Below are 230,686 nucleotides of genomic sequence, written 5' to 3'. Positions count from 1 at the left end.
AACAACAGATGGTAGCAGTAAAACGCTGGTGCGTTGGTAGATGCTTTTAACGTCTTCTTGAGAATCTATGCACCAGACATTAGGGTAATCCGAAAGAGCCATTCCGTTGATGGCTACAGCTCTATGATCTGTGCGGCCGGAGACAATCAAAAAACGCATATCTGGTGCGAACTTTTGGGCTTGAATAACTAACTGAACAACTAAGCCAAGCCCTTTGGAAAACTGAGGATTGAAAAAAGTGACAAAACCTTGTTTTCGGTGTTCCGGGTGCTGGCGGTAAATGTTCTGTTCTTTGCTTAAAAAGCGGCTTTCGGGAATGATTGTGCGTAATACCTGGGTAGAAAGTCCTAGTTTTTTTTCATAGTAGTTTGCGAGAAACAAGGATGGGCAGACGACTACGTCACAGGGTTCTATATTGTCGCGATGTTGGTACGCGGCGTTACCCAGATAGAATACGATTTTCGCGCCAGACATTCTGGCTGTGGACTGCAGTATTTTTGTAAAACTATTGTTACCGTAGGTTATATAGATGTCTGCCGGGTTTTCTTTAATCCAGGAGATACCTATGCCAGCAAATTTTTGCCATTCTTTGGCGGTTACTTTTTGGCGATCTGTATGGGACGTGACAAATAGATCATGGCGAACGCCACTTTTCGTCAGCGTTATAAGTTTCCCCTGGTGCTTATTATCTTCAGCTCCAGGACCTATTGCAACGGTCAGGGATACGTGCGCAGAGGTGTCAAAGGATGAGGTGGTATAACTACGGCAATCATGTCCTGCGGCGGCTAATGTTTCGATAAATGATCGTGCCGATAGTGCTGCACCGCTGAACCGGTCAAGCAGGTTCATCATGCCAATAAATGCAACTTTCACCCTTTTTTGTTCCCTATGTGTTGTTATCTGCTTGGGAATGCAGACTAACGTGAATTTCGAAAAATAACGAGTATCTTTGCGTGAGTTAATATGGCAAATAGCCACATATCGAAGATAGAAAAAATTTACCTTTGTGATGTACATCACGTAATGACCAATTTAGTTGGTTATGAGCGTTGGAAATACTGTTCTGTGCCCTGAATTCAGGGCTTTCGTCGTTGCTGTTTTCTGGTTTGTACAGGTGAATTTTGTTAGTATCGGAAGTTGTTTTGGATGAGAGTTAGCTGGCTTTTGTTTTTGGTTAGCCACAGTGTTTTCGGTTTGGTCAAATATAGTTGGTTATCGTTTTGAGGTGGGACAATCTAATGTCAAGGACACTTTTTGCTGTGTTGTTATCTTCACTGCTGGTGTTATCTCAGCCTGCACAGGTTTTTGCCGAGTCAATGGTAGGGAAGGTTATTTTCTCCACAGGCAATGTTTGGGCTCTGGATCAGAATGGTGATCGGAAACCCTTACAAAAGGGCTCCTCGTTATATCGTGGCCATCAGGTTTTTACTGATGCTAAATCTTACCTGCAATTAAAAATGGTGGATCAGGGGTTTTTAAGTCTCGGTCCCGACTCTGTTGTTGAGATCGTTGAATACCAGTTTGATGCGAATAATCAGTCCAGTAATCAGGTTCGCATTGATTTGAAGCAAGGCACCATGCGCAGTATTACTGGCGTTGTGGGTCAGACCGATAAAAAGCGCTTTCGTTTGAATACTCCCGTTGCTGCTATTGGTATTCGTGGTACTGATTTTAGTCTGTTTACTTCCGATTCAATTACTCAGGCTCAGGTGAGCCTTGGTGGCATTGTTATGTCTGCTTTCGGTACTGGTTGTCAGCGCAGTGCTCTAGGACCTTGTGAAGGTTCGGGGATGGCCGAACTTTATGGACATATGGCGGATCGTTATTTGGAATTAAAACAGGGGCAAGAGCATCCAGAGTTGCTTGATGGACAGCTGAAACTGCTGAAAGATGTTGAAGCAATTCTAAAACCGGTAGAAGAGCATTCTAGTATTCAGGAAGCTGATGTGGATCCGTTGCTGGCGGTTCAGGAGGGCGATTCTGAGATTGGTGATAACTTAGGTGATTCTGCAGACAAGCAGGACGAGTTGCTTGACGCTCATCTGGAAGATACCTCTAATGGCGTTGTTGAAAATGTGGTCAATGAGCAACTTGATCTGGATACTGATAGCGATGGCGTGTTAGATAGTCAAGATGCCTTCCCAAATGATCCATTGGAAACAGTCGACACCGATGGTGATGGCGTTGGTGATAACGCGGATCTGGATGCGGACGGTGACTCGATTAACGATGATATTGAAGAAAAAGGTCTATTAGATCCTCTGCTTGCCGATACCGATGGTGATGGTGTTGATGATGCTGAGGAAAGAGACCGCGGAACTGTTGCCTGGTTAAGCGATACGGATGGGGACGGCGTGGAGGATGGAGTTGATCAGAATCCTCTCCGTAATGACAACTATCGAGTTACCGCTAATGGCGAAACCATTGAAATGGCACAGGAGAGCTTTCAGGCTCTTCAAATAAGCCAGAATAGTGCCAGCTACGATGAACAAACCAGTATGGTAACTCAACAGCTGACGTTGATTGATGCTGATGGGAATGGTCGTTATCAGGTACAGCGGCACAGCGATTCAGAGGGTTCTATTTTCTGGGGGAATGTTGGTCAAAATAGCGCTTTTCAGAATCAATATGCGAACGTTCTGGCTGACAGTACTTTGATGGAGCGGCAACGACAGGAATTGGAAGCCGCTGGAATGAGTGGTCAGGACATTGAAGTTTGGGCAAGTCGATTGTCCTCCGGTTCTCAGGTGCTGGTTTCTGACGGAGTGCAGGAGCTTGGCTCAAGCGGTGGTTTGGAAGCCCTGAAGAAACCCGATGAGAATGAAGAGAATCCTCGTTGGAATCTGATCTATAAGGCAACGCCGATTGATACCTTGGTTGTGGCAGCGCCGGTCATTGATCCAGATGCCGAGCCGGTCATCAATCCTGATATCAGCAAATTCAAATTTGAAATTAATTATCAGGAGCGATTGTTTCTTGCAAAAGTCGACATAACTGATTCAGCCGGTACACAATCGCAGGTTATTCGAGGAGCGATTACTGACAGTGGCATGATCGTTGGTGGTAATGATGAAGGTTATATTCGTGGCTTTTTCGTCAATGGAACTCAACAGGTAGCACTGATTTATACGCGTTATAGTGATGGTGATGTTCTATTCAGCAGTACGTTGCTGGCCACTAAGGCCCCTTACTCTTCCAGTTACCGGGACGATATTTATGCTGCGAGGCCTGTCACTTTCCAGAGTTCAGGTGATGCACCTGTTCAATGGGGTCGGTGGTCTAACTTTGCCAAGTTGGATACTGATGCAATTACTGCCCTGAAAGCTGATCGGGAGGTTGTTGCCAGCAACGACTATTTTGCTTTGCTGCGCTCTGCTGAGGACGAATTAGCGTTGCCAAACGAAGGTGAGTACCGTTTCGAAATCAAGAACTACGAAGCGATCTATCAGAATTCCAGTGGAGTCGAAGTAGCATCAGTACTGAATCCTTCTTTAAAGGTGGATTTTGATCGAATGACCTTCGGTACTCATTTAGAAGTGAGTGCTCCGACACTGGAGCAAAATGTAAATATTAATGCCCAAGGCCAAATTCTGGAGAACGGAACTTTTAGTACTACTAGTGAAAGTGCTTTGTCCAACTCAGATGTCTCTGGATTTTTAACTAATGGGGCAGAAGAAGCCGGTATGATATTTAAGCATGAGCTTGATACGCAAAGACAAGTAACGGGGGCTGTTAACTGGCAGAAGCAGTAGTGCCAGGAAGCCTTTTTTCCAATAATCGCGTAGCTTTGAGCCAGGTAAAGAATCTGCGCTGGATTCTGTTACTGTTTTCCTGGTTATGCGCATCGGCAGCGCTTTGGATCGCGGAACCTCCTCGTTGGTACAGTGGACTTGAACTGAGTTCTTATGATTTGCGGGTTCAAGCTGTAGAGAACCAAACCCCGGATTCTCGAATACTGATTGTCAATATCGATGAGGAGAGCATTGCCCGCTTGGGGCGGTGGCCTTGGCCTCGTGAAATAATTACTGATCTTCTTCGTAAGTTGGTAGAAGATTACCAGGTCAGTCTTATTGGTCTGGATATATTCTTTCCTGAACTGGAATACAGCAACGCACCGTATTCTTTAGAATCATCTGCAGAAAAATTCTCTGCGGATGAAAAACTGTCACCTGCTGAAACAGCACTACTATCCCTATTAGAAAGCTACCCGATAGTACTTTCCCAGACTTTTGCTTTTACTGCTGACCAGTCAATTAAGGTAGGGATGGCTGGTAAGCCTAGCATTGTTTTTGATGGGCTAGATCAGTTGCCCATTGCTTCAGGTTTATTCGCCAATCATCGGTTATTCAGTGAAGTGGCACAAGTCGGCCATATCTCTCCGAGTTATGATATCGATGGTGTGGTACGTCGCCAGTATCCACTGATTCAGTATAAAAATCAGGCTTATCAAAGTTTATCATTAGCCCTGTTGCAGATATTTATGCAGCTACCACTTGAGTATCACTACCAACCTGATCATTTATCTGTAACTGTGGAAGGCAGCCCTTTTATGGAAATACCTCTTGATGGTGATGGTCAGATGCTTGTCCCATTTCAAGGTGAAAGGGGCCACTTTAATTATGTATCTGCTGTGGATGTCTTGGAAGGTACTGTGGATAAGTCTTTGCTGAAGGATCGCGTTATTCTTATTGGTAGCACTGCCGCTGGAATCTTTGATCGCGTCCCGACTCCTGTTAATGAGCTTTATCCGGGAGTTGAGGTGCATGCTACGTTATTTTCAGCGCTGCTGGATCAGTCTTACTGGAAAGTACCCGAGAATCAGGGGCTGATTCTAACCTTACTTAATTTTTTTCTGTTTGTGACCCTTTGGCGGGTACATCATTATTTTGGCATTAATGGTACCTGGATTGCGTCCTCTCTGCTGGCGAGTCTTTGGGTACTGGTTGTGTGGGTCTGCTGGAATCAACAGCAATGGGTGATTTCAGCAACCCCTCCGCTGCTATTTTTGTTTATGGCATCGGCGCTGACATTACCTTTTGATCTTTGGCAGTCGATGCGAGAGCGGCAGCATATAGTTGATCTCTTTGGTGCATATGTACCTGTTACTGTTGCCGAAAAGCTGTTGGAGGATACCCGTAGAAACTGGATGGAACCAGAAAAAAAAGAGCTGACGGTTTTCTTTATGGATATCAGAGGTTTTACCAGCATCGCTGAGAAGCTGGACCCTGAACAGCTTGCACAGCTAGTCAATCGTGTACTGAGTGAAGTGACTGAAGCTATTCATCTACAAGGCGGTACTATCGATAAGTATATAGGTGACGCAGTGATGGCTTTTTGGGGAGCCCCTATTGATCAGCCCGATCATGCTCAAAGAGCGTTGGATGCTGCGGAGCAGGTAATGTTTCGTCTCCAGTCGCTGAACCGACAGCTGGCGAATGAAGAGCTTCCAGAAATCCGCGTGGGGATAGGTATAAACACAGGTGTTGTAACCGTTGGAGACATGGGATCCAAGTTCCGGCGTAGTTATACGGTAATGGGAGACGCGGTAAACTTAGCCGCTCGCTTAGAACAACAGAGCAAGGTTGTTGGAAAACCTGTATTATTGGGCGAGCAAACGGCTATGGCTGTGTCTGATCAGAGCGTTCGTCCTTTGGGAATCTTTGATATCAGGGGGCGTGAGCAAAAGGAGCAGGTTTATGAGCCTGTCTGGTCAATTGTAAAAATACGTACCTAGATTTATTTAATGGAAAAATTTATTAGTGGTCCGTTACGAGCGGTCAAAGTCCCTGTAATAATATGGCTCCAGTCTTTCTTGGCCGATAGAGTATGGTTGTCTTTGGATATCATAACGGTGGTACAAGTAAGGGTGCCGCCCAAAATCAGGGTCAAGGTGCATCTGCTTGAGCACTTTATGCCTGGATATACACTGTCGGAATCTTGTTATTATTTTTCCAATAAAGCAAAGGAATGTAAGTGTTAAAACGCTTGATCTTCATACTTTTGCTTTTTGTTTCTGGTATAAACAGTGCTAATGCTGATATTGCTGGTGGTCCAAGTAACCCTGATGTGAAGAAAGTCGTTGCCAGAACAGGCTATGACCCCGAGCTGGTACAGGTTTGGTTTCAACAGGGGCATTGGTGGCAGGCATATCGAACACTTCTACCGTTGGAAGTGCGCTATTCGGAAGTTCCGTCCTTCAATTATGATCTCGGTGTTGCTGCGCTTAAAGTAGGGGCCTATGCTCGGGCGGCCAATGCATTGGAACGAGCAGTACTACAACAACCCCGGCATGCTGGAGCCTATTTGGATTTAGCCATTGCGTTCATAATGTTAAAAGATTATCGCTCTGCTTCTGAACGTATTGATCAGTTGGAACAGCGCTTTAGGCTACCGCCAAAAATTGAACAGGCCATTTTGTATTATCGCAAGCTTATAGAGGATGGGAAAAAGCCGAGTACTCGTTGGCAACGCTCAATCAATGCTATGGCTGGCTACAATAGCAATGTTAATAATGGTACAGATGCGAGCCTGATTGAATTCATTTCAGATAATGGCAGCTTTCAAATCCCCTTATCTGAGGATAGTAAACCACAAGGGGACTTTTTTATCGATTTAGGGGCCCGTTTCTCGGTTGATCGAGTGCACGAAGCTTCACATTGGCATGGCAGTGTTAGTGCACAGCTTAGGGAATACAGTAAGCAAAATGACTTTGATACCCTGACAGTATTTACGGGCGGAGGGCTGAGCAGAAACCTGCGGGGAGACGTATGGGATTTTAGTCTCTATCACGCTAGGGTCCTTTTGGATGATTCTCTTTATCAGACTGCGGTTATGGGGATTGTTCGTTACTCGCCAACTTATGATAGTCTTTGGAACTGGCAATGGCAGTACCGCTTTTCTGATGAAAAATATGATGAGCTGGATGACCAGGACAACGATGCGAAAATTCACGATCTTAACGTTGTAATTTCGCACCCTCTCAATGGTTTGAGCCTATTTAAGCGTTTAGGCTTTAGCCTCTCATATAGTTTTGATCAGTCCTTAAATAATCGCGCTGGCGGAGATCAGCAAAGCTGGGAAGCGGAAACCTTTGTCGATTCTCCGTTAAATAGTGGTTTGCTGCGCACTTCGCTTTCATTTCAGCGGGAAGAAGATAGTTCTCCCTATTCTCCCTCATTTGGTTCGACCATACGTAAGACGGACAAGTTTTTACTAAAAAGCCGCTATCAGCGGCAATTGGATGAAAATCTTGATTGGGAGCTGGAGGCTCGCGTACAGGTCAATTCGTCCAATCTGGAGTTATTTGATACCACTTCTGCAGAGCTACGCTCAAGAATTAGTTATCGCTTTTAAGTCTTTGTAACTTTAGCGCTTCGTACGTCTGTTTGATTATTTCCTTAGGCTGCGGATCGTTATTTTCAAATTGAAAATACTACTCAATGCTGAGCAGACGGGCTGAACTTGAACGATTGCTGGGGGCGGTTGCCGCTGATTCTGGCTATGGTAGTTAAAATCAAGAGCGGGTAATATCCTTATTTGACTATCACCCCATTTGACTATCACCTCTGGTAAGTACCAGCTTGGGTAAGCTTCACATGAAAGCAGAACTTGATCTCCTATTAGCTTGGTCCCATGAAGGCGAGCAGTATTACTTTCCGCTTAAAGAACGGGAAGTCATTATCGGGCGGCAAGAGCAGGCGGATCTGGTTTTGAACATGCCTTCGGTTTCTCGGGTGCACGCAACTATTGCCGCCCGCAATGATGCTTATTACATTGAGGACCTGGAGTCGAGCAATGGAACCAAGCTAAATGGTGCGCGTATCAAGCCTTACGAATCTCACGCGCTTTCTCTAGGGGACGAAATTGAGATTGGTGATGCTAAGTTGTTATTTCAGCCCATCGCTGATTACCAGCGTGAGCAGAATAACTCTAGCAAGCGTCTGTTGCCGGGTGGGGGTTCAAAAGATGAACTTGAGCTGGAACTGGATAAGCTTCGAACGAATATTTTTCAGCATGTTTCCCAGGTATCGACCTCTACCCTGGGTGCTCATCTGGGAACATTGCTTGATGGGGATCTTGAAAAGTTTCGTGCCTATGTGGAGCCTAAGCTTCACGAATACGCAGTACTCCAGGAGATTACCCAAATTATTATCGGTATTCTGGATGTTGAAGAGCTGCTGTCAACAGCCCTGGGGCTGGTTAGTGAGGCGTTAAATGCAGATCGGGGCTATATCCTTCTGTTTGATTCCCAGGAAGCATCTCTCCAGCCCATCGTGTCGCAACATTTCGATCGTAAGGACAACAGTGCCTGTGAGCATGACTTCGCCTTCAGCCAAACGGTAGCAACCTCATGTTTTGAGAAAAAAGAGATTATTGTACTTGAGGATGCTCTGATGGACGTCAGTTTCTCATCATCATCGAGTATTATTGCCACCAGTATCCGCAGTGTCATTTGTATTCCTCTTCAGCGGGGTAGTGAGATCGTCGGGGTTATTTATCTTGATAATCTGAGTACACCGGGTATTTTTCACCATCATCATTTTGATTTCTTGAATGCATTCTCTGCTCAAACAGCAATGGCTCTGGAAAATGCAAGGTTATATTCACTTGCCGTTACTGACTCAATGACCGGGCTTCATAATCGGGAGTACATCAACGAGCGGATATTTGAAGAAATGCTGAGAACTGAACGCTATAACAGTGATTGCAGTTTAATCATGATCGATATCGATCATTTTAAGCGTATCAACGATACCTACGGGCATGGAGCGGGTGATTTGGTTATTAAGCGTGTGGCGGATCAGTTGACAGAAATGGCTCGGGCTAATGATGTGGTGGCCCGTTACGGTGGTGAAGAATTCTTGATGCTACTGACAGAGACCGGCCGGGTTGGAGCTTCTGTGTTTGCTGAGAGGCTGCGCAAGAGTATTGAAGAAAACCAAATGTTATTGGGCGATGAGACTGTCCAGATTACTGTCAGCAGTGGTGTTGTTTGTTATCAGGAAAACTACCATAGAAAGCTGACTGATTTTGTAGCTGACGCGGATAAAGCGCTTTACCGGGCGAAAAACAGTGGCAGAAATAGAGTCTGTGTGTCCGGGGGAGGCTGATTTTCTAGTTGTTAGGATGTGGTTGTTTAGAATGTAGCTGTTATCGCTATTATTTCTGGTTTTTTCCTGCAGTTTCATGGCAGCTTTTTGGTTCTAATGCTTTGGCGACCAGACTATTTCCCAAAGGTTTCCTTCCGGGTCCTGCAGGTAGCCTCCGTAACCTCCCCAGGGCAATGTCTTCGCCGGTTGAGTAATGGTTGCGCCAGCCGCTTCCAGACCAGACATTAATTGGTTTACGGAGTCCTTGCTGCTGGTGTTATGAGACAGGGCGATGCTGGCATGGTTGCTCTCTAAGCTCACCGAGGCATCAAAGCTTAATGCTGCTTTAGGATAGAGTGCGAGGGTGACCGGACCAAGGTCAAAGAAGGCATAGCTTCTCAAGCCTCGGTCTGGATCTTGGTATAGCCGCTTCAGTGGAAATCCAAACCCATTCTGATAAAAATTCAATTGGCTATCAAAATCCACTGTGGATAGTGTGATGTAGGATATGCCTGATCGCGGTTTATGTGTATTCACCTGGGGATGCTTCTCTGTTCTTTCAGTGGCTTGTTTATACGTGGTTTTTTATTAAGGGAGGCTTTTTTACGCATGAGTGCGTAAAGCGAGTAACCTCCTGCAATAAGGTTCGCGGCAGCGATACCGATAAAGATTCCTTCCAGTCCCCATAAAAAGGATCCGCTATAGGTCAGTGGTAAGGTGAGCAGGCAAAGGCGAATTAACACGAGTTTGGCTGCTTGTTGTGGTTGATGAAAGCCGTTAAAGGTCGCGCTTCCCAAGGTAATCAGACCAAAGCCAATATAGCTGAAGGGTACAATCCACAAATAGCTCGTGGCCAGTTCAATCGTAGTGGCGTCGTCGGCGAACAATGATGCAATAGCAGTGGCTGTTGATATTAATAACAGACAGGCAGCTATTCCCCAAAGTATCGCAAAACGTAAGCTGAAACTAATACTTTGTCGAATTCTATCGGTTTTTTCTGCGCCTGAGTTTTGGCCTATAAAAGGGGTTAGCACCGAAGAGAGAGCCAAAACTCCAATCATGGCCAGCGATTCAACGCGTGTGCCTATGCCATAAGCGGCAACTGCTTGAGGACCGTAGTCTGCAATCAGGTGGGTAATCACTCCAGCAGTCATTGGCGCCAGCATGTTGGTGGCAGCAGCGGGAAGTGCCAGTCTAATAAGTGCTAACCAGGAATTTTTAAGATTGAGGATTGTAGGACGTTGTCGGGTCAGCATTTTCTCCCGTCGACCGAGAACCCACAAGGCAAACAGGAAGGTCACTGAGTAAGAGATCAGTGTAGCGATGGCAGCCCCTTGTAATTCAAGGCGAGGGAATGGACCAATACCGAATATCAGTAGAGGATCCAGGACAACGTTAAGTAAGGCTGCCAGCATCATGACCCGACTTGGTGTTTTGGTATCCCCTGTGGCCCGGATTGCACTATTACCGACCATTGGGATGACTACCAGTCCCATTCCGAGGTACCAGATCCCCATATATTGGTGGATATATCCAAGTTGTTCAGCATTGGCCCCCAGTAACTGGAATATGGGGTCTATGGTGAGGTAGCCTAACAGGGATACCAGTGCTACCAGAGCCATGGCCAGGGCCAGACAATCGGTAGTCAGTCGTTGTACGTGCTGATGATTGCCTGCTCCGATCGCCCGGGAAACAATTGCCGAAGTGCCGACACTTAAGCCCATCGCCAGGCTGATAACCAACATCGTGATTGGAAAAGTAAAACTGATGGAAGCCAGTTCAATGGTGCCCAACTGGCCGATATAAAAAGTATCGACCACGTTGAACAGGACAATTGAAATGATGCCTATCAGCATCGATCCGGCCATCCGCAATAATGTACTCTCCACAGGGCCTTCGGTCATTCGGGCTCTGGGTCTTGCGGCTGTGGACATGAAGGCTCCAGATAGGAAAAAGTCTACGGATGCGAGAGTGTAAGGCTATCTAAGCGATTAGCCAAGTCGTATCAACAGAGTACTTATATATTGCAGCTTGAACAGCAGAATTTAAAACTTGTGTTTCTTGATTATCCTTGAATACTTTCTTTTGAACCCGGTTGGATGAGTCTTGTTATACAGCTCCGGGTTGGTTGTATCTTAACAGTATTGATAAGCAGGTCTGCCTCTCGTGCTGATTGCTCTGAGGGTGGAATACTGGTGCTCAATCCCTGTTGGCAAATAATAAATGCCGATACAAATGAAAGCTACTGACAGTACGTTGTCAGTAGGGCTGGTTTATCGTAGCTCTCGTTGTCTAATCAAGCCTACATTCATTTGGAGAGTCATTATGAAACAATCTGTCGTTGAACTAGTATCCTATCAGCTGAAATCAGGTGTTACTTCACAACAACTTGCAGCGACCCACGATGCTGTAAACAGTTTTCTGAACCGTCAGTCAGGGTTTATCTACCGGTCTTTGAGTCAAGATGAATCCGGGCAATGGTTTGATATTGTTTACTGGCAGGATATGGCAGCAGCGAAAGCCGCCGGAGAAGCTTTTATGAAGGATCCTGCCGGGCAGTCTTTGATAGAATTAACGGAGATGGACTCAGTCGTGATGCGTCATATGGCGACTGAGACTGAGATGCTTAGTGACAGTCTGGCAGCAGCCTGAACTTTTGATAGAAATCCGACTGTTAAATGTTGTCATTGCAATTGATGCTGATTGTAAATTAATTGCTCGATATGTCAGGGTAACCGGTTTTAAATAACCGGTCGTTAAATATCTGAACGTTAACTACCCTGATATGTGGCTCTTGCTGCTGTGTTGTTGATCTCTTCTGTGATACATAGTTCATAGTTATAGCTGTTTACATGGAGCTGATGAGGTGTTGAGCCGGCCCGCTACAGATAATGTCTGTAACGGGCCTATTTTGCTGAGGAACAGATGAGAAAAGCTGAACGACTCTTTCAATTGTTGACTCTGTTGCGAAGTCGGCGTCAGGTTATTACGGCTCAGGAGCTGGCTGAGCGGCTTGAAGTTTCAGAACGAACAATTTACCGGGATATGCAGGCTCTCTCTCTTTCAGGCATGCCCATTGAGTCTGAAGCGGGTGTAGGTTACCGCCTGAGACCTGGTTTTAGTGTTCCTCCTTTAATGTTTGACGAGGAGGAGCTGGAGGCGCTGTTACTGGGGGTTCGAATGGTACAGGGGTGGAGTGATGATGCTCTTGGAAATGCCGCGGGCAGCGCCTTGGAGAAAATTCGCGCCGTGTTGCCTGATCGTCTCCATCATCGCCACACGCTGCAACCGGAGTGGCTGTTAGTGCCAGATTTTCATCGTTCCAAACGGGCACAGTACAGCGACCAAATTCGTGAAGCGATAAAATTGCGTGCCATTATCGATATCGAATACCAACGGCAAGATGGTGAGCTATCAACCCGAAGTATATGGCCTCTGGGCTTGGTTTACTGGGGGCAGGCATGGACTCTGATTGCCTGGTGCGAAATTCGAAATGCCTACCGTATGTTCCGCCTTGACCGAATTCAAGGTTTGGTTGTCAGTGATAAGCTTTATCCCGAAGATCCAAAGCGTAGTTTGAAACATTATCTGTACTTGCAACAGCACTGTACATCATGAAAGCAGGCGGGCCATTCCTGTTTATTGCTACTTCTTCTGACTTTGTTTGGAATAGGCCAGTGACATTTTTGTCAGCATAAAGAACTGATTGAATCGTCGGAAGTCATCGTCACTAACAACCTCATTTTCATTTATTCGATCGGCATAGATAAAGCCAATCGTCTTACGACCGACAGTCACCGGCGCTAGAATAAACCCCCTTGGATTTAATGATCGACTAAATGATTCTGGCAGTCGGCTACCCCAGTTGGCTTCCTGAGTATCTGTCACCAATAGTGTCATACCTTTTTCCAGTACCTTAAAGAAAAAAAGGTGTTCTGGCTGTTTCCTGTTCATCGCAAAGAATTGTTGAAGCGGCTCAGATGAGGGGCCTTTGGCGATACGCATATTAAGATGCTGACTGTCTTTACTGAGCAGACAAAAACCGGCACGGTCAAAGCCTGTACTGGTTTCTATCGCACTAATGACTTGATCGAGAATTTTTTGGATGGGTTGCTGGTCGTCGACCATATTGCCAATCAGTTGCAGTTGGCTCAGTAGCTGGTCTGCATTATTCGAATGATCGGAAATACTGTTTATTGAATTCTTGGTCTGCGACTGGGATTGTCTTTGAGACCGCCCTGCGGATTGTTCAACGGACTGATCCGTATCTTCCTGGTCGATTGATTCCTGAGCTTGAGCTTGAGCGCGAGAATGCATGTAATAGGCAACTTTGCGCGAAAAGTCGTCGAGAGCTTCGTCACCACTATCGCGCAATTTCGGCATGAGTGCATCAATTGGAAGACGGTATTCATCAGCTAATTCACAGGCCATTTTGAAGGAACGGTTGAGGTATTGAGTCAGCTTTGAAACTGATTGCCCGGTTTGTATTTCGAGTCTGGCTAACAGTTCCGAGAATGATCCCTTGTAATCCCCTTGTTGATCGTAAATTAGTTTTAGCAGCAGATCAGCGCTGGAGGCTAGTTGGTGGTTGGATTGGACCTCTACTGACTGATCCTCTGCTGTCATCAGATCCATTGAGTGAACAACAGTTTGCGGAAAACCCCAGCTCTGAGCAATGTCCTGACCGATATCACTGAAATGACCACCGAGTTCATCCAGTTGAATACGTTCCCATTGTTTGTTACCGAGTTTTCTTTGCTGCAGCATCTTATGGTAGATTCCCGGGAGTGTATAAGCCACCAGAATTTCTCCGAGGCTATAAAGTAACCCGCAGATATAGCTTTCTTCTACATCGGCTACGTCACTATTCTCAGCTATTTCGCGGGTAATGGAAGCCGTCAAAAATGAGCGGATTAACAGATCGCTGATTTCAGTCGTGGGGGTAGACTGCTTGAAGTTCTCTATGAGCTTCAGTGTGACTGACAGGCTCTTTACCTGGTCAAAACCGAGTAATACTACTGCTCGCGATACAACGCTGATCCGACCATGACCGCGATTGCAGTACGATGAATTGGCCACCCGAAGTAACCGTGCGGACAGGCTTGCATCTTTCATAACGGCCATCGCCAGTGCCATGGCATCGGCTTTTTCAGAGCTGCTGATTTCACTGATCCGGTTGACTGTAGCACTGAATACCGGCAGGTCTCCCAAACTATCCAGCTTTTCCTGTACGGCATTAAGAGTCTTCAGATACTTCACGCTGTTAGTGTCCGTCCTTCAAAGTAATGAATGAGATTTTGATAATAGTTTCCAGATCATCTTTGATAGTGCCTGGATCGCTTTTGTCATGATTGTCAGTGATGTTAATTGTATAAGTTTTTGTAAATGCTGAAGCGATTGTCTGTTGGACATGTTCTCAAATAAACAGAGTTGATAACTATATCTTAATCAGGGAGGTGGAGGACTTGTCCTCAACCAAATCTGGCATCGCCAACTTAAAATGCTGAAAGTGGGGTGTCAATTTATGCGCGTTTAATGCCTCTACAGATTCCCAGCCTTCGATAATAATAAAACGTTCAGCTTGTTCTTCGCATTGATACAGTTCGTACTTTAAGCAACCTGGCTCGGCCAGGGAGGGCTCAATCAGCGCGGTCAGTAGTTGTTTCAGATTATCGATCAGATCCGCTTTGGCAATTATTTCAATTTGCTTGCAGAGAGTGGTCATTCGTTAGGCACCTTAGTCTTTATCGTCCGTTAACGTTTGCATCGTATATTGAGCCCAGGTCAGGCTATGGCGATAGGCGGCTTCGAAAAAACCTTTATTTGAGATCATTGTCTCAAGCCTGTCCCAATCCCCTTGTTCGTGACATTCTACACTAGCGAGGATATCACCGAGCACACCTTCCTTTTGGCCAATGGCTTCTTTTATCTCATCATCCAGTGGGACTTGTTTGAGTACATCCTCCATCGTGATATCCATTAATACATCCAGTTGGGAGAGTATACCAACCATGAATGCAGTTTCTGGGTTGGCATCACCCTGCTGCTCGGCCAGCAAAGAGCAAAGTCTGCCCCGAACCAGCATATTTCGAGAAAGCTCTTCCGGCTTATCGTCATTGCTGCTTAGCGCTATCAATGTTGCCCATTTGCGAACCTGGTCCAGTCCCATCATGACCACTGCCTGATTTAGGGATTCAATCTTTTTGGTTAGGTTATAGGCTGCGGAATTGACGACACGTAGAATTTTATAGGTAAGAACCGGATCCAGAATAATCAGTGCTTCAATTGCGTTTATATCGGTACTGGGTTTTTGAAGCTCTTGCAAAAGTTGCAGGAGCGCGACACTGTTTCCTGGAAGTTTCTTGCCTAGAACCCGGACGGGTCTGCTGATAAAAGGGCCCTGAAAGAGATCAAATTTTAATTGTTTGCATTGATTGAGTTCTTTGATATTGGCAATATTCTGAGCCAGTACTTTTGCTCTGGAGCGACTTAGCACAAGGCGTAGTTTCTTCAGTTTATCTAACGGGAGTGTTTGGATATCAAGCTTGACTACTCGCATGTATTTAAGCAGCGGTACCTTGTCTGCCTGTAAAGCAAATCCATCCAAAGCCAGGCGATAGCCTTGTTGAGATAACATTTGGATGGTACCGAAGACCTGAGCTGTCATTTGGGTATCGCTGGGAATCTGAAGAACAACCTGTTTTTTTGGTAGTTCTGGAATATAGCCTTTTTGCAAAACCTGCTGAGACAGGCTGATAAAAAGCGGTACTCTACGAATAGCACCATCCTGACTCAGGCTGGTGTAGGTGTTTAGCAGGATCTTGGAGGTTTCACTGTCACCATCAAGCAGGGATTCATCATCTACTTTTTCCAAGTCTACGAGTAGCTCGTAAGCAAGTATTTTAAGATTGGCGCCAAATATTGGCTGTCGAACCATTAAAACCTGAGTGCTAAGGGGTTGTTCCATAGAGTTACCTGTGAATACAATCTCAAAACCACTAGCCCATCCTTAGTACAGAGTCCTATCATCATACATTGAAAATCAGCAATGAAGGGGCGAATGTGAGTGAGTTTTTCTCCAATTGGAAATTATGTTGTCGCCTCAATGGCTTATTCTGCTTATTAGCCGGATAATTCATAACTGTTAAGAACTCCGGGTCAATTCAATCGGCAGCTGTACCTCGTGTAAAATGGACACCCTGACATCATGAAATCGCTTAAGCTTAAACTTATTCTAGCGTTAGTTATTACCGGTTTGGCTACTATTGCACTTGTGGCTGTTACTGCCAGTTGGCTGGTAAACAAGCGCTTTAACGAGTTTGCCATGGACAGTGCTTTCTCGCATTTTCATGAAGATGTTACCCGCTATATCGGCCAGTATGGTTCCTGGCAAGAGGCTGCACGATTTGAACCCTTTATCGCTTATGTGCAGCGTACACGAAGTATCGAGGCAGGAAACCTGCGATTTCCAGGGAGAGAGGGATTTTCTCGGCCACCTGGGCCGCCAGGAAGCAGACCATTTCCTCCTCCCGGGGGCAGGCCTCCGCGGGCTGGATCATTTCCTCCGGCTACTTCCTTTCAGCCGCCTGTCGATGAAGCTCGTCCTAATCCTGGTCCCGGCCCACGTGCACCGTTTCGTTTCATGCTGGTCGATTCAGCTGGGGTGGTTATGTTGGGGGCTGCCGGGTATGGGCCAGGGGATACAATCCCGGAATCAGTAATGAAGGAGACTCGAGCGGTCACCGTCGATGGAAAAACTGTAGCCTATGCTCACCCCGTTGGTTTACCCAATCTGGGGCAGGATGATCTTGCTCGCCTGGGGGTGATAAAAGAAGCTCTTAGTTATGGGCTTTTGGCTGCTGTTGCACTCGCTTTGTTTTTGGGGCTTTTTTTAGGTCATCGTTTAGTGAGGTCGATAAAGGAATTAACTCGGGCTATCCGGGCAATGAATAAAGGCGATCTGTTCCAGAAAGTGAATGTGCACAGTCAGGATGAGGTGGGAGAATTAGCCGATTCTTTTAATAAAATGAGTGAGGACTTGCATCACGCATATCAGAAACTGGAGAGTTCTAACCGCACGATCAGTCACCAAGCCGAACAGCTGAAGGAGTTGAGCATCCGGGATGAATTGACACAACTCTATAATCGCCGTTACTTCAATGAACATGCTGCCCGAATGCACTCGGAAAGCACGCGCTATGGGCATCCATTGACGCTGGTCATAGGAGATCTTGATCACTTTAAACAGATCAATGATCGCTTTTCTCATGCCGTTGGAGATAAGGTTTTGCAGCGTGTCGGAAGACTGTTAAAAGAAACAACCCGTGACAGCGATGTGGTTGCCCGCTATGGGGGGGAGGAGTTTGTTATTGCCTATAGGGAGACTTCTCTTGAAAAGGCTGTTCAACTTTGCGAACGGCTAAGGGAAAAAATGGAGAGTGTTGACTGGGCAGAGATTGCTGAGGGCCTGGATGTCCGCTGCAGTATGGGCATCTGTTCAAATACGGCTCTGGGTAGTTACGAACAGATGCTTGCCGATGCCGATCAAAAGCTCTATCAAGCGAAAGACCAGGGACGTAATCAAGTCTGCTATTAAAGGGGCTCCTGTTAAGGGTGTTTTTATTTATCGAGCTTTTATGCTCGATGGCTATTATGTTTTAGCTTTGCTGGCTCCAGGATATAGGGAGTTGGTCGACGAATATGATAGCCTTGGGCGTAGTTTATACCGATGGCGCGAACAGCCTCCAGCACCGCTTCACTCTCAACATATTCAGCGATGGTTCGTGCCTTTAGTTCATGAGCCAGGTTGGCTATACAGCGAACAACCGCGTGGTCTTTTGGGTTGTTGATCATGTTGGCAACGAACTCTCCTTCAATTTTGACGAAATCAATAGGAAAGTGTTTTAGATAGTGGAATGAGGAAAAACCAGAACCAAAGTCGTCAACCGCCAGTAAAAATCCTTCTGCTTTCAAATTGCTGACAAACTTCTCCAGCAAAGCCATGTTTTTAACCGTGTCTCGCTCGGTAATCTCAAAAACAACCCGGCTACGCTCCATGTGAGCTTCAGTAATAATTCGGGATACTTCCGGAATAAATTCACTGAGCACCAGCGAACGGGGGGATATGTTAATAAATATCAGTCCTTGATAGCCCTCCCTGTTTACCTGCTCAAGAGCTTTTTCCATCATGATAAAGTCGAGATTATGAATAATACCCATTCGTTCAGCGATTTCGATAAACTCATGGGCTCCCATTAATTCACCATTATCAGTTTTCATTCTGCACAGAACTTCTACCGCTTTGATCTCTCCTGTGTCTGTGGTCACCAGCGGTTGAAAGTAAGGTATCATCTGCTTGTCTCTGACCGCTTTGCTGATCATCAGACTCTTTTCGTTCATATCCCTGAAGGCTTCCAGCACATCCTCTTCTTTAGGAATATAAACACGGTTTTTACCCTGGTTTTTGGCTTTGTACATCATGTTGTCGGCGAACATGAATAGCTCTTTGCTATTGCTGGCATGGTCGGGATAAATTGCGACACCAACAGACATGCAGACATCAACTTCTTCACCTTCCGAAGTTTTAATCTGGCTATTGGAGAGGTCTTCCATGATCCGCTGAGATACCTGTTGGGCCTGCTCCATATCGCTTTCGGGAAGAATAATGGCGAATTCATCGCCGCCATAGCGTGAAAGAAAGTCTCCAGAAGCCAATCCGTTTCTCAGTATTCGGCCAATTTCCTGAAGACAACGATCACCAAAACTGTGGCCATAGTTGTCATTGAGGGATTTGAAATTATCCAGATCAACCATCATTACGCAGAATTTATAGCCGTGTCGACTGGCACGAAGGACTTCATAATCTATCAGTTCCCAAAAAATTCGCTGATTATGTAAGTCAGTTAATGGATCCCGGGTAGCATAGTATTCCAGGTCTTTGGTGTATTTATAAATGGCCTTGACGGAGCCAACAACGTTAATCAGGGTGGACAGTATGCTATTGGTGACCAGTTGGCGGGTACTGTCTTTGTTTACATCAGAATGAACACCCAAGCCAACAATACCGCCGATCTTTGGTTTATCCAATACCAGGCTTTTGGTCTGTAGTTGTATTTTGCGTATGTTCAGATCAATGAGGTTACCCGTTGGAATCGAAACATGGTGATTAACATCACTTTGAATCTGACCCCGGAATAACGGGTTTCTACTCAGGGTTTTACGAACTTCGCTCTCCATCCATTCTTTGGTTCGCTCGGTGGGTGGGGTTAACCAAAAGATCTCCAGAGCGAACATTTCATCATCAACCTTGAAGATTGAAAACAGGCTGTAGACTTGCATTACTTCATTGATGTCCTTCAGCAGCAAGCTGATATATTCTCGCCAGTCACGTACGACTTCAGAGGTAATGACAAACTTTTCCAGTAATTCTATTTCAAATTCAAGAAGCTCTTTATCAACAGCAACATCCCGCATTTTACCGGATAGCTTTTCAACCTTGTCATAGATACGGTTTAGTTCGGAGAAGCCGTGGTCATTATTTTGCAGATTAAAGTTACTGAGATCAGATACTTTCCGAATTTGATCGATGCTGTCCCCTAAATCCTTGATTGATAAGTTTATGCGTCGATTAAGGTAGTAGATTACAAATAGCGACAAAATGAAGGGAAGTGGAGCCAGGTAAATCAGGTTGATGACGAGTCCCTGTTCGGCATTTTTGAGTAGCAGAGACGGTGTCTGAGATACTTTGATGACACCAAATACATCCCCTTCATCACCATAAAGATGGCATTCAAGGCAGCTTTTTTCCGCTTTTAACGGCCACGTATAGTTCAGTAGATCCTGGCTGTAGAAGGTTTGCGGTTCACCGGTATCAAAGCTCCTGCGGGTAAGTGGATCAACAGCATTTTCCTTGATGTAACCGAACTCTCGGACTACATCCGGACCCCGGTAAATCTCTATGTCGTATGCAGGATTTTTTTCATTGCTGGCTCGCTGACGTTCTAGAAAGCGCTCAACCTGTTCACGGCTCCATCCTTCCTGCATGAGTTGATACATGGCATTGAAGGTAGTCTGTGCAATCTGGTGGGAGGCTTCGATAGTATTATTCCTGACCGCTGCCTGATAAGCGTTATCTGCAGCCAGATAGATAAGCAAAAAGCCCAGTGTCGAGAACAGCAGAGCGGTTTTTAGAATGAAGCCTTTAATCGAGCGACGACTTCTCTGCACCTGCCCATGATTCTCTTCCCTGACCAGTTCGTCCTGAGACTTGGACATCCCGACTCCTTAAAATAATCTTGGATCAGAGAATTCTAATACCGTCTTTCGGTCTGTTGGAATAGCCTGAGTTGATTTTGGTCAAGCGTTGCAAACAAATATGAACAAATGTTTAAATTCGTTCCAGTCAGGTAGGTATCTTTGTTCTTTGAATAGCGCGTACTAAGGATAAAGTGCACAATTTTAAGCAGTACTTTGAGTTCTTACAGGATGATAAAGTTCGAAATTGATGAACACTCGATACCCCGTTACCAGACCTTTGGGATTGTTGGGTTGGTACTGATACTGTTGCTTGGTATCGTCAGTTACTTTCTGACTAAGAATCATTATGCCAATCAGGCTCGTATTCAGGAGTTGTATGATCAGATTATGCAGCAGCAGCTGGATGCTACGGATAATGAGCTGAATGCCACCCTGGATTACATCCGTTTTAAGCATACTCAGGCTGAGTCAATATTAAAAACAGAAGCAAAGGTGCAGGTGGATCAGGCTTTTGCTGTTGCTCAAAGCATTTATCAGCAGGAATTGGGTAAAAGACCGCTGGTGGAGATCAAAAATCTGATTCGAGAAGCCCTGAGAGGTGTCCGTTTTTTTGGTGATCGAGGCTATATTTTTATTCTTGATACAGATGGACGTGGAGTTCTGTCGCCCAATACACCGGAGGTGGAAGGTCAGTCTCTTTACGATCTTCAAGATGATACCGGCCACTATATAAACCGCGAGTTTATTCGTTTAGTCAGTAACAGTGCTGGTGAATCAGCGTTCTCCAACTATCGCTGGTATCACCCTGGCACCAGGGAAATGAGCAATAAAGTTTCTTATCTGCGCCTGTTTGCTCCCTTTGATTGGATTATTGGTGCTGGAGATTATGTTCAGGAAGTTCAGAATGATGTAAAGGCTGCTGCACTGAAACGAATTGAAGCATTGCGCTTTGGCCAAAATGGCTATATCGCGGTGATTCGGACAGATGGCAAAGTCGTGTCCAGTCCCGGTTGGTCCATTTCCCAGTACGCACAATCAGATGAAGATGCGTTGAGGCTTGAGCAGCAGGCGGTTGAGAATATTCTCAAGGCAGGGAAGCAGGGGGCGGGTATCGCCCGTTACCACTGGTACTATCCTGATGGTCGGGGACCGGTGGAAAAAATATCCCGAGTAAAGAAAGTTCCGGGATGGGACTGGTTGTTGGTTGCCGGTGTTTATCCGGAAGATATTGATCAATTGCTGGAAAAACAACGGAACAAGTTGGTTGATGCACAGGTGAGTGATACCCAGGCGCTGGTTTATGCGCTTTCAATTGCAGTAGCGCTGTCACTGATGTTGGCTCTATGGTTCTCCAAAATGCTGAAACGTCTGTTTCGGTTATACCAGTCTGATATCGATCAAAAACAGCAAGTGCTTACGGATAACGCTAAAGAATTGAAGGTGGCGGCCAGCGTTTTCCAGAACTCTTCTGAAGGTATTATTATTGCGGATTTGAAAAACCAGATAATTGCAGTAAATGAAGCTTTTACGCAAATAACCGGTTATTCAGAAGAAGATGTTATCGGTAAGAATCCCGCTATTCTGGCTTCAGGAAAACATGACAAGCATTTTTATGATGAGATGTGGGGGGCTCTGAATACTGTTGGCAGCTGGCGTGGAGAAATCTGGAATCGGCGCAAAGATGGGGTGATCTTTCCTGAGTGGCAGTCAATAATTGTATCGCGGGATGATAGCGGAGAAATCTGCCATTATATCTCTACACTCTCAGATATCAGTGAACGAAAAGAAGCTGAGCAAAGACTCCGTTATTTGGCCGATTATGATCCGCTGACGGATCTGCCGAACAGGCGTCTGTTAAGTAAAAGAGTGGATCGGGCGATCCGAATTGCCTCGCGTCTCAGGCATAAAAACAAGCAGAAATATCGAAAACTGGCTCTGTTCTTTATCGATCTGGACCGGTTTAAGAATGTCAATGATTCGCTGGGCCATGCTGCGGGTGATCAGGTTCTGGTGCAGGTTGCAAAGCGCCTGAGATCCATTGTTCGACCCGATGATACGGTCAGTCGGCTAGGGGGGGACGAGTTTGTTATTCTCATGTCTGATATTCACTTACCTGATGTTGCGGCTACCCTGTCTGCTCGTATTCTCGACATTATTGCAGAACCGATGGAGGTCGATGGTCGGGCTCTGGTATTAACCCCGAGTATCGGTATTGCGGTGTTCCCTTACGACGGTATCGATTTCGATACGCTGTCACGTAATGCAGATGCTGCGCTTTATCATGCAAAGGATCTGGGACGAAACAACTACCAGTTTTATACCGAGGAAATGAACCAGCAGGTTTCTCAGCGCCTGGAAATGGAGAATGGCCTTCGCAGGGCCATCGCTGAAAACGAGTTTCAGCTGCATTACCAACCTCAGTTTCGGCTGGACGATAATAGTTTATGCGGCTGTGAAGCGTTGATTCGATGGTACAGTCCTGATGGAGGGTATCAGCGGCCGGACGAATTTATCCCTTTAGCTGAAGAAACCGGGTTGATTGAGCCCATTGGCAACTGGGTGATGTTGACTGCGTGTGAACAAGGGGCTCGGTGGATAGAGGCTGGTTTTACCCAGATAAATATGGCCGTTAATGTGTCTGCTTATCAATTCCGGGACTCATTGATAGACACTGTTCAGCAGGTTTTGTCTGATACAGGTTTCCCAGCCGAGCAACTTACATTGGAAATAACAGAAAGTATTTTAATGAGCAGCGCAGATAAGGCTGTTAGTTTATTAAGTGAATTGAAACACTTGGGGGTGGGGATCGCCTTGGATGATTTTGGCACGGGCTATTGTAGTCTGGCGTATCTTAAGAAGTTTCCGCTGGATAAACTGAAAATTGATCGTGCATTTATCAGTGGAGTGCCGGAAGATCGGGATGATTGCGCAATAACCTCATCAATTGTAGATATTGCACGTAATCTGGAGCTGAACACCGTGGCAGAAGGAATTGAAACTGCGGCCCAGCGGGATTATCTGATATCCGAAGGCTGTGATCAGGTTCAGGGGTATTATTTTGCCCGACCGTTGCCTGACGTCGAATTTATGACTCTAATAGAGAAAGAGCTTGACCGTCCTGATTGAGTTCACAAGTGGCTATTGAATTTCTGGTTTGTTCAGGAGATTAGGTTTCTTAGGGAACCTTCGTTCTCCCGCCCTCGCTGGTCGTCAGTCGGTTGTTGCTCTTAAGTTCAGCTTCTGAATTCCAGGCTGGCGAATTAGCGAATTCAGTCTTACCTTAAAGTATAGGGATTAGAAAACCCATAGCTACAGCAGGTGTTTACTATAGCGGGAAGGAGTACTTTTTTGGCGAAAGGTATTCTTATGGAGAGGTCAGGATGGCAGCATCAGGTTGGATCAGTCGTTCATCGGAACGACAAATACATGAGGGGGTGTTGCCGGAACGGCTGCTTATCGTAGGCTGTATTATCGGCCTTCTGCTACTTGCTTTGGCCGCAGTTGCTTCTCATTTGGCTATTCAACGACAGATTCAGCAGCAGCAAAGTGGTTCTGTCATTGTTAACCTTTCTGGTCGCCAGCGTATGCTATCCCAGAAACTGGCTAAGAGTGCCCTTAGAATTCTCTCTAATAGTGATGAGGTTATTCTGACAGGGGCTCTTCAGGAACTCCATGATTCGTTACGGATACTTCGTGAAACTCACCAGGCATTGGTCCAAGGTGATAACAATTTGGGTTTGCCCGGGAAAAACAGTACCGAAATTCAAAAATTATTTGCGGAGTTATCCGACACTTACCAGCAAATAACAGAAGCGGGTGAGCGAATACTGATTCACGGACAACCGTTTATTGATCGATCTTCTGTTACTGACGACAGTTTAAGTGCTGAGGGTTTAACTGCAGAACTGGATGCTGAGGATGATATTCATCGAGCTTTGCAACAGCCTGATGTGAAAACTGCGGTGGCCGTCATCATCGAACGTGAGGGGCGCTTTTTGTTGGGAATGGACCGTATCGTCTCCCAGTACACGGCTGAAAGCCAAGAAAAGCTGGAACAGACACAGGAAATAGAGACGCTGCTGTTTTATAGCATGCTGCTTATCTTATTGTTAGAGGCGCTGTTTATATTCAGGCCTCTTATCCAGCGTGTTCATACAGCAATGTCGGCTCTGCGGAAAAATGAGCAGGATTTGATCAACACGACTGAAAAACTGGAATTTACCATCGACGAATTACGCGATGCACAGGAAAATCTGCTGGATGTCGAAAAGAAAGCGGTGTTAGCAAGCGTTGTTGCCGGAGTGACTCATGACGTTAATACACCCATCGGCGTTGGTATAACCGCTGCTTCAACGTTACAACTGCATACACGAGAGTTTTCTGAGAAATTTCACCAGGGAACGATCCGGCGCTCAGACATGGAAAGCTATCAGGAGGTGGCGGTGGAGAGTATTGAGATGATTTTGCAGAATCTAACTCGTGCGGCGGAATTGATTGCCAACTTTAAGCAGGTCGCGGTGGATCAGAGCAGTGAGCAACGTCGTCATTTTAATCTGAAGCAGTATCTTGATGACATAGTTTTGGCGATGAATGCCAAGCTCAGAACCACTCAGCATCAGGTTAAAATACACTGTCCTGAGAATCTGGAGTTGGATAGCTATCCGGGAGCTTTGTATCAGATTCTCAGCAATTTGATTATGAATTCCCTGATTCATGGCTTTGAGCATATTGAATCAGGAACTATCCAGATAGATGCGAAACAGCGTGATGGCGATATTGAATTGATCTATCAGGATGATGGCTGTGGTATAAGTTATGATGCTCAGAAGGTGCTTTTTGATGCTTTCTATACCACGAAAAAAGATCAGGGTGGCACAGGAATAGGAACCCACGTCATTAAAAACTTAGTGGAAACCAGTCTCGGAGGTGAAGTACAGCTGAGTAGTGAGCCGGGAAAAGGGGTCCGGTTCAGTATCTGTTTTCCTGTCTCCCTTGAGGCGTAACTTTTGATAAAAAGGCGGCTCAGGGTTGATAAAACGGCAGCGCAGGGCTGCCGTTTTAAATGCTTTGTCAGAGCTAAATAGCAGGTTTTCTAGTCACAAAGCGCATCCAGTTTCTTTTTCAGTATCTGATTGACTTGTCCCGGGTTAGCTTTGCCTTGAGAGGCCTTCATGACTTGTCCCATGAAAAAGCCCAGCATCTTGCCGCGTTTGTCAGGTTCTGCCGCTTTATATTGCTCGACCTGAGGTGTCGCCTTGGCGATGACTTCATCAATCATGCCTTCTATCGCCCCTGAGTCGGTGACCTGTTTCAGTCCCTTGGCTTCAATCACTTCGTCGGCACTGCCTTCACCATTCCACATGGCTTCAAATACTTGCTTGGCGATTTTTCCCGAGATCGTATCATCCTTTATACGATGCAACAGACCACCCAGGTCCCCGGCAGAAATAGGGCTGTTGGAAATGCCCAGATTATTGCTGTTGAGGAACTTGGAAAGCTCTCCCATAACCCAGTTGGCTGCCAGCTTGGGATCATCTGCTGCTTTTACTACGGTTTCGAAGTAGTCGGCCAGATCTCTGTAGGCTGAAAGCACTCCGGCATCGTAATCGCTAAGCCCGTATTGTTCCATAAAGCGTGCGTGGCGGGCATCTGGCAGTTCCGGTAAGGTCTTTCGAACTGCTTCGATATAGTCTTCATCGATAACGATAGGCAACAGATCAGGACAGGGGAAGTAGCGATAATCGTTAGCTTCCTCTTTACTGCGCATTGAGCGAGTTTCATCTTTGTCTGCATCGTACAGGCGAGTTGCCTGTTCGACTCGACCGCCATCTTCGATCAGATCAATCTGGCGTGCAATTTCACCTTTGATTGCTTTCTCAATAAAGCGGAAAGAATTGATGTTTTTGGATTCGGTACGGGTGCCGAATTCTTCTTGCCCCTTGGGGCGCACAGACACATTACAGTCGCAGCGGAAGGAGCCTTGAGACATGTCTCCGTCACAGATGCCAAGAGTTGTAACGATGGCGTGGATTTTCTTCACATATGCCACTGCTTCTTCGGCGCTGCGCATGTCCGGCTCGGAAACAATCTCTAGTAAGGGGGTGCCCGCTCGGTTTAAGTCGATTCCTGACATGTTCGGAAATAAATCGTGTACTGATTTACCAGCATCTTCTTCCAAATGAGCACGAGTTACGCCAATGCGTTTGTGACGGCCGTCAGCCAGCTCTATATCAATGTGGCCTGGTCCGACGATCGGATAGAACAGTTGACTGGTTTGATAACCCTTAGGGAGATCCGGGTAAAAGTAATTCTTGCGATCGAATACCGATCGACGACCAATCTCTGCATCAATGGCGAGGCCAAATTTAACCGCCATTTGCAGGGCTTCACCGTTAAATACCGGCAGGGTGCCCGGTAAAGCAAGGTCAACTGCACAGGCCTGGGTGTTGGGATCTGCGCCGAATGCGGTGCCTGCGCCTGAGAAAATTTTCGATTTAGTGGCTAGTTGGGCGTGGATCTCCAGCCCAATGACTGCTTCCCATTCCATATTCGTAAACCTCTTATTTGCTTTCAGCGACTACTGAAGGGGGAACCGAAAGATGCCAATCAGTTGCCTGCTGGAACATATGAGCGACATTCAGTAGCTTTTGTTCAGCGAAGTAGTTGCCGATAATCTGTAGACCGACGGGTAGACTCTTGTCTTCTGCGGTCACTTGACCACAAGGAATAGACATTCCCGGCAGGCCAGCCAAATTTAATGAAAGAGTAAAAATATCTTCCATATACATATCGATGGGATCAGAGGTTTTCTCGCCGATCCTGAAAGCAGGTTCCGGGGTAGTGGGACCCATGATTACGTCCACTTCTTCCAGGGCATTGACAAAGTCCTGCTTGATCAGACGACGAATTTGCTGCGCTTTTTTGTAATAGGCGTCATAGAAGCCTTCTGATAGCGCATAGGTACCGACCATAATGCGGCGTTTTACTTCGGCTCCAAAACCTTCTCCTCGGGAGCGCTTGTAGAGATCTTCCAGATCCTTGGGGTTCTGGCAACGGTAGCCGTAGCGAACGCCGTCGAAACGAGACAGATTTGATGAAGCTTCTGCCGGAGCGATAATGTAATAGGAAGGAACAGCAAGGCTTGTATTTGGCAGGCTGACTTCTTTGGTGATTGCACCAAGGGCTTCATATTCTTTGATCGCAGCCTGTACACGGGCGGCAATAGCAGGGTTGAGGTTTTCAGGGAAGTATTCTTTCGGCAGACCTATCTTCAATCCCTTTAACGGTTGGTTCAAGTCAGCACTGAAGTCCGGGGTATCTGTCTGCAGGCTGGTCGAGTCGTGTTTATCAAACCCCGCCATTACGTTCAGCATCATCGCTGCGTCTTCAGCGGTCCGGGTCATGGGGCCGCCCTGATCCAGCGAAGAGGCAAATGCAATCATACCAAAGCGGGAGACGCGGCCATAAGTTGGCTTAATGCCGGTGATACCACAGAGTGCCGCCGGTTGACGAATAGAGCCTCCTGTATCGGTGCCAGTTGCAGCCGGAGCCAGACGAGCGGCAACGGCTGCAGCAGAGCCGCCGGAAGAGCCACCGGGTACACGGTCGGTATCCCAGGGGTTTTTAACCGGTCCATAAAAACTGGATTCGTTGGAGGAGCCCATGGCAAACTCATCCATGTTGGTTTTACCCAGACTAACGGCCCCGGCCTGATTAAACTTTTCGATAACGGTCGCATTGTATGGAGAGATAAAGTTATCCAGCATCTTTGAGCCACAGCTGGTCCGAACTCCCTGAGTACAAAAAATGTCTTTATGAGCGATTGGAAGACCGGTAAAAGCTGTGGCATCCCCTGTGGCACGTCTTTCATCAGCTGCTTTGGCCTGATTGAGAGCCTGTTCATCGGTTATGGTGATAAAACTGTTGAAAGCACCGTCTTCTTTGTTGATGCGAGCCAGATAGGCTTCGGTCAACTCGACACTGCTGTATTCGCCCGTATCTAGCCCTTTGGCCAGTTCGGCGAGTGTCTTGTCAAACATGGAGATAGATATCCTTGAAAATTCATGTAATTAAATACTCTGCCGATAGGTACTTTACAGCACTTTGGGTGGAGTATATTGAGTACAGTGTCGGGCTCTGGGCTACTCGATAACCTTAGGCACCTGGAACAGCCCGTCTTCCACCATCGGAGCGACGGACTGTAGATTGTCACGCTGATTGCTTTCAGTAACTTCATCAACTCGCAGGCGCTGAACTGCCTCGGTAGGATGGGCCAAAGGTTCGATAGCCGCAGTGTCGCAGGCCTGCATCTGATTTACCAGATCCAGAATATTGGAGAGATTCTCGGCATATTCGGGAATATCGGCTTCGTCAATTTGAAGGCGAGCCAGATGGGCAATTTTCTCCACGTCGGAGCGGTCAAGAGACATAGATAGATCCCTGGAGGTTAATGTTAAACGATAAATCAATCTAGAGTAGGCAATAAATTTAAAAGAGGCACTAAGGTAACACATTTGTTGCTTGCTCAAAATCCCCGCCATTGCTAGAGTTACGGGTTTACATAAAGCATGCCCTAACCATAGCCACCGAGTAGCGAACTCCGTCAATGTTTAAAAAATTACGAGGCGTTTTTTCCAGCGATTTATCTATCGATCTGGGTACAGCGAATACGCTGATTTATGTTCGAGATAGGGATGTGGTTCTAAATGAGCCCTCCGTGGTTGCCATTCGACATGCCGGTAATCACAAGTCTGTAGTAGCGGTTGGCACCGATGCCAAGCGAATGTTGGGTCGAACTCCCGGCAATATTTCTGCAATTCGCCCGATGAAAGACGGTGTGATTGCAGATTTCCATGTTACTGAAAAGATGCTCCAACATTTTATCAACAAAGTTCATGAAAATTCGTTTTTAACACCAAGTCCCCGAGTCCTGGTTTGTGTTCCCTGTAAGTCCACACAGGTCGAACGTCGTGCCATCAAAGAATCTGCCATGGGAGCTGGAGCACGTGAGGTTTATCTGATTGATGAGCCGATGGCTGCAGCGATTGGTGCTGGTTTACCCGTAGAAGAAGCCACTGGATCAATGGTGGTTGATATTGGTGGTGGTACCACCGAAATAGCGGTGATTTCTCTTAACGGTATTGTTTATGCCGAGTCCGTGCGAGTCGGTGGAGATCGGTTTGATGAATCGATAGTCACCTATGTACGCCGTAATTATGGCAGTCTGATTGGTGATGCAACCGCTGAGAGAATTAAACAGGAGATCGGTTCTGCTTATCCCAGCACTGATATTCTGGAGATTGACGTTCGTGGGCGCAATCTTGCCGAAGGTATACCCCGTAGTTTTACCTTAAACAGCAATGAGATAATGGAAGCTCTACAAGAGCCTTTGTCGTCCATCGTTCAGTCTGTTAAAAGTGCGTTGGAACAATGCCCTCCGGAACTGGCATCGGATATCGCCGAAAGCGGGATTGTTCTAACGGGCGGTGGTTCTTTATTGCGGGATATTGACCGACTGTTGTCTGAGGAGACAGGATTGTCAGTGATCGTTGCCGAAGATCCGTTAACCTGTGTTGCCCGTGGTGGCGGACGAGCCTTGGAAATGATCGACAAGCATTCTTTTGAGCTATTGGCATCAGAGTAAATTAACTGACACCTGTACAGTATGTTCGGCCATTTTGATGCATTTGGTACTATAACCTGCTTGGCGATAATTGATTGTATAAACTCAACTGGTCTAATCTCGATGGTCTTTAATAAGGCTGGTTCTTTTGATGAAAGCGATGCCTTGCAAGGACATCTTTGTAATTCGACCACAGGGTATGGCCTGTTACGATTGAGCCTGATGGGGGATTGTCATTAAGCCTATCTTTAAAGGCCAGTCTGCCCGTGCCAGCCTGTTGCTTATCGTAAGCTTCTCCTTAACATTAATGGGGGCTGATCTTTATTGGCCCGCAATGGGCCAGTATCGGGGCTATCTGACGCTTGCGGTAACGCCGGTGCAATGGTTTGTCGATGTCCCTAACCGCCTGCTGGCATCAATGGATGAATCCATTGGTGACCGTAGTCTGTTGCTGGAGGAGAATCAGAAACTGCAGTCAGATCTTCTTATTCTCGCCCGTAAACTGCAGCGACTCGAATCCTTGACCACTGAAAATGCGGTATTACGACAATTGTTAAGTGCCGCCGAAAAAATTGATGAGCGAGTTGAATTAACTGAGCTGATCGGTGTTAATCCTAATCCCTTTATCCATCAGATTATCATTAATAAGGGCCTGCAAAATCAGGTTTATCTGGGGCAGCCGGTTCTGGATGCTGAGGGGGTTATGGGGCAGGTGGTTGAAGTGGGGCCCTATACTTCCCGGGTGCTCATGATAACGGATGCACGACATGCCATACCCGTTGAGGTTAATCGTAATGGATTTCGTTCTTTGTTGGTAGGAAAGGGAACAATCGATGAGTTGCTACTGGATCATGTGCCGGATACAGCTGACATTAAAGTAGGAGATATTCTGGTTAGCTCAGGCTTGGGTCAGCGTTTTCCTACCGGTTATCCGGTAGCCGTTGTCAGTGAAATTGAACATGATCCCGGTCAGCCGTTCGCCATGGTTAAAGCTAAGCCAACGGCCCGGTTAGACAAGAGCCGACATCTGCTGATCGCATTCAGACTGGAGCCTGAATACCCCTTGCCTAACTTTGACTTGGAGCAGGAAGGAGAACAGCAGTGAATGTAGCGGCACCTGCTCAACATAATTGGGTTATCTGGCTGAGTTTTTTATTAGCAATGATGCTAAGTACCTTGCCTATGCCTGAATCTCTGGTTTGGGGAAGACCAGAATGGGTGACCCTGACGTTGATTTACTGGGTTGTTGCGTTACCTCACCGTGTCGGTCTTTGGTCTGCATGGATTTTAGGGTTATTGTTGGATATTTTGCTTGGCAGCTTGTTGGGCGTTCATGCTCTATCACTGACTATTGTTGCTTATTTGGCCCAACGACTACATCAGAGAATTCGTATGTTCCCACTTTGGCAACAGGCGTTTTTGGTTCTGATTCTGGTGGGTATCCAACAAATGTTATTACATTGGGCTCAAACACTGACTGGAACCAGCTCTGAGTCATTGCTGTTTCTTCTTCCCTCGTTGGTCAGTGCCTTTTTATGGCCCTGGATTTTTGTTTTGTTGCGAGGTGTTCGCAGAGCATTGCATGTCACCTGAGTCCTTGTTAAAACTGTACAGATTCGTTGCTGTTCGCTTTTTGATTTAGGCAGTATCGTCCTTAAATTCAGGTGCTTAGATCCTCCAGTTAGGGTTTTAATAGCTGAATCTGGTCTAGCTTGGTCGTCTTCAATAAACTGACAAGGAAACCGTTGTAGTTATGTCTGATCTGATACTGGCCTCTCATTCACCGCGTCGTGGTGATCTTTTGAATCAGATAGGTGTGCGTTTTCAATCTCATGGTGTCGATATCGATGAGTCTGTTCGATCAGGAGAGTCGCCGGCGAAGTACGTAGAAAGACTGGCATTGGAAAAAGCAGAGGCTTGTCGTTCACAACTTGGCACCATAAAGGCTGTGCTTGGCAGTGATACGGCGGTCGTCTGTGATCAGCATATACTGGGTAAACCCAGAGATATGGAGCATGGGGTCGAAATGTTGATGCAATTATCAGGGCGGGGGCATCAGGTGATGACCTCTATTGCACTGGTAGTGGATGAACGTTCACTCTCTCAAGTGGTCACAACCGAGGTGTTTTTTCGCACCCTGAGTCTGGATGAGTGTCAAACCTATTGGGCTACGGGAGAACCTCTCGATAAAGCAGGTGGATATGGTATTCAGGGTTTGGCTGCTATCTTTATAGAACGTATCGTTGGTAGCTACTCTGCTGTAGTGGGTTTGCCGCTGGCTGAAACTGCGGGCTTACTGAAACAGGTTGGTATTCCTGTCTGGCAGCCTTTGGGTTGATTCAACAGGAGTCATTTTTTTGATTAGTAGTCTGAAAAATTTAAAGGGAATAGAGAGTATGGGTGAAGAATTACTAATTAACTTTGCCCCGATGGAGACCCGGGTTGCGCTAATCGAAAATGGCATGTTGCAGGAAGTCTATATTGAACGTGTCGATAAGCGCGGGATTGTCGGTAACATCTACAAGGGCAAAGTAGTCAGAGTGTTACCTGGTATGCAGGCGGCCTTTGTCGATGTCGGGCTGGAGCGAGCGGCATTTATTCATGTTGCCGATTTGCAGCCTGCCTGTAACAGAGAGGAGCGACCCCAGTCTGAACCCCTGATTAGTTCGCTGTTACGTGAAGGGCAGTCATTAGTTGTGCAGGTGACAAAAGATCCTATTGGCACCAAAGGAGCGCGGCTTACTACCAATCTGTCAGTACCTTCCCGTTATCTGGTTTTCATGCCTGATAATGATCACATCGGTGTTTCCCAGCGAATTGATAGTGAAGAGGAGCGAGAGCGACTAAAGGCTATTGTCGAAGAATCCTTAGAGAAAGAAGAAGACAAAGCCGTGAAAGGCGGATTTATTTTACGAACGGTCTCTGAAGGGGTTTCATCGGAAGGGATTCAAGTCGATATAAAGTTTTTACTAAGGCTCTGGGGAAAGATTCAGGAACGGATTAAAAAGGCTAAAGCTCCATCCATCCTGTATGAGGACCTGCCATTACACATGCGTGCTCTGCGTGATATGGCCAGTCCGGGAATTGAACGTGTTCGGATTGATTCCCGGGAAACGTTCCAGAAAGCTTGTGAGTTTGTCGCGTCGCTGGTCCCGGAAATGGAGGACCGACTGGAATACTATCCCGGTGAGCGGCCTATTTTTGATCTTTATAATGTTGAAGATGAAATACAGAAAGGTTTGGGGCGTAAAGTTGAGTTGAAATCAGGTGGTTATCTTATTTTTGACCAGACTGAAGCAATGACGACAGTGGATATAAACACTGGAGCTTATGTAGGGCATCGAAACCTTGAGGAAACGATCTTTAAAACCAATCTGGAAGCTGCAACCGCAGTAGGCCGTCAACTTCGGCTACGTAACCTTGGCGGAATTATTATCATTGATTTCATTGATATGGAAGATGCTGAGCATCAGCGCCAGGTGCTGCGAACGTTGCAACGGGTTTTGGATAAAGACCATGTTAAATGCAAAGTAATGGGGGTGTCTGATCTGGGGCTGGTAGAGATGACACGAAAGCGGACCCGGGAAAGTCTCGAGCAGCTGCTGTGTGAACCCTGTAGTCAGTGTCAGGGGCGTGGCTCCATGAAAACTCCTGAAACGGTATGCTATGAGATTTTCAGGGAAATACTAAGAGAAGCACGGGCCTACGATACAGATACTTACCTGGTGTTGGCATCGGAGCCCGTCGTCGATCGGTTACATGACGAGGAGTCGGATCGGGTTGCAGATCTGGAAGAGTTTATTGGCAAGACTATTCGCTTTCAGGTTGACCCTCACTACACTCCTGAGCAGTTTGATGTGGTACTGCGATAGCACCCTGGCAAGATGTTTAAACCAGATTTTAGGTTATTTGCGCAGACACCATCGTTTTATTGGATCAAATGAGTAAGGGATTTACTCCTTCTCTTATTAAAGGGCGCAGATTTTGTTGTAGACCTGTTTGTTTTTCGGTCTACCTTTCAGGACCCTAGCCATGAATCTATTGAGTTACCTGAAAACCCTTATTCGACTCAAGCTTAAGCTTGTTATGATTGTCTGCATCGCTTTGGCGCTTGTGCTTAGCGGCGCCAGGCTGCTGATGTACAGCCTTCCTGTGCAAAAAGAGACTGTCGAGCGGTGGTTAAGTACAGATAGTTATCAGCTCTCTATTGGTGAGTTACAAGGGGATTGGCATCATTTTCGGCCCATGTTGAGTGCTCGCAATATCCGTGTTCAGAACCCTGATGGGGAATATCTGGTGCAATTGGATAGCGCGAAACTGGAGTTGGATCTGATACGGTCATTGTTGCAGCAAAGGGCCATCTTCAGATACGCGTTATTGGATAAGCTGACACTTAAACTTGTCCGAAATGGCAGTGGCGACTGGCAGTTGTACGGAATGGACGGCGACACTGATACGGAGCCCAGTGTTGATTTAGCTGAGATGCTGGCAGATCTGTTAAGGCACCGAAAGGTTCGTCTGGTGAATATGGGGGTTGCTGTCGAGCTGGAAAATGGAGAGAGTTATCCACAGCAGCTTATTAACGCTTCTTTGGACAGGGAAGGTGGTCGTTACAATTTTCAAGCGAAAATAGCAGATAGTCGTAGCGAGGGATCAGAGAAATCACTAGAGCTGATCGCTCTAGGGAAAGGATTGCCGGGTAGTGATAAATTTCAGGCCCGTTTTTACATTAATATTCCCCAACAGAATAAAGGCGTCTGGTTACCTTTGATACCCGCGCAATTTGTCGCCCCGATCGAGAAATCCTTGGTCCAGCAGGATGCGACCTTGAGTACCGCACTCTCAGACGATAGAGAATCAATCCCTTTGGCACAATTGCAGACACTTGAATTTTCCTCGCAATTGTGGGGAGAGTGGCAGGGAGCAATGTTAAGGCGACTGTCGGGAACTTTGCAGATACCGAAGCTGGCCTGGCAGAGCTCGCCGAAATCAGCGACGGCTGGAAAGAATGGCCAGGCCTTGTCTGCTCAAAAACAGCAGCTGACTAATTTTCAAACCCGTCTGCTGCTCCAGTCCGATGGGCCTCAACAGTGGCTGTTTCAGTTGAGTGGCTTGCACGGTGAAATTAATCAGAAAACTCTTCCCTTTCAGGAGTTGCAGGGCCTGTGGGGAAAGCACCAAGACTTGCAGTTATCTCTGAATCAGCTGGATCTTGAAAGCTCAACTGCGCTGTTGTTAGCCAGTTCTGTGGTACCTGAGGCTGTAAAAGAAGAGCTGAGCGTATTGACCCCCAAAGGACTGTTGAAAAACCTAAGTATCAATGTTGGTGGTATACGACAGGACTTGCCGCTGGCGTTTGAGCTGCAGGCTGACTTGGATAAGGTTGGAGTGTCTGCCTGGAGTGGTGCCCCGGAATTACGAGGCGTCAAAGGGTTGTTAAGGGTCGATCAGAATGGTGGCAGTGTTGATTTCGATAGTCCCTTGAAGATGAACTTTCCTGAGCTGTATCAGCAGGGGTGGGCGCTGGATCGTGCCCGTGGCCGGGTTTCCTGGCAGTTGCGATCTGATGCTGTTGAGGTGGAGAGTCAGAGGTTGCAGATCTGGCAGGAAGGTGTTGAAGCGAACGGGCGCTTTAGCTTGGATTTGCCATTTTCAGAAGATGAACAAAGCAACTTTACTCTGCTGATTGGTATGGATAACAGTGATGGAAGTAAGGCACCACTATTTGTGCCTGATAAGATTGTGGATAAGGGGTTGTTTGACTGGCTGTCTCAATCAATTCAGGCCGGGCATCTAAATTCCGGTGGCTTTTTTTACCAAGGACCTCTTGAAGACTGGGCGCCCGATCCCAGTCTTCAGATGTTCTTTGATGTTAGTCAGGGGGTGATTAAATACCAGCCCGACTGGCCTCAGGTTACTCACTCTGAGTCATATACCTTAATAAAGAACTCAGAAGTTTTGGTCAGTATTAACAGTGGACAGATTTATAACACTCAGATCACATCTGGAGAAGTCTACCTGCCTCCAGACTCACAAAAGTTGCAGGTTAAGGCTCATTTAGCCGGACCGGCAGCAGATGGTCGAAAAGTGCTGTTGGAAGCACCCACCAAGCAGTACCTCGGAGAGGAGTTTGCTCAATGGCAGTTGTCCGGGAAAGCGAAAACGCGGCTGGATCTGGCTATTGATCTTGAGGATGCTGATCGTTCCAGAATTCGTGTGCTTACTGATCTTAGCGATGCAACCTATGCGTCAAGCGGGCTTGATCTTTCTTTTGATCAACTTTCCGGTCGAATCAGTTACCATGAATCCGATGGATTGAGTTCCGGCCCGATCAAAGGACGTTTTATGGAGCAGCCAATAGCTGCTCGAATCAACACTACAGAGGACGCTAAAGGTCTGCACACATTAATTGAGGCGACGGGGCCGGTAAATATCCGTCGTTTCAATCGTTGGCTTAAGCAGCCGGTATTAGACTTTTTTGACGGGTCAGCGGAGGTTTTTGCGAACCTTGATATTTGCACGGCATCTACAGATTGCACGCGTTTAAAGGTCAGCAGTTCTCTGGAAGGGGTGGCGAGTCAGCATCTTCCTGAACCATTTGCAAAAACGGCAGACCAGCGAGTCCCCTTAGCGGTCAGCGCTAACCTGACTGGCGAGCAACAATGGTTGACGATCAAGTATGGCCGTGAATTTCAGTCATTGCTGGCATTGGTGGAGGATGGAATAAGTGGTGGGGAGCTGGTGCTTGGTGCGGGCCAGTCTGCTCCTCGGGCCAGGAAGCATGGTTTATGGATTCGTGGTTCGATGGCGCGAATTGACGCAAAGTCCTGGCAACGTTTTCTGGATCGGCTATTTCCCGAAGCCGTTGCTGAGGGGGGGCGCCCTCAGATAAACCCGCTACTGAAAGCTGTCGATCTATATACGGATAATCTTGTATTCGATGCAGCCTTTGGAGAGCAATCGAATGCCGTTGCCAGTATTGGTGCCGGTCTTAGCATCAAACTTGAGCCCTCTTCGGAAGGCTGGCGACTGAGGGTGGCTTCGCCAGTATTGCTGGGAACCGTATTGCTACCTACTCAAACTCAGAAGCCAATCAAAGCCGATTTTGAATACATTCGTTTACCTGATTTTGATGACCAAGAGAATAACGATAATCAGGATGTGGGTCCCATTGCAGAGCAGCAAACTACAGCTCAAAAACCTGATTTCCTGGCGGATTTTGACCCGTCGCAATTACCGTTGATGCAGCTCAGTGTTAATGAACTCAAAATAGGCGAAGAAGACTATGGACGCTGGGCATTGGCGGTGGAGCCGGTTGAAAATGGTGTTCAGATAACCGGTATTGAAGGGCTGGTCAAAGAAGTGACTACCAAAGCTGATATGCGTTGGTTGGATACGGTTGATGGGCAGCAGACCTATATCGATCTTTCCTTAGCTGCCGCACAGCTTGGCGATGTGCAAGAGGCCTGGGGCACAGAGAAAACACTCGAAAGTAAAGATGCCAGGGTGGCCGGAAAACTTCGCTGGAGTGGGTCCCCGTTGAATTTTAATTTTCATTCTCTTTATGGTGACCTTGAGCTTTCTGCCGGCCAGGGGCTTTTCTTGGACACAACGGGATCAGGGGGGGCGTTAAAACTTTTCGGATTGCTTAATTTTAATGCTTTAGGGCGTCGTCTGAGATTGGACTTCTCTGATCTCTCCAGCAAGGGCGTGAGCTTTGACGAAATATCTGCTGCCTATCGTATTGATCAGGGTATTGCCAGCAACGTTCAGCCTCTCAGTTTGACAGGGCCTACGGTGGATATTCGTTTGGAGGGTTCTTTTGATCTGCTTAACAAGACATTGGATCAAAGAATGGATATTACGGTACCACTTGCTGAGAACCTGCCTTTGACAGCCGTATTACTGAGTACTCCACAGGTAGCGGGGGCGCTCTTTCTGGTTGAGAAGCTGGTAGGAAAGCAACTTCGTAAATTTACTACGGCTCGGTATACTATTTCTGGTGATTGGGAAGAGCCTGAAATTGAACCTGTGGTATCAAAAAAACCGTCTGAAAGTGGTTCCTCCTCCGAGCGATAATCTCTTTCAGGACAACGGGGTCTTTATGGATGTTGGATATCGGCGGTAAGCTGAGGGAGTCGGTAAGGTTGGTTTTGGAACAGCTGGCTTTCGGAAAAGGCTGCTTTCAGATAAATTGATACTCGGCGTGGATTGTAAGGAGTCATTCTGGTGCAGGATACTGAATTGAAAAGTACTGTTTTAAAAGAAGCTAATTCGGCAGATGCTTCGGTGGAGGCAAGTTTTATCCGTAAGACTTTTCCAGTGGGGCCTCTGCAATGTAATTGTACAATTTTAGGGGATAGTCGAACGGGTAAAGCAGTCGTGGTTGATCCCGGCGGGGATGCTGACATTATCATGGCTGAGCTCGAAGCATTGAACCTCAAGGTTGTAGCTATTTACCATACTCATGCGCACCTGGATCATATTCTCGCTGCGGGAGAGATTAAGGCCCGGACGGGGGCTCCTATTCACCTTCATCAGGACGATAAGTTTTTGTGGGATATGCTGGAGCAACAATGCGGGATGTTTGGTATACCTTATGTCCCACAGCCTGATCCTGATTACTGGATTAAAGATGATCAGGCGCTGGAATGCTGCGGCGGAGTTGCCGTTCACACACCAGGCCATTCCCCAGGATCGACCAGCTTCTGGTTTGATGAAGCCAAGTTGCTGGTTGCTGGTGATACGCTATTTCGACGCTCTATTGGGCGTACAGACCTTTGGGGTGGTGATTTTGGACAGATAGAGCGTTCTATCAAAGAGCGGATTTTTACCTTGGACGAACAGGCTGTCGTTGTAACGGGCCACGGTCCGGATACCTCTGTGGGGGAGGAGCGGGAAGAGAACCCTCATATTCGTGGTTGAGTATTTAAAGTATTGATAGGGAGTAACCTAGTGTCTAAAGCCGCTGTAATTCAAATGGTTAGTGGCGCTGATTGGCAGCATAACCTCATTCAGGCCGCTGATCTGATTGCTGAAGCGGCCCTGCAGGGGGCAAAGCTGGCAGTATTACCAGAGAATTTTGCAGTCTTTAATACTTCCCAGCTGATAGAACGGGGAGGGAATGAGCAGAACAGCCAAGGCCCTATTCGTCAGTTCTTATCGGACCAGGCGAAAAAGAATGATCTTTGGCTGGTCGGAGGATCTCTGCCTGTGCTGTCGGACTCCGGTAAACGTGTTCGGTCTGCCTGTTTTGTGGTCGATAGCCAGGGCAAAGAGCAGGTCCGCTATGACAAGATTCATTTGTTTGATGTTGATGTTTCGGATTCTCAGTCTGCCTATAGAGAGTCAGATCAGATTGAGCCGGGTGATGAACTGATTGTGGTTGATACACCGATAGGACGCCTTGGTTTAAGTATTTGCTATGACTTGCGTTTTCCTGGGTTGTACCAGGCTTTGTTGGACAAAGGGGCTGAATTGTTCTGTGTTCCTGCTGCTTTTACTCAGGTTACCGGGGCTGCTCATTGGGAGATACTGCTACGAGCACGAGCGATTGAAACGCAATGCTATATTTTGGCGGCAGACCAGGGTGGGCGTCATAATGAGCGCCGGGAAACCTTTGGTCATTCGATGATTATTGACCCCTGGGGGCAGGTGCTTGGGCAGCTGAAGAAAGGAGAGGGGGTGGTTAGCGCCGAAATCGATCTTCAGCAATTACAGACTATCAGGGAGAAAATGCCGATTAGAGAGCATCGGCAAAGTCTGAATTACCACAGATAAAGAATGCAGGAACTTCCTGATTACTGATTATCATCCAGGTCGCGTATGTATTTAAACAGTTTGCGTGCGGCCGCTGGTGGCTTGTTTCTTTCTGCTTCCTTTCGAGCATTGCGAACCAGCTGACGCAAGTGCTGTCTATCCGCGTCCGGGTAGGCGCTGACAAAGGGCTCTATTTGTTTGTCATCATTCAGTAGGAGATCCCGCCAGTTTTCCAGCTGATGAAAGTGTTGTGTATAGGCCCGGGTTCCTGCTTCCTGACGCTCAATATGCTCGCGAATTTGCTCTGCATCCTCAGCCCGCATCAGTTTTCCAATATATTGAAGGTGACGCCTCTTGGCTTCGTTTTGTCGTAATCGACCCGCTTCTTTCAAGGCGGCTCTTAATTCATCGCTGAGAGATAGCTTGGCCAGCATTTCCGGCTTCTGTCCGATCAGTTTTTTACCTAGGCTTTGCAGCGCTTCGGCTTCCCTTTTAATCTGGGTTCTGCTTTTTATGTCCTCTTCATCCTGAGGTTCGTCGTCAAAAAAATCGCTCATATCTGTTCTCATTTGATCTATCTGTATACAAGTTTATCTATGCTCTGTTGATCCATTCTGCATGCAAAGTGGATCTAATACTTACCCATACATAAGCGTTGCCAGGCCTAGAAAAGCCATAAAACCGACAACATCAGTAATAGTGGTCAGCAGGACTCCTCCTGCCAGAGCTGGATCAATCCCCTTCGCCTTGAGTACGAGAGGCAGTGACGTCCCAGCCAAGGCGGCTACGACAAGGTTGATGATCAAAGCCGAGGCAATAATTGCACCGATCACTACGTCATCAAACCAGAGTATTGCCGCCACTGCGACAACAGCTGCCCAGAGTATGCCGTTTAGTACACCGACAATAAGCTCTCTGTTCAGTAGCCACCCCGCATTGCTGCGTTCTACGTGTCCCAGAGCCATTCCTCGTATGACCAGCGTCAGTGCTTGAGTTCCGGCTATTCCACCCATGCTTGCAACGATAGGCATCAGCACAGCCAGTGCGACCACCTTTTCTATCGTGTCTTCAAACATTCCGATTACAGCAGAGGCAATAAAAGCAGTGATGAGATTAATGCCTAACCATATTGCTCGACTGCGGGTTGTTTTCCAAATAGGCGCAAATGTATCTTCATCTTCATCCAAGCCTGCCATGCTCATCAGTGAATGATCGGCATCTTCACGAATAACATCAACCACGTCATCAATTGTGATGCGTCCCAGGAGCTTTCCGTCAGCATCTACGACGGGGGCGGAAACCAGATCATGCCGTTCAAACAGCAATGCTACTTCATCATCGGGAAGATCAGCAGGAATCGGTTCTACGTCAGTAATCATGACTTCTCTGACCGTGACGTTGGGGTCGCTGACGAGGAGTGTGGTTAAGGGGAGTAGCCCAATAAACGTATTCTTTCGGCTGACCACCAAAAGGTTATCGGTCATGTCCGGTAGTTCAGTGTGTCTTCGAATATAGCGTAGTGCAGTATCAATGGTGATATCGGCGCGGACGGTTACTGTATCAGTATCCATGAGTCCGCCAGCGGTGTCTTCCTGATAGGAGAGCACTATTTCCACTCGTTCCCGATCAAGCTTATCCATCGCATTAAGAACTTCGAGCATCACCGTATCAGGCAGCTGTTGCAGGACATCGGCAACGTCATCAATGTCCAGGCCTTCAGTAACGGCAACAAGCTCTTCCGTATTCATCTGGCTAAGAAAAGCAGCTTGAATGTCGTCGCTGAGATGCTGGAGTACTTCCCCTTCTATCTCCTGATCAACCAGATTCCAAAGTATCTGACGTGCGCGAGGAGGGGAGGATTCGATTAGGTGAGCCACATCCACCGGTAACAGAATGTGGTTGAGCATATGCCTGACTTGCCGAAACTCTCCACCCTCAAGGGCGTCGTTTAATTCATGCAGGTATGTTCTTTCAACACTTTGCGGCATATTCGGGTCTCGATCAGCGCGAGTCGTCGTTCCTTCACAGGTTATTACCTGATAAAAGGCTTAGATAAGAAGTTATCTATTCTATAAGGTTCTTTAAATTAACATTCTTTAAATCAATGTTCTCAGGATCTTGCTTTTTGTTTATGGTTGCAGCACTCTTTTGATCCACTAACGCTTTCGTTACGTGTTCCTGTTTTATGTTCTTGTTAAGAATTAAGCGCTTCACTAGTAGAAGAGCCGTGTTTTAAGAGTTAGTTGCTAGTATCGACTGAACCAGCGTAGATTGTAGTTTATTCGTTGAGCAGCTCCTAGAAGGAGAATGGAGGGACTATTCGCTTTCGCCAAAGCGGTCTTTGACGATCGCTTCTACAGCATTGATTGCGGCTTCTTCATCTTCGCCGTTGACAATGACATCCAAAACGGTGCCTTGACTGGCTGCAAGCATCATCACCGACATAATACTCTTACCGTTCACGACGTGGCCGTCCTTGCCAAGCTCTATAGAACTGGTGAAGTTGTTGGTGACACTGATGAGTTTTGCAGTGGCTCTGGCGTGCAAGCCTAGTTTGTTAATAATAGTTAACTGCTTCTCAATCATTCATTACCCCGATAACGACAGCTCCCTGTGCTTGACCAGTACATTATCCATAGATTGACCGAAATGACCAGCCAAGGCTTCAGCAAGAAATACAGAGCGATGTTGTCCGCCGGTACAGCCAATGCAAATAGTAAGATAACTGCGATTATTATTTTCGAATCTTGGCAACCACTTGTGTAAGTAGTTGCTGATATCCGTCAGCATTTCCTGAACATCAGGTTGTATTTTCAGGTAGTCAATGACCTCTTTATCCTGGCCTGTATACTTTCTTAAGGATGGTTCCCAGTAGGGGTTGGGCAGGCAGCGTACATCGTAGACCAAGTCTGCATCCATGGGCACACCATGTTTAAATCCAAAGGACTGAAATAGCAGTGCGATTTCCTGACCACGACGCCCGGCCACTCTATGTTTAATAACATCTCGTAACTCATAAAGCGTCAGGCTTGTCGTATCAATAGTCAGGTCAGCCAGATCGGCCATCGGTTCCAGTAAGGTTTTTTCCAGCTGAATCGCTTCATTCAGGCCCTTATCTTCATCGGACAGGGGGTGACGGCGGCGGGTGGCACTGAAGCGCTTTAGCAAAGTACTCTGTGAAGCATCGAGATAGATGATGTCATGCTTAATAGTTGATTCGCTTAACTTTTCTGCGATAACCGGGAACTCACTGAGTCCTCGAGAGGTATTTCGTGCGTCGATACTGATGGCGATGCCGCTTTTGCCTTTCATTGGCTCTTTCAGCACCATCTCGCAAAGGCTGGGAAGCAGGCCCACGGGAAGGTTATCAATACAGTAATAGCCGAGGTCTTCCAGTGCCTGTAACGCTGTACTCTTGCCAGATCCAGAGCGGCCACTGATAATGATCAGTTTCATAGCAACTACCAAAGGTTCCTTGGGCTTGTTATCGCGATTATGTCAGATTCTAGTGCCTATGCCAGGAATTCAACCCCTGATACCTGCTTTCTGTGATCAGTTCGCTTAAGTTAGATATCAGTGGTTATTGACTCGGTTTAAAACAATTCATCCGCTGCTGAAGCAGCCATAATAAAGAGCTATCATAGGTATTGTAGATGGTTTCAATTATTGTAAATGGTTTCAGTTAAAGTTGATAAAGGCCTGATACAACCCTTCAGCATTCTCACTGTCTCGTAATCCTTTTCGGAAGGCTTCCTGGCTGAAGCGTTCAGCCAGGGATGCGAGTGTTTGGAGATGGGCCTCAGTCGCTTCAGTGGGAACCAGTAATAAGAACAGCAAATCGACGGGGTTACCATCAATCGAATCATAATCAATGGGTTCGGGTAACTTGACAAGCGTTCCGACAACCTCTTGACAGTTTTCAAGCCGGCAATGAGGTATGGCTACGCCATCTCCCAGACCGGTACTACCCAGCCGTTCACGCCCTATCAGACCTGAAAAGATATCCTCTGCTTCCAGGGACTCAACAGTTTCAGCGATTAGCTCACTGGCGTTTTCAAGCACTCTTTTTTTACTGTTTCCGGGAACGTTGTGAAACGTCCGTTCCCGGATCAGGGTCTCATGAATTGACATAAGGCCTCTTTGTCGAAAGGGTGGGAAGCTTAGGCAATGCCCTGTTTACGGCTTTGAAGTTTTTCCTTGTGTTTGATTATCTGACGATCCAGTTTGTCGATCAGGCAATCAATAGCCGCGTAAAGATTACTATCCTCAGCTTTGGCAAAAAGTTCTCCACCGGAAATCATAACAATAGCTTCTGCTTCTTGATGCTGATTCTGAACAGTCAAGGTGACCTGGACATTGGTTATATTATCGAAATGACGTTCCAGTTTGGCAAACTTACTATCAACGTAGTCATGAATAGCGTCGGTGAGATCAATGTGATGACCTGTGATATTGATTTGCATATGGCTCTCCTAAGCGTACTTTCATTGGGTTTTGCGGGGTGTGAATCCGTTCATCTTCATCATACCAGACGTTTACGTTCGTTGGATGGTGGAATACTGAGGGCTTCACGGTATTTAGCAATTGTGCGTCTGGCTACTTTAATTCCCTGTTCTTCCAGTAGGTTTGCTATTTTACTGTCGCTCAGGGGTTTCGCCAGATTTTCTGCGGCAACCAGTTTTTTAATTATTGCTCTGATAGCTGTAGAGGAGCATTCTCCACCAGATGCAGTGCTTACATGGCTGGAGAAAAAGTACTTCAGCTCAAATATCCCCCGGGGGGTGTGCATGAATTTTTGGGTAGTGACCCTGGATATGGTTGATTCATGCATTTCTACGGCTTCAGCAATATCGTGGAGTACCAATGGCTTCATTGCTTCTTCGCCGTACTCCAAAAAATCCTGTTGATGTTCAACTATCTTGATGGCAACTTTTAACAGTGTCTCATTGCGACTGAGCAGGCTTTTCAGGAACCAGCGAGCCTCCTGTAAATGGTTACGCAGGTAAGTGTTATCAGGACTGTTATCGGCCCGACGAACCAGGTTGGCATAGTTGTCGTTGATACGGATTTTGGGTGCTGCATCTGAGTTAAGCCTGACGGTCCAGCTATCTTTTTCTTTCTTAACGAAAACATCAGGAATGACATACTCCACATCACCAAAGTCGATCATGTTTCCGGGTCTGGGGTTGAGTTGCTGAATCAGCGCAACCACCGACTTAAGCTGTGGTTCTTTGAGCTTGCAACGTCGCATCAGCTGTTTGTAGTCGTGATTCCCTAAAAGAGCCAGATGTTTATCGACCAGCTGTTTGGCTTCGTTTATCCATTGGGTATCTGAAGGTAACTGGTTTAGTTGAATGAGAAGACATTCACGAAGGTCCCGACAGGCAATGCCTGGCGGATCAAATTGTTGAATTCGTCTTAATACTGCCTCAACTTCATCCAGTTCAACGCTAAGCTCTTCATCTGTCTCGACTTCAAGCTCTTGAATGATTTTGTTGTCACCGCTCTCATTGCCAAGCTTTAAATTATCATTCAGGTTTTTGACTATGTCCTCGAGATCGGTTCGCAAGTAGCCATCGATATCGATGCCATCGATAATACTCATGGCAATCAAACGATCTATATCACTCATTGGTGTCAGGTTAAGCTGCCACTCAAGGTGATCATTTAAGGTTTCGCTGTGATGATCTGCAGATTCGAAGTCCATTGATGAACCATCTGCTGTTGAAGAGCTGCTTGTTGGTGTTGAGCTCTGGTAAGTGTCATCCCAGCTACTGTCTGTCGACAGTTCTACGGGTATCTGCTCATTCCACTCGCTGTCTGCAACGGCTCCCTCTGTTTCATTGCTTGAAACTGTAGGCTGTTCGCTGGCCAGTTCTGCACCGTTATGCTGCTCGGTGGTTGCAGTATCGGTATTGCTGACATCTTCCTCGGATGTCTCCAGCATTGGGTTTGAGTCCAGGGCCTGCTGGATTTCCTGTTGCAGGTCTAGTGTGGAAAGCTGGAGCAGACGGATAGCTTGCTGCAACTGAGGTGTCATTGTCAGCTGCTGGCTTATTTTTAACTGTAAGGTTGGCTTCATAAATCTAGATGAGCGCCTTCGAATCTACGGGGTTGGATGACAGTATTCGAGCATGATTCTATCACGAGTACTACTCATTATAAGAGAACTTCCGAATAAGTCATGGCTGAGTTGTTATGGACCGTACTTATCAATGTATAAACACCAGTAAATACGTACAATTGTAGAGCTTACTATAGCTGGAACTGATCACCGAGGTAAACTTCCTTTACTTGGCTGTTCTGCAGAACGGTTGCCGGAGTGCCTTCGGCAAGTAAATAACCGTCATTAACGATATAAGCATGTTCACAGATATCCAGTGTTTCTCTAACATTATGGTCGGTAATAAGGACACCGATATTTTTGGATTTAAGGTGATCGACAATGTGCTTGATGTCACTGACTGATATCGGATCAACTCCGGCAAAAGGTTCGTCCAGCAGGATAAAGGTTGGTTCAGTCGCCAGTGCCCGGGCGATTTCTACCCTTCGCCGTTCTCCACCGGATAAGCTCATGCCCAGATTGTCTCGAATGTGGGTGATGTGGAATTCTTCGAGTAGTTGCTCAAGCTTTTGTTCTCTCTGTTTGCGATCCAGATCCTTGCGGGTTTCCAGAATTGCCATTAAATTATTGCGAACACTGAGTTTTCGGAAGATTGAGGCTTCCTGCGGTAAATATCCAATGCCTTTTCGAGCCCTGCCATGCATCGGTAGGCGAGTAATGTCTTCTCCATCGATACGCACAGACCCTCTTTCACAGGGGACCAGACCAACGATCATATAAAAGCAGGTCGTCTTTCCTGCACCATTAGGCCCGAGTAAGCCGACGACCTGACCTCTTTCTATCGTTAAAGAAACGTCTTTAACGACCTGACGCTGTTTATAGCTTTTGGCCAGATGGCGGGCTTCCAACGTGCTCATCGACTTTTTAATAACCTCTTAATTACTGCTTGGCGGTTTTCTTGTTTTTTCTAGGCTGGATAACCATCTCAACTTGTTTGTTCTTACCCTGACTGCTGGCGGTGGCGACGTCCTTTTCAATATCAAATTTAATCTGATCGCCGGTGATAACATCCCCTCCCTGAACCAGCTTTGCATTAGTTGTGAATATTGCCTGATCTGTATCAGCATGATATTCGACTTTACTGGCAAAGCCTTTGGTTATAGGGTCTTTTTCTTTGGGTTGCTGTCGAAACTTGACAGGACCGCCAATGGCAACGATCTCTTTAACGCCCTGTTCGTCGGAATAGATTGTGATCTTGTCGGCTTCAATTTCAAGACTGCCTTGCTTCAGAAAGACCTTCCCGATGTAAACCGAAATCCCTTTCTTGTCGTCCATTTCGGCGCTGTTCGCTGCCAGCTGTATCGGTTGATCTTTATCGTCAGGCAGTGCTTGAGCGGTCTGTGGAAAAAGGGCCAAGCTTGTTATTGTCAGTATCGATAGCCAATGACGAACGATGCTTTTGCCTTGGTCTTTATCGTGATTCATGGGTTCCTCTTACGTTATTCAGCAGTTGAATACGGTCTTCTGCTAAAAATGCTTTTAGCCCTTTTGAGCGCATCTCCCCGGATCTATGTCGCAGAGTAACAGCTGCATTCGTTTCCGCATAGTCGTTGTCGGGAACCAGTCTTAAGTAGCTGGTTTCAAGACTAAATCCATCTGCCGTCTGCTCTACCATGAATACCTCCTGGCGTAAAAAAATCTCGGTGCCGCCTGGGCCTATTTCCCCTTCTTTTGCTTTGATTTGAACGGGTGGTTTGGTATCCCGATGGACAAGAACAACCGGTGTTTCCAACAGAGTCCGGTCCGAGCGAGGGTAGTGAGTCATCTTTTTGGATACAAGCTCTTGCTTTGGGTTCCCCTGTTTATCATATTCTACAGAGACGGCACCGATAATAAATCCGTCAATTTCTTTGTCCGCCTGATCGGAGGAAAGCCCGGAACTCTGGTATTCAGGTTCACGAAACCCCCAATAGCCAAGTATCAGGATACTGGCCACGAGGCTAAGTAGCAGTTTTAATTTCCGTCTGTTCATATCTGCTCTTTAGCTGGTTTCAGTGTTGGCTGTGTTGTATTGCTGGTTTATCGTACTCATGTGCTATGAGTATTTATTGCGGACTTTATTTGTTATTCGTTTTAACAGCAATCATCCCGGGTTTTAAGATAGCCTTGAATGTAAGGCATAAGGGCGGTATCAAAGGTATCCTGAGCTTTCATAATAAGCTCGCAAAGCTCTCGAACGGCTCCTTCACCTCCTTTCTTCTTCGAGATCCAGTGGGATCGCTCAAGTACGTCAACGCAGGCATTGGGGACAGTCGCCGCAAAAGAGACCGCTGACATGGCTAATAAATCCGGCCAGTCATCCCCCATAAAGGCACTTTCTGCCGAACTGTAACCACTGGCAGCCCAAAGTTCATCAAGGGCTGCTCTTTTATCTTCGCGGCCTGAATAAAGATGCTTAATTCCGAGATCTGAAGTCCGGCGGGCTACTGCAGGATTATTTCTGCCTGTGATAATGGCTACTTCGACACCGGTTGACTGAAGCATTTTTATACCGTGACCGTCTAGAGTGTTGAAGGTTTTCAGGGCTTCTCCGTCCGGGCCAAAGTAGAGTCGACCATCAGTAAGTACGCCATCAACATCCAAAATCAATAGTCGGATCGGTTTGAGAAGTGCATCGAGATTTTGCATAGGAGGTCGCCGTTCTCGGTTCTGATCGGGTTAAATAACGCCAGCTCTCAGCAGATCATGCATGTTGAGCGCACCTACTGGTCGATGGTTATCATCCACGACAATGAGTCCGTTGATTCTTTTCTCTTCCATGATATGAAGAGCTTCAGCGGCCAGCAATTGAGGAAATATTACTGTGCAGTTCCCCGTCATCAGCTTAGAGATTGGCGTGTTCTTTAGATCCAGGTCCTGGTCCAGCGTTCGGCGCAAGTCTCCATCAGTAAAAATACCCGTTAATATGCCCTGCTGATTCACAACAGCAGTCATTCCCAGGCGTTTGTTGCTTATCTCAATCAGCGAATCCTTAAGGCTTGTTGACTCAGTAACTGAAGGAAGCAGGTCTCCTTCGTGCATTAAATCCTTAACTTTTAGCAGTAGCTTGCGGCCGAGTGCCCCGCCCGGGTGGGAAAAGGCAAAGTCTTCTGCGCTGAATCCGCGAGCTTCCAGCAGGGCAATTGCTAGTGCATCACCCATAACCAGGGCTGCAGTGGTACTGGATGTGGGAGCGAGTCCGAGGGGGCATGCTTCTTCCTTGATACTGATATCAAGGTTGGCTTCGGAAAACTTGGATAGCACCGAGTCGGGATTGCCTGTCATGCTTATAAGTGGTACACCCAAACGTTTTATGAGAGGGAGTAGAGTGACGACTTCCGTTGTTTTTCCGGAGTTGGAGAGTGCGACTATAACATCACCATCAGTGATCATTCCAAGATCGCCGTGGCTGGCTTCTCCAGGATGAACAAAGAAAGAGGGGGTGCCAGTGCTGGCAAAAGTGGAGGCTATTTTTTTGCCAATATGACCTGACTTTCCCATTCCTGTGACGATTACACGGCCAGTACAATCCAGAATCAACTGGCAGGCACGGCTAAAACTGCTGTCAAGACTGTTGCCTAAGTCGCGAACTGCATTGCTCTCAACTTCAATGGTGCGCAGTGCTGACTGGATGAATGCTTCTGTTCTGATCATGATCAATTAGATACTTGCTGGTAAAGTTGGTACTTGCTTATCAATATCGTACTTTCGACGTGTAGCTGCCGAAGCACCGTAGCCACGTTAATACGGTAAACATTACGTTGCTGACATCATATAAAGCAAGCCCAAATAACCTGAATAGCCTGTCAGCATCAGGATTCCCTCTGGTCGACTGACTTTTCCCTTGCTGGTTACGTTGGCAAATACAAGTAACAGTAGTGTTAGTGCCACCATTACGGCAAAGTCTCGCCAGAGTACAGCTGTATCGAAGTCAAACGGTCGAATCAATCCAGGCAGAGGCATAACAGCCAGTAAATTGAATATATTTGAACCGATAATATTGCCAATAGCGATATCATGATGCCCTTTTAGAGCGCTGGCAATAGAGGCTGCAAGTTCGGGCAGGCTGGTACCAATCGCAACGATAGTCAGTCCAATGATGAGTTCACTGACCCCCATCAGTGTAGCGATCTCGGTAGCCCCCCAGACCAGCAAGCGAGAGCTGCCTGCCAATAAAGCCAGACCGACTAATAATAAGATTACCGCCTTGAGTTGACTGATATCTGGAAGTTCTTCTTCTTCGTGTTGAATTTCTGATGGGTCGGCATAACGTTGAAAGCGTGCAAACAAAAATAAGCAGGCTGCTAAGCCGATTAATAGGATCGTGGCGTCCATTCTATCCAATCGCCCGTCCCATAAAATGAGTCCCGAGCCAAGAGTAATCACCACCAGTAAGGGGAGTTCTTTCCGCATTAGACCCGTCTTTACCGGCAGGGGGGCGATGAGTGCAGTTGCGCCCAAAACCAAACCTATGTTGGCAATGTTAGATCCGATAGCGTTACCAATTGCCAGCCCTCCAGCATCGGTATAGGCGGCGATCGAAGATACCAGCATCTCAGGGGCCGAAGTACCCAGGGATACTACGGTCAGGCCGATAAGCATGTGCGACATACCGAGGTTTTTAGCGACTCCGGCTGCACCAATGACAAAACGATCGGCGCTCCATATCAAAACAAGAAAGCCCGTAACAATAGCGGCTACAGGATAAAGCATCTCGGTCATTGTTTACTCGCTGGTAAATGATGGAAAGGCGCTAATGTATAGAGAGGAAGGGAGGGACGCAAGTAAGTCATCTGCTAATTGCACCGTTTCCAGCTGATCGAGGTTGTTTCCGCCAGGTATAGACGAAGTAATATGCTGCCTTGAGGATCATCAATCAACTACCCTAATACATTCGACAGATGCTATAGTAGCGGCCCCAGCGCGCTACGTAGCAAATATGACGTGAGGCAGAGTTACTTTATGCCTGCGACAGTAAACGCTCTGTGTTATTAACCAACCGAAATCTAAGGGCTGAGAACGGGCATACATGGACCAGTTAGACGACATCATTATTGATATAGAAGGTATGAGCTTCTCCAGAAGTGAGCGCCTGATTTTCGATAATATCAACATTCGTATTCCTAAGGGCAAGGTGACTGCCATTATGGGGCCGAGTGGTACCGGCAAAACAACTTTGCTGAAATTGATTGGTGGTCAGGTTCGGGCCGATAGCGGATCTATTAAGATAGAAGGGTTGGATATCCCCCGCCTGAGTCGGTCCGCATTGTTTGATATTCGCTCCCGCATGGGCATGTTGTTTCAGAGTGGTGCACTTTTCTCTGATCTTACTGTGTTTGAAAACGTCGCTTTTCCGTTGCGGGTTCACACGGATCTGCCGGAAGATATGGTTCGCGACCTGGTGTATATGAAGTTACAGTCAGTGGGTTTAAGAGGGGCCGTTGAGTTGATGCCCAGTGAGTTGTCTGGCGGGATGGCCAGAAGAGTTGCTTTGGCCCGTGCTATCGCTCTGGATCCTGATATCTTAATGTACGATGAGCCTTTCACCGGTCAGGATCCTATTGCTATGGGTGTGCTGGTGAAGCTTATTAAGACACTGAACAGGACCTTAGGCCATACCAGTATAGTGGTGTCTCATGATATCCAGGAGACGTTAAGCATTGCTGATTATATTTACCTGATTGCTGATACCCATGTTGTAGCCCAGGGCACCACTCAGGAACTGCTGGCTGACACCTCACCTAAAGTGAAACAGTTTATGCAGGGTTTACCGGATGGTCCGGTTCCTTTTCACTTCCCGGCGCAAGACTATTTTCAGGATCTTGTAGGGGGGGAGCTATGATCAGCCGGATAGAAACGCTGGGCCGTACCGGCCTGCTTAAACTAGCGGCTTTGGGTCGCTCGTTTATTTTTTTGTTGCATGCACTGATAGCCATTCCGAATCCACGGACAAGTTTTCCATTACTGATAAAGCAGCTTTACTTTGTTGGTGTTCTATCGCTGATCATTATTGTGGTTTCAGGCTTGTTTATTGGAATGGTTCTGAGTTTGCAGGGTTATACCATTTTGGTCGATTTCGGGTCAGAGCAGGCAGTCGGGCAAATGGTTGCCCTTAGTTTGGTTCGAGAGTTATCTCCTGTGGTGGCCGGATTATTGTTCGCTGGCAGGGCGGGTTCTGCCTTAACGGCAGAAATTGGCTTGATGAAAGCGACTGAACAACTGTCCAGTATGGAGATGATTGGTGTTGATCCTCTTCGGCGGGTTGTCGCTCCGCGCTTCTGGGCCGGTTTTATCGCGCTGCCGTTATTGACGATGATTTTTAGCGTTGTTGGCGTCTGGGGCGCATTGCTGGTCGGTGTTGACTGGCTTGGTATTTATGAAGGTTCGTTCTGGGCCAATATGCAATCTGCAGTAAGTTTTGAGGAAGATGTGCTCAATGGGATTATTAAGGCCGTTGTGTTCGGTTATCTTGTGACCTGGATTTCAGTATTTCAAGGCTATGACTGTGTTCCTACTTCGGAAGGAATTAGCCAGGCGACGACGAAGACAGTGGTGTACTCGTCACTGACGATCCTTGGAATGGACTTTTTGTTGACAGCGCTAATGTTTGGAGATCTGTAATTATGCGCATGAGAACGATGGAGTTGAGTGTTGGGGCTTTTATACTGGCAGGCTTCCTGGCATTGGTGATTCTGATAGTAAATGTCAGTGGATTAAGTCTGGCGTCCGGGGCAGAAGGCTATAAAGTTTACGCCCGTTTTGAAAATATCGGTGGCTTGACGGTACGTTCAAAAGTCACTATTTCAGGGGTGACCATTGGTAAAGTAACGGCGATTACCCTGGATTCAGAAGCTATAAAAGCTTTGGTTGAGATGGAGATAGCGCCTCAATATGATTTCCTGACAAGAGATAGTTCAGTCTCGATTCTGACTGCCGGGCTATTAGGTGAGCAGTATATTGGAATTTCCATAGGAGCTGATGAAGAGAATATGGTAGATGGCGATGAGTTTGACGATACTCAGTCCGCGATTGTACTAGAAGAATTAATTGGTAAATTCCTGTTCAACAAAGTTAGCGAATAGGCCTGAAGTGATCTGGCCAATTCAATGGTTTGGTGAGTTGAGCATTAAAGGGGTAAATACCAGAGGCTATAGAGCCTGAACCCTGGTTAAAGGAGTCAGAACGTGGGCGCAAAGTTGGTAGCCGTAGAGGGTGGCTGGAGAATTGATGGTGCCATCAACTATAAAACCGTTGTGGCTCTAAGGGAAGAAGGGGAGCGCTATCTGGAGAAGGCTTCTCAGCAGACTCCTGCTTCCGGGCAGGCCCATTGCTGTTGCTTTGATTTTTCCACCGTGACTCAGGTCAATACCTCTGCGTTGAGTTTGCTGCTTTGCTGGCGCCGTAAGGCCAGAGCACTTGGGGTGGTGCTGAAATTTACTGCGATTCCATCGGAGCTTGTAGCTATCGCTCGAATGAGTGACCTTAGCGAGTTATTTGATGAGGCTGCTTGATGAGGCTGCCTGGTGAATTTGGTTGGTGAGGTTGGCAGTTTGCGCTGTTAGCTGATCAGCATCATCGTTGCGAGCAGACTGTCAGATTTGGCCTTTGCTGGCCACTTTCTTTATCATAATCAGTCTGATCTATTAATCGCCCATACAGGGTAAGACAATATTTGTGGAGTAAAACATGCAAGCAAACGAGGTCAAACAGCTTGTAGAGCAGCAGCTTCAGGGCTGTACTGTGATTACCGAAGGTGAAGGTTGTGATTTTAGGGTTACCGTTGTAGGTGAGGTTTTCAGCGGGTTGACGCCTGTTAAGAAACAGCAGCTGGTTTATGGTTGCTTATCAGATCAGATTGCTAATGGTACCATTCATGCGTTGACAATCCGCGCCTATACACCAGAGCAATGGCAGGCGCAGGAAGGCTGATTGCCTTTTGAGCATGCTGATAATACTGATTGGGTAGACTCTGCTGCATTGTTTTAGACTGTTCCACTTGTGGCTGCTCTGTTTTAGTAATCAGCAGAGAGCGACAAAATAGTGCCGACTAGATCGATAGTCGCGAAACGAACATCCTTCGGCTATTGTATTCAGAAACACTGTATTCAGAAACATCGCATTCATAACCATTGAATTCAGAAATGATAGAAAGACCGCATATTTTCAGTAAATATGCTCAGACCGGAATAACTCATGGATAAATTGATCATTAAGGGCGGCGCCCGGCTGGACGGCGACGTTCGTATATCCGGTGCTAAAAACTCTGCATTGCCGATTTTAGCAGCAACTCTTCTGGCGGATGAGCCGGTTGTTGTCTGTAATCTTCCTCATCTACATGACATTACCACGATGATCGAGCTACTGGGTCGTATGGGCGTGGAAGTCATGATTGATGAAAAGCTGAACGTTGAAGTTGATGCATCTACGATTAAATCACTGATTGCCCCTTACGAGCTGGTGAAAACCATGCGGGCTTCGATCCTGGTTCTGGGGCCTATGCTGGCACATTTTGGAGAAGCAGAGGTTTCGTTGCCCGGTGGCTGTGCTATCGGTAGTCGCCCTGTGGATCTTCATATTCGTGGGCTGGAAGCGATGGGGGCCAGCATCGAAGTGAAAGACGGTTACATTCTTGCCAAAACTGATGGCCGACTCAAGGGTGCGCATGTGTTCCTTGATACCGTCACGGTAACCGGTACTGAAAATATCCTGATGGCTGCGACCTTGGCTGATGGCACAACGGTCATAGAAAATGCGGCAAAAGAACCAGAGGTGGTTGATCTTGCCGAGTGTTTGATTGCGATGGGAGCCGAAATTACCGGTCATGGCACCGATACGATTACCGTACGGGGAGTTGAATCGCTTAAGGGGTGCCGTTACTCGGTACTGCCAGATCGAATTGAAACCGGAACCTATCTGGTGGCAGCAGCGGCTACTGGTGGTCGTGTTAAGGTTAAGCGCACCAGACCGGATATTCTTGAAGCTGTTTTGCTTAAGCTTGAAGAGGCGGGGGCTGAAATAGAAGCCGGGGATGACTGGATTATTTTGGATATGAAGGGGAAGCGCCCCAAATCTGTTAATATGACGACCGCTCCTTATCCTGCATTTCCTACTGATATGCAGGCTCAGTTTGCTGCCTTGAATGCGATTGCTGAGGGCGTTGGGATGATCAGGGAGACTGTCTTTGAAAACCGTTTTATGCACATTCAGGAGATGGTCCGAATGGGTGCCAATGCATCGATAGAAGGTAATGCTGTTGTCATCCAGGGAGTGGATAATCTTAAAGCAGCGCCGGTCATGGCAACTGATCTACGCGCTTCCGCAAGCCTGGTTATCGCTGCACTGGTGGCTGAAGGTGAAACAGTCATCGAACGTATTTATCATATTGACCGTGGTTATGAGTGTATAGAAGAAAAGTTGCAGTTGCTGGGGGCAAAGATTCGTCGAGTTCCTTCCTGATTGCTGAATGTTCCTTTGACAGTCCAGTAGTAAGTGAAAGGGTATATCAGCAACATAACGTAATAAGTCAGACAGCCTGTGATAAATAGAGTCCATTAAGCATGAAACAACCGATTACCATCGCATTGTCCAAGGGGCGAATTCTTAAAGAAACACTGCCTTTGCTTGCTCAGGCGGATATCTGCCCAACGGAAGATATCTCTAAAAGCCGTAAGCTTATATTTGATACCAATCATGAGCATATCAAACTGCTGGTGATTCGGGCGACAGATGTCCCTACTTATGTAGAGTATGGCGCTGCGGACATGGGTGTGGCGGGCAAAGATGTGCTGATGGAATACGGTAGTAAGGCTATGTATGAGCCTTTAGACCTGAATATTGCCCGATGTCGGCTGATGACGGCGGGTATGGTTAACAGTAAGCCTGTTAACGGCCGATTAAAGGTCGCCAGCAAGTTTGTGAATGTTACCAAACAGTATTATGCCCAAAAAGGTATTCAGGTCGATATTATCAAACTATACGGTGCTATGGAGTTGGCTCCCATTATGGGATTGGCTGACCGCATTGTTGATATCGTTGATACTGGAAATACACTCCGGGCCAATGGTATGGAGCCTTTGGAAATGATTGCGCCTGTGAGTACTCGGCTGGTTGTTGGCAAGGCAGCGATGAAAATGAAACACCAGCAGATTCAGGAAATTATTGATCAATTGGAGCAAGCGGTTGAGGCTGGTAAGCTGGCAGAGGCTCGGGCATGACAGGTAATCAATTGAATGTGACTCGGCTGAAATATTCAGATCCAGATTTTGATCTCAAGTTGGACCGTTTATTAGCTTGGGAATCGGTTTCTGATGGGGCTGTAAACAATGTTGTCACTGAGATACTCCAAAACGTAAAAAAGAGAGGTGATGAGGCTGTTGTCGATTACAGCAATCGATTCGATCGGCTTGATGTATCTTCTATCTCTGAATTGGAATTGGGTAAAGAAAAGCTGCAACAAGCGTTAGACCTTATTTCAGAAGACGAGCGTAATGCTCTGGATACTGCGGTCCAGCGGGTTAGAGATTACCATCGGCACCAGAAACAGGATTCATGGCAATATACTGAACCTGATGGCACCTTGCTGGGACAGCAGGTGACTCCAATGGATCGTGTTGGTATTTATGTTCCTGGTGGTAAAGCATCTTACCCTTCTTCGGTCTTGATGAATGCTATCCCGGCAAAGGTTGCTGGAGTTAGTGAAATTGTCATGGTTGTGCCGACACCGGATGCTGAACTGAATCCATTAGTTCTGGCGGCGGCTGCCCTTTCTGGTGTTGATCGTGTTTTCTGCATAGGCGGAGCCCAGGCGATTGCTGCTTTGGCCTATGGGACTGAAACCATTCCTTCTGTAGATAAGATCGTTGGTCCGGGCAACATTTATGTTGCCACAGCTAAGCGTGCTGTTTTTGGGTTGGTTGGCATTGATATGATTGCTGGTCCATCTGAAATACTGGTAGTGTGTGACGGAAAGACAAACCCTGATTGGGTTGCAATGGATTTGTTTTCTCAGGCAGAACATGACGAAGATGCACAACCCATTTTGATCAGCACCGATGCTGACTTTATTGATCAGGTACAGTTCAGTATCGACAAGCTACTGCCGACAATGGAACGAGAGCCGATTATTCGAGAATCCCTGGTCAATCGTGCAGCTTTGATTCTGGTCGATAGTCTTGATGAAGCCATAGAATTGACCAACCGTATTGCGCCAGAACATTTGGAGTTATCTATCGAAAACCCGGAACAGGTGCTACCTCGAATTCGTCATGCAGGTGCTATCTTTATGGGGCGTTATACGGCAGAAGCTTTAGGGGATTACTGTGCTGGCCCCAATCATGTTTTGCCGACCTCAGGGACTGCGCGTTTCTCTTCGCCTTTAGGGGTTTACGATTTTCAGAAGCGTTCCTCATTGATTCAGTTTTCACCCAAGGGTGCATCGGAGATGGGGAAAGTCGCTTCAGTACTGGCCAGAGGGGAAAGTCTGACTGCTCATGCTCGATCGGCTGAATATCGGATCATCAAAGAGGGCTGACCAATAAGATTCGATTGTGCTGATCGATTTGTAGTGCTGTGTGTTGTACTGCGATTGCTTCGTCGGGAATCGAAGAGTGACATTCGATTCCCGATGAGGGGGCGTGATTGCTTCAGCGACGACTGGGTGGACGGTCACCTATGAGCACCTGGAAGCTCTCGGTTTTATCATTTCGTAGAACTTCCATTCTTAGCTCGATACCCGGTTTCGTTTGCGCTATCTGGTTCATTGCTGAACGAGAATCGACAATCGGGGCTCCGTCAATACTGAGTAAAATATCACCTGGTTGCATACCCGCCTGGTGAGCAGGACTGTTGCGGAAGATTCCAGCAATAATCAATCCGTTCCTGTCCTCTATCCCAAAGGACTCGGCCAGGCGAGGTGTGAGTTCTTGTATTTCGATACCGAGCCAGCCTCGCACAACGCGACCATTTTCGATAATTTCCTGCAGTACTTTTCTGGCCAGATTGGATGGTATGGCAAAGCCAATTCCCTGGGAACCACCGGAACGAGAAAAAATGGCGGTGTTAATGCCCAGCAAATTGCCATAGGCGTCAATTAGCGCACCTCCCGAGTTCCCTGGGTTGATAGCGGCATCGGTTTGGATGAAATTTTCAAAAGTGTTTATGCCTAGTTGGTTTCGGCCGGTTGCGCTGATAATTCCCATGGTTACTGTTTGGCCTACACCAAAGGGATTACCTATCGCAAGTACAACATCACCGACAGCGATATCATCGGATGACGCTAGAGTAACAGCGGGAAGATCTTCCAGAGAGATGCTCAGTACGGCCAAATCAGTCTCAGGGTCTGTTCCAATTACCTCTGCTTGGGATTCCCTGCCATCTTTGAGTGCAACAACAATAGTATCGGCACCTTCAATAACATGGTTGTTGGTCAGAACATATCCCTGGGAGCTGAAAATAACACCAGAACCCAGACTGGACTGAATCCGTTCTCGTTGAGGCATCTGCTCCATATCAAAGAATTTTTTGAAGAGGGGGTCTTCCATCAAAGGATTTGTTTTTTGACGGACGCGTGTGCTGGTGTAAATATTAACCACAGCTGGCGCAGCATTATTAACGGCCTCAGCGTAAGAAACCGGACCAGAGCGCAGTGGTGCTGTTAACGCTTTGGATTGAACCTGATTAATCTGCACCGTTTGTATGCTTGGGGCGTTCCATTGTGGAAATAGAACCAGCATGGTGAAAGCAACCAGAATACCAGCGATGACGGGCCAGATTATAAAAGTTGTTAATTTTCGCATCAGGGTCTCAGCCTAGAATCTTTGCCACGTAGAGTCTTTACCACTTTCAGAATGAGACCGCAGTAGAGTATTTATCAATAGTCTATTTATCAGTGGTATATTTAATTCCGGCCATTATACGTAGCTCGTAGGCTTTTATGAATCAATTAATTATAGGAAGGAATGGCAATGTCAGTTTCCCTGGAAGCCCTGCTGCGGGCATTGAACCAAACACTGCAACCTGAACAGTTTAACGATTACTGTCCCAATGGATTACAAGTAGAGGGACGCAGTACTGTTGCTAAGCTTGTGACGGGGGTTACGGCGTGTCAGGCCTTGATAGACAGGGCTTTAGAGGTGGGAGCCGATGCCATACTGGTGCACCATGGTTATTTTTGGAAAGGTGAAGACCCCTGTGTCAAAGGGATGAAAAAACAGCGACTGGCTGCACTATTGAAGGCTGATGTCAGTTTGCTGGCTTACCACTTACCATTAGATGTTCACCCGGAGCTTGGCAATAATGCGCAGCTGGCACAGCGTTTGAACTTGACTGTAGAAGGTGGGCTTGAACCCGATAAAGCGAATAGCATAGGGCTTTATGGCCAGCTTCCGGAGGCAATTGATAGTCAGGCTTTCTCTCAGGTGATTGAGCAGGTATTAGGGCGAAAGCCGCTGCACATTGCCGGTGGCGACAAAGTGATTAAGAGAGTTGGTTGGTGTACCGGGTCTGCCCAGGGGTATATTCAAAATGCTATTGAATTGGAGCTGGATGCCTATATTACCGGGGAAGTCTCTGAGTCAACGGTACACACTGCACGTGAGAGCGGAATTCACTTCTATTCAGCAGGGCATCACGCGACTGAGCGCTATGGAGTGCAGGCTTTAGGGGGCTATCTGGCAAAGGAATTTGGTATCGAGCACCAATTTATTGATATTGAAAATCCGGTGTGACTGCCTGTACTCAGGGGCTCCTGGGTTCGCTGGGTTCAGTGCCATGGAGAGAACAGCAGACAGTTTTAAAAGAACCAGTGAAGAGTCGGATGCTATTCACTGGTCTGTTGGACTATTCACGGGTCTGACTAGTATCGTCAGCTCTTTGCGTGGTCTGCTGTTTTTGAGGGATCATGCTCAAGGGCTTCTTCTTCCCCAGGCTTTAATCCAAAGCTCTCTGACAGCGTCCCTTCGGCGTCAGGGTCGGTTTTGGGGGCGTAATCTTTTGGCGGTTCTACCGCTTGAGCGCCATCGGTAGAAGCTTTCTGAGGGGTATCTTTACCCGCTGATTTAGGGGGGGGTTCCAATTCATCCGCTTGCTCCGGTAGTGCCTGTTCCGCCAACGGCGATTGCAGCCTATGGGTTAGCAACTCTTCGTCACAAAGCTGATTGGCGCTCTGTGCAAGGTGGTGGTGAACTTGCTGATAACTCTCTGTCAGGGTGTTTACCAGATCGGCAGTGCGGGTAAAGTGCTCGCTGACATTTCGTTTATATTCTGCTAGTTCACTCGAGGTTGAGTCCAGCTGACTTTTTAGTGATTCGCATTGCTGTCTGTCAGAACCGGAACGACCGATTATCAGGCCGATTACCAAACCGAGCAGGAGTGTGGAGGCCCCAATGACTACTACCACAGTAAAATGATCCACAGGTATTCCTCAAACATTGGTTAACAAATAGCTGAAATTTAAGACTTAAGAGAGTGATCCCGAATGTCTATGGCTTCAGCGAGTGTGCCCAAATCGTACCGACACTTATCGTTTCTAATAAAAATGTACTGCTCTATATAAGAGTTGTACTTGCCATATTAGAGTGGCTTCCCCTCTCGAAATAAAAAAGAGAAACTGTGTACAGCGATTTTGGAAATATCCATGTCAGGAGGTCTCTCCTGACGGGGCATCAAACAATAGCCGTCAAGATACTCGAAAAGGAAGGGGTTTTCAAAAGACTGTTGTTCAATATAGTATCTGTCGGATTTGTTCTGGCGAAAAGAGACCCTGGTATGATTCCCACTCGTATTGATATGTTGCGGCATGGTATATGTGAAGATGGTGATATATACCGTGGACGCACCGATTCTCCCTTAAGTCCTGAGGGCAGGACACAGATGTTAAAAGCTGTTGAAGGTGGCAGCTGGGATCTCATATACAGCTCTCCATTACAGCGTTGTCAGGGCTTTGCACAGGAGTTGTCTGAAAGGCTTCAGCGACCATTAGTCGTTGATGAAAGATTGATTGAATTGGACTTTGGTGAATGGGATGGCCAGGGCACTGCTGAAGTTTGGCAGCAACAGCAATCAGCGGTATTAGCCTTTTGGCAGGACCCTGAGGTTAATACTCCTCCGGGTGCAGAGCCCTTACGGACAATGCGTGATCGTGTTGTACGTCTGCTATATGACTTGCACCGGCAACTTGATGGCCAGCGAATCTTATGGGTTAGTCATGGCGGTGTTATTCGAATTCTGCTCAGTTATCTGCTGCAAATGCCATTACAGGCGATGCGACAAATTAGCGTTGCATACGGTAGCCTGTCTAGAATCGAACTTTACCAGCAGCAATCGGAAGGTCCGCTTGTGTCGGAGGTTGTTTTTACTAACCGTTTGAGCGAGATAGTCAACTATGACCGATCATAAAGCGCTGAGCTGTCCTGTCTGGCTGCAGCCGATAATCATCGCGATGCAATTTATGACCCGTATTCCGATGCCGAATATCGGTGTGGTAGATAATTCCATTGTCGGTAAATCGATACTCTATTACCCGCTGGTCGGAGTGGTGATGGGGGGGCTGATTTGGATGATGCAAGTTGTCTTCAATTGGTTATGGCCAGATCAATGGGGCATTCAAGCGGCACTTTTATTGGCCGTCTGGTGCCTGTTGACGGGTGGGCTGCACCTGGATGGTCTGGCAGACAGCGCTGATGCCTGGGTTGGTGGTCTCGGCAGCAAAGAGAGAACATTAGCGCTAATGAAAGACCCGACCTGCGGCCCGGCAGCGGTGACTTTACTGGTGTTATTACTGTTGATTAAATATGCAGCTATTGAGAACCTGATTAAATCGTATCCTATAGGGTTGGTTCTGGCTCCTGTCGTGGCCCGAGGAACTTTGTTGCTGTTGTTCCTGACGACTCGCTATGTTCGGGAAGGGGGACTGGGAGAAATTTTAACTCAGCACTTGTCAGTGGGTGCATGTACCTGTTTGCTGGTTATTCTTTCAGTCAGTCTTATGCTACTGGGTGAAATTGGTTTTCAGGTCCTGTTATTGACCTTGCTGTTTTTCATTGCCCTGCGGCATCTGATGATAAGACGAATCGGCGGGACCACAGGTGATACCGCCGGCGCCCTGGTTGAAGTGATCGAGATGGCTGTTTTGATGGCTGTGATCATTTAACAGGATGGACACTTAGTGGGGAGTGGCTGCCAAATGCTAAGCCTCAGGATCTGTTCCCTCAGGATTTATTTTCACTGCGGTGGCGCCAGAGCACTTCTGAGCCACCATTTTGTCTCGCAATGATGCGGGCGAAGACAAATAACAGATCAGATAATCGATTCAAATAAGATTGCCCCTGAGGCCTTACTTCTGTTTGTTTGGACAGTGATACCAGACGGCGCTCAGCGCGTCGACAAACGCTCCGCGCCAGATGGCAGACTGACGCAGCTCGGTTACCGCCAGGGAGTATAAAGTCCTTTAATGGTGGTAAGGTTTGATTTTGTTCATCCAACAATGCTTCCAAATCAGCAATATGCTGGTCCAAAATTAATTCATAACCGGGGACGGATAGTTCACCACCCAGGTTGAACAGGTTTTGCTGGACCTCCTCCAATGAAGAACGCAGACAGTCCTTGTCTTCCAACTCGCAAATTAACAGGCCAACGCAGCTGTTTAATTCGTCAATATCGCCGATTGTCTCAATTCTGCAGTCATCTTTGTCAATTCTCGAGCCGTCGCCCAGCCCTGTGGTGCCACTGTCACCTGTACGGGTATAAATCTTTGAAAGCCGGTTTCCCATCATTTCAATCCTGTGTGGTTATTTTGAGCTTAACCTTGAGTCTTACAAAGGGCGAACAATAGCCTATTTGTAGGTTGTTGTGCAGGGTTATACTTGTTTCTGATCTCTATTAGAGCAGGAAAAAGGTAGAGCAGGAGAAGTGAAATTTATTTGGCAGTGATTTTCTTCCGTTTTGAAGAGTACAGCCCTTTGTTCTAGAGCGCTGTATTAAGTTCATGAACCTGTTTAAGAAGTCTCTGGTTGTGGGGTACTTCAATATTCAGTTCTGCTGCTTTTTTACAAATAAAACCGTTAATAAAGTCGATTTCAGTTTTTCGCTGATGACGAATATCTTGAAGCATCGAAGAAAAATTGCTGCTGGTTGCCTGGGCAACGGCTGTTGCCGCTTCTATGATGGGTTTATCAAATAGAGGCTGATTAAACGGCAGCGTCAGCTGGCGGGCGACGATTTCAAACTCATCACAAAGCTTAATCATTTGCTGATGCAATCGAGGGTTTGTTGCCAGCTCCCCATTGTTGCAATCATGCACAGCAGTTAAGCCATTGATGGCACAATTGATAGCCAGTTTTTGCCATAGCCGGATTTCAATTGCAGGATCAAAATGACTGTCCAGTTCAAGGTTCAGTAATGCTGAAACAGGAGCTTGTCCCAGTTGCTGGGCTTTTTCATTAATGGGTCCAAACCAGCTATATCCTTTACCTGCGTGGACAACCTGCTGCGGGCCCGTTCTGTAGGCACCTTCAGTGGTGGTTCCTGCATAGATAGCGGTGTTTGGAAAACGTTTTGCCGTTTCCTGCTGTGGCCCCATTCCGTTTTGAAGAATAACCACTACGGTATTCTGATCAATGCGATGGGAGACGCTGTCAATCGCGTCCCCGCAATCGTAACTTTTAGTAGTCACCAGCAAGTGACTAATAGGCGTTTCTACTTCAATATGTTCGGTATCAGGTTGATACTTGTGGCGTCGACTTTCGCTGATAAGTGTTAGAAAGGGATTGTCCCAAAAGGAATCCAGTTGCTCCGCCGTGCGACAAAGCAGAGTAACCGGCACTTCATTGCGCATCAGGTAATTAGCCCACAGTGTTCCGATGGCTCCGGCGCCTAGTATGTGCCAGCTGGTTTTTTCAACCGAAAGGTGATCAGGGGCGCTGACATCAGCTGTATGTGTGTCAGAAGATTCAGAATCAGGGCTAGTCATAACAGGTATCAACTTCAGAAATCAGTGTCCGTGGAATGGCAACGGGTAAACGGGCTGCCACTCAATTTTCCGGGCAGATGAAATGGGGGGCAGAACTGGTATAGAATCGCCCGACCAATCTATTATTGCGTATTTTACCACTAGTTGCGCCCAAAGGTGTTTCATCATTTAGCAGTGTTATCGGCCGCAGCGTCCCGAAGGAGGGTTTTTAGATGCCATCGTTTGATATTGTTTCTGAGCTTGACATGCATGAAGTTACGAATGCGGTTGACCAGGCGAAAAGAGAACTTTCTACTCGATTTGATTTTAAGGGAGTCGTTGCTTCCTTCGAATTAAATGGATCTGAGATTAGTTTAACTGCTGATGTTGATTTTCAACTCCAGCAGATGATTGATATTTTGAAGGGTAAGCTGGTTAGCCGAAAGATAGATGTTAAATGTCTCGACGTGGCACCTGCTGACCTCAGTGGTGTCAAAGCGCGTCAGGTCATTACGCTTAAGCAGGGGTTGGACCAGCCTAATGCGAAGAAAATCATCAAAATGGTTAAAGAGAAGAAGCTTAAAGTCCAGACAGCCATTCAGGGGGATCAGGTAAGGGTTGCCGGCAAAAAACGTGATGACCTGCAATCTGTGATGGCGATGCTGCGGGAATCTGATATCGATTTACCACTGCAGTTTACTAACTTTCGTGATTGATAAACATCCCTTAAGCGACCCATTAAACGGAGCCTGTTGAATTGGATCAAGGATTTAAAGAAGCGATATTTAACCGACGTATGCTGATCTGTATATTGACGGGTTTTTCGTCTGGTTTGCCATTGTACATCCTTTATCAGTTGATACCGGCCTGGCTCAGGGATGAGGGAGTCAGCCTTGAAACGATCGGATTATTTTCACTGGTTGCTTTTCCCTATACCTGGAAGTTTTTTTGGTCTCCAGTCGTGGATCGTTATGTGCCGCCGTTGTTTGGTCGTCGTCGAGGCTGGATGCTGATTACTCAAATGGGCCTCTTCCTCTCAATCGCTGCTTTTTCAATATTCAATCCAACCGAGTCAATCAGTTCAGTAGCGTATGTCGTTTTTGCTGTGGCTCTTTTTAGCGCTACTCAAGATATTGTTCTGGATGCCTATCGTCGGGAAATTTTGCCCGATAAGGAACTAGGCCTGGGCAACTCGATGTTTGTTAATGCCTACCGGTTTTCCAGTCTGGTTCCTGGCTCTCTGGCATTGATTTTGGCAGATCAATTACCCTGGGAAACGGTTCACTTGGTTGTTGCTGCCTTTATGTTAGTTGGAATTTTGACCAGTCTGAGGGTGACGGAACCGCAAACTGAATCTACACCATTGACTCTGCGAGATGCGGTAGTCGAGCCGTTCCGCGAGTTTTTTAATCGAGGTACGGTCCAACAGGCGGCGGCTGCCTTAGCCTTTATCCTTTTGTATAAGCTGGGAGACAGCATGGCTACTGCGCTGTCGACTCCTTTCTATCTGGACTTGGGGTTTACTAAAACAGAGATAGGAACCGTGGCAAAAGGGGCTTCTCTGGGGGCTTCTATTGTTGGTGGGCTGGTGGGCGGCGTTGCCATGATAAAGCTCGGTATTAATCGATCCCTGTGGATTTTTGGTGTCGTTCAGGTCATTTCTATTCTTGGCTTTGCTGCATTGGCAGAGATCGGAAACAACCTCTCAGCACTGTTTGCCGTTGTCGCCTTTGAATATTTTGGAGTTGGATTAGGGACTGCTGCCTTTGTTGCCTTTATAGCTCGTTTATCTGATAAGCGATTCACTGCCACACAGTTGGCGCTCTTTACCAGCTTAGCCAGTATCCCAAGGACCTTTGCCAATGCCAGTACCGGTTTTTTGATTGAGTCGATGGGGTATACCCAATTTTTCCTGATTTGTGCGCTTATCGCAGTACCTGGAATGATTATGTTGTTCTGGGTTGCTCCCTGGAATGGAGGATGCCAGGAAAAAGAATCGCAAGCAGCTTGCAGGATCTCTTCTTAAAAAATATAAATCTAAATGATAATTACTTGCATTTGCGTGTAGGTGTTATTAGTATTGCTCTCACCATCTCGTAATGCCTTGCTTTCGGAGTGCTCTGTTTAAATCCATGCTGGGTGTTCCGTGTTTTCAACTGGCAAGGAGAGTGTGCTGATGAGTTATGTTATTGATGCATGGCTGGAAAGGGGAGACCCGCAGCTAAAAGTTACGAGTGAGCGGACAGGGCAGGTCCTGGTTGACTGGAATGCTGTTACAGTAAGGGAGTTAATAGAGTCGGGACAGCTTGATGTGGCTGAGCTGCAATCTCCGACTCAGGATCTGGTGGAAACGCTGAAAGAACTGATGTTGCTGTCCGGTGTTGGTGCTGATTAGTTTAAGCCTGTTGTTGATTCATCAGGGAGACCATTGGTAGTGTTTTAAAGAGACGCGATTATCCTTTACCGTAATGCCGTCTTCCTGTAACCGTTGGCGCTGCCGCTTGTAGGCATCACTGGCTTCGGGAAAGCTTATTTTGCCACTGGCATTGATAACCCTGAACCAGGGTAGTTGCGTATCTTTGGGAAGTCGCTTCAAAGTAGCTCCGACGAATCGGGCGTAACCCGGTAGTCCTGCCAGCTGAGCCAGTTGGCCATAGGTGACTACTTTCCCGGCAGGTACTGCGGCTAAAGATTGCCAGATCATTCGACGCTTTTCGTCAATATCCGGAGAGTCTGTGTTCATGCTGTGACTGTAACAGAAACAATTGGAAGGGAATAATAAAAAAAGCCAGGATGCAATTTATTTGGACATTACCGTGGCAATGCTTCCTGCGCTGGCTTTTCGATCGACTTACTAGCAACTCAGACCGCTAATAGATTAAGCTGCCAATCTTTAATTGCCATTGTTGCTATATAAATAATGGCTATAAACGAAGGGCTCCGTCTACTTCTATCACTCGACCACTGAAGTAGTCATTTTCCAGTATAAAGGTTACTGCCTGAGCAATTTCGTCGGGCTCTCCCACTCGTTTGGCTGGAATCCCTTTTGTCATCATATCGAGAGCTTCAGGTTTCATACTCATAACCATTTCCGTGCCGATAAAGCCCGGTGCAATAGCTCCTGTGCGGATACCATAGCGTGCAAGCTCCTTTGCCCAGGTTGTGGTTAATGCTACGACACCTGCTTTGGAAGCGCTGTAATTGGTTTGTCCTATATTTCCTGCTCGGGAAATACTTGATATGTTGATGATTGCACCCTCAGAGCCTGATTCAATCATCTTGGTTGCTGCTTCCCTGCCGCATAAGAAGGTACCGGTCAGATTGACATCAATGACCATCTGCCATTGTTGTAATGACATGCGTTTAGTCACTTCCCCGTCTTTTGCTTTGATAAACATAGCATCACGGGTGACCCCGGCATTGTTTACCAGTCCATGGATAGCGCCAAAGTCATTGATGATACTGTCGAACGCTTCGGCGACGGCCTCTTCATTGGTGATATTGGCGACATAGGCTCGTGCTTCTATTCCTTTTTCCAGACAAAGTCCCACTGTTTCATCCAAAGCTTGTGGATTCATATCAATCAATGCTGGTTTAGCGCCTTTCTCCGCTAAATGGAGGGCCATTGCTCGGCCTAGTCCTTGGCCTCCTCCAGTAATAACGATCACTTTATCTTGCAGGTTCATGTAACTGCCTCATGTAAAAAACCCGTTCTGCCCGGATTTTTAAGGTGCTGATCAGTACTTATACAGATGCTTGTCAGCATTAATAGGATGCTGCATTGTCACCACCAGGTTGAGTTCAAGACTAGGTAAATATGAATCCTGTTTTTTTGTGTTGCAATGCAAAAGCCAGACTAGCCCAATATTTACGCATCTTCAATAGGATGTTGGGTGCAATGCAGCATCAAAAAGTCGTAGACGTTCCTTTTAAAGCGAGGATAGCGCAGCCATTAAAGGTACAATGGGGAAAACAACACTGGAAGGTAGAAGGTGGCCAGGGAACCTGCGAATTCGCAGGTTCCCTGAATGTTATAGCCATAGAGATAAGATACAAGTGACAGGAGCCTTAAATGCGAGTTCTTTTTTTAATTTTTGTGATCGTACCGATTATTGAAATTGTTCTTTTGATTAATGTGGGGGAAATCATCGGTGTATGGTACACCGTTGGTCTGGTCTTATTGTCTGCCTTTGTGGGTGTCAATATGCTTCGTCACCAAGGGCTGTCAACGTTAATGCGTGCTCGTGCGAAAATGAATGGTGGTGAAATTCCGGCTCATGAAATGATTGAAGGGCTGATTCTGGCGGTGGGTGGAGCCTTATTGGTGACGCCTGGGTTTGTGACTGATTTTTTCGGCTTCTGTTGTTTAATACCTGTGACGCGCCGAGCCTTTGTTGCCCGTTTACAGAAGCATTTTACTGTGGCAGGAATGCAGCATTCTCATTTTTCCGCAAGCCAGGGGCCATTCTCAGAAGCAAACCATCAGGGTGGGGGGCGTTTTCAGGATCAGTATAATCCTAACTCCCAATCGGGAAGTACTATTGATGGGGAGTACCGAAGGGATGACTAAGTGTATTCTCTAATGCCTGAGGGGTAACGATGTAAACAAAAGCGACTCATCGTAACTCTAATCTCACTTTTTTTTACCCGGAACTGTTGAATTCGATTTTCATGGCCCCATAAATCTTCTCAACGAGTCATTTGGGCCATCCAGTTGGTTGACCCAACGTTAATAGAGGCCATTGGTTAATGGCTGGGTTAAACAAACCTAAATTGTTTTGCATCACTTATTTTGCATATCAGGAGAAATACTCAAATGAGCATTCGTCCACTTCACGATCGCGTTGTTGTTCGTCGCAAAGAGGAAGAAACCACTACGGCCAGCGGCATAGTTCTTCCTGGTTCTGCGACTGAAAAGCCTAATCAAGGCGAAGTTATTGCAGCAGGCAAAGGTCGTATTCTACAGACCGGAGAAGTTCAGCCTATGGACGTTAAAGCCGGGGATATCGTGCTGTTCGGCCAGTATTCCGGTAGCACCGTTAAAGTTGACGGTGAAGAGCTACTGATCATGAACGAAAGCGATATTTTGGGTGTTCTTGAATAAGAATCACTTATTATTTAGAACTAATATCACTGAAAAGAATTTAGATAGGAAGTGACAAGAAATGGCTGCTAAAGACGTACAATTCGGAGATTCCGCCCGTTCAAAGATGCAGAAGGGTGTAAACATTCTGGCCGATGCTGTTAAGACGACACTTGGACCTAAGGGTCGTAACGTAGTTCTTGATAAAGCTTTTGGTGCACCAACCGTAACTAAAGATGGTGTTTCTGTAGCGAAAGAAATTGAACTGCAAGACAAGTTCGAGAACATGGGCGCACAGATGGTTAAAGAAGTTGCGTCTCAGGCTAATGATGTAGCCGGTGATGGAACAACGACTGCAACCGTTCTGGCTCAAGCTATTGTTAATGAAGGTCTGAAGTCTGTTGCTGCTGGCATGAATCCTATGGATCTCAAGCGTGGTATTGATAAGGCGGCGGCTGCTGTTGTTGCCAACGTTCAGGATATGGCTGCACCTTGCACTGACTCTAAGGCGATTGCTCAGGTTGGTACTATCTCTGCCAACAGTGATGAGCAAGTGGGTAGCATCATTGCTGAAGCAATGGAAAAGGTTGGTAAAGAAGGCGTTATCACTGTTGAAGAAGGTTCCGCTCTGGACAATGAGCTGGACGTAGTTGAAGGTATGCAGTTTGACCGCGGTTATCTGTCTCCTTACTTCATCAACAATCAGGACAACATGTCCGTTGAGTTGGAAAATCCATTCATTCTGCTTGTTGACAAGAAGATCTCCAGCATTCGTGATTTGCTACCGGTACTGGAGAATGTTGCCAAAGCTTCCCGTCCTCTGTTGATTGTTGCTGAAGATGTAGAAGGTGAAGCACTGGCTACACTGGTTGTTAACAACATGCGTGGTATCGTCAAGGTAGCTGCTGTTAAGGCTCCTGGTTTTGGTGACCGTCGTAAGGCAATGTTAGAAGATATTGCTATCCTGACTGGTGGTACTGTTATCTCTGAAGAAGTCGGTCTGAATTTGGAAGGCGCTACTCTGGAGCAGTTGGGTCAGGCTAAGAAGGTCTCTATCAGCAAGGAGAACACTACCGTTGTTGACGGTGTTGGCGAGCACAGTGATATCCAGGCTCGTGTTTCTGCTATTCGTGCGCAGATCGCTGAAACTTCTTCTGACTACGATAAAGAGAAGCTTCAGGAACGTGTTGCTAAGCTGGCTGGTGGCGTCGCAGTTATCAAAGTTGGTGCAGCGACCGAAGTTGAAATGAAAGAGAAGAAGGCACGTGTTGAAGACGCTCTGCACTCTACTCGTGCGGCTGTAGAAGAAGGTGTTGTACCTGGTGGTGGTGTAGCTCTTGTTCGTGCCCTGCAAGCTATTTCTAAGCTTGAAGGTGACAACCATGACCAGACAGTCGGTATTCAGCTGGCTTGTCGTGCAATGGAAGCTCCACTGCGTCAAATCGTACAAAACTCTGGTGATGAGCCATCTGTAGTGCTGGACCAGGTTAAGAAAGGTGAAGGTAACTACGGTTATAACGCTGCGACTGGTGAGTACGGCGACATGATCGAAATGGGTATCCTTGACCCTGCTAAGGTTGTTCGCTCTGCGTTGCAGGCAGCATCCTCTGTAGCAGGTCTGATGATCACTACCGAAGCCATGGTTGCTGATCAGCCTGAAGAAGGCGGTGCTGCAGGCGGAATGCCAGATATGGGCGGCATGGGCGGTATGGGCGGCATGGGTGGAATGATGTAATCCCAGCCCCGCGTTAGTTATCAAAACCCCGGTTTTCCGGGGTTTTTTTTGTCTGCACGTTAGCTTTAGGCGATATTTGATAGGAACCAGAATTCAGCAATTGGTACTGCTATAAACCAGCGTTAACAGAATCTGCAGAGGAATATGAGCTTTGGCCAGCGTAAAAACACTGCCGACATCAGATTAGGCTGGAGCTATCGGCTTAAGGCCGTTATCCTGTGGGTATAGGTGCTGTCAGGTAGGATAAGTGTTACTAATATCTATCAGGTTTAAGCCGATTGAGAGTCAGTAAATTGTCGTTGGGAAATTACTGGAGCTTTCCCGGGGGGCATGATGGTGAAGCAGGCTTAAGAATTAAAGAGCATCGGGTCTTTCTTGTTGGGTAATCCTTCTTGTATATTGCGAGATTAGAGATGTAAAAAGTTTTTCGAAGTGACTTTGTAATAGAATCGTCAAACGCTTAAGGAATTATTATGAATAGAAGACTTTCTGCCAATGCTATTGCAGAGCTGGAGTTTCTGGCTCGCTATGAGCTGAGTTCATTACAGGCCGGTATTAAAGTTCATCATGATGCTCCGGTAGATGTTATTGCTGCGGCTGAGCGGCTTTTTGAGAAAGGCATGGTTAGCCAGAAAGATGGTGGTTACCTGACGGATCGTGGTATTGAGACAGCAGAGTCATTGCGGCGGGCTTTGGACTCTATTGGTGAGAATGCCTTCAGTTAAAAACCGGCCAGATGGCGAGTTAGCGGCTCATCAACATTTTATAACTCTGAGTCGATTTAACGTTATGGTTCCTTTTAAACAGTATTTCTGTACTCAACTAATCTGAGAAGTTCATGTCAAGGCAAGAAGAGTTTAATGATATTCCCAGCCTGGGGTCTGCTCGAGATGAGATGGATCATGGTGAAATTCCAACCTTGAAGCCTGCTACCGATGCAAAGAAGGCTCCTGGACCGATTTCGGTCGAAAAACCTTCTAAGACTCTTCCGCATTCCCTGGTTATTTTATTATTGGCAGCGATTGGTGGATTGGGTTATTGGTCATTTGATCAGATCACCAAACTGGAACTTAAGCTCTCAGCTGCTGAACTGGCGGTAGCACAATCGCAAAATCGTATTGCAGACATTGAGGCTTTAGTCAGTGCTGCCGATGAGAGTGCCAACAAATCGGGTGTTGCATTACAGGCTAAACTGCGTCAGCAGCTGCAAGAAGGCAAGGCTCGTGTTGAGCATGTTGATGCTGAAATCGGTAAGCTTTGGGCAATCTACCAAAAATATAAACCCATAATTGCCGCTTTGGAAAAACAACAGCAAGCCCATGGTGAGGAATTGGCATCGCAAAGGTCTGAATTGAGAACGGTTGGAGGTTCTTTGGATACCATCGGTTTATCCCTTGACCAGCAGACACAGTCACTCAATAAAACCAAAGAATCTGTCAGTGAAATTACGACTGATTTGGCCAGTCTGGAAACTAACCTGAGTACAGTTGAAAAAGAATTGAGCAGTATTCAAGCGGGTGGCGACAAGAAACTGGAACAGCAACAAGAGACGTTCTTAAGGCAATTGCGAGATCAGGACCTGGCCAATCAAGAGGTTGATGATCTGCAAGCTGCTCAATTAAGCGATATTCAAAACAGCATCAGAGCGCTCAGGGCTAAGCCGCAGCTACCAGCTGATCTGCAGAAACAGATTGCTGAGCATCAGGCCGCCTTAGAGTCGATCACCATTTTCCGCAAACAAGTCAATTCAGAGCTGCTTAAGCTGCGTCAGCGAATAGGCAGGTTGCAGACATCCAGCGCAAGTCAGTAGTCATTCATGGATGACTACTGGAGCGGTTGATTGTTGAAACCGGTGATTCTAATTTCGGGGTTTTTCTTGATTGTTTTTTGATCAAATGAAAGAATAGCCTTCTCCCACATTTGAGTACCTAGCCTTTTAGAATTAATGGATATTCGCGCATTTTTTGCTCTACCACTTAAACAAAATGTGGTTCGTCGCTTGGCTGATCATGCTGACACTCTCTGTCATTTGGATACTGATGGGGCTGTGGATTGGGTCGATTCTGATAGTTATCATTTGACTCTCTGTTTCTTGGGTAATATCAAGTTAAAACAGATTAACTCTCTTGAAACTCTGGTATCTAAAGCGCTCAGGAATACTGATTCATTTCAGCTTCATCTGGATAGAGGGGAGTATTATCGTGTCAGCGATGAACTTGCGCTACTGGCGGCACTGGCTGTTGCTGATTCCAGGTTGATTGCTTTGCGTCGTTTGTTGGTTGATGTAATAGGAGCTGTGGGTCTTAATACTGAGCAACAAAACTTTAAACCCCACGTCACTCTGGGGCGTATGAATGGTGCGCTGGGTTTCAGAGAGCCTGAGATATGGCCTGATTTGAATTTATTGAATCTTGCTGATGAAGTGGTTCTCTATCAGAGCAAGGCCGGAACTAATGGCTCGATTTATACACCTTTATTTAAGGTTCCGCTGGGGATTAAGGTTGAGGCGTAACCATTCGTAAGTGCCTTTAATTGGTGGGTTCTGTAAGTTTATGGTCTTTTTAGACCAGCTTCTGCTATTGGATTTAATTTTTTAACTCTTTTTTATGGTGCTGCTCCAGAATGGCAGTGCCTCATGTTTTGCTTGAGGTCATGATGTTTAAACCGGAATTACTTTCTCCTGCCGGAACTCTGAAAAATATGCACTACGCATTTGCGTATGGCGCAGATGCTGTCTATGCAGGCCAGCCCCGCTATAGCCTCCGTGTCAGGAACAATGACTTTAAGCTTGAAAATCTGGCAACCGGAATTAACGTTGCCCATGAACTTGGTCGTAAATTCTATGTGGCCAGTAATATCGCACCTCATAATTCAAAGCTGAAAAGCTATATGGAAGATATGGAGCCGGTGGTAGCCATGAAGCCTGATGCATTGATTATGTCAGATCCTGGCTTGATTATGATGGTAAGAGAACGCTGGCCTGAAGTACCTATTCATCTGTCGGTCCAGGCTAATGCAATGAACTATGCGTCGGTCAAATTCTGGCACAGTGTTGGTATTGAGCGAGTCATTTTATCCAGAGAGCTCTCTTTGGATGAGATCGAAGAGATACGTCAGCAATGTCCGGAAATGGAGCTGGAGGTGTTTGTTCATGGTGCCTTATGCATCGCCTATTCAGGCCGTTGCCTGCTTTCAGGCTATATCAATCACCGTGATCCGAATCAAGGGACATGCACTAACGCCTGCCGATGGAAATATGATGCCCATGAAGCGAAAGAAGACGAATCGGGTGATCTGGTACCGGTTCAGAGCTTTAATCCTCAAAAGGGTGCTGGAGATAACTCAGAACCTCAGTTGGGTAGCGGAAAGCCCACGGAAACAGCTTACCTGTTACAGGACGGTACTCGGCCCGGCGAATATATGCCTGCTTTTGAAGATGAGCATGGCACCTATATTATGAATTCAAAAGACCTTCGTGCAATCCAGCATGTGAAGCGCTTAACTGAAATGGGGGTTCACTCGCTGAAGATTGAGGGTCGAACAAAGTCACATTACTATGTGGCTCGGACCGCCCAGGTTTATCGTCAGGCTATTGATGATGCCGCAGCCGGTAGACCATTTGATATGAGTATGATGGATACGCTGGAGAACCTGGCAAACAGAGGTTACACCGAGGGATTCTATCGCCGTCACGTTCATGATGAATATCAAAATTACGAAACGGGAAATTCTATCGGGGTCCATCAGCAGTTTGTTGGTGAGGTTTTAAGCAGCAGCGGTGATATGCTGGAAATTGATGTTAAAAATCGCTTTGAATTGGGTGACTCTCTGGAAATCATGACTCCCAGCGGTAATCGTCAGTTTATCCTGGAGGAATTACGAAACCGCAAAGGAGAGGGTATAAAAGTAGCTCCGGGTAACGGGCATGTTGTTAGCATTCCTGTGCCTATGGATGCCAATATGGATCATGCGCTATTGATGCGAAACCTCCGTAATGCACCTCCTGGCTGACTTTGGAGCGCATCTATTCAATTCAGGTGGTTCTGAATTGTATGGCTAATCACTGCCAAAAGTCGATGAATATACCTCTTGGCGCCTCAGGCTTTTAGTGCTATTGGAAATCTAGTCAACGATAACAGAGGTACTGATTGTCTGTTGAAAACAGGGTCTCTAGACTAATGGCTCCTTTGGCGTGGGCGCCATTAGTGTATACTCTGTCCCAGTTTCGAAGTGGGCAAAGCGATCACAGAATCCTGTCCTTTCTTTCGAGGCAGTCGCAAGACTATTGCGCTCGATATCTTTTTTGCGACATATACTCACAAGCGTTTTATTTGCGAAGAACACGATAGGAGACCTCCGAAGCATGACTGTAATTCGTCAAGATGATCTCATCGACAGCGTTGCCGATGCCCTGCAATTTATTTCCTACTACCACCCGGTCGATTTTGTAAAAGCGGTTAATGAAGCCTATGAGCGGGAAGAATCCCAGGCCGCAAAGGACGCGATGGCGCAGATTCTGATTAATTCCCGGATGAGCGCAGAGGGTCATCGACCTTTGTGTCAGGATACTGGAATCGTTACGGTCTTTGTCAGCATTGGCATGGATGTGCAGTGGGATTCAAAGCTAAGTGTTGAAGAGATGATAAATGAAGGGGTGCGTCGTGCTTATACTCACCCGGATAATGTTCTGCGCGCTTCTGTGTTGGCTGATCCCGCAGGGGCTCGTCAAAATACCCGCGATAATACGCCTGCAGTCATACATATGTCAGTGGTGCCAGGTGATAAGGTGGACGTGCACGTAGCAGCCAAAGGCGGAGGATCTGAAAATAAGTCCAAAATGGTTATGCTTAACCCCAGTGACAGCATTGTTGATTGGGTGCTTAAAACAGTACCGACTATGGGGGCAGGCTGGTGCCCTCCAGGAATGTTGGGGCTTGGTATCGGTGGTACAGCAGAAAAAGCCGCTGTTCTGGCTAAGGAGTCGCTGCTTGATCCTATCGATATTCATGAGCTGCAGCAACGGGGTCCTCAGAATCGGGTTGAAGAGCTTCGACTCGAGCTTTTTGAGAAGGTCAATGATCTTGGTATTGGCGCTCAGGGTTTAGGTGGCTTAACGACGGTGTTGGATGTAAAGATTAAAGATTATCCAACCCACGCGGCCTCCCTTCCTGTGTGCATGATTCCTAACTGTGCGGCAACCCGGCATGCTCATTTTACTTTGAATGGTGATGGGCCAGCGCTGCAGACTCCTCCTTCTTTGGAAGACTGGCCAGAAGTAACATTTGAAGTAGGTCCAACGACTCGCCGTGTTAATCTTGATACCGTCACTCAGGAAGAGATAGAAACCTGGCTGCCAGGAGAAACAATTCTGCTGAATGGTAAGATGCTTACCGGTCGTGACGCCGCTCACAAAAAACTTTGCGGGATGATTGATGCAGGTGAGGAGTTGCCTGTTGATTTGAAAGGTCGTTTTATTTATTACGTAGGACCTGTTGATCCTGTTAAAGATGAGGTTGTTGGTCCGGCAGGTCCAACGACTTCTACTCGCATGGACAAGTTTACCCGTCAAGTGCTGGAGGCTACAGGCCTGATGGGAATGATCGGAAAAGCAGAACGGGGCCCTATGGCGATAGATGCCATAAAAGACAATAAGGCTGTTTATCTGATGGCTGTTGGCGGGGCTGCCTATTTGGTTTCTAAAGCCATCAAGGGATCAAAAACTCTGGCATTTCCTGAACTTGGAATGGAAGCAATCTACGAATTTGATGTTAAGGATATGCCTGTAACCGTTGCTGTGGACGTAAATGGTGAATCTGTTCATCAGACTGGACCACAGAAGTGGCAGAAAATTATCGCAGAAACCAAAGCGGTTGAAGTGGAATAAAGTCTCTTCTTTACAGGTGAATAAATGCGGTCCATGGGCCGCATTTTTTTATCTATAAATGGGCTAAAAAAAAGGCCACCGAACGGTGGCCTAAATGCTTAAACAAAGATAGGTTGGAGTCAGTAGATTATCACAATAAACTGTTAATGCAAAACAAAATGATAATTATTCTTATTATTGTTTTTAGGATTGGCTTCCTGCGTCATATCGAGCATTCACTATCGGCTTTGACGGTCTCTCTGGGTTTAGCAGGCAGACACACTTCGGGTTGCCGGTTCTGAGGTTGTGGGCACATCGGAGGCAATTTGCGCCTGATTTCCACCGAGGTGTTTTGCCTGGTACATGGCCAGATCAGCACGTCTGAAAAACTGCTCTGGTCCTTCCTTGGGCTGCAATTCTGCGATTCCTATACTAATCCCTACTTCAGGGGCATTGTCCATGCAGCTTAGGGGCGATTTCTGGACTAAACCTGACAGCAGCCGCTGCGCAACAGTTAAGCTTTGTTGCTGCCCAGACTCGGGTAATAGCAGCATGAATTCATCACCACCGTAGCGGAAGCCATAATCTGAGGTGCGTAGTTCTTCACGAATCAGGCTTCCCATAAAACTGATAAGATTATCGCCTGCCATATGGCCCAGCTGGTCGTTGACCAGTTTAAAGTTATCCATATCGATACAGACTAATGTCAACGGGTGGTTGTAGCGATTGCTGCGTGCAATTTCTTTGACTAATGTGGATTGAAAGTGGCGCTGATTAAAAAGCCCTGTTAAACCATCGGTGATAGATAGTTGTTTCAGGGATTTTTCCAGTGCTTTTCTTAAGGTTAAGTCGTGAAAAAAGCCAATACTACCGATTTCCTTATCGTTCTCCATGACCAGAGTGGCTGATATCTGGATAGGGACAATGCGATCATTTCTATCTTTAAGAGCAGATTCGTGGCCTTGGATCTGACCATAACCGTTGATTTCCGAGTTGTACATCAATCGCTTAACTTCCCGTCCCGCTTCTGGGGGGTGGTATATATCAGCAATATTCAGTGTTCCGATCACTTCTTTGGCATCATAGCCAAGTAGTTTCTCGGCAGCGCGGTTGAAAAGGGTGATGTATCCCGCTCTATCGACACCAATTATTGGATCGGGACAAATGCGGGCCAGTTGATCGCTGAATGATTTAGGCATGATGACTCTATGATGCTCTTATTATTTTCCAATAGAAAACATGCGTTTAAATCCGAATTCACAATATCCCTGTGGCCAAAGCAGCGATAATTCGTGGTAGGGGATACTATCAGGATGACGATATTACTCAGATGGCTAACTGTACCCGATTGTGGTTGATAGACCAATGGTGAAGAGTAAATAATCTACGGTGAATTGTAATGACTTTATCAGTTTCAAACCAGTGTTGGGGATGGTTATCTTTTCAGGTGAGGTAGGTGATTTGTCTGAGTTCTGGTTTGGCTCGATCAAGGCAGCTTGATAATCGGTTGGATTATCAAGCTGTGCTCGGGTATGAACAGCGGCTCATAGAGCAAAAGCAAGTACCGCTGGAATAATGATCAAGCTTCCCATGTTTCCTATCAGTACAATTGATGCAACGCGATGAGGTTCCTGACGATAGCGTTCAGCTATCATGTAGTTGAGTACAGCGGGTGGCAGTGCACTGAATACCAGTAATATTGAAAACTGTTGTTCGTCTAAACCGAGCCAGGGTTTACAAAGGAGTGCGACGGCTATCCCTGAAAGAGGGCAGAGAACAGCTCCTAAAACACCTTCTTTGATATCGCCAAACCCTACTTGAACAATTCGAATACCCAGGGTAAACAGCATTAGAGGAATGGCAATTTGACCGAGCATTTCGATAGGGAGTGCAAAAGCCAGAGGAAGTGACCAGCCGGAGATACTCCAGAGCAAACCTGCTATGGTTGCCATCATCATCGGCATTTTTAGCAAATTCAGTGGGTGAGTATGGCGGTCAAGCATGAAAATGCCAAGACTCATGTGCAGAGTGTTTTCAATGATAAACAAAATGACCGCCGCAGGCAGCGCTTGTTCTCCGAATGCCAATACCAGCAAAGGAATGCCCAGGTTCCCGGAGTTGTTGAACATCATGGGAGGGAGAAAGGTGCGCAGGTTTATTCTGAACAGCTTCAGCACTGGCCAGGCAACTATCCCGGAGCCGACAATGACAAGAAAGCCGCCAAAAGCCAGCTGTTGATACTGGCTAAGCGGAAAGGCCTGATTGGCAAGAGAGTGGAATATCAGTGCCGGTAGAAACAGGTCCATATTCGCCTGATTCGCGAATTCAATGTTTGCTGTTTTATGGCGGCCATATAGAAATCCTGCCAGGACGATGACAAATAGCGGAAAAACGGTGAGAAAAATCCGTTCGACCAGTAGCAAGGTAGTTTCCTGCATCTGATAATTGCCCCGGTATATGGCGGTTGGTTGGGTTTGCTATTGCTGACAAACCTGAATTGAAATGATGTTGGCTGTCGAAAATGTCACTCCAGATGCAGCTTAAATGAGAGCTACATCTGGTTGACACTGCTTGGATCGTACCGTTTTTTGTGAATCGCACTCCTTGGCAATCCAAACAGAGGTTAGCCCTCGGTTGGTACGACCAGAACCGGAAGTTTAGCGTATTTGATTACTTGCCTGGTGGTATTGCTGCTGCGGCCAAGGGTATTGTGCGAGCCCATGACAATAAGATCTGCACCAAATTGTTTCGCGGCACCGACAATGGAGTCTGTGTGATTGCCTTCAGCAACGACCTGTTCAATGTCCAGAGTAAGCCCTGTGTTTAATGCGCTGAGTTCATCTTCATAGAATTTAACCACACGTTCTTTCATGGTGGTCTTTATGTTTTCAATACCTTCGTCGTGCATTTTCTTGACCAGGTCTTCTGGTAAATAGTTTTCAATCAGGGCATGACCCATTTCGCCAATGGGCTCGACAACATGCAACATGACGATCTTGGCTTGATAAAGGCTTGCCAGTTTTATTGCCTGGCGGAACACTGGGCGTGTGTGCTTGCTCAGGGAGGTAGTGTAAAGAATAGTTTTAACTTCAGGCAGTGACATTCGCGCGCTCCTTAATATTGCACTGTTTATACAGTTGTCGTTTGCAACCGCTCATTCTCCTTGGTGGTATGAGCTGCAGTCAGTTTTGGCTGAGAGCAGCGATCAACAAGGTAGACGATGGATTTATACTCTATCCCACTATGGTATGACAAACCTATTTCGCAGGTGCGGCTTGTAGAGAATCCTTCTGTGCATTCTTCCGGGAAGGAACCCTTCAGTGTACGCAGGGCTGATTCATTTAACTCAGGTGTTGAGAAACCTTTATCACCGGCAAATCCGCAGCAAGTAACCTGCTCGGGAATGATGACTTGCTTAGCGCAGGTTCGGGCGATTTTGGTCAACTTCTCTCCAAGCGCCATTCGCGTTGCACTGCAGGTGATGTGTAAAGCAATAGGAGCCTCTGAAGGAGTTATAATCAATCGGTCCAACAGGAATGTATCAATAAACTCTATTGATTCGTATATCTTAAGGCGCTCGTCCAGTTCATCTTTCATTTTTAGAGAACAGGGACTGGTATCCGAATAGATGGGGTATTCGCCATTATTTGAAGCTTCAAGAAGCGCTTTTTCCATCTCCATCGCCTTACTTTGAGAAGCCTCAAACATACCCTTACTCTGGAAGGGTGTTCCACAACACAGGCTTTCTAACCCTTGTGGGTAGATCACGTTAAAACCGGCCTTAAGCAACAGTGCTTCGGTAACCTCCGCCAAGGCTCTGGTTTCACTGCTGTCTCGCTGAGGCCCCATGGTACGGCTCGCGCAGCTGGGGATATAGACGACTTTAGGAGCCTGCTCAGCGTTAATACTCTTAGATGAACCGGGTTTGATTGCAGGCGCTGCGGTGGGCATCGATGGCAGCCATTGTTGAACCGCACCGCCGGTTAATTTACGTGCTGTAGCTGTAATAGCTGTCATTGCTTTTGTGCCGATCAGGCCGTGGGTCGCATCGGCCACTTTAAAGACCAAACGGGTGGTTTTGGTGATCCCGCCGTAGTGTTCTGCCAGCCATTTTGCCTTGCCTGTATGTTTGGCATTTTGGCGACTACGAATAGACCGGGTTAAATCACCTGTGTTGATACCTACAGGGCAGGTTGTTGAACAGAGGCCGCAGGCTGCACAGGTATCAGTACCTTGATATCGATAATCTTCCTGCAGTACGCGCAGTCGCTCAGGGTCTTCTCCGCTGGCTTCCAGGCGAGCTATTTCCCGAGTAATAACTATGCGTTGTCGTGGTGTCAGCGTTAGCGCCCGTGATGGACAGGTTGGTTCACAAAAGCCGCATTCAATACATTTATCGATAAGAGGATCAGCAGCAGGCATCAGTTTTAAATTTTCCAGATGTACCTTGTTATTGCGATTCAGTAGTACACCGGGATTTAAAAGGTTTTGTGGGTCAAACAGCTCCTTTATTTCCCACATCAGTTGATAGGCATCGACTCCCCATTCCTGTTCAACGTAGGGGGCCATATTCCGACCGGTGCCGTGCTCTGCCTTAAGAGAACCATCATATTTTCCCACCACGAGGTCCGCAACGGCATCCATCAGTTGCTCATAGCGTTGAACTTCCGCGTCAGTGTCAAATGATTGCGTAAAGACAAAATGTAAATTGCCTTCCAGGGCGTGACCAAAAATTAAGGCTTCGTGATAATGAAACTGCTTGAATAACTGGTGCAGATCATGGACTGCTTCTGCCAGTTGCTCAACCGGAAAAGCAACGTCCTCAATAATCACCGTGGTGCCTGTTAAGCGAACGGCTCCGACTGCGGGAAACAGTCCTTTACGAATAGCCCAGTACTGACCAAACTTCGCAGGATCATCTGTAAACTCAACTGGATAGATTGTTTCGAACTCCTCAAGAGCTTTGAGGATAGTCTCAACGTTTTGAAATAGCCCTGCTTTGCTGTCCCCTCTGGTTTCCACCAGCAATGCGGCAGCATGTTCACCTAACTCTTTGATAAAAGATGGCATTCCTTCCTTGTTTTCTACTGAGTGCAGGCCTGCGCGATCAATCAGTTCGACGGCGGATACCGGAGATTGTTTAAGTCGAGCAACCGCACGGCAGGTGATCTCTACAGTGGGGAAGAAAATCATCGCCGAAGCTTTATCCGGATGCTCATCAACGGTGCGATAAGTAATTTCAGAAATGAACCCCAGAGTACCCTCGGAGCCAATCATCAGATGCTGAAGGATGTCGAAGGGATCTTCAAAATCTACCAATGAATTGAGGGCATAGCCTGTTGTGTTTTTTAATCGGTACTTGTGACGTATACGATCGTGAAGCGGTTTATTGGCTTTGGTTTGCCTGGATAGGGCCTGTAAAGCATCCAATAAGCCTTGATGGGACGCTTCAAATTGCTTCCGACTGGTGTCATTACCAGTATCCAGCTCCGTGCCGTCCGCCAGTATGAGCTTCATGCTGCTGAGGGTGTTGTAACTGTTCTGAGCGGTTCCGCAACACATGCCGCTGGCATTATTTGCAGCAATTCCACCGATCATTGCTGTGTTGATGGAAGCGGGATCGGGACCGATCTTTTTATGAAAAGGTGCCAGAAAACGGTTGGCATGTCCGCCAATGACGCCCGGTTGCAAGGTTACTAAGGATGCATCCTCATTGACCGTATGGCTTCTCCAGCCATCTCCGAGCTGTAAAAGTACCGAATCAGTTATGGCCTGGCCTGACAGGCTGGTGCCAGCTGCGCGGAATGTAATGGGAATACTTCGTTGACGAGCACCGCGAACAATTGCGGCCACTTCTTCACTGGACTCGGCACGGATTACAATCTTCGGGATGAGTCGATAGAAACTGGCATCGGTTCCGTAGGCAAGGGTTCTCAATGGATCGCGAATCAGGCGTTGCTCAGGAATGAACTCCTGTAGATGGGAATAAAATTCTTGATAGTCGATGCTCATCGGAATTCTCACATTCAGGCAGTATACAAATACTCTGTATACGGAGTAGAGGTCTTGTTTAGGTAGCGTTTGGTTACCAAGTCATAAAGTGAGTCAGAACGCTAGCTGTTGTTTTCGGTGACCTCTGTTTGCTGGTTAATTAAACAGCCCAGTTGTTGGTATTGTTATTGGTATTATAGGGCGAACACCGGTTCGCCCGTTAATAACACCGTCAAAGGACATTACTAGCTGTAGGCTGCAGCCGGAAGCCAGATAACCAGCTGTGGCCAGAGCACCAGAATCAGCAAGCCTAGTAACTGCAGAATAATAAACGGAATAACTCCCTTATAGATATCTGACAGTTTGACATCTGGTGGACAGACTCCTTTCAGATAGAACAGGGCGAAGCCAACCGGAGGGGTTAAGAATGATGTCTGTAAGGCCATCGCAACCAACATTACAAACCAGACAAGTTCCGGGTTATCCACTACACCATAGCCGTCGATATTAAGCCCCAGAGCCGATATCACCGGTGCCAGCAACGGCAGAATAATCAGTGTAATTTCGATCCAGTCGAGGAAGAAGCCGAGTAGGAAAATCACACAAAGGATAAAGGCGATAATCCCGTAGGGTCCAAATGGCAAACCGGTAAGGAAAGATTCGATCAGTTCGTCACCGCCTAACTCGCGTAGTACCAGCGCGAAGCAGGTAGCACCAATAAAGATGGCAAAAATATAGGCAGTGGTATTGTAGGTTCCCTGCATGACTTCTTTCAGCACTTTGAAGCTGAACTTTCTGTTATACGCAGCCAACAAGGTTGCGCCTAAAGCACCCACCCCTGAAGCTTCGGTCGGAGTTGCTATACCACCGAAGATAGAACCTAACACAGCAAAGATAAGAAATAATGTTGGCAGTACCGCTTTTAATACTCCAAAAAAAGCCTGTGCAGTGATTGGTTTGGCATCGTCTGGTATCGGAGCCGCTTTCGGATTAAGAAAGCCGACCATCAATATATAGACAATGTACATTGCACCAAGAATCAGTCCTGGGAATACGGCCCCCATAAACAGATCGCCAACAGATAAGCCGAGCTGGTCTGCCATGATGACTAACATGATGCTGGGGGGGATCAGAATACCCAGAGTACCAGCGCTGGCTATGGTTCCTAAAGCTAACGGTTTTGAGTAGCCCTGCTTAAGCATTGAGGGCAGGGACATGACTGCAAGCAGCACAACAGAGGCGCCGATAATACCGGTGGAAGCAGCAAGTATGATGCCGATCGCCGTGACGGTAATGGCAAGGCCTCCGCGAACGCGACCAAACAGCTCTTGCATGGAAAGCATTAAGCGTTCGGCAACACCGGATTTGTCCAGCATTATTCCCATGAATATAAACATCGGTAATGCGACCAGGATCCAGTTATCCATGATCTTATAGAGTCTGTTAACGACCAAGCCCAAAGTCGTGAAGTCCAGGCCGGTCATGGTGTCCATGTAAAGGTCTGTGTAATAGCCGGCAAAGGCAAAAGCAACGCCAATACCACCGAGGACATATGCGACAGGGATACCGGTAAACAGTAGAACGATGAACGAAGCGAACATCGCGATGACTAGAATCTCATTGATTTCCATCAGTGTTCTCCCCGAACTAACAACACAAAGTCACGAATCAGACGGGAGATCACCGCCAGGCCGAGAAGGCCGAAACTGACTGGTATAACCGACTTGATGGCCCAACGCCATGGCAGGCCTGAGGGGGAGGACGATGACTCATTGATACGCCAGGAGTCAGCAACAAAATCAAGACTGTGGGAAAAAATCACATAGATAAACGGAAGAACAAGAAGAATAATTCCAATAATTTCAATTATGTACTTGGTTCGCTGGCGAAATCCGCCATAGAACAGATCTACTCGAATATGGGCATTATTGACCTGAGCGTAGGAAATTCCAAACATGACACCCATGGCGTAGAGGTGCCACTGCAGCTCTTCAAGCACAATAAGGCCGCTGGAGAATCCTTTTCGCAGAATAACCTGGGTGATAATGACCAAGACCAATAGAACGTATACCCAAGCAATGCCGTGTCCTACTTTACGTATGAAAGCATCAATCGAGTCAGAAATGGGTACTGAGAGAGATTTGTTATTATCAGTCACGAGATAAAACCTTTGCGGGTGGGATGCGGACCAGACTGACCTCGGCAACTAAGCGGGGGGAAGAGTGCTCCCCCCGCAACCGAGCATGTACTATTTAGCTTACTTCAGGCTGTAGCTTATTGCAGGTTTGGCTTTGGACGAGGCAGGAATGCATTTGCTTCCCACAGATTATAGCCGTCACGGAAGTTGCTCATGTCATCATAGACTTTCTTGAAGAAAGCATCCTGACTTTTCTCTGCAACCACCTCATCCCACTTGGATTTGAAGGTGGCCAGCATTTCTTCACTCCAGTAGCGGATTTCAACGCCATTAGCTTCGGCCTTTTTCATCACTTCAAACTGCATGGACTCACCTTCGGCGATAGAGTTTGTCATGGAAGCCTTACAGGTGTTTTCCAGGATAGCCTGGTTGGTTTTACCCATTTTTTTCCAGGCTTCTTTATTAACAAGAAGCTCAAACACAGTGGACTGCTGATGCCAGCCAGGGAAATAGTTGTATTTGACAATTTTGTGGAAGCCTAAGCGCTGATCGATAGCTGGCTGAGAGAATTCAGATGCGTCAATGGCACCTTTCTCTAATGCACCAAAGATTTCTCCACCGGGAAGCTGGACAGTACCAACACCTAATTTTTCCATAACGTTAGCGCCAAGACCGAAGAAGCGCATGTTCAGGCCTTGCAGGTCTTCTACTTTTTCGATGGGCTTGGCAAACCAGCCAGAGGTTTCAGGAGAGATAATTGCACAGGGCAGCACTTTCACATTGTAACCAGCATTGTCATACATTTCCTGGTACAGGCTCAGACCGTTACCGTAAAACATCCAGGCCAGGTATTCTCCAGCTTCTGGTCCAAACGGTACTGCAGAAAACAGCGCTGCTGCAGGCATTTTGCCCTGCCAGTATCCGGCGGTGGCATAACCAGAGTTGACCTTGCCGCTAGAAACCGCATCCAGGATTTCAGGAGGAGCAACAAGCTTTCCCGGCTCATAGATTTTCATCTTCAGATTTCCGCCACTCATCACTGGCAGCTGCTCGGAAACCCACTTTATTGGTGTTCCCAGTGCTGGCAGGTGGGTACCAAATGCAATTGGAGTTTTCAGAAGCAATTTGTCGGCAGCAAGGGCAGGGGCTGTAACGGAAAGAGTTGCGGCGGTTACTGCAGCGGCTGTCAGCGCGGATTTGGCAAACTTCTTCATGTTATATCCTCGGGATATTTCGTTTTTTTTATGTGGTGAGTCGGATTGCTTTCTTTTCTTTGTTAAGCGGGTTTATCAAACACGCTGATCATGAAAGCTCTTCGAAGTACCGTTTGGTTTATTGGTAATACCAATTATCCTTGGGTGTTATTACACTATCTTCTCTGTGGATAAGATGTCAAGTCGTCTTGATAAAAAATGAACAAATAATAACCAGGTTGTTGACAAGCGGCCCTGAAATAAGGCTTTTAATAATAGGTAGGTTTAGAGTTTTCAGTTGATTTAATCACTGATGGGATTAGTAAGTGGATAATCTATTGATGTTTTTGGTAATACCAATTGTTTTCTGGTGAAAATTTTAGTCAGGTATAGCCATTGAGATGAGATCTGGTATCTTTGGTAAGGCCAATGCTGATGTGTGAATGAGATGACATACCGACGAGTGAAACAACCGAAAATTTCCGACGCCATCATGGAAGAGTTGGAGACTATGATTCTGGAAGGGAGTCTGGAGCCTGGGCAGCGACTTCCCTCGGAAAGAGATCTTGCCAAGCGGTTTGAGGTTTCCAGACCTTCTTTACGTGAAGCCATTCAAAAGCTAGTGGCCAAAGGGCTGCTGACGAGCAGGCAGGGCGGCGGAACCTATGTGTCTGAAAAAATAGGTGCTTCTTTTTCTGACCCGCTGATGGAGCTTTTTTCATCTCACCCTGAGGCTCAGTACGACTTGCTGGAGTTTCGTCATGCGCTGGAAGGGGTCATTGCTTACTATGCGGCACTGCGGAGTACTGAGGCAGACAAGGCTGCTATCAGAAAGCATTATGACGAGCTTGAAGGCTACCACCGAAGTAAAGAGTTTGAGAAAGAAGTGGCAGCGGACGTCGATTTTCATCTCTGTATTGCTGGTGCGACGCACAACATGGTGCTTTTACACACCATGAGGGCGTTGTTAAGTCTGTTGCGAAAGAATGTTATGAGTAACCTTTCGAATATCTACCCCAAGGCAGGCCACCGAACCAAAATTCATGCCCAGCACAAGGTGCTGATGGATGCTATCTTTGCAGGCAATCCGGAGGAGGCACGTCAAGCTGCTCATGAGCACCTGGCTTATGTGGAGGAGGCGTTGTTGGAATACGGCAAAGAAGAAACCCGGCTCGAACGATCATTACGTAGGGCAAACATATCCAGCTAATTTATCTAAATGTAGTATTACTACATATTTGCGGAATTTATGTCTGTTGTTGTGTATTTTGTAGACATCTTTAGGTTGTTTCTGTAGTATTCCTACAGTTTTTTACACGAGGTGGTATGTTGCGTTGCAGCGTGAATACTGCTTTCTGGTGATCTAGGCTTAGGTTTCCTTGTCGTTTATACCAACTCTTTGCTGTCTACATCTGCTGCTTGTTGTTACTAATGGAGAACATCACTGTGCAAGAAGAAAGAATCGAAGATATCGATCCTATTGAAACTCAGGAATGGCTGGACGCACTTGAATCCGTTGCGAAAAATGAAGGCTCAGATAGAGCAAAATATCTTCTTGCCAAACTCGGTGAAAAAGCAAAAGGGCTTGGAGCCGGAGCTCCTTCTTCCCTTACCACCTCTTACGTAAATACCATCGAACCAAAAGATGAACAGCCGCTTCCTGGTGATCTGTTTATGGAGCGTCGCATCCGCTCTCTCATTCGATGGAATGCAATGGCCATGGTCATGCGGGCTAATGACAATGACGAAGGGCTTGGTGGTCATATTTCCAGTTTCTCTTCTTCTGCGACACTTTATGATATTGGCTTCAACAACTTCTTCCGTGGCCCTGAAGGTGAGCAGGAAGGGGATCTGGTGTTTTTCCAGGGCCATATTGCACCAGGTATCTACTCCCGCGCGTATTTGGAAGGTCGCCTGACCGAAGAGCAGTTGGATAACTACCGTCGCGAAGTTGATGGAAACGGTCTCTCTTCTTACCCTCACCCATGGCTGATGCCGGATTTCTGGCAGTTCCCTACAGTATCCATGGGACTTGGTCCTATCCAGGCCATTTATCAGGCACATGTGATGCGCTACCTTTCAGCTCGCGAACTGATTAACCGCGGCGATCGGAAAGTATGGTGTTTTCTTGGAGATGGTGAGTGTGATGAGCCTGAATCTCTGGGGGCTATATCTTTGGCGGGCCGTGAGAATCTGGAAAACCTTATCTTTGTCATTAACTGTAACCTGCAGCGTCTTGATGGTCCTGTACGCGGAAACAGTAAAATTGTTCAGGAACTGGAAGGTGAATTCCGTGGTGCCGGGTGGAATGTAATCAAAGTTCTCTGGGGGCGTCACTGGGACCCATTGTTCGAAAAAGATGACAAGGGGCTGTTACTTAAGCGCATGAATGAAGTGTGCGACGGCGAGCTGCAGAACTGTAAGGCTAACGGAGGGGCTTATACCCGTGAGCACTTCTTTGGCAAATACCCTGAGCTGCTGGAAATGGTTAAGGATATGTCTGATGAAGACATTATGAACCTGAACCGTGGTGGCCATGATCCTTATAAAGTCTACGCGGCCTATCACGAAGCGGTGAATCATAAAGGTCAGCCTACCGTGATTCTTGCTCAGACTGTAAAGGGTTACGGCACAGGTAAGTCGGGTGAGGCTAAAAACGACACCCATTCCATGAAGAAAGTGGCAATGGATGATCTGGTTGATTTCCGTGATCGCTTTAATATTCCATTGGATGATAATCAACTCAAGACGGTTCCATATTACCGCCCTGCGCCGGACAGTCCTGAACTGAAATACATGATGGGGCGTCGTGAGAAATTGGGTGGCTTCTATCCTCAGCGTCGGGCTGATTTTGAAGCATTGGAAATCCCACCTCTTGAGGCCCTGAGTGGTCAGCTGAAAGACAGTGGCAAACGAGAACTTTCTACAACAATGTCTTTTGTCCGCACTCTTTCTACGCTGGCCAAGGATAAAAACATTGGCGAACGTATCGTGCCAATTGTACCGGATGAAGCCCGTACTTTTGGTATGGAAGGGATGTTCCGCCAGCTGGGTATCTATACGTCTGAAGGCCAGAGCTATGTCCCGCATGATAGAGATCAGATCATGTGGTACAAGGAATCAAAAACCGGTCAGATTTTGGAAGAGGGTATCAACGAAGCCGGCTCTATGTCTGCCTGGATTGCTGCCGCCACCTCTTACAGTAATCACAACTGTACTCTGATTCCTTTTTATATCAGTTATTCCATGTTTGGTTTGCAACGGACGATGGATCTGGTTTGGGCTGCGGGTGACTCTCAGGCCCGTGGTTTCCTGATTGGTGCGACTGCTGGCCGAACCACCCTCAACGGTGAAGGGCTTCAGCATGAAGATGGGCACAGTTTGTTGCTGGCGAACATGATTCCCAACTGTGTTTCCTATGATGCTACCTACGGCTATGAATTAGCTGTCATTATCCAGAACGGTCTGACTCGGATGTTCCAGGATAAAGAGAACAAGTTCTATTACCTGACCGTGATGAATGAAAACTACCAGCAACCAGCCATGCCGGCAGGAGCTGAAGAGGGGATCATCAAAGGTCTATATCTGTTGGAAGAAGGCAAAAAGAGCGCGAAGAAGAAAGTCCAGTTGATGGGTAGCGGAACCATTCTGCGTGAAGTGCGTGCCGCTGCCGATATTCTGCGAACTGATTATGGCGTAGAGTCTGACGTCTGGAGTGCGACCAGTTTTAACGAACTTCGTCGGGAAGCTCTTGATGTCTCGCGCTGGAACATGCTGCACCCAGAAGAACCAAGTCGTAAGTCGTACGTAGAGGAATGTCTTGAAGATCGTAACGGGCCTGTTATTGCGTCTACCGACTATATCAAGTCTTATGCTGACCAGATTCGTGAATTTGTACCCGGTACCTACCGTGTGCTGGGAACCGATGGTTTTGGTCGCAGCGATACGCGCAGTAAGTTGCGTGAATTCTTCGAAGTTAACCGATACTACGTTGTTATTGCAGCGCTGAAAGCTTTGGCAGACGATGGCACTATTAAGCCGGCTGAAGTCACTAAAGCACTGAAGAAATTCAACATCAATCCAGAGAAGCCTAACCCATTGACCGTGTAACTCCGCAGCTTTGGGTAAGCAACTTTTGAATTGTTAGCGACGAAAATTAAAGGATAACGACTGTGACTGCTAAAACGATTTATGTCCCGGATATTGGTGGCTCTGAAGATGTTGATGTTATTGAAGTCTGTGTGGCTGTCGGTGATGAGATCAGTGAAGGTGATTCACTGATTGTGTTGGAAACGGATAAGGCTTCCATGGAGGTTCCTGCTCCTGAAGGGGGCACTGTTGCTTCCTTGACTATTAAGGAAGGCGATACCTGTAAAGAGGGTGATGCCATTTTGCAGTTGGTTGTAGCAGGTACCGCCGTTGCAGAAACTCCTGCACCGGCTCCTGCTGCAGAGCCTGCTCCAACTACACCGGTTGCCGAAGCCAGCAGTACTGTTTCTGCTTCCGAAACCGTTGCCTCTGAAACCGCTGCTTCTGAAACAATCGTTGTTCCTGATATCGGTGGTCACTCAGATGTAGATATTATTGAAGTCTGCGTCAAAGCTGGTGACGAAGTCGCTGAAGGTGACTCTTTAATCGTTTTGGAAACAGATAAGGCCTCTATGGAGGTACCGGCACCGAAAGCAGGTGTTGTTGAGTCTTTAAGTGTCACTGAAGGCGGAACTATCTCTGAAGGTGATGCCATTCTTGTACTGAGGGTTGCTGGAGCGGCGGTGTCTGCCCCTGTCACAACTCCGGAGGCAGCACCTGAAGCTTCTTCACCGGCACCAGCTGCTCCTGTAGCTGGCGCTGTTGAGGCTATCAAGGTTCCCGATATCGGTGGTAGTACCGATGTGGATGTGATTGAGGTTTGTATTAAAGCCGGTGATGAGATTGCCGAGGGCGATTCTTTAATCGTGTTGGAGACTGATAAGGCTTCAATGGAAGTGCCTGCACCAAAAGACGGTGTTGTTAAGTCTGTACAGATTAAGGAGGGCGACACTGTTTCTGAAGGTGATCAGATTCTGGAGCTGGAGATTGCAGGTGCCTCTGCGGCACCTGCTGTCCAGGCTTCTGCTCCCGCGGCAGCTGCTACTTCGCCTGCCCCTGCTTCTGTCGCTCCCGCCAAAAGTGCCGCTGCGACCGGTACTGGTGATCTTCAGGTTTTGGAGAAATCCAATAAGAAGGTGCATGCAGGGCCTGCTGTTCGAGCCATAGCCAGAGAGTTTGGTGTGGATCTGCTGCTGGTCACCGGGACAGGTCCAAAAGGACGAATTCTGAAAGAAGATGTTCAGTCTTACGTCAAAAAGGCGCTTACCGAAGTGAAAAAAGCGCCTCAGGCCGCTGCTCCAGCCTCCGGTAGCGGTATTCCTGCGATTCCAGAGGTGGACTTCTCTCAATTTGGTGAAATTGAATTGGAGAAGATGAGCAAGATTAAGAAAGTTACGGCAGCAAACATGACTCGCTGCTGGCTTAATGTGCCTCACGTTACTCAATTTGATGATATTGATATCACTGATCTGGAAGCATTCAGAAAATCTATCAAAGCAGATGCAGAGAAGGCCGGTACAAAAGTTACACCGATGCCGTTTTTAATAAAAGCGGTCGCTTTTGCTCTGCGGGCTCATTCAAACTTCAACGTCTCTATGCATGCGGATGGTGAGCATATTGTCCATAAGAAATATATTCACATTGGTATTGCCATGGATACTCCAGCAGGCCTTGTAGTGCCCGTGATTCGTGATGCTGATAAGAAATCCATATTTGAGTTGGCAAAAGAAGCTGCAGAGCTGGGTGCAAAAGCCAAGGATCGTAAACTGAAACCCGCAGAAATGCAGGGTTCATGTTTTACTATTTCCAGCCTGGGAGGGCTTGGAGGAACGGGCTTTACGCCGATAGTTCCATCACCAGAAGTTGCTATTCTCGGGGTTTCACGAGCTGATGTTAAGCCTAAGTGGAATGGATCTGAGTTTGTTCCCCGGACAATGTTGCCCTTGGCTCTGTCTTATGATCATCGTGCGATAAATGGCGCTGATGCCGGGCGCTTTATGCATACCCTGGGTGCCGTGTTAAGTGACGTTCGTCGCTTGGTTCTGTAGTCAGAAGTGATTAGCAGAGCAGTCAAAAATTTGACTAATGCTGGTCAGTTGAGCGCTTAAGCTCGCTGATCAAACCAAAAAAAACCGGAATTCACAGTGAGGATTCCGGTTTTTTTATATTTCATCGGGAAGTCTGTCGTAATTCAGGCCGGTCATTACTTATCTGCCCACTTATCTCAAAAGAGCTAAAAGAGTGTCTTTAAGGGAGTTAAGAGGCTGTGGTTGCTCTTAGCTTGCATTATTATCCTGTTCGCTATCTCGTGACGGTGGTTGCTTGAATGATTGGTAATAAGCCAGGAATTCATCAGCAGGCAGGGCTGGCGTGAACAAAAACCCCTGTACTTCATCAATCCCCTGGTGTTTCAGATAGTTATACTGTTCACAGGTCTCTACCCCTTCTCCAACGGTTTTGAGCCCCAATCCTCTGGCAGCCGTCAGTGTTCCTTCCATCAACGCTTTTTCACTTTCCAGGTTTAGAGCACCGACTGATGAACGATCTATTTTCAGTGTGTCCAGAGGGAAGTGTTTAAGGTGACTTAATGAGGAGTGGCCTGAACCAAAGTTGTCCAAGGCTATCCGGATTCCCTTCTCGCGGAGTTTGCTGAGAGTCGAACGGGTTTCGTCCTGATTGCGCAATAACAGGGTTTCTGTTATCTCAAGCTCAAGGCAGTTACCGTTGAGTTCAAGGTTATCCAGGGTTTCGACAATTGAGCGGACCAGGTTTCGGTCGCCAAACTGTCGAGGGGAAATGTTAATCATCAGACTCAGTTGCTCAACCCCATGCTGATGCCAGTTCTTTAGCTGCGAACAGGAGTTTTGAATGACCCACTCACCGATAGGAACAATAAGCCCTGTTGCTTCTGCCAGTGGCAGGAAGACCTCTGGTGGAACGAGCCCGAGTTCCGGGTTATTCCAGCGAAGCAGTACTTCTGCGTTAATAATACGCCCGCTTTCCATATCAACTAAAGGCTGATAATGGAGGGATAATTCATTGTGCTCCAGGGCCAGGCGAAGTTTCTTCTCAACCTTCATCCGCTCAACGGCTGCTTCATTGACATCTGCTGAATGGAACTCGTATCTGTTTCCGCCTTCATCTTTGGCGGCAAACATGGCAGCGTCAGCATTTCGTAACAGTTCGTAGGGGTCCTGCCCATCCTCTGGGAAAATGGCCATTCCGATACTGGCCGTTATATTTAATTCATGGCCCTCGATAAAGAAGCTGCTACCCAGACTGGACAGTAATTTCTCAGCAACTCGGGGGGCGTCAGTAGGGCTGTCCAGATGATTGAGGATTACCAGGAATTCATCCCCGCCATAGCGAGCAACGGTATCGGTCTGGCGAACGGTTTCAGCAATTCGCGATGCAGCCAGGCTTATCAGCTGGTCACCTATCTCATTTCCCAGAGAATCGTTGATGCGCTTAAAATCATCCAAATCAATAAACATAAGGACAACAGCATGATCATGACGAATGGCATTGTTGATCGATTGGCTCATTCGATCCATTGCCAGGAAGCGGTTCGGCAACTCTGTCAGGTTATCGTAATTGGCTTGATGTTTTATCCTGTTTTCCTGAGTCTTGCGTTGGGTTATATCTTCTTCAATCGCCAGGACGTGGGTAATCTCGCCTTCATCATTCTGTACTGGGGAAACCTTTGCGTAAACCCAGTAGCTAGTGCCATTTTTGCGACGATTCAGCAGCTCGCCTTGCCATTGTTTACCCGCGTTAATAGTGTTCCAGAGTTCATCATAGATTGCCTGCGGGTTTTTGCCCTGATCAAACAGCTGGGGGTTGGCATCAAGGATTTCTTTCATGCTGTAGCCGCTGACCTGTTCGAAAGCGCTGTTGACATATTCAATGCGCCCCTTGTCATTCGCTACAATAACACTGACCGGGCTCTGGCTGACTGCCTGGCTTAGTTTACTGATGCTTTCCCGCTGTTTAGCCAAAGTGGCTTCATTTTTTTCTCTGTTGCGGGTTTCCCGCAGTAAAAAAAGCAACATCATAATGCTGGTAAACACAACAAAGAACCACGACTTGTAAGTTTGGGCGGCAAACAGATCATCACCATCGAACAAGACCGTCAAGGCATGATCTGACGAAGCTATCCAGGCAATGGAAAACAAAAAGTAGGTAAGGGTGATTTTGTAGGGAAAGCTCATCTGTTAAGGAGCCTCTGCTGAAGTCATCGGTTCGTCCTGCTGGCTTTTACACACCCCGGATGCTGGCGTACCTTGGCAGATTTCAGTTGTCGGTGGAAACCTTAGTTTACCGTATTGTGCTTTAGAAAAGTTTGATATGAGTCAGGGAAAACTCTGTTCCTGATTAGATTGTTGTCGACAAGGTTGAAAAAGGCTATATAAACCCAGCGTCAAGCAACAGAGCTTCGACGCTGGGAACTGATGTCGTAGAATAGAAGATGCCGTAGATAGAGGCTGTTTATTGGACGTTTTCGTTGTCGCTGAACTCTCCATCAAAAAGTATAGTTGAGAGGTAGCGTTCACCAGAATCAGGCAGTATTACAACAATATTTTTGCCTTTGTGTTGCTCTTGTTGAGCCACTTTTAGTGCTGCAGCAAGAGCCGCACCACAGGAAATTCCAGCGAGTATGCCTTCCTCGGTCATTAACCGCTTAGCCATTGTGATTGCTTCTTCATTGCTGACAAGTTCAACCTGATCGACTAGTGATAAATCCAGATTTTTTGGAATAAAACCAGCGCCAATGCCTTGGATTTTATGAGGGGCCGGCTGTAGCGCTTCATTACGAAGGTGCTGGCTGATAACGGGTGAGGCTGTGGGTTCAACGGCTACGGAAGTGATCGCTTTGCCCTGAGTCTTCTTGATATAGCGTGAAACACCGGTGATAGTACCTCCAGTGCCGACACCTGAAACCAGAATATCAATGTTGCCATCGGTATCTTCCCATATTTCAGGTCCAGTGGTTTTTTCATGAATCTGTGGGTTGGCTGGGTTTTCAAACTGTTGCGGCATAAAGTGACTATCCGGATCACTGTCCACAATTTCGCTAGCCTTTTCAATAGCTCCCTTCATTCCTTTGGGGCCTTCTGTTAACACTATATTTGCGCCCAGCGCTTTCATGACTTTGCGACGTTCTAAGCTCATGGTCTCAGGCATTGTTAAAATCACCTTGTAGCCACGGGCTGCCGCAACAAAACATAATGCAATACCGGTATTCCCGCTGGTGGGTTCTACGATAGTCATACCTGGCTTCAGGGCTCCAGACTTTTCTGCTTCCCAGACCATATTGGCCCCGATACGACATTTCACGGAATTTGCAGGGTTTCGACTTTCAAGCTTTACCCAGATATTGGCATCGGTAATACGGTTTAGCTTGACCAGAGGGGTCTTTCCTATGGTCAGAGAATTGTCAGCGTAAAGGTTACTCATCAGTCTGTTCCTTTGTTTTTCTCATCCGGAGACCCACTAGTATATCTATTATCAGTGATACTCATCTATCTCTTTATTTCATATCGTTATTAGCCTGGGTCTTGATAAGCTGCTTATCAAGGTCGATTGTATGATGCTCTGTGGAGTTCTTACTAGTATGGCTCGATGTAAAATGTTGTTCATCTTAAGTAATAGTGATGAGTTCGTGTGGAGTTAACTGGTCACCGGATCCCGAAGATGAAACTATTATATGAAAACTCTTTACACTTTGTTCAACAGTAGGTGATCTGATGTAAATTGGGGTTCTATTGGACTATACCTTAGCTGATAACAAATGATATGGAGAAATTGATGAAGGAATATTGGCTCACTAGATTGTCGAGAATCAGGATGTTCTAAAGCTATCGACATTGTCAGAAAAGTGTATAGATTTTGGACATAGGGGGGATTCTATTTTTTATCCGTATTTTAGTATAATTTGACGGTTAAGTTAGTTTTGTTGGAGATAAGTTACCGTTATTCGCGATTTTAATACTCCCATAAATAGATAAAGGATTTCTAAACTGTGAAACGAATATCTGTAATCCTATTAAGTATTTTCATTGCTCAACCTGCTTATAGTAACTGCACTACGACAGATGGTCATGAGTTGTGTTTCGAAGCTTCCTCGCCAAGCCTATCAAGCACTCTCATTGAATCCAGTCAAGTTGGCGATATAAATGGGGATGGCGTTCTCGACCTAGTTAGAAAAGAGAGCAGCGGTGGAGTAGATGATCGAATTGTCATTTACTTGGGAACAGAGTGCACGATTGGACTTGAATCATCACTTTGTTTTGAAACTCCGCATGAAACAGCTATTTTTGATATTAAAGGTTTTTCGGTAAGAGATATTGATGGTGACGGAAACGCAGATATTGAAGTCAGAACTGCCACAGATAATATTCAGGTCTACTTACAACGCCTTACTGTTGAAAAACCGAATACACCTAGTGAATTCGTCTCGCTTCTGGGAACTAATAGTTTAACAGCAGCGAGCTATACGGCCAGCAGTACGTATTCTGATGGTTCATCTGGATACGAACCTGCTGGATCTTTTGATGGATATCGTTTCAAAGGGAGTGTAGGTATTGTACCCGAGGCTATTTCAGAACGGTACGGATATGGTACTTGGACATCATTTGTCAATTCCAATGCTAATCAGTGGTTGAATATAGAGTTTTCTATTAACACAATGGTTGAAAGTTTTGAAATTTTTTCTAAATCAGGGTACGCCATGAGGCTTCCGAAAGATATAACGATTCAATACTCCATGGATGGTATAAACTACACGGACCATGAAAGTTTTATTATACAGGAAGTTGATTCTCAGGTTATCATGTTGTCAACGCCCACTCCATTTGTAAAACACTTCAGAATATTTATGCATAATAACCATGGAGTGAATGCATATTTACAAGTTGATGAAATTCTACTAAAGGGATGGCTTCAACAGTAGTGTTGTTGGTTTTGCAGTAGGATTACATTAAAAAGGATGCAAAGTGCGTCCTTTTTTATTAATTTAGTACAACATATAAAATTTTTCATGTTAGAAGAGCAGCGTATTTTACGTTTAATCATTTTTCTAGGAGCGTGTTTAACTTTCTTGAAATGAACCTCACAGGCCGCATAGATAACATATTAATGTTATATGTTTAAGGTATTAATTTATCATGTCGTTGGATAAACCATATTCATCTTAGTATTTTTATAGGTACTAGAATGTAATATCCTCTAAAGGTTATATATCTACTTTAGAATTTATAAAAATACATTGTCTAAATTCTCATAACTTTGGTAATAAGGAGATTTTCGAGTATACACGAGGATTTTAAAATTTTCATATAGAAGGTGTTTGATCAGAGTCCATCTGAAATTCTACATCCAACAGGTGATGTAATGCCACATGTTGAAATTTTTGTATCAAAACCCCAGTGACTAATTTGTCATAATTAGTAATAAATAATTTTTCATTTTTTCTTTATCCCATGGAATAAAATTTCGTCACCTTGGCCTAGAAGGAATTTTGATCCTACTTTGTACCCATTGCTTTGCATGATTTCTTTAACTTCACTCAGCTTCAAAGCAGGGGGGAAATGGCCTAGAGTAACTTTTTTCTGAATAAACTCCATTGGTTTAAATGTAATTATGACACTTTGAGCATTATAGGAACAAATACGCTCCATAAGAGGTTTTTGATTATTTAAGTAGTTTAATACACCTAAACAAATAACGCATGAAGGAAGAAGATTGAAATCGGGATATTCTTGCTTGTCAAAGTCGCAAATTATGGTTCTATTATCCCTAGGGTGGATATCACAGGGAATATATTCTTGGGGGGAATCTAAGTAGTTTTCTATCAACATTTCTCCACAACCCAAATCCAAAAGTTTAGTGCCTTTAGGTATTAATTTCGAAATTTTCTGTGCACGTTTATCCCAATAAGGGTGAGTTAGTAGGTTTTTTACATCGCGCTTATACCCATGTGAATGATTGTCACTAGCTTTCCCTAAAGCTATATTTTCATTCCATTCTTTTGCAGTATTTTTACGAAAAGCAATATATTCATTTAAGTATTTATTAATACTCTCCGATTCATCGTTGAATCCGAGTTCATCCAGAACCCTAGATAAAAATATGATTGCGTTGGTTTCTTCAAGATTAAATAGGAATGTATTGCACGCGATTTGCATTGCATCATTGATTTTTCCTGCATTCAGCAAAGCGAAGAGGTCTTCTTCAACGGACATTGTGTAATTTCCTTAAATTTCATCTTAATTAAGTTAAACTAAAAACTTACTTGTTAGGTGGATCATGTGCATATCCTTCTCTGCGCATAGTCTGTATCTGCGCAAGACTGATGATGACTAGACAGGAACTGAAAAGCTCTTCTACGATTCGTCTTGTACCCCTTCTTCCAGGTGGCCATGGACGTTAATGAACATTTCTCTTCAAGCCAAACTATACCCTAGGGCCTTGGTGCATGGATACCTTATTGAATAAATCTGACAGTAGAATATTCTACCATCAGGTGATTGTCTCAACCCAATGGCTAACAACCCCTGTAATATTTGTCTCTATCATGAAGTTCAAAATTATGAGTTCAGAGTATTAAGTAAGGCTTTACCAGAGAAGTAAGTTCAGATTAAAAAAGTGGCATTCCAAGCTTAATTTTAGAGATTTCTTTGTATTATCTGTGCATCAACGTTGCCTAACAATATTTAGGTAGTAAAAGAACGAATGCTTTCTTGCTGCTACACTGAATACAAACTCCATGTAGAGGTGGTTGCAGATGACTGATACCAAGTGTGAGCCGATCGAGGCCGGTCGCGGGCCGGTTGAGCTAGTGTTGGAACCTGGGGAGTACTATTTCTGTCGCTGTGGCCGATCGGTCAATCAACCTTTTTGTGATGGCTCCCATAAAGGAACTGGGTTAAAACCGCTTAAATTTTCTATTGAACAGAAGCAGAGTGCGCTCTTCTGTCTCTGCAAGCACACCGAGGATGCTCCCTTTTGTGACGGCAGTCATCACGACCTTGAGGACTAACTTCTTCGACTGTTCAAGCTGCCCTGATTCACCGAGTTTAGGGGGTGCATTAACTAAACTGAATGCTGCGCTTATATCGCAGATGAGTCTTTGACGTTTTGTTCGATTTGCTTTCTGAGTGACTTCACCTCCTGAATTAATTTTTGATTGAGCAGGCGTTGCTCAAACAGTTTCTGATCCGAGTTGTCCCTGTTTTCCAGCGCTTTATCCAAAGCTATTTTTTGCTGATTAATTTGGGATTCCTGTTCGTCAATACGGGTTTGCAGGTTTTGAATAATTGCGAATCGATTATCTCCCGGCCTGTTAAGATTGCTCACTGAATTGTCAGCGTTTCCCTGGCTGTGTAATTCACTCTGAATGTGGCTGTATACGGCTTGAAGATCCCGGGTTTCACGCTCCGAGTATTTGATTTGAGTTTCGATGGCTTTGTGAGCACTGGCAGCGCCGATTGATCCAGACAAAACGTGTTCGAGCATACGGTGAAATTCTACCAGTTCAATAATGGTTATGTGCTTCTTATTGGCGACCAGCAAATCCTCGGCTATCAGCGCTACTGCACTCTCAGCTTTATCCAGTGGCAGATACTCGGACAATAACTGGATGGCTTCCCGGCGTTTGAGACCAATAGGCACATAGCTATCCAGACCTGTTGGTCGAGATTTATGAGTTGATTGACCTGTTCTCAGAGCATTCATAAACTCGGTGAGCTGAGTTCGTTCCAGTTTGGCGGGCCGGTAAGCCAAAGAGCCAACGACATAAAACAGCGTATTGAAAATAAATGACCAGAGTACACTGTGGCTCAGTGAGGACATTCCTTCCAGTCCGAAGAGTGCTTCGGGTCTGAGCCAGCTTATATTTAAAGGTCCGGATGTCAGTAACTCAGCTGTTAACCACCCCTGATCGATAAATGCTGGTACGACCAGAGTGTAAAACCAGACAAAAAAGCCCGCACAGAGGCCTAGAATGGCCCCCACCTTATTTCCCTTGTGCCAGAACAGTCCGCCGAATAGAACCGGTACGAACTGGAATACCGCCGCAAAAGAAATCATACCCATTGCGACCAGCATGTAAGAATCGCTGAACTCCCAGGCAAACCAATAGCTGCTACTCAGAATCAGGGTAATCATCAGCCAGCGGCATTGCAGTAGGTAATGACGCAGGAATTTCCAGCTGCTGAACCGTTCAATGGCATTTAACAAGAGATGGTTGGTTGCCATTGTTGATAGTGTCATCGCGCTGATTATGATCATCCCCGTAGCGGCGGAAAATCCACCGATGAACACCAGTAGTGCCAAGCCCTTATTACCGGCTTCCTGCGGCAAGAGAAGAACAAAAGAATCTGCATCATTGATAGAAAGCCCCTGTAGCAGCCCTCCCGCAGTGATCGGTATGACAAACAGGCTGATAAGCACCAGATAAATAGGAACTAACCAAATAGCTAACCGGATATTACGCTCGTTAGAATTTTCCACCACGGCTATATGAAATTGACGGGGCAGGCATTGAATTGAAGCAGCCCCCAGTACGATCAGGGTCATCCATTGGACAAACACCGATCCTTCGGGTGTGCTGGAACCTACCAGGTGGGTTAGACCGGCCCAGGTGATGCGCTGGAATATATCGCCAAAGCCTTCGTAAAGGCCATAGGTAACAAATGCACCCACTGACAGAAATGCAAATAATTTGATCAGGCACTGTACGGCTAACACCGCCATCATACCTTGATGACGCTCTGTAGGGTCCAAACGTCTGGCACCGAACATGATGGTAAAAGCAATCATGAACAGCGTGATAAGAATACCGGTAAACAGGCTGCTGTATCCGCTGTCATTGGTTGGCGCCGCAATAATCTCATAAGTACTGATTACGGCTTTAAGCTGAAGAGCAATGTAAGGAATAATCCCAAGCAGCGCGATCAGGGTAACCAGCGCAGCAACTGTGGGTGAGCGGTTATAACGCGCCGAGATAAAATCAGCGATGCTGCTGATATGGTAGGTTTCCTTGGCGCGAATCATTGGTCTTAAAATCCGCCACCAATTCAATACGGCAAGAATGGCTCCGATATAAATTGCAAAGTAAAGAAGGCCGGACTCGGCAGCAAAACCGACACTGCCATAGAATGTCCAGGAGGTTGCATAGACGGTGATTGCCAGTCCATAGATTAACGGGTGTAAGGTTTTTCGACTACGGGACTGCGCGCGGTTCTCTACCAGTTGAGCAATACCGAAGAGCAGTGCCATGTAGAGACAGACAACAAGCAGAATCGTAGTGGTGGTAAACATATTGACCCTCCAACGCCATGGGATACTAGTCTTATAGCCAGATGTGATGAAAGGGTCAATGCTAATTAGGTAGTTGTTTTTATTAAGTTCCAGTCTGTTTTACAGGTTGTTGGAAAATACCAGCTGATTGACAGACAAAAGGTGTTGTTTGCCAGGCAAAAGCGACTGGTTGATTGAATGACAGTTTGAAGGGGCAATAATCTGAAGGCGTTATTCGGGAGGGGCAGCCTGAGGTGAAACAGGTGGGACTGGGTCGAGTCCTCCTTCGTGATAAGGATGACACCGCAATACCCGTCGAATACCGAGGTAAAAACCTTTCAGCAAGCCATGAGTCTCCATCGCTTCAATGGTATAGCTTGAGCAGCTCGGGTAAAAACGACAATTGTTGCCGAGAAACGGACTGATCAGAAGTTGATAGCAGCGTACCAGGCCTATTATGAACCGATGGGTGAGCTGCTTTATATGGGAGAAAAACATGTGGTTAAGTATACGTCAGGGTATGCGGCAGGTTAAACAGATTACTGACAAAATACCCTGACATTTAGACGATTTATTGATTTCTGGTCCCGTAACCGCCACCGCCGGGAGTTGCGATAACAATACAGTCGTTGGGATCTAACTCAACCTGATCAGTAGCGGATAAACGCACTCTTGACCCGTCTGCCCGTTCCAGCCAGTTTTCACCGCACTGTCCTGGTTCACCTCCCTGAGCTCCAAAAGGGGCAACGGAGCGATGGGAGGAAAGTATAGCAGCGGTCATTTTTTCCTGGAAACGTATTCGGCGGATCGTTCCGTCACCACCGCGCCAATGTCCAGCACCGCCTGAATTGTGGCGAATCTGGAAATCTTCCAATACTACAGGGTAGCGCCATTCAAGCACTTCAGGGTCAGTCAGGCGAGAGTTGGTCATATGGGTTTGGACTGCACTTGTGCCGTCAAATCCATTTCCTGCACCTGAGCCACCCGCGATGGTTTCGTAATACTGATGTTGCTGATTGCCGAAGGTAAAGTTATTCATGGTCCCCTGAGATCCGGCCAGTACACCGAGTGCACCATAAAGAGCATCGGTTATCCATTGAGAGGTTTCTACATTGCCAGCGACCACTGCGGCCGGGTATTCCGGTGCCAACATGGAACCCTCAGGAATAATGATGTCCAGTGGCTTCAGGCAGCCTTGATTCATGGGGATGTCTTCATCCACTAAGGTGCGGAAAACATAGAGTACCGCGGCATAGCACACCGCTTTTGGTGCATTAAAGTTGTTAGCTTGCTGCTCTGAACTACCGGTAAAATCAATACAGGCAGATCTGCGCGTTTTATCTACTCGAACACTGACCTGGATGACACAGTCATTTTCGACAGGATAGTAATAATCGCCATCATCCAGCTGATCCAGTACCCGGCGCACGGATTCTTCCGCGTTATCCTGTACATGTTGCATGTAAGCTTCAACAACCGGTAGCGTAAACTGATTGATCATTCGCTGCAGCTCATGAACTCCTTTTTCATTGGCCGCAATCTGGGCTTTGAGATCGGCAATGTTCTGATCGGGGTTACGGGCAGGGTAGGAGCCCGAACTCAGTAACTGACGGATGTCATCCTCAAGAAAGCAGCCCTGGTCCATCAGTTTTATATTGTCAATCAATACTCCTTCTTCTTCGACAGTCTGACTGCCTGGTGGCATTGATCCGGGGGTGATACCACCAATATCTGCATGATGTCCACGGGATGCCACATAGAAAAGTACATCCGTTTCAGTCTGATTATAAACGGGGGTAATGACGGTGATATCCGGTAGATGTGTACCGCCGTTATAGGGAGCATTGAGTACGTAGACGTCATGGGGCCGCATAGTGTCAAGGTGCTTGGTCATGACGCTCTGGATGCTTTGCCACATGGAACCAAGGTGGACGGGCATGTGGGGAGCATTGGCTACCAAATGACCCTGGCGATCGAACAGGGCACAAGAAAAATCCAGACGCTCTTTGACATTGACGGAATAACTGGTGTTCTCCAGAGTAGAGCCCATTTGCTCGGCGATGGACATAAACAGGTTGTTAAACACCTCCAGCATAACCGGATCGACCTGAGTACCTATTGCCTGTTGTCGTTGCAGGGAGATTATTCTTTCCAAAATCAAGTCATTATGGATAGAGCACTGGGCCTGCCAGCCTGCTTCAATGACATTAGTGCCGGTAGCTTCAATGATAAGAGCTGGTCCATCAATACGATCACCCGGTCGGATATCACTGCGTTGATAAGCGGGTGAGTTATGCCATTGCTGTTCGCTCCAGAGCATCCGTTCTCCAATCGCAGTGAGAGGGGATTTCCTTGCTGTTGTCTGTTGTGGCTGATGTTCGCTTTTTTCGCAGATGGAGTCTCTGGTTCTGCCTACCACTTCTACTGATATTGCCTCTAAAATCAGAGGTTTATCTTCCACGATAAAACCATAGCGTTGTTGATGGGCAGCGTTAAAAGCCCGGCAGCTATCTTGGTAACCTTGAAAGTCGACTATCAAAGGAGTGTCCGTTCCCTGATATTTGAGATGAGCTTTGTAGAGCACCTGGATATGTGCTTCGGAAATTCCCTGAGCAATGACTTCCAGTCGAGTCTTTTCTTCCAAAGTGTTGAAAATGGGTAACAATTCCGACAGCTGAGACTCAGAGAATAGCGCTTCAACGGCCTGTTGTCGTAAACTGCGGATATCTGCCAGACCCATACCATAGGCGGATAGAACCCCTGCCAGGGGATGCAATAACACCTGAGTCATGCCTAAAACATCGGCTACCTGACATGCATGCTGACCTCCCGCACCGCCAAAACAGCACAGTGCATATTGGGTGACGTCGTAACCTCGCTGTGTGGATATTTCTTTAATGGCATTTGCCATATTCTCAACGGCTATTCTTAGAAACCCTTCAGCGACCTGCTCGGGGGATTGCTGATGACCTGTTGCAGTATCTATCTTCTTTGCCAGATCTCTGAATTTGTCTTCAACCACCTGTTTATCCAAAGGCTGATCAGCATCGGCACCAAACACATGAGGAAAATAGTCTGGGTCCAGCTTTCCAAGCATTACATTGCAATCGGTGACTGTTAAGGGGCCGCCGCGGCGGTAACAGGCGGGACCAGGGTTGGCTCCAGCAGAGTCTGGGCCTACTCGGTAGCGGCTGCCATCAAAACTGAGTATTGATCCTCCTCCGGCGGCAACCGTATGGATCTGCATCATGGGGGCTCGCATTCGTACACCGGCCACCTGAGTCTCGAAGGCGCGCTCATACTCACCACAATAGTGGGTAACATCCGTCGAGGTGCCGCCCATATCAAAACCAATGATACGATCAAATCCTGCCGTCGTACTTGTTTGCGCCGCGCCGACAATGCCACCTGCAGGGCCTGACAGAATGGAGTCTTTACCTTGAAACAGTTCGGCGTCGACTAAACCACCATTCGACTGCATAAACATCAGTTTTACATCGCCCAGTTCGGCAGCCACCTGATCAACATAGCGACGTAATATAGGAGACAGGTACGCATCCACAACGGTGGTATCACCTCGACTGATCAGCTTCATCAACGGGCTGACCTGATGGCTGGTCGAAACCTGGCTGTAGCCGATCTGTTTGGCGATGCTGGCTAATTTCTCCTCGTGCTGAGTAAAGCGATAGCCGTGGATCAATACGATGGCGACAGAACGAAGCCCATTGTTATAAGCAGTTTGTAGCACCGAACGGGCGTGGCTATCATTCAGCGGTGTAATTATCTCGCCATTTGCGGACAGGCGCTCTTCGATTTCTTCGACCTGTTGATACAGTAGTTCAGGCAGTATGATGTGGCGTTCGAACAGTTTAGGTCGATTCTGGTAGCCGATCCGCAGAGCATCACGGAATCCACGGCTGATTAGCAGTAGGGTAGGCTCGCCCTTGCGTTCCAATAAAGCATTGGTAGCGACCGTTGTTCCCATCTTTACAGAGGCTATTTTATCGGATGGAATCGGCTCTATGGATTTGACCCCCAGCAGATCCCGAATGCCTTGAATGGCGGCGTCAGCATATCGCTCGGGGTTTTCAGAAAGTAGCTTATGGCTGACTAATTCACCATTCGGCTTTCGGGCGACGACATCCGTGAAGGTGCCACCACGGTCAATCCAAAACTGCCATCGATTCTGCTGCTGATCTGTCATCAAAGTACTCACTAACGGCCTGACACTGTAGGCTGCACAGTATAGCGATAGTGAGCTGAATTGTCCTTGATGCCAGGAACCCCAGGATAGGGGCTATCTGTCTTTATGATGACTGTGGGGGGAGTATTATGAATCTTTTTAGTCTATCTTGAAAAATCTTTTAATGAGCGCAAGAACAGCCCTAACCCTCCAAAAGACAGTACCACTATGACGACTAACTCAAAGGCTGTCATATGACGCATTTGAAAATGTATTGATGAAATAACACCAAATATTAACGCGGTGGATGCACCTAGAAATAACAACCAGCCAATTAAGTTTTTTGAATTGTAGAAAATGATGCCAATGCCAAAGATCATTGGAATAATAACCATTCCAGAGGTGAGGTGCATTTGGGACTGGTACATATTCAGACTGTAAAGCCGCATACCCATGCCAAAAGAAGAGGTAACGCTAATCGATTGTAAAAGCATGTAGAAACCGCCACACATCATGGCGAATCCGATAAAAAACTGCCCGGCTCCGCCTGTCGTGCCTCCAGCACCTCGTGACATAAAATATAACTCCTAATTAATGTGTTAAATAAAACTAACCATAATCAACATAAAATATATTGGTTAGTACGAATAAGTTGATTCTTTGCTAAATAAAGATTTTTAATTGCTCTGTAATCTAGAATCGGACGGACATAAAATCAAGGATTAGTGCTGAGGAAGCTAAAAATAAGTCCACTATTACCAATTTGGTCGAAGAAGTTTACTCGCTGACTCCCTTAGCTGATTAGGTCGGACTTATTGTATAAAAAGAGGATAATATCAACTTCTATAGTGAATCTATCCCGCTTTCGATGACATAAAAACCGATTATTCCGATATAGTACATTCCGCCTGTCGTCACCGCTATGAGAAGTTTTACAATTACGTTCAGCAACTGATAGTTACCTAAGGGCTGAACGTATAAATATACCGAAATAGCTGCAAGTAAGATATGAGATAGAAACCAGACGGTTTCGTTCATACCCAGGCTATTGGGGGATTATGTGTATAAACGAACTGCATAGTCAGTGACGACTACAGCTCATAGACCCAGGCTCCAGACAAGTACTGAAGACCACATTCTATTTTTTATTTATCATTAACGGTTGAGTCTTGGTTCGTGGCTTGAGTTGACCGTTACAGAAACCCTGAGGCGTCTTCCTGCCAATCAGTGTCAATTTGCATGCCTAAAAAGTCTTCACATAAAAACTGTAGTTCCTGGTCATTGTTGTGGCAGGCAAAGCTTCCGATGGCAAATACCAGAAGTCGCTGTTGGTGTGTAGGGGCTGAAGAGAAGCCATCAATTTGGCAAAGAATTTTCTCTAACCGGTTTATAAACAAATCTTCTCTTAGTGAGCAGGCTGTTTCCAGTCGGCCGAGCATTGCTTCAATTTCTGTTTCAAATACGGACTTGTTTGTCTTGTCGTCAGTACTCATATCCATGACCTTTTCCTTGTCGATGTGTCGCCACATATCTCAAATTGCGAGGACTGCCTTGTGTCGGTTTTACGTCCTGTTCCCCGTTATTTATCATCACAATTTGTCGGGGTAAAGGTTTATTTTTTGATAGTTGAATCCCGTAATTGAAACCTTGAAAATAGCCCCGTCCCAAAAATGGGACGCTTTAAAATCAATGGTTTACGTTGGTCGTGGCAGTACCTCCAGCAACAAAGATTTGTTCTTCATCTTGCTCTCTTCAATTTCCCATATCTGAAAACAATGAAAAAGACACGGTAAAGTAGCTTGGCCATGCCTGTGTCAGCTTGTTGGAAAACACTGAGGACACCGGGCGGGTTGTTATAAAAATGAACTAATGGAGTAACAAATCATGCAACAACTATCTAAAACAAGCCTCAGCTCAAATACCATGCATTTGCAGGGTCATTCACAAATAGTTGGCATCGGTGGTTATGTGCCTTCCCAGCGAGTTACTTCCCAGGAACTTTTGGAAGAAATTGGATCGGAGCGTCGTTTTGGTATCGCACACGATTGGTTGGATACCGTTTGCGGAATTGAAGAGCGGCGTATAGCCCCGGTTGATAGCCTGCCATCCGACCTGGCATTGGAAGCGGCTAAGGTTGCACTGGAAGATGCGGGTTTGGTAGGAAGGGATATGGACCTAATTATCTTCTGTGGTATTGAGGGGGACTGGTCAGAACCTGCAACGGCCCATCGAATCCAGACAGAGCTGGATTCAAAAGCGATTTGTCTGGATGTATCCAATGCCTGCCATGGTTTTATGAACGGCTTAACTATTGCTGACCTTCATATTGCAGCGGGGGCGGCTGAGCATGTGTTGGTTGTGACAGGTGAAATTCCTAGCCGTATATCGTTTGATGTATTGCAGATGCTTCAAGAAAACGAGGATCTGGACATACTTAAAAAAAAAATAGGAGTGCTTACAGTCGGTGATGCTGGTGGTGCAGTTGTACTAAAAAAAAACAAAGTGACATAGGCTTTCAGCAGTATCTCTTTACTTCGGAGGGACAGCATGCCTCCCTATGCTACTACAATTATGAGCGAAGTGGGGATCTTCATGTTGAAATGATAATGGATAAGATCAGCAAAGCGATTATAACCATGCATGGCAATCTCATTGAACAAACTTATGAGTGTCTTGGATGGACTCCAGATGAAATTGATCATCTGGTTTGTCATCAAGTTGGTCGCAAGCCTCATCAGCGGTTAGTTGGAATGACAGGAATAGAAGCGGAACGAGCCCCCGTAACCTACCGAAACTATGGTAATATTACAAGCGCCACCATCCCCTTCAATTTGCATCTTGTCCGGCCTACCGTCGGCGATAAATTATTGCTGCTTGGAACCGGTAGCGGACTGTCGATTAGTCAGGTAGGATTGACGTTCTAATTCGATCTTAGACAAATAAGAAGATGGATCTTGAAAATAGGGCTCTACTTGGTGTTTGCTTGTAGGGTCCTTCTTGGTTGTTATTGACACTGCAAACCGGAATATTATAGTTAATGGATTAATGCTGTATGGAGATTTACGCACTGCCCTCGGCGATTGCCTTGGTGATTAAGCTTTGGCTGTTTGTTCGTGCTCGTGGAGTACTGTTAAAAGAAAACACAGTACTTGGTCTGTTTCTTGCTTCTTTGTTTTTTCTAAATCTTTGCGAATTAACCTTGTTCTCATATATTAATGATATATCTAGAGCCGGGCTAGTTCTTTTGTTGTATTACGTTGCACTCTTTTTTACGGTCACAAGCCTAGTCAATTTAAGTGCTCGTCTATCTGGCCTAAGTACTTTTTATCTTCCCCGAGTATATTATTCTTCTGTAGGTCTGCTTGCAGCTTTTTTATTTGGCTCAGATGCGTTAATTGCTGGTGCTCAATCTATAGGATACTCAATTACGCGTGTACCCGGTGAATACTACTGGATCGTCCAAGCATATGTTATTACTGGTTTGTTACTGTCGTTGACACTTCTGACTATAGGTACGATTAAGCAAAGTCAACATTTTCTTCGAAGGAGATGTCTAGTCGTTTTGTTAGGTTTTCTTCCCACGATATTGGCTTTTATAAGCGTTGTTGTATTAATGCAGCTTGGTTACAAGGTAAATGCGACAGTTTTGGTCTCATTAACAATTACTTTCTTTTTGGTTGTTTTGATTCTAACAGAAAGTAAATCAGCTCAGTTTAACTTGTTGCGATGGGTTCCTTTTACTCAAGAGCGTATTCAGTTTAAGAATAGTTATGCTCTTATATTGGAGGCTTTAGGGCATACTCATTATCAAGAACCGATTAAACTAAAAGAAAAGTTGCAGCAAATTGAAGAGCAAATTATTAAGCTTGCTGTTCAATCAACTGATGGAAATCAGGCACGAGCCGCAGCTCAGTTAGGAATATCTAAAAGCACTTTAAATCGTAAACTTAAGAATAAGGATGAATAATGTTGTTTTTATAAGTGTCTTCCAGATTTAATTTGTTTTTTTATATGATTTTTGATTGCAGAGGTATTGCTATAAATTGAGGGTTGTTTATGGAAATTTATATATTGCCATCAATGATCGCGCTGATGATAAAATTTTGGCTGCTTGCCCATACATGGCATGTTTTGTTGAAAAGTGATAAGAATCTAGGTTTGTTTTTTATCGCATTGCTTTTCCTTAACTTATGTGAGTTGTTTGGTTTTATTTTGTTCTTTGATGACATGCTCAATGCTCTGAATATTTTGTTACTTTATTATGTTTCATTGTTTTTTGTTATTACATCTTTTATTAACTTAAGTGCGTTTCTTTCAGGTTGTAAATTTCTCTATAAACCTATTTTATACTATCTAGTTATGGGGGTGTTTAGTGCCCTTTTATTTAGTTCGGATTTGTTTGTTTCGGGTGTCGAGTCTATTGGTTATTCGGTAACAAGAATTCCAGGTGAATATTACTGGATTATTCAGTTATATATAGTTTGTGGATTGTTGCTGGCGATGTTTATGCTTATTGCTGGTGTTTTTAGACAAAAAAATTACTTCTTTAGTAGGCGGTGTCTTATTTTAATTATCGGTTTTTTACCTACAATATTGTCATCTTTTGTAATTATGATTTTGATGAATCTAGGTTATAAAATTAATGCTACAATGTTAATCGCAATAACTGTTAGCTTCTTTCTGATTTTTTATAATCGAATGATTGTAGCGGGAGATAAAGTAGCTCAGTTCAAGTTGCTGCGGAAGGTTCCGTTTACAGAAGAACGTCGGCAGTTTAAGGCCAGTCATGCGCTGGTCATCGAAACTTTAACTCAAGCCCATTATCAGCAACCCATGCAGTTAAAGGAAAAACTGCAACAGCTTGAAGAGCAGATTATTGAATTGGCGGTTCATACATCCGATGGTAATCAGACTCGTGCCGCGGAGCAGTTAGGGATTTCCAAGAGTAACTTAAATCGAAAACTCAACAGTAAAGCCTGAAAGCCTTTTCTCTATAATCGGTAAGTACTTTAGTGGCCTCAGTGGAAAACAATGTTTCTTTGTCAGTATATGTTTTCTCAAAGCAATCCGCGAATTCAGCTTCCTGGTGGGGCACACTCTATACCGCTTGAAATCTGGCATTTAGGAGGTCCCATCAAATTATTCTACTATTCGCCAGCGCTGATCAAGCTGGTTTATCAACAGGTCTTAAATTAAGTTGTACTTAAATAACTTTAGCCACGACTTCTTGTAATAGCCTGACCCGCCTGTTATAAGGATGCGTTGTCGGCCGAGCCTGCTTGACAGCTTATTCCAACCGTTATACGCGGGCTACTCCGTTCCGGCGGTTTGCGGTTAGTTGAGACAAAAATTCCGTTCCCCAGTTCACATGAACATAGGTATCGGATTTGGGAATCATGTGTTCCTGGTGTCATAGTGATTTTTGTGTGTGTTGGACGGTGATCTAATTTTTATTCCGCAGGAGGCCCCGCCAGATACTGATAAGCCTCGGTCCTGAGTTCCTTCACGATGTCATAACTATCTCTCTCTGCGTGTTGTGGACAGATAAAGAGAAGTGATCCAAACCTTGAGCAAAAGTCCGGTTCTGAATCGTAGGTAAACGGAGGCGGAATCAACTGGGCAGAGGGTCCTTTAAGCCCTTCCACCCAGGATTCTGTCGGCCAGGATTTAGCGGCCCTGGGATAGCGTGCCTCCCAGGCATCAGCCAGCCGTAACGCCTCGGCGATACCCTCTTTGGATACCCGCCCGGAGGATTCCAGATGATCGACAGCATTGCTGGCAAAACCGGAGTAACTGAAGTTATCTTTTACGCGTCGAAGAGCGAGCACATGCCACATATAGGCCGAGACTGAATCAAAAGAGTACTTTCTGAAGGCTTTGCCGATCTGAAAGAGTGCTTCAGGGTGACCCTGTAAGGCTGCCTTGTAATACCAGCTAAAAGCTTTTCGTAAGACGGGCTGGCGTTCTTTAAACCGAAAAGAACCACTAAGATCGAGGGCAACAGCATATTCAAATTGAGCGATAGCATTGCCCTGTAATCCCGCTTTTTTTGCCCAGATCAGGGATTCTTCCTCATCGGATAAGGGGTTATCGTCGGTTTTGTAATAAACCAAGGATAAAGCAAGCTGTGAAGCGGCGTCACCGGCATCTGCACAGGGTTGTATCATTTCCCTTGCCTGATAAGCCTGGTAGGGTCTTTCTTTATAAAGCGTCTTAAGAGTCTCGTTAACCAGTTTTCCGGTACAGTTTAAACGGTCATTGCCGGTCAGGGTGATGACCGAATCAGCCTGCTCCTGATCGATCGGTTGGCTTGCGGCATATACTGGTATGGCCGATAGCCAACCGATAAATAGAGCTGTAATTAACTGCGTCTTGCCCATACCGCCTCCTCTGCCAGTGTTAATGCCTGGATGACCTGACTATTTAGCCCTTGCGCAAAGGACCCGGCTAATGCCTCCAGGCTACTGTTACTTTGCTGATTGTTCCAGATATAGGTTTCCGTGGAGCCAAATACCGGAACTGTTGCCGGATCATGATAAAGATCATAACGGTCGATATTGGCCAGTATTCGCATGGCTTCCCGCCGGGCCGGAAAGCCCCCCAGGTTACCCTTGTTGATGATGCTTAGCGGTAAAATACACTGGCTTTTACCGATAAAACGGCCCTTAAGTTGGGCCAGCTCCGCTTTATATTGGCTCTTTTGGGCATTGACGTTAATATCATCCACCTGAACGTGCAATCGATGCCTGGGGTCTGTATGGGGGCCACATTCAGCCTGATCGGTTCGAACCAGATAGAGGGCTGTTCGCCCCGGGCCGTAGTTACTACCGGCATAGACCGCCTTAATCTTGTGCAGCACCTTGCCAAAGCCCTGGTTCATACGGTCCCGATGCACTCCCGAGTCATCATCAATCACCTTGCTGTCATCCACAAAAGTGCGGATATGTCCTACTGCATCTCTGTCATCTTCGAATAACCGCTTGCTGACAATCTGGCCAATTTGTTGCGCTGCCTGACGGCCAAAGGGGCTGTTAAGAAACCCGGTTTCCACCTGATCGATCTTTTCGGCAAAGGCATCCTTAAAACGCAGGTAGTCTTGTTGCAGCAGTTTGTTGGCATCCTTGGCCTGGTCGGCATATCCCAGTTTATACAGGTTAACCGCTTCACTGGTCAGCCAGATCGGTATCGCTGCGCGTTTCAGCAGCAGTGCCCCCAAGGAGGTGGGGAACAGCTTTTCCGTGGCATTGCTGGCAAAACTAAAGGCGGCAGCAGCGCGAAAGGCTGGCGGTAAAGTCGAGATAGTCTTGGCATTGCGACTAAAGCAATTATCCAAGGCATTTAAGCTGGCTGACTTCCAGTCATAAATTTCAGCACGAAGCGCTTCCGATATATCTTTAGGGGTTGCCTTATGAATTGTTTCCATACGTTTCCATCCTGGAAAGATTTATTAGATGAGTCAATTGGATAGGTTAGTTTCGATTGGTCAGGCTGTGGCCAGTCGTGACCAAGGCAAATAAAAGACCATGGTTTGCCTATTGCTGATGGATCAGCAGGGGCGTTGTATTGCGTTAACAGCAGGTTCGACCAGAGGGGCGTGAGGGACACAGCTTGCGGAGAGTGTGACAAACGGCATATTTACTTCCTTATAGGGGGTTAGTCTAGCAATTCCTTGCTTAGTGGTTTGGATTGAAATTAGCTTAGAAAACTATCTTTTTAAAACCCCCGCGCATCTTATCAGCAGGTTAAGTAATAATCAATTCTGATTCAGGGAAAATTGAGTAAAAAATAATCTTGATTGCAGGGTAGGAAGAGATTGTTTTATTCGTTGGCTGAAAGCAGCCTGTTGATCCATCATCTGCCAATTGCTGCGGCTTCTCACATTGTTGCTGCCATCGCCGTAAAAGCTGACTACGCTTAATAGTATGAAATTATTCACAATGATTGTATTGGATGTCGCATTCTTGATGAATGCTGAGAAACGACAGGAAGGTGATGCTGCGTAAAATTCTACTACCCACTATTTTTGCCATACTTGCTTATGGTTTCTGGTTGAGTCCAAACTTTAAGGAAATTGCAGCGGGTGTTGCAATTTTTCTGTTTGGCATGCTGTCTTTAGAAGAGGGGTTTAAGGTATTTACCGGAGGGGTACTGGAAAAACTCTTAAAGCGTTCCACGGACCGATTATGGAAAAGTCTCAGCTTTGGCGTGGTGACCACTACGTTAATGCAGTCCAGCACACTGGTTTCTGTATTAACCATCTCTTTTCTTAGTGCCGGTATTCTTGGTTTAAGTGAAGGCATCGGGATTATTTTTGGTGCCAACCTCGGGACCACTACCGGTGCCTGGCTTGTGGCTGGTTTTGGCTTGAAGGTTAATATCTCGGCCTATGCGATGCCGATGTTGGTGTTCGGAATTATCCTGGTATTTCAAAAACAAGAGCACTTAAAAGGTGTTGGCTATGTGCTGACTGGATTAGGCTTTTTGTTTCTTGGCATCCACCATATGAAAGAGGGGTTTGAGGCCTTTCGAGATAATTTTGACCTGGCTGCTTATGCGGTTTCCGGCTATGCAGGCTTGCTGTTATACGCCGTGATTGGGGTGGCTGCTACCGTTGTTATGCAATCGAGTCATGCCACCTTGGTGTTGATTATTACAGCGTTGTCCGCCAACCATATCACCTATGAAAATGCGCTTGCTCTGGCAATTGGCGCTAATATTGGTACGACTGTTACGGCATTAGTCAGCGCTTTGGGGGCTGATATTTCTGGAAAGCGCCTGGCGGGTGCCCATCTGATATTTAATGGAGTGACCGGGCTTATCGCAATTGTACTGATTTCAGAGCTGATTTGGGCAGTGGATGTTATTAGTCTGAGCTTGGGGATTGATGATCTGGACTTTACTCTTAAGCTGGCAGTCTTTCATACACTGTTTAATCTGATGGGGATTCTGGTGATGCTACCTTTTATCCAGCCGATGGTTAAATTCCTGTCGGTCGTGCTCAAGGAGAAGCCGGGAAGGGTGATTGGTCCCCTTTATATCTATTCTGCCACCATAGAGTTTCCGGATGCCGCATTAGAGGCGGTCCGTAAAGAAACATTACATATTTTCGATCATGCTCAAGAGATTATTATTGCCGGGCTGGGAATGTCTGCGGATCAGGTCTTCTCTGAAAAACCGCTGAAAAAGCAACTGCAAAACCAGAACTTTATTACACGAGTGGATATTGAAGATCTGTATAACCGAAAAGTTAAACGTATCTTCAGCGCTGTTATTGCCTTTATCAGTGCTGCTGATTTTAGCTGGAAGGAGAAACATCCCAGTGAGTTTCATTGGCTAAGGGAAGCGAACCGAAATATTGTCGATGCTGTCAAAGGGACTAAACATTTGCAGAAGAACATGCTTCGTTATCTGGTTTCGGACAATCATCATATCAGTGTTGAGTACAACCGGCTGAGAATAAGCATTGCAGAACTGCTGTTTCAGTTACACCAGATTCGCAACGGAAATGATCCGGATCTGGGTATCCTTTCTTTAGATGAGTTAAAGCTGGACTTGAAGGAGTTTGATATTCAGCAATCGAGACGCCTTTACCAGTTGATCCATGAAAATCGGATCACACCTGAAATGGGGTCTTCATTGATGAATGATAGTGCCTATGTTGCCAGTATTCGTGGTTGCCTGATTAGTATGGCGTCCACCCTTTTTGTGACTGCTAGCCATGAGCTGAGCAGTGCTGAGCGTCAAATCGCGTTGGATGATTCCGAGATTGAAGATGTGTTGGAAAAAGATTCATGATTAGAGTTGCGGTTGTACTCAATGAGGCTATCGGGATGGAGGCAGGAAGGTGAAGACCAAAAAACTGCTGAGTAAAATCAGAGCTTTTTTCGATAGTGATCTTCGGGATGTGCAAAGGCAGACCGACTCCTTGAGAGAAGTGCTTGATAAGCTGAAAAAAAAAGAGACGGTATTAAAGTCAAGACTGGAAAATGAGCATGATCCAAAGGCCCGGAAAAAACTGGAAAAAAAGATCAGTCTGGTCCATAGCCAACGAAAGAAGGGACTGGATTTATTAAAGAGTCTGCATCTCAGTGACTCCCCTGAACGGGAATAGCAAGTGCCCGGAAAAAGGGATGCTCTTCGGAGAAAGGTCCTGTTTTTTATGATGAGAGGTACAAATGAAACGTTCTGAACCCGTCCATAAGGAGGCTCATAAAATAACTGATCCGGGCTCTGATGCGAATGTAGCTGATTCGGCTCATCATTCCTCTGACGGGCTTCAGCCTGAAGTTAATCTGTCATCTTCGACACAGCCTCTCAGGGCTCAACCGGATCCCATAGCTGTATCGGTACCTTCATCGCCTATTGAAGTTGTGGCCCCGTTTGCTCCAGCGTCTGAAGGTACAGACAGTGCTATCGATCTGAATGACAGTCAGTATTACATCAATCGACAGTTGAGCCATTTGGAATTCAGCCGGCGTGTTCTTGAGCAATCGCTTGATGAGACCCATCCTTTGCTCGAACGGCTGATGTTCCTGCTGATTTTCTCCAGTAATCTGGATGAGTTCTTTGAGATTCGTGTCGCGGAATTGATGCACCAGGTGAAATACGGTCGTGAGAAAGCGGGAGTTGATGGCATGCACCCCCGGGATGTGCTCCACCAGATTCGTAATAGTTGTCATGAGTTAGTGGAGCGCCAGTACAAGATTCTTAATGAAATCCTGTTTCCTGCGCTTAACCAGCAGAATATTTATTGTTTACGTCGAAGTGAATGGAGTAAGGATCAACGGGCCTGGATTAAGAAGTACTTTGCCAGTCATATTTTGCCGGTGATCAGTCCTCTGGGTTTAGACCCCTCTCATCCTTTTCCGCGGCTGATTAATAAAAGTTTAAATTTCATTGTTTCATTGGATGGTAAAGATGCGTTTGGCCGGGACAGTGGTTTAGCTATTATTCCTGCACCGCGCTCTCTTCCTCGATTAATTACTTTGCCACAAGAGCTGGTAAAGGATGGTGGTAATTATTTGGTTTTTCTTTCTTCAATCATTCATGAGTTTGCTGATGATTTATTTCCGGGTATGGATGTTCTAGGCTGCTTCCAGTTTCGGTTGACCCGTAACGCCGACTTGGTTTTTGATCAGGAAGAAGTTGAAGATCTGGCCCGAACATTGAGAGGAGAGCTTCACAGTCGTCGTTATGGTGATGCTGTGCGTCTGGAGATTTCTCATAAATGCCCTGAACCATTAGTGGAATTCTTACTGAAGCAATTTAATCTCAGTGAAACAGAAGTCTATCGTGTCAATGGACCGGTAAATTTGATTCGTATGATGCAAATTATTCAATTGGTGGATCGGCCCGAGCTATCTTATGCTCCCTTTAGCCCCGGACTGCCTAAGCGATTGCAGACTAATAAAAACCTGTTTGATGCGTTGAAACAACAGGACTTTTTGTTGCTTCATCCCTTTGAATCATTCTCCCCGGTTGTTGATCTGCTGCGCCTGGCGGCCCAGGATCCTGAAGCGCTATCGATTCGCCAGACTCTATACCGGACAAGTGCTGAGTCAGAGATTATCAGCGCATTGGTTGAAGCTGCCCGAAAGGGAAAGGAAGTTACTGCGGTTATCGAGTTGCGTGCCCGATTTGATGAAGCGAACAACCTTGCGCTGGCTAGCCGCTTGCAGGAAGCCGGGGCACTAGTGGTCTATGGCGTTGTTGGCTATAAAACTCACTCTAAAATGACTTTGGTTGTTCGTCGCGAAGACGGGGAGTTCCACCATTACGTTCATCTTGGAACTGGAAACTATCATGCCGGAACGGCACGGACCTACACTGACTACAGCTTGCTCACTTCAAATAAAGCAGTAGGCAACGATGTACTGAAACTATTTCAACAGCTAACCGGGATGGGGAAAATAAGACGCCTGAAAATGCTCTTAAGCGCTCCCTTTACCCTACATAAATCCTTGTTGGAGCTGATCCTCAGAGAGGCGCGTTTCGCCAGGGAAGGAAAGCCTGCCAGAATAATTTTAAAAGCTAACGGGTTGACAGAGCCCCGGTTGATTCGGGCTCTGTATCGAGCGTCTCAAGCGGGTGTACAGATTGATCTGATTGTGCGTGGAATGTGTAGTCTTAGGCCCGGCGTGAAGGGCGTCTCCGAGAATATAAGGGTGCGCTCTATTGTCGGTCGATTCCTTGAACATAATCGTACCTTTTATTTCAGCAACGATGGGGAGCCGCAGCTTTATAACGCCAGTGCTGATCTGATGGAACGAAACATGCTTCATCGAGTCGAGACCTGTTTTCCGATACTGAATTCCAAACTGGCCCAGCGTGCCCTGAGAGATCTGGAACTCTATTTGAGCGATAACACCCAGGCGTGGGAATTAAAGGAGGATGGTAGCTATCAGCGGTGTCAGTTAACCGAAGGGGCGGAGCCCATCAGTGCCCAGCAGAAGTTGCTGGAACGTTTTGCTAACTGAATACACCGTTTTTGCCTACAGATTACTAATGTCTAGAAGAAAATCATCCGAGAAACAACAGACGCTTCGGCCTATCTACAGAATTGCCAATTTTTTGATAAAAATATTATTTGAGGCTGATGGAAAAGCCCTCAAGCCTCTGGCACATGGGACGCAGTCTCGCAAACTCGACAAAAAGAGTTTAACCGCTGACGAATCAAGGGATGACGTGCTTCAAACACTACGGAACCGGTATTCGGAAACCAGGAAGCCAATAAGGGGCTAAAGCGCTTTACTTTGAGAGGAGAAAGCGAACGATCGGGGCCAGGTCTTGCTTTTTGGTTTTTTGATCTAGTCTTAAAACATGTCTAGACCGCTTCGATCAGGGTAAAAACCAGCAGCTAAGGATTAGCTGTTTACAAAACCTATCCATGATTACCTCTGCTGTCAGCAGGGTGTCATGAGGTCTTTCAGATCAGCGCACTTCTCGCGTAGCATATCCCGAAGCATCAAGGCCGTGGGGGTGACCTGTTTGCGTGTTGGGCAAACTAACCAAAGGGTTAGTGGAGCGGAGTTATAATCTGTCAGTAACTCTACAACTCGACCAGACTGTAAATCAGCTATCATATCCAGGCGGGATTTGAAGGCGATACCTTTGCCTGCAACTGCCCAGCGGCGAACAATATCGGCATCATTACACAAACGGTTGCTCTTAACTTTTACCTTATAGGTGCCATCACTATTATTGAGTTCCCACTCATCATAGACTTGGTTATCCAACCGGTAGCGCAGGCAGTTGTGATGCTTCAAATCATTGGGGTGCGTTGGTTTGCCAAATTTTTCCAGATAGTCTGGGGATGCGCAGATAACACGATCAACTGTGGTGATCTGGAAAGCGACCATTGATGAGTCTTCAGGCTCGCCGTACCGCAGGGCGATATCCACTCGGTCGAGGTAAAAGTCAGATAACGAATCGCCAACGCTCAGTTGCAATGATAAATCGGGATGATCTTCCATCATTTCATCAAGCCAGGGTAACACTAGGTTTCGTCCCAGATCCGAGGATACAGAGAATCGTAATCGCCCGGAGATTTCTCCTCGCATAACCCTCAGGGAGGTTTTGCCTTCATCCAGCGCCTCTAATGCCCGACGGCAGTAAAGTAAAAAGCGTTCGCCTTCGGCAGTGATTCTCAGCTGACGTGTTGACCGAATAAATAACTCAGTTTCCAGCTGTTTTTCCAATCGCTTTAATGCCGCACTGGCTGCAGCTGGTGAAATATCCAGCTGTCGTGCAGATGCCGTGATGCTGCCAGTGTCGGCAGTGCGAACAAAAAGTGAAAGATCTGCTGTATTCATTGTCAAAAATATTTTGAAATAAATTAAATTATTACTCTGTTTTCAGATTGGTTAGTGTAACTGATAATGCATTCAGACGAAAACATCAGGGCCTGTTAATTTGAGCCTCTTCAAATTGGGAAGCTGTGAGAAAGTTATTGGAGATACTGTTATGAAAGCAATTGGATACCTGCAATCTTTGGCGATCACTGAAGATGATGCGCTGATGGATATTGAAATACCAACGCCTACTGCAACCGGTCGTGACCTACTGGTAAAAGTTAATGCTATTTCGGTTAATCCAGTGGATACCAAAGTTCGTAAGAATGCTGAACCACAAAATGGTGAGCATAAGGTTTTGGGTTGGGATGTTGCCGGAGAGGTGGTTGCAGTCGGTGAAAACACAGAACGTTTCCAGGTGGGGGATAAAGTGTGGTATGCCGGGGATATTACCCGTCCTGGTGCGAATAGCGAATACCATCTGGTGGATGAACGGATTGTTGGGCATAAACCAAAAACCCTGTCAGATTCGCAGGCGGCAGCTGTCCCACTCACTGCAATTACGGCTTGGGAGCTGTTGTTTGACAGATTAAAATTTGATCGGCTGGAGCCTGGGCATAAAGTAAAGGCTACCAAAAGGGGGGATCGGCGTCTTCTTATTGTCGGAGCTGCTGGTGGAGTGGGGTCGATACTGACCCAGTTGGCAACGAAGTTAACCGATGCCACGGTCATAGGCACCGCCTCAAGACCCAGCAGTCAGGAGTGGGTGAGTAATTTGGGAGCTGATCATGTTATTGATCACAGTAAGGAGCTTAGCGAAGAGTTAGCACGCATCGGTATTGACAGTGTGACAGATGTAATCAGTCTGACCCACACTGGCCAGCACTTTGGACAATTGGTTGAGGTTCTGGCTCCTCAGGGGCGGTTTGCATTGATTGATGATCCGCAACCCCAGGAGTTGGACGTTTTGCAATTGAAAAGAAAATCTTTGTCGCTGCATTGGGAATTGATGTTTACCCGTTCCATGTTCAACACAGAAGATATTGATAAACAAGGTGAGTTACTAAACTCAGTGGCCGGGATGATTGATAGGGATATTCTTAAGACCACTTTGGGTGAAAATTATGGCACTATCAATGCTGACAATCTGAGACGTGCACATATTCATATCGAGAGTGGAAAAGCGATTGGTAAAGTTGTGTTGGAAGGGTTCTAAACTGCCACTTCCTGTACTGGACAGGCTTTATTAACTATTAATATTAACAAGGAAAGAGTGAGTCAATGATCAAGACTAATTTAACAATAGTGGCCCGAATTGAAGCGGAGAAGGGGAACGCTGATTTGGTGAAGGCAGAGCTGTTGAAGTTAATAGAGCCAACTCGCAAAGAGCCAGGGTGCCTGCAGTATGACTTGCACCAGGATAATGAGAATCCAGAAGTTTTTGTGTTTTTTGAAAATTGGAAATCCAGGGAGCTGTGGCAGGATCATATGAATACTGCCCATCTGAAGGCTTATCTGGCAGCGACTGAAGGTTCTGTAGCTTCCTTTACTGTGAATGAAATGAGTCAGGTGGGTTAACTGTTAAGGACGGGCTGTTCTAGTAGTTCTGGTTGGGTTGTTTTAGATAGTTCTAATAGCCATCAGTCTAGCTCGGCTTACCGGGTTTGCTAATCCGGTATTCCTTGATTCTTTTATCGAGAGTGGGTCGGGACATATTGAGAATCTCTGCAGCGCGTTTTTTTTCGTAGCCTGTATACGCCATGATATTTTCGATATGTTCCCGCTCGACTTCCTGCATGGTTTTAATCTGTAACGGCAGTCGGGTGCTATCAATCGCTCCCTCCAGTTGCAACGTTTCTGGCAACAACACATTCCCAGGTGATAGCAGCACTGCGCGGCGAAGAGCATTCTCAAGCTCGCGAATATTGCCGGGCCAAGGGTGGCTTTGTATACGGTCCATTATCTCCTGGGGAACGACGGATATTTCTTTTCCGGTTTCTCGGCGTATTTTTTCGAGGAAATAGGGCACTAATAAGGGTATATCCTCAGTACGTTCTTTTAAGGATGAGAGTTCAATCGTAACAACCCGCAGTCGGTAGAACAGGTCTTGCCGAAACTCTCCCTTAGACACCAGTTCACCAAGGTCTTTGTTAGTGGCAACAATGACCCGGACATCGGCTTTAATCGTCTTGATACCACCAACCCGTTCGAACTCTTTCTCCTGTAGAAAGCGTAAGAGTTTTAATTGGATTTCGGCGGAGATTTCTGAAATTTCATCCAAAAATAAGGTTCCGCCTTGGGCCAGTTCAAACTTCCCCGGTTTACTCTGATGGGCTCCGGTAAAGGCGCCTTTTTCGTGCCCAAACAACTCGCTTTCCAGAATGTTGGCCGCCAGGGCTGAGCAGACGATCGGGATAAAGGGGCGGTCGTGATACTGGCTGTTAAAGTGCAGTGCTCGGGCAACCATTTCCTTACCTGTGCCGCTGGCTCCCTGAATCAGCACTGTGTCTCTGGAATCTGCTACGGCTCCTATGGTCTTGAATACCTGCTTCATGGCCCGACTGCGCCCGACAATAGTATTGGGTTCAAAACTACATTCCGGAGTATCGGACAGGCTGATGCCTTTTTCCGACAGTATGGCTATCTGCTGTATTTTTTTGATGACTTCGTCGAGTTGGTCCAGATCCAGTGGTTTACCCAGATGATCAATTGCTCCCAGACGGATTGCCTTGATTGCGGTTTGCATGTCGTCAAATGCGGTGATGACAATTACCGGAAGGGCAGGCTTTCCCGCTTTGATTTGTTTAAGGACTTCAAATCCATCAAGCTTTGGTAAGCGTAGATCCAGCAGCACAAAATCAACACTGTTTTCCAGGGCTGCTTTTACCCCTTGTTCACCGTCTTCTGCGGATATGATGTCAAAACCTTCATCAATTAAATGAAGCTCCAGTGATCGGCGGATAGAGGGATCATCATCGATGACCAGTGCTTTGTCTCTGGACTCCTTGGTCTGAGCGGTTTCCGCTGAAGGGGTATGAGTCATGATCAAAAATGTCCCGTATCTGTTAAATCGTCTTTGTTGGCCATTGCCGTTGGTGTGATAGGGAGACGTATTCTGAAACAGGTTCCAGGTCCTTCTTTTTCGACAATATCCACAGCACCCTGATGTCGTAATAATATCCCCTGTAAATTACAGAGTCCCAATCCTCCGCCAGCAGGTTTTGTTGTATAGAAAGGATCAAACAATTTATCACGATCTTCTGGTCGAATACCGCAACCATTGTCGGTTACCCGGATAAATACCTGATTACCTTTGCAACTGCCGACAATGGACAGCTGTTTTTCTGTCTCTATTTCTTTCATCGCGTCCAGAGCGTTAATAATCAGGTTCAGTAACACTTGTTCAATTTGTTCCGCGTCGCACACCACCAGCAAAGGATTGGGCATACGAGTTTCTATGGCTACCTGTTCTTCTTCAAAACGTTGGGTAAGAAGCAGATTAACTCGCTGGACTATATCGTTCAGGTTCTGTTTTTCCAGTCGCAGTGGGCCCGGGCGAGCAAAGTCCATCACATCACTCAGTAATCGGTTTAACCGCAGTATTTCATCATCAATAATGGAAAAGTGTTCCTGCAGCCGACCTTCCGGTTGCCATTTTTTTCTGATCATTTTGATGTTCATACGTATTGCCGATAACGGGTTACGGATCTCATGAGTGAGCCCTAAGGCTAAATGGCCAACAGCTGCGAGTTTCTTGGATTCCAATAGTTCGTCGAAGGTATGCTCAAGTTGTGATCGGGCTTTCGCCAGGGCGCTGGTCCTGGCATCAACACGACGGGATAGCATCCGATTCCAGGCCAGTAGCAGGCCACTGACAACAACGGTTACTGCCAGAATGCTGATAACCAGAGTCAGGGATACTGTTTCCTGACGGCGCAGGAAGGAGGAGAGCAGCTTATCGACCTCTCGCTCAGGTGTTGCAACACCGATAAACCAGAGATGATCGCTAAGTTCCAGGATCTGATAGCCGAGCAGCTTTCGTACTGCTTGACTGTGATCAGTCGGGTCCTCATAGCTGTACCAATCGGTGCCACTGCCGCCATATTGAGCAGAGGTGAGTAATGAATACAGTTTGGGCCATTGGGGTAAAAATGCTTCTTCAAAGCTACGTCCTGCGACGGCTCCATGAGGGTCCACTAACAGGGTCTTGTTGTTAATATCTGCCAGCCACGCGTATCCATTTTCTCCAAGACGAACAGGTAAAATGTGCTTTCTTGCCAGTTCGTCAAAGTTGACGGTAAACATCGCAACGCCTTTAAAGCTGCTGTCTGGTGAGTAGATGCCCTGAGCAACGATAAGGGCTTTGTCGCCTCGATTCTGACCCCCCTCCAATTTCAGAAAAGGAGATACATACATCTGTCCAGGTTTACCTGTGTCTCTGGCCCAGAGGTAATAATCTCTCCAGGCATAGTTACGTCCCAGGGTATAAGGGTCGGAGGGCTGAATGGCAACCACGGTTCCTTTAGAATCAAAAACCACCAAATCAATAATGGCTGAATCGGCAAGGCTTTCATTTAACTTGAACAGGCTGCCCTGGATTTCCCGGGCCCGGTTATTATCAACCGGGTGATCTTCAAAGAGGCTGGTGACCAGGCCCAGGCTGCGGTTAAGACTGACAAAGAATACTTCCAGTGCCGCAGAGGCCTGTTCCGCCATCAGCAGCTGCTGGCGGTTGTACTGTTGGAAAAACTGCTCTCTGGCTTCCTGACGCACAGCGTCGGTAGCGAGAAAAATACCGTAGAGGGCTGTGGTACTCATTGCCACTAAGATAAACAGCAGCGTCCATAACTGAAATGGACGTATTAATCCCATAAATGGTGGTATTCCTGTCGATAATTGTAAGCCATGACATCTTCCCAACATGCTCTTTCTATCTGACTGACTTGTTCTTTTCTGCCCAGCTTGAGCGAGTACGGGGGCTCTTAAAGTATGCGTGCTCTTAATTATGTGTGTGTTCTTAATATAGCACCCTGGGATATGAGTCCTCCCGGCTAAGACTCTTTTCAATAGAAGCCCTCTCAAACACGGGTGCCCTAACCAGTGGTTTTTGTTTGCCTGTAACCAGGACAAAAATGCTTTTTCTTAGTCTTAAGGAGGCTGGGAAGCTCCTCTATTTCATACAGAGCAGGAGTGTTTAGTCAAGCACTATATTTCATGAGTGTTAAGGACGGTTCAAAAGTGATCGGGTACAGATCTTCTGCCAATTATTCTGTTCTTTTCTCCGCTTTTTCTCGCGCAACAGGGCTCTCTCGTCTAATCCTTGCAGTTATCCCCGATGATTTTTCTATTTCTTTACACCTTTAATCAAATGTTTACACGCAAAAGCTGATTGAGCCCTGGAGATTTATTTCCATCCCTGAATCAATGACAGCTGTTGAATTCTTTTATCCTTTTTTATCAACAGATTACAAGTTTTAGTGAATTATAATTCATATCTGGCATGGAATTTGTGTGTATCCATATGAATTCAGTGGATATACATAATAAAAAGTGGACTGACTGCCATGTGTTGAAAGAGGCCGAGTCCTACCGACTGGAGAAGATAGATCATGCAGCCCGGAGCCGGTACTAATCGTTTAAGTACTCATCGTTTAAATAGCAGTAACTGTTCGCACCATATGGCCTTCTATAATGCCGCCGACTATTTTGTTGATCGCAATGTTCGTGAAGGGCGAGGGGAAAAGACTGCTGTCATCTGTGAGGATCGAAGCCTTACCTATTCACAGATTCAACAGGGTGTAAACCGTTTTGGAAATCTGTTAAAGAGCCTGGATGTTCGGATGGAAGAGCGAATTGCGTTGCTCATGCTGGACACTGAGGCCTACCCTCAGGCATTTTTTGGAGCAATAAAACTGGGGGCCGTACCTGTCTGTCTCAATACTATGATGCGGCCCAAGGATTATCAGTATTTTCTTAATGACTGCCGTGCTCGGGTTTTGGTGATTGATGCTGCCTTAAAAGAGAGTATTGAGGGTATTGAAGGAGAGCTTCCTTTTCTTCAGCATGTGATCGTCGTTAATGGTGAGGCGGTTGGTGACGAGTTAAGCTGGGCCGATGAAATGGCTCAACATCCCGCCGAGCTGGAGACGGCGCCTACCAATCGTGATGATGCCTGTTTCTGGTTGTATAGCTCAGGTACCACTGGTGAGCCCAAGGGAACCGTCCATCTTCAGCATGACATGATCTTTGCCTCCGAGACATTTGGTCAACAGGTACTGGGAATCAAAGAGAATGACATCTGCTTTTCCGCCGCCAAGCTGTTTTTTGCCTATGGCCTTGGAAACGGTCTTTACTTTCCTTTTAGCGTCGGGGCAACAGCTGTTTATCATCCTGGGCGTCCCACACCAGATGCCGTCTTTGAGGTCATCGCAGGCCATAAGCCTTCGCTCTTTTTTGGGGTTCCCACACTCTATGCTCAGATGCTGGAAGAAGAAGGGGCGCTGAACGGTGTGCGTCTTGGTGTTTCTGCAGGAGAGTCTCTACCCGCAGATATTTTCAAACGCTGGCATGAGCGATTTGGTGTGGAGATTCTAGATGGAATCGGTTCTACGGAAATGACTCACATTTTTATTGCTAATCAGCCTGGCTGCTGCCGACCGGGAAGTACTGGTCGAATGGTACCGGGTTATAACGCTCGGATCGTTGACGAAAATATGCAGGATGTCCCCTTTGGCGAAGTAGGAACCTTATTGGTAAAAGGTGATAGCGCCGCAGCTTATTACTGGAATAAGCACGAAAAAACTCAGGCGACTATGTTGGGTGAGTGGCAGAATACCGGCGATAAATTCTCCTGTGATGAAGATGGTTACTTTTATTACTCCGGTCGCAGTGATGATATGTTAAAGATAGGGGGTATCTGGGTATCTCCTATTGAAGTTGAAGCCTGCATTATCGGGCATAAAGCGGTACTGGAATGCGCAGTAGTGCCGGATATAGATAACGAAAAACTGGTCAAGCCCAAGGCCTATGTTGTGCTCAATGGCAGTCATACACCTTCAGATGAATTAAAACAGGAAATCAAAGAGTACGTAAAGCAGACTCTTGCTCATTATAAATACCCTCGATGGATCGAGTTTGTCGATACACTGCCCAAAACACCTACCGGAAAAATCAAACGCTTTGAATTGAAAGGGCTGAAATCTCAGGAAGCTCAGTGATGTCTGTGCTTGCTGGCTCTTCTGTCGTGCCTCTTGTTGATCAGTCTTACTGATCAAGGGGCTTTTAGGATCAATCCTTAATGATTTTGTACTGGAGACTGAAACCATCTCAAGAGATCGCTGACGTCCGCAATTCATAAAATCTGTTGTGGGGGCCAACTGACTTAAGAAATAACTGCTGTAAAACAATAACAGGCAATTTAACTCAGGAGCAGCATCCAATGAGCAATTTAGATAAAGCAGGAATAAACCGTCGCACTGTCCTAAAGGGGGCTGCGGGGCTTGCGGCAGCGTCAGCTATTTTTCCATCAGCATTTGCAATCGGCGGACAGGCAAAAGTAAAGGTGGGATTGCTTCTGCCTTATACGGGAACATATGCAAAGCTGGGCACCAATATCAAGGATGCATTGGAGTTACGAATACAGCAGGCGGGTGGGAAATTAGGTGGGCGTGAGGTCGAGTTTGTCAGTATCGACAGTGAAGCTAAACCACCCAAAGCGCCGGAGTTGACCAGCAAATTAATTAAGAAGGAGAAAGTCGATTTTCTCGTAGGTCCGGTCCATTCCGTGGTGGGTATGGCGATGGTGAAAATGGCTCGAAAAGACGGCATTATTACCGTCATTCCAAATGCCGGAGCCAATCAGCTAACCGGTTCCCTCTGTGCACCAAATATCTTCCGTACTTCGTTTTCCAGTTATCAACCGGGCTTCCCGGGCGGCAAAGCGATACTGGAAGATGGACACAAGCGTGTCGTACTGATGTATTGGAACTACGGTTTTGGCAAGCAGGTTGCCGCTGCCTTTAAGCAATCATTTCTCCCGGGTGGAGGCACCATTGTCAAAGAGATTCCTACGCCTTTCCCTAAGGTAGAGTTTCAAGCCTATTTGACAGAAGTTGCGGCACTCGAGCCGGATGCGGTGTTTACCTTCTATGCTGGCGGGGGAGCAGTCAAGTTTGTGAAGGATTATGCGGCTGCAGGTCTGAACAAAAAAATTCCTCTTTATGGGGCTGGATTCCTGACTGAGGGGGTAACCGGCGCACAGGGCGCTGCTGCCGAAGGAGTTCGGACGACGTTACACTATGCTGACAGTCTTGACCTTCCTGCCAATCATCGTTTTCGGGATGCATTTAAAAAGTCATTTGGGCGTCATGCCGATGTTTATGCGGTACAAGGCTACGATGCGGGTGATCTGTTGATTCAGGGGATGAATGCTGTTCAAGGGGACACGAGTGCCAGGGCCGAGATGATTGCCGCTATGGAAAGCAGCACCATTGACAGCCCCCGGGGTAAGTTTACTTTTTCCAAGTCCCATAATCCTGTTCAGAACATTTATCTGCGGGAGGTGGTCAACGGTGAAAACAAGGTCCTTCGCACGGTTGAAGAAGCTTTGGAAGACCCTGCTGAAGGTTGCAAAATTGCCTGACCTCTAGAGTTGTTGATTCTTGCTATTGCTGTTTGTGATTGTTGATGATCGTTGGCAGCTGATAGATGCTTCCGGCCGTTAACTCGCCGGAAGCCCGTCAGTTGAAGGTCTTGCTGTACTTAATACTACCGTACCTGCAGATACCAGGATTTTGTCAGGGTCGTTATCGTCGATTTCTAATTAGCCAACATTTAAAGGGGTGGTATGGACAGTTCCTTCTACTTGATACAGCTGTTGAACGGAATTCAATACGGCTTTTTGTTGTTTTTGGTGGCCAGCGGACTGACTTTGATTTTCGGTATCATGGGGATCATCAATCTGGCTCATGGTTCCTTTTATATGATTGGTTCCTATCTGGCATTTTGGTTTACCAGTCTGACTGATAATTTTCTGTATGGCATCTTACTGGCCATTCCCGTCACTCTGGTGGTGGGCTACGCTGTGGAACGTTTAGCCATCTCCTACCTGTATCAGCGTGATCATTTGTATCAGGTACTTCTGACTTATGCGCTGATTCTGATTTTTAACGAACTGCAACGTATGTTATGGGGCAGTGATGTTCACAGTGTGGCTGTCCCTCAAGCCTTCAGCGGCTCTGTTCAGCTGACTGAAAACCAGGCTTATCCGGTTTATCGATTACTGATTTCTGCCAGCTGTATCGTTATCGCATTAGCTATGTATTGGGTGATTCAAAAAACCCGACTGGGTATGACTATCCGTGCCGGTGCCAGTAACCGAGAAATGGTGCAGTCATTGGGTATCAACGTAAACCGCTTGTTTGCAGTGGTGTTTAGCCTTGGGGTTACGCTTGCAGCGCTGGCGGGCATGTTGGCGGCTCCGGTCAATACGGTTTACCCCGGTATTGGGGATGGAGTGCTGATTATCTCCTTTGTGGTGGTTGTTATTGGAGGTATCGGTTCGATTAAGGGCGCTTTTATTGGTGCGATGTTGATTGGTCTTGCTGATACGTTTGGCAAGGTGTTACTACCTGAGATGGCCAGCATGGTTGTTTACGCGCTTATGGCTTTGGTTCTTTTCTGGCGACCACAAGGTCTATTTGGCAAAGGATAAGGAGAAAAAAATGTATACGCTAACTCGTCCTATCCTGATTTTCCTCTGCCTTGGTGTGGCAGCATTAGTGCTGTTTCCTCTGGTCGGCAGTGAGTTTTACGTCGGCCTGTTGATACGGATAATGATCCTGTCCATTTTTGCCATCAGTCTTGACTTATTGATTGGTTATACCGGTTTAATCAGTTTTGGACATGCCGCTTTTTTTGGTATCGGTGGTTATACCCTGGCTATTTTTTTCCAGGATGCCGACAGCATCAATTTTTGGATCGCGCTGGTGTTGGTGCTGTCTTGTTCTGCATTGGTTGCTCTGCTGGTTGGATGGATAAGTATTCGAGCATCCGGTGTTTATTTCATCATGTTGACTCTGGCTTTTGCTCAGATGTTCTATTACTTCTTTTTTGAGTCTCCGGATTTTGGTGGCGACGATGGTATTTTTCTGTTCAGTAAACCGGAGATATTAATCGGCTCCACTTCGTTAATTGATCTCGAAGATGAGCATAATTTCTACTATTTTGTATTGGCCTGGATGGTGGCTGTCTACTTGATTCTGAGCATGATTCTCAAGGCGCCTTTTGGTCATGTCATTGTAGCGATCAAGGCCAATGAATCGAGAGTGAGGGCGCTTGGCTACCCCGTTCAGCGTTACAAACTGGTGAGTTTTGTTATTGCCGGAACTCTGGCCGGGATCGCTGGGTTTTTGGAAGCTGCTCACACGGGGTATGTGACACCCGCTTATTTGGGGTGGCACGAATCCGGGATCGTGATGGTGATTGTCATACTTGGTGGGATGGGGACCTTATTTGGTCCAATTCTTGGTGCTTTTGTCATCGTGTTGTTGCAGGACTTTTTACCTAATTTTACTGAGCACTGGCAGCTGTTGATGGGGGGGATCATCATTGCTGTCGTGTTGTTTCTGCCAAAGGGTATTGCAGGGCTGTTGTATCGACTCAGTAATCGCCTGTTCACCTCGAAAGAATACGCTGATGTTAGTCAGAATAGCGGGGATACACCGGCAACCGTTGACGTTCGGGAGCAATCACTTTGAATAGAAAAACAGGAGTGCCAGTATGAGCGAGGTTATTCTGCGTACTGAAGGTTTGTGTAAACACTTTGGTGGTCTTCAGGCAACTCATGAAGTTTCTCTTTCGTTTGAACGAGGTGTAACTCACGGGATATTAGGACCCAATGGTGCAGGTAAAACCACCCTGATCAATCTGTTATCTGGTGAGCTTGCACCTTCAAGCGGTAAGATATTCTTTAAAGATTATGATATTACCCAGGCTACGTCGGACAAAGTCTCCCGCATAGGGATTGGCCGTAGTTTCCAGAAAACCAATATCTTTGCTGATTTTACCTGCTTCCAAAACTGCTGGGTCGGTGCCCAGTCACGGTTGTCCAGCTCTATGCGTTTTATCCGCCCGGCTCGACATCTGCGAGAAGTTCATCGCCGAACTGATCGGGCCTTACAGTTATGCGGGCTTGCTGAACGACGAAATATACAGGCATCTTCCATGAGTTACGGTGAGCAACGGCAGCTGGAAATTGGCATGATGCTGGCCACCGAGCCGGAGCTGCTATTACTTGATGAGCCCTTGGCAGGGATGGGGAGTGAAGAGTCTCTGAAAATCACTGAGCTGTTGAAGGAACTCGCCAAAGAGCACACTCTGATCTTGATTGAGCATGATATGGATGCGGTATTTGCGGTGGCGGATCGTCTGACAGTCATGGTTAATGGAGCAGAACTGGAAACCGGTGATGTAGCACAGATTCGCAACAGTACTGCGGTTCAGGAAGCTTATCTGGGGAGTAGTGAGGATGCGGCATGAATGCTAATGTGGTTTCTGATATAGATGTTGATGCAAATACAAATACTGAGATAGCGGCTGACAGTTCTGTTGAGGAACGGGGGCTGGCAGAGGGCTTATCTAGGCATAATGCTTCCGGGCCTGATACCCCAGCTGATGTTCTCATTACGGCCAAAGACTTACATACCTATTACGGGGACAGTCATGTTCTTAAAGGAATCAGCCTGATTATTCGTGCCGGAGAAACAATCAGCCTGATGGGGCGCAATGGTATGGGCAAAACAACGACCCTAAGGTCGTTGCTGGGATTAACTCCTGCTCGTTCCGGCCGTATATGCTTTCGGGGGCAGGATACAACTCGCTGGCCAACACATAAGATCATCCAACTGGGAATTGCCTACGTTCCGGAAGATCGCGGAATCTTCCCTAACCTTAGTGTTAGAGAAAACCTGATTATGGCTGCCCGGCCCGGGCCGGATGGACGAAATGAATGGCCACTGGATCGGATACTGGAATATTTTCCCCGTCTGAAGGAGCGCATTGATAACATGGGGAATCAGTTGTCCGGAGGTGAGCAGCAGATGTTGACGATTGCCCGGGCGCTGATGACTAACCCAGACCTACTGATTCTTGATGAGGCGACTGAAGGGCTGGCACCTTTGTTTCGGAGGGAAATCTGGTCAGTTATCAAAGATATCAAAGAGACCGGAATAGCAACAATTATTGTGGATAAGGATATTCATGCGCTGCTTTCAGTCTGCGATCGTAATTACATTATCAGTAAAGGGCAGGTCGCATGGGAGGGAGACTCCAGGCAATTACAAAAAGAGCCTGAGCTTCACAAACAGTATCTGGGGGTTTAGTGGATTTTGAACACAGCTTTTATAAATGGGCTGAAAAAAACAAAATTAAATGGCAATTACTTGCTTAAAACCTCTAATTTAGAGAGGTTGCCTGGCATTGAACAGAACAGGAATAAGCCGTCCGTAAATGAAGTCTTCACCAGAGCAGGCCATTAGTTTTTACTTTGTCCGCCATGCGGAAACTAAGCTGAATCGGCAAGGTTTGCGTTGTGGAGGGGATGTTGATGTCCCGTTGACAGAAACAGGATGCAAACAGGCTTTTCAGCTGGGTGAGCAGATTCGAAAGATGGATCTGGATATTGGTAAGGTTTTAACCAGCCCTCTCATCCGAACACGGCAGACCGCTTTACTGATTAGTGGAGTGTTGGAAGGGGTATCAATTGCCGAGAGTCCGTTGCTGAAGGAACGTCTTTTGGGAGAATGGAATAAGCAACCGATTATTGACACTGAACCCCTGCTACATGATCGGCAAACTCCTCCTGGGGGGGAGTCTGAGGCTCAATTCAGGTTGCGTATGCAAAGAGCACTGGAGTGGTTTTCCTCCTTTTTAGATCAACCCCAGGATCAACGTTTATTGCTTGTTGGCAGTAAAGGGGTTGGACGGGTGCTTTATAGTTTGCTGGGTGGGGAAGAGCGACTATTAGTCGGTAATGCTGAGTTATTGCGATTTGAAGTCAGTCGATCTGAGGGAAACCTTCGGTGTTTGAAGGTTCAAAGATTGCTGTCGAAGTAATTTTTTGTCTTTGATGGGGATTCTTGTTGGAGCATGGAGTACAGACCACTCTTTGACCCCACTGTCACCATATATCAGCCATTCTTTGATAAATTCTGTTTGGTGGCGGTCACAAAGAACCGGAGTATGTCCGGTGTCCGGTACGTGCATGACGGCCATTGTAGGATGGCTGTTGCGCATTTTTGTAATGGTCGTGCTCAATAAGGCATTCGACAACAGACCATGGATAAGTAATACCGGACATCGGATATTGTGCCAGTGGTGCCACTGATCCAGGTCCTGCTGGGCATCAACTTTATACGCTTGCATTGCTCGAACATCGTGTCGGTAAGTTCGGCCATTATCTTTATTTGACCAGCGAGTCTGATGAAAGGTAATAATAAAGCGAATGTCGTCACTGATCGGACCATCGTTTTTTTGCGATACTCCTACTCGGCGCATCAAGTCGGCGGGATCACGGAACACATAATGTCGAGCCAGCGTTTCGGCTCTTCGTTGGCGGCGTTCTTTGGGAATATAAGGGCCGATATCGTTAAGTATTATCTGCTGCACGAGTTGAGGATGTCTGGATGCCAGTTCAATGGCTGCACTTCCCCCTAATGAAGAGCCCAGCAGAGAGACGGGACTGACTCCCAGGTGTTCAATCAATTGACGAAGCTGTTCAACACAGGTTGCTAACGAGTAGTCAGCCTGATCTGCCATCCAACCGGACAACCCCCGTCCAACCCAGTCCATGCAGATAATTCTGTGAGTATGCTGGAGGTCGGCCGAAAGGTAATTGAAGCGCATTGCCGAATTGGCCACACCACCACAACAGATGAGGACCGGATTTTCTGGATCTCCCCAGTCTGAATAGGAGATCTTGACCGGGTAGGGGTGCTGGAACCTTGCCGGAGTCTCCGGCTGTAAGTGAATCGGGTGAATATATTCAAACTGACGTAGCTCGAAAAGATCCGTAAATCGATCTGCAAACTGTTCTGCCAGGGCATCATACTCTTCCCAGTTTTCTGGGGTGGCGGCTAATCCGAAATCAGGTAATTCTGGGTGGGCAGGAGAGGCTGCCGTTTGAGAAGGCTTCAAAGGGTTGACGCTACTTCTGATTGTGTTCGACATCAGTGCCTTTTCCTGTTTTTATTCAATACGCAAATTTCATTTAACACCTGGTTTTTATTTAACAGATTGCCACCCTTAGGACTGTTGGCGCAATTGCCGCTTGGCTTCATCATCAGCCCGCTTTTGCTCATGTTCGCGTTGTCGTAATACGTCAATCAGTATGTTGAACGTCCGAGACAGCTGGCCCACTTCATCAGTACTTTTAACGGCGACATTGGCGTTTTCGTAGTCGCCACTCTTTAGCGCATGGGCTGCTGCAGTGAGTGCTTCAATGGGGCGTACAATACTGCGGGAAAACAACATTGCCAGGAACATAAATATCAGCCCAACAACGACCATGCTGTAAATTACCATCATGAACAGTTTGTTCAGAGGCGCCTCAAAATAGTCACGGGTTTCCACCAGCCCAATGACCCAGTCGTGACCCGGTACAGGTGCATAACCGGCAATCTCGGCTGTGTTGTTAAGTTTAGACTGATAACTGACACTGCCTCTTTGCTGACTGCCGATCATCGCCTTAGCCAGTATTGGCTGGTTTATGCTGTTGACCTCTGACCGGCGAAAGCGCTGGTCTGCTTTTATTTCCTGTTGCTTCTCCTGGCTGAGAGGTATCAGGCTGTGGTACAGGAAGCGGGTATCGGGATGGCGAACAATGACCCCATCGCCATCGATGAGAAAGGGTACCTGAGAGCTTCCTTCTGTAGCCTCTGACAGTATCTTGGAGACGGAAGAGGCTAGAATTCGTAACACGACCGTTCCGATAATATTGTTGTTGGAATCAAATACCGGGTTGGAATAGAAAACTCCTGCCTGCCCTGCAACTGAACCGACGACAATACCGGTCATGTGAGGGTTGCCCTGTATCGCCTCTTTAAAATATTCTCTAAAGGAAAAGTTTCTCCCCATTACCTGATTGTTACTGGAGATCAGGGCCGTTCCTTTGGTGTCCATGACCATGACCAACTGTACATCAGGGTTGGCTTTAATCAGTCCGTTCAATTTACGTTTTAATGCTTGTTTCTCATTATCGACAGGACGGCTGAGAAAAGTTAACACCTGATTATCGATATCGATTAAGCCTTCTAACTTTGCAGCCAATTGCTGTTTTACGCTACTTTGAGGGTTGCTTAGAAAACGGACGAAATCCTCATCACCACTCAGATAGTTTGCCAGATTTTTGCTGTCCCCCAATAGCTGGGAAATCCGACCAGCCGTACTTTGCGCGAGCTGTTCCAGGTTTTGCAGCTCACCGCGTGAGACGCTGGCGAGGCTTCCTTGTAAGTTAAAATAGGCGGTAATGATCATCGGCAGCAAAGCCGTAGCCAGCATTGCCAGCATCAGTTTTACCGCAATGGGCCAGGATGCCGGACGCCTCATTGCCCGACCAAAACGAGCCAGGCGTTTTGGCCAGAGGCGCGGATGAGTCAGGATTGATGGCCCCGTCTCATCGAACGCAACGGCTTCTCCGTCGGTGTTTTCCTGTAATGCTTCCTGCAAGCCAAGACTTGTCTGGTGAGCAGCAAACAGTTTATTACGAAACTCTGTCAGATCTTTGGGTCGATCTTCCGGCAAAGGTGACAAGGCCCAGTCTATTGCTTCAAGAAACTCCGGACTGTATTGGCCGTCACAAATAACTGCGGCTTTTTCCAAAGGATCGGTATTCCCCGTTCGCTGGGCTGCATCCATGGGCTTGCGGCCGGTTGCGAACCAATACAGGGTTGCTCCCAAAGCATAGATATCTGTCCAGGGACCTTGAAGCAGACCGTCAGTAAACTGCTCTATAGGGCCGTATCCAGGAGTACAGACGTAGGACAGTTCATTTTCAGCGCTCTGTGTCGCGTGCTGTGCTGCACCGAAATCCAACAACAGGAAGCTACCGTCTTCATCACGCACATAAATATTGTCTGGCTTGATATCACGGTGAAGATAGCCGGATTCATGAACTGCATCTAACCCGTCCATCAGAGGCAGCAGCAGGTTGAGAAAGTCCAGTTCAGAGATAGCAGAGTGCTTTTGTCGCCAGCGTTTAAGCGGTTGTCCATGCTCGTATTCAAGGACAATATAGGCAGTATTATTAGCCTCAAAGAATCGCGCCACGCGAACGATGTTTGGATGACGAAATGTAGCTAATATACGAGCTTCAGCAAGAAAACTTTCCAGCCCAAGGTGATAGATGTGCTCATCATCGCCAGTCCGTGCGGTGACCATCGTGTCGTCACGGCGATAAGCAAACGTTTCAGGAAGGTATTCTTTAATGGCGACCTTTGCCTTTAGATTGATGTCAGTTGCCAGGTAGGTGATACCAAACCCACCTTGTCCCAGCACTGAATCAATTCGATACTCATGGAGCCGATGTCCCTTGGACAAAGCTAATGCAGAGACTCTGGTTGTTTCCTCTGATGTCCGGTTTACCACTACCGTCCCATCGGGGTTAATCTTTTGAGAGTCTGGGGTCTCAGGAGCACAGAATTTTGTAGCGTTACCATCAGTTTCAGAAAGCAGTCGAGTTCCATCATTGTTGCCTTGGTCCATTGCTGTCTGCGCCGCCTCAGGTTTAACAGTTTCAGGCGTAACTGTCTCAGGCGTAACTGTCTTAGGCGTAACAACAGTCCTGGGTTGGTCATCAGTGGGCAATGGCCGATGATTATCGTTCTGTTCTGACATATCTCCCCCATGCCATAAGGACAGTCTGCATCCGGATATTTCTTATTGTTCGTTGAATCTGCAAAGCATGTCTCTAAAACTGGTTATCGATCCACTTATTCCTAACGAATTACAATAAACTAAACAAGCGGTTACGGAAAAGACAATTATTCGGATGATGGATATTAAATTGGCTAACCCTTCGTTATCCTCATGCTAGACTCAGCAGGTAGTTAAAATCAGGCTTGGTAGTAAATCTCATCAGTCGAGTCATATCTGTAATGGTGATTAATGAAAACAACAGGCTGGCGATTAATTATAGTCGCATTGGTGGTCTCTATTTTTGCGATAGGAATGTCAACGCTGCTGAATTACTTTAAATTTCGTGCGACAACAGCAGAAATGCTCAAGTCACGAGTGTTGGTTGTCGCTGATGATATTGATCGAAATGTGGTTTCCTCACTGGCTTTAGGGCTTTCCTTTTCAGAAATTTCCACCCTGCAGCCACTGATTGAAGCCGAACAGGCGGCAGCTGATTCTATCCGCCAGATAATAGTCTTCGATACCAAAGGTAAGATTCTTTACAGCACCGTCCCGGATCAAATGGGTGGCCGGGTTGACTCCGACTGGTTAAAAACGGCGAGTACCAGCGGAGAAGGATGGCTTATTGAAGGGGCTGATCTGAATATTACTGGTCGGGCATTAAGTAACAGTTTTGATCTTAGGGTTGGCTACGTTGCCTTGGCTTATTCCCCTGATCATATGAATGCAGCGGCTGTCATGGGTAAGGAGCTTTTGTTGATAGCGATAGCTGTTTTACTGTTTGCCATGTTGCTTATTTTTTCAGGGTTACCACCGCTGATAAGGAGGTTAGATAAGGATCTGAAAGCGATGGCTGATGTTTCTGAGTTGAGTGATGCCATTGCTAAAGTCGATAAAGAGTTAGAGCAGATTCATCAGACGCTGGAGGTAAAGTCTTAGTAATGGATGCCACTTACCTAAAGCGGATGTATTGGAAAGTGACGGGGTTTATTCTGATCATTGTTACTTTGTGTTTGGCGCTAACCTCTTATTACTCGCAGAAACAGTTTGAGCAAGCGTTGATACCTGAAGTTGCAAAGAAAGCTCAGACAGTAGGGAAGGGGATTAACCGACTGATCGTCAAGGCTGTCGATCTGGGGATTGCTTACGATCAGCTCTACGCCGTTAATCAGGCTTTTGCTGCTGTGATTGCAGAGCACCCTGAGTTTGATTACATCGCAGCGACTGATCGACAGGGAGAGGTGCTGTTTTTGTCTGGTGAGCTGCCAGCTGTGAATCAACAGTATTTTAAACAGCCTGCCGCATTTGCTCTCCAAGGTTTTTCAGTGGATGTTGAAAACCCAGTAATCACCGTTGGAAATCAATATGTTATTTCTGTGCCTATTTTTAGTGAAAGGGTCATAGCACAACCTGATGGTGAATATCGCCCCGTTGAAGGTCAAGGGATTGAGGCAGATACGGGGCTGAAAATGCTTGGAATGCTGCATATCGGAATCGGCAGTGTTTTTATCGATCAGTTATTGACGGAAGTGATGCTGGATATTCTGGTAATCCTGATTGTGGCCCTTTTCTTTACTCGCGAGTTACTTAGTTTTATGTCCGGCGCTCAGCTGGAGTCAACTATTGATGCCTATTCCAGTGTTCTGGCCCGAGTCAGGGAAAGAGACTTTCGGGGCCGTATCAATGCGAGTGCTGATGGTGAGCTTGGCCGTTCAATGGGAAAAATTGATCTGGCACTCGATGAATTGCAGGAAAAATACCTGCTGTTAAAAGACAGAGTTCGAGCTATTAAAACAGATGATGTCTGGGACAATTTAACTCGTCGATACCAGTTCCTGCGCCCTCAGGTCCTGGACACTCATCACTCTCCGGTAGTCACTTCTTCCTCTCAGCAGGAGAAGGCCGAGGTCGGCGGCGTCATGAACAGAATTAGAGCGCCGTTATTTATATTTATTCTTGCTGAAGAACTGACTCGCCCGTTTTTGCCCGGGTATATCAGTCAGTTGCTGGTTCCGATACCCGGACTCTCCCCGCAGGTTGCCATTGGTTTACCCATTGTTCTGTTTATGCTGATCGTCGCTGTGGGACAACCCTATCTGGGAGTTTGGAGTGAACGCTTTGGAAGACGTGGCACCATGCTGCTGGGGGCATTGATCGCGTCAGTGGGTTTTTTAGGTACAGCGTTGGCGCTGGACTTTTATCAGCTGCTGCTGTGGCGATCCGCTTGTGCGCTTGGCTATGCACTGGTTTTCGTTGCTGCTCAAGGCTTTATTCTTGACCATTCAAGTCCGAGTAATCGAGCGAAAGGGTTCGCATTGTTCATTGGGGCGATCATGGTTGCAACGATTTGTGGTCCGTCTATTGGTGGAATTCTGGCCGATAATATCGGCTATCGACAATCCTTTTCGGTGGCTGCTGCGTTAGCTTTGGTAGCGATGATCGTAATCTGGCGACTTCCTAAGGATGATCGTATCCGAGGGGCATCCCAGCAGAGGCGTGGTAGCAGTGCGCTGAAACTATCTGTTATGACTAAGTTGTTGTTGAATCGACGATTTATGTCATTGGCTGGATTGGCGGCCATGCCTGCAAAAATAGGCTTAACCGGTATCTGTTTTTATTTATTACCCTTGTATATCCTTTCCACCGAGGGGACTCAAGCGATGGCGGGGCGTTTGCTGATGGTCTACGCCGTATTGATGGTTATTATCGTACCGCTGGCCGCAGGGGTGGGAAATAGCTGCTCAGGTCGTGAAAAACTGGTGGCGTCCGGGTTATGTGTTTCAGGAATAGGTGGGTTGGCTTTGATGGTGTCAGACAGTAGTTGGGCAGTCCTGGCGCTAATCTGCTCGCTGGGGGTTGGTCAGGCTTTATCCATTGCCTCTCAGAGTGCTTTGGTTGCAGACCATTGTGATGACGAAATTCAACGATTTGGTAGTGATGCCGTATACGGTGTCTATCGATTGTTAGAACGACTCGGCAATGCGTTAGGACCCTTGCTGGCCAGTGTTCTGGTGATCTATCAGGGTTACCAGGGAGCTTTGGTCGGAATTGGCCTGCTACTGATGCTTAGTGGTGTGTTATTTGCTCTTTCGATAGCGCTCAGTCGTGAGCGACAAGAGGTTTCGGTATGAGCCGCCAACTATCATTATGCCTGCTGATGTTGTTGGGATTGTCTGAATTCGGCAATGCGGATCCCTTAAGGATTTATGGCATCTTGTATCGTGGGGAGACAGCGGTAGAGAAAGGCTTTCAGGATTACTTTCGGGAGCAGGGGATTGATGTGCAATATACCTGGCGTAATCTCAATCGGGATAAATCCAAGCTTCCGGGGTTTGTTCAAGAGATTCGACAGCAAAAGCCGGATCTGGTTTACACCTGGGGCACTACCGTAACTCTGGGTGTTCTGGGAGCTTACGACAGCATTGATCCAAATAACCATATCACTGATATTCCTGTTGTCTTCACTCTGGTCGCAGCGCCCGTCAGAGCAAAAATTGTCGAGGACATGAGCTCTTCTAATCGCAATGTGACCGGCGTTACGGTTACGGTTCCGATCGAGACACAGATACGCGCGATAGAATCGTACCGACCCTTTAATACGCTGGGAATACTCTATACACCGACAGAAAAGAACTCAGTCGTTTTTGTAGAAGACATCCGAAAACTGGGTGAGGAAATGGGTTTTAAGGTGGTCGCTAACGCGTTTCATTTGGACGCCAATAACAAGCCAGTGGTTGATGGAGCCGAAGAACTACTGAGTCAGTTGAAGAACCAGGGAGCCCAATGGTTGTACCTGCCACCTGATTCCTTTCTTGGCAGTCAAGCTAAGACAAGAATCATACCTGAGGCGATGAGGCTGGGGTTACCTACATTCGCTTCTACTGAGCAGTTGATGTCTACTGGTGCTTTAGCAGGTTTAGTCAGTCGCTATCAGGGAATCGGCCGTTTTACCGCTCACAAGGTAAAGCAGATTCTGGTAGATAAAATTCCCCCCGCCCGCATTTCAATGGGACCGTTATCGCGCTTTTCGTTCCAGATCAATCTTGATGCCGTGAAACAGTTGAAACTGCCGCCACCGCTTCAGATGCTTAACTATGCGGAGATCTTAAATGGGGAAACCGAATAAAAGTCTATTTGAGAGTTTAGGCCGTTGCTCAGAGGTCAGTCCGACAGCAGAGATCAGTGTGCCTGTTACTAACTTCAGACTTGCAATGGCTATTGTTTAATTGTAACGCTGCCAATGTCACCAGGATCACTGTATAAAGTGATTAATAAACAATGAATATTTTTAATTGTTATATGAAGGTATGTGAAAACTAAAAAAGGTAATAAAAATATCAACTTACAGATTTCTGAGAACCTTGAAGGAAAAAGAGAACCCTTCAAGGTTCTATACTTGTAGAGGTGCTGCTTTAAAGAAAAAGGCTATGATTATGAAGATGACCCATTGGCAATCTATTAGTAAGATGTTCCAGACGGACAGCTTGTCAGCTTCAGATCAACAAACCTAAACTTTAGCGTTCGCCTCGATATCCCAACCGTACTCGCCAGCAGATGAAGTCTTACCCTTATCATCCTGAACAAAGTACTCAACCTTAACTTTGGCAAAATTAAGGGTAACATTTTCCGTTAGCCGGTCTTCACCACCACTGCCTCCGCTGGAAACGGATGTGATGATGCATTTTTCCATGGTGATTTCCATGTACTTTTGTGCACCTTCCCCTGCTTTACGGCACAACAATACACATTTATCAATATGGGTACCTTGTGAACAATGAAGCATTATCGGCGTCGTTGCCGTATCCAGGTACTTAGTGAAAGACAGATCCTGTATGTTAACTTTACCGGCACCACCACCGCCACCGGTGTGGAAAGAACCTGACTGAGACATTCCCCAGCTCCAGGCTAAAACGTCAATGTCTTTGCCTTTGGACTGTTCTTTGTCTTTAGTCTCACCCTTAATCTTATCGCCCATATTAATAAAAATATCGACAGCCATTGCGGTATCTCCTTCGCGTGTTTATTCCAATTTTAGAGTGCTAATATTTCACTCGGTCAAGAAATTACGTCAAGGAGAGTATTTAGTCAAATATTAGACCGATGGCTGGTGTGAAATAGCCTGATCTGTTCTTTATTTTACGCTTCAGCGGTAACTTGAGAACAACCTTATTGCTTTGCCCCCAGATCCCCGGTAGCGTAGCGGCCAAGTATTTTCCCTGGCGGGAAGGAGCGAATTTCCCGTCAGGGATCTGCATCGGTTCAGAGGTTAAAGGTAAAGAACATGACTACAGCAAAAATCGGTATTGTAACTGTTAGCGATCGGGCCAGCGCCGGTGTTTATGATGATGTCTCAGGTAAGGCGATTATTGAGACCCTGAATGAATACCTGACCTCTCCATGGGAGCCGGTATACGAGGTTATTCCTGATGAGCAAGCGGTTATTGAATCAACCCTGATTAAGATGACCGACGAGCAGCAATGCAGTTTGGTGGTAACCACCGGTGGTACCGGTCCTGCCAAAAGGGATGTCACTCCAGAGGCTACTGAAGCTGTTTGTGATCGAATGATGCCGGGTTTTGGTGAGCTCATGCGTGCCGAGTCGTTGAAGTTTGTTGCTACTGCTATTCTCTCACGACAGACTGCGGGCTTGCGTGGAGATAGTCTGATTATCAATCTACCGGGGAAACCTAAGTCTATTCGTGAATGTCTGGACGCTGTTTTTCCTGCGGTTCCTTATTGTATCGACTTGATGGAAGGGCCTTATCTTGAGTGCAACGAGGAAGTTATCAAGCCTTTCAGACCGAAGAAGTAGCGTTTAGTGGCACTCAGCCGTCATGGAGTGATGGCGGAGAATTTTAATATCGATCCAGTGCCCGTTCGGTGTCACCTGTTAATTGAATTTCAGCGTTACACCGATGGCTTTTAGATAGCCCGCTTCCTGCTCCAGGTCTGCTTGGGTCAAAGGGTGGCTTTCAAGCCAGTCCTTGGGAAACTTCAGGGTTAGTTTCTTTCCTGAATTCAGATTTAATTTGAGATCTGGAACCTGCTCAGGTTGTCGGCTGTGATGAAGGGCAATTGCTAGCCTCAGCAATATGGTTAATGAGAGAAGTTGTAATCGCTGTGAGGGATTAAAAGACTCTAATTCAGAAAGGGCCATCTTCCTGCGATGATTTCTGACTAATAGGGCCAGCTGTTGTTGTTCTCTTTGGTTGAATCCAACTAAATCTGAGTGCCTGATCAGATAGCTGCCGTGCTTCTGAAACTGGCTGTGGGATATCGCCAGACCTATTTCGTGAAGACGGCTGCTCCAGCCCAATAGCTCACGATTAACGTTACTGTCCAGCTCTGTTTGGGCCAGGCATCGAAGCGCGGTTGTTTCCACATTGCTGGCATAGTCCATATCAACAAAGTATCGTTCCATTAAGGCCGTTATGGTTCTTTCCCGGACATCCTCATGTTGCCGACGACCGATTTGATCATAGAGCAGTCCTTCCCGCAAAGCCCCTTCCGAATGGCTCATGCTCTCGATTTCCAGCGCTTCGAAGACAGCTATCAAAATGGCAATACCCCCGGGCATTATGGCTGCTCTATTGTCCTTGATTCCGCGTAGTTGGATTTTGTCTAATGAGTCAAAGCCAATAAGCTGTTGTTTTAAGGAGTGCAGAAATTTTAGAGTGATAGGATGATGGTGTTTATCCTGATTCAATAAATGAAAGGCAGCCTTAATGGTGCCGGAAGAACCCACCACGTCGTTCCAGCCACGTCTGAGATAGTGACTGCGGATGTTGAGTAGTTCCGAATGGGCAGCGTTGATTGCTCGCTGAAAACTCTGTTTGTTTAATTGGCCGTTAGAAAAAAAACGAAGGCTATAGGAGATACAACCCATGTGGAGGCTTTCCAGCTCCATCGGTGAAAAACGTTCACCAATGGTGAGTTCAGTACTGCCGCCGCCGATATCAACAACCAGTCGGCGTTCCTGATCATCAGAGTGAGTATGAGCAACACCCAGATAAATTAGTCGGGCTTCTTCCCGACCTGAAATAACTTCCACTGGGCATTCAAGTAGCGACTCAGCAGCTTGAATGAATTGTTGGCGATTTCGAGCTGCTCTTAGCGTGTTGGTGCCAACAATCCGAATCGAATCCCGAGGAATTCCTTTAAGACGTTGAGCAAATCGTTCCAGGCAACTCAGTCCCCGTGAGATAGCGTCGTCTGAGAGTATTCTGTCATCGTTGAGAGAGGAGGCCAGCTGGATTTTTTCGCCAATGCGCTCAACCATCTGTATTTCACCTTGCACGAGTCGGGCAATAGACAGATGGAAGCTGTTAGAACCAAGATCGATGGCCGCCAGTTGTGGATGCTGGGGCTTGCTCATCTAGCTTTGACCGGATTGATAACATTGGTTAAGCATCGTATGAGACTATTGCAGCGCATCAGTCTTCGCAGCACAGATAAAATCATTTTTATGCAGTCCTTTGATACTGTGAGACCACCAGGTCACCGTAACCTTACCCCAGGTTGTATGGAGGTCTGGGTGATGCCCTTGTTCTTCAGCCATTTCTCCGACACGATTGGTAAACGCCAATGCATCGCGAAAATTCTTGAAGGTAAATGACCGCTCCAGTTGCAGTACTCCGTTTCTGGATACACTCACCCAGTCGGGAATTTCTTTGCTCAGTTCCAGCAGTTCCTGATGACTGACTTGAGGTGCATCGGCACGGCAGGCTTCGCAAGACAGAGTGTTTAGTTTTGAAGAGTTAAGTTCTGACATGCTTGAACTCCTTGTGTGAGGGAATCCGCTAAGTAAGTCCATTATGCTCTCTTTAGTCCTTTGTCGTTTCTTTGGTCAAAAGTGCTTGCTACTGAAATGTCTTGAATTACCTGCCTGATCTACTATTGAAACGGGATGATTAAGGAACTTAATCACTTATAAAATAGCACTTTCATCCGTCGCCAGGATGTGACAGCTCCTTTTGTATCCTGGCTTAGCCATTGTGGATCAGTCATTAAAGGGAGGATTGACTTTACCCGATTCTTCAGAGTCTCGCTGATTATTGCCACGGGGTCTACAGTCTTCAAAAAATTTACATTAAATGTTTATCGAACAAGCTATTTCAGTATTCAGATAGAAATACAGTGTTTATAGCGCTTGTAGCGGTATAACAGTGCAGAAATTATGGGTTTAATATATTGAGAAATATCATTTTTTCAATATTGGCATTGCACTTTATAAAACAACGTCTAAGTTAATAACTGATAAAAAAAATAATTATACAGAAGTATACAGCTGTCTCATCGGAGGTAGGGCGGTATGCGTTTTCTTGCTGCATTTTTTAGGGGTCAAGCCAAAAAAGGTCGGTACTGGATCAGCAGAGGGTCGCTGGTGTTACCGCCGGTTCTGTTGTGGTCTGGTCATACCAGGGCTGAGTATGGGCTTAATTTTCCACAGCCGGCAGCATCGGTGGCTCAGGAAATTTATGATATCCATATGCTCACCATGCAGGTTGCCACTGCACTGCTCATCATAGTTTTTTCTTTTGTTTTCTACTCTCTCTACTTTCATCGAAAAAGTCGCGGTTATAAAGCTGATCAGAAATTCCACGATACCTGGTTTGGCCATTGGTCTTGGATCATCGTACCGGCACTGGTGCTGGGTGTGGATTTAACCATTGCCAGCAATGCTAACACGGTGCTGGAAAAGGTTTGGGAAGTCCCTGATGACAAAGATATTCTGGATGTGAAAGTGACTGGTCATCAGTGGTGGTGGGAATTTGATTATCTGGATCATGGAATTAAGGTCGAGAGCCGTTATGTCCCGGAGGAGCAATCCAAGGATCTTTATCTGCGGGAGGTGGATAACAGGTTAGTACTACCGACGGGTACCAAAATCCGCTTCCTTCATACATCCGCTGACGTACTGCATGCTTTTTGGGTTCCTGAACTCGCCGTTAAAAAAGATGCCATTCCTGGCTACGTTACCGAAACCTGGGTAGACCTTAACAGAGAGGGGGTATTCAGAGGCCAGTGTGCTGAGTTATGCGGAACCTGGCACTCCCGGATGCCTATTGTTGTGGAGTCGGTTTCTCCGGAAAAGTTTGCTGCCTGGACCGCTGAACAAAAAGGGATCATGCAAGCAGCGGCTGAAGAGGCCAGTTCTGATAAAACCTGGACTTTTGAAGAATTAATGGCAAAGGGCGAGGAGCTGTATAACACCAAATGTGCGGCCTGCCATCAGGTGACAGGCGCGGGTTTACCACCGGTCTTCCCTCCACTGAAAGGTTCTGCTCTGGCAAAAGGAGCGCTGGCTGGTCATCTTGAGGTTGTTTTAAAAGGCAAACCTGGTTCGGCTATGCCCCCCTGGGCTTCCCTGAATGATCTGGAGATTGCGGCAATCGTTACCTATGAGCGAAACGCCTGGGGTAATGATGCAGATGGCGGCAGTGATAGAATTGTTCAACCCGCTGATGTGAAGCAGCACCGATAGAGGATTTTCATTGATGACTACAGTGGCTGCAGACCATCATCATGACCATGCCCCAACGGGATGGCGTCGCTGGGTGTACAGTACCAATCATAAGGATATTGGCACACTCTACCTGCTGTTTGCGTTGACCATGTTGTTCCTTGGAGGAACCAGTGCGATGTTGATTCGCGCGGAGTTGTTCCAGCCGGGGATTCAGTTGTTACAACCGGATCTTTACAACAATCTGGTGACCAATCATGCGTTAATTATGATTTTTGGAGCGGTGATGCCTGCCGCCGCCGGACTGGCCAACTGGATGATTCCTTTGATGATCGGGGCGCCGGATATGGCCTTACCGAGGATGAATAATCTGAGCTTCTGGATTCTTCCTGCAGCGGCAACCATGCTGATCCTTTCCTTTGTTGTTCCTTTTTTCCCCGGCGGTGGAACTCAGATAAATACAGGTTGGACTCTTTATCCTCCACTTTCCCTGCAGGTCGGGATGTCGATGGATTTTCTGATTTTTGCTATCCACTTATTGGGAATCTCTTCAGTACTGGCGTCTATTAATATTATCGTCACACTGCTTAATATGCGGGCGCCAGGTATGACATTGATGAAAATGCCAATGTTCTGCTGGACATGGTTAGTTACCGCTTTCTTGCTGATTCTGGTGGTGCCGGTGTTAGCGGGTGGTGTAACCATGTTGTTATTTGACCGTCATTTTGGCACCAGCTTTTTTGATGCGGCAGGCGGTGGTGATCCCGTTTTGTTCCAGCATTTGTTTTGGTTCTTTGGCCACCCGGAGGTGTATGTGCTGTTACTTCCCTCGATCGGTGTGCTCGCTCATGTAATCCCAACTTTTTCTCGTAAGCCTTTGTTTGGCTATCGCTCGATGGTTGGTGCGATGTTGGCTGTCGCAACCATAGGTATGGTGGTTTGGGCTCATCACCAGTACACCATAGGGATGTCTCTGGGGGCGGTCAGTTACTTTATGATTGGCACGATCATTATCTCTATCCCTGTCGGGCTGATGATTTTCAACTTCATTGCTACGATGTGGCGAGGGGCCATGACCTTTGAAACCCCGATGCTGTTTGCTGTGGCGATTATTCTGATGTTCACGTTTGGTGGACTGAGTGGTGTGATGTTGGCGGTGGTGCCAGCGGATATGCAATACCACGACAGCATGTTTGTTGTGGCCCATTTTCATTATGTCCTGATGCCCGGTGCCGTCTTCGGCTTGTTTGCCGGTGTGTTTTACTGGTTGCCTAAGTGGACAGGGCATATGTACGACGAAACGCTGGCCAAGATCTTTTTCTGGGTCAATGTAATTGGTTTTAATCTGACATTTTTCCCCCAGCATTTCCTTGGTTTGGCGGGAATGCCACGACGAATTGTTGACTACAACGTCATGTTTACGGAATTTAACGTGGTTTCCAGTATCGGGGCGATGATTTTTGGCTTAAGCCATCTGTTATTGCTCTATATTGTTATTAAGACTATCCGAGGCGGCAAGAAGGCCGATGCCAAGGTCTGGGAGGGCGCTCATGGACTTGAATGGCATCTGGATTCACCACCTGCGTTCCATACCTGGACGACTCCACCTGAACAGCTAGAACTGAAGGATACTTATGAAAACCCCGCATAATCTTAAAAAAAAGAATGGTCTTCTGGCTCTGGTGCTGGGAGGTTTTGCATTGCTGGTGCTGGTGACTTCCTTCCCTTTCTGGCAGGAAGTACTTGTTGCGGCGGCGAATAAATAGGGATGACAGATAAAGAGAACCTACAGCAAAAAAACCGACGTACACTGGTCCTGCTATCAGGCTTGGTGATAGGGATGTTTGCGTTCGGGTTTGCTTTGGTTCCGCTGTATAACTTGATTTGCCAGGTTGCTGGAATTCAGTCAGTGGCTGTTAGATCAGCGGCTGAGCCACTGGTTGCACCCGATACTGTTATCGAAAGTGGTGATACGGAACGGCTGCTGACAGTGAAGCTTGATGCAAGTGTACACCCCAGCCTGCCCTGGAAAATCGATTTGAAACAGGGGAGCAAATTAGAAGTAAAAACAGGGAAAGTTTATGAAGTGGTGTTTACCGCCCTGAACCGGAGTAACGATCCGGTCAGTGCGCAAGCTATTCCCAGTGTAACTCCCTGGCAAGCAAACCCGTATTTCAATAAGTTGGAATGTTTTTGTTTCAATCAGCAAACCCTGGCAGGAGGTGAACAAAGCGAAATGCCATTACGTTTTGTTATCTCGCCTAAGCTGCCCAAGGGAATTAATTCGATCACTCTGTCCTACAGCGTGATGAAAATAGAGAACGCCCCGTTGGCTCAGTTATCTCAATAGCCTGATGACTGTTGTTGATTCGAGCTGTTCTGAAGCGAGTTTTTGCAGACGGGATTGTTCTCTGATTACAGTGATTAACAGCGGTAATCATTAATAACAATAACAGGGCCTATAGACTTACGGGAGATCCAGTATGTCAGCCGACCAAAACAGTGATCACTACTTTATTCCAGACCCCAGCCCCTGGCCTGTCATTGGTATGGTGTCCTTGCTGCTGGCGTTGATCGGAACAGCCTTGACAATGAATGGAGTGGGGATTGGCAAGTATGTGACAATTGCGGGTCTGGTGCTTTTTGCGGTACTGCTGTTTGGCTGGTTCAGCGATGTGGTCAGAGAAAATCTCAGTGATTGCTACAATCGTCAGGTGGATCGATCATTTCGTATGGGAATGATGTGGTTTATTGCCTCAGAAGTATTCTTTTTTGGAGCCTTCTTCGGCTCTCTTTTCTATATTCGAAATATTGCCGTTCCCTGGTTGGGGGGTGATGGGTACTTAGGAGTGACTCAAGAGTTGCTCTACGGTGAATATCAGCCTGTATGGCCCACTCATGGGCCCGCGGAAGTTGGTGGAGATTTTGCTCCCATGGGGCCTTGGGGCGTGCCCGCCATTAATACTTTCCTATTGTTGAGTAGTGGCGCGACGATTACCTGGGCACACTGGGGATTGAAGCTCAACAAGCAAAATCATCTGGTTTGGGGTCTGATTGCCACGATTGTTCTAGGACTGCTTTTTGCTGCTTTGCAGGCTTGGGAGTACGGTCATGCATACAATGAACTGAATCTTACTTTGGGGACCGGAATCTACGGCTCCACCTTTTATATGCTTACCGGTTTTCATGGATTCCATGTTTGTATGGGAGCGATTATGTTGATGGCTATACTCGGTCGCAGCATGAAAGGGCATTTCAGCCCACACAATCACTTTGCTTTTGAAGCGGTGGCCTGGTATTGGCACTTTGTCGATGTGGTTTGGCTGGGATTGTTTATCTTTGTTTACTGGCTCTAGAGCCCATATGAGGAAGGTTTATCCGCAGCTTTATAAACCGTTAGGCTGGATGATCCCGGTAAGGTATCCAACGACCAACAATCCGAACAATAAAAAAGAGAGCACAATTCGAATTGTCAGAGCTTGTACAACACGGGTCTTACCGTTTTCACCATCATCCTTGGCAAGACAGTACATGCTGCGAGCCAGGGCACTGACAATAAACACCAGAATCAGAATGACGGGTAATTTGATCATTATGTCCATAGGGAGCCTCTCAGCGAATTCAGTTTATTATCTCGGGCCTTTGATGCCCTTCAGAGGGCAAGTAGCTCGGCTGCCGGACCAGAATCGATCAAACTTCATGACTGGATAACACTGTATTCTGTCACTTAATTATAGGACAACATGACCCTGATAGATGCTCAATTTTCGCCTCATTGGATACTGACAGCGGTGGTCGGTCTGTTGGTGGCTGTATTTGTTTATCTAGGCTTATGGCAGCTGGAGCGGGCTGAGCAAAAACAGCAGTTGGCAGAGACTCTTACTCTGAGGCAGCAACAGAAACCCTTGGCACTCATTGATGACATGTTGCTGGAAGAAAGTAATCTACAGGAACCCAGTGATCCGGAAAATTTTGCACAAAAGCTTGAGTACCGGCAACTTAAAGTGGAAGGTGAGTTTTTGCCGGAAAAATCTGTACTGATTGAGAATCGAAAACATCGGGGTAAAACCGGATTTCATGTGATAACTCCTTTTTTGCTATCCAAGGGTGAACATATATTGCTGATAAATCGGGGGTGGGTAAAAGCGGGACCTGAATTGAGTATTCCTCAGTTTGATACCCCCAGCGGGACTCTACAGTTGATTGGGACGGTATCGATACCTTCCCCGCCTGTCCTGGATCTGACAGACTCTGACCAGAGTGGGACGGCAGTTACTGGCAGTATACAGCGATGGCCTTTTTTCACCTTAGAGCGCTATCAGCAATGGTCAGGAGGCGATATTTATCCACTGGTCTTACTACTGTCGCCGGAAAGTCAAGGTGGCTTTACCCGCCAATGGCCTAAACCTCAGGTTGATCCAAGCATGCACATTGGCTATGCCCTGCAATGGTTCGCTTTTGCTTTGATTGTTATCCTTATCTGGCTGAAATTGTCGATGAAAAAACGTTCAGTGCCTGCTATCCAGTCAGATGGCGCTTTTAAAGAGGTGATGGAAGATATGGAGGATAAATATTAAATGGACATGACTGCATCTGCTCCTGCTACCAAAAAATATGGATCGCTGACTTTACTCTTATTGATTGGGCTCTTTGGTTTACCCCCATTGATGGGGTGGCTGTTTTTTCTCAATCCTCAATGGTTGCCGGATAAGCATAGTAATCAGGGAGAATTGATACACCCTGCACGGCCAGTTTATCCGTTACAACTTAAGTGGAACGACGGTCGATTGTTGAAAGCTGACGAATTTAATGACGCCTGGCGGATGGTGGTGGTAGCCCGAGGCTTGTGTGATGAAATTTGTGGACAACGATTAACGGGAATTGATGAAGTTCGACGGGCGATTGGTGGAAATCAGCGTCGAATCCTGCCCCTGATTATCCTGTTACCCGCTGAAGGGGGGGGGAGCTCGTCTCGAGTTGCAGCGAAAGCCGATGAAGCAAGTACAGATACTTTGTGGGTTACGGAGGAATCTCTGGAGCATTTTTCACAGCTATTTGAATTGGACCAACATCCGTTAACGGACTATACGTTTGTTATAGACCCGATGGGTGCTTTGATGATGAGTCATGATCAACAGCGGCTGAGCCAGAAGCAAATTCTTGAGGATATGGAGCAGCTACTCAAAATTTCTCAAAACTGGGTGAAGGGTACAGAATATGGCCACAACTGAAGCTGTTACTCGTTCCAGAGGAAGTTTTCCCTGGCGTAACTACTATCAGCTAACCAAACCTAAGGTTGTGCTGTTGATAACGTTTACGGCATTGGTAGGGATGCTTTTATCAGAGTCGGGAGCTGTTCCCTGGCAACCTTTGATATTCGGTCTGATTGGCATCTCCCTGGCAGCCGCTTCGGGAGCGGTAATCAACCATATTATCGACCAACGCATTGACGCCATTATGGCCCGTACTAAGCGCAGGCCGATTCCAAGCGGTAATATGGATAGTTCTCATGCGATAGCTTTTGCTGTCCTGCTGGCATTGACCTCAATGCTGATGCTGTGGTTCTTGGTGAATGGTCTGACAGCTATACTGACTTTTATGGCATTGATCGGCTATGCCTTTGTTTATACTCTTTTTCTGAAGCGTAACACCCCGCAGAATATTATCTGGGGTGGTTTAGCGGGCGCTGCGCCTCCTCTGTTGGGGTGGACAGCGATAACCGGTGAAGTAACAACAGAAGCTTTTTTGCTGCTGTTGATTATTTTCATCTGGACACCTCCTCACTTTTGGCCGTTGGCAATACACCGGCATCAAGAGTATGCCAAGGCGGGAATTCCCATGCTGCCGGTTACTCACGGTATTCCATTTACAAAGAATCAGGTATTGGTTTATTCAGTGATGCTGCTGGCCGTTTCGATGATGCCATTTTTTGTTCATATGAGCGGCATGCTTTACCTGCTGGGGGCTACCATTCTGGGGTTGGGGTTTGTGTGGCATTGCTGGAAACTCTGGCAAGGCGATGGCATACAGCATGCTATGAAAACCTTTAAATTTTCAATTGTTTATCTCTGTATGTTGTTTGCCTTACTGTTAATTGATCACTATCTGGTGTTCTTTGTGCCTGCTTATATGGGCTAATCACAGTGGTTTAGGCAAATAACCCTGATTTAGGGAATAAACGAAGGTCCAGACATCAGACGGTGGCCTGAATTGTCAGTCAGTGGTTTACATTCACGGTTGAAAGTAACCCCGGGACAGGTTTGCTTAAAAAACTGACGCTGGGGTCTAAGGAGCCTAACCTGCTACTGAATATTTGGTTGCTGCACTCCGGGGTGTTCTGTTTTGGCACCCTGCAGGAATGCCCGCAACATTATCCAGACAAAAAGTATTCCGCCAATGACAGCCATCAACCCACCGATACCCATGACTCCCATGGATAGTTTTGCTGCCAGACTGTCCAGTCCCTGAGCTGCCCCAGCCGTTTTTCTTTGAATACCCATGGCTCCAGAAAGGGCGAGTCCGGTGATATGCAGTAATTGACCGATGCCATAGCATAGTGGCTGGATACTGGCGAGGCGGCCAGTAATCGGACGGTAACCCAGCTTAGGTAATAACAGGTATCCAAGACCCATCAAAGCTAATGTGATACCAACAATGGAGCCGTGGTAATGGGCAGGTATTACAGTATTTACCCCGGATATCATCAGGGCAATCCCGCCACCGCAGGCAAACAGCATTATTGACATCCATAGAGTCAAACGCAGAGGGCGGTGTTCCGGGGTAGGACCGGGAGATCTTTTTAATCCATATAACAGGATAACTCCGATGGGTACGGCTGCCAGAACACCACCGTATTGCATCAATCGGGTAAAGGCTAAGCGGGATTCTGGGGAAACTGTCGGGTAGCTGAAATAAATAACGGGTACTGCCAGAACAGGGAGTACGCCGAGCCAAAGCCATCGGCCAAGGGATTTTTCACTGGTTGGAAGTATTACACCACTCGCCACAGCCAGCAGCAACCAAGTAATCAGCAGCAACTGACTGTAGGCAAATTGTAAGCTGTGCCCAGCTCCCCAGAATAAAAATTCAAAGAATCCCTGGCCGCTGATTTCGGGTGGTATATCCCACCAGCTCCAGAGCAGAGCCGCGATTGCTGTGATAGTGGCGATGGCCACGGTAACTGAGGCTACATAGAGGGGATGGCTGTCGTTAATCAACACTTGCCTGTTGCTTGCTATCAATGTCAGTATCAGGCGAAGGGTGATTCCCGAACCAAACACAGCCAAAGAAATAAAGAACAATGGGCGTTGAAGTACAGGGATATAGTTATTCATCAGTGCTGAGCCTTCGCCAAAAAAGGCAGAAACGGCAATACCAACAGTACCTGTTATTGCTAAGACGATAGATAGGAGGCGGAGTAGTGAGGGATCTCTGCATTTGTCAGTCAGAGACCAGAGAACACCCGCCATGGACAGGAACCAGATCAGGACCGATTGATCCACGTGAACAACGAGGGCGGTATGAAAGAAATCGATCCATGGAAAAAAAGCATCGGCTCCGGGTACTCTCGACAGCACCAACAGCAGAGCAAAGATACCAGCGATTGCCAGGGACAAGACCCCCAATTGCAACCAGCGCCTGACCTCCTGAGCCTGGACAGGATTCAGTATTATCCGATCAACGATGCTTTTATCCGTTTTCTGTTTCAAGCAGCTGGTCTCCATTGATGTTTCGTTCAGGGATGTCGCCTGTACAGCGGGCTTTTTACGTCAGTATCTCAGATATAGCGTCCGTACCGTTAAGAACGTAGGTCAGGCGCCGAGCGTTAAGCGTCAGATCTAATAATGATTTATTGAGATTCCCATGAGCAGAGCTAAGATTCAACCGCAATCAATGAGTCAACCGACTGATATTCAAACCCGATTGGCCAGCGGCTCGACAACTTCCGCTTTGCAGAGCAAGGATTCCTGCTCTTTAGCAAAGGACGTAAAAGTCGGTCGTCCTTTTAAAACTCAGTTACGAGTTGCGCTATGCAGTTGCGTCCTGGGAGTGATCGTGGTGATGTTGGGAGCCTATGTAAGACTTTCAGATGCGGGACTGGGTTGTCCGGATTGGCCGGGTTGCTATGGCCAGCTGACAGTTCCCTCTGTAGAGCAGGAGATTCTTGAAGCCAACGCCAGTTATCCACAGCGCCCTCTTGAGGTGGATAAAGCCTGGAAAGAAATGATACATCGCTATCTGGCTGGTTTTTTGGGTTTGTTTATTGTCAGTTTATCATTACTTGCCTGGAAGTTTCGGCAATTGCCGGGACAGCCTAGGCTATTGCCCGCACTGCTGTTACTTGTGGTTGCTTTTCAGGGGATGTTGGGAATGTGGACAGTAACGCTATTGGTGAAGCCGTTGATTGTCACTATTCATCTCTTGGGCGGTCTGGCAACAGTGACTCTTTTATGGTTGCTAAGCTTAAGGTTGATATCTGTTTCCATGGTATTTCGTTCCTTGATACCTCATTTTGTGGAGAAACCTGTCCCTACCCAAAAAATAAAGGGACTATTTGCTGCAATTTTACTGGGAGTATTCATTCTGGTTTTGCAGATATTCCTTGGGGGGTGGACCAGTACTAATTATGCGGCTATTGGCTGCACGGAATTTCCAACCTGTAACAATGGCGTATGGTGGCCTGAAATGGACTTTTCAGAAGGCTTTGTTTTGTGGAGAGGGTTAGGGATCAATTACGAATATGGCGTTCTTGACTATCCTGCCCGCACAGCGATTCATGTCACTCACCGTATTGGTGCTCTGGTTACCGCCGTTTACCTTACGCTGCTGGGCTTGCGTTTGTTGCGCTCCGATTTACCTGTCGCGGTTCGACGGGTAACTTTGCTGTTGCTGGGACTGTTGATGCTGCAACTGGGACTGGGTATCACCAATGTGCTTGCCAAGTTACCTTTATCTGTAGCTGTGGCCCATAATGGCGGAGCATTATTACTGCTGTTAACTCTTACGACGCTAATGTGGCAGTTGTGGCCGTATGTTTCCGGGAAAACGGTTTTTCAACAGGCAAAAGCTAGAAGCAATCCTGTTGGCAGTAATAGTGGTGAATAAGACTGTGGTGGGTTCCTGATGATCTGATTTCTTCCAGCGCAGCCTGCCATGCTTTAATCACAGAATCGGGTGTATTATTTGAAAAAGCAAGGTAAGCCAGATTCTCGTGCAGTTTTACTCCCGTCGTAGTTATCTCTGCTGTTGTTTTCCTGGCTAAATCCAACAGGGTCGGCATCAGTTCAATAGCCAGTGTTGTCAAGGTAACCTGTCCTTCGAAAAGCATATCCCAACAGGCTTTGTAGGAACTGGCCGTCCGTATATTGTTAAAGCCTTGTTGTTTCAGACTATTAACCTGGGGGCTTCCTTGTCGAACGCAGACCGCTTTTGTCTGCTTTGCTTCAGCGATGGAAGTGATCAAGGCAGGGTTCTTCCTGCTTTCCAGAAAATGGATGCTGTCGTTTAACAGGGGGCCGACCCATTTGTATTCAGAGGTTTTATAGTGGTGCGATTAATATCAATGACTGCAATCAACTGTTGATCTTCAAGCGATTCAATAGCCTGTTCTACAGAGTGCTTTTCAATCAAGGGCTGCTGGTTAACACTGATCATCAGCTCTCGAACTAATTCCGTCAAAAAAGCTCCTCGGCCGCCGTGGTGCTTACCGCGAAATTCACCCAGGGTATCGATATAGGTATCTGTGGCTGTGTTGTGGGAATAGACAATGACATTGTTGGCTGGGACCTGGCCATTTTGGTCAGCAGATGCCTGATTGAAAAAAAATGTCTGGCTGATTGTCAGGATGAGCAGTATTGATCTTTTCATTATATTAACGCTGATATTCGTGTAGTTGAGAGATGGTTGTTTTGACTACAGTATAGAGGCTTGGTCCATTATTCATCGCTAAGACCTTGGTGTTATAGGGTTATAAAGGATGGTTGTGACAAGGATAGTTGTAACAATAACAGTTGTAACTGCCTGTGAAAGCCATGGAGTTATTCACAGGTTCCTTATAGGTTCAACAACAGCTGAGTTAATATAATTCCTGAAAAAAAATGCTCTATGGCACTTTTTCATTTGAGCTTCGACACGAGTCTGAAAGGCCTGATTTACCTGCTTTAAACTCCAATTAATAGCAGTGAACGGATTCTAATGAGCAGCTAGTAAAAGCATTGGCTTGTTGAATATACTTTACGTTTACGTAAAAGTAGTTTAAAACTGTCTCCCCACCTTACCCAGGTGGGTCTATATTATTATGAGCAAACCCTCATAAGGGGTCTGCAGCTATCCACTTAGGGGACCCTACTGTCAGGTGTTCCAAAAAATAATGAAGAGGAAGCTATGAAAACGGGTACTAAAGATAGAGTTGTACACAAGCTCAATTTTATCCGTGGAGACGAGCTCCAGATACCGACCTACAAGGTCCTGAAGCAGGATGGTTCTCCTTACAAGGGAGCAACGCTGCCTGATCTGGAACAGAGCACAGCACTCAGAATTTATAAAGCGATGGTCCGCACCCGTGTGCTGGATGAGCGTATGCTGGCAGCTCAACGCCAGGGACGTCTGAGCTTTTATATGCAGTCGACAGGAGAGGAAGCGACCACGGTTGGCTTTGCTGCTGCCCTCGATGATGAAGATATGATCATGGCTCAGTACCGCGAACAGGGGGCTTTGGTCTATCGCGGTTTTACCCTCGATGAATTTATGAATCAGCTATTCAGTAATGAACGAGATTACGGCAAAGGCCGTCAGATGCCGATTCATTATGGTTCTTCCAAGCTGCATTACATGACGATTTCATCTCCACTGGCCACTCAGATTCCACAGGCAACCGGCTATGCCTATGGACAAAAACTTGCGGGTGAAGGTAAATGTACCGTAACGGTCTTTGGTGAAGGTGCCGCTTCTGAAGGTGATTTTCATGCTGCCCTGAATATGGCCTCGGTACTGAAAGTGCCCGTCATTTTTCTCTGTCGAAACAATGGCTATGCCATATCAACCCCGTCTAATGAACAATTTGCAGCCGACGGTATAGCACCGAGAGCTTTGGGTTATGGTATGCATACCATCCGGGTGGATGGTAATGACACATTGGCAGTCTATGCTGCGACTGTTGAAGCCCGTCGAATTGCGGTTGAACAAAATGAACCCGTATTGATTGAAAGTATGAGTTATCGTCTGGCTGCTCATTCTTCTTCCGATGATCCCTCTGGATATCGAAGTAAGAAAGAAGAGGAAGCCTGGGCCAGTAAAGACCCGTTATTGCGAATGAAGCAATGGTTATTCTTACAAAAATGGTGGACTGAAGAAGAAGACAGCAAGCTCTTCGACGCAGAGCGACGAGAGGTTTTAGCAACGCTGAAAGAAGCGGAAAAACGTCCTATTTGTAAACTCGATGAGCTGATCACCGATGTTTATGATACTCCACCGACTTTGCTTGTGGAGCAACTCGATCAGCTAAAGGCACATATCCGTCTGTACCCGGATGCCTATCCAAAGACTTCAGGGGATCTAGACCATGGCTAAAATGAATCTGCTGCAGGCGGTTAACAATGCATTGGATATCGCCATGGCACAAAACTCGAAAGTGATCTGCTTTGGTGAAGATGTTGGTGGGTTTGGCGGGGTGTTCCGCGCGACAAGTCATCTCCAGGAGAAATACGGAAGGGATCGCTGTTTTAATACTCCGTTGGTTGAGCAAGGTATCATTGGTTTCGCCAATGGTTTAGCCTCACAGGGATCAGTACCTGTGGCGGAAATCCAGTTTGCCGATTATATCTTTCCGGCATTTGACCAAATTGTTAACGAGGCTGCTAAATTCCGTTACCGCTCAGGTAACCTGTTCGATGTGGGCGGGCTGACGATACGGACGCCTTATGGGGGCGGTATTGCGGGTGGTCACTACCATTCTCAGTCGCCGGAAGCTTATTTTGCTCAGACACCAGGGTTAAAAGTCGTTGTCCCTCGTAATCCTCATCAAGCCAAGGGGCTACTGTTAGCCTCAATTCGCGACCCCAATCCGGTTATTTTCTTTGAGCCCAAACGTATCTATCGTGCCTCGGTTGGTGAGGTCCCTGAAGAAGATTATGAGTTGCCTTTGAGCAGCGCTGAAGTGGTCAAAGAAGGGAGTGATATTACTCTGCTGGCCTGGGGTGCTCAGATGGAATACCTGGATATGGCTGATCAACTGGCTGAAAAGGATGGAATCTCCTGTGAACTGATTGACCTTCGTACGATTGTTCCCTGGGATATTGAAACTGTAGTTGCTTCTGTAAAGAAAACCGGCCGCTTGCTGATTACCCATGAAGCCCCTGTAACGGGTGGTTTTGCCGGTGAAATTTCTGCGACGATTCAGGAACGCTGCTTCCTGCATCTTGAGTCACCGATTGCACGAGTTGCTGGAATGGACACACCTTATCCGCTGGCGTTGGAGAAGGAATATATTCCCGACCACCTGAAAATTTATGAAGCGATTAAACGCAGTATCCACTTCTAGGGGGATGAGAGAATGTTAAAAGATTTTATCCTGCCGGATATCGGTGAAGGAATCGTTGAGTGTGAATTGGTTGAGTGGTTGATTAAGGAAGGCGAACTGATCGAAGAAGATCAGCCGGTTGCTGACGTTATGACCGACAAGGCGCTTGTGCAAATACCTGCACCTCATGCGGGACGGGTTACCAAGCTTTATTACCAGCAAGGTGACAGTGCTAAAGTGCATCAGCCACTGTTTGAAATTGATCTTAATGGAGCTGAAGCTGACACCGTATCTGATGGTGCAGCGGCAGAAGCGGTATCTGCGGTCGATGAAACATCCGCAAGTTTGCCGGCTGCTGCCGGTTCCGGGACTGCTCCAAGTGAAGACTTTATTCTGCCGGATATAGGTGAAGGGATTGTTGAGTGTGAAGTCGTGGAGTGGCTGATTGCCGAAGGTGATCATATTGAAGAAGACCAGCCTGTGGTTGATGTTATGACCGATAAGGCGTTGGTTCAGATTCCAGCCCATACGGCGGGTACTGTTACTAAACTGTATTATCCGCAGGGTGATATTGCCAAGGTGCACCAGCCTTTATTTGCTGTGATTCCTGATCATGGCGTCGCTGTTGGCGAAAGGGCTCCTGAGGCGGCGGAAACACCAAAAACGGCAGTAAAACGAACCTCAATGGCGACGGATGCCAACGGTGCTGACTCGAAAGCCCAGGTCAACTTAAAAGAAAAATCGAGTTTCACCGACTCTGCTGCTACTAAAACCAAAGCCTTGGCAAGTCCTGCTGTACGCAGGCTTTGTCGTGAATACGAATTGGATATTGTTAGCATACCTGGTAGCGGTAAGGATGGCCGTGTGCTGAAGGATGATGTTATTCAGTTTCAAAAAAACAAATCCTGTGGCACTGTTGCTCCACTAGTGGAAAAACCGATTTCAGCTTCGGCAGCCATAGTAGATGCTGACATCAGAGTTGAGCCTATCCGTGGTATCAAGGCTGCCATGGTACGGCAAATGGCACTGTCTGCCAGCACTATCCCCCACTTTACCTTCGGAGATGAGGTAGACGTTAGCGCGTTGCTTGAACTGCGTCGTCAATTAAAACCGAAAGCTGAAAAACAGGGGATTCGACTGACGTTGATGCCACTGATTATGAAAGCGTTGGCAATGGCGGTGAAGGAGTATCCGATACTGAATAGTCGAGTGAACGATGATTGCACTGAAATTCATTATTTGTCGGATTGCAACATCGGTATGGCTGTCGACTCGAAAGTGGGTTTGATTGTTCCCAACATTAAGGGCGTCAACAGGCTCAGTATTCTGGAAATTGCAGCAGAAGTTCAGCGACTGGCTGATGCAGCTCGTGACGGACGTGTCAGCCCGCAGGATCTGCAGGGGGGGACGATCAGCATTTCAAATATCGGGGCACTGGGCGGCACTTATGCCGTACCCTTGGTCAATCCGCCGGAAGTAGCAATTGTGGCGCTTGGCAAAGTGCAGACGCTACCGAGATTTGATGCTGAAGGTGAGGTTGAGGCGCGAAGCATCATGAATATCAGTTGGTCTGGAGATCACCGGGTGATTGATGGTGGTACCATCGCCCGCTTTAGCGGTTTGTGGCAGTCTTTCCTCGAAGATCCTGCATCCATGTTGCTGGATTTGAGTTAGTCAGGACCGTCAGAGTAGTACTTCAGAAGTAACTGGTAAACCCAGTAACAGAAACATCGGCATGCAACAATCGAGACCGCAGTTAGCGGTTTCGATTGTAAGTCAGTGCTAATAAAACCTTAAACTCAAGGTATCAATGGACTACCCAAATCTGCAGCAATTTTATATTCCTGAAGAGCAGTCTATCTATCTGCTCAGTCACGATGACGCGAAAAAGCTGAAAGATTGGGTTAGTCTCTGTAAGCAACAACTGGAACAATTAGGCTATACCGACATTGAGATGATCGGTAAAGGCGCCTTTGGATTCGTCTTTGGCGGAACGAATACTGCTGGTCGGAGGCTGGTATTCAAGTTCTCACGCATTACTCTTCCGCAGCATGTGCAAGATCGTCTCGAGGAAGAGGCATTTATGCTGGGGCAAGTCGAACATAATCTGGTTCCGAAACTGATCGACTTCCAGCGTATTCGTGGTCAGGCTATTCTGGTGATGGAGCGGGCCGTCGGCCTGGACCTGGAGCAGGTGTCGTTAAAAGAGGGACGGTTGTCGCCCCGTTTGATTGTGCATATCGCGGCGCAGATGGTGACTATCCTGCTTGGCTTGAGATCCATCGCTATCAAGTCTCGAAGACCTCTGGTACACGGGGATATTAAACCTTCAAATATAGTTTTTGATCCCAGCACTGAGAATGTTGCCCTGATTGACTGGGGTTCGTCAGTGTTTGCTCAGCTTGATCAGAATCAGCAGTTTGTATCCAACAGTGTTATGGAGCTGATGTCCGGTGATTTGCAGAACTCTAACGCCCGATTGGGGGACGTTTATTTTATCGGTGAAGACCAGCTCAACGGGGCGCTCTCTACCCCCCGTTTCGATGAGCAGGGGTTAGCGGGTACTCTTTACGCTTTGGCATCGGGACAGTCCTGCCGTTTCGGACATCGTGCGATACCACCGACGTCTTTGGGGTTGCCGTTGGAATTTGCCCGTGTTCTTGAAAGCATGCTTGATGAAAATCCGCAAACACGAATGAAGGCCGGGGATTACCTGTTAAACAACATGGCTGCGATGGCACGCGCCCTGATGGTGGACCTTAAAGAATCACCAGAGCCGCATTTGATTCCGGTATGGTCGCACAGCGAAGTACGTGATATCGATACGGTTGCTTACACCTCGCGTAAATCCTTTTTGAAAGAGGAAGGAGTGGAAGAGTCTTTGCAAGATCTGGATGACGTTCAGTTCGATCGTTATTACAAAAATTTTCTTCAGGGAATGGGGGAGACGGAGAAGGCTTTTCTTGCCAGCATTAGCCGGCTAGCCAAATATCCGGTTGTTGGTGGATTAGCAGTGCGTTGGGAGACTGATGGAGTTTATATCGATTCTTGTTTAAACCTTCATGACAATGCGCTGAAGAAGTCGTTTATTACCTCGGTCAATAATATGGTTAATCTGGCTCGGGCAATCTATCGGCAGGGGGTGTTCAAGAGTTGTTTTTTCAATGCCAAGGATACTCTGCATATTGAACGAGATACCCCTGAGGTGCCTTTTCAGCCGGCTGAAGGATTACTCATCCCCTATGAAGTATCAGCAGCGCCGGAGCTGGAAGATAAAAGTCGCATCCATTCTTATTTTGAAGACGGCAAGGACCCGGAGGAATTTCTGGAATTACCTGAAACCATTATGGATAGTCTTGAACAGCTGAATCAGATACATCATACCGGTTTGATCATTTTTGAAAGCCTACCCACCCATCTAAAAATTCATAGCTATTACCGGTTACTTGATCCTCGTCGAGAAGAGGAGTTTAAAGACTGCTTGGCCTGTATTCTGGCAGCAGTACCTCTGATTACGGGACTGGGGGTATCGGGATTTATGAAAATGCCCTATAAAGACACCCGTTTTTTTAGCCATATTGATCGCTTACCGGAAAAATACTATCCGAAGAATCCCAAGCAGTATACAACCGACCATTCGCTATCCGTGGAGGAACAGCGACAGCCTGTATCGAGTCCATTACAGGTATAGAGTCTATTTCCGGGGGACTTTGATTTATAAGCAATTTGATTTATAACATTCTGCTCATCGAGTGATTGTTACTGGCGTGTGGTTCGGCAACACTCATCAATAGATGGATATCTTATTGGGGTTGTCTCAGATAGAGGGCTTAACTATTTGATATCCTGACAATTGGCACTCTGGGGACTGGCGAACAATGATTATCTATGGTCTGATTATGGTTAGCGAATGACTAAGGAATCCAGGGTGCGCTCAATGTCAGTCCCAGCAAGTCCGCAATTACTTCGGTTACCGTCCCCTCAGCGTGGTGGCGGTATTACCCAGTTCCTTGTGAGCCTGACCATTGTCTTATTAATGGCGTTTGCCGCTTATTGGGTTTTGTTCAGCGATCAAAATTCTCCGTTCCAGGATTCATTTAATTCGGTGCAGTTGCCCCAGGATGGTGTTGATTCTGGTCCAGGATCCATCAATGCCATTGATGAACAGTCTCTTACACCAGAGCAACTAATGACTTTGAAGCCAATTCAAAGTAGTGCTCCAACCCATGGCAATGGGACGGCTCAGGGGCAGGAACTATTGGACGGAGCGGTCGTTGACGGTAGCCAAAAAAGTTTGAGTGGCAGCATTGTTCGCGGTACAGGTCTTCAAGGATCGGGAAGTATTAATGGCGCCATGAATAATGGTGTCACCAATAATGAGACTATCAACAAGGCATCTGGCAGTGGTTCAACAACTCGTAGTATTCAGGCAGTTAATGGTTCTGCAGTCGCTGGTCAGCTAGCCGGGAATTCAGCAGGATCTGAGGATACTGGTCGAGGAGTGAATTCTATTAGTGGCACTATTGTTCGCTCTGGAAATGCGGATCCATCCTTATATTCGGGCCTTTCACTGTCAACCCCGTCAGCAGATACGACTCTGGCATCCCGGTTAACCGCTGATAGCCGGTTTCCAATACCACCTCTGAATAACAGTGATTCGACGGTTAAGCAAAGTCTGATGTCCCTGGATGCAACTTTGATGTTGGCCAATTGGTTAGTTGATGAAGAGTTGGTGAGGAAGTTTGTAGTGATGGTGGACAATATGGCAGAGGGACAGATCCCTCGAAAGCATATTGTATTGAAGCCGTTGCCCACGACTTTTAGAGTATTGGAGAAAGGGGATCAGGTTTTTCTTGATGGCTATAACTTTGGTCGTTATCGCCCCTATATTGATCTGTTAACAAGATTGGATGCTCAAAGGGTCACTTCACTCTATCTTCGCTACTATCCGTTGATGCAACAAGCTTATGCTGAGCTTGGTTATCCCCGGCGGTCATTTCACAAACGGTTATTAATGGCTATTGATCATATGCTGGACAGCCCTGTGATGGATGGAGCCATTGAACTGGTACAGCCGTCGGTAATGTACAAATATGCTGATCCTGAGTTGGAGCAATTGTCCGATGTCCATAAGCAGCTACTGCGGATGGGACCGGAAAATGCACGTCAGATACTGACCCGTTTGACGGCTTTGCGAAGTACTTTACTCCAGTTCAGACATGGTTAATTGCTTTTCTGTTTCATGCTGCAAGTGCGTTATTATGCGCAGGACTTCTTTTGTCTTCTTTTTTGTGAGTTTGTAAACTGTTGTTTTAATTTTAAAAAGCAGTATGAATGTCATCTTTTATCCGCAAAATTTTTTTTGTTGCACCTGCTTTCAAGTTTTTTCTGGCAATCCTGTAAAACAGCCGCTAATCTGTAAGAGTTGACTCCTAATAACAACAAAAACAGGAGGACATCAGTTATGGATGCCCGTGTACCTTTTAGCGCCTACCGATGTCAGGTGCTTCCTGAATGGATTGACTATAATGGCCATATGAATGTGGCTTACTATGTGCTGGCTTTTGATCAGGCGACAGATGCCTTTCTTGAGAATATTCACCTGGGTCAGAGTTACGTCAAAAAACACAATCACTCTGCATTTGTTGTCGACATGAACGTGACCTATAAGCGAGAGGTTCAGGTTGATGCGCCTTTGCATTTTACTACGCAACTGCTGGAATACAGCGATAAGAAGCTTCGAATATTTCATCAGATGTTCCATGAGACCGAAGGTTTTCTGGTAGCAACTAACGAGCTGCTACTTGTTCACGTTGATCTCAATTCACGAAAGAGCTGTGAATTCCCTTCGCAGGTATTAGCCCGACTTGATGAAATAGCTGATCATCACCAGAGTCTGGAACTTTCTGAGCAGGTTGGACGGATCCTTGGACTTACCCCCATTGATCCCTTAATAACGGATACAGACAGTCGCTATAGTGCATAGCGAACAACAATGGACATTCCGATCATAGATGGAGTAAGACTAATAAAGCCCTTGGACAAATTATAAACTGATTACTGCTGTCTAAGGGCGATTTGCTGGGGCGACCTGCTCAACCAGTTGATTGATTTGCTGTAAGTTATAGGTTTCCACGCCAGCTTTCAGTATATCCGGTTGAATTGGGATTCCTTCACAGCTCCCCGAATCTATCAGCTCTACGTTATAGGTTGATAGTTTTAGAGCGCCCAGATTACCTAATGCATAATTACTTTGAGCGAGGCATTTTCCTTTGCTTGGCCTGCCAATGATCAGGGTTCCGGGAATCTGAGTGCGCAAAATCCGTGCAAATATTTCAGCTGAACTAGCGGTGTATTCACTTACTATTATGATGATTGGTATTCTTTGTTCAATCTTTCCGGGAAGGGTGAACAGGGTTATGTTTGAGCTTTGTGTACTCTTATGTTGTTCAGACTGTTTGCGTAATGTTATAACCGGTATATCGTCGTTTAATAATAATGATAACCAGTCTACCAGCGCATAGATATCGCCTCCTGGGCTATGGCGTAAGTCAATTATTAATTTTTTTTTATTGTAAGCCAGGCTAAGTGCTTTTTTTATAAAATGTATGGTTCCTCTCCGAAAACTTTTTACTTGGAGTATCAGGTTTTGGTCCTTGATCGATACCTCAACAGCCTTGCGTTCTACGTGCTCGGCTGTTAATTGAAGTCTTTTCTTACTATCGGAGTTAAAGCTGTTTTTGTAATCGAGAGTCAGCCTATCGCCGGGCTTAAGATAGGCGAGATTTTTGTAGCTGGAAAAAATATTTTTATCGATTTTTTTTCCATTTATATTATCTATATAAACTGGTGCTATTCTCATCCCGAACAGCTGCTGTCTCCGGGAGGTATTCTTTGATCGCGACTAAGCGCTCAAGTTGCGTCTCTGTTGCCAGATAGGTTATGCCGAAGGCACCGCGCCCAAGCATTTTTTCGATAACATACCCCTGCAGGTGAGTTCCTGGTGGCAGTGCGTCAGTAGGGTAGGCCTTATTATCTCCTGGGCTCATAGCGGTGCGGTCCTTTCACGCTGATCAGAGACGTATTAACAATGACACAACAATAGTATAGGCCGAACTGAGATCCAGATTGCTACCTATAGCATTGTAAAACTGATGTTTATGTAAGAAGTATTGTTCAAGAGTGGTCAGTGTGACAGTTTTTTGAGACTAGTGAGGGTTGTAAATGGTTTGTCTGGGGGCTTTAAGTGGTTTTGATGCATTAGTCCAGGCTACTGTTCAACCTTTTTTACGCTATGATTCAACTCAAGCATACGGTATCGTATAGTTGGTGACCCTGTCGGATTATGCGGTCTTAGAGTAGGTTTTATTAGCATGATGGTTAAATCATGAATGTGAAAATCAAGCGAGAAGCCTGGATTCACGAAGCCCTTTCGGTGCTTGCCGATGGCGGGGTGGATAGTATCAAAATTGAGGCCTTGGCAAAACGCTTAAAGGTCACTAAAGGTGGATTTTACTGGCATTTTAAAACTCGTAATGAGCTGTTGGAAGAAATGCTGGATTATTGGCAAAGTGGCCGTATTGGAGCAATTCATCAGCAAGTTGAGAGTGGCAAGACTGCGATTGAAACCCTTCAGGACTTACTGGACCTTTATACCGATCACACTAATCCCCGGGGTAAAGCAATAGAGCTCGCGGTCAGGGATTGGGCGCGAAAGTCGCCGCAGGCGGCAGCAACCGTGCAATTGGTTGATAATGAGCGACTCGCAACAGTAACAGGGTTATTTTCTCGTCTAAGTCTTGCTGAAGAGGAAGCCTTCTCCAGAGCCTATTTGTTCTATAGCTATGTGTTTGGTCAAAGTCTATTGAATTACAGCGGTGATGACTTCGATGAAACGATGGTAAAACAAAGAATCGGACGGCTACTCATCCCTGGCTAGCTCTGCTGTTACTGATAGATTCTAGGTTGCATTTGCTGCTAAATCCGCTGGGGACGCTAGATGTCGTCTGCTAAGTGAGTTCCTATGTCAGATTCATTACCACCATGTGGTTTGAGTCCTTTTTTTGGGTGAACCCTGATGCTAAAGCGCATACAATGCCAAGCTGATTGAATTGTCCGGTTAATAGGTGGGGTCATGACAGCGCTTAGTGTCAATCTAAATAAAATAGCCTTGATGCGGAATTCTCGATTATCGGGGATTCCTAGTGTCACAGCGGCCGCTCGGGTGGCACTTGAGCATGGAGCTGATGGTATTACCGTTCATCCCCGCCCTGACCTCCGACATATCAGACCGGATGATGTCCGTGAGCTATCTGAAATGCTGGATGTTGAATTCAATATTGAAGGTAATCCATTTGAGGGAGCTGTGGGTGAGTATCCCGGTTTTCTGCAGTTGGTACGGGAGGTCAAGCCTGATCAGTGCACATTAGTCCCTGATTCCCCGGATCAGTTGACTTCTGATCATGGCTGGAACCTTGTGGAAGATGGTTCAAGGTTGGAACCGATTATTGCTGAGCTTAAAGAATTAGGTATCCGTGTTAGTTTATTTATGGATGCAGAGACTGAAGACTTTGGCATGGCTGCAAAAATAGGGGCTGATCGCGTTGAACTGTATACAGAATCCTACGCTGGCAATTATGGTGGCAGTGACCAACAAGCCGTGTTCGAGCTGTTTGCTGATGCTGCCAAACGTGCAGGTTTAGCTGGTCTGGGTGTGAATGCCGGGCATGATCTTAATCTGGATAATCTGGGGCTGCTTGCTTCTATACCGAATCTGGAAGAAGTCTCTATCGGCCATGCGCTAGTTGCTGATGCGCTGATGATAGGACTAGGACCCGCAGTGGCTGCTTATAAGGATATATTAATAAGTGCGAGCACTGGAAGCTAATACCGATGAGTGTAGTTGACGACGCTACCATTAAATTAGGTTATGACAGCCATGATCGGTTGAGCGCCTATGATAATCTGGTCTATCCCGTAGTATCCAGGCGTTCCCGTGGCCTTTCTTTGGGGATAAACCTGAACCCTGATAAACGCTGTAACTTTGACTGCGTATATTGTCAGGTAGAGCGACCACAACCCTCTGCTATTATTCGTCCGGATATCGACCAGCTTGAGTCTGAGTTAAGGCATTGGCTGGGGCGTTTAAGAGAAGGAGACTATCGGGGCTATTTGCTTAAGGATATTGCATTAGCGGGAGATGGCGAGCCCACAAGTGAGAAGCAGTTACCCCAGGTACTGGAACTGCTTTTAACATTGAAAGAGGAATACCAGTTACCTGAATCAGTGAAACTGATCCTGTTTACTAATGGTAGTGGCATGGATCGTAAAGATCTTCAGGCGATCTATCCTCGCTTCTTTGAGGCAGCTGGAGAAGTTTGGTTCAAGTTGGATTATTGGGACCAACAAAGCCTGGTCGAGATAAACCGGACTAACCTCAAGTTCGACAGTTTGATTTCTAAATTACAGCGTTTCGGTAATAAGTATCCCGTGGTATTGCAGTCTTGCTTTTTCCAATGGAAGGGGCAGCGCTTTGCTGTCGAGTTGTATCAGCCCTATATTGAGCTGGTTAAAACACTTATATCTGAAGGTCTTCAGATCCAGAAAATTCAGGCCTACACATTGGCACGAAAACCTGCAGAAATGGATGCCCATCCTTGGCCTGATGCTGACATGGATGAACTCGCTGAGCAATTACGTCAGCAGTGTGCCCTGTCTGTCGAACTCTTCTATGAAAAAGGGGCTGAATAGGCTGGCTGTTTAGATGTTAGTCAGAGATATTCAGCTTTCTTAAATGACCTACTGAACTTTCCTGTCGCTGGGCTACCCCAGTCCTTGAGCTCATAGCAGCCGTATTGAGTTCCGTCATATTAGGCGAGATCGGCTATTCAGCCTATACCAAGCGATTTATCTTTATGTTGCTTTCTTTGTTTTAACTAGTTGATTTATAGCGATTTTTTAAAAACTTGTGCGTTGCAACAAAAAAGGTGTTGACTTAAAATTGATCAACTAATATAGTTAGCAGCATGAATTGATGCGATGCAGCATAACTTTTAATTTTTGAACCGAGGTGATAGCTATGTACAATGATTTCTTTGCAGACATGAAAACTCGCATGCAGCCTGTTGTTGAGCTGGCCGAAACCAACAAGAAGGCTATGGAAGAACTGGCTGCTTTGCAGAAAGATTCCATGACTGACGTTATCAACGCCAGCGTTGCACAGTTTAAAGAGCTGGCCCAGTGCCAGGACCCTAAGCTGGCACTGGAAAAGCAGTTGGAATTTTACAAGTCTCTGGAAAGTAAGATGACCGACACTGCAGAGAAGAGCATTGCTACTATCTCTGAAGCTAAAGATGCTTTTGTTGCTGTTATCGAAGAATCTGCGAAGCAGACTGCTTCTGAAGTTGAAGCAGCTGTTAAGAAAGCTTCCAATATCGCTTAATATTTGCGATACGGAATAAATACCAAACCCCTGTGTGGATACGCAGGGGTTTTTTTATAGCAGTTATTGCTGTCCTTTAATAACAGATACAGTTTCGGCCATTTTCTTTAGCTTTATAGAGAGCTTTGTCGGCCTGTTTTATACTATTGACCTTGGGTTGACGTTGAGCTGCGCCGATGCTGATGGTTACGGATACTGACTTTTGTTTTCCGTTGGTTTTTCCGCGCATTTTCTTTCCTTGTTTGCTGTTCTTAGGGCGTTGTTGTCCCCTTAAGTGCATCTGAGCAGCTTCAATGTTTTGTCGCACTTCTTCAAGAGCCGGCAGAGATTGCTCGATAGCTTTGCCGGGAAAAATGATACAGAACTCTTCTCCACCATAACGATAGGCTGTCCCGCCACGAACCTGGCGCAGCTTAGATGCCACCAACTGTAAAACCTGATCGCCGACATCATGGCCGTATGTATCGTTAAATTGTTTAAAGTGATCGATATCTAACATGGCTACTGTATGACGGCGGCCCAGTGCCATTAATCTTTGATTTAATGCTCGTCTCCCTGACAAGCCAGTCAGTTCATCCAGATAGGCCATATTGTGGCTATGAATTAATATGGCTGTGATCCAGAGCAGTAAGTTTAAACTGATAAGGATCTGCTGTTGGATTAAGCTCAGATTTTGATCGAAGTGGGATTGTCCCTGGAGTTGTAGTAATGATCTGAATAAAAGCCACAACATAATGCCCACCGTTATTATCAAATAGCATTCAAACAGATGGGGTTGACGGGAGTACTGCCACACCAATGCAATTATGATCAGTAAGTGACTGATTATTATAAGAAACGGATAGGGCAGAGTAAAAGAAAGCAGTGCCAGTGAGGCGGGTTGAAGCTGCAACCAGGGTTCCAGTTCACTGCGATGAAACTGTAACAACCAAGCGACTAAAGCCAGTTGGCTCAATACTAATAGTAAACGTCCCAGAGTTTGCATGGATAGCAGTGATTGTTCTCGATAAAAGCCGATAATCACCAGATTTAAGGGGACTAATGCCAGCAATAGCTGGTGTAATAATGGATCTTGCAGCTGTGGTGAATTAAGCCAGTGAGCCGTCATCAGGATGATGGCTGTAACCAAAATGGCGCGGCTACTATGAAAGTGCCAACCCAGTAAGGTGATAATGGCAGCGAATAAGTAAGGGACCCAGGGTAATAACTCCAACCAAGGAGGGGAGATATACAGAAAATAGGGAGATAAGCCATAGTAAGCGCCAACTAAGAGCAACGGCAATAGGAGTAGGCGTACTGATCTGAAAAGGTCTGTCACTGAGGTCTCACCGGGAGCAGTCTCTCTGAATGTCGATTTGTCTTTTTTGATATTTTACTGTTCCGCTCAGGACTCCATATGATACGAGGAGGTTCCCGTCTGGTCGTCAGCTGGCTGATAGCTTAGGGGGGAGATTATGCTCTGGCAAGGGATTATGGAAGTGGGTTTTGCAGTTGTATTGGTTTCCATGATAGTTTTGCGTCTTTGTGATGACAGATAGGGGCGAAAAGGATCATGGGACTTAAGGCAATTCTTGGTGCTTCGGCGCTGGCACTGGGTGTTTCGATGCTTGGGTTGACTATACCAGCGCAAGCTTCCGACAAACATGTAGCTATTACTCAGATTGTGGAACATCCTGCGTTGGATGCCTGTCGTAACGGTGTTCAAGATGGATTGGCAGCAGCTGGTTTCAAAGTCGGTGAAAATCTGAAGTGGAGTTATGAAAGTGCTCAGGGTAATCCGGCCACTGCGGCTCAGGTCGCTAAAAAATTCGCCGGGGAAGCACCGGATGTGATTGTCGCTATATCAACTCCATCGGCTCAAACGGTCGCAGCCTCAGCACGCCATATACCTTTGGTCTTCACGGCGGTGACTGATCCATTAGGGGCCAAGCTGGTAAAGAATCTGGATAAGCCCGGTAAGCTGATCACTGGAATTACAGACCTCTCCCCAATTAATAAGCATGTTGAATTGGTGCAGCAGATTGTACCTGGCGTTAAACGTTTGGGGGTTATCTATAATCCGGGGGAAACCAATTCAGTCACCTTGGTTAGCATGTTGCACACTGAAGCGAAAGCGCATGGCTTGACAGTTGTTGAAGCTGCTGCAACAAAATCCGGGGATGTGCTGGCTGCTGCGAGGAGCCTGGTGGGGAAGGCTGATGCGATCTACATACCTTTGGATAATACTGTAGTTTCTGCGCTAGAGGCGGTGATTAAGGTTGCAGAACAAAACGATCTCCCTCTGATCAGTGGTGATACTGATTCTGTCGGTCGTGGTTCAATTGCGGCTGTTGGATTCAATTACTACGATGTGGGCCTTCAGACTGGTAAAATGGTTGCTCGAGTACTCAATGGTGAAAAGCCTGGAGATATAGCCGTTGAGAGTGTTCAAAAATTAGAGCTTTATCTTAATCCCGCTGCTGCTGAGCGAATGGGCGTTAAATTGAGTGATGAACTGATTGCAAGTGCTAAAGAAATAGTTAAATAAACTGGCACGGTCAATTGAGTAAGTGTATTAACTAACCAAGTATATCGATTAACAACTAGGAGTAGGCCGAGTGAGCCTGATCGCTTTTCTCGGAGCAATCGAGACCGGACTTCTGTTCGGTCTTGTTGCTTTTGGGGTTTTTATTTCTTTCCGGGTGCTGGATTTTCCTGACCTTACTGTTGACGGTAGTTTTCCTCTTGGAGCTGCTGTATCTGCTTCTATGATTGTTGCTGGATATGATCCCTGGACATCAACATTGCTGGCGATAATAGCAGGGGGAGCTGCTGGTCTGGTTACCGCATTGCTGAATATAAAGTTGAAAATACTGCACTTGTTAGCTTCTATTTTGACGATGATCGCGCTCTATTCCATCAATTTAAGAATTATGGGCAAGCCGAATGTCGCGTTATTGGGAGATGATACCCTGCTTACCCCGCTAGAAGCTGTTGGTCTTCCTTATTATTGGATTGCTCCCCTTGCGTTTGTGCTCGTGGTGGTTGTCGTAGCAATACTGTTAATACTTTTTCTTAAGTCCGAAACCGGGCTTGCGATGCGTGCGACAGGTGCTAATCCCCGTATGGCTAGAGCTCAGGGTGTATCAACTACAATGATGATTCTGTTGGGGATGGCAGTGTCTAATGCAATGGTGGCCTTGGCAGGTAGTTTATTTGCCCAGAGTCAGGGAAGTGCCGATGTAACCATGGGGGTAGGAGTGATTGTCGTAGGGTTGGCTTCTGTGATCGGTGGAGAGGCTGTTATGTCCACCCGAACTATCTTGCTTGCCGTGATTGCCTGTGTTGTTGGCTCCATTTTTTATCGTTTGGCAATTGCATTTGCATTGAATGCTGATTTCATTGGACTCAAAGCCCAGGATCTTAACCTGGTCACTGCCGTATTAGTCGCGCTGGCAATTGTGATGCCACAGATTAAGAGCAACCTGAAAGCGAAGAAGAGACTATCATGATCGAGATCGATAATATTCATGTCACTTTCGCTCAGGGGACTCCTGTAGAAAATCATGCCATGCGGGGGCTGTCACTATTTATCCCTGAGGGGGATTTTGTCACGGTCATTGGTTCTAATGGTGCCGGTAAATCAACCTTGCTGAATGCCATTTCAGGAGAGATCAGAGTTGATACCGGTTCCATTAAAGTGGGTAATCAAGATGTCACCCGCCGTAACACAGAGCGCCGGGCAGGGGATGTAGCACGGGTATTTCAGGACCCTATGGCAGGAACCTGCGAGGGCTTGAGCATTGAGGAGAATCTCGCGCTGGCAATTAAACGGGGGGATTCCCGTGGCTTGGGAATGGCTGTTAAGAGAGAATATCGACAACGATTCAAAACGAGGTTAAAACGTTTAGGGTTGGGACTGGAAAACCGTCTTGAAGATCGTATGGGTCTTTTATCAGGAGGCCAGCGTCAAGCTGTAAGTCTTTTGATGGCAACGCTACAACCGATGCAAATTCTGTTGCTGGATGAGCATACCGCAGCCCTGGACCCAAAGACCGCAGCATTCGTACTGGAGTTGACCAGAGAGATTATCGAAGAGCAACAACTAACCGCTTTGATGGTCACTCACAGTATGAAGCAGGCTCTGGAGGTCGGTAGCCGAACACTGATGCTGCATGAGGGAAAGATTGCGTTTGATGTTGAGGGAGAGCAGCGAAAAGGGTTGGAAGTTAAGGACTTGCTGGCATTATTTGAGAAGAACAAAGGTGAAGAACTGGCGGATGATAGTTTGCTGCTGGGTTAAGCCTGATCTGACTATAGATGCCGCCTGGCTTTCAGGTCGAGCCAAGGGATCGTTACAAGCAAGTGGTTGCCTGGTTGGTCAACTGGTTTGTGAGAGCTGAGCCTTCTTGACCTCGGCCTTAAACCTTTGTTCCAAGTCTGCAGAGCTGGCTGTTGTGCTGGCCGCTTGTCGGCCAGCTTGAACCTGCTGCTTGGTGACTACCAGAAGTGCTTTTATAGATGCATCAAGCTTGTTGTTGAATTCCTGTCTGGCTACATCCGCCTGGACTTCGCAGAGCATGGAACTCAGGTCATTTTTCCCTCCTTTACTCTCAATGCCGGTCAGGCACTCATTAAATTGCCGGTTATAGGCGGCCCGACTGTTTCTGATCAGGTCATAGATGACGGTAAGTTTACCAAGGTAAAACTCTGAGGTGACAGAGACATGGTCAGTCTGACCGGCCAGCTGTTGATAGCTTTCAATATGTACCTGAAGCTCTTGCGCGATTTGGTCTATCTGGGCCAGATCCAGTTTATCTGTTAGCAAGTGGGTGTTGCTTTTTCGTATCAGCGAAAAAATGTTATGACGAATTTCATTGTCAGCAGCTTTTAACCGTTGTTGAGCAATTCCCAGAGCCTTTTTTGTCTCTTCAAGCTCTTTGAGTGTGCTTTCGTATTCTTCTTTGAAGGAGGGTTCACATCCACTTATTAGAAAAATGGCTGCTATCAAGACTAGCGCGCGCTGCATATGGAATTCCCAGTATTTACCTTGATGGTTAGGCATGCCTATCTTATGTCAGTTACTGAAACTTAACCCCACTTTTACCATAGAAAACTTCAGATTAATTTGACCTAGTCTATTTCACATGTTTTTGCTGAAGCGGGTCAATTGAGGGTGCCTTTGAATGAGTCTAGTCTATAAAAGCCTGTTTAAACCACTGTCCTGTAGCGTTCAGTGTGTCTTCAATATGATCGAAGGGCAACATATGGCTGCCTCCTTCGATAACTATTAATTCAAAGGGGTGCTTGCTGCGTCTGATTAATCGTTGTGTATAGTCCAGCGGGATTATGTCGTCATTACTGCCAATAATGATTGCCGAGGGAGTGTCTAATTTCCGGCGAAGGACGCTACTGGGCTTTGAATAGAGGCTGTATAGCGTCGATACAGGGTAGTCCCACACTAATAAAGGGTCTTTATCTGCCAGCTGTCCCATTGGGTTGTGCTTCAGTAAACTCTCTACATTGACGAATGTTCGAAAATTTACCTTCATGCCAGGGGTGAACCAGTTTGCAAATTGAAGCGAGTTCCAGCCCAGTGCGTGCCAAATGTCAGGCGGTATTTCTGATAAAAACAGCGTGTGACACAACAAGGCCTTGATACGGGAATCCTGCTCGGCAACTGCCAGTGCCAGTCTTGCTCCGATAGAACATCCGAATAAGCCTACTGGCCCTTGATAGTGGCTTGCCACATAATCAATAACCAGCTGAATATCCTCCACAACCTGATCTACAGTATATTTGCCGCGATCCCCTCCTGAATAACCGTGACCACGCAGATCAACAGCGAGCAAATTAAAACCCTGTCGAGATAGTCGGGCAAGAAGTTCACAGTAAAGCTCACTATAAGTACCAATTCCGGGAATAAAAAGAATGGTGGGTGCCTGGACGTCATACTCATAGAGTTCACAGTGAATCGGTAAATCACCCATATCAATGATTTGTCGTTGTTCCAGGTAGGGGGTTAATCCCAGCTCTTCGAAACGACGATATCGGATTCGTTCCGCTAACTTTGCATCTTTTGAACCGGGATTTGAATCAAACATATATATTGTTACCTCTTGGAGCGATTGGTGTCTTGGTGCTATCTGAATCAATCAGGTTCTTTGGCTGTTTAATTAAGCCATTAGTTGAAAGTGTAGTTACAGAGTTCAGTCAGGCTGAACTAATGATCCTTTGAAGCTATCTTAGCTGTTTTAAAGAGCTGTCCCCAGTATTACCTTCGAGCATTAACGGTTGGTTTAAGTAAAATTTTCAGTATTGGTGGGTTTTACCGGATAGGTTCTGGTTTGGAACTGATAAAGCAGCAGAGTGGCGACTATTTTGATGATTCGACTGCAATCTAAGGAAAAGTGGCCTTTATTCGACTGATTCTGTCTGCAAGCTTTTCAAACTGCTAAGCTGTATTTATTATAAAGCCTTCTGCTGTATTCAGCCTACCTGGGAGTTCAAATGCAAATCTCTGACAAAAAAGTCGCGAGCATACATTACACATTAAAAAACGATAAAAATGAAACCCTCGATAGCTCAGCAGGATCTGAACCACTGGTTTATTTGCAGGGTTTTGGCAATGTTGTCCCTGGTTTAGAGAATGCACTTGCAGGAAAAAAGGCTGGCGATACGTTTGATGTCACTGTTGCGCCTGAAGAAGCTTATGGGCCGATTCAATCGGAATTAGTACAAGAAGTTCCCAGGGATGCCTTCGATGGTGTTGAGGAGGTGTCTGTCGGTATGCGCTTTGAGGCCCAGACCGCTTCCGGCCCTATATCTGTGGAAGTTGTTGCTGTTGAAGAGGACCAGGTGACGGTTGATGGCAACCACCCTCTGGCTGGAGAAACACTTCATTTTAATATTGATGTGGTTGAGGTGAGAGAGGCTACCGAGGAAGAATTAGAGCATGGTCATGTCCATGGGCCTGGATGTAACCACTGACACTGGATATAACTGCCAATCGGTTCTGCGACGATGCCTGCCAGGGCATCGTCGCTATTCCATAGACTTCGTCAATTAAGTCCCCGGCGAATAACGTCTGCCAGGCGTTCTAGTCCTTGGTCGATTTGTTCAGCCGATGCATGGCTGAAGTTTAACCTCATGGCCCCCTTAGGAGGCTCTGAGTCTGAATAGAACGCTTCCCCGGGCATAAAGGCTACTCCTTGTTGTAAAGCAACAGGTAAGAGTTCTCGTGTATCTTGCGGGCTGTTCAGCTGCAACCAGAAAAACAATCCTCCAGCAGGCGTCTGCCATTTGGCCAGATCGGAAAAGTGCATTGCCAAAGCGCTCGCCATCGTATCGCGACGACTTCGATATAATTCTCGTATTTTTTGTAGCTGCTGAGGGTATAGAGGTCCATTGATATAGTCCCAGGCCCAGTGTTGTCCGATACGGTTACTATGAAGATCCGTAGCCTGTTTTAGCTTGACGAAGTAAGGGTGTAAATCTTCAGAGCAAGTGAGGTAACCCACTCGGAATCCGGGAATTCCTGTCTTTGAGAAAGTCCCCAGTGATACCCAGGGCGAGTCAGCAATCAAGGAGCAGATGGGAGTGCGTTCTGACGCTGAATAAACCAGCTCCCGATAGGGTTCGTCTTCTATCAACGGAATTTTATGGGTTGTTAGCCATTCCGCGACGGCTTCCCGCGTGGGCATATCGTAGCAGCAGCCTGAAGGGTTCTGAAAAGTGGGGATAAGATAAGCAAAACGTAATTGTTCCGGCTGTTTCAACTTATTCAATACTTCCAGGTCCAGGCCGCCGGTCTGCAAGGAGATCGGCTTAATATCGGCACCAAATAACTTGAAAGCCTGAATTGCCGCCAGATAACTGGGCGATTCCATGAGTACAGGAGCGCCTTCGTCGACAAATAATTTTGCTATCAGGTCTATGCCCTGCTGAGACCCTGAGGTGATTAACACCTGCTCCGGGCAACATTCTCTTCCTCGATTGCAAAGCTCTTGAGCAATAGATTCCCGAAGAGAACGTTCTCCTTCAGTTGCTCCATACTGACGCATGGATTGAGGAATATTGGCAAGATTTAAATCCGGCATGGCTTCTGGTGAAGGTAACCCTCCCGCAAAGGATATAACATCTCCTTTATCTGCCAGGGACAGTATTTCACGGATTAAAGAGCCGCTGAGTCGGTTGATACGCTGAGCAAACATGAGTTTATCTTTATTGTATGCATACAATTTTTGTATGTAGTTTAAGGGATATCACTTTATTGCAATATATGAGAATACATCTCAGAAAATCACGGTCAATCTGTTTTTTGTATGGGTGACAATTAGAATCAGAAGGATAGTGTCGTATACAAAGGGTGTCGGGATGATACGAGTCGGTTAACTACGACAGGCCGCTTTACCTTGAAAATATGGGCTAAAAGCACAGAGCCATACGAATCTCGTCGAGATAGCGGTCATCCAGCTTCAGGGCCAGGGGTTCAACACTTTCAATTCGAAAGCCAAGACTGCGATAGAGGTGTAATGCCGGTACGGCTTCCCCTGTCAATTCAATGCTAAGTTTTTCCACTGACATGGTACGGGCTTGATTGATTGCATGAGTGCAAAGTTGGCGTGCTATGCCCTGTCGGCGATATTTTGTATCAGTTATCAGTCCCCAGAATCGAGCTCGGTGAGCTCTGAGGGTTCCAGACATCCGTTCCAGTCCAATAACCCCGAGTAGCTTACCTTCTGGGCTGAAGGCTCCAAATAATAGCTGGTGTGGTGAGTTATCAGTTTGTCTGATCAGTGCTTGATAGTAGTGAACATCCTGCAGTTTTGCTTCAGATAAAGCCGTACAGAAGCACTCTGGATTTAGTGTAATTGCATTGAGTCTCAGATCTCTGAATGCAACGGTATCGGCGGCAGCGAGAGGACGAACGACACAAGGGTTATTAGCTGCCATCAAAGGATTATCCCCGGGGAAAGAATCTGTAATCTGATTCGATCTATGCTGTTGCAGAAGGATACCGCGATTAAACTGATATGTCGCGTTATGGTGACAAGCATTCTGAACTACTTTGACCTTTTTATCTAACCGTTGTTTGAATGAAATTGATTTGTATGAAATATGTTAACGAAAACAGTCAGAGTGCGGTTATGGTGTATTCAGATGGCTGATGATCACTGGGTTAACGCTATAGGTGGGAGCTTGTGGTGAAGGTGAGAGTATTTGCCTGGATTGAAATCCCCAGGCAAATTGAATTGTCTTTACTGGATTAAGATGCCCCAATTGATCAGTGGCCGAATACTCACAGGCCACATATTGCTGTGGCCTGCTTGCAGATTCGTTTTTTAACCTGCTTGTATCAGGGAGCCTGATACTGATAGATCACATAATGGTTGTCTTCACTGACCAGTATCAGCTTTGAATAATCTCGGCTAAAGGTCATACCTTCAAATTGACTACCCTGAGCATTATTGAGAAAGTCCTCGTCGATGCTTAAGGTATTCAATACCTGGCCAGAGAGTGATACTTCAATGATTTTTTCACTGACATCGCTCATCAGCAGCAAGCTGTTATTGGTGGTATTAAAATAGCAACTGGATATGTCGTTTATCAGAGGTCTCAATGTTTCCGCGTCGAAAGGCGAAGTGACTGTCAGCTGTGAATCCTGGTAACTGATGTCCTGATCGGTTGCAGGGCGCTGGAACTGATAGATAACCATGGGAGAAGGAGCGACCTGTCCTTCTACACAGACATAAAAAGTATCGTTTGCAGCGTCATAGGCTACACCTTCTCCTCCATTGTTTTTCTTCAGAGGGAGATCCGCGTAGGTAATCCGTTGAAAGTCCCCGTATCTCAGACTTGCACCGGGATCGATGGTACCGAGAAACAGCCGTCCGTATTCATCAACAACTGCGTATTCATGCTGACCATTTTTTTCACCGATGAACAGGAGATCTTCATGGTCGTTGCCATTATAGCCATTGTTCATCTGGCTGATAAAGTTCATGTCGCCGTCAAACAGGTTCATGTATTTGTCGCCATTGTGAATGGTAATAAACTGGTCCAGCTCGGAGTTATAGGTAATACCAGAGAGATCACCGTTAGAAGTAAGGAGCGAAACCTCTGTGATTTTATGGTATTGATCAAGGGGGTACGGTCCCTGAACGTCGCTGTCCGGTGTTGCCTGGTAGTATCCGCAGTTTTCCGCAGAGCATTCGGTACCCAGATATTCCCAGATATAGGATGATAGTGTCAGGGGATCCTTATTATTGAGCCCGGTCTTCTCAGTTTGGCAGCCATAAGATGCTTGGCGCTGGGTAAGTTCCTGTTCTGTTTCATCACAACCGGCAAACCCACGAGCACCATACAGAGTTTGCTCTGGACCTGTTGATCCATCATCATTCACCGTTGCTCCATTAAAGCGATAATTTCTGAAGTGTCGTTGAATCAAGGTTTCCTGAGGAAACGGCCACATGTAAACATCAGCATCACTCTCGAATGCGCTATCACCGTAGAAGGTACCTGACTTGCCTATAAAATTGAGCACCTCAGCCCCCAGACGAGTCCCGTTTTGTCCCATATGGAGTAGAGGGGAGTTGTCCGGTAGTTTCAGGAAGGTTTCGAATTCAGGATCAATGGATGATTCATTGTTCGAGTAAACGTCTCCTGCACCATTGGCACTGGTTTGTCCCAAAAATCCGAAGATGTTGTTGTGATCAAGTCCAAGCTCCTGGCCTGCGCGAGTGTTTCTCAACAGATCACCTTGGTACATCAGCGAGCCATTCCTGTAACCCAGGTTGTGTAAAATAGAGTTGTTGATATAGCTGCTTCGATTCCGACTGTAGAGAAAATAGCTGCTATCGTAGAAATTTATTTCGCCCAGGGTAATGTTGTTACTTATAGAAGGCCCCGGTGCGGACAGCACTGGGATATGATTACCAACGCCGTGACGGTACTTGGCGGGCTCAAGGTCCCAGCCGATAACATCCCGCCAGATAGCAGGCTTGTTATTATCCTGAGAGTCAGCCCAGGTGGCCATAAGTCCCAGATCGGTATTCAGTCCAATACTTCGTTCGAAAACGATATTCTCCGGGTAGTTGCCGCAATTGGTGGCAGGAATACCGTAAATATTGGCCAGATTTTTAGTATCGGTCCAGAAACGTCTGGCATTTCCATCAACGACGATATTGTTTTGGAAGCGCATGTTCTTCGAACAGTATGCTACCAGTCCTCCCAGGGGCTCATTCCCATGATATTCATCAATGCGGGCGACGATGCGCCGGGCGATTGATTCCGAGGCACGGTAGAATTGCAGTTTATAACGTCCGCGACCCCAAAGATAAAGGCCTTCAGCGAGGACGTATTGGCTTCTTGAAATGTAAACGTTAGCGCTCATTGCACCTGTGCTGCGGCCTGCATCTACCACGCCCATATCGACCAGCTTGACATGGTCAACATTATCGAGGCGAATACCGGCGCCATCAGAGTTTTTCGCAACCATGCCCTTAAGCGCTATATAGGAGCGTTGTTCATAGCTGTCAGCGGAAGATACATGTCCCCAGTCGGGATGAGTGCTTTTGCCGACTAAGTGGAATGGGCGATGTTTTGCCGTCCCTTCCGAATCAAAGATAACCTTGCCAGGGTCTTCGGCAATCACGGTGGTGAAGTTTGCTGGAGTCCCAGCCGGAGGTCCTACCCGTTTACGATTACCAAAGTCGCCCATCCGGTTGGCGTCGCCTTTGTAAACGCCATTACGAACAATCAAAGTATCCCCGGAGTTCATGACTGCCAGAGCACTGGTCAGGTCTTTCAGTTCCTCGTTGGCGCCCATATAAAGGGTTTGCCCGCTGCCTACGGTCAGAACCCAGGTTTCGATATTGAATCCTTTGTCATTAGCAGCCAGAACGCCGATATGGAAGCTTTCTCCAGGCAGCTCTTCTGGTATCTGCCAGGTGACTTTACCTGTGTGTGGGTCGACAGTCAGGTCGTCAGGACCGTAGGCTTTGCGCCATTGGACTTCAGAGCCATTCGATATAATCTCAGGAGTATAACTGTATGTAGTTCCTTGCAGGACCGTAAAGTTACCCTGGTCTGGAATCGAACGGATTTGCGGTGCTTCTGGATTATTCGGCAGAATATTGGCAATGGATACACTTTCCGGATTAGTCGTTGCCGAGACCGGTTCTGTCAAAGTAGACAGGTTGTCCGACTGATCAAAGCTCGCAAGTTGATATTGATAGGAGCTGTCAGGCAGCAGGCTATTATCTGTGAACTCCAGTTCCTGCACCGTTGCCAGCCATGAACCGTCACGGTAGATATGATAACCGGCAATAGATTCACTGTTGGAAGCCTGCCAGCTCAATTTGATACTGCTTGCGCTCAGTACACTGGCATTTAGATCTGTTGGTGGAAGGAGTGCCAGATCCGCTGAAGTGGGATCGGTTCCATTGGTAAATTCCTCCAGATTGCTTACCCCATCATTATCTGAGTCCAGGTCGCTGTCTGGGTGGGATGGGTCCAGGCCATAAAGTGTTTCGTAACTGTCTGGAAGGCCATCCTGGTCTGTATCGTACTGATAGTCAGGATTATCCGGGAATGCATCGAGATCATCGGATACACCGTCATTGTCGGAATCAATATCTCCGGGATTGCCGTTGCCGCTTGTCGTTTCAATCTCAAGCCAGTCAAAATCCCAGTTGCCGCTTCTGGCATACAGAGACAGGTAGCCATTACTGGCTGCGGTATCTAATTCTGGCACCGCCATCGAATACACTTCTTCCCCATCGCGCAGGACAGATAGCGTTTGTTGGCCGAAAACAAGGCTTAACTCGTGCCAATTACCGGGTCCCGACAGCAAACCCTGGCCCTTACCCGAGTAATAGAGGTTTTTGTAACCGGACTGGGAGAGTTTGAAGAATTTACTCTCGGTGCCGGTTAGCGTCAGAGTGTAGCTATCTTCAACGGTATTGCCCTGGGCGTCTGTGAAGACATGGATGTATAGATTTGCATACTCAGGAGTTCCGTCACTGGGTTTTACTTTAAAGCGGACAGTGGAGTTTGGTCTTTGAGCGTTTTCCAGTTTAGTGACAATCCGGTTGGAATTGCTGGAAAGTGTCAGTACACCATTACTTAGAGACTGGGGGCCGCCATTCCACAAAGCCAAGTCTGAAAATTCTTCCCGCCAGGTTGTTGTCGGTGCTGAGTTGTCACCATCCGTCTCGCCTGTGTTGTTCCCGGTCTGACTGGCTTCCAGCCAGTCAAGGTCCCATTGGGCGCCCTTAGGATCAATAGACAGGTACTGTTTACTGGGGTCAATACTCTGTGATGGTAACTCTAACGTTAAAACCTCAACATCATCTCGAATAACCCTTAATTGGCTATCAATAATTTCCATTTCTATCTGATGCCAGTTACCGGGTCCGGACAGCAATCCACCGTTACTGCCGGAGTAATAGAGCGTTTCGTACCCCGCGCGGGATACTTTGAAGTACTTGTTCTGAGCGCCGGTCAGGGCCAGTGTATAGCTATCACTGTTTAGTTGTCCCTCGGCGTCGGTAAACAGATGAATTTTAAGATTGGCGTATCCGGGTGTTCCGTCTGCGGGCTTTACCCTGAAGCTGACATGGCCCTGGCCTTCACTCAGGTGCGATGATTTGCCGACGATCGGTCCCAACTGGCTGTTTAGGGTTAGAATGCCGTTGTTGGTGGTGTGATTTTCTCCCGTCCAGGCTTCGAGGGTGTTGAAATCATCCCGCCAAGTCTGAGTGGACGCCATGGCGTCTTGATAGATTGCCAGCCAAGAGGATAACAGCAGGAAAAAACGGAATAGGTGCGTGTTCATTTCCACTCCTTGGTCGCTGAATTTCACCAAATGACTTAACGTGCATTGGTCGGTTGCTATTCGACAATTGCCTACAGCAGACAGCTTGATTACCAGATGATAGATGAGAGGGGAAAAGTTAGTGGAAAAATGGACAACTGGCAACCGGTATGAAGAATATTTCTGCTCTATTTTGGGGTATTTTGACGGAGATCAGCGTTAAAACGCTTGTTTACGAAGCACGTTTTTACATGTTACCGGATCAAAGAGTAACCCTGTCAAGTGCTTACTGAGGCTTCCATGAGTGTCATTCGTCAGCCCCCTTTTCTCTGACCTAGCTTTCAAATCTGTGCGTCTGGAGATCAATGGTTTCAACATTCAGTCCAAGTAAGACTATTTGACCCTGGTAGCGGTCGTCTCCGGTTGAAGAAAACTCAAAGTTATAAGATCGCCAAAGGCGTGTGCGGCCACGGCTATCTCTTTTGAGCCAGAAACCTCTTAATGCAATGCTGTCATCCAGTAGCTGTAGCTCTAGTTTCCGGCAATGCCTGCGCGTGGTGTTCAAGGCCAGTTCCTTGGCTCCTTTCGCATTCCACCAGTACCACATGCAGGCATAGGCAACCAACAGCCACAATAAATCACTAATCTCAAATGTCACAGCGCAAGTATTCCTGTCTGCATTATTTAATCCTGTCGATCAATTCCGGCTTCTTGGATGTGATTCTTTAATGCAGTAACAATGCTTTTATTCGCTACCATACAGGTTTACCACATCAGATCATCAGGAATCTTATAGTCGGCATAAGGATCATCCTCATCATCTTGTTGTTGCTGCGGTTCGTTATATTGAATGATCACAGCCTCATCACGAAGACGGATCTTGTCGGCAACTTTGGTGGGGATAAGCTCGTAACGATCATCCAGTGTCGCTATAGCCAATTGTCCTCGGCTTAGCTGTTCCACCAGCTCTTCCGTGATGTAGATGCGTTTTATTTTGCGTTGATCAGTAAAATTGTAGGCAACCTCGCCGTCCCTGTTCTTCAGACGATTCATTTCGATCAATTGTCGAATCTGTGCCTGAACAGCTTTTTGCTCTGCTTCTTGTTGCTGCTTACGGTTAAGCTCCCGATCCCGTTCTGCTTTTTCTGCTTTTGCCTGTTGAGCCCTGAGTTTGGCTTCGTCAGCCTCAGTCGGTGCCACTTTACCTTTTTGACTGCGTTGTTTGTGCTTATTTTTTTTAGATGCCTGAACTTTTTTCTTATCGACCAGCCCGGCCTTCATTAACTGGTCGTGGAGTGAATTACTCATGATTCTGTTCTCGTACAAGACAGTGACTGTTTATTTGAGCTGATACTAAAGTCACTAATCAATAAACCAGCAGGTCGGAACTGACTAAGATGCTGCTGGTTATAGTCGTTGAGCAAATGATAACGGTGATTATAGTTTCTTATCGATATCAGTCCGGTATATTATTACCCAACAGATGTCAGTCTGTTAGATAAGAGCAGCAGTAGTCGGTAATAGATTTAATCCGAATACCGAATTTTGAGCGCGCTGGCACTTCAAACGATTCGCCGCCGGAAACCTTCTGCCAGTCTGTTGAGCCTGGGAGTAGAATCTCCAGGTCCCCGGCCAATATTTCCATGAGTTCTTTTTCCTCTGTGCCAAATTCGTATTCGCCAGGCTGCATAATGCCAAGTGTTTTTTTACTGCCGTCTGGGAATATTACTGCACGGCTGGTGACATTCCCATCAAAGTAAACATTGGCTTTTTTAACGATACTGACATTGTTAAATTGTGACATTAGAAATTCCTGAACCTAAAAATTGACCCTGTTAATACTGGATAATCTACCCTTGACGGCGTTTAGAAAGCATATCTTCAGCATGTGGTTTTTTGACGATAATGACGCAGTGTTATTGGTGTAGTCCAGTCGTCCTAGCATACCTTATGAAGGAGGCTGCGTCTTTATGAAGGGGCGGCGTCTTTGGTGATAATTGCTTTGGTAGAAATCATTGTTCTTGGCAGTTGTTCTGCGGAGATAGATTGAATTTTCCGTAGAGTAGAGCCTTTATACCTGCAGGAGAGTCTCTATATAAAGGTCCAGCCCCGGACTCCTGCGATTGCACCAGCAACAGCGACCAAGCTGATAAACAACAGCACATAATGCATACGATGGAGTAAAAGAAAACTTCGCTGACTATTCAATTGGGCTTGTTGATGAAACCAGCGATGCAGGACAAGTGGTTCAAGTACAAATAGGACCAGGGTAAATATTGCCCAGATCAAGGTCATCATATGAATCCACCAGAACCCTTCTTGTTGATACCGATTCCAGGCGTCCATTGCATCGAGCATATAAAAGCCAGAAAGGCCCGTGATTAGTGTGACTAGTTTCGCTTGTGTGCCAAAGCGCCCCTCCAGGCTCTCGAACAGATCCATGCGTTGTTGTTTCGAGGGGAGTTGGCGAAGAGCAGGTATCAGGACAGTAGTAACGAACGCAACACCGCCTATCCAGAGTACTACACCCACCACGTGAAGAACCCGAGCAATTATAAGTGAGTGGTAACTGTCCAATGTCTTCTCTCAATCAGGAGATTTCTAAAGAGCCGACATTAACGGATTTTTGCAATCAGGGCTAACCCTGAAATCAATTTTTGAATAAATCGTCAGTTTCCTGCTTTTTGGCACGGTCGTATCAGGTAGCGTTGATGAAACTGCTCGCTTTTGCTGTCCATCCAGCGAGTGAGCACTGCAACAACCAGTAACGAAAAAAACAGTCTCATCCAAAGAACTCCCGAAATATGTGCTCCCAGCAACATAACCAAGAGCGTGTCTTCGATGAGGCTATGACAAAGGCCGAGGAATGCCATGGCAGCAAACACGTCTCTCTTGGATATCTGTCCCGCTTTGGCTTCTTTGATCAACAGTCCTCCGCCGAAAGACAGTCCCAGAGTGACGCCAACGATGGATATTGTTGTTGCCTCAGAACCAATTCCCAACATTCGTAGCAACGGTTGTAATAGCCATGCCATCAATTTTTCAATGCCCAGCAGTTTTAATAATTTGAGGCCAGTGAGCAAAGCAATAATGACCAGCTGGATCACCAGCAAACTTTTTATCTGATGAACGGTCCAGGCTAAAAACGTATCTTCAACAATTTCTGGTTGCCATAACAGCTCATTGGGTTGCTGTAGCCAGCCTCCCTGGCTATAAATCAGATTAAGTAACCACGCAAAGACCAGACCTCCGCCTATTCGTAATAGCAGCGTTGCCCTCATTCTGACTCCGGCAATCTGGGCAATGCGTGCTTCGATTGGTAAACCATGTGCCATTAACAGCAAGCCTCCGAGAACAGTAACCTGAGCGACAGAGAGGCTTTCCTGATGTGATTGGGTAAAGAACACCAGCATACCTGCATAGATGTTGGTTGCCATCGTAGTGGCCCAGACGAGAGCAGTACTGTCGGGCAGACCAACCATAGCCATCAGTGGTCCAAGCAAGCTGGCAAACCATTCAATTCCCCCCATTTCTTCCAATAGTTTGATAATCAGAATAACAGGGATCATTAGTTTGAATAATGTATAGGAAACATCGTGTATCTCAGAATATAACTCTTGAAAGAATGCTTTCACTACCGGCACGGAAAAGGCGTTCATCTATGGATACTCACCGTCAAAACTCTGTATTCATAACCAAGACCTGGTCTTTGGAAGGTCTATTGTAGAGTAAGTTTATAGACAGAGTATTCTTTATCTTTCGTGTTTATATTGTCTTGATTCTTTATTTTTTATAAAAAGAAACTAATATTTCTTAAAACCATGCTTAAACAAAAGAATTGAAAATTATGGAACTGGACCGTATTGACCGCCATATTCTTAATCTGCTGCAACGGGATAACCGGATAACCAATGCTCATCTGGCTGAGCAAGTGGGATTGTCACCTCCGGCCTGCCTGCAGCGTGTGCGGAGGCTGAGATCTTCGAAGCTGATTCGAGCTGATGTTTTATTGTTGGAGCCTGCGTTGGTCGGGCAGATGTTGACGATGATCGTTGAGGTTGAACTCGAACGGGATAGACCGGACCTATATGAACGGTTTGCCAGCAGTGTTCATCAGGCCAATGAAGTAACTCAGTGTTATCGGGTGACTGGTGAGGTTGATGTTGTGTTGGTGGTGTCTGTTGCTGATTTACAGGCTTTTGAGGCATTCGTACAACGGGTGCTTTATGCTGAACCGAATATGCGAAAGTTTCGTACGCTGATTTCTTTGAAACGAGAGAAATTTGAGACTGCAATCGAGTTATAAAAAGACTTTTTGATCAGGGGCGGCTTTGTTCAGGATAACTTCGGCTGAACTGTTGTCTAATGGGTTCCACACAGGGCAAGTAGCGTTGAGCCGGAACTCCCGCATCATAAAAGAATCTGCAGCTTTAGCTGTATTCTGTGGTGAATTCAGGTTCAGGAGGTAGAGATGAAATACAGTGATCTGACCCTTGAGAACCTGCGAGGGCATGTTGAAGCCATAAACGTTCTGTCTAATGAAGGTGATATTTATACTGCTCAAGCCGTTATTCAGGGTATCGGTTATACCATTGAATCGCGTGTTACAGGTCTGCCAATAATCTTTCACAGCTTTGTCGAAGCAAAGCGTGAGTTCAGACAGTTAGGTGAGCTGCCTATTACTCTGGAATCAGGAGCCGTGCATGACGAAATGGTCGGCGAAGATGATCCTAATTCGGTCGCTAAAGGCCATTAAGTATCGTCCCGCTGTTCCCGGGTATAAGCGTTGTAGAGGGTGAGCGTTATTGACGATGGGCATTACAGGCCACATTGCCGGGGAAGACATTCCGGCAATGTGGCTGTGAGGTATTAGCTTTCTCTTTGAGGGCAATGGAAGGTTTTGACTACTTCGTCTCCACGTACGGATTCCAAATGAACATCGAATCCCCAGAGTCTATGCAGGTGCTTAAGCAGTTCATCTGCACTGTCTGCTAAAGGTCGATTATTGTGGCGATAGTGTCTTAACGTCAACGACCTGTCGCCTCTCACATCAACATTGTATATCTGGATATTCGGCTCTCTGGAGCCCAGGTTGTATTGTTCAGATAAGTCCGTTCTCAGCTGTCGATACCCGCCCTCATCATGGATATTGGACACGATCAGATTGTTTTGCTTTTCATCGTCGGTGATGCTGAACAGTTTTAGTTCTCTCATTAAGCGTGGTGACAGAAACTGCTGAATAAAACTCTCATCCTTATAATTTCGCATTGCCTCCTGCATGGTGTCCAACCAGTTAGAGCCAGCGATGTCTGAAAACCACTCTTTGTCTTCGTTAGTCGGGTCTTCACAGATTCGACGTAGATCCTGCATCATGTGGTAGCCCAGAGTATAGGGGTTTATACCACTGAAGTAAGGGCTGTCAAAGGGAGGTTGGTAGACAACGCTGGAGTGAGAGTGCAGAAACTCCATCATAAAACCGTCGGTGACCAATCCCTTGTCATACAAGCTGTGCAGCAATGTGTAGTGCCAGAAACAGGCCCAGCCTTCATTCATAACCTGGGTCTGTTTTTGAGGATAAAAATACTGGGCCGTCTTGCGGGCAATACGAATGACTTCCCGTTGCCATGGCTCAAGTAAAGGGGCATTTTTTTCCAGGAAGTAGAGGATATTTTCCTCAGGTTCAGGAGGAAAGCGCGGTGCATTACTCTTCCCATCCGCGTCCACTTCGTCTTTTTTGGGGATTGTATCCCAGAGTTGATTAACCTGTTGCTGAAGTATTTCGCTTCGGTCTTGCTGACGCTTTTTTTCCTCTTCAGCAGAAATTGGTTGGGGTCTTTTGTAGCGGTTCACACCGTAGTTCTGTAAGGCGTGACAGGAGTCGAGTAATTGCTCAACTTCTTCTATTCCGTATTGTTCTTCGCACCGGGTAATATAGTGTTTGGCAAAAACCAGATAGTCAATAATAGCAGTGGCGTTGGTCCAGGTTCGGAATAGATAGTTACCTTTGAAAAAGGAGTTGTGTCCATAGCAGGCATGTGCGATCACCAAGGCCTGCATAGTCATAGTGTTCTCCTCCATCAAATAAGAAATGCAGGGAGAAGAATTAATGACAATTTCGTAAGCGAGCCCCATCCGACCGCGTTGGTAATTTTGCTGAGTTTGAACGAATTGCTTACCAAATGACCAGTGGTTGTAATTAAGTGGCATACCCACGGATGCGTAAGCGTCCATCATCTGTTCAGAAGTGATTACTTCGATTTGATTTGGATAGGTATCAAGTTCAAAGCGCTCTGCTTCCTGAGAAATTGCCGAATCGTAGGCTTCAAGGAGCTCAAATGTCCATTCAGAACCTGTCGATATGGGCTTTTTTTTCATAGTTGTACCCCTAAGTTCAACCAATGAGGCTGGTAAATCAGCCGACACAACCAGTAATAAGCATGACTAAAACAATGATATTTATTGTTGTTAGTAAGGCTTCGCAAGTGACGTCTTGTCAAAGGATACGCTGTTAATCGTCCCCTCGTTTGGAAAATAGCTCTCTAAACACCGGGTAAATATCGCCACTACGTTCAATTTTTTGCATTGCAAAAGTTTCTGGGTAGGTATTTCGAACCTTCTCATACTCAAACCAAAGATTCTGATGCTCACCAGTAGTGATTTCCACATAGGAAAAATACTGAACCTTGGGTAAGACTTTTTTCATCAGCAATTCTCGGCAACTGTCTGAATCCCCGTCCCAGTTATCACCGTCAGAAGCCTGAGCAACATAAATATTCCAGTCTGCTGGTGGGTAGCGTTCTTCAATGACGTCAGATGTCAGTGCAATGGCACTGGAAACAATGGTTCCTCCTGTTTCTCTGGAGTAAAAAAACTCTTCCTCATCAACTTCCTTCGCTTGTGTGTGATGGCGAATGAAGACAACATCTATTTGTTTATAGGCCCTTTGTAAGAACATGTATAACAACAAGAAAAAGCGTTTTGCCATGTCCTTTATCGCTTGAGTCATTGATCCGGAAACATCCATGACACAAAACATAACGGCTTTTGAGCTAGGTACCGGGGTTTTGATCAGATTGTTATATTTAAGGTCGAATGTATCCAGGAAGGGTAGCTTACTGACCTTTGCCCGCAATACGACCAATCTCTGCTCGATCTCTGAAAGGCGTTGATCATCTCTATCGTTTTCAGGTTTCTCCATCAGGGCTTTTTGTTCTTTCTCTAAAGCCTTTATCTCCCGACGGGTTCCGCCGGACAATGCAATGCGACGAGCGTGAGCACTGCGAAGTGAACGGACGATGTTGATTCTTTCAGGGTTTCCTTCATTACTGAAACCAGCCTGGACAAACTTGAAGTCGCCGCTGTCCTGAAGCTTCTTCTTCACCATATGAGGCAGCTCCAGGTTTTCGAACAGGAATTCCAAAAATTCATCACGATTGATCTGAAAGCTGAATTCGTCTTCACCTTCACCTGAATCACTTGCCTTCCCCTGGCCGCCGCCAGCTCCACCACCGCTGGGGCGTTGCAGTTCATCTCCAACAACAAATTCCTTGTTTCCCGGGAAAACTCGATGATTAACGCCACCAGAGCCGTGATGGAAGATGGGCTCAGAGATATCTTTGCTTGGTATTGTTACTTCGCTACCGCTCTCAAGATCAGTGATGCTGCGAGACTTAATCGCATCAGTCACTGACTGCTTGATATGCTTTCGGTAGCGTTTTAGAAAGCGCTGCCGATTCACGGAACTCTTGTTCTTTCCGTTTAAGCGACGATCAATAATGTAGCTCATTTCGAGCCTCCTCCACTGATAGGGACACTTTCTCTACCATCGGCCTCCCTACTGGGATTTGCGAACGCGGATATACCACTCAGAAAGCAGTCTGACCTGCTTCTCAGTGTATCCCCGTTTGATCATCCGCTTAACAAACTCAGCATGCTTGCTTTGGTCCTCTGAAGAGGCCTTGGCATTAAATGAAATAACCGGCAGAAGATCTTCCGTGTTGGAGAACATCTTCTTCTCGATAACGGTTCTCATTTTTTCGTAGCTTAACCAAGCTGGATTTTTTCCTTTGTTGCTGGCTCTAGCGCGTAGGACAAAGTTAACGATTTCATGGCGAAAATCTTTTGGATTGCTGATTCCTGCTGGTTTCTCTATCTTTTCTAATTCCTCGTTAATGGCGGATCGATCCAATATGTCTCCTGTCTCAGGGTCGCGATATTCCTGATCCTGAATCCAGAAGTCAGCGTAGGTCACATATCTATCGAAGATATTCTGTCCATACTCAGAGTAAGATTCCAGATAGGCTGTCTGGATTTCCTTACCGAGGAATTCAATATACTTCGGTGCTAAGAATTCCTTGATAAAGCGTATATATTTTTCCTGTACCTCTTGGGCGAACTGCTGCTGTTCAACTTCTTTTTCCAGTACATAAAGCAGGTGTACTGGGTTGGCTGCAATTTCTGAGGGATCGAAGTTGAATACTTTGGAAAGGATTTTAAAGGCGAATCGAGTCGATAGCCCATCCATGCCTTCATTCACACCGGCATTATCTGCATATTCCTGAAGTGATTTAGCCTTGGGGTCGGTATCTTTAAGGTTTTCACCATCGTACACCCGCATCTTCGAATAGATACTGGAGTTCTCTGGCTCTATCAGACGAGACAGAATGCTGAACTGAGCCAGCATCCTCAAGGTGTCTGGTGCACAAGGTGCCTCACTCAGTGAACTGTTCTCCAGCAATTTCTCATAGATATGTATCTCTTCTGAAACGCGAGAGCAGTATGGAACCTTGACGATATAAACCCGGTCAATGAAAGCCTCGTTAGTCTTATTGTTCTTGAATGTCTGCCACTCCGATTCATTGGAGTGGGCCAGAATAATTCCTTCGAAGGGGATTGAGCCCATTCCCTCGGTGCTGTTGTAGTTACCCTCCTGAGTAGCTGTCAGTAATGGATGGAGTACTTTTATTGGAGCTTTGAACATTTCCACAAATTCCATGATGCCCTGGTTGGCCTTACAAAGTCCCCCTGAGAAGCTGTAAGCATCTGGATCATGCTGGGCATATTCTTCCAGCATTCGAATATCTACTTTACCGACTAAGCTGGAGATATCCTGGTTGTTTTCGTCACCTGGTTCTGTTTTTGATACGGCGATTTGATCGAGTACCGAAGGGTAGAGCTTTACGACACGGAACTTTGACAGGTCTCCTTTATATTCGTGAAGCCTTTTTACTGCCCAAGGGGACATCATGCCTTTTAAATAACGCTTGGGAATGCCGTACTCTTCTTTAAGAATGTCGCCGTCTTCCTCCGGATTAAACAGGCAAAGAGGAGACTCGTTAATAGGCGAACCTTTGATGGCATAGAAGGGGATGCGTTCCATTAACCACTTAAGTCGTTCAGCCAGAGATGACTTTCCTCCTCCTACCGGTCCCAGTAAGTAGAGAATCTGTTTCTTTTCTTCTAATCCCTGTGCAGCATGTTTGAAATAGGAAACGATTTGCTCAATAGCTTCCTCCATGCCATAGAATTCACTGAAGGAAGGGTAACGCTTGATCAACTTGTTTGAAAATATCCTGCTTAGACGCGGGTCTCGGGCGGTATCGACAAACTCTGGCTCACCAATAGCGTCGAGCATTCGCTCGGCTGCAGAGGCATACACCGATTGATCTTTTTTACACAGGTCCAGATATTCCTGCAGGCTTAGTTCTTCCTGTTCTATGGCTGAATATCTCGATTTATAATTGCTGAATATACTCATATTTTTTCACCTTCCGCTCAGTCTGATCACGCTGAATTCAAGAGGTCTATATTTTGATCACCACTCTCTTTGAAAGGGTTCCGTATTAAGTGTAGTTGACGATTTCTTAAGTAAATCCGTCACTTAAGAAAACAGAGCTGCTTTCTACAGTTGGACAGCGCCCTGTGGCCGATGGTTACTGGTTTTACTGGTTTTACAATCTTTTTACAGTGCTGATTTCAACACAGAAGTTATATCTGCTCATGGCCAGCGCGGGAAATGGCTTATCGCTTGAAAGTTATTGATTTCTTAGTGTTGCCAAGTATTTATAGTGATGATGTTTATAGGTATACAGGCTGTGTGGGTATATGCGGAAGGTGTCTGTGAGGAGATTGATTGTGTCAGCAGATAAGCCATTCGGACTTATACATTTATTGTTTCATCAATCAGCCAGTCTACGACCTTCTGCAATGCGTCTTCATGGCTATGGCCCGCATTTGTTGCCTGTTGATAGATCGCGCGTTGTTTATCGGCACTCGTGCCTGTTGTCAGTATTTTGCGTGCATGGGACACTTCTTTACTGCAACCCAGCTCCAGCGCGGCCTGATTTATGAGCTGAAGCCATTCCTCCAGAAGCTCGCTGAAAGCCGCTTTTTCCTGGCTGCCAAAATCGATAAGCCCTTCGCTGATACCATATCGCTGTGCACGCCAGCGATTTTCATGGATCAGCATAGGGGCATATTGACGCCAACGTTGGTTGTTAAGGCGCAGGTTAGCAAGCATCCTCATGGTCGAAACATAGAGTGCGGCAATGGATATGGCGTCATCAAGCCTTGTGCAGACATCAGTAATACGCATCTCTAGTGTAGGAAAATTGTTGGAAGGGCGGATATCCCACCAAAGCATCGAGGCATCCTTGATCAAACCTGTTTTAACCAGAACATCTACATGCCGCTGATATTCCGCAAAACTGTTAAATCGATCAGGTAAGCCAGTCCTGGGCAGCTCATTAAATACTGATAACCGATAAGAATTCAGTCCCGTGTCATCTCCTCCCCAAAAGGGTGAAGAGGTGCTCAGAGCCAAGAGATGGGGAAGAAAGTAGATGGCCTGGTTCATCAGGTCGATTCGCTGATCATCATCAGGTATACCGACATGGACATGCATTCCGCAGGTTAGTAAGCGACGGACGACTCCCTGCAGATCTTCCGCAAGTAAGTCGTATCGATCAAGTCGAGTATGTTGCTGATTCGCCCAGTGTGCGAATGGGTGACTGGAAGCGGCGATTAAGCCCAATCCAAATCCCGCTGCTACCTCGGCTACACTGCTGCGAAGGTGCGACAGTTGTTGACGGGCTTCCTGAAGGCTCTCACAGACAGGGGTTCCTACCTCAATCTGTGCTCGCAAGAACTCATGAGTTACCATATCAGGGAGTATTTTTGAGCAGCGCTGAAACAATGCTTCAGGTGGATCAGCCGCTAATTGACGCGAGGTTAAATCAACCAGTAGATATTCTTCTTCAATACCAATGGTAAATCCGGGGGATGTATCTGCCATCGCGATGACCTCAGTCCTAAATATCTGTATTACTGTATTACTGTATTACTGCGATTCCATTTGCCTATTGCTGATCTAAATAGTCTCTGGCATTAATATAAACGGGACTTATTTGCAGATCCCCTGAATCATTATTTGATATCGGCTGCTTACAGCTGATCATCCACCAGATCAAAGTATTTAACACAGTGTATATCTTCAGAATCTAAAGCTTTTTTAAGGCCTTCCGCAAGTTTCTCTCCCCACCATAAGCAATCAGCATGATCTTTTAGCAGATCTTGGCGTATTTCGATTGCACAGTTGGGAAAACCGTGAGCGTGGCCATGTCGATCAATAGTGTAGGCGACTTCCCGAGCGGAATAGGGCTCATTGTCACCGATTAACAAATGGTCGTGCTGGCGCAGGTGTTTCATCAGCGGTTTGGCGATCCTGGGGTCTGCATTCCATAGTATTCCTGCATGCCAGGGTCTTGGTTTGCGGCAGCCTTTCATCGCCGGTGTAAAGGTATGAATTGAAAACAACATGGGGGCCGGTGAATAGTTTTGTAGAGCCTGCATCTGCTGCTCAATCGCCCGATGGTAAGGTTCCATAATTTCGCTTATTCGCTGTTGTTTCTGTAGCGAATTCAGATCCTGGTTAGCGGGAATAATGTAGCTGTCACTGATTTCAGGAATCATTGAGGGATCATTATCGGCCGGATTTCGATTAACATCGATCAGCAGGCGGGAGTAATTAGCCAGCACAGCACGGCAATTTAACTGTTGAGTAATGATTGCCGCCAGGTCGGCGGAGCCAATATCCCAGGCTACATGCTCCTGTAGAGTTTGATCGTCCAGGCCCAGATTGCTTAAGTGTTTGGGTACATGATTGGAGGCATGGTCACAAACCAGCAACAAGGGGGTTGTCCCGGTTTCATTCAGGACCCGAAAAGGGAGAGGGTCGTTTGTCGTCAATAATTTTTTGGGTATATCCTGGTTCATTACTCAGTCAAATTTGCAGATTTACGCTAATAAGTCCTTTATGCCGGGTTGTCACAGTTATCATCTAAGTCGGTATAAAGAGGGTTAATTCTGTTGAGCACCATTCAGAGAATAGGTTATGTCTGTCGATGTTGCTTGTCATGAGACTGTAAACTTTCCAGTGGGGTGGCGGCAACTATGCTGTGAGCGAATGTTTATCAGCGAGCATTTCGCTGTCAGGCTGGCGGTTCATTATTCACATTGTACTCAGTAAGATATATTTTTATGATCAATATTTAATAATATTGTCAATAAAAATTTACATCTGGGGTATGATATTTGCTGCCTTATTTTTCGAATAATTGACGAAGAGACTGATCGGAAACCACGGTTCTTTGTTCGCTTGATAGTTTGGCATTAAGCCGTTGTGCTTTTTACAGCCGACAGGCCTGTCGATGAGTAGTCTCCATAGCCCTAGGAAAAACAAAAATGACTAATTTCCTGAGTCGATTCAACAGCCGTCTTTTGCGGCCTGTTTTGATTTCTGTGTTGATCATCAGTGGATTACAGGTGTTCACCGCTCTCTGGGTGACGCGAGACAGCGTTGCTACATTAGTAACCAGTGTGGTTTCGACTCTTAATGAAGGAGGGCAGAATTTAGCTACTCGCCTCGATGCGACCGGAAAGGAGGTGAGTGGTGCGATAAAACGACTATCAATCGGTGCTGGAACTGCACTGAACCTGTCTTTGAATCAACAGCTGGCAGCAGAACAGAAGACGGTCCGTGAGCTGCTGGTCGATTCTGCTCATCAGAGTGCCCATGCTATGGCGGAGATGATGGCTTTAGCTTCTCCGGGTGCTATTTGGGATAAGGATTCTCCGGCACTGACTCGATTGATTAGGGATCTGCATAGAAACTCTCAGGTAGTCTTTGCTGCTTATTATGACGCTGAAGGCAAGTTACTGACCCGCTTTGTCGATCGTAAGGATGAGCAAGTCAAAGCATTGCTTAAACAAGGCAAGGGTAAGGGGTCCTTCAATAAGCTTAAAGATGCCACTAAAAATAACCCGGAATTCTATGTCTTTGAAACTGATATTAATCCCAAGGGAGCTGTTATTGGCAGGTTCTTGTTAGGGGTTTCCGACAAGGCCGCGATTGATGCGGCTGAAGCTCTGGATATTCGCTTTGAGAAATTGATTTCGGCCACAGGGTTGCAGGTCCAGTCTGCGATCAGTCAGGAAGCAGATAAAGCAGCAAAGGCGCTGCAACAGTCCCTGGTGGATACCGCCGAACTTAATCAGAGTACTGGTGCCACGACAAAAACTGCTATTGACCGGGCCTCATCAGAACTGATCTCAAATCTTACCATCGCTTTGGTATTACTAGGTGCGATTCTGGTGTTGTCCCTGGTGATTGTTATGGCAGGTAGAATCGTCAGTAAATTAGTCGCATTGACGGCTGAGTTAGGTGAGCTGGCTGCCGGGGAAGGGGATTTAACGCGGCGGATTGATATCAAAAGCAATGATGAGATAGGTGATATGGCTGCGGCTATCAATCAATTCATCGATAAAACTCACGGTATTGTCCGTCAGGCAAATAGCGCCGCAGATGATACCGATGTCCATATTCAGGCGATGAACCAGGCGGCAGAACAGACACAGTCTGCTGTCGAGAGACAGCATCAGCAGGTTGGCCAGGTTTCTGATGCAATGGCTGAGATGGTTGATTCAATTCAACAGGTTGCAGAGCGAATACAGGAAAACCTGGCTAATGTTGATCAGATTCGTCAGGCGAGTAATGAGGCCAGTATTATTTCCACCTCCGTCAAAGATTCTATTGAAACCCTGGCTGATGAAGTACGTCAGGCGACCGAGGTTGTCAGTGGCGTGGCCAGCTACAGTGAGCAGATTGAAAAGGTATTGGATATCATCAAAGGAATTGCTGAACAGACTAACCTGCTGGCCTTAAATGCAGCAATTGAAGCGGCACGAGCGGGCGAATCAGGGCGAGGCTTCGCGGTAGTGGCTGATGAGGTTCGTGCACTGGCCAGTAAAACGCAGTTATCCACCGAAGATATTCAGCGGCAGATAGATGAGTTGCAAAATCAGTCCAGAGAGGCTGTCAAAGTAATTACCAACGCATCAGGTCATGCAGAAACCGGGATTGAGGGGATTGCCCGATCCGATCAGCATTTACAGAGCGTGACGGCGTCTGTTGAGCGACTCTTTGATTTTACCAACGATATTGCGGCTATGGCCGAGCAGCAGTCTCAAGTATCGAATGGTGTTAATAAGAGCATTGAGCACATCAGTAAAGATGCTGAACTGGCATCTCATTCTGTACAGGACAGCACTCAAGAAAGTCGCGCGCTAGCTGCAACAGCTGAGTCGCTCAAGTCGACCCTGGCTCAGTTCAAAATCTGATCGACGGTTTTTTGACCAGTATCGGTTAGTACTGCCGAGAACAAAAAAAGCCCCGGTCTGGGGCTTTTCTGATATTGAATTTTAGTTGGATATTACCGTTGCTCTCGGGCTATTGCTCGATAGGCAATGTCAGTACGGAAGAACATTCCTGGCCAGCTGACTTGCTTTGCCAGCGTGTAGGCGTGCTTCTGAGCTTCGGTAACGGACTCTCCCAACGCTGTAGCACAGAGTACTCGACCGCCATTAGTGACTGTCTGGCCGTCTTTTTCTGCGGTTCCGGCATGAAATAACTTAGAGTTATCATCTGCTTGAGCTGGCAGGCTGATTGCGTCACCCTTGTTGTAACTATTGGGATAACCTCCTGCTGCCAGAACTACGCCTACCGCGGGTCGTGGATCCCATTCAGCTTTTGCCTGGTCAAGGTGCCTGGCAACGGCTGCTTCACAAAGTTCCACCAGACTGCTTTTCAGGCGTAACATGATCGGCTGGGTTTCTGGGTCACCAAAGCGGCAGTTATATTCGATTACCTTGGGTGTACCGTCAGATGCGATCATCAGACCTGCGTATAAGAAGCCGGTGTAATCATTACCTTCGGCTGCCATTCCGTTAACCGTCGGTAGAATTACCTCATCCATAATGCGCTGATGGATTTCAGCGGTCACCACCGGGGCTGGTGAATAGGCACCCATACCCCCTGTATTTAAACCGGTATCGCCGTCACCGACTCGTTTGTGATCCTGGCTTGTGGCCATAGGCAGTACATTTTTACCGTCGACCATGACGATAAAGCTGGCTTCTTCTCCCTCCAGAAATTCTTCAATAACCACTCGGCAACCTGCTTCACCGAATGCGTTACCGGATAGCATGTCTTTTACAGCATCTTCGGCTTCTTCCATCGTCATGGCGACAATTACACCCTTGCCTGCAGCAAGGCCATCGGCTTTAACGACGATTGGAGCACCTTTCTCATGCAGGTATGCTAACGCTGGCTCAACTTCCGTGAAGTTTCCGTATCCCCCCGTTGGAATCTGATGGCGTGCCAAAAAATCTTTCGTGAAGGATTTGGACCCTTCAAGCTGGGCAGCTGCTTTGCTAGGGCCAAAGATGGGTAATCCCTGAGATTGAAAATGATCGACGACGCCGGCAACCAGTGGCGCCTCAGGACCCACAATCGTCAGATCGATGCTTTCCTGTTTAGCAAAAGTAGACAGTCCCTCAAGATCCATTACATCCAGATTGATGTTTTCAAGCTTAGGTTCCAGAGCTGTGCCAGCATTGCCGGGAGCAACAAAGACTTTTTCAACGCGCTCGTCTCGGGCTGCCTGCCAAGCAATAGCATGCTCACGACCACCACTACCAATAACCAATACTTTCATCTGAAATAATCTCTTTTCGTTATGCTGTCAAAAAATCTTTGTTGCCAGGCTCCCCATAAGGGAGAACACCCTCAGTCCGGTACCAAGGGTGTGTGTTACGGGCTTAAGACTTTACTGACAGCACTTTTTCTGAGGGCAATACTTAGTGGCGGAAATGGCGCATGCCGGTAAAGACCATGGCGATGCCTGCTTCATTGGCAGCAGCAATAACTTCGTCGTCACGCATTGAACCACCTGGCTGAATAACGGCAGTAATTCCTGCAGCTGCTGCGGCATCGATGCCATCACGGAAAGGGAAAAATGCATCGGATGCCATGACTGCACCGGGAACTTCCAGGCCTTCATCTGCTGCCTTGATACCGGCAATCTTTGCACTGTATACGCGACTCATCTGACCAGCCCCTACACCAATGGTCTGTCCGTCTTTGGCATAGACAATAGCATTGGATTTAACGTATTTGGCGACTTGCCAGGCGAAAAGCAGGTCTCGTAGTTCCTGTTCTGACGGTTCGCGTTCAGATACCATTTTAAGCTCACTGACATCGACCATCCCCAGATCGTTATCCTGAACCAGCAAGCCACCATTAACGCGCTTCAGATCAAAGCTGGCCGGGCGGTCTGCATCCCATTGGCCGCATTCAAGTAAACGAACGTTAGGCTTGGAGGCAACCACTTCAGAAGCTGCATCGGATACTTGTGGAGCAATAATGACTTCCACGAACTGACGATCAACAATGGCCTTTGCTGTGGCTGCATCCAGTTCCCGGTTGAAGGCAATAATGCCACCAAAAGCTGAGGTAGGATCGGTCTGGAAGGCAAGGTTATAAGCTTCCAGAATATCCTGGCCAATAGCGACTCCACATGGGTTAGCATGCTTGACGATAACACAGGCCGGTTCTCTGAACGGCTTGACGCATTCCAATGCTGCATCCGTATCGGCAACATTGTTAAATGACAGCTCTTTACCCTGTAACTGCTCGGCAGTAGAGACGCTGGGCTCTGCTGGATCACTTTCTACGTAAAAAGCAGCCCTTTGATGAGGGTTTTCGCCGTAGCGCATTTCCTGGGCTTTAATAAACTGAGTGTTGAAGGTGCGAGGAAAGTCTGCGACCTGGTTTTCTTCATCACCAGCTTTTACCTGCTCAACACGTGCCCCCAGATAATTTGCAATCGCACCGTCGTAGGCAGCGGTATGCTCAAATGCTCTGGTAGCTAGATCGAAACGGGTTGACTGGCTGATTGCGCCGTTATTCTCGGACATTTCAGCAACGATGTTGCCGTAATCACCAGCGTTAACAACGATAGTAACAAAAGCGTTGTTTTTCGCTGCTGAGCGGACCATTGTCGGCCCACCTATATCAATGTTCTCGATAGCCATCGGTAGGTCGCAATCGGGACGGGCGACGGTTGCTTCAAATGGATAAAGATTGACAACCACCATGTCTATTGGACGGATACCGTGCTGTTCCATGACTTCATCATCCGTTCCACGACGGCCTAGAATGCCCCCATGCACTTTCGGGTGCAATGTTTTGACCCGGCCATCCATCATTTCGGGGAATCCGGTGTAGTCAGAAACTTCAACTGCGTCTATATCATTCTCTCGCAGCAGTTTGAAGGTGCCGCCGGTAGAGAGGATTTCCACGCCCTGTTGAGTTAGGCTTTGTGCAAACTCTACGATGCCGGTTTTATCCGAAACGCTGATGAGTGCACGGCGAACAGTGATGAGGTTATTAGTATCAGCCATAGTTCTCTGTATTGAGTTGTGGTTGTGGTTGACTTGGTCTAGTTACAGCTACCGGTTTATCTATAGTAAATCGTATTGTTTCAACTTTTTACGTAAGGTTCCGCGATTTAAACCCAGAAGTTCAGACGCTTTAGTCTGATTGTCACGGGTGTATTCCATAACTGCTTTAAGAAGAGGTGCTTCTATTTCATTTAGCACCATTTCATAGACATTGCTGGCTGGTTGACCATCCAGTTGCTTAAAATAGTTGTTCATGGCCTGTTCCACGCTTTGGGAAAGGCGTTGAGGCTGATGAGAGCTAGGCTCATTGGCCGCTGCTTCTGAAAGATGAAGACCCCCATTGGACGGATGGTTTGTGCCGGGGGAAGGTGTTGTAATGTTATCGCTCACGTTGCTCAGATTACCTAGTGCCATTTTGTTATGCCGCCTTCGGGTCGTGCTGCTGGCTGATGAAAAAATGTTTAATAGCCTTCAGCTGTTCTTCCGTTGAGTCCAGACTGTTAAACTTTTTGCGAAAATCTCGGCCGCCCTTCACCTCGTCTATAACGAGATTTGCGCTTGTTACCAGATACCAACCTACATGCTTACGTGCAATTCTGACGCCGAGATAGCTGCCGTAAAAATCGTAAAGTGCATGTAGATGTTCTAGTAACCATTGCTCCACTTGTTCTAGCGCAGGTGGGGGCAATGATTGGCCTGTATCCAGATAGTGCTCAATTTCTTGAAAGATCCACGGGCGTCCCTGAGCCGCACGGCCGATCATAACTGCATCGGCACCGGTGTAGTCCAGCACAGCTTGCGCTTTTTGAGGAGATACGATGTCACCATTGGCAATCACCGGTATCTTCACAGCCGCTTTAATCTGCGCAATTGTTTCGTATTCGGCCTCTCCACGATAGGCACAACTTCGAGTTCTTCCATGAACGGCCAGGGCCTGGATGCCAGCCTGTTCAGCTAAATGTGCGATGGCTAAACCGTTTCGCTGTTCCTGATCCCAGCCAGTACGAATTTTTAACGTCACCGGAACGTCCACGCTGGATACGACCTCATTCAGTATTCTTTCCACCAACGCTTCGTCCCGAAGCAAAGCTGACCCGGCCGCCTTGTTACACACTTTTTTGGCAGGGCATCCCATATTGATGTCTATAATCTGAGCACCCCGTTCCACATTCAGAGCAGCGGCTTCTGCCAGCATCTCTGGGTCACCACCAGCAATCTGGACGATACGGGGGGAGGGTTCTCCTTCGTGATTGAGTCTGAATTGAGACTTTCTGCTGTTCCAGAGTCGCTTATCCGAAGTCACCATTTCAGAAACCGCAAGACCTGCTCCAAGCTTTCGACAAAGTTGGCGGAACGGTTGGTCCGTCACTCCCGCCATCGGTGCCAGGATTGCCCGGCTGTTTATACGATAGGGGCCAATGTCGTACACGTGAGAACTCGATTAGTCAGGTTGGTTTGAAGGTGGCCCGTAGGCGACACTGTACAGTGAACGACCAATGATACCCGTAGATGCAGCGCCGGGAAAGAAAAAATCATGCGGATTAGGAAGAATGGCAGCACTGTTTGATGCTGCATCACATTATGATGCCGGTTTTAGCACTCGATCTGTGTTTTACAGGAGGTCTTTTCAGTGGCGACGGCTTATCTGGTTAACAGTCTCCCCCTTTGTTAGCTTGAGTGAGCGTCGTTGTTACAGATGCTTTTTTGCTGGGAGAAAGCTAAGTGTATAGTTGGGGGCTTGCAGACTCGGTTCCAGTATCTCCAGGTTGAGCCGAACCTCTTTACCACTGGGCATTAACTGGATATTCTCAAAGTCACCACCAAGGTATTCATGGGGTTGGAAGGTCCTGGCTGCTTTAGGTTCACCATTCAATGTTGAAAAAACCAGTTGCAGAGCCGGGAACGGTTGTTCGAAGGGAGCTTTGTTTTCTACTAACAGATCGACCGATAGAGCGCCAAGGTATTTGGGATGGTCTCGGATAATTAAATGATGACTGATGATTCTTGGAAGATCCTGGCGTGCGGATAATCTACATTCTATATGTTTGCAGGCTTGGCTGTATAGCCGTTGCAGCTGGGGATGTTGAGAGAGTTGGTCTCTTTCAAACCAAAGAACCTGGAGTCCCAAGGTAGACAGAGCCAGCAGAATCATCAAGGACCAGCCAAGGTAGGAAGCGGTTGAATCTGGTTTTTCAGTGATTTGTAGTTGCAACGGAACTTCGGGAATAGAAGAGGACTCTTTGTCCGGTTTCTGTTCTAAAACGGGATTAGGTTCCGACTCAGAAGAAGTTTCCAGGTATTGATCTGCTGCAAAAACGTGCAGGCAGGTGCCGCAACGGACCAATCCCTGTGCCTTATTTAATTGCGCCAGCGTAACCTGAAAGCGTGTCTCACACTCTGGGCATTGGGTAGCGTAATTTCTACTCATGACCGTTTCTACTCATGACAGCGATGGCTTTTACTCATGATAACAATGACTTCTACTTGTGATAGTTACAGTAACTACTCAGGATAACAAGTTTTTCTAAATACAATATCCTTGGGTTGTCGCTGGATAGGAATATCTTTGTATAACAAGAGCCTTTGATAAGATTACTTCTGGTTTCTGATTCCTGTTAACCGAATCCATTCTTCGCGGTTGCATACCGGCTCCAATGTAAACCAGGGAGCATAAGCTTCAATTAGCTCATCGACTTGAGATTGTAATACGCCGGAAAGGGCTATAAACCCATCCGGTTTTACCAGGGCTGCCAGTGTTGGTGCCAGCTCCACCAAAGGACCAGCCAGAATGTTCGCCACCAGGATGTCGGCTGTTACATTGGGCATCTTGTCGGGATAGCAGAGCTCCAACTGACTTGCATCTATTGTGTTTCTGTCAGCGTTAGCTTGAGTCGCTTGCAGGGCCTGGGGATCAATATCTGTGGCCAGCAATTTTGTAGCACCGAGCAATAAAGCAGCAATACCGAGTATTCCTGAGCCGCACCCGTAGTCGATCACCAGTTTGTCCTGGCAGTCTTGTTTGTCCAACCATTCCAGACATAAGGCGGTAGTCGGGTGAGTACCCGTACCGAAAGCCAGCCCGGGATCAAGCATGAGGTTTGCTGCGCTTGGGTCTGGAACATCCTTCCAGCTCGGGCAAACCCAGAGTCGCTGACCAAATTGCATCGGGTGGAAGCTGTCCATCCATTCACGAACCCAGTCTTTATCTTCCAGGATTTCAGTCTTACAGGCAGGGAAGGGTAAAGACGGTGCTATCTGCTGATGGCCCTGTTGCAGTCCTGTCTGAATCTTTGCGAGGTCTGCCTCCGCATCAAACAAGCCGGTTATACGGGTTTTATCCCATAAAGGGGTACTGCCGAGATCCGGCTCAAATAAAGGCTGATCGGCGCCATCTTCAAGGGTTACAGCACAACTACCAAGAGCCAGTAATAACTCTTCGTAGGCACTTGCCTGATCAGGCTGAATATCCAGTTTCATTTGGAGCCAGGGCATAACTAATTCTCAGTCTGAAAGTTGTTAATCAGGAACGGCTTAGCTTAAAAATAAAAAACCTCTTTATAGCAGTATAAAGAGGTTTTCGGGCATAAAGTTTTATTCTGTCAGTCATCCGTTACCGGTTGAGTGTTTGTTATCAGTGACTGGTATTGAGCAGTCACTGATACCCTTAAGGTACTGATGAATAACGACAGTAACTAGAGGCCGAGCTTTTTCTCAAGGTAATGGATATTCAGTCCACCCTCTATAAAGTTGGCATCACGAACAATAGTCTGCTGTAACGGAATATTTGTACTGATACCACCAATTACTGCCTCATCCAGCGCATTTTTCATGCGAATCAATGCGCTCTTGCGATCTTCACCGTGGGTGATTAATTTCGCGATCAGGGAGTCGTAGTAGGGCGGGACTTTGTAGCCACTGTAGAGGTGAGAATCAACTCTGACCCCAATACCTCCCGGGGCATGATAGTAATCCACTAAACCCGGGCAAGGCATAAAGGTTTTGGGGTCTTCAGCGTTGATTCGGCATTCAAAAGCGTGACCGTTAAGCTTAATATCTTCCTGACGCAAGGTCAGCGGCTGGCCACTGGCAATCTTCAGCTGTTCTTTTACGATATCGACACCGGTTACCATTTCGGTTACCGGGTGCTCGACCTGAACACGAGTATTCATTTCAATGAAATAGAATCCGCCGTTCTCATAAAGGAACTCGAATGTTCCAGCACCACGGTAGCCAATTTCGATGCAGGCATCGACACAGCTCTGAAGAACAGCTCCCCGTGCATCTTTATCAATATTCGGTGCTGGAGCCTCTTCCAGAACCTTCTGGTGGCGTCGCTGCATGGAGCAGTCACGATCATACAGGTGAATGGCATTACCCTGACCGTCGGCCAGTACCTGCACTTCTACATGGCGTGGGTTTTCAAGGTATTTTTCCAGGTAAACAGTGTCGTCACCAAATGCTGCCTTGGATTCTGTTTTGGTTACGTGAATAGAACTGAGCAGTGCAGCTTCTGTATGAGCAACACGCATCCCCCTTCCACCGCCGCCTGCTGACGCCTTGATGATCACAGGGTAGCCGATTTCACGAGCGATACGCAGAGTTCTGTCATTATCCTCAGTGAGAGGACCGTCTGAACCGGGTACCGTTGGTACGCCCGCTTTTTTCATTGCTTTAATGGCAGAGACTTTGTCCCCCATCAGACGAATGACGTTAGCGGTTGGACCTACAAAGACGAAGCCGCTGTTTTCGACCTGCTCGGCAAAGTCCGCATTCTCAGCCAGAAAACCATAACCCGGATGAATGGCCATGGAGTCGGTCACTTCGGCAGCACTGATCAGGCTTGGTATATTCAGATAGCTTTCGGCTGATGAGTTTGGACCGATACAAACGGCTTCATCAGCCAGTCTTACGTGCATCAGGTCGCGGTCAGCCTGGGAGTGAACGGCTACAGTCTTGATATCAAGCTCTTTGCAAGCACGCAGAATGCGAAGTGCAATTTCACCCCTGTTGGCGATAACGATTTTATCCAGCATAGTTTAATGCCCTTCAATTTCGCCTAGATTGATTAACCGATAGTGACTAGAGGCTGGTCAAATTCGACCGGCTGGCCTTCTTCCACCAGTATCGACAAAATGGTGCCGGATTTATCGGCTTCAATCTGATTCATCATTTTCATTGCTTCGATAATACAGATCGGATCGCCCGCTTTGACCGTCTTGCCAACTTCAACAAAAGGGTTTGCACCGGGGGATGGGGCGCGATAGAAGGTGCCAACCATCGGTGATGTGACAACATGACCCTCTAAAACCGGCTCAGCTGTTGTATCAGCAGTTGCTAACAATGGTGAAGGAGCTGCTGGTGCGACGACTACTGGTGTGGGTGCCGGAGCAGCAGCCACAGGAGTAATGCTGGAAGCCCGACTTATACGTACCGAGTCCTCCCCTTCCTTAATCTCAATCTCATTGATATCGGATTCTTCCAACAATTCAATAAGTTTCTTTACTTTGCGGATGTCCATGGTGACTCTCTATCAATAACTCTATATCAGTTGCATGATCGGATTTATCACGAATGCAACACAAAAAAACGTATGCCAATCCTCGAAATTACTGACTGAGGGTGGGCATGAAGATGGAGTAGCTTATTTCAATCGCAGCGATATTTACGGAGCCGCATTGCGCAGAATGTTCCTACGCAGCTACAAGGGTTGAGTAGTTTGCCGTAAATGATTCAAGCTGTCTACAAATGTGTGGTTTTTTAGATGTTTAATGCATTTTTGCTGATTTTAGCACCAATTTACTAATCATTTTTATTGAAAAATATGCTTGAAGTCAGTTTTTATTACTTGCGTAAGCAACTACGGTGACAAACTGACAGCAACCGCTCTGAATGGCTGCCCGTTAGTTGTTAAGTCGTTAGTTTGAGTTGCCGGTTTCTTAACGTTCACGGCGTTATTCACTGATGTTATGATGGCGTGGGTTTGAAATGGAAAATCAGATGAAAACATTTATTGCTGTATATACTCCGCGGGCATTAGCGATCCTGCTGGTTGCTTTTTTGGTGGGCTGTTCAACAGGCTCAGGGGGTGGGAAGTCTTCAACCGAGTCAACTTCCAGTGGTTCTCCGGTATTGGCACAGCAGGAGAAAGCAGAGGTTTCTGCCATAGATGTTGATCGAAGAAATCAGCAGATTCATCAGATTTTGGTTATGTTGGGCGAAGCAGAGCTAGCTATGGCTGATAAGCGACTGACGACGCCGGAAAATTATAATGCTGCCAGCTTCTACAAAAGGGTTCTGGCGCTATCCCCAGAAAATAAAGAAGCAAAACAAGGTCTGGTAAAAATAGTTAATCGGTATATACAATGGAGTGATGCTGCCTTGCAGCAAGGGCAGATCCGAACGGCGCGCTCATATTTAAACCGTGCGGCCAAGGTTATTCCTGAGCATCCCGAGTTACCTGCCGCGATAAAGCGTCTGTCATCGATTCCTGCTCCCAAAACTGCGGGTGATTTTATTGCTTTAGATGTAGCAGAACTTAATGACAAATCTGCAGTTGCAAAGAATAAGTTACAGCAGATTGCTGACCGGGTTCGCGATCAGGATGCCAGGGTTATTATCGAAGTACCCAGTGATAAGCTGGGCCGTTGGGTTTACCAACAGATGAATCAGCGTCATGAGGAATACCGGATTCGAGCGAACTTGCGCTTGGGGTCCAAAGTGGGCATTCGGCTTTTGTATTGATCCATAAGACTGTATTGATCCATAAAACGTACCGACGTATAAACTCTGCTGAGGTGATCAATAAGCCGGTGCTTTAAGCAAAGTTGTTCAAACCTGTCTGGATGTGGATACACAACTGTTCATTGCGACAAAATATTGCTTATATTGGCATACACAACGAGTTGGAGGTTTAAGTGCGCAGAGTCGTATTTAATCAAAAGGGCGGGGTAGGAAAGTCCAGTATTGCTACAAATCTGGCTGCTATCAGTGCTAACAAGGGATTCCGCACTTTACTGGTTGACCTGGACCCGCAATGTAATGCCAGTCAGTATCTGCTTGGTCGGGAAATTGATAAAGTAGAAAACGATGCTATGGATTTCTTTGAGCATTCCTTGGCGTTTAAAATGCGGGGTATACCGCCGCAAGAGTACATCTCCAATACCCGATTCAAGAATCTATCGTTACTTGCATCCAACCCAAAGCTTGGAGATCTGCATTCAAAGCTTGAGGCTAAGCATAAGATATACAAGTTGCGGGAAGCTCTGGATGGATTGGAGGGGTTCGATTATGTCTATATCGATACTCCACCTGCGTTTAACTTCTATACGCTTTCTGCGTTGGTTGCTGCTCAGGGCTGTCTTATTCCATTTGATTGTGACGAGTTTTCTCGTCAGGCACTTTATTCATTACTGGAAAATGTTCAGGAAACTGTGGAAGATCATAACGATGAACTTCGCGTTGAGGGCATCGTTATCAATCAGTTCCAGCCTCGCGCCACACTACCCAGGCAGATGGTTGATTCGCTGAAGGCAGAAGAGTTGCCGGTCATGGCAAGCTATCTTTCATCCTCTGTAAAGATGAAAGAATCTCATAATGAAAGTATACCGTTGATTCACTATGCGCCAAAACACAAGCTGACCCAGGAGTTTGTTGCGTTGTTTGACGAACTGCACAGCTAAGCTGTGTCTATTCCGCAGTTTGGTCTCCGACCATAATCCGGTTCTGCTGAGCGTAGCCATGCTATTACCCGACTATAACAACAGTATTGTTAATCTGGTTTCCTCTTTGGTATCGAAAGATGCGCCAGTCAGGGGCATTTATCCACAATTGCCTGTACTTGACGAGTATCGGCTTGACCAGCGTCCTGTTGTTCTTCTTGTCATTGATGGGCTTGGTTATAACTTTCTTTGTCAGCATTCCGATAGCTTCCTCTATCAAGCATTGGCTGGGCAGCTGACTTCTGTTTTCCCGACAACTACCGCGACAGCCGTTACCGCTCTCGCTCTGGGGGTTCCTGCACAGCAGCATGGGATTACAGGCTGGTTTACCTACTTTCGTGAGTTGGGATGTGTTGCAGCGCCTTTGCCGTTTACACCCCGAGGTGGTGGCCGTGATTTTTCTGAACTGGGGGTCAGGGCAGAAGCTTTGCTTGATGCGGCTGCCTTGTTACCTACTCTTTCCCGTCCGGCAACCCTGGTCAATCCCTGTTATATAGCAGATTCACCCTACAGCCAGGCTCTTTTTGGAGGAGTGGACCGTCAGTCCCACCGACACTTATCTGGATTATTTGATGCGTTGTCCCAGGCATTGGCTCAGCCCGGTAATCCTCTGGTATGGAGCTACTGGACAGAGTTGGATGGAATGGCTCATCAATACGGAATAAACAGCGAGCAGGTGGCGAAGCACTTCCGGCAAATTGATCGTGAATTTGCTGATTTTTCAGCTCGTATTGCAGGTAGTGGTGCGGCAATCGTTGTTACTGCGGATCATGGTCTGATTGATACGGCTCCAGACAGGACTGTACATGTGGATCAGCATCCCAAGCTGGCTGAAATGCTTCAATTACCATTATGTGGTGAGCCTCGGGCCGCATTCTGCTATTTGAAATCCGGATACGAGGATGCCTTTGATCAATACGTTGAGTCCCATCTGACAGAATCTATTTGTTCTTATCGAAGTCGCGACGTGCTGGAAGCGGGCTGGTTTGGTCTAGGGGAGCCATCGCAGCGTTTACCCGAGCGGATTGGGGATCGGGTCTTACTTCCACGTGACAACTGGATTATTAAGGACCGACTACTGCAGGAGCAGTCTTTTGAACAGATTGGTGTGCATGGCGGGCTGAGCGAAGAGGAGTTGTTGGTACCCCTGGTGGTGGTTGAGCCCTGATAGCCGTTCAGTCTGATAAAACAGCCAACAGAGGTCGGCTGTTTTATTGCTGAACGGCTGAGCTGGCTGCGTAACAACATATCGTCGGGTAACTGCTATTGATGCACAGATACAATTACCCGGCTGTTATTATGTTATTTGCTGTCTTCGTACGCCTTAGCAGCGGTTTCAATGGCGGCACGCGCGGCTGCGGCGTCAGACCATCCTTCAACTTTAACCCATTTGCCTTTTTCAAGAGTTTTGTAGTTCTCGAAGAAATGCTTGATTTGTCCCAGCAGCAGTTCAGGAAGATCGTTGATATCATTAACGTCGTTGTACATCTGAGACAGCTTCTCATGAGGTACCGCTACCAGCTTGGCATCTTCACCGGCTTCGTCGGTCATATTAAGAATGCCAACAGGACGGCAGCGAATGACAGAGCCTGTCAGAACTGGGTAAGGGGTTACAACCAATACGTCCAGTGCATCACCATCGTCTGCCAGGGTGTTGTTTATGTAGCCGTAATTGGCTGGATAAAACATTGGCGCAGCCATGAAGCGGTCAACAAAGATAGCATCACTGTCTTTGTCGATTTCATACTTAACGGGAGAACTGTTTGCAGGGATTTCGATAATTACATTGATATCGCCGGGAAGTTCTTTGCCCGCTGGAACTTTTTCAAAACTCATGGTTAGGCCTTTTACTGGAATATGACGAAAATTTGAGTGGCCGCATTATAAAAGACCTGACAGACCTTTTCCAATACGACAAAGGGGGGATGTTTTAAGCGCTAAAGTAGGCAGTCTTCAAACTGTTTTATGTTTTAGCGCTTCGGCTGGCTTTGAATTAGGGAGCCCATGAACAAGTCCTTTCGGCCTCTGAAAGCGCCGAGCTCCCCCTTAGATAGTTATCTGTAGATAACTATCTGGCCTTTTGGTGGTAGTCCATCACTGTATCAACCTCTTCCCTGGAGCCCAATATGACAGCGGTGCGTTCATGGATGGACTCCGGGTCCACATTCATGATTTCAATTTTGGTGTTAGTGCTACGACCACCCGCTTGCTCGACAAGCATACTCATGGGGTTCCCTTCGTACATCAGGCGTAGCTTACCCGGTTTATGAGGTTCTCTGGAGTCCCAGGGGTACATGAACACACCACCACGGGTCAGAATACGATGAACTTCCGCGACCATGGAGGCAACCCAGCGCATATTGTAACGTTTGCCCCTTGGGCCTTCCTCTCCTAGTAGCAGATCATCGACATAATCACGTATCGGTTGTTCCCAGAATCGTTGATTGGACATGTTGATGGCGAATTCCTGAGTGGTGTCAGGGATTCTTACATTCTCGCGGGTCAGGTAGAACTCACCGTTGTGACCTAAGGTAAAGATATTTACACCTTCTCCTGTGGTTAGTACTAACAGGCAAGATGGACCGTAGAGTACGTAGCCGGCAGCAACCTGGGTGTTGCCTGCTTGCAGGAAAGCTTCGTCATTGCAACCAACCAGATCTTCAGGGGCTCTTAAAATTGAAAAAATAGTCCCGACAGAGACGTTAACGTCGATGTTGGAGGAGCCGTCCAGCGGGTCGAAGGTGACCAGGTATTTACCCTCAGGGTTGGCAGCAACACTGTGGTCTTCTTCTTCAGACGCCATGCCCCTGACAAGTTTGGACTGTTGCAGGGTCAGCTTAACGATATCGTTAGCAATGACATCCAGTTTCTTTTGTACTTCACCCTGAACATTTTCCAGTTCTGCTGATCCCAGGATTCCCTCCAAATCGCCATTTTGCAGTTTGCTGTCTACTTCTTTGCAGGCGGACATCAGCAGGTTTATCAATTCGATCAGGTCGTTTGAGGTTTCTTTCTGTTTAAGAAACTGGGTGAGCCTAAGCATGGGTAATACCTTGTAGATCCTGGGTCGTTTTGTATAGCTGTGAGGCAGAGTTTCGTACCCGGCTTTTGAGCTGTACTGTTAACATTTTTATAGCGCCGAGAATGATACGTGATGCAATTCCCGAATGCATTAAATCCTCGCCAAAATACGAATGTTTCCAGCGGATGTTGGAGAAAATATGCCTAACATTCCTAATAGACTAGCCGAATCTCCCTGCTATTGCCCATTGAGGTGTTTGTTCAGCGTCTGTAATTATTTTGTCAAGGGGAATAGGGGTGCTTCATCTGTCCCGGGTGAAGCTGCTATGATGGCGCCTTTTATTATCACTCGAGATCACCATGCATCTTCATATTCTCGGCATCTGCGGTACCTTCATGGGGAGTCTTGCGTTACTCGCCAAGGCCCGTGGATTCAAAGTTACTGGCTCCGATGCTAACGTTTATCCACCGATGAGTACCTTGCTGGAATCACAGGGAATTGATATTGCTCAGGGTTTTGAGGTTCAGCACTTACAGCCTGAACCGGATCTGGTGATTATCGGCAACGCTATGTCGCGGGGAAATCCCTGTGTGGAATACGTACTGAATAAAGGATTGGATTATTGTTCTGGTCCTGAGTGGTTGGCTCGACATGTGCTAAAAGACAAATGGGTTCTGGCTGTTGCCGGTACTCATGGTAAGACCTCTACCAGTAGCATGTTGGCCTGGATTCTGGAGGATGCCGGTATGTCTCCAGGGTTCCTGATCGGTGGCGTGCCTAACAACTTTGGTTTGTCGGCGCGTCTGGGAGATACGCCGTTCTTTGTGGTGGAAGCGGACGAATACGATACTGCATTCTTCGACAAAAGATCCAAATTTGTTCATTACCACCCCAGAACCGCCATTCTAAATAACCTTGAATTTGATCATGCAGATATTTTTGATGATCTTGCTGCTATCGAGCGTCAGTTCCATCATTTGGTGAGGACGATTCCAGAAAGCGGCCAAATTATCATGCCAGCGAGTGATCAAAATTTAACCAGGGTTCTCAGGCAAGGGGCCTGGACTCCTGTTGTCAGCTTTGATGTGGAAAGCAAAAAACATGTTGACGCCGATAGCGATGTCCGCAGTGATCTATCCAAAGATAACAGCGACCATGAGAATCAAGCTCACTGGCAAGCTAAGCTCCTGAGCGATGATGGCAGTTGCTTTGAGTTATGGAGACAGGGTGAGAGAGTTGCTACTGTTGACTGGTCACAGACTGGCATCCACTCTGTGATGAACGGGTTGGCTGCAATTATCGCTGCTCAGCATGTGGGTGTATTACCCGTTTCTGCTGCAGAGGCGCTGGGACGGTTTCAGGGAGTAAAGCGTCGAATGGAGGTTGTCGGGGAGGCCGCAGGGCTGACGCTCTACGATGATTTTGCTCACCATCCTACCGCTATTGAGTCCACACTTAAGGGGTTGCGGGCTCGGGTTGGAGATGCTCCCATCCTGGCAGTCATAGAACCTCGTTCCAATACCATGCGTTTAGGGGCTCATAGTGACAAACTGGCGCCGGCCACTGCTGCTGCCACTGAGGTTATCTGGTACCAACCAGAAGGGTTGGACTGGAACATGGAGGCGGTCTCTGCTCAAACTACGGTAGCGTCCCAGGTCCATAGCAGTATCGATTCCATTATCGAATCGGTAAAAGCCTATAGTGGCAGCGGAGGTCATGTTCTTATCATGAGCAATGGCGGATTTGGCGGTATTCACGCTAAACTGCTGAAAGCACTCCAGGAGCTGGAACAGAATTGAGGCTTAAAAGAGCCGGAGCCCCGCTAATGATGGTGTCAACTGATGACTGATCCAAGGTTTTCTAATCGTGTGACGGTAGCCCTGACGGGGGCTTCTGGTGCCCAATACGGTTTGAGATTAATTCAATGTCTAGTGGCAGCTGATTGTCAGGTTTTTGTATTGATCTCCAAGGCTGCGCAAGTGGTAGTGGCGACCGAAACAGAATGCCGTATACCGGGCGGGGCTGATAAAGCACAGAGCTATCTTACTGAACTGTTTAATGCCGAAGATGATCAAATACAGGTCTTTTCCCGGGAACAATGGTTCTCGCCGGTAGCTTCAGGGTCCAGTTCGCCTTCCGCAACGGTGGTATGTCCCTGCAGTACAGGCAGTCTTTCAGCCTTTGCTTGTGGAGCCAGTGATAATCTGATCGAGCGGGCGGTTGATGTTGCCTTAAAAGAGCGCAGAAAGTTGATACTGGTACCCAGAGAAGCGCCTTATTCAGAAATACATCTGGAAAACATGCTCAAACTCACGCGTATGGGAGCGATTGTTATTCCAGCCAGTCCCGGTTTTTATCATAAACCTCAGTCCATAGAGGATATGATTGATTTTATTGTCGGCCGTATTCTGGATCAGTTAGCTATAGAGCAGACCATCATGCCCCGTTGGGGCGAGGATGAGGTGTAGCATGCAATGTCGTGCCGGCTGCGGTGCCTGCTGTATAGCCCCGTCCATTAGCTCCCCCATTCCGGGGATGCCGTTTGGCAAGCCTGCTAATATTCGGTGTGTTCAGTTGGGTGATAATGACCGTTGCATGATTTTTGGTCAGCCGGAACGGCCTGCTGTTTGTGGGCAGTTTAAAGCAGAAGTTGAGTTTTGTGGTGAAAACTCTGATCAGGCTCTGATAATACTGGCCGAGCTGGAATGCCAAACCTGAAGTATTAACTTCCTTCTTTATTGATATATTGCTATTTAACCAGCACTCGTACATCGTTATTCCGTTCTTCGTCTCAGGGGGGATGTCATCTCCTTTGTTATTCTTTTTCCCTGCACTTATTCCTATGGTCGAAGAGGTTCGCTCTGTACAATAAATACAATCCCGCTAGAATAGCCGTCTATTTTTGAAAGGCCGTGTTCCGACAGGCCATGTTCTGGAAGACAAAGGTCCGATGACTAAAATACTCACTCTGGATACATCCTCAGAAGCTTGCTCTGCTGCTCTTTATATAGACGGACAGGTTCAAGAATGCTTTGAAGTTGTACCCAGACAGCACACGCAAAAATTACTGCCGATGGTGAATTCCCTATTGGCTGAGGCTGGCCTGGAACTTTCGCAGCTGGATGGCATCGGTTTTGGTGCTGGCCCTGGTTCTTTTACCGGGCTGAGAATTACCACCGGAGTCGCTCAAGGATTGGCCTTTGGGGCCGATCTACCCTTACTGCCCATTTCTACCCTGGCTGCCTTGGCGCAAGAGGTGCGTGAAGAACAGAATGCCAGCCATATTTTTGCGGCCTTGGATGCCCGGATGGGCGAGCTTTACTGGGGCGTATACCTGGCGAAAGAGAATAGAGTTGTTGCGCTGGCACCAGAGCAGGTTTGTCCACCGGATAAAGTTATGGTGCCGGATCAGGAATTACTTCACTCTGCTCCCTGGATCGGGGTTGGACCAGGCTGGAATTATCGTGATCAGATGCCTCTGTCGCTTAAACAGGTTGTGACCCAGTTTGATGTTGATCGACAGCCTCGTGCCGCTGCAATGGCCACGTTGGCTGCAATGGATTTTGAGGCAGGTAAGGGGCTTGCTGTAGAAGCAGCGATGCCGGTTTATCTAAGGGACAACGTAGCCTGGAAAAAATCAAATCATCGTGACTAGCCCTTACTAAGATAATGTTTTCATACTTATGACATCAGGACTGGTAGACACTAAGTCAATCAGCAAATATTTAATAAACTAATCGACGATACAGGACCTAGGGATATGGGATTGGATTACATTGTTATGCTTGCGGTGATACAGGGCGTAACCGAATTTTTACCGATATCCAGTTCAGCTCATCTGATATTGCCTGCTCAGCTACTGGGGCTTGCTGATCAGGGATTAGCCTTCGATGTTGCCACCCATGTAGGAACCTTGATGGCAATTCTGTTTTATTTTCGTCGAGATTTTTCCTTGCTGACTTATGCTTGGTTACGCAGTTTCCGAGGCGGTCGCAGCAGTCAGCACTCTCGACTTGGCTGGGCATTGGTGATTGGCACCATACCAGCCGTTTTGGCAGGGTTGGCATTCAACAACCTTATTGAGCAACACCTCCGTTCAACTCTGGTGATTGCCGCAACAACGATATTGTTTGGTCTGCTACTCTGGTTTGCAGATGCCAAACGAACCGAGAGCCGTAAGAACCGTGATTTGAACCTTAAAGATGTGTTGATTATCGGCTGCGCTCAGGCGTTAGCGTTGATACCCGGCACATCAAGATCCGGTATAACCATTACCGCGGGGTTAATGCTGGGGTTGACCCGCCAGTCAGCGGCTCGATTCTCTTTCTACCTATCCGCTCCTCTTATTATGGCTGCTGGTGCCTATAAAGGACTGGAGCTTTATCAGAATGGGGATCAAGCGGCCTGGTCTGCGGTATTGGTTGGCACTGCTGTGGCTGCTATCAGTGCCTATGCCTGTATCCACTGGTTTCTGAAAATTCTTGATCGTGTTGGGATGCTGCCATTTGTTATTTATCGAATGATTCTCGGCGCTACCCTGTTGGGGTTGTATTGGTATTTGTAGATTTTAACTATGGCTATTCGTAGCACATTTAGATTTGACAGTCTGCGATGGCAATGGAGGCTTTCCGATTCCATTCTGTGCAGCAGGCTGGTTACTGCTAAAGAGATGGGAAGCCGCGGTCGTTGGAATTTTCAGGGTTGTCGGCTAGAATTACCGGAACCTTTCGTTTTTAGAATCAGGACTCGTTGAATGCAAATTGGCTCATCATTCAATTTTACCAACACAACGGTTCGTCCTGGCGTCCAGATACCTGCTAATCGTCACTTAACACACCAGCAAGCTGAATCTCACACAAGCAATCCGCAACCCGAGACAGTAGTTGATGTTACTGAGCTTATCCAGGTTGCTGAACAGGGCAGCAAGGAAAGAGCCCGCTTCTACACCATGGATCGGGATATACCTTTGAAAGGTCAGGAAGCGCTAAGTACTTACCTGACAAACTCCCAGTTCACTCTTCAATCCGAATCAACCCAGCTGGTTGGGGTCGATATCTATATCTGATTCCAGTTCAGGGCTTTCTGAAGAACTCTTCCCTTTTAATGGCAGATCTCTAATGTTTCTACAAACAGCAATATATTCTTATGTCTGAAAAGCCAGTGACTTCCTTGGCCGTTGTTCCTTCGTCTGCTGATTTTCTGGAACAGGCCCGTAAAATCAGTGATGCATTAAATATTCAATTGTTGGAGCCTGGTAGTAAACCAGAGCAACTTCAGTCGTTTTTAATGGTTTTGTCCTGTTCAGCTCAGGGATTGCAGTTGCAGCAGACCGGCCCAAAGGCTCCTGGCCCCGTATTTGTTGATTTTGTGAGTGGTGCTGTGGCTCATCGGCGCAAGTTTGGCGGTGGCATTGGGCAGCAGATTGCTAAAGCGGTTGGAATCAAGTCGGGAGTGAGGCCTTATATTGCAGATGTTACTGCCGGGCTGGGTAAAGATGCTTTTGTTCTGGCGACGTTAGGCTGTGAAATCACGTTGGTTGAACGTTCTCCTGTCGTCGCAATGTTGTTACAGGACGGGCTGGAAAGAGGAGGCAGGGATTTGGAAACAGCAGAGATAATAGCTCGTATGAGTTTGTTTAGGGGGGATGGCATCGATTGGCTCGAAAAATCTTTAGACTCTGATGAAAGTCAACCGGATGTCATCTACCTGGATCCGATGTTTCCTCACAGTAAAAAAAGTGCTCAAGTCAAAAAAGAAATGAATCTTTTTCGGAAACTTATCGGTGACGACACGGATACTGCAAAACTTCTCGAAAAGGCACTGAAAGTGGCCAATAATCGTGTAGTGGTCAAGCGTCCTCGTAAAGCACCGATCATCGAGGGACCTGCGCCCAGCTTTGCGTTAGAGGGCAAGTCTGGACGCTTTGATATTTATGCGATCAAAAGTTTCTAATACTTTTCCGGGCTTTTCTATCAATATTTGTGCGTTTGCACACTCTCTTTACAACAGGTTGCAGTACCCCTGTCAGTAATGTGGCGGAGGTGGTTCATCAGCTGAATCCGCCGACATATCCTGAGGTAAGGTCTTCATCTGCTTGTTGATAATTTTAACCATCTGGGTTAGATCATCAATCTGTCTTTGCTGCTTTGCAATAGTATTGCTTAGGTCCTCAATCGTATCGTCCTGAAAAGCCTGTCGGGTTTCCAATTCAATGATTCTTTCCTCGGGGGTTGTCACTATATCAAACTCCTGACCTAAAAATGTTTGCAGGCTAAAGGGGGCTCCAAAGTTGTTTATCGGATGTCTGACAGCCGTATTTGGAAGCTCCTTTATATTAACCTATTGAATCTTTTACTGGTAATGGGTATATAAGGGGTATGCCTGAACCGAAGTTCGGGGCTCCCTTGTTGCGTCTGTACAATATCGGTGCACCTGGCCACTATCCATCTGATGCAAAGGAGCTTCGAGAAATACCAGGCTATTAATTCCTTGAATTAATGTATGTGTTTCCCAGAGTCTTTAGGTGGCTGTGGGTGTATTTAGTTTCAATATAATTAACACCAAGAGAAGTTCATAATGAAAACAAAGACAATATTGCTAAGCGTTATATACAGCGCCATATCTGCTATTGCAGCAGCATATATTTTGGTCGCTGCTGCTGATCTGCCAGCTGAGAACAAGGTAGTGGCAATCGGTATCCTGTTTGTACTTTGCCTTATCAGTTGCCTGTTAGCCGCTAATGGAGCCGGTGGAGAAGCATCTATCGAAGGAGATGAGTCCATGTACAGCTCCGAAGATGAAGATGGCGATGATGACAGGGAAGGCGGCACCGTCAAATGGTTCAATGTAACAAAAGGATTTGGTTTTATTACCAGGGATCAGGGTGATGACGTATTTGTACATTTTCGTTCAATCCGTGGTACAGGGCATCGTTCATTGTCGGAAGGTCAACGAGTGAAATTTGAAGTAGTGGAAAGTGATAAAGGATTGCAGGCTGAGGACGTTTCCGTACTTCGCTGATAATTCCTTTTTGTAGGTGCGGCAACAATACTCGTAGCACAGTTGCCGCACTCATCCTGATAGCGCTAAGATCCCTTCCTTTTTAAACCCGATACGCCCTGCATTAAAACACAGCGGCTCTGCCCAGGTTTACCTTTAGCGTCTCCAGATCACAGTAGCCGTGACTTATCAGACGGTAATGTCCTTCACTGAATAGCACCAAGCTGGGAAAGCCCTGAATCCCTAACTGCTGAATAAACTTAAGCTGTTCAGTAAACAGCCGATTAGTCGTGTCGCTGTTCAGATCTTCAGAAAACGTTTTAGCTTCAAGGCCCAGATCTGTAGCGAGATCGACCAGAGTTGATTGATCGGAAGGATTTTTCGCCTCCAGATAATAGGCTTGCTGAATTGCCTGAATCATTTGATCAGCCAGCGTATCCGATTGGTTACCTGCGGTGATTACCGCTCTACAGGCCGGGTAGGTCGAACGGCGTGGTGTATTTTTCACCCAAAATTGATAGTTAAACAGAGTTTTTGTTTTGTTTTCAATATGATGCCAGGTTTGTTCGATTTGTTGGCGCATATTCGCTGGCATGGGAGCGTCACTATCCGGTGCCAGTCCTCCGAGTAATGTGTAAACTTCCAGCTCCTCCGGCAAATCCTGTTTAAGTTGCTTGAAGACAGGCGCAAATGCCCAGCACCAACTACACATAGGGTCCATAATATAAAGTAAGTGGCGAGACGCGGGTTGGTGCTGAGGGTTATAAATCATATGGCGTTATTATTGTTGGTTATAGTGGTTGACAAAGACTAACAATATCAATAATATGCGCACCTGTCGATGCGGGGTGGAGCAGCTTGGTAGCTCGTCGGGCTCATAACCCGAAGGTCGTTGGTTCAAATCCAGCCCCCGCTACCAGATTCAGAAAAAGCTGAAGTTCAGAAATGGATTTCAGTTTTTTTTTGAGTGAAGAAAAGCTCGTCGGGCTCAGCTCTTTTATACGGGCGCGAAGGTTGTTGGTTCAAATCCAGCCCCCGCTACCAGATTCAGAAAAAGCTGAACCCGCTACCAGATTCAGAAAAAGCTGAAGTTCAGAAATGGATTTCAGTTTTTTTTTTGAGTGAAGAAAAGCTCGTCGGGCTTAGCTCTTTATACGGGTGCGAAGGTCGACTATTTATAAGTCCTTGTTCCCCTCGCTTTTCTTAAGGAGCTGGCTCAACAACGAGAGTCTTAAGGTCTCTTGATAAAAGCTGGCTGGTAGCGGCTATATCAATTGGACCCTCACCGATAGCAATCACATCCTGTATCAGTTTCATATGTCATCACTCCTTTGAATGCAGGGCTTTAAAAAAGAAAGCTGTATAGGTAGCCAGCAATTATGGCCATACCTAAAACCACCGTTAAAAATGCAGCAATCATTTGAATTTTGAATATTGATTTCAGCAGAATGACCTCCGTCAGACTGGCACCGGCGCTACCAATAATCAGTGCCATAACAGAACCTAGCGCCATACCTTTTTGCACCAATCCGGCACTCAACGGGATTACCGCTGAGGCCCGAATGTAGAGTGGTATACCAATCACAGCAGCAATCGGGATCGCATACCATTTGTTTTCACCGGCATAGGCTACGATCAGGTCGGTTGGGATAAATCCATAGATAATCGACCCTAAGGTGATACCAAGCAGTAGGTAAGGCAAAGTGTTTTTAAAGTCCTTCCATGTGGAGTGCCAGATACTGACCCAGCGGTTTGGCTTTACCGTCCCTGCCTGAGCAGAAACGCCACAGCTGCTTGTGCCTGCAGAGTCAGTGCCACAGCCAAAAGCCTGCGAAGCGTCGATATTCCTGTCGCCTTCGAGTGCAGCTATGGGTGTGGCTAGTGCCGTTGTACTGGAGGCAGCGTCATGGTATGACTCGTCACGCAGATAGCGATCAAAACCAAGCTTCTCCAGTAAAAAACCTGCTGCAATAGACACAGTCATGGCGAGAGTGAAGTAGAAAATGGCTACATCCAGGCCGAACGTCACTATCAGGAGACCAATAACAATAGGGTTAAGCAGGGGGCTGGAAAGCAGAAATACCATTATTGGCCCAAAGCCCGCTCTTGCTCTAAGCAGCCCTTTTAAAAAAGGGATGGTAGAGCACGAACAAAATGGGGTGATAGCACCAAGGAATGCAGCGATAACATACCCCTTGCCATTACGCGAACTCAGGGTAGCCTGCACTTTCTCGGGAGTAATGTACTCCTGTAAAACACCCACAACATAGCTGATAGCCAAAAATAACACTGTCAGTTCAACTGCCAGGAAGGCAAACATATTGAGCGATTCCTCAAGCATAGCTAGAAATTCTGGGGACATAATGAAATTTCCTTGATCAATTAAAACCATATTTCTAATAATATAGAAACATAAAGGCGAATCAATATATTTCTGCAAACATGGAAATAACAGGTAGAGGTCGGCTATGTGACTTTAAGTTGTGCTGGCAGGGTTGATATTCATTCAGAAGTGACGCCAGGGTTAAATGCCAGTGAATCTAATACTCCCATACCGCTGTGAATGCCGCCTTCCGTTGTTTGGGCGGATTTACTTCGGATCAGATAACCGGCATAACCGGCTTCTGGCATCGTTGATTGACCATTGATGTGCACAGTAAACATACCGATTTCGCTGATCAGATCGTCCACAACCATTAGTTCTGATTTTCTAACAATCAAGGCTGGCTTGCTTCGCGGTAAAGGGCGTAAGCGCTGCATAAGTGCCCATGCCGAGTACTCCTCTGGTGGCAGCTGTTGGAGCTTCGGTAGAATATCGTTATCGAAAATGCAGTGACCTCCACCTTCGCCCTGATTTTTCAACACCCAGTGAGAAGGATTCTGTTTGCTGAATGCGGCAACGGTATTTGCCGAGACTGGGAGCATTTTACCGAGCAACGATTTAACCGCAGTGGCTTCATAGAGGGTCAGGCCAAACTGTGTTAAAGCTTCAGCCGTCATGGATGAGAGCATCATTTGTACTCTTTTACTGGTTGCCAGCTGCTGGCTTACTGTTGCATTGACAGCAACTCGATGGTTTTCAATCAATACCCGGGTCTGCATCAGTGTTTCACAGCAGTTCTGGCTGTGTAAGTCATCGGCTGCATAGTCACAGTATTCATATCCAGCTCGCAAATACACACAGTCAATAGGCCCAACTCCTTCCAGGACTAATCGGTTATTTGGGTTGGTTACCAAGCTTCCATTCAATTCGCGAAAACTCCTCCTTACGGTGTGCACTCCCTTGTTGTGCAACGCATATTCCAGTAGGTGCTGGTCGTATACATTGTCTTCATCTTCCTGAACCACCATTAGAAAAACAGGAGTATCGTTATCTTGAAATTCATTTCTGATGGTCGTTGCTGCCTCAGTAATGGCTTGTGACAAGCGCTCGATGGCTGGATTGTCGATAAGTACAGTATTTGGCTTGTTTGACCAGAGTGCATAAGATTTTGGGTTATGTGAGTGTATGAATCGATGCAACTCTTGAATGCGTTGACCGAATGGCCCCATGCCTGCTGCTATTCCATTGAATTCAACCAGCTTGGGACCCGTTTCTGCATCATCCATAAAGTCGCTTCTCATGATCAGGAGAGGAAGGCGTTGTGCGTTTTTGGTTTGTTGATGCATGGTGAGTAGGGCGCCAAAAAATGCGTCGCCTGTCGCAACAGGAGTGATGGCCTCTTGCAAAAACTGATGATCTTTGGACACTGCATGAACCAGTTTCCCAAGAAGAGGGACCGCTGCTTTTAGGGTGCTGAATCGATCCCTGTCTATGGTGCCGGGAGCAAAGTTAAAGGGAACGTGAGATGCTGTTTCTGGCCCTGTTTTGAACGCCAGGCCATGTGCCAAGCTCCATTCGACCGCTTCACTGGCGGCTTGTGTCGTGGTTGAATCGATCATCGGTATGGCTCTCTTCCAGTTACTTAAGGGAGGTGTTAATCAGCAGCTTTTCTGAGTTCTGGTTGATATTTAAATCTAAATATCTAGAATAATGGAAATATTGTGATTTAATAGGAACTGATTATCAAGATACTTGTACGACAAACTATATACATTCTGGAATAGGGTACTGGCGGGTAGCAAGCTTATAACTAATATTCTGGAATGTTCGAATTAGTTGGTTTATTCCAAGCTGCTGCCCTTAAACGAAGTCCCCCGCCGGCGGTCGAGAGCTATGACTGGTCTGGGATATCACACTCGATATCGGGACATCTTATCGGATTATCAAAATCATCATGGCAGCATTCGTCTTGCAGAAAGCGTATTACATCCGCTAAACACTGGTATTCTGCTACACAGTAGAGAGTGCGGCTTTCACGCCGTTGGAAGATCAATCCCGCTGAAGCAAGGCTTGAAATATGGTGAGACAGAGTAGAGCCGGGGATTTCCAGTTGTTCCTGAATGCTACCAACGGGAATCCCCGGTAAACCGGCTTTGACAACCTTTTTATAGATTAATAACCGGGTCGGGTGTCCTAGTTCTTTCAATGCTTTGGCAGCTTCGTCAATTTCCATTTTCATATCGTCTTGATTTCTGGATATATCGAAATATAAACAATGCAACACCAAAAATACAGCTCAGTTTTATGGGGCTAAGCCACTGTTACCCGGATGCACAGGCTATGGCCTGCTTCTCTAGCCGATCAGAAACGTCAGCCGCTCTATGGTCGTATCGGTGGAGTCATGTCGTCCCATATCGAAGGACGCGGAGTATCATTTCATTTGGCGCGCTACAACATGCGCGAAGGGGATAAGATCACCAGCTGAATCCGCTACTGGGAGTTGTGAAAGGGGAGGGGGCAGATAAAGGGCTGGTCTCTGTTTTAGCCAACCCTTTATTGTAAGACTTGGAGTTACTGTTCCAGCCAGCTATCCAGTTGTTGCACATCCTCAGGATTCAGAGTGCCCAATGATTCCTTGAAGGATATCTGATTTCTGATAAAAGTGTAGCGGGCGGTTTCGTAGTCTCTTATGGCTTCGAAAACGCGTCGTTCTGCTTCGAGTACATCAACGATATTGCGGGTTCCTACGCTGTAACCTGCTTCTGTTGCTTCCAGGGCTGCTTCTGCAGAGTTTATTGACTGTTCTCTGGCGGCAACAGAATCGACATCTGTGCGTAAATCTCGAAACAGCGAACGCGTCTGCTGAATTACACCGCGCTTGGTATCTTCCTGAGTTTGAATTGAAGCATCCCAGCGCTGGTAGGATTGGCGAATCTCTGAGCTGGTGCGCCCGCCCTGGTAAAGTGGCAGATTAAAGTTCAGGCCGACAAAACTACTCTCCGTGTCTCCGGTACTTCCAGTGTCGGTATCTCCGTAAGATGCGACCAGGTCAAGAGTGGGGTAATGTCGTGATTCCGTCGCTTTTCGGTTTTCCGAGGAAACATTTACATCCATACGAGCGAGCTGTAGAGACAAATTGTTATCCAGCGCTTTTTTTACCCAGGGCTGGTAGTCAGCGGGGCTGATCCGCTCAATTTTGTAGTCTTTACGCAGCAGGTCAACGCTATCCCAGGTAGTGCCGGTTAATCGGTCCAGCGCTTCATAGCTATTGTCCAGATTACCTTTGGCGACTATTCGATTAACCCGCGCCAGGTCGTAGCCCGCTTTAGATTCTTCTACATCGGTAACTGCTATCAGACCCACTTCAAACTGAGCTTGAACCTGATCAAGTCGACGCTTAAAGGCGGCTTCTTCTGCTTGGGTGGTTTCATAAACCGTTTGTGCTTGCAGGACATCCAGATAAGCGGAAACAACTCGACGAATTAGTGCTTGTTCTACCTGACTGAATTCCACGCTGGCTTTTTCACTCAGAACCTTACCTGCCTGGTAATTAAACCAGTTTTCAGCCCGGAACACTGGCTGGCTCAACGACACCGTAAAACCGTTGTTATTACCATCGGTGATGGACTCAGGGTTGCTATCGCGATACCCAATGTCTGCCGTCAGTTTAACGTCAGGCAAAAGAGTTGACTTGCGCTGAGCCAGCACTTCAGCATCTGCTTTACTGATGGCACGGGCTGCTTTTAGCTGTGGATCGCTTTGTAAGGCAAGTCGATAGACTTCAGAAAGAGCGCCTGCCTCAGCGGTAGTCGCAGCTACACCGAGTGCCATTGCCAATATCAGGGGGTGCTTGAACACTCGAGCCTCCATGGAATACCTACTAAAATAGACACTGAACTTTACCGGATTTTTAATTGTTAGCAACGATAACATTGAATGCTAACTAATCACACCTCTGAAGCCCTTGTAGTCTGTGGGCTTGCGCTAATCATATGATCGCTATCGATTAGTGATTGTAGCGATTTTGTCAACAGCCTATCTGCTGCGCAGTGCTTTTGACTGGGTGCCAGGTGGGCATACCTTAGCACCATATCGATAGATTTCCAGCCTCCAAGCTCCATTAGCTCCTGTAAAGATGTACCGAGTTGTACGTGCCAGCTTGCCCATGTGTGGCGTAGGTCATGCCATCGAAAATCAGTGATCCCAGCATCGGCCTTTGCTTTGTTCCATGCAGCATGAAAGCCACCACCTAAAAGCCCCATTTCACCAAAAACAAATACTGAGTGATAACCAATCTGTGATCTAATCAGCGCAATCGCATCTTGGTTTAAGGGAGCCGAAAACTCGCGCTTTCCTTTATAGTGTTTTGCTGGAATTGTGACCGTTCGATTAGCAACGTTGATCCATTCCCATCGCAAATCGAAAACGTTCTTTTGCCTTAATCCAGTAAGTAAGCAAAGTCGCATAGGCTTTTTGAAACGCTCCGGCAGGCCTGCCTCCAATGCGTCCGCCTGTTCAGGAGTAATCCATCGGTTTCTCTTGTTATCCAGCGGAAGCTTTCTAATTCTCGATCTCTCCTTAGTCAGCTTCCAATCAATAAACGCAGCGTTCTGTACGCTAATAATTATGCTAAGATACGCGTTGATCGTACCAGCAGATATGGGGCCATTAGATTTGCTTCTCTTTGGTTTGAGCGCCTGGAGAACCATATCTCTATCGATGGTTTCTAATGGATGTTGACCCATGGATTCGCACAAAAAACATAGACGTTCTATATCTCTGTGAATGCTGCGCTTTTCATGGGCCTTTTCATCCACCCATTTTTCAGATGCTTCAGCCAGCGTTAGAATCGGGAGCTTCCCGTGTACTAGTTGATTCCAGACTTCCTGCTTAAGCTTAGCCTCTATTAGCTCTGCTTCATCCCTGCTTTTTGTACCAGATGATCTTTGAAACTTTTCCCCTTTAACGGAGAATTGGATTTGCCAAAATGGCGAACCTTTGCGTTTGTAGACTGACATATGGACTCCTCTTTATTTCTGTCAGCTACACCGCTTTGAACATTTTGATAATAGCGGCTTTTTACGTAACTGGCTAAATCCTGTCGAACAAATACCCATTCATGACCAATCTTTGCACCTGGAATTTCCAAACTCTTGGCCAACTTTCGCAGTGTTTCGGGCTCACAGCGTAAATATTCAGCTGCTCCCTCTAAACCCATGGTGTCTAATTCATGCATATACGCTTAACCGGCGTGGCACCAACATGCATACCGCCGTTAAACTGGTCAGCCCCAAGCGGGTCAGCAATCCCAATGGCATCATGAATACCCGCCGATTGAGTGCCGGTGTGGAATCAGACCGCTACGGCGCTTCTATTGCCTTTCATGTACGGGAAACCGCTTCAACCGGGTTAGGGCTGGGCACGGGTTTAGGCCATAACTGGAAAAGAGTACAAGCCCGAACCGCTCATGGACGGCGCAAGTTTATGCATGTGTTCGAGCCGGTTGAGGATGGCCAGACACGCGGCTGTAATCAGTTTTTAGCGGTACTGGAACAAATGCACATGCTGCCAAAACTGCAACACACCAAGCTGCAGAACGCCATTGTGAACTCCATGTACGCCGCCACCATCGAGAGTGAGTTAGGATCTGAAGCCGCCATGCAAATCATTGGTGCCGGTGAAGAGGGCATGAGTGGTGTCACCAACTGGTTAGCAGAAATGAATGCTTATCATGCCAACGCCGGTATTCGTCTTAATGGCGTCAAAGTCCCGCACCTGGTACCGGGCGAAACACTCAACATGCACACTAGCGGTAATGTGGATAACGGCTTTACTGATCTGGAATCATCCATATTAAGATGGATGGCCGCCGGGCTAAACGTCCCTTACGAACCCTTCGCCAAAGACTACCGTCAAAGCTCTTACTCCAGCTCCCGTGCCTCCATGCTCGAAAGCTGGCGCTACTTTATGGGTCGACGCAAAATCATCGCCGGACGATTCGCCAGCATGTTATTTACCCTGGTACTGGAAGAAGCGCTACAGCGACGAGAACTCACTCTGCCCAGAGGCGCAAATCGAGGCTTCTACGAAGCCAAAAGTGCCTGGTGTAATGCAGATTGGATCGGATCAGGAAGACTCGCCATCGATGGGCTAAAAGAAGTCAAAGAAGCGATCTTAAGAATCGAATCAGGCCTATCCACCTACGAGAAAGAACTGGCACTGATGGGAGAGGACTACCAGGAAGTCTTTGCACAGCAGGTACGGGAAATGGAAGAACGAAAAGAGGCTGGGTTACCGATGGCGAGTTGGGTAAAGGCTGAGGAGTTGGCACCAGGGGAGCAGGCTGGATAGCCAAATTAAGAACAGTGGCAGAGGTGACGGAAATTTCTCCGTCACCTCTGGCTGGTGGAGTCAGATTTTATTGAGTTTATATAGGTTTGTATTGAATTTCGGATTGTTGGGCGAACCGAGGAGAGGGTAACACCTCCCTCTCCTCAGATGCAGGAACACACTTTCTGGAATTAAAGACAAAACCATAATAAAAACAAGGGAATGAGATGAGTAGAGTGAAGAGGTTGGCAGCAGACTCTTCTGCATCCATTCAGTTTTTGTGAATTAGATTTATCTAACGTATTGATTCTTTGCTGATAATGGATGACTATGGAGCGAAATGTGTTGAGTTAAACGGATGTTCGGTAAGTGGAGGCATCCTGTGAATAGCGCTGATAGGTGATTGCATGAACTATAAGATGGTAGTGAATTCAGACCTTTTGGGCCAGAGCATTCCTGAAAGGTTTATTGAATATGCCGAAGCCTATTGCAACGGCGCAATCGCTTTAACAGATCAGATGCTAAGAGATGATCAAAAGAATACATGGGCAAATGCTGCTGTCGTGTTAATGCTATCTTCACATTCTGTCGAACTTCTTATGAAAGGAATGATTTTTTTAAGACAACCGGATAGAAAACTACATAATACTCATGATTTAGATGGCCTTTTCAAAATCTACAATGAAGTTTATTCGGAAAATGAGTATAGCTTTGATATGCCGTTCAAAGCAGAATATCTTGGAATGCCAGAGGCTGAAATTGAAATCTTTAAAAAAGAGAAAAAACCTCCAGTCCCGAGTATTTTGTATAGGTATCCTACGGCAACAGGTAAAGCTGAGTGGAGTGGTGCTTTCGGATTTGAGGTGGTTTTATTTGCTCCCACTATTAATCAGCTCTTATCGGATATAGTAAGGCTGAAGATCTGTATCAGCTAACGAAATTGGTAAGCGGGATTGTTGAAATCTAGATTTCGCTATAAAGTTTCTTTTAAAAAAGGTACTAGGACAAGTAGCGCTGATGGAGTCTCTCAATTGCAGGTTATCGAGTCTTCATTTTACTACTACGTCATAAAAAGTTGCCCGAAACTGTGGACACTATGTTTGAGGTAAGTACGTGTGCTAGTAGAAAAATATGCTAAAAAAATCAGAGAAGCAGACTCAAGGGCCTTTGTTAGACGTGTCATGTGGAGATCGCTTGATGAAAGAATATACAAAGTATTTGATGACTATGCAGAAAAAATAGGTGCATTAAATTCCTTTGGGGGGCTTAAAATAAGGAGAACTCGCAATTATGAACCTATTCGATCATCCGAACTAATATCATCACAGCATATAAACAGTACTCATATTTGGACAGGTGACCGATTTCTTGGAGTGGCGCTGGTTGATCGAGAAAAGAAAAGTATAAAAGATGCCTTAGAAACCAATGCTCAGTTGTGGTATTCGCAAGGTCCTTCAGGCCAAGTTCTTGTGTTTGTGGCACCTTACAGTTCAAATGCAGGAGAAATTCAGGAGAAAGAAATAATAATTGGAAAATATAAAGAGCCAGCATCCATATCTATATCAGATATAAACAGTCATTTTTCGATTTTCTTTAAATATTGTTTTTGCACAAGTCAACACTCTGCTAGCAGTTTATCTAATTACTTGTACAGGAAAAAGTTGATGTTTAGAGATTTTAGATATAAAAGTGATTTTAAGTCAAAAGCAATAAATGTAGTTGAAAGAGTGGCAATTTTAGTAGTTGGCGGTGCCGCGGTTTGGGCCTCACTCTATGCTGGTGGAAAAATATAAAACATAAGCTGATGGTTGACCCCATTCGGAGTTCCCAGCCTACTCCGATATCGGACTGTGGGAGGCTGGCTATATGATTTTTAGCCCCCTTTGGGTTGCCCTCTGGAATAATAATGTTATAAGTCTATGGAGTACTGATGTCAGAGTTGATCAAGGATCGTCCCGAAGTATTGGAAAAATTGCCATTTTATAATGAACTCCCTCAATTACCTGTTGGAATCGATATCGCGAGTACAGTGCATGATTTCCTTAAATTTGATATTGATGATTTGGATGGACTGCAACCGATAGAAGAGAAGTACTTAGCAGAAGCTGGAAGAGTTTTTGGTGTACACCCTTCTGAAGAGCTTATTTCTATATATGAAAGAAATAAGATTGATTTTCAGCTCATTAATGTGATTGTGAATCTTTATGGATTTGAAGAGAAAGATAATACTCTAATAGGTAAACCTTATTCTATATCGCTTAAACCAACGGAAAAGAGAGGAAAGGTTACCAAGCATAAACCGGCATACTTTCGAAATTTCAATATGGAAAATCTTAGAAGCCAAGATCTTTCTTATATTGGTTTTAATCCATTCACACAAAGCTACGTAATGTTTGGCCATTATAGTACTTTTATTTCGCAGGGATGTTTTAAAACACATTCTGATATGGTTGGTTTTGTGCTTAACACCTACGCACTGGCGACAAAATGGGACTTCAATGAGATATGTTTACCAGGAATGCCAGGTTGTAATCAGCACTTAAGGACTAAGTTTAAAAAATATAGAACCAGACGATACTTCAAGAAATTTGATAGTATTCGACCTCGGAAGGTCTGGGGGTGTGATTCACCAATTGAGTTATTTCTTCTGCAAGCAATGGATGTAAAAGGACTATTTCCAGAAATTCAAACCGCGTTATTTGAAGATGGTAGTAGTCACCCGACTCTGCATCAGATGATAACAGCCAACAGCAAAGAGTGCGAAATCCGTCAAATTACAGATGCTGACTTTTACTTTCCAGAGAAAAAACTTGCAGTTTTTTGTGATTCTAATGCGCATCATAGATCTAAGAAAGCAAAAGATAAAGATACGCGAATTGATGGGGAGCTAAAAGACTTAGGTATAGATTCTCTTCGGATCATGGGCACAGATATTGTTAACGATCCGTATCGTTGTGTAGATTCTATTTTAGAAAAGCTATAGGCTGACGGGAAAGATCTGATGGGGGCTGACCCTATTGGTTTAGAAAGTCGAAATAGTGAGTCTATCGAAATATGGATAAGAGTCGTCAAATCAAAAGGAATCATCACTATGTATGGAGCTTCTATTTAAAAAGTTGGGCCGAAAATAACGATATTTATTACATATCGAAGAAAGGAAAAATATCGCGTGACAGCGTAAAAGGATTGGCTAAAGAAACAGACTTTTACAAGATCAATTTACTCAATAAGTCTGATGTAGAGTTCATCAAGGGGTGGTCTTCTTTTTCTCCTGATTTCCTTCAAGATATCCATATGTCTCATTTGAGAGATTTTCAAAATCTAACAAAAATATCAAGTTTAATTTCAAGATCTGGCTTTAGTTCAGAAGAGTTAGAAAACACCAAAAAAGCTATCAGGCATAATAGTTTAGAGAACCTACATACCATATATGAAGACTTGGCTGTAAATGTTGTATCAAACCTTGCGAAAGGTAAGTTGTCAGTTCTAGATGATAATCAAAACATGATTGCCTTTTGTTCATATTTAGGCCATCAAATATCCAGAACTAAGTCATTCAAAGAAAAATGTTTGGGTGGGATGCAGCTTCGAGCTAACGGAAACTTACAAGCCACAAAGTATGCCGAACTAGCCGAGAAAAACTGGTGGTTCATAAGTTTTATGCTGGGACTCAATATTGGAACGAGCCTCTATGCAGAAAAACAGAAGAACAACCATGTTTTTGTCAAGAATAATACTTCTGTTCCTTTTATTACAAGTGACACTCCAATAATTAACATACATTCTTCATTAGATGGCTTAGGTGAGTTGGAAGCTCCAGCTTTTTCAGATTTCTATATCCCCCTTTCGCCGTCTTATGCATATATGATCAATGATTCATCGGACTTTAATCATCTCTCGGAAATAGCTGATGTTGATATGGTCAATGAGCTAAATAGGGTTATGTATCAAAAATCATTTAAAACTATTTTCGCAAGTACTGAAGAGGTGCTGAAAAACGTAAAAGCTAATAACAAACGCCAGCAGTCTGACCTTCGGTCAATGTCACCTTCTGCGTGACCAATGGGGTCTGATAATCCTCTAGCCGCCTCCTAGTTCAGGTGGTATTCGTTGTAGTAAGCACAGCAACGAAGCACCTGAAAAAGGAGACGACCATGACACTTTATTGCGGAATTGACCTACATGCCAACAATAGTGTGATTTCGGTAACGGATGATCACGACTGTG

The 230,686-nt window shown here is 46.6% G+C and carries 201 protein-coding genes and 1 tRNA gene (1 of these 202 cut by a window edge); 108 read left to right on the top strand and 94 right to left on the bottom strand.

Annotated elements, in window-relative coordinates; all coding sequences use genetic code 11:
• Nucleotides 1-873, bottom strand: partial view of a glycosyltransferase family 4 protein gene (locus BGP75_RS18570; RefSeq protein WP_076720359.1) — the 5' portion only. Its footprint begins 330 nt before the window's first position; only the first 873 of its 1,203 coding nucleotides appear in the window; the start codon lies at nt 871-873; its stop codon lies beyond the left edge, outside the window.
• A gap of 365 nt (nt 874-1,238) precedes the next feature.
• Here BGP75_RS18570 and BGP75_RS18565 point away from each other — a divergent pair, with 365 nt between their 5' ends.
• The 4 genes from BGP75_RS18565 to BGP75_RS18550 all read left to right on the top strand — a co-directional run bounded on the left by BGP75_RS18565 (nt 1,239) and on the right by BGP75_RS18550 (nt 9,110).
• Entirely contained in the window at nt 1,239-3,752 is a 2,514-nt protein-coding gene (locus BGP75_RS18565) for a FecR domain-containing protein (RefSeq protein ID WP_076720358.1), read from the top strand.
• Nucleotides 3,752-5,734, top strand: coding sequence for a CHASE2 domain-containing protein (locus tag BGP75_RS18560; RefSeq protein ID WP_076720357.1), 1,983 nt, complete (start codon nt 3,752-3,754; stop codon nt 5,732-5,734). The genes BGP75_RS18565 and BGP75_RS18560 overlap by 1 nt, the downstream gene beginning before the upstream one ends.
• Nucleotides 5,735-5,973: 239 nt before the next feature.
• Complete coding sequence (locus tag BGP75_RS18555; protein ID WP_076720356.1) at nt 5,974-7,353, top strand: M48 family metallopeptidase; 1,380 nt, start codon at nt 5,974-5,976, stop codon at nt 7,351-7,353.
• Nucleotides 7,354-7,595: 242 nt separating this feature from the next.
• On the top strand, nt 7,596-9,110 hold the full coding sequence (locus BGP75_RS18550; RefSeq protein WP_076720355.1) for a diguanylate cyclase: 1,515 nt from the start codon (nt 7,596-7,598) through the stop codon (nt 9,108-9,110).
• Between the two features lie 93 nt (nt 9,111-9,203).
• Here BGP75_RS18550 and BGP75_RS18545 read toward each other — a convergent pair whose 3' ends face one another.
• Entirely contained in the window at nt 9,204-9,626 is a 423-nt protein-coding gene (locus tag BGP75_RS18545) for a VOC family protein (protein WP_076720354.1), read from the bottom strand.
• Nucleotides 9,623-11,023: an MATE family efflux transporter gene (locus BGP75_RS18540; protein WP_083704912.1), complete on the bottom strand. Its 1,401-nt coding sequence runs from the start codon at nt 11,021-11,023 to the stop codon at nt 9,623-9,625. The genes BGP75_RS18545 and BGP75_RS18540 overlap by 4 nt, the downstream gene beginning before the upstream one ends.
• Before the next feature lie 391 nt (nt 11,024-11,414).
• Here BGP75_RS18540 and BGP75_RS18535 point away from each other — a divergent pair, with 391 nt between their 5' ends.
• Together BGP75_RS18535 and BGP75_RS18530 are read left to right on the top strand one after the other, a co-directional pair.
• The gene (locus tag BGP75_RS18535; RefSeq protein WP_076720353.1) at nt 11,415-11,741 is read left to right on the top strand and encodes a hypothetical protein; all 327 of its coding nucleotides are present in this window, start codon (nt 11,415-11,417) and stop codon (nt 11,739-11,741) included.
• A 273-nt stretch (nt 11,742-12,014) separates the two neighbouring features.
• Nucleotides 12,015-12,707, top strand: coding sequence for a YafY family protein (locus BGP75_RS18530; RefSeq protein WP_076720352.1), 693 nt, complete (start codon nt 12,015-12,017; stop codon nt 12,705-12,707).
• A gap of 27 nt (nt 12,708-12,734) precedes the next feature.
• Here the strand turns inward: BGP75_RS18530 and BGP75_RS18525 are convergent, their stop codons facing one another.
• The 3 genes from BGP75_RS18525 to BGP75_RS18515 form a co-directional block, all read right to left on the bottom strand.
• Entirely contained in the window at nt 12,735-14,348 is a 1,614-nt protein-coding gene (locus tag BGP75_RS18525) for an HDOD domain-containing protein (RefSeq protein WP_076720351.1), read from the bottom strand.
• 178 nt (nt 14,349-14,526) lie between these two features.
• Nucleotides 14,527-14,814, bottom strand: a complete 288-nt coding sequence (locus BGP75_RS18520; protein WP_076720350.1) for a putative quinol monooxygenase — start codon at nt 14,812-14,814, stop codon at nt 14,527-14,529.
• A 12-nt stretch (nt 14,815-14,826) separates the two neighbouring features.
• Nucleotides 14,827-16,056, bottom strand: a complete 1,230-nt coding sequence (locus BGP75_RS18515) for an EAL and HDOD domain-containing protein (protein ID WP_076720349.1) — start codon at nt 16,054-16,056, stop codon at nt 14,827-14,829.
• A 240-nt stretch (nt 16,057-16,296) separates the two neighbouring features.
• On the opposite strand from BGP75_RS18515, the gene BGP75_RS18510 reads away from it, so the two are divergent.
• Nucleotides 16,297-17,685: a diguanylate cyclase gene (locus tag BGP75_RS18510; protein WP_076720348.1), complete on the top strand. Its 1,389-nt coding sequence runs from the start codon at nt 16,297-16,299 to the stop codon at nt 17,683-17,685.
• Between the two features lie 38 nt (nt 17,686-17,723).
• Here the strand turns inward: BGP75_RS18510 and BGP75_RS18505 are convergent, their stop codons facing one another.
• The gene (locus tag BGP75_RS18505) at nt 17,724-20,363 is read right to left on the bottom strand and encodes a bifunctional diguanylate cyclase/phosphodiesterase (RefSeq protein ID WP_076720347.1); all 2,640 of its coding nucleotides are present in this window, start codon (nt 20,361-20,363) and stop codon (nt 17,724-17,726) included.
• Nucleotides 20,364-20,573: 210 nt separating this feature from the next.
• Between BGP75_RS18505 and BGP75_RS18500 the strand changes: the two genes are divergently transcribed.
• The gene (locus BGP75_RS18500; protein WP_083704911.1) at nt 20,574-23,471 is read left to right on the top strand and encodes a cache domain-containing protein; all 2,898 of its coding nucleotides are present in this window, start codon (nt 20,574-20,576) and stop codon (nt 23,469-23,471) included.
• Between the two features lie 254 nt (nt 23,472-23,725).
• Nucleotides 23,726-25,348, top strand: coding sequence for an ATP-binding protein (locus tag BGP75_RS18495; protein ID WP_076720346.1), 1,623 nt, complete (start codon nt 23,726-23,728; stop codon nt 25,346-25,348).
• 89 nt (nt 25,349-25,437) lie between these two features.
• Here the strand turns inward: BGP75_RS18495 and gatB are convergent, their stop codons facing one another.
• The 3 genes from gatB to gatC form a co-directional block, all read right to left on the bottom strand.
• Nucleotides 25,438-26,892 carry an Asp-tRNA(Asn)/Glu-tRNA(Gln) amidotransferase subunit GatB gene (gene gatB, locus BGP75_RS18490; protein ID WP_076720345.1) on the bottom strand — a complete coding sequence of 485 codons (1,455 nt, stop codon included), beginning with the start codon at nt 26,890-26,892 and terminating at the stop codon, nt 25,438-25,440.
• A 13-nt stretch (nt 26,893-26,905) separates the two neighbouring features.
• Complete coding sequence (gatA, locus tag BGP75_RS18485; protein WP_076720344.1) at nt 26,906-28,384, bottom strand: Asp-tRNA(Asn)/Glu-tRNA(Gln) amidotransferase subunit GatA; 1,479 nt, start codon at nt 28,382-28,384, stop codon at nt 26,906-26,908.
• Nucleotides 28,385-28,486: 102 nt separating this feature from the next.
• Nucleotides 28,487-28,774 carry an Asp-tRNA(Asn)/Glu-tRNA(Gln) amidotransferase subunit GatC gene (gene gatC / locus BGP75_RS18480; protein ID WP_076720343.1) on the bottom strand — a complete coding sequence of 96 codons (288 nt, stop codon included), beginning with the start codon at nt 28,772-28,774 and terminating at the stop codon, nt 28,487-28,489.
• Between the two features lie 176 nt (nt 28,775-28,950).
• Between gatC and BGP75_RS18475 the strand changes: the two genes are divergently transcribed.
• From BGP75_RS18475 to BGP75_RS18440, 8 genes are all read left to right on the top strand, one after another.
• Nucleotides 28,951-29,988 (top strand): rod shape-determining protein, encoded by a 1,038-nt coding sequence (locus tag BGP75_RS18475; protein ID WP_076720342.1) that lies wholly within the window; start codon nt 28,951-28,953, stop codon nt 29,986-29,988.
• Between the two features lie 256 nt (nt 29,989-30,244).
• Nucleotides 30,245-31,072 carry a rod shape-determining protein MreC gene (gene mreC / locus BGP75_RS18470; RefSeq protein WP_233152975.1) on the top strand — a complete coding sequence of 276 codons (828 nt, stop codon included), beginning with the start codon at nt 30,245-30,247 and terminating at the stop codon, nt 31,070-31,072.
• Entirely contained in the window at nt 31,069-31,560 is a 492-nt protein-coding gene (gene mreD, locus BGP75_RS18465; protein ID WP_076720340.1) for a rod shape-determining protein MreD, read from the top strand. The genes mreC and mreD overlap by 4 nt, the downstream gene beginning before the upstream one ends.
• Nucleotides 31,561-31,720: 160 nt before the next feature.
• On the top strand, nt 31,721-32,305 hold the full coding sequence (locus tag BGP75_RS18460; RefSeq protein WP_076720339.1) for a nucleoside triphosphate pyrophosphatase: 585 nt from the start codon (nt 31,721-31,723) through the stop codon (nt 32,303-32,305).
• Nucleotides 32,306-32,363: 58 nt separating this feature from the next.
• Nucleotides 32,364-33,839: a ribonuclease G gene (gene rng, locus BGP75_RS18455; RefSeq protein ID WP_076720338.1), complete on the top strand. Its 1,476-nt coding sequence runs from the start codon at nt 32,364-32,366 to the stop codon at nt 33,837-33,839.
• A 160-nt stretch (nt 33,840-33,999) separates the two neighbouring features.
• The gene (locus BGP75_RS18450) at nt 34,000-38,046 is read left to right on the top strand and encodes a YhdP family protein (RefSeq protein ID WP_076720337.1); all 4,047 of its coding nucleotides are present in this window, start codon (nt 34,000-34,002) and stop codon (nt 38,044-38,046) included.
• A 150-nt stretch (nt 38,047-38,196) separates the two neighbouring features.
• On the top strand, nt 38,197-38,892 hold the full coding sequence (locus BGP75_RS18445) for an MBL fold metallo-hydrolase (RefSeq protein WP_233152974.1): 696 nt from the start codon (nt 38,197-38,199) through the stop codon (nt 38,890-38,892).
• Nucleotides 38,893-38,922: 30 nt separating this feature from the next.
• Entirely contained in the window at nt 38,923-39,747 is an 825-nt protein-coding gene (locus BGP75_RS18440) for a carbon-nitrogen hydrolase family protein (protein ID WP_076720336.1), read from the top strand.
• Between the two features lie 20 nt (nt 39,748-39,767).
• Here the strand turns inward: BGP75_RS18440 and yjgA are convergent, their stop codons facing one another.
• The 13 genes from yjgA to BGP75_RS18375 form a co-directional block, all read right to left on the bottom strand.
• Complete coding sequence (yjgA, locus tag BGP75_RS18435; protein WP_076720413.1) at nt 39,768-40,283, bottom strand: ribosome biogenesis factor YjgA; 516 nt, start codon at nt 40,281-40,283, stop codon at nt 39,768-39,770.
• An 81-nt stretch (nt 40,284-40,364) separates the two neighbouring features.
• Complete coding sequence (gene mgtE / locus BGP75_RS18430; protein ID WP_076720335.1) at nt 40,365-41,714, bottom strand: magnesium transporter; 1,350 nt, start codon at nt 41,712-41,714, stop codon at nt 40,365-40,367.
• Nucleotides 41,715-42,042: 328 nt separating this feature from the next.
• Complete coding sequence (locus BGP75_RS18425) at nt 42,043-42,312, bottom strand: HPr family phosphocarrier protein (protein WP_076720334.1); 270 nt, start codon at nt 42,310-42,312, stop codon at nt 42,043-42,045.
• Between the two features lie 3 nt (nt 42,313-42,315).
• On the bottom strand, nt 42,316-43,182 hold the full coding sequence (gene rapZ, locus BGP75_RS18420; RefSeq protein ID WP_076720333.1) for an RNase adapter RapZ: 867 nt from the start codon (nt 43,180-43,182) through the stop codon (nt 42,316-42,318).
• Nucleotides 43,183-43,404: 222 nt separating this feature from the next.
• Nucleotides 43,405-43,857 (bottom strand): PTS IIA-like nitrogen regulatory protein PtsN, encoded by a 453-nt coding sequence (gene ptsN, locus BGP75_RS18415; RefSeq protein WP_076720332.1) that lies wholly within the window; start codon nt 43,855-43,857, stop codon nt 43,405-43,407.
• A 29-nt stretch (nt 43,858-43,886) separates the two neighbouring features.
• On the bottom strand, nt 43,887-44,189 hold the full coding sequence (hpf, locus tag BGP75_RS18410; protein ID WP_076720331.1) for a ribosome hibernation-promoting factor, HPF/YfiA family: 303 nt from the start codon (nt 44,187-44,189) through the stop codon (nt 43,887-43,889).
• Nucleotides 44,190-44,248: 59 nt separating this feature from the next.
• Nucleotides 44,249-45,808, bottom strand: a complete 1,560-nt coding sequence (locus BGP75_RS18405; protein ID WP_076720330.1) for an RNA polymerase factor sigma-54 — start codon at nt 45,806-45,808, stop codon at nt 44,249-44,251.
• A gap of 173 nt (nt 45,809-45,981) precedes the next feature.
• Nucleotides 45,982-46,707: an LPS export ABC transporter ATP-binding protein gene (gene lptB / locus BGP75_RS18400; RefSeq protein WP_076720329.1), complete on the bottom strand. Its 726-nt coding sequence runs from the start codon at nt 46,705-46,707 to the stop codon at nt 45,982-45,984.
• A gap of 22 nt (nt 46,708-46,729) precedes the next feature.
• Nucleotides 46,730-47,275, bottom strand: a complete 546-nt coding sequence (lptA, locus tag BGP75_RS18395) for a lipopolysaccharide transport periplasmic protein LptA (RefSeq protein WP_076720328.1) — start codon at nt 47,273-47,275, stop codon at nt 46,730-46,732.
• Complete coding sequence (gene lptC / locus BGP75_RS18390) at nt 47,262-47,822, bottom strand: LPS export ABC transporter periplasmic protein LptC (RefSeq protein ID WP_076720327.1); 561 nt, start codon at nt 47,820-47,822, stop codon at nt 47,262-47,264. Before lptC ends, lptA begins: the two co-directional genes overlap by 14 nt.
• A 101-nt stretch (nt 47,823-47,923) precedes the next feature.
• Entirely contained in the window at nt 47,924-48,478 is a 555-nt protein-coding gene (locus BGP75_RS18385) for an HAD family hydrolase (RefSeq protein WP_076720326.1), read from the bottom strand.
• A gap of 30 nt (nt 48,479-48,508) precedes the next feature.
• Nucleotides 48,509-49,483: a KpsF/GutQ family sugar-phosphate isomerase gene (locus tag BGP75_RS18380; RefSeq protein ID WP_076720325.1), complete on the bottom strand. Its 975-nt coding sequence runs from the start codon at nt 49,481-49,483 to the stop codon at nt 48,509-48,511.
• A 102-nt stretch (nt 49,484-49,585) separates the two neighbouring features.
• Complete coding sequence (locus BGP75_RS18375) at nt 49,586-50,551, bottom strand: calcium/sodium antiporter (protein WP_369832137.1); 966 nt, start codon at nt 50,549-50,551, stop codon at nt 49,586-49,588.
• Nucleotides 50,552-50,858: 307 nt separating this feature from the next.
• On the opposite strand from BGP75_RS18375, the gene BGP75_RS18370 reads away from it, so the two are divergent.
• The 8 genes from BGP75_RS18370 to hisD all read left to right on the top strand — a co-directional run bounded on the left by BGP75_RS18370 (nt 50,859) and on the right by hisD (nt 57,359).
• On the top strand, nt 50,859-51,671 hold the full coding sequence (locus BGP75_RS18370; RefSeq protein WP_076720324.1) for an ATP-binding cassette domain-containing protein: 813 nt from the start codon (nt 50,859-50,861) through the stop codon (nt 51,669-51,671).
• Nucleotides 51,668-52,450 (top strand): lipid asymmetry maintenance ABC transporter permease subunit MlaE, encoded by a 783-nt coding sequence (mlaE, locus tag BGP75_RS18365; protein ID WP_076720323.1) that lies wholly within the window; start codon nt 51,668-51,670, stop codon nt 52,448-52,450. Before BGP75_RS18370 ends, mlaE begins: the two co-directional genes overlap by 4 nt.
• Before the next feature lie 2 nt (nt 52,451-52,452).
• Nucleotides 52,453-52,911, top strand: a complete 459-nt coding sequence (gene mlaD / locus BGP75_RS18360) for an outer membrane lipid asymmetry maintenance protein MlaD (RefSeq protein WP_076720322.1) — start codon at nt 52,453-52,455, stop codon at nt 52,909-52,911.
• A gap of 102 nt (nt 52,912-53,013) precedes the next feature.
• Nucleotides 53,014-53,340: a lipid asymmetry maintenance protein MlaB gene (locus tag BGP75_RS18355; RefSeq protein WP_076720321.1), complete on the top strand. Its 327-nt coding sequence runs from the start codon at nt 53,014-53,016 to the stop codon at nt 53,338-53,340.
• A gap of 175 nt (nt 53,341-53,515) precedes the next feature.
• Nucleotides 53,516-53,758: a BolA family protein gene (locus BGP75_RS18350; RefSeq protein WP_076720320.1), complete on the top strand. Its 243-nt coding sequence runs from the start codon at nt 53,516-53,518 to the stop codon at nt 53,756-53,758.
• A 264-nt stretch (nt 53,759-54,022) separates the two neighbouring features.
• Nucleotides 54,023-55,285: a UDP-N-acetylglucosamine 1-carboxyvinyltransferase gene (gene murA, locus BGP75_RS18345; protein ID WP_076720319.1), complete on the top strand. Its 1,263-nt coding sequence runs from the start codon at nt 54,023-54,025 to the stop codon at nt 55,283-55,285.
• A 101-nt stretch (nt 55,286-55,386) separates the two neighbouring features.
• A complete protein-coding gene (hisG, locus tag BGP75_RS18340) occupies nt 55,387-56,043 on the top strand; it encodes an ATP phosphoribosyltransferase (protein WP_076720318.1) in 657 nt (218 codons plus the stop codon).
• Entirely contained in the window at nt 56,040-57,359 is a 1,320-nt protein-coding gene (gene hisD, locus BGP75_RS18335) for a histidinol dehydrogenase (protein ID WP_076720317.1), read from the top strand. The genes hisG and hisD overlap by 4 nt, the downstream gene beginning before the upstream one ends.
• A gap of 112 nt (nt 57,360-57,471) precedes the next feature.
• On the opposite strand, the gene BGP75_RS18330 is transcribed toward hisD, so the two are convergent.
• Nucleotides 57,472-58,623 carry a S1C family serine protease gene (locus BGP75_RS18330; RefSeq protein ID WP_076720316.1) on the bottom strand — a complete coding sequence of 384 codons (1,152 nt, stop codon included), beginning with the start codon at nt 58,621-58,623 and terminating at the stop codon, nt 57,472-57,474.
• Between the two features lie 168 nt (nt 58,624-58,791).
• On the opposite strand from BGP75_RS18330, the gene BGP75_RS18325 reads away from it, so the two are divergent.
• The gene (locus BGP75_RS18325; protein WP_076720315.1) at nt 58,792-59,553 is read left to right on the top strand and encodes a Nif3-like dinuclear metal center hexameric protein; all 762 of its coding nucleotides are present in this window, start codon (nt 58,792-58,794) and stop codon (nt 59,551-59,553) included.
• A 137-nt stretch (nt 59,554-59,690) separates the two neighbouring features.
• Here BGP75_RS18325 and BGP75_RS18320 read toward each other — a convergent pair whose 3' ends face one another.
• Nucleotides 59,691-60,239 carry a YhcB family protein gene (locus tag BGP75_RS18320; protein ID WP_076720314.1) on the bottom strand — a complete coding sequence of 183 codons (549 nt, stop codon included), beginning with the start codon at nt 60,237-60,239 and terminating at the stop codon, nt 59,691-59,693.
• Between the two features lie 353 nt (nt 60,240-60,592).
• Between BGP75_RS18320 and BGP75_RS18315 the strand changes: the two genes are divergently transcribed.
• Nucleotides 60,593-61,222 (top strand): histidine phosphatase family protein, encoded by a 630-nt coding sequence (locus tag BGP75_RS18315; protein WP_076720411.1) that lies wholly within the window; start codon nt 60,593-60,595, stop codon nt 61,220-61,222.
• Nucleotides 61,209-61,976, top strand: a complete 768-nt coding sequence (locus tag BGP75_RS18310; RefSeq protein ID WP_083704907.1) for an adenosylcobinamide-GDP ribazoletransferase — start codon at nt 61,209-61,211, stop codon at nt 61,974-61,976. Before BGP75_RS18315 ends, BGP75_RS18310 begins: the two co-directional genes overlap by 14 nt.
• 58 nt (nt 61,977-62,034) lie before the next feature.
• Here the strand turns inward: BGP75_RS18310 and BGP75_RS18305 are convergent, their stop codons facing one another.
• Nucleotides 62,035-62,598 (bottom strand): cob(I)yrinic acid a,c-diamide adenosyltransferase, encoded by a 564-nt coding sequence (locus BGP75_RS18305; protein ID WP_369832135.1) that lies wholly within the window; start codon nt 62,596-62,598, stop codon nt 62,035-62,037.
• A gap of 191 nt (nt 62,599-62,789) precedes the next feature.
• Nucleotides 62,790-63,794 carry a ketopantoate reductase family protein gene (locus tag BGP75_RS18300; protein ID WP_076720312.1) on the bottom strand — a complete coding sequence of 335 codons (1,005 nt, stop codon included), beginning with the start codon at nt 63,792-63,794 and terminating at the stop codon, nt 62,790-62,792.
• Nucleotides 63,795-64,006: 212 nt separating this feature from the next.
• Between BGP75_RS18300 and BGP75_RS18295 the strand changes: the two genes are divergently transcribed.
• The 3 genes from BGP75_RS18295 (at nt 64,007) to BGP75_RS18285 (ending at nt 66,168) form a co-directional block, all read left to right on the top strand.
• A complete protein-coding gene (locus BGP75_RS18295) occupies nt 64,007-64,489 on the top strand; it encodes a YajQ family cyclic di-GMP-binding protein (RefSeq protein ID WP_076720311.1) in 483 nt (160 codons plus the stop codon).
• Nucleotides 64,490-64,530: 41 nt separating this feature from the next.
• Nucleotides 64,531-65,799: an AmpG family muropeptide MFS transporter gene (locus BGP75_RS18290; protein ID WP_076720310.1), complete on the top strand. Its 1,269-nt coding sequence runs from the start codon at nt 64,531-64,533 to the stop codon at nt 65,797-65,799.
• Nucleotides 65,800-65,949: 150 nt separating this feature from the next.
• Nucleotides 65,950-66,168, top strand: coding sequence for a hypothetical protein (locus tag BGP75_RS18285; RefSeq protein ID WP_076720309.1), 219 nt, complete (start codon nt 65,950-65,952; stop codon nt 66,166-66,168).
• Between the two features lie 21 nt (nt 66,169-66,189).
• Here BGP75_RS18285 and BGP75_RS18280 read toward each other — a convergent pair whose 3' ends face one another.
• Nucleotides 66,190-66,516: an MGMT family protein gene (locus BGP75_RS18280; RefSeq protein WP_304441981.1), complete on the bottom strand. Its 327-nt coding sequence runs from the start codon at nt 66,514-66,516 to the stop codon at nt 66,190-66,192.
• Between the two features lie 181 nt (nt 66,517-66,697).
• A complete protein-coding gene (locus tag BGP75_RS18275; RefSeq protein WP_076720307.1) occupies nt 66,698-67,459 on the bottom strand; it encodes an SDR family oxidoreductase in 762 nt (253 codons plus the stop codon).
• A gap of 386 nt (nt 67,460-67,845) precedes the next feature.
• Here BGP75_RS18275 and BGP75_RS18265 point away from each other — a divergent pair, with 386 nt between their 5' ends.
• From BGP75_RS18265 to BGP75_RS18230, 8 genes are all read left to right on the top strand, one after another.
• Complete coding sequence (locus tag BGP75_RS18265; protein WP_076720305.1) at nt 67,846-68,343, top strand: FxsA family protein; 498 nt, start codon at nt 67,846-67,848, stop codon at nt 68,341-68,343.
• A gap of 246 nt (nt 68,344-68,589) precedes the next feature.
• Complete coding sequence (locus BGP75_RS18260) at nt 68,590-68,877, top strand: co-chaperone GroES (RefSeq protein WP_076720304.1); 288 nt, start codon at nt 68,590-68,592, stop codon at nt 68,875-68,877.
• A gap of 61 nt (nt 68,878-68,938) precedes the next feature.
• Nucleotides 68,939-70,591, top strand: a complete 1,653-nt coding sequence (gene groL, locus BGP75_RS18255) for a chaperonin GroEL (RefSeq protein ID WP_076720303.1) — start codon at nt 68,939-68,941, stop codon at nt 70,589-70,591.
• A gap of 473 nt (nt 70,592-71,064) precedes the next feature.
• The gene (locus tag BGP75_RS18250) at nt 71,065-71,316 is read left to right on the top strand and encodes a TIGR02647 family protein (RefSeq protein WP_076720302.1); all 252 of its coding nucleotides are present in this window, start codon (nt 71,065-71,067) and stop codon (nt 71,314-71,316) included.
• Nucleotides 71,317-71,429: 113 nt separating this feature from the next.
• Nucleotides 71,430-72,401 (top strand): hypothetical protein, encoded by a 972-nt coding sequence (locus BGP75_RS18245; RefSeq protein WP_076720301.1) that lies wholly within the window; start codon nt 71,430-71,432, stop codon nt 72,399-72,401.
• A 135-nt stretch (nt 72,402-72,536) separates the two neighbouring features.
• Nucleotides 72,537-73,103, top strand: coding sequence for an RNA 2',3'-cyclic phosphodiesterase (gene thpR / locus BGP75_RS18240; RefSeq protein WP_076720300.1), 567 nt, complete (start codon nt 72,537-72,539; stop codon nt 73,101-73,103).
• Between the two features lie 143 nt (nt 73,104-73,246).
• Nucleotides 73,247-74,602, top strand: coding sequence for a tRNA 5-hydroxyuridine modification protein YegQ (yegQ, locus tag BGP75_RS18235; protein WP_076720409.1), 1,356 nt, complete (start codon nt 73,247-73,249; stop codon nt 74,600-74,602).
• Nucleotides 74,603-74,954: 352 nt separating this feature from the next.
• Complete coding sequence (locus BGP75_RS18230; RefSeq protein ID WP_076720299.1) at nt 74,955-76,475, top strand: fumarate hydratase; 1,521 nt, start codon at nt 74,955-74,957, stop codon at nt 76,473-76,475.
• Nucleotides 76,476-76,720: 245 nt separating this feature from the next.
• Here BGP75_RS18230 and BGP75_RS18225 read toward each other — a convergent pair whose 3' ends face one another.
• From BGP75_RS18225 to BGP75_RS18195, 7 genes are all read right to left on the bottom strand, one after another.
• Nucleotides 76,721-77,653: a sensor domain-containing diguanylate cyclase gene (locus BGP75_RS18225; protein ID WP_076720298.1), complete on the bottom strand. Its 933-nt coding sequence runs from the start codon at nt 77,651-77,653 to the stop codon at nt 76,721-76,723.
• 345 nt (nt 77,654-77,998) lie between these two features.
• Entirely contained in the window at nt 77,999-78,892 is an 894-nt protein-coding gene (locus tag BGP75_RS18220; RefSeq protein WP_076720297.1) for an AEC family transporter, read from the bottom strand.
• Nucleotides 78,893-79,077: 185 nt separating this feature from the next.
• The gene (locus BGP75_RS18215) at nt 79,078-79,557 is read right to left on the bottom strand and encodes a universal stress protein (protein ID WP_076720296.1); all 480 of its coding nucleotides are present in this window, start codon (nt 79,555-79,557) and stop codon (nt 79,078-79,080) included.
• Between the two features lie 26 nt (nt 79,558-79,583).
• Complete coding sequence (locus tag BGP75_RS18210) at nt 79,584-82,466, bottom strand: FAD-binding and (Fe-S)-binding domain-containing protein (protein WP_076720295.1); 2,883 nt, start codon at nt 82,464-82,466, stop codon at nt 79,584-79,586.
• Between the two features lie 224 nt (nt 82,467-82,690).
• Nucleotides 82,691-84,076, bottom strand: coding sequence for a TRAP transporter large permease subunit (locus BGP75_RS18205; RefSeq protein WP_076720294.1), 1,386 nt, complete (start codon nt 84,074-84,076; stop codon nt 82,691-82,693).
• Entirely contained in the window at nt 84,076-84,603 is a 528-nt protein-coding gene (locus tag BGP75_RS18200; RefSeq protein ID WP_076720293.1) for a TRAP transporter small permease subunit, read from the bottom strand. The genes BGP75_RS18205 and BGP75_RS18200 overlap by 1 nt, the downstream gene beginning before the upstream one ends.
• A 116-nt stretch (nt 84,604-84,719) precedes the next feature.
• Nucleotides 84,720-85,796, bottom strand: coding sequence for a TRAP transporter substrate-binding protein (locus BGP75_RS18195; RefSeq protein WP_076720292.1), 1,077 nt, complete (start codon nt 85,794-85,796; stop codon nt 84,720-84,722).
• Nucleotides 85,797-86,223: 427 nt separating this feature from the next.
• Here BGP75_RS18195 and pdhR point away from each other — a divergent pair, with 427 nt between their 5' ends.
• The 3 genes from pdhR (at nt 86,224) to aceF (ending at nt 91,912) form a co-directional block, all read left to right on the top strand.
• On the top strand, nt 86,224-86,985 hold the full coding sequence (gene pdhR / locus BGP75_RS18190; RefSeq protein WP_076720291.1) for a pyruvate dehydrogenase complex transcriptional repressor PdhR: 762 nt from the start codon (nt 86,224-86,226) through the stop codon (nt 86,983-86,985).
• Between the two features lie 236 nt (nt 86,986-87,221).
• On the top strand, nt 87,222-89,885 hold the full coding sequence (gene aceE, locus BGP75_RS18185) for a pyruvate dehydrogenase (acetyl-transferring), homodimeric type (RefSeq protein WP_369832134.1): 2,664 nt from the start codon (nt 87,222-87,224) through the stop codon (nt 89,883-89,885).
• Between the two features lie 62 nt (nt 89,886-89,947).
• Nucleotides 89,948-91,912, top strand: a complete 1,965-nt coding sequence (gene aceF, locus BGP75_RS18180; RefSeq protein WP_076720289.1) for a dihydrolipoyllysine-residue acetyltransferase — start codon at nt 89,948-89,950, stop codon at nt 91,910-91,912.
• 228 nt (nt 91,913-92,140) lie between these two features.
• On the opposite strand, the gene BGP75_RS18175 is transcribed toward aceF, so the two are convergent.
• Entirely contained in the window at nt 92,141-94,075 is a 1,935-nt protein-coding gene (locus tag BGP75_RS18175; RefSeq protein ID WP_076720288.1) for a bifunctional diguanylate cyclase/phosphodiesterase, read from the bottom strand.
• A 277-nt stretch (nt 94,076-94,352) separates the two neighbouring features.
• Nucleotides 94,353-95,321, bottom strand: a complete 969-nt coding sequence (cysK, locus tag BGP75_RS18170) for a cysteine synthase A (RefSeq protein ID WP_076720287.1) — start codon at nt 95,319-95,321, stop codon at nt 94,353-94,355.
• Nucleotides 95,322-95,886: 565 nt separating this feature from the next.
• On the opposite strand from cysK, the gene BGP75_RS18165 reads away from it, so the two are divergent.
• Nucleotides 95,887-96,816 (top strand): hypothetical protein, encoded by a 930-nt coding sequence (locus BGP75_RS18165; RefSeq protein WP_076720286.1) that lies wholly within the window; start codon nt 95,887-95,889, stop codon nt 96,814-96,816.
• A 511-nt stretch (nt 96,817-97,327) separates the two neighbouring features.
• Here BGP75_RS18165 and BGP75_RS18160 read toward each other — a convergent pair.
• On the bottom strand, nt 97,328-98,107 hold the full coding sequence (locus BGP75_RS18160) for a hypothetical protein (RefSeq protein ID WP_076720285.1): 780 nt from the start codon (nt 98,105-98,107) through the stop codon (nt 97,328-97,330).
• 542 nt (nt 98,108-98,649) lie between these two features.
• Between BGP75_RS18160 and BGP75_RS18155 the strand changes: the two genes are divergently transcribed.
• Complete coding sequence (locus BGP75_RS18155; protein ID WP_076720284.1) at nt 98,650-98,904, top strand: CDGSH iron-sulfur domain-containing protein; 255 nt, start codon at nt 98,650-98,652, stop codon at nt 98,902-98,904.
• 71 nt (nt 98,905-98,975) lie between these two features.
• Here the strand turns inward: BGP75_RS18155 and BGP75_RS18150 are convergent, their stop codons facing one another.
• The 5 genes from BGP75_RS18150 to BGP75_RS18130 form a co-directional block, all read right to left on the bottom strand.
• Nucleotides 98,976-101,186 carry a hypothetical protein gene (locus tag BGP75_RS18150; protein ID WP_076720283.1) on the bottom strand — a complete coding sequence of 737 codons (2,211 nt, stop codon included), beginning with the start codon at nt 101,184-101,186 and terminating at the stop codon, nt 98,976-98,978.
• A 210-nt stretch (nt 101,187-101,396) separates the two neighbouring features.
• Nucleotides 101,397-101,663: a membrane protein insertion efficiency factor YidD gene (gene yidD, locus BGP75_RS18145; RefSeq protein WP_143821105.1), complete on the bottom strand. Its 267-nt coding sequence runs from the start codon at nt 101,661-101,663 to the stop codon at nt 101,397-101,399.
• 73 nt (nt 101,664-101,736) lie between these two features.
• Entirely contained in the window at nt 101,737-105,369 is a 3,633-nt protein-coding gene (locus tag BGP75_RS18140; RefSeq protein ID WP_076720282.1) for a hydantoinase B/oxoprolinase family protein, read from the bottom strand.
• Between the two features lie 143 nt (nt 105,370-105,512).
• Nucleotides 105,513-105,923 (bottom strand): hypothetical protein, encoded by a 411-nt coding sequence (locus BGP75_RS18135; protein WP_076720281.1) that lies wholly within the window; start codon nt 105,921-105,923, stop codon nt 105,513-105,515.
• Nucleotides 105,924-106,541: 618 nt separating this feature from the next.
• Entirely contained in the window at nt 106,542-106,847 is a 306-nt protein-coding gene (locus BGP75_RS18130; protein WP_076720280.1) for a hypothetical protein, read from the bottom strand.
• A gap of 385 nt (nt 106,848-107,232) precedes the next feature.
• On the opposite strand from BGP75_RS18130, the gene BGP75_RS27255 reads away from it, so the two are divergent.
• The 4 genes from BGP75_RS27255 to BGP75_RS18115 all read left to right on the top strand — a co-directional run bounded on the left by BGP75_RS27255 (nt 107,233) and on the right by BGP75_RS18115 (nt 110,328).
• Nucleotides 107,233-107,859, top strand: coding sequence for a 3-oxoacyl-ACP synthase III family protein (locus BGP75_RS27255; RefSeq protein ID WP_198939398.1), 627 nt, complete (start codon nt 107,233-107,235; stop codon nt 107,857-107,859).
• A gap of 95 nt (nt 107,860-107,954) precedes the next feature.
• Entirely contained in the window at nt 107,955-108,272 is a 318-nt protein-coding gene (locus BGP75_RS27250; protein WP_198939397.1) for a 3-oxoacyl-[acyl-carrier-protein] synthase III C-terminal domain-containing protein, read from the top strand.
• A 128-nt stretch (nt 108,273-108,400) separates the two neighbouring features.
• Nucleotides 108,401-109,315 carry a helix-turn-helix domain-containing protein gene (locus BGP75_RS18120; protein WP_076720279.1) on the top strand — a complete coding sequence of 305 codons (915 nt, stop codon included), beginning with the start codon at nt 108,401-108,403 and terminating at the stop codon, nt 109,313-109,315.
• Nucleotides 109,316-109,404: 89 nt separating this feature from the next.
• Nucleotides 109,405-110,328, top strand: coding sequence for a helix-turn-helix domain-containing protein (locus tag BGP75_RS18115; RefSeq protein ID WP_076720278.1), 924 nt, complete (start codon nt 109,405-109,407; stop codon nt 110,326-110,328).
• Between the two features lie 470 nt (nt 110,329-110,798).
• Here the strand turns inward: BGP75_RS18115 and BGP75_RS18110 are convergent, their stop codons facing one another.
• On the bottom strand, nt 110,799-111,728 hold the full coding sequence (locus tag BGP75_RS18110) for a tetratricopeptide repeat protein (protein ID WP_076720277.1): 930 nt from the start codon (nt 111,726-111,728) through the stop codon (nt 110,799-110,801).
• Nucleotides 111,710-112,771 carry a hypothetical protein gene (locus tag BGP75_RS18105; RefSeq protein ID WP_076720276.1) on the bottom strand — a complete coding sequence of 354 codons (1,062 nt, stop codon included), beginning with the start codon at nt 112,769-112,771 and terminating at the stop codon, nt 111,710-111,712. The genes BGP75_RS18110 and BGP75_RS18105 overlap by 19 nt, the downstream gene beginning before the upstream one ends.
• Nucleotides 112,772-113,340: 569 nt before the next feature.
• Here BGP75_RS18105 and BGP75_RS18100 point away from each other — a divergent pair.
• The 3 genes from BGP75_RS18100 (at nt 113,341) to ppk1 (ending at nt 117,824) form a co-directional block, all read left to right on the top strand.
• The gene (locus BGP75_RS18100; RefSeq protein ID WP_076720275.1) at nt 113,341-115,143 is read left to right on the top strand and encodes a Na/Pi cotransporter family protein; all 1,803 of its coding nucleotides are present in this window, start codon (nt 113,341-113,343) and stop codon (nt 115,141-115,143) included.
• Nucleotides 115,144-115,192: 49 nt separating this feature from the next.
• The gene (locus tag BGP75_RS18095; RefSeq protein ID WP_076720274.1) at nt 115,193-115,459 is read left to right on the top strand and encodes a hypothetical protein; all 267 of its coding nucleotides are present in this window, start codon (nt 115,193-115,195) and stop codon (nt 115,457-115,459) included.
• A 64-nt stretch (nt 115,460-115,523) separates the two neighbouring features.
• Nucleotides 115,524-117,824 (top strand): polyphosphate kinase 1, encoded by a 2,301-nt coding sequence (gene ppk1, locus BGP75_RS18090; RefSeq protein ID WP_083704906.1) that lies wholly within the window; start codon nt 115,524-115,526, stop codon nt 117,822-117,824.
• A 426-nt stretch (nt 117,825-118,250) separates the two neighbouring features.
• Here ppk1 and BGP75_RS18080 read toward each other — a convergent pair whose 3' ends face one another.
• Nucleotides 118,251-119,159 (bottom strand): LysR family transcriptional regulator, encoded by a 909-nt coding sequence (locus tag BGP75_RS18080; protein ID WP_076720272.1) that lies wholly within the window; start codon nt 119,157-119,159, stop codon nt 118,251-118,253.
• 151 nt (nt 119,160-119,310) lie between these two features.
• On the opposite strand from BGP75_RS18080, the gene BGP75_RS18075 reads away from it, so the two are divergent.
• A complete protein-coding gene (locus BGP75_RS18075; protein ID WP_076720271.1) occupies nt 119,311-120,354 on the top strand; it encodes a zinc-binding alcohol dehydrogenase family protein in 1,044 nt (347 codons plus the stop codon).
• Nucleotides 120,355-120,419: 65 nt separating this feature from the next.
• Nucleotides 120,420-120,716 carry a putative quinol monooxygenase gene (locus BGP75_RS18070; protein ID WP_076720270.1) on the top strand — a complete coding sequence of 99 codons (297 nt, stop codon included), beginning with the start codon at nt 120,420-120,422 and terminating at the stop codon, nt 120,714-120,716.
• A gap of 67 nt (nt 120,717-120,783) precedes the next feature.
• Here the strand turns inward: BGP75_RS18070 and BGP75_RS18065 are convergent, their stop codons facing one another.
• Together BGP75_RS18065 and BGP75_RS18060 are read right to left on the bottom strand one after the other, a co-directional pair.
• On the bottom strand, nt 120,784-122,181 hold the full coding sequence (locus BGP75_RS18065) for a sigma-54 dependent transcriptional regulator (RefSeq protein ID WP_076720269.1): 1,398 nt from the start codon (nt 122,179-122,181) through the stop codon (nt 120,784-120,786).
• Nucleotides 122,182-122,183: 2 nt separating this feature from the next.
• Nucleotides 122,184-124,010, bottom strand: a complete 1,827-nt coding sequence (locus tag BGP75_RS18060; RefSeq protein ID WP_076720268.1) for a cache domain-containing protein — start codon at nt 124,008-124,010, stop codon at nt 122,184-122,186.
• A 737-nt stretch (nt 124,011-124,747) separates the two neighbouring features.
• Between BGP75_RS18060 and BGP75_RS18055 the strand changes: the two genes are divergently transcribed.
• The 7 genes from BGP75_RS18055 to BGP75_RS18025 all read left to right on the top strand — a co-directional run bounded on the left by BGP75_RS18055 (nt 124,748) and on the right by BGP75_RS18025 (nt 132,251).
• Complete coding sequence (locus BGP75_RS18055) at nt 124,748-126,355, top strand: benzoate-CoA ligase family protein (protein WP_198939396.1); 1,608 nt, start codon at nt 124,748-124,750, stop codon at nt 126,353-126,355.
• 221 nt (nt 126,356-126,576) lie between these two features.
• A complete protein-coding gene (locus BGP75_RS18050; RefSeq protein WP_076720267.1) occupies nt 126,577-127,779 on the top strand; it encodes an ABC transporter substrate-binding protein in 1,203 nt (400 codons plus the stop codon).
• Nucleotides 127,780-127,983: 204 nt separating this feature from the next.
• Nucleotides 127,984-128,850: a branched-chain amino acid ABC transporter permease gene (locus BGP75_RS18045; RefSeq protein ID WP_076720266.1), complete on the top strand. Its 867-nt coding sequence runs from the start codon at nt 127,984-127,986 to the stop codon at nt 128,848-128,850.
• A gap of 10 nt (nt 128,851-128,860) precedes the next feature.
• Nucleotides 128,861-129,895, top strand: a complete 1,035-nt coding sequence (locus BGP75_RS18040; protein WP_076720265.1) for a branched-chain amino acid ABC transporter permease — start codon at nt 128,861-128,863, stop codon at nt 129,893-129,895.
• A gap of 22 nt (nt 129,896-129,917) precedes the next feature.
• Entirely contained in the window at nt 129,918-130,676 is a 759-nt protein-coding gene (locus BGP75_RS18035) for an ABC transporter ATP-binding protein (protein WP_076720264.1), read from the top strand.
• The gene (locus BGP75_RS18030) at nt 130,673-131,518 is read left to right on the top strand and encodes an ABC transporter ATP-binding protein (protein ID WP_083704905.1); all 846 of its coding nucleotides are present in this window, start codon (nt 130,673-130,675) and stop codon (nt 131,516-131,518) included. The genes BGP75_RS18035 and BGP75_RS18030 overlap by 4 nt, the downstream gene beginning before the upstream one ends.
• A gap of 127 nt (nt 131,519-131,645) precedes the next feature.
• On the top strand, nt 131,646-132,251 hold the full coding sequence (locus tag BGP75_RS18025) for a histidine phosphatase family protein (protein WP_076720263.1): 606 nt from the start codon (nt 131,646-131,648) through the stop codon (nt 132,249-132,251).
• Here BGP75_RS18025 and BGP75_RS18020 read toward each other — a convergent pair.
• Together BGP75_RS18020 and BGP75_RS18015 are read right to left on the bottom strand one after the other, a co-directional pair.
• Nucleotides 132,177-133,364, bottom strand: coding sequence for an alpha/beta fold hydrolase (locus tag BGP75_RS18020; RefSeq protein WP_076720262.1), 1,188 nt, complete (start codon nt 133,362-133,364; stop codon nt 132,177-132,179). The two genes, BGP75_RS18025 and BGP75_RS18020, sit on opposite strands and share 75 nt — an antisense overlap.
• 75 nt (nt 133,365-133,439) lie before the next feature.
• A complete protein-coding gene (locus BGP75_RS18015) occupies nt 133,440-136,028 on the bottom strand; it encodes a protein kinase domain-containing protein (RefSeq protein WP_076720261.1) in 2,589 nt (862 codons plus the stop codon).
• Nucleotides 136,029-136,298: 270 nt separating this feature from the next.
• Here BGP75_RS18015 and BGP75_RS18010 point away from each other — a divergent pair, with 270 nt between their 5' ends.
• The 3 genes from BGP75_RS18010 to BGP75_RS18000 are packed head-to-tail and all read left to right on the top strand — an operon-like array spanning nt 136,299 to nt 140,175.
• The gene (locus BGP75_RS18010) at nt 136,299-136,988 is read left to right on the top strand and encodes a hypothetical protein (protein WP_076720260.1); all 690 of its coding nucleotides are present in this window, start codon (nt 136,299-136,301) and stop codon (nt 136,986-136,988) included.
• Between the two features lie 2 nt (nt 136,989-136,990).
• On the top strand, nt 136,991-139,180 hold the full coding sequence (locus BGP75_RS18005) for an MFS transporter (protein WP_076720259.1): 2,190 nt from the start codon (nt 136,991-136,993) through the stop codon (nt 139,178-139,180).
• Nucleotides 139,177-140,175: an ABC transporter substrate-binding protein gene (locus tag BGP75_RS18000; RefSeq protein ID WP_076720258.1), complete on the top strand. Its 999-nt coding sequence runs from the start codon at nt 139,177-139,179 to the stop codon at nt 140,173-140,175. Before BGP75_RS18005 ends, BGP75_RS18000 begins: the two co-directional genes overlap by 4 nt.
• 381 nt (nt 140,176-140,556) lie before the next feature.
• On the opposite strand, the gene BGP75_RS17995 is transcribed toward BGP75_RS18000, so the two are convergent.
• Entirely contained in the window at nt 140,557-141,048 is a 492-nt protein-coding gene (locus BGP75_RS17995) for a type VI secretion system tube protein Hcp (RefSeq protein ID WP_076720257.1), read from the bottom strand.
• Nucleotides 141,049-141,330: 282 nt separating this feature from the next.
• Between BGP75_RS17995 and mog the strand changes: the two genes are divergently transcribed.
• On the top strand, nt 141,331-141,861 hold the full coding sequence (mog, locus tag BGP75_RS17990) for a molybdopterin adenylyltransferase (RefSeq protein ID WP_076720256.1): 531 nt from the start codon (nt 141,331-141,333) through the stop codon (nt 141,859-141,861).
• A gap of 78 nt (nt 141,862-141,939) precedes the next feature.
• On the opposite strand, the gene ppx is transcribed toward mog, so the two are convergent.
• Nucleotides 141,940-143,424 (bottom strand): exopolyphosphatase, encoded by a 1,485-nt coding sequence (gene ppx, locus BGP75_RS17985; RefSeq protein ID WP_076720255.1) that lies wholly within the window; start codon nt 143,422-143,424, stop codon nt 141,940-141,942.
• A gap of 45 nt (nt 143,425-143,469) precedes the next feature.
• Nucleotides 143,470-143,820, bottom strand: a complete 351-nt coding sequence (locus tag BGP75_RS17980; RefSeq protein WP_076720254.1) for a 4a-hydroxytetrahydrobiopterin dehydratase — start codon at nt 143,818-143,820, stop codon at nt 143,470-143,472.
• A gap of 540 nt (nt 143,821-144,360) precedes the next feature.
• Between BGP75_RS17980 and coxB the strand changes: the two genes are divergently transcribed.
• The 5 genes from coxB to BGP75_RS17960 all read left to right on the top strand — a co-directional run bounded on the left by coxB (nt 144,361) and on the right by BGP75_RS17960 (nt 148,868).
• Complete coding sequence (gene coxB / locus BGP75_RS17975; RefSeq protein ID WP_083704904.1) at nt 144,361-145,533, top strand: cytochrome c oxidase subunit II; 1,173 nt, start codon at nt 144,361-144,363, stop codon at nt 145,531-145,533.
• A gap of 13 nt (nt 145,534-145,546) precedes the next feature.
• The gene (ctaD, locus tag BGP75_RS17970) at nt 145,547-147,163 is read left to right on the top strand and encodes a cytochrome c oxidase subunit I (RefSeq protein ID WP_076720253.1); all 1,617 of its coding nucleotides are present in this window, start codon (nt 145,547-145,549) and stop codon (nt 147,161-147,163) included.
• Nucleotides 147,147-147,278: a hypothetical protein gene (locus tag BGP75_RS27600; protein ID WP_255395948.1), complete on the top strand. Its 132-nt coding sequence runs from the start codon at nt 147,147-147,149 to the stop codon at nt 147,276-147,278. Before ctaD ends, BGP75_RS27600 begins: the two co-directional genes overlap by 17 nt.
• A 2-nt stretch (nt 147,279-147,280) precedes the next feature.
• Nucleotides 147,281-147,862: a cytochrome c oxidase assembly protein gene (locus tag BGP75_RS17965; RefSeq protein WP_076720252.1), complete on the top strand. Its 582-nt coding sequence runs from the start codon at nt 147,281-147,283 to the stop codon at nt 147,860-147,862.
• Nucleotides 147,863-147,995: 133 nt separating this feature from the next.
• Nucleotides 147,996-148,868 carry a cytochrome c oxidase subunit 3 gene (locus BGP75_RS17960; protein ID WP_076720251.1) on the top strand — a complete coding sequence of 291 codons (873 nt, stop codon included), beginning with the start codon at nt 147,996-147,998 and terminating at the stop codon, nt 148,866-148,868.
• Between the two features lie 30 nt (nt 148,869-148,898).
• Here the strand turns inward: BGP75_RS17960 and BGP75_RS17955 are convergent, their stop codons facing one another.
• The gene (locus BGP75_RS17955; protein ID WP_076720250.1) at nt 148,899-149,114 is read right to left on the bottom strand and encodes a DUF2909 domain-containing protein; all 216 of its coding nucleotides are present in this window, start codon (nt 149,112-149,114) and stop codon (nt 148,899-148,901) included.
• Between the two features lie 141 nt (nt 149,115-149,255).
• Here BGP75_RS17955 and BGP75_RS17950 point away from each other — a divergent pair, with 141 nt between their 5' ends.
• Genes BGP75_RS17950 through cyoE form a run of 3 tightly spaced genes read left to right on the top strand, consistent with a single transcriptional unit; the run spans nt 149,256 to nt 151,650 of the window.
• Nucleotides 149,256-150,089 carry an SURF1 family protein gene (locus BGP75_RS17950; RefSeq protein ID WP_076720249.1) on the top strand — a complete coding sequence of 278 codons (834 nt, stop codon included), beginning with the start codon at nt 149,256-149,258 and terminating at the stop codon, nt 150,087-150,089.
• A complete protein-coding gene (locus BGP75_RS17945; protein WP_076720248.1) occupies nt 150,090-150,743 on the top strand; it encodes a hypothetical protein in 654 nt (217 codons plus the stop codon).
• Nucleotides 150,730-151,650: a heme o synthase gene (gene cyoE / locus BGP75_RS17940; protein WP_076720247.1), complete on the top strand. Its 921-nt coding sequence runs from the start codon at nt 150,730-150,732 to the stop codon at nt 151,648-151,650. Before BGP75_RS17945 ends, cyoE begins: the two co-directional genes overlap by 14 nt.
• 164 nt (nt 151,651-151,814) lie before the next feature.
• Here cyoE and BGP75_RS17935 read toward each other — a convergent pair whose 3' ends face one another.
• On the bottom strand, nt 151,815-153,221 hold the full coding sequence (locus BGP75_RS17935) for a cbb3-type cytochrome c oxidase subunit I (protein WP_198939395.1): 1,407 nt from the start codon (nt 153,219-153,221) through the stop codon (nt 151,815-151,817).
• Between the two features lie 154 nt (nt 153,222-153,375).
• On the opposite strand from BGP75_RS17935, the gene BGP75_RS17930 reads away from it, so the two are divergent.
• Entirely contained in the window at nt 153,376-154,617 is a 1,242-nt protein-coding gene (locus tag BGP75_RS17930; RefSeq protein WP_233152973.1) for a heme A synthase, read from the top strand.
• Here BGP75_RS17930 and BGP75_RS17925 read toward each other — a convergent pair.
• Together BGP75_RS17925 and BGP75_RS17920 are read right to left on the bottom strand one after the other, a co-directional pair.
• Nucleotides 154,580-154,975, bottom strand: a complete 396-nt coding sequence (locus BGP75_RS17925) for a transporter substrate-binding domain-containing protein (protein ID WP_076720246.1) — start codon at nt 154,973-154,975, stop codon at nt 154,580-154,582. The two genes, BGP75_RS17930 and BGP75_RS17925, sit on opposite strands and share 38 nt — an antisense overlap.
• 41 nt (nt 154,976-155,016) lie before the next feature.
• Entirely contained in the window at nt 155,017-155,379 is a 363-nt protein-coding gene (locus BGP75_RS17920) for a hypothetical protein (protein WP_076720245.1), read from the bottom strand.
• A gap of 516 nt (nt 155,380-155,895) precedes the next feature.
• Between BGP75_RS17920 and BGP75_RS17915 the strand changes: the two genes are divergently transcribed.
• The 6 genes from BGP75_RS17915 (at nt 155,896) to BGP75_RS17890 (ending at nt 164,015) form a co-directional block, all read left to right on the top strand.
• Nucleotides 155,896-157,080 carry a thiamine pyrophosphate-dependent dehydrogenase E1 component subunit alpha gene (locus tag BGP75_RS17915; protein ID WP_076720244.1) on the top strand — a complete coding sequence of 395 codons (1,185 nt, stop codon included), beginning with the start codon at nt 155,896-155,898 and terminating at the stop codon, nt 157,078-157,080.
• The gene (locus BGP75_RS17910; protein WP_076720243.1) at nt 157,073-158,050 is read left to right on the top strand and encodes an alpha-ketoacid dehydrogenase subunit beta; all 978 of its coding nucleotides are present in this window, start codon (nt 157,073-157,075) and stop codon (nt 158,048-158,050) included. Before BGP75_RS17915 ends, BGP75_RS17910 begins: the two co-directional genes overlap by 8 nt.
• Before the next feature lie 12 nt (nt 158,051-158,062).
• A complete protein-coding gene (locus BGP75_RS17905; RefSeq protein WP_076720242.1) occupies nt 158,063-159,703 on the top strand; it encodes a dihydrolipoyllysine-residue acetyltransferase in 1,641 nt (546 codons plus the stop codon).
• 136 nt (nt 159,704-159,839) lie between these two features.
• Entirely contained in the window at nt 159,840-161,720 is a 1,881-nt protein-coding gene (locus BGP75_RS17900) for a protein kinase domain-containing protein (RefSeq protein WP_076720241.1), read from the top strand.
• Nucleotides 161,721-161,966: 246 nt separating this feature from the next.
• On the top strand, nt 161,967-163,256 hold the full coding sequence (locus BGP75_RS17895; protein WP_076720240.1) for a DUF3014 domain-containing protein: 1,290 nt from the start codon (nt 161,967-161,969) through the stop codon (nt 163,254-163,256).
• A gap of 237 nt (nt 163,257-163,493) precedes the next feature.
• A complete protein-coding gene (locus tag BGP75_RS17890) occupies nt 163,494-164,015 on the top strand; it encodes a thioesterase family protein (RefSeq protein ID WP_076720239.1) in 522 nt (173 codons plus the stop codon).
• A gap of 81 nt (nt 164,016-164,096) precedes the next feature.
• Here BGP75_RS17890 and BGP75_RS17885 read toward each other — a convergent pair whose 3' ends face one another.
• Both BGP75_RS17885 and BGP75_RS17880 read right to left on the bottom strand, forming a co-directional pair.
• A complete protein-coding gene (locus BGP75_RS17885) occupies nt 164,097-164,891 on the bottom strand; it encodes a S41 family peptidase (protein WP_076720238.1) in 795 nt (264 codons plus the stop codon).
• The gene (locus BGP75_RS17880; protein ID WP_076720237.1) at nt 164,863-165,078 is read right to left on the bottom strand and encodes a hypothetical protein; all 216 of its coding nucleotides are present in this window, start codon (nt 165,076-165,078) and stop codon (nt 164,863-164,865) included. The genes BGP75_RS17885 and BGP75_RS17880 overlap by 29 nt, the downstream gene beginning before the upstream one ends.
• Before the next feature lie 338 nt (nt 165,079-165,416).
• Here BGP75_RS17880 and BGP75_RS17875 point away from each other — a divergent pair, with 338 nt between their 5' ends.
• From BGP75_RS17875 to BGP75_RS17860, 4 genes are all read left to right on the top strand, one after another.
• Nucleotides 165,417-165,968, top strand: a complete 552-nt coding sequence (locus BGP75_RS17875) for a TetR/AcrR family transcriptional regulator (RefSeq protein WP_076720236.1) — start codon at nt 165,417-165,419, stop codon at nt 165,966-165,968.
• Between the two features lie 195 nt (nt 165,969-166,163).
• On the top strand, nt 166,164-166,916 hold the full coding sequence (locus BGP75_RS17870) for a pyridoxine 5'-phosphate synthase (protein WP_076720235.1): 753 nt from the start codon (nt 166,164-166,166) through the stop codon (nt 166,914-166,916).
• 5 nt (nt 166,917-166,921) lie between these two features.
• Nucleotides 166,922-167,779, top strand: coding sequence for a hypothetical protein (locus BGP75_RS17865; protein ID WP_076720234.1), 858 nt, complete (start codon nt 166,922-166,924; stop codon nt 167,777-167,779).
• Between the two features lie 328 nt (nt 167,780-168,107).
• Nucleotides 168,108-168,470: a phasin family protein gene (locus tag BGP75_RS17860; RefSeq protein ID WP_076720233.1), complete on the top strand. Its 363-nt coding sequence runs from the start codon at nt 168,108-168,110 to the stop codon at nt 168,468-168,470.
• 76 nt (nt 168,471-168,546) lie between these two features.
• Here BGP75_RS17860 and BGP75_RS17855 read toward each other — a convergent pair whose 3' ends face one another.
• Entirely contained in the window at nt 168,547-169,788 is a 1,242-nt protein-coding gene (locus BGP75_RS17855; protein WP_076720232.1) for a diguanylate cyclase, read from the bottom strand.
• A gap of 234 nt (nt 169,789-170,022) precedes the next feature.
• Between BGP75_RS17855 and BGP75_RS17850 the strand changes: the two genes are divergently transcribed.
• The 3 genes from BGP75_RS17850 to BGP75_RS17840 all read left to right on the top strand — a co-directional run bounded on the left by BGP75_RS17850 (nt 170,023) and on the right by BGP75_RS17840 (nt 172,752).
• The gene (locus BGP75_RS17850) at nt 170,023-170,997 is read left to right on the top strand and encodes an ABC transporter substrate-binding protein (protein ID WP_076720231.1); all 975 of its coding nucleotides are present in this window, start codon (nt 170,023-170,025) and stop codon (nt 170,995-170,997) included.
• A gap of 70 nt (nt 170,998-171,067) precedes the next feature.
• Nucleotides 171,068-171,961 carry an ABC transporter permease gene (locus tag BGP75_RS17845; protein WP_076720230.1) on the top strand — a complete coding sequence of 298 codons (894 nt, stop codon included), beginning with the start codon at nt 171,068-171,070 and terminating at the stop codon, nt 171,959-171,961.
• A complete protein-coding gene (locus BGP75_RS17840; protein ID WP_076720229.1) occupies nt 171,958-172,752 on the top strand; it encodes an ABC transporter ATP-binding protein in 795 nt (264 codons plus the stop codon). Before BGP75_RS17845 ends, BGP75_RS17840 begins: the two co-directional genes overlap by 4 nt.
• Nucleotides 172,753-172,830: 78 nt before the next feature.
• On the opposite strand, the gene BGP75_RS17835 is transcribed toward BGP75_RS17840, so the two are convergent.
• Nucleotides 172,831-173,478 (bottom strand): hypothetical protein, encoded by a 648-nt coding sequence (locus BGP75_RS17835; protein WP_076720228.1) that lies wholly within the window; start codon nt 173,476-173,478, stop codon nt 172,831-172,833.
• A 163-nt stretch (nt 173,479-173,641) separates the two neighbouring features.
• Nucleotides 173,642-174,553, bottom strand: coding sequence for an alpha/beta hydrolase (locus BGP75_RS17830; protein WP_076720227.1), 912 nt, complete (start codon nt 174,551-174,553; stop codon nt 173,642-173,644).
• Between the two features lie 406 nt (nt 174,554-174,959).
• On the opposite strand from BGP75_RS17830, the gene slyD reads away from it, so the two are divergent.
• Nucleotides 174,960-175,439, top strand: a complete 480-nt coding sequence (gene slyD, locus BGP75_RS17825; RefSeq protein ID WP_076720226.1) for a peptidylprolyl isomerase — start codon at nt 174,960-174,962, stop codon at nt 175,437-175,439.
• Between the two features lie 71 nt (nt 175,440-175,510).
• Here the strand turns inward: slyD and BGP75_RS17820 are convergent, their stop codons facing one another.
• The 8 genes from BGP75_RS17820 to BGP75_RS17785 form a co-directional block, all read right to left on the bottom strand.
• The gene (locus tag BGP75_RS17820; protein ID WP_076720225.1) at nt 175,511-176,662 is read right to left on the bottom strand and encodes a PLP-dependent aminotransferase family protein; all 1,152 of its coding nucleotides are present in this window, start codon (nt 176,660-176,662) and stop codon (nt 175,511-175,513) included.
• Nucleotides 176,663-176,876: 214 nt separating this feature from the next.
• Nucleotides 176,877-177,404 (bottom strand): GNAT family N-acetyltransferase, encoded by a 528-nt coding sequence (locus BGP75_RS17815; RefSeq protein WP_076720224.1) that lies wholly within the window; start codon nt 177,402-177,404, stop codon nt 176,877-176,879.
• Between the two features lie 403 nt (nt 177,405-177,807).
• Nucleotides 177,808-182,289: an SdiA-regulated domain-containing protein gene (locus BGP75_RS17810; RefSeq protein WP_076720223.1), complete on the bottom strand. Its 4,482-nt coding sequence runs from the start codon at nt 182,287-182,289 to the stop codon at nt 177,808-177,810.
• A 313-nt stretch (nt 182,290-182,602) separates the two neighbouring features.
• Nucleotides 182,603-182,926: a DUF3301 domain-containing protein gene (locus BGP75_RS17805; RefSeq protein WP_076720222.1), complete on the bottom strand. Its 324-nt coding sequence runs from the start codon at nt 182,924-182,926 to the stop codon at nt 182,603-182,605.
• Between the two features lie 107 nt (nt 182,927-183,033).
• Complete coding sequence (locus BGP75_RS17800; protein WP_076720221.1) at nt 183,034-183,576, bottom strand: DUF2058 domain-containing protein; 543 nt, start codon at nt 183,574-183,576, stop codon at nt 183,034-183,036.
• Between the two features lie 178 nt (nt 183,577-183,754).
• Nucleotides 183,755-184,072: a pyrimidine/purine nucleoside phosphorylase gene (locus tag BGP75_RS17795; RefSeq protein WP_076720220.1), complete on the bottom strand. Its 318-nt coding sequence runs from the start codon at nt 184,070-184,072 to the stop codon at nt 183,755-183,757.
• 287 nt (nt 184,073-184,359) lie between these two features.
• Nucleotides 184,360-184,803 (bottom strand): hypothetical protein, encoded by a 444-nt coding sequence (locus BGP75_RS17790; RefSeq protein WP_233152972.1) that lies wholly within the window; start codon nt 184,801-184,803, stop codon nt 184,360-184,362.
• Between the two features lie 134 nt (nt 184,804-184,937).
• Nucleotides 184,938-185,927 (bottom strand): hypothetical protein, encoded by a 990-nt coding sequence (locus BGP75_RS17785; RefSeq protein ID WP_076720218.1) that lies wholly within the window; start codon nt 185,925-185,927, stop codon nt 184,938-184,940.
• A gap of 188 nt (nt 185,928-186,115) precedes the next feature.
• Here BGP75_RS17785 and BGP75_RS17780 point away from each other — a divergent pair, with 188 nt between their 5' ends.
• Together BGP75_RS17780 and BGP75_RS17775 are read left to right on the top strand one after the other, a co-directional pair.
• A complete protein-coding gene (locus tag BGP75_RS17780; RefSeq protein ID WP_076720217.1) occupies nt 186,116-186,574 on the top strand; it encodes an Lrp/AsnC family transcriptional regulator in 459 nt (152 codons plus the stop codon).
• A gap of 165 nt (nt 186,575-186,739) precedes the next feature.
• On the top strand, nt 186,740-187,024 hold the full coding sequence (locus BGP75_RS17775) for a DUF6482 family protein (RefSeq protein WP_076720216.1): 285 nt from the start codon (nt 186,740-186,742) through the stop codon (nt 187,022-187,024).
• 113 nt (nt 187,025-187,137) lie between these two features.
• On the opposite strand, the gene BGP75_RS17770 is transcribed toward BGP75_RS17775, so the two are convergent.
• The 5 genes from BGP75_RS17770 to BGP75_RS17750 all read right to left on the bottom strand — a co-directional run bounded on the left by BGP75_RS17770 (nt 187,138) and on the right by BGP75_RS17750 (nt 194,541).
• Nucleotides 187,138-188,643 carry a SpoVR family protein gene (locus BGP75_RS17770; protein WP_076720215.1) on the bottom strand — a complete coding sequence of 502 codons (1,506 nt, stop codon included), beginning with the start codon at nt 188,641-188,643 and terminating at the stop codon, nt 187,138-187,140.
• A 133-nt stretch (nt 188,644-188,776) separates the two neighbouring features.
• Entirely contained in the window at nt 188,777-190,054 is a 1,278-nt protein-coding gene (locus tag BGP75_RS17765; RefSeq protein ID WP_076720214.1) for a YeaH/YhbH family protein, read from the bottom strand.
• Between the two features lie 48 nt (nt 190,055-190,102).
• Nucleotides 190,103-192,025, bottom strand: coding sequence for a PrkA family serine protein kinase (locus BGP75_RS17760; RefSeq protein WP_076720213.1), 1,923 nt, complete (start codon nt 192,023-192,025; stop codon nt 190,103-190,105).
• A 402-nt stretch (nt 192,026-192,427) separates the two neighbouring features.
• Nucleotides 192,428-193,561: a carboxylate-amine ligase gene (locus BGP75_RS17755; RefSeq protein ID WP_076720212.1), complete on the bottom strand. Its 1,134-nt coding sequence runs from the start codon at nt 193,559-193,561 to the stop codon at nt 192,428-192,430.
• Between the two features lie 149 nt (nt 193,562-193,710).
• Complete coding sequence (locus BGP75_RS17750) at nt 193,711-194,541, bottom strand: N-formylglutamate amidohydrolase (protein ID WP_076720211.1); 831 nt, start codon at nt 194,539-194,541, stop codon at nt 193,711-193,713.
• Between the two features lie 468 nt (nt 194,542-195,009).
• Here BGP75_RS17750 and BGP75_RS17745 point away from each other — a divergent pair, with 468 nt between their 5' ends.
• Nucleotides 195,010-196,944: a methyl-accepting chemotaxis protein gene (locus BGP75_RS17745; protein ID WP_076720210.1), complete on the top strand. Its 1,935-nt coding sequence runs from the start codon at nt 195,010-195,012 to the stop codon at nt 196,942-196,944.
• 92 nt (nt 196,945-197,036) lie between these two features.
• Here BGP75_RS17745 and purD read toward each other — a convergent pair whose 3' ends face one another.
• The 8 genes from purD to accB all read right to left on the bottom strand — a co-directional run bounded on the left by purD (nt 197,037) and on the right by accB (nt 205,585).
• Entirely contained in the window at nt 197,037-198,320 is a 1,284-nt protein-coding gene (gene purD, locus BGP75_RS17740; protein ID WP_076720209.1) for a phosphoribosylamine--glycine ligase, read from the bottom strand.
• Nucleotides 198,321-198,462: 142 nt separating this feature from the next.
• Entirely contained in the window at nt 198,463-200,067 is a 1,605-nt protein-coding gene (gene purH, locus BGP75_RS17735) for a bifunctional phosphoribosylaminoimidazolecarboxamide formyltransferase/IMP cyclohydrolase (protein ID WP_076720208.1), read from the bottom strand.
• A 60-nt stretch (nt 200,068-200,127) separates the two neighbouring features.
• Nucleotides 200,128-200,457, bottom strand: coding sequence for a DNA-binding transcriptional regulator Fis (fis, locus tag BGP75_RS17730; protein ID WP_233152971.1), 330 nt, complete (start codon nt 200,455-200,457; stop codon nt 200,128-200,130).
• A 28-nt stretch (nt 200,458-200,485) separates the two neighbouring features.
• Nucleotides 200,486-201,496: a tRNA dihydrouridine synthase DusB gene (gene dusB, locus BGP75_RS17725; protein WP_076720206.1), complete on the bottom strand. Its 1,011-nt coding sequence runs from the start codon at nt 201,494-201,496 to the stop codon at nt 200,486-200,488.
• Nucleotides 201,497-201,757: 261 nt separating this feature from the next.
• Nucleotides 201,758-202,495: a DUF3426 domain-containing protein gene (locus BGP75_RS17720; protein ID WP_076720205.1), complete on the bottom strand. Its 738-nt coding sequence runs from the start codon at nt 202,493-202,495 to the stop codon at nt 201,758-201,760.
• A gap of 164 nt (nt 202,496-202,659) precedes the next feature.
• On the bottom strand, nt 202,660-203,559 hold the full coding sequence (gene prmA / locus BGP75_RS17715; RefSeq protein WP_076720204.1) for a 50S ribosomal protein L11 methyltransferase: 900 nt from the start codon (nt 203,557-203,559) through the stop codon (nt 202,660-202,662).
• A gap of 200 nt (nt 203,560-203,759) precedes the next feature.
• Nucleotides 203,760-205,100: an acetyl-CoA carboxylase biotin carboxylase subunit gene (accC, locus tag BGP75_RS17710; RefSeq protein WP_076720203.1), complete on the bottom strand. Its 1,341-nt coding sequence runs from the start codon at nt 205,098-205,100 to the stop codon at nt 203,760-203,762.
• 32 nt (nt 205,101-205,132) lie between these two features.
• Nucleotides 205,133-205,585: an acetyl-CoA carboxylase biotin carboxyl carrier protein gene (gene accB, locus BGP75_RS17705; protein ID WP_076720202.1), complete on the bottom strand. Its 453-nt coding sequence runs from the start codon at nt 205,583-205,585 to the stop codon at nt 205,133-205,135.
• 479 nt (nt 205,586-206,064) lie between these two features.
• On the opposite strand from accB, the gene BGP75_RS17700 reads away from it, so the two are divergent.
• The 3 genes from BGP75_RS17700 (at nt 206,065) to BGP75_RS17690 (ending at nt 208,953) form a co-directional block, all read left to right on the top strand.
• A complete protein-coding gene (locus BGP75_RS17700; protein WP_143821103.1) occupies nt 206,065-206,808 on the top strand; it encodes a hypothetical protein in 744 nt (247 codons plus the stop codon).
• 173 nt (nt 206,809-206,981) lie between these two features.
• Complete coding sequence (locus BGP75_RS17695; RefSeq protein ID WP_076720200.1) at nt 206,982-207,746, top strand: ParA family protein; 765 nt, start codon at nt 206,982-206,984, stop codon at nt 207,744-207,746.
• Entirely contained in the window at nt 207,727-208,953 is a 1,227-nt protein-coding gene (locus BGP75_RS17690; RefSeq protein ID WP_083704901.1) for an alkaline phosphatase family protein, read from the top strand. The genes BGP75_RS17695 and BGP75_RS17690 overlap by 20 nt, the downstream gene beginning before the upstream one ends.
• A 134-nt stretch (nt 208,954-209,087) precedes the next feature.
• On the opposite strand, the gene ppa is transcribed toward BGP75_RS17690, so the two are convergent.
• Both ppa and BGP75_RS17680 read right to left on the bottom strand, forming a co-directional pair.
• Complete coding sequence (ppa, locus tag BGP75_RS17685) at nt 209,088-209,621, bottom strand: inorganic diphosphatase (RefSeq protein ID WP_076720199.1); 534 nt, start codon at nt 209,619-209,621, stop codon at nt 209,088-209,090.
• Nucleotides 209,622-209,853: 232 nt separating this feature from the next.
• Nucleotides 209,854-210,828 (bottom strand): class 1 fructose-bisphosphatase, encoded by a 975-nt coding sequence (locus BGP75_RS17680; RefSeq protein WP_076720198.1) that lies wholly within the window; start codon nt 210,826-210,828, stop codon nt 209,854-209,856.
• A gap of 338 nt (nt 210,829-211,166) precedes the next feature.
• Between BGP75_RS17680 and mpl the strand changes: the two genes are divergently transcribed.
• The 7 genes from mpl to BGP75_RS17645 all read left to right on the top strand — a co-directional run bounded on the left by mpl (nt 211,167) and on the right by BGP75_RS17645 (nt 216,759).
• Nucleotides 211,167-212,606 carry a UDP-N-acetylmuramate:L-alanyl-gamma-D-glutamyl-meso-diaminopimelate ligase gene (gene mpl / locus BGP75_RS17675; RefSeq protein ID WP_076720197.1) on the top strand — a complete coding sequence of 480 codons (1,440 nt, stop codon included), beginning with the start codon at nt 211,167-211,169 and terminating at the stop codon, nt 212,604-212,606.
• Between the two features lie 42 nt (nt 212,607-212,648).
• The gene (locus tag BGP75_RS17670) at nt 212,649-213,275 is read left to right on the top strand and encodes a flavin prenyltransferase UbiX (protein WP_076720196.1); all 627 of its coding nucleotides are present in this window, start codon (nt 212,649-212,651) and stop codon (nt 213,273-213,275) included.
• Nucleotide 213,276: 1 nt separating this feature from the next.
• Nucleotides 213,277-213,525, top strand: a complete 249-nt coding sequence (locus tag BGP75_RS17665; RefSeq protein ID WP_076720195.1) for a YkgJ family cysteine cluster protein — start codon at nt 213,277-213,279, stop codon at nt 213,523-213,525.
• Nucleotides 213,526-213,757: 232 nt separating this feature from the next.
• Entirely contained in the window at nt 213,758-214,462 is a 705-nt protein-coding gene (gene tsaB, locus BGP75_RS17660; RefSeq protein ID WP_076720194.1) for a tRNA (adenosine(37)-N6)-threonylcarbamoyltransferase complex dimerization subunit type 1 TsaB, read from the top strand.
• A 105-nt stretch (nt 214,463-214,567) separates the two neighbouring features.
• Nucleotides 214,568-215,371, top strand: coding sequence for an undecaprenyl-diphosphate phosphatase (locus BGP75_RS17655; RefSeq protein WP_076720193.1), 804 nt, complete (start codon nt 214,568-214,570; stop codon nt 215,369-215,371).
• Nucleotides 215,372-215,560: 189 nt separating this feature from the next.
• The gene (locus tag BGP75_RS17650) at nt 215,561-215,872 is read left to right on the top strand and encodes a hypothetical protein (RefSeq protein ID WP_076720192.1); all 312 of its coding nucleotides are present in this window, start codon (nt 215,561-215,563) and stop codon (nt 215,870-215,872) included.
• A gap of 80 nt (nt 215,873-215,952) precedes the next feature.
• Complete coding sequence (locus BGP75_RS17645) at nt 215,953-216,759, top strand: class I SAM-dependent methyltransferase (RefSeq protein WP_076720191.1); 807 nt, start codon at nt 215,953-215,955, stop codon at nt 216,757-216,759.
• A 72-nt stretch (nt 216,760-216,831) separates the two neighbouring features.
• Here BGP75_RS17645 and BGP75_RS17640 read toward each other — a convergent pair whose 3' ends face one another.
• On the bottom strand, nt 216,832-217,044 hold the full coding sequence (locus tag BGP75_RS17640) for a SlyX family protein (protein ID WP_076720190.1): 213 nt from the start codon (nt 217,042-217,044) through the stop codon (nt 216,832-216,834).
• Between the two features lie 339 nt (nt 217,045-217,383).
• Here BGP75_RS17640 and BGP75_RS27670 point away from each other — a divergent pair, with 339 nt between their 5' ends.
• The gene (locus BGP75_RS27670; RefSeq protein ID WP_076720189.1) at nt 217,384-217,827 is read left to right on the top strand and encodes a cold-shock protein; all 444 of its coding nucleotides are present in this window, start codon (nt 217,384-217,386) and stop codon (nt 217,825-217,827) included.
• 103 nt (nt 217,828-217,930) lie between these two features.
• Here the strand turns inward: BGP75_RS27670 and BGP75_RS17630 are convergent, their stop codons facing one another.
• On the bottom strand, nt 217,931-218,518 hold the full coding sequence (locus BGP75_RS17630; RefSeq protein ID WP_233152970.1) for a DsbA family protein: 588 nt from the start codon (nt 218,516-218,518) through the stop codon (nt 217,931-217,933).
• A 130-nt stretch (nt 218,519-218,648) separates the two neighbouring features.
• On the opposite strand from BGP75_RS17630, the gene BGP75_RS17625 reads away from it, so the two are divergent.
• Nucleotides 218,649-218,725: transfer RNA gene (locus BGP75_RS17625), tRNA-Met, on the top strand.
• Between the two features lie 426 nt (nt 218,726-219,151).
• Here the strand turns inward: BGP75_RS17625 and BGP75_RS17620 are convergent.
• From BGP75_RS17620 to BGP75_RS17610, 3 genes are all read right to left on the bottom strand, one after another.
• Nucleotides 219,152-220,168: a permease gene (locus BGP75_RS17620; protein WP_076720187.1), complete on the bottom strand. Its 1,017-nt coding sequence runs from the start codon at nt 220,166-220,168 to the stop codon at nt 219,152-219,154.
• A gap of 140 nt (nt 220,169-220,308) precedes the next feature.
• Nucleotides 220,309-221,748, bottom strand: a complete 1,440-nt coding sequence (locus BGP75_RS17615; protein WP_076720186.1) for a glutathione synthase — start codon at nt 221,746-221,748, stop codon at nt 220,309-220,311.
• Nucleotides 221,749-222,020: 272 nt separating this feature from the next.
• Nucleotides 222,021-222,368, bottom strand: a complete 348-nt coding sequence (locus tag BGP75_RS17610) for an ArsR/SmtB family transcription factor (protein ID WP_369832133.1) — start codon at nt 222,366-222,368, stop codon at nt 222,021-222,023.
• Nucleotides 222,369-222,458: 90 nt separating this feature from the next.
• Here BGP75_RS17610 and BGP75_RS27085 point away from each other — a divergent pair, with 90 nt between their 5' ends.
• The gene (locus BGP75_RS27085) at nt 222,459-222,614 is read left to right on the top strand and encodes a hypothetical protein (protein WP_158070133.1); all 156 of its coding nucleotides are present in this window, start codon (nt 222,459-222,461) and stop codon (nt 222,612-222,614) included.
• 86 nt (nt 222,615-222,700) lie between these two features.
• Here the strand turns inward: BGP75_RS27085 and BGP75_RS17605 are convergent, their stop codons facing one another.
• From BGP75_RS17605 to BGP75_RS27780, 3 genes are all read right to left on the bottom strand, one after another.
• Nucleotides 222,701-223,987, bottom strand: a complete 1,287-nt coding sequence (locus tag BGP75_RS17605; protein ID WP_233152969.1) for a TolC family outer membrane protein — start codon at nt 223,985-223,987, stop codon at nt 222,701-222,703.
• 89 nt (nt 223,988-224,076) lie between these two features.
• Complete coding sequence (locus BGP75_RS17600) at nt 224,077-225,147, bottom strand: site-specific integrase (RefSeq protein ID WP_083704899.1); 1,071 nt, start codon at nt 225,145-225,147, stop codon at nt 224,077-224,079.
• The gene (locus tag BGP75_RS27780; protein ID WP_369832138.1) at nt 225,036-225,347 is read right to left on the bottom strand and encodes a helix-turn-helix domain-containing protein; all 312 of its coding nucleotides are present in this window, start codon (nt 225,345-225,347) and stop codon (nt 225,036-225,038) included. The genes BGP75_RS17600 and BGP75_RS27780 overlap by 112 nt, the downstream gene beginning before the upstream one ends.
• Before the next feature lie 44 nt (nt 225,348-225,391).
• Between BGP75_RS27780 and BGP75_RS17590 the strand changes: the two genes are divergently transcribed.
• The 5 genes from BGP75_RS17590 (at nt 225,392) to BGP75_RS17570 (ending at nt 230,518) form a co-directional block, all read left to right on the top strand.
• Nucleotides 225,392-226,480, top strand: a complete 1,089-nt coding sequence (locus BGP75_RS17590; protein WP_076720182.1) for a phage portal protein — start codon at nt 225,392-225,394, stop codon at nt 226,478-226,480.
• A 386-nt stretch (nt 226,481-226,866) separates the two neighbouring features.
• Nucleotides 226,867-227,394 carry a hypothetical protein gene (locus tag BGP75_RS17585; RefSeq protein WP_076720181.1) on the top strand — a complete coding sequence of 176 codons (528 nt, stop codon included), beginning with the start codon at nt 226,867-226,869 and terminating at the stop codon, nt 227,392-227,394.
• 180 nt (nt 227,395-227,574) lie between these two features.
• Nucleotides 227,575-228,252, top strand: coding sequence for a hypothetical protein (locus tag BGP75_RS17580; protein ID WP_076720180.1), 678 nt, complete (start codon nt 227,575-227,577; stop codon nt 228,250-228,252).
• A 137-nt stretch (nt 228,253-228,389) separates the two neighbouring features.
• Entirely contained in the window at nt 228,390-229,442 is a 1,053-nt protein-coding gene (locus BGP75_RS17575) for an endonuclease domain-containing protein (RefSeq protein WP_076720179.1), read from the top strand.
• Between the two features lie 71 nt (nt 229,443-229,513).
• Nucleotides 229,514-230,518 (top strand): DUF4238 domain-containing protein, encoded by a 1,005-nt coding sequence (locus tag BGP75_RS17570; RefSeq protein ID WP_076720178.1) that lies wholly within the window; start codon nt 229,514-229,516, stop codon nt 230,516-230,518.
• Nucleotides 230,519-230,686 lie beyond the last annotated feature (168 nt).

Source organism: Motiliproteus sp. MSK22-1, from assembly GCF_001968815.1.
GTDB lineage: Bacteria > Pseudomonadota > Gammaproteobacteria > Pseudomonadales > Balneatricaceae > Motiliproteus.
The sequence above is the reverse complement of the archived record's forward strand: the minus strand, read 5'-3'. Positions and strand labels throughout refer to the sequence as shown.

Coding starts and splice junctions, on each gene's coding strand:
- BGP75_RS27600 (WP_255395948.1), top strand. CDS start 147,147: ATGAAAACCCCGCATAATCTTAAAAAAAAGAATGGTCTTCTGGCTCTG.
- BGP75_RS27670 (WP_076720189.1), top strand. CDS start 217,384: ATGAAAACAAAGACAATATTGCTAAGCGTTATATACAGCGCCATATCT.
- BGP75_RS18055 (WP_198939396.1), top strand. CDS start 124,748: ATGCAGCCCGGAGCCGGTACTAATCGTTTAAGTACTCATCGTTTAAAT.
- BGP75_RS17955 (WP_076720250.1), bottom strand. CDS start 149,114: ATGGACATAATGATCAAATTACCCGTCATTCTGATTCTGGTGTTTATT.
- BGP75_RS18065 (WP_076720269.1), bottom strand. CDS start 122,181: ATGACTCATACCCCTTCAGCGGAAACCGCTCAGACCAAGGAGTCCAGA.
- BGP75_RS17850 (WP_076720231.1), top strand. CDS start 170,023: ATGGGACTTAAGGCAATTCTTGGTGCTTCGGCGCTGGCACTGGGTGTT.
- BGP75_RS18405 (WP_076720330.1), bottom strand. CDS start 45,808: ATGAAGCCAACCTTACAGTTAAAAATAAGCCAGCAGCTGACAATGACA.
- BGP75_RS18385 (WP_076720326.1), bottom strand. CDS start 48,478: ATGCAAAATCTCGATGCACTTCTCAAACCGATCCGACTATTGATTTTG.
- BGP75_RS17585 (WP_076720181.1), top strand. CDS start 226,867: ATGAACTATAAGATGGTAGTGAATTCAGACCTTTTGGGCCAGAGCATT.
- BGP75_RS18280 (WP_304441981.1), bottom strand. CDS start 66,516: ATGAACACAGACTCTCCGGATATTGACGAAAAGCGTCGAATGATCTGG.
- BGP75_RS17765 (WP_076720214.1), bottom strand. CDS start 190,054: ATGAGCTACATTATTGATCGTCGCTTAAACGGAAAGAACAAGAGTTCC.
- BGP75_RS17870 (WP_076720235.1), top strand. CDS start 166,164: ATGACAGCGCTTAGTGTCAATCTAAATAAAATAGCCTTGATGCGGAAT.
- BGP75_RS18530 (WP_076720352.1), top strand. CDS start 12,015: ATGAGAAAAGCTGAACGACTCTTTCAATTGTTGACTCTGTTGCGAAGT.
- BGP75_RS17795 (WP_076720220.1), bottom strand. CDS start 184,072: ATGTCACAATTTAACAATGTCAGTATCGTTAAAAAAGCCAATGTTTAC.
- BGP75_RS17570 (WP_076720178.1), top strand. CDS start 229,514: ATGGATAAGAGTCGTCAAATCAAAAGGAATCATCACTATGTATGGAGC.
- BGP75_RS17965 (WP_076720252.1), top strand. CDS start 147,281: ATGACAGATAAAGAGAACCTACAGCAAAAAAACCGACGTACACTGGTC.
- BGP75_RS18035 (WP_076720264.1), top strand. CDS start 129,918: ATGAGCGAGGTTATTCTGCGTACTGAAGGTTTGTGTAAACACTTTGGT.
- BGP75_RS18025 (WP_076720263.1), top strand. CDS start 131,646: ATGAAGTCTTCACCAGAGCAGGCCATTAGTTTTTACTTTGTCCGCCAT.
- hpf (WP_076720331.1), bottom strand. CDS start 44,189: ATGCAAATCAATATCACAGGTCATCACATTGATCTCACCGACGCTATT.
- BGP75_RS18215 (WP_076720296.1), bottom strand. CDS start 79,557: ATGTCACTGCCTGAAGTTAAAACTATTCTTTACACTACCTCCCTGAGC.
- BGP75_RS17760 (WP_076720213.1), bottom strand. CDS start 192,025: ATGAGTATATTCAGCAATTATAAATCGAGATATTCAGCCATAGAACAG.
- BGP75_RS17700 (WP_143821103.1), top strand. CDS start 206,065: ATGAAAACATTTATTGCTGTATATACTCCGCGGGCATTAGCGATCCTG.
- mgtE (WP_076720335.1), bottom strand. CDS start 41,714: ATGCCGCAAAGTGTTGAAAGAACATACCTGCATGAATTAAACGACGCC.
- rapZ (WP_076720333.1), bottom strand. CDS start 43,182: ATGAAACTGATCATTATCAGTGGCCGCTCTGGATCTGGCAAGAGTACA.
- ptsN (WP_076720332.1), bottom strand. CDS start 43,857: ATGTCAATTCATGAGACCCTGATCCGGGAACGGACGTTTCACAACGTT.
- BGP75_RS17840 (WP_076720229.1), top strand. CDS start 171,958: ATGATCGAGATCGATAATATTCATGTCACTTTCGCTCAGGGGACTCCT.
- BGP75_RS18015 (WP_076720261.1), bottom strand. CDS start 136,028: ATGTCAGAACAGAACGATAATCATCGGCCATTGCCCACTGATGACCAA.
- BGP75_RS17910 (WP_076720243.1), top strand. CDS start 157,073: ATGGCTAAAATGAATCTGCTGCAGGCGGTTAACAATGCATTGGATATC.
- BGP75_RS18230 (WP_076720299.1), top strand. CDS start 74,955: ATGACTGTAATTCGTCAAGATGATCTCATCGACAGCGTTGCCGATGCC.
- BGP75_RS18370 (WP_076720324.1), top strand. CDS start 50,859: ATGGACCAGTTAGACGACATCATTATTGATATAGAAGGTATGAGCTTC.
- BGP75_RS17610 (WP_369832133.1), bottom strand. CDS start 222,368: ATGAAAATGGAAATTGACGAAGCTGCCAAAGCATTGAAAGAACTAGGA.
- BGP75_RS18310 (WP_083704907.1), top strand. CDS start 61,209: ATGACCGATCATAAAGCGCTGAGCTGTCCTGTCTGGCTGCAGCCGATA.
- BGP75_RS27255 (WP_198939398.1), top strand. CDS start 107,233: ATGCAACAACTATCTAAAACAAGCCTCAGCTCAAATACCATGCATTTG.
- BGP75_RS17750 (WP_076720211.1), bottom strand. CDS start 194,541: ATGAACCAGGATATACCCAAAAAATTATTGACGACAAACGACCCTCTC.
- BGP75_RS17860 (WP_076720233.1), top strand. CDS start 168,108: ATGTACAATGATTTCTTTGCAGACATGAAAACTCGCATGCAGCCTGTT.
- BGP75_RS17630 (WP_233152970.1), bottom strand. CDS start 218,518: ATGTGTAGTTGGTGCTGGGCATTTGCGCCTGTCTTCAAGCAACTTAAA.
- BGP75_RS18520 (WP_076720350.1), bottom strand. CDS start 14,814: ATGACCACTCTCTGCAAGCAAATTGAAATAATTGCCAAAGCGGATCTG.
- BGP75_RS18225 (WP_076720298.1), bottom strand. CDS start 77,653: ATGCCTAAATCATTCAGCGATCAACTGGCCCGCATTTGTCCCGATCCA.
- BGP75_RS17930 (WP_233152973.1), top strand. CDS start 153,376: ATGAGCAGAGCTAAGATTCAACCGCAATCAATGAGTCAACCGACTGAT.
- BGP75_RS18515 (WP_076720349.1), bottom strand. CDS start 16,056: ATGGAACAACCCCTTAGCACTCAGGTTTTAATGGTTCGACAGCCAATA.
- BGP75_RS18045 (WP_076720266.1), top strand. CDS start 127,984: ATGGACAGTTCCTTCTACTTGATACAGCTGTTGAACGGAATTCAATAC.
- BGP75_RS18475 (WP_076720342.1), top strand. CDS start 28,951: ATGTTTAAAAAATTACGAGGCGTTTTTTCCAGCGATTTATCTATCGAT.
- hisD (WP_076720317.1), top strand. CDS start 56,040: ATGACAGGTAATCAATTGAATGTGACTCGGCTGAAATATTCAGATCCA.
- BGP75_RS18080 (WP_076720272.1), bottom strand. CDS start 119,159: ATGAATACAGCAGATCTTTCACTTTTTGTTCGCACTGCCGACACTGGC.
- slyD (WP_076720226.1), top strand. CDS start 174,960: ATGCAAATCTCTGACAAAAAAGTCGCGAGCATACATTACACATTAAAA.
- BGP75_RS18100 (WP_076720275.1), top strand. CDS start 113,341: ATGCTGCGTAAAATTCTACTACCCACTATTTTTGCCATACTTGCTTAT.
- BGP75_RS17785 (WP_076720218.1), bottom strand. CDS start 185,927: ATGAACGCCTTTTCCGTGCCGGTAGTGAAAGCATTCTTTCAAGAGTTA.
- BGP75_RS27250 (WP_198939397.1), top strand. CDS start 107,955: ATGGATAAGATCAGCAAAGCGATTATAACCATGCATGGCAATCTCATT.
- BGP75_RS18450 (WP_076720337.1), top strand. CDS start 34,000: ATGAATCTATTGAGTTACCTGAAAACCCTTATTCGACTCAAGCTTAAG.
- mog (WP_076720256.1), top strand. CDS start 141,331: ATGACTACAGCAAAAATCGGTATTGTAACTGTTAGCGATCGGGCCAGC.
- BGP75_RS18325 (WP_076720315.1), top strand. CDS start 58,792: ATGTCAGTTTCCCTGGAAGCCCTGCTGCGGGCATTGAACCAAACACTG.
- lptB (WP_076720329.1), bottom strand. CDS start 46,707: ATGAGCACGTTGGAAGCCCGCCATCTGGCCAAAAGCTATAAACAGCGT.
- purD (WP_076720209.1), bottom strand. CDS start 198,320: ATGAAAGTATTGGTTATTGGTAGTGGTGGTCGTGAGCATGCTATTGCT.
- accC (WP_076720203.1), bottom strand. CDS start 205,100: ATGCTGGATAAAATCGTTATCGCCAACAGGGGTGAAATTGCACTTCGC.
- BGP75_RS17895 (WP_076720240.1), top strand. CDS start 161,967: ATGTCAGTCCCAGCAAGTCCGCAATTACTTCGGTTACCGTCCCCTCAG.
- BGP75_RS17890 (WP_076720239.1), top strand. CDS start 163,494: ATGGATGCCCGTGTACCTTTTAGCGCCTACCGATGTCAGGTGCTTCCT.
- BGP75_RS17905 (WP_076720242.1), top strand. CDS start 158,063: ATGTTAAAAGATTTTATCCTGCCGGATATCGGTGAAGGAATCGTTGAG.
- BGP75_RS18000 (WP_076720258.1), top strand. CDS start 139,177: ATGAGCCGCCAACTATCATTATGCCTGCTGATGTTGTTGGGATTGTCT.
- BGP75_RS18195 (WP_076720292.1), bottom strand. CDS start 85,796: ATGAAGAAGTTTGCCAAATCCGCGCTGACAGCCGCTGCAGTAACCGCC.
- BGP75_RS18050 (WP_076720267.1), top strand. CDS start 126,577: ATGAGCAATTTAGATAAAGCAGGAATAAACCGTCGCACTGTCCTAAAG.
- BGP75_RS17650 (WP_076720192.1), top strand. CDS start 215,561: ATGCAAATTGGCTCATCATTCAATTTTACCAACACAACGGTTCGTCCT.
- BGP75_RS17810 (WP_076720223.1), bottom strand. CDS start 182,289: ATGAACACGCACCTATTCCGTTTTTTCCTGCTGTTATCCTCTTGGCTG.
- gatC (WP_076720343.1), bottom strand. CDS start 28,774: ATGTCTCTTGACCGCTCCGACGTGGAGAAAATTGCCCATCTGGCTCGC.
- ppk1 (WP_083704906.1), top strand. CDS start 115,524: ATGAAACGTTCTGAACCCGTCCATAAGGAGGCTCATAAAATAACTGAT.
- yidD (WP_143821105.1), bottom strand. CDS start 101,663: ATGTTTTTCTCCCATATAAAGCAGCTCACCCATCGGTTCATAATAGGC.
- BGP75_RS18175 (WP_076720288.1), bottom strand. CDS start 94,075: ATGAGCTTTCCCTACAAAATCACCCTTACCTACTTTTTGTTTTCCATT.
- groL (WP_076720303.1), top strand. CDS start 68,939: ATGGCTGCTAAAGACGTACAATTCGGAGATTCCGCCCGTTCAAAGATG.
- murA (WP_076720319.1), top strand. CDS start 54,023: ATGGATAAATTGATCATTAAGGGCGGCGCCCGGCTGGACGGCGACGTT.
- BGP75_RS18030 (WP_083704905.1), top strand. CDS start 130,673: ATGAATGCTAATGTGGTTTCTGATATAGATGTTGATGCAAATACAAAT.
- BGP75_RS18315 (WP_076720411.1), top strand. CDS start 60,593: ATGATTCCCACTCGTATTGATATGTTGCGGCATGGTATATGTGAAGAT.
- BGP75_RS18380 (WP_076720325.1), bottom strand. CDS start 49,483: ATGATCAGAACAGAAGCATTCATCCAGTCAGCACTGCGCACCATTGAA.
- BGP75_RS27085 (WP_158070133.1), top strand. CDS start 222,459: ATGCACAGGCTATGGCCTGCTTCTCTAGCCGATCAGAAACGTCAGCCG.
- BGP75_RS17830 (WP_076720227.1), bottom strand. CDS start 174,553: ATGTTTGATTCAAATCCCGGTTCAAAAGATGCAAAGTTAGCGGAACGA.
- yjgA (WP_076720413.1), bottom strand. CDS start 40,283: ATGAGCGATTTTTTTGACGACGAACCTCAGGATGAAGAGGACATAAAA.
- BGP75_RS17670 (WP_076720196.1), top strand. CDS start 212,649: ATGACTGATCCAAGGTTTTCTAATCGTGTGACGGTAGCCCTGACGGGG.
- thpR (WP_076720300.1), top strand. CDS start 72,537: ATGGATATTCGCGCATTTTTTGCTCTACCACTTAAACAAAATGTGGTT.
- BGP75_RS17915 (WP_076720244.1), top strand. CDS start 155,896: ATGAAAACGGGTACTAAAGATAGAGTTGTACACAAGCTCAATTTTATC.
- purH (WP_076720208.1), bottom strand. CDS start 200,067: ATGGCTGATACTAATAACCTCATCACTGTTCGCCGTGCACTCATCAGC.
- tsaB (WP_076720194.1), top strand. CDS start 213,758: ATGACTAAAATACTCACTCTGGATACATCCTCAGAAGCTTGCTCTGCT.
- pdhR (WP_076720291.1), top strand. CDS start 86,224: ATGACATACCGACGAGTGAAACAACCGAAAATTTCCGACGCCATCATG.
- BGP75_RS17950 (WP_076720249.1), top strand. CDS start 149,256: ATGACCCTGATAGATGCTCAATTTTCGCCTCATTGGATACTGACAGCG.
- mlaE (WP_076720323.1), top strand. CDS start 51,668: ATGATCAGCCGGATAGAAACGCTGGGCCGTACCGGCCTGCTTAAACTA.
- BGP75_RS17600 (WP_083704899.1), bottom strand. CDS start 225,147: ATGTCAGTCTACAAACGCAAAGGTTCGCCATTTTGGCAAATCCAATTC.
- BGP75_RS18135 (WP_076720281.1), bottom strand. CDS start 105,923: ATGTCACGAGGTGCTGGAGGCACGACAGGCGGAGCCGGGCAGTTTTTT.
- BGP75_RS18375 (WP_369832137.1), bottom strand. CDS start 50,551: ATGACCGAGATGCTTTATCCTGTAGCCGCTATTGTTACGGGCTTTCTT.
- accB (WP_076720202.1), bottom strand. CDS start 205,585: ATGGACATCCGCAAAGTAAAGAAACTTATTGAATTGTTGGAAGAATCC.
- coxB (WP_083704904.1), top strand. CDS start 144,361: ATGCGTTTTCTTGCTGCATTTTTTAGGGGTCAAGCCAAAAAAGGTCGG.
- BGP75_RS18155 (WP_076720284.1), top strand. CDS start 98,650: ATGACTGATACCAAGTGTGAGCCGATCGAGGCCGGTCGCGGGCCGGTT.
- BGP75_RS17945 (WP_076720248.1), top strand. CDS start 150,090: ATGGACATGACTGCATCTGCTCCTGCTACCAAAAAATATGGATCGCTG.
- cysK (WP_076720287.1), bottom strand. CDS start 95,321: ATGAGTAACCTTTACGCTGACAATTCTCTGACCATAGGAAAGACCCCT.
- BGP75_RS17900 (WP_076720241.1), top strand. CDS start 159,840: ATGGACTACCCAAATCTGCAGCAATTTTATATTCCTGAAGAGCAGTCT.
- BGP75_RS18250 (WP_076720302.1), top strand. CDS start 71,065: ATGAATAGAAGACTTTCTGCCAATGCTATTGCAGAGCTGGAGTTTCTG.
- BGP75_RS18260 (WP_076720304.1), top strand. CDS start 68,590: ATGAGCATTCGTCCACTTCACGATCGCGTTGTTGTTCGTCGCAAAGAG.
- BGP75_RS17865 (WP_076720234.1), top strand. CDS start 166,922: ATGAGTGTAGTTGACGACGCTACCATTAAATTAGGTTATGACAGCCAT.
- BGP75_RS18005 (WP_076720259.1), top strand. CDS start 136,991: ATGGATGCCACTTACCTAAAGCGGATGTATTGGAAAGTGACGGGGTTT.
- BGP75_RS18060 (WP_076720268.1), bottom strand. CDS start 124,010: ATGGGATTAATACGTCCATTTCAGTTATGGACGCTGCTGTTTATCTTA.
- ppx (WP_076720255.1), bottom strand. CDS start 143,424: ATGAGCAAGCCCCAGCATCCACAACTGGCGGCCATCGATCTTGGTTCT.
- BGP75_RS18020 (WP_076720262.1), bottom strand. CDS start 133,364: ATGTCGAACACAATCAGAAGTAGCGTCAACCCTTTGAAGCCTTCTCAA.
- BGP75_RS17755 (WP_076720212.1), bottom strand. CDS start 193,561: ATGGCAGATACATCCCCCGGATTTACCATTGGTATTGAAGAAGAATAT.
- BGP75_RS18510 (WP_076720348.1), top strand. CDS start 16,297: ATGAAATCGCTTAAGCTTAAACTTATTCTAGCGTTAGTTATTACCGGT.
- BGP75_RS17655 (WP_076720193.1), top strand. CDS start 214,568: ATGGGATTGGATTACATTGTTATGCTTGCGGTGATACAGGGCGTAACC.
- lptA (WP_076720328.1), bottom strand. CDS start 47,275: ATGAATCACGATAAAGACCAAGGCAAAAGCATCGTTCGTCATTGGCTA.
- BGP75_RS18105 (WP_076720276.1), bottom strand. CDS start 112,771: ATGGAAACAATTCATAAGGCAACCCCTAAAGATATATCGGAAGCGCTT.
- BGP75_RS17645 (WP_076720191.1), top strand. CDS start 215,953: ATGTCTGAAAAGCCAGTGACTTCCTTGGCCGTTGTTCCTTCGTCTGCT.
- BGP75_RS17875 (WP_076720236.1), top strand. CDS start 165,417: ATGAATGTGAAAATCAAGCGAGAAGCCTGGATTCACGAAGCCCTTTCG.
- BGP75_RS18130 (WP_076720280.1), bottom strand. CDS start 106,847: ATGGATATGAGTACTGACGACAAGACAAACAAGTCCGTATTTGAAACA.
- BGP75_RS17885 (WP_076720238.1), bottom strand. CDS start 164,891: ATGAGAATAGCACCAGTTTATATAGATAATATAAATGGAAAAAAAATC.
- BGP75_RS18140 (WP_076720282.1), bottom strand. CDS start 105,369: ATGACAGATCAGCAGCAGAATCGATGGCAGTTTTGGATTGACCGTGGT.
- BGP75_RS18295 (WP_076720311.1), top strand. CDS start 64,007: ATGCCATCGTTTGATATTGTTTCTGAGCTTGACATGCATGAAGTTACG.
- BGP75_RS17815 (WP_076720224.1), bottom strand. CDS start 177,404: ATGGCAGCTAATAACCCTTGTGTCGTTCGTCCTCTCGCTGCCGCCGAT.
- BGP75_RS18535 (WP_076720353.1), top strand. CDS start 11,415: ATGAAACAATCTGTCGTTGAACTAGTATCCTATCAGCTGAAATCAGGT.
- BGP75_RS17775 (WP_076720216.1), top strand. CDS start 186,740: ATGAAATACAGTGATCTGACCCTTGAGAACCTGCGAGGGCATGTTGAA.
- BGP75_RS18110 (WP_076720277.1), bottom strand. CDS start 111,728: ATGGGCAAGACGCAGTTAATTACAGCTCTATTTATCGGTTGGCTATCG.
- BGP75_RS18460 (WP_076720339.1), top strand. CDS start 31,721: ATGTCTGATCTGATACTGGCCTCTCATTCACCGCGTCGTGGTGATCTT.
- lptC (WP_076720327.1), bottom strand. CDS start 47,822: ATGAACAGACGGAAATTAAAACTGCTACTTAGCCTCGTGGCCAGTATC.
- BGP75_RS18565 (WP_076720358.1), top strand. CDS start 1,239: ATGTCAAGGACACTTTTTGCTGTGTTGTTATCTTCACTGCTGGTGTTA.
- BGP75_RS18275 (WP_076720307.1), bottom strand. CDS start 67,459: ATGAACCTGCAAGATAAAGTGATCGTTATTACTGGAGGAGGCCAAGGA.
- prmA (WP_076720204.1), bottom strand. CDS start 203,559: ATGCCCTGGCTCCAAATGAAACTGGATATTCAGCCTGATCAGGCAAGT.
- BGP75_RS18040 (WP_076720265.1), top strand. CDS start 128,861: ATGTATACGCTAACTCGTCCTATCCTGATTTTCCTCTGCCTTGGTGTG.
- ppa (WP_076720199.1), bottom strand. CDS start 209,621: ATGAGTTTTGAAAAAGTTCCAGCGGGCAAAGAACTTCCCGGCGATATC.
- BGP75_RS18495 (WP_076720346.1), top strand. CDS start 23,726: ATGGCAGCATCAGGTTGGATCAGTCGTTCATCGGAACGACAAATACAT.
- BGP75_RS18285 (WP_076720309.1), top strand. CDS start 65,950: ATGAGTTATGTTATTGATGCATGGCTGGAAAGGGGAGACCCGCAGCTA.
- BGP75_RS18505 (WP_076720347.1), bottom strand. CDS start 20,363: ATGTCCAAGTCTCAGGACGAACTGGTCAGGGAAGAGAATCATGGGCAG.
- BGP75_RS18160 (WP_076720285.1), bottom strand. CDS start 98,107: ATGTCCGTTGAAGAAGACCTCTTCGCTTTGCTGAATGCAGGAAAAATC.
- ctaD (WP_076720253.1), top strand. CDS start 145,547: ATGACTACAGTGGCTGCAGACCATCATCATGACCATGCCCCAACGGGA.
- BGP75_RS18540 (WP_083704912.1), bottom strand. CDS start 11,023: ATGTCCACAGCCGCAAGACCCAGAGCCCGAATGACCGAAGGCCCTGTG.
- BGP75_RS18425 (WP_076720334.1), bottom strand. CDS start 42,312: ATGATTGAGAAGCAGTTAACTATTATTAACAAACTAGGCTTGCACGCC.
- BGP75_RS17615 (WP_076720186.1), bottom strand. CDS start 221,748: ATGATCGATTCAACCACGACACAAGCCGCCAGTGAAGCGGTCGAATGG.
- BGP75_RS17780 (WP_076720217.1), top strand. CDS start 186,116: ATGGAACTGGACCGTATTGACCGCCATATTCTTAATCTGCTGCAACGG.
- rng (WP_076720338.1), top strand. CDS start 32,364: ATGGGTGAAGAATTACTAATTAACTTTGCCCCGATGGAGACCCGGGTT.
- BGP75_RS17770 (WP_076720215.1), bottom strand. CDS start 188,643: ATGAAAAAAAAGCCCATATCGACAGGTTCTGAATGGACATTTGAGCTC.
- BGP75_RS18210 (WP_076720295.1), bottom strand. CDS start 82,466: ATGAGCATCGACTATCAAGAATTTTATTCCCATCTACAGGAGTTCATT.
- BGP75_RS17745 (WP_076720210.1), top strand. CDS start 195,010: ATGACTAATTTCCTGAGTCGATTCAACAGCCGTCTTTTGCGGCCTGTT.
- BGP75_RS18220 (WP_076720297.1), bottom strand. CDS start 78,892: ATGCAGGAAACTACCTTGCTACTGGTCGAACGGATTTTTCTCACCGTT.
- BGP75_RS17835 (WP_076720228.1), bottom strand. CDS start 173,478: ATGCAGCGCGCGCTAGTCTTGATAGCAGCCATTTTTCTAATAAGTGGA.
- BGP75_RS17590 (WP_076720182.1), top strand. CDS start 225,392: ATGCATACCGCCGTTAAACTGGTCAGCCCCAAGCGGGTCAGCAATCCC.
- BGP75_RS18205 (WP_076720294.1), bottom strand. CDS start 84,076: ATGGAAATCAATGAGATTCTAGTCATCGCGATGTTCGCTTCGTTCATC.
- BGP75_RS18010 (WP_076720260.1), top strand. CDS start 136,299: ATGAAAACAACAGGCTGGCGATTAATTATAGTCGCATTGGTGGTCTCT.
- BGP75_RS17980 (WP_076720254.1), bottom strand. CDS start 143,820: ATGTCAGAACTTAACTCTTCAAAACTAAACACTCTGTCTTGCGAAGCC.
- BGP75_RS18330 (WP_076720316.1), bottom strand. CDS start 58,623: ATGCGAAAATTAACAACTTTTATAATCTGGCCCGTCATCGCTGGTATT.
- BGP75_RS17920 (WP_076720245.1), bottom strand. CDS start 155,379: ATGAAAAGATCAATACTGCTCATCCTGACAATCAGCCAGACATTTTTT.
- BGP75_RS17820 (WP_076720225.1), bottom strand. CDS start 176,662: ATGTTTGCTCAGCGTATCAACCGACTCAGCGGCTCTTTAATCCGTGAA.
- BGP75_RS17880 (WP_076720237.1), bottom strand. CDS start 165,078: ATGAGCCCAGGAGATAATAAGGCCTACCCTACTGACGCACTGCCACCA.
- cyoE (WP_076720247.1), top strand. CDS start 150,730: ATGGCCACAACTGAAGCTGTTACTCGTTCCAGAGGAAGTTTTCCCTGG.
- BGP75_RS18120 (WP_076720279.1), top strand. CDS start 108,401: ATGGAGATTTACGCACTGCCCTCGGCGATTGCCTTGGTGATTAAGCTT.
- BGP75_RS18305 (WP_369832135.1), bottom strand. CDS start 62,598: ATGATGGGAAACCGGCTTTCAAAGATTTATACCCGTACAGGTGACAGT.
- BGP75_RS18300 (WP_076720312.1), bottom strand. CDS start 63,794: ATGACTAGCCCTGATTCTGAATCTTCTGACACACATACAGCTGATGTC.
- BGP75_RS17960 (WP_076720251.1), top strand. CDS start 147,996: ATGTCAGCCGACCAAAACAGTGATCACTACTTTATTCCAGACCCCAGC.
- BGP75_RS18500 (WP_083704911.1), top strand. CDS start 20,574: ATGATAAAGTTCGAAATTGATGAACACTCGATACCCCGTTACCAGACC.
- BGP75_RS17995 (WP_076720257.1), bottom strand. CDS start 141,048: ATGGCTGTCGATATTTTTATTAATATGGGCGATAAGATTAAGGGTGAG.
- BGP75_RS27780 (WP_369832138.1), bottom strand. CDS start 225,347: ATGGGTTTAGAGGGAGCAGCTGAATATTTACGCTGTGAGCCCGAAACA.
- BGP75_RS18245 (WP_076720301.1), top strand. CDS start 71,430: ATGTCAAGGCAAGAAGAGTTTAATGATATTCCCAGCCTGGGGTCTGCT.
- BGP75_RS17680 (WP_076720198.1), bottom strand. CDS start 210,828: ATGCTTAGGCTCACCCAGTTTCTTAAACAGAAAGAAACCTCAAACGAC.
- yegQ (WP_076720409.1), top strand. CDS start 73,247: ATGTTTAAACCGGAATTACTTTCTCCTGCCGGAACTCTGAAAAATATG.
- BGP75_RS18115 (WP_076720278.1), top strand. CDS start 109,405: ATGGAAATTTATATATTGCCATCAATGATCGCGCTGATGATAAAATTT.
- BGP75_RS18075 (WP_076720271.1), top strand. CDS start 119,311: ATGAAAGCAATTGGATACCTGCAATCTTTGGCGATCACTGAAGATGAT.
- BGP75_RS18265 (WP_076720305.1), top strand. CDS start 67,846: ATGCGAGTTCTTTTTTTAATTTTTGTGATCGTACCGATTATTGAAATT.
- mlaD (WP_076720322.1), top strand. CDS start 52,453: ATGCGCATGAGAACGATGGAGTTGAGTGTTGGGGCTTTTATACTGGCA.
- gatA (WP_076720344.1), bottom strand. CDS start 28,384: ATGTTTGACAAGACACTCGCCGAACTGGCCAAAGGGCTAGATACGGGC.
- BGP75_RS17800 (WP_076720221.1), bottom strand. CDS start 183,576: ATGAGTAATTCACTCCACGACCAGTTAATGAAGGCCGGGCTGGTCGAT.
- BGP75_RS18070 (WP_076720270.1), top strand. CDS start 120,420: ATGATCAAGACTAATTTAACAATAGTGGCCCGAATTGAAGCGGAGAAG.
- mpl (WP_076720197.1), top strand. CDS start 211,167: ATGCATCTTCATATTCTCGGCATCTGCGGTACCTTCATGGGGAGTCTT.
- BGP75_RS17720 (WP_076720205.1), bottom strand. CDS start 202,495: ATGAGTAGAAATTACGCTACCCAATGCCCAGAGTGTGAGACACGCTTT.
- BGP75_RS18150 (WP_076720283.1), bottom strand. CDS start 101,186: ATGTTTACCACCACTACGATTCTGCTTGTTGTCTGTCTCTACATGGCA.
- BGP75_RS17665 (WP_076720195.1), top strand. CDS start 213,277: ATGCAATGTCGTGCCGGCTGCGGTGCCTGCTGTATAGCCCCGTCCATT.
- BGP75_RS18350 (WP_076720320.1), top strand. CDS start 53,516: ATGCAAGCAAACGAGGTCAAACAGCTTGTAGAGCAGCAGCTTCAGGGC.
- BGP75_RS17620 (WP_076720187.1), bottom strand. CDS start 220,168: ATGTCCCCAGAATTTCTAGCTATGCTTGAGGAATCGCTCAATATGTTT.
- gatB (WP_076720345.1), bottom strand. CDS start 26,892: ATGGAATGGGAAGCAGTCATTGGGCTGGAGATCCACGCCCAACTAGCC.
- hisG (WP_076720318.1), top strand. CDS start 55,387: ATGAAACAACCGATTACCATCGCATTGTCCAAGGGGCGAATTCTTAAA.
- BGP75_RS17575 (WP_076720179.1), top strand. CDS start 228,390: ATGTCAGAGTTGATCAAGGATCGTCCCGAAGTATTGGAAAAATTGCCA.
- BGP75_RS18550 (WP_076720355.1), top strand. CDS start 7,596: ATGAAAGCAGAACTTGATCTCCTATTAGCTTGGTCCCATGAAGGCGAG.